Source organism: Kitasatospora sp. NE20-6 (assembly GCF_045862635.1).
Genome location: NZ_BPRL01000006.1, coordinates 115,344 through 311,122 on the forward strand (window position 1 = coordinate 115,344; position 195,779 = coordinate 311,122).

Here is a 195,779-nt window from a genome sequence, read left to right on the forward strand (position 1 = left end):
TTCCTGCTCGACGGCCGGCTGTTCCACCCCGGCGACGCGCTCACCCTGCCGCCGCACCCCGTCGAGACGCTGCTGCTGCCGATCGCGGGCCCCTGGTCCAAGGTGTCGGAGCTGATCGACTACGTCCGCGAGGCCGGCCCCGGCCGCGCGCTCGCCATCCACGAGGCCGTCCTGAGCGAGGCCGGGCAGGCGGTGCACGGCCGGCTCCTCGGCGAGGGCGGCCCCGGCACCGGCGCGCCCTTCACCCAGCTCGCCGCGGGCGGGCAGCTCGACCTCGGCTGACCCGGCCTCGGCTGACCCGACCTCGGCCGAGCGGCACCGCCGCCCGGGGCGGGGGGCCTCCGGGGCCTCCGTCCCGGGCGGTAGCCTGACCGCATGCTGAGGATCGGACTGACCGGCGGGATCGGCGCGGGCAAGAGCGAGGTGTCGCGGCAGCTCGCCGCGCTGGGAGCCGTGATCGTCGACTCCGACGTCATCGCACGCGAGGTCGTGGCCCCCGGCACCGACGGGCTCCGGGCCGTCGCCGCCGAGTTCGGCCCCGGGGTGCTGCAGGCCGACGGCTCGCTGGACCGCCCCGCCCTCGGCCGCCTGGTCTTCGCGGACGCCGGACGGCTCGCCGCCCTCAACGCGATCGTCCACCCGCTGGTGCGTGCCCGCTCCGCCGAGCTGGAGGCCGCGGCCGGACCGCAGGACGTCGTGGTGCACGACGTGCCGCTGCTCGCCGAGAACGGCCTCGGCCACCTCTACGAGCGGGTGATCGTCGTCGACGCCCCGGACGGCGTCCGGCTCGACCGCCTCGTCCGGCTGCGCGGCATGGCCGAGGAGGAGGCGCGGGCCCGGATGGCCGCGCAGGCCACCCGTGAGGCCCGGCTCGCCGTCGCCGACCTCGTCATCGACAACAGCGGCCCGCTCGACGGCCTCACCGACCGCGTCCACGCGGTCTGGGAGCAGCTGCAGGGCCTGCGGACCGGCTGAGCGCCGGCCCGCGGCCCCGCGCGCGGATCAGGCCTTGCGGCCGACGCCCGCCCAGATCGCCACCTCGGCGTCGGTCGGCTCCGGCGCCGTGTCCGGACGCCACTGCGGCGCCGTGACCAGGCCCGGCTCCAGCAGCTCCAGCCCGTCGAAGAAGCGCAGCACCTCCGCGTGGCTGCGCATGCTCAGCTGTGCGGTCGCGCTGCGGTAGATCGCCGGACCCTTGGCGGCCTGCGCCGCGGTCGAGTGGTCGGCGGTGGCGTGCGAGATCGCCAGGTGGCTGCCGGACGGCAGCGCGTCGACCAGGGTGCGCACGATGCCGTACGGGTCGTCCGCGTCGTCGACGAAGTGCAGCACCGCGAACAGCAGCAGCGCCACCGGCCGCCCCAGGTCGAGGAGTTCACGCACCTGCGGGTCGGCGAGGATCGCCTTCGGGTCGCGCAGGTCGGCCTGCGTCACCGTCACCGTGCCCTGGCCCGCGCCGGACAGCAGGGCCCGGCTGTGCACCAGCACGATCGGGTCGTTGTCCACGTACGCGACCCGGGCGTCGGGTGCCACCTGCTGGGCCGTCTCGTGGGTGTTGCCGGCCGTCGGGATGCCGGTGCCGATGTCGAGGAACTGCCGTGCGCCCTGTTCGGTCAGGTGCCGGACCGCCCGCTGCAGGAAGGCCCGGTTGGCCCGTGCGCTGATCCGCACCAGCGGGCTGATCTCGACGACCTGCTCGGCCGCGGCGCGGTCGGCCGGGAAGTTGTCCTTGCCGCCCAGGTAGTAGTCGTACATCCGGGCCGGGTGCGGGACCTCCGGGCGGAGGTCGACCGGCGTGTGCGGCTCGCCGTCACCCGACATCCACTCCAGCGATATCTCCTGATGGTCGGTCATGTCCGCACTCCCTGGGGCTGGTCGGGTCTCACCCCGGCAGCATAGACGGGCCGCGGGGCCCGCCCGCGGCGAAGGTCGGTACGTCCCGATCATGACGGTCCGTCCGCCGGCGCGCCGGCCGGTCCGTCCGCCGGGCCCTTCGTGAGCAGGTAGCGCGCGCCCGGGCCCGCCGCGGCGGCGCGGTCGCCCGCGTTGTAGAGCCCGCAGTGCGCCAGCGAGAGGCAGCCGCAGCCGATGCACCCGGCCAGTTTCTGCTTGAGCAGCTGGAGTTCGGTGATCTGCCGGTTGATCCTGTCCTGCCAGGTGGCGGCCACCGCGCCCCACTCGGCGGTGCTCGGGGCGCGGTCCTCGGGCAGTCGGCCCAGGGCGGTGCCCGCCTCCTCCAGGGACAGGCCGACACGCTGCGCGGCCCGGACGAAGGCGATGCGGCGCAGCGTCGTCCGGGCGTAGCGGCGCTGGTTGCCGGCGGTGCGCTCGGCGTGGATCAGGCCGAGGCGCTCGTAGTAGCGCAGCGCGGAGGCGGCCAGACCGCTGCGTGCGGCGAGCTGCCCGATGGTCAGCAGGTCGTGGCGGGTCGGTCCCATGGCGGCGACGATACCGGCCTGACCTGAAGCCGACTTCAGCATGCAGGCCTTCCCGGCACCTGGTGCCGGATCGCCGCCTTCCTGCGGTGACCCGGTGCACCGGGTGGGGGGCCTATCCGAGGCCGACGGCCTGCCGCAGCCAGTCGGTGAAGAGCACCGCGTCGACGTCGGCCGGGGTCCGGAGCTTGACGGAGGCCATCTCCCGGGCGTTCGCGGCCAGCCGCCCGGACGGGTCGGTGACGGCCTGGCCGCGCCACAGGCCGAAGGTCACGTACGTGTCGTACGCCTTGAGGTGGCAGACGGGGGAGACACCGGGCTTCGGGCCGAGGCTCCACACGGGGTGGCCGTGCCAGACCGCGCCCCTGCCGGGCAGCACGGCCTCGATGATCGGAAGCAGTGCGTCGGCGGTTCCGCGCCGGGCCTCCGGCAGGGAGGCGAGGTAGGCGTCGACGGTGGCGAAGGCGGGCATGACGGGTTCCTTCCGGGGGTGCGTACGGGCGGTGTGCGGCGGTGCGCGGTGGTGCAGGGCAGGCGGTGCGGGGCTGGTCAGGCGGTGCGGCGGTACAGGCCGCCGGCGGTCGCCGAGACCGCGGCCATCGCGGCGGTCACGCCCACCGCGAGCGTGAGCGAGCCCGCCCGGCAGCCGGCCATCGCCCAGGCGTTGCCGAGGACGATCGCCGCCGCGGCGGCCCGGGAGCCGAGGGCGGCGCGGCGGGCGCCCGCCCGGGCGTGGTGCCGGGCGAGGACGAGGCAGGCCGCCGCCAGCGCGGCGAACGCCACCGAGCCCGCCGCCATGTGCAGCGCGCCGTGCCACGAGATCGCGGCCGGCGGCCCGGCCGGGGTGCCGACGGGGAAGCCGTCCGCCGGGTCCATCCGGAAGAACGCGGCAGCCGCCGTGCCGAGGCCCGCCACCAGGACGAGCCGGGGCGCCCAGGTGCCGCCGGGGGTGCCGCGCAGCGCCCGGCGCAGTCCGGACGCGCCGACGGCGAGGAGGGCGCCGGTGAGCAGGAAGGAGGCGCCCTGGATCCAGCCGAGCGGCCCGGTGGCGAGGGCGCTGAGCGGGTGGCGGGTGGGGTCGAAGCCGCTCCGGGTCAGCACCTGGGCCAGTGACACGAGCGTCCACAGCGGGGTGGCGAGGGCGGCCGCCGCGAGCAGCGGGCGGGCCGGCGGGGCGGTGAGCACGGTGACGGTGGTGGTGGCGGTGGTGGTGGTCATCGGGGTTCCTCTCGTCGTGGCGGGCTTTCCACCCCTGCGTCGTCCGGCCGATGTGACAGGGAACGCCACCCGCCGAACGGTGGCGTTCCCTGTCACATGGCCTCGTTCGACGCCAGGGCAGAGACCCACCACGAACGGAGCGAGAACGATGCGATTCCTTCTGACGAGCATCAGCGAGGGCAAGGCCGACGAGGCGCTGTACGCGGAGATGGGCCGGTTCATCGAGGAGCTGACCGCCGCCGGGGTGCTGCTGGCCACGGGCGGCATGGAGGTGGAGGGCAGCCTGATCACGTCGAAGGGCGGCGAGATCACCGTCGTCGACGGGCCGTTCACCGAGGCCAGGGAGGTGGCCGGCGGCTTCGCCCTGATCGAGGTCCGCTCGCGGGAGGAGGCCCTGGAGCTCTCCCGCCGCTTCTTCCGGATCGTCGGCGACGCCGAGGGCCGGATGCAGCAGATCTTCGGCTGACGCCCCGGCCCGACCGGCCGCAGCACCGCCCCCGGCTTGCACGACGGCCGGGGGCGGTGCTGTGATCCTGCTGTGACGGCCCCGGACGCCCACCGCGCGATCGACGCGGTCTGGAAGCTCGAGTCCGCGCGGATCGTCGCCGGACTCACCAGGATGGTCCGCGACGTCGGCCTCGCCGAGGAGCTCGCCCAGGACGCCCTGGTGGCAGCCCTCGAACAGTGGCCCGAGCGCGGCGTCCCCGACAACCCCGGCGCCTGGCTGACGACCGCCGCCAGACGCCGCGCCGTCGACCACCTGCGGCGCACCGAGCGGCTGGGGCGCAAGCACGAGCAGATCGCGCACGCCCTGGAGCAGCAGGGCCCCGAAGGGGCGCCGGGCGGGGACGACGACGTCCTGCGGCTGATGTTCGTCTCCTGCCACCCGGTGCTGCCGGCCGAGCAGCGCGCGGCGCTCACCCTGCGGCTGCTCGGCGGACTCACCACCGAGGAGATCGCCCGGGCGTTCCTGCTGACCGTCCCGGCCGCGGCGCAGCGCATCGCCCGGGCCAAACGCACCCTCGCCGCGGCGGACGTCCCCTTCGACCTCCCCGCCGGGCCGGAGCTCGCCGCCCGGCTGGCCTCGGTGCTGGAGGTGATCTACCTGATCTTCAACGAGGGCTACGCGGCGACCTCCGGCGACGACCTGATGCGGCCCTCGCTCTGCCTGGAGGCCCTGCGGCTCGGCCGGGTGCTGGCCGAGCTGGCGCCGCAGCACGCCGAGGTGCACGGCCTGGCCGCCCTGATGGAGATCCAGGCCTCCCGCGCCGCCGCACGGACCGGCCCCGACGGCGAGCCGGTGCAGCTCCACGAGCAGAACCGCGGCCGCTGGGACCAGCTCCTCGTACGCCGCGGCTTCGCCGCGATGCTGCGCGCCAGGGAGGCGGGCGGCCCACCCGGCCCGTACGTCCTGCAGGCCGCGATCGCCGTCTGCCACGCGCAGGCCCGGACGGCCGGCGACACCGACTGGCAGCAGATCGCCGTGCTCTACGACGCCCTCGCCCGGCTCCTGCCGTCCCCCGTCGTGCAGCTCAACCGGGCGGTGGCCCTGGGCATGGCCCGTGGCCCGCAGGCCGGGCTCGACCTCGCCGACACGCTGACCGGCGACCCGGCGTTCCGCGACTACCACCCGCTCTCCGCGGTCCGCGGTGACCTCCTGGCCCGGCTGGGGCGGCACGACGAGGCCCGGACGGAGTTCGCCCGCGCCGCCGCCCTCACCCGCAACGCCCCCGAGCGGGCCTTCCTGCTCCGCCGCGCCGCCGCCCTGCCCGCCGGTCCGCCCGCCGGCACCACGCTGGGGGCGGCGGCCCGGGCCTTCCTGGCCCGCGACGACCTCGACCCGGCGACGCTCCGCTCCTACGGCCAGACGCTGCGCCGGCTCTGCCTCGACCTCGGTGCGGACACCCCGCTGGCCGCGGTCGGTGCCGACGCGGTCGCCCGGACGGCCGTCCTCGCGTGGGGCGGCACCGCGGCCCGGACCTGGAACCGCCACCGGGCGGCCGTCCGGTCGTTCGCCGCGTGGGCCGCGATCGCCGAGCCGTCCGCCGCCCACCCGTTCGCCGCCCACCCGTTCGCCGCCCACCCGTTCGCCGCCCACCCGTCCACCGCCGGCCTCGCCGCCGGGCTGGAGCGCCGTGCCGAGGACCGCACGCGCCGCCCGCCGGTCGCCGCCGCGCAGGTGCGGGCGCTGTGGGAGCTGCCCGGGACCGCCCTGCGCGAGCAGGCGCTGTGGCGGCTCCTGCACGAGTCGGGCGCCTCCGCCGCGCAGGCCCTCGCGCTGGACGTCGACGACCTCGCCCCGGACGCGTGCGGCACCCGGCTGCCCGGTGCGGACGGTGCGGACGGTGCCGTCCGGCTCACCTGGGGGCCCGCGGCGGCCGGGCTGCTGGCGCTGCTCGTCGCCGGCCGCACCCGCGGACCGGTGTTCCTGGCCGACCGCCGCCCCGCACCGGCCCGGCGGCCGGCGCCCGCAGACCTCTGCCCGGAGACGGGCCGCGGCCGGCTCTCCTACGAGCGCGCCGAGTACCTCTTCAAGCGGGCCACCCGGCCGCTCGACCCGGCGGGCGAGGGCTGGACCCTCCACCGGCTGAGCCGCTCCGGCCGCTGACGCCCCCACCGTCGGCGCCCCCACCGCCGACGCTCCACCGCCGCTGACGCCCCCTCACCGCAGGGGCCCGGCCCGGCCGGCGCCCGTGCGGTGCCGGTCGGCCGCCCGGCGCCTCTGGTACCTTCGCGGACGAAAGGGGCCCCGATGACCGCGCACCACCTCCACCCGCCGCTGGACGTCCGATGGATCCACGGCTCGCCGTCGGCGAAGCACAACACCGACCCGGACATCCAGGTGTTCGCCCACGACCCGCACACGGTGATCCTGCGGCAGAACAAGGCGGTCGACTACGAGGCGCCGTTCCTCTTCCTCCTCTTCGGCGAGGAGCGGGCCGTCCTGATCGACACCGGCGCGACCGCCCAGGCCGCGTACTTCCCGCTGCGCCGCACCGTCGACGGCCTCGTCGAGCAGTGGCTGGCCGCCCACCCGCGCGAGGACTACCGGCTGCTCGTCCTGCACTCGCACGGCCACGGCGACCACACCGCCGGCGACGCGCAGTTCGCCGACCGTCCCGGCACCGAGCTCGTGCCCGCGGGGGAGACGCTCGCGTGGTTCGGCTTCCGCGGGGAGGAGGCGCGCCCGCTCGACCTCGGCGGCCGCGTGCTGGAGTGCCTGGCCACGCCGGGCCACCACCCGGGCGCCGTCACGTACTTCGACCCGCGCACGGGCTTCCTGCTCACCGGCGACACCGTCTACCCGGGCCGCCTGTACGTCGACGACTGGGCGGCCTTCACCCGCACCGCGGAGCGTCTCGCGGCCTTCGCGGACACCCGCCCCGTCACCCACGTGCTGGGCTGCCACATCGAGATGACCGGCGAGCCGGGCGTCGACCACCCGGTGCGCACCACCTACCAGCCCGACGAGCCGCCGCTCGAACTCGCCGTCGCCGACCTGCACGACCTGGTGGCGGCCTGCCGCGAGATCGGCGACCGCCCCGGCCGGCACCCGTACCCGCGCTTCGTCGTCTGCAAGCCCGGCTGACGCCGCGCCCGCCGGCCCGCCCGTCACCGCCGCGGGCGCGCGCACGGGACGGATCCGCCTGCGCGCGCGCCCGCGGGCCATGGTGCTGTGCGTGGCCGGGTGCTTGAATGGAACGACACGTGGAACCCTCCGAATTGAGGTCGGAGGGTTCCACTGTCCCGGCCTACACGAACCGCGACACCAGGTCGGCCACGGTGACCAGGATGTCGATCGCGGTCAGCACGAGGCCGACCGTCAACCACCGGTGTTCCCGGCGGGCGTACGGGCTGCTCGACATCTCTCCTTCCTCCCTCCCGTGCCTGCCCGCGGACGACGCGGGCACCCGGTCCTTCCGGGCTGTCCCCAGACTGGCCGGGGGACGGTTCCCCGGCCAGCCGCTGCGGAGACTTCCTCGGGGAACGGACCGGGGAACGGACCGGGGAACGGACAGGGGAGCGGCCGGAGAGCCGGCGGGCCGTCAGGCCTCCGCCCCGTCCGTCGGGGAGGGGAGCCGCAGCCGGACGTCGGCCGGCTGCTCCGGGTTCTGCCAGACCGTCCAGTCGGAGCCCGCCGCGGCCCGGCGGAACAGGTCCGTCGTGGACACACCGGACAGCTTGTACGCCGGGGCCACGACCTTGACGCCCGCCACCACCTGCGCCAGCTTCAGCCCGTCCGGGCCCGCCGCGGCGGCCCGCACGACCGGGCTCCCGCCCACGGCGCCGAGGACCGCCCCCACCGCGCCGACCACGTCGTCGACGTCATGGCCCGTCACCTCCGCCAGCGACCGGCACAGGTCGGGGACGACCTGCGGGGGGAGGTGTCCCGCGGACGGCGTGACCGCCGCGACCTCCCCGTGCAGCTCGATGCGGTCGGGGTGCCGGAAGGTGAACCCCGCGCCGGACAGCGACCGCAGCACCTCCCGGGTCCGCACCCCGTAGTCCGCGGCCCGGTATCCGGCCGGGTCGCGGCGGAGCACGTTCTCCAGCTTGGCGATGTCCGCCGACGCGACCCCCTCGGCGCGCAGCACCCCGACGGCCTCCAGCACCCGGGTGCGCAGCCCGGCGAGGCCGAGCGGCAGGGCGATGACATGGTCGGCGCACCCGCGGAAGTCCGCCGGGCCCGCGGAGCAGACGATGAGCACCCGGCCGGTCCGGTGCAGCGGTTCGGCGAGCGGCAGGTGCGTCTCCTGCCCGGCGACGACCGCCACCGTCAGCAGGTCGGGCTGCCCCGCGAGGGCCTCGAACACCTCGGCGGCGAGCACCTGGCCCGCGGTGCCCGCCCCCGCCCGGGGGACGTGGCGCATCCGGAAGCCGTGCTCGCCGAAGTCCTCGGCGATGCTCCTGGCCTCCGGGTCCGAACAGTCGGCCAGGACGACGCGGTGCGCGACGCCACTCGCCATGCACATCTGCTCGGCGGCCAGCTGGAGCCGCTCCAGCAGGTCGGCGGCGTCACGGGTCCGCTGTTCGACGCCCACGAGGTGGTGCGCGTCGACGAACACTCCCAGGCTGAAGCGGGGCATCAGACGGTCTCCTCGACGGTACGGTCCGCCCGGTGGGCGGCGGGGATCGCGGGTGGCGGTGCCACGGTCATCCCGGCGACCAGGCGGTTGAGTTCGGTGCGCCCCAGGACGGGCGGCGCGGCGGTGAGGAGTTCCAGAAGGCGGTGCCCCCCGCGGGAGGCCTCGTGGCCGCGCAGGTCGGCGCGGCCGTCGTCGAGCTCCTCCCAGGCGGCCTCGTCGTCCCAGCGGTCCCCGTCCCATCCGTCGGCCTCCGCGGCCGGGTCGTCCCCGGGGCCGTCCGCGGCATGGAGCCCGGACAGCAGCGCGAGGAGGTCGGGCCCGCGGTCCTGCTCCTCGGGGCCGGTGAGGCGGGCGATCCGTGCCGCCGCCTCCAGCAGGATCGTGGGCTGCACGACGACCGGGTTGGGCCGGTCGGAGCGGATCTCGGCGATCCGCACCCCGTCGGTCGTGCCCGCGCAGGCGAGCACGATGTCCGCACGTCCGCGGGCCCGTTCGAGGTCGCCCACGCGGAACTCGTCGGTGTGCACGGCCATCCGGGCGGACAGCTCCGGCGTGAGCCGGCTGCGCAGCACGATCGTGCCGTCCTCGCCGTCCTCCACGTCCAGGCCGAACGAGGTCAGGATGCGCGTCGCCTGCCGCGGCGTGTGCTCGCCGTCGCGGCGCGACAGCTGGTCGAGCGCGTCCTCCAGGGTGTACCCGTCGGTGCCCGGCAGCAGCGACTGCCGCAGCTCGGGCGGCAGCCGCAGCCCGCGCCGCCGCCGCTGGTCGATCTTGTCCAGCTCCCCGCGGACCTGGGCCCGTTCGGCGTCGGTGAGCGCGAACTGCGCCAGCTCCCGGGCCAGGGCGCGGTCCCGTGGCGGCGTCGCGGGCCGGCGCATGTAGCGGTCGACCATCTCGGCGTGGCTGTCGAAGCGGTACTCCGGGTTCGCCCGCAGCAGCGGGATCAGGCCGACGATGCGCTCCCGGTGGGTCGCCCGCAGGAACAGCCGGGCCAGCGGCACCAGCACCGGCGGCACGCCGAACTCCACGCTCTCCGCCAGCGCCTCGAACCGCCGGAAGTCCGTCCCCTGCGGGCGGACCCCGGTGAGCTCGCGCACCGCGTCGAAGAGGTAGCTGGTGTTCCCGCCGAGCGAACGCACGTCGGCGGAGTGGATGTTGACGGTGCGCTCGCCCCGACGCGATTTGATCTTGAGGTTCTCCTGCACGGCCGTCTCGATCAGCGCCAGCGGGCAGCCCTCCTTCCAGAGCAGCAGCACGCAGGCGCGCAGCAGCGCGTTGATCTTCTCCGGCCCCGGGTCCGGCGCCGGGCCGTCCACGAGCTGCCGCAGCTCGTCGGCGACGGCCCCCCGGCCCAGCAGGTCGCGGTCCGGCAGGGCGTCGACGAAGTTCGCGCTGCGCAGCAGGCGGGCGTGCACGGCCCGGTCCCCGGGAGGAGCCGCGAACACGCGGGCGAGATCCATGGCGTTGTGCCGCTGCGCCTGCTCGGCCGGGTCGTCGTCGAGCTGCGGCACTATGGAGATCCAGTTCGTGGTCTCCCGGACGTGGCGCGACCGGGTGGCCAGCCAGAGCAGCGACAGGTCGCCGGCGCCCTCCGCGCCCGCCCGCATCAGCTGCTCCACGGTCGCCGAGTCCTCGAACGGCAGCCCGGACGCGGCGACCGCCCGGCCGAGGCCGGTGACCATGAGGTGCTCACCCCCCGCGCCCCCGTCCTCCGCACCCCCGCCCCCTGCGCCCCCGCCCTCCGGGCCCCCGCCGTCGTCGACCGCCGTGATGAGGTCGTAGCTCTCCAGCCGTCCGACGACGGCCGCGGGGTCGGGCGGCGGCACGTCGGTGACCGCGCCGAGCGAGGCGCCGTAGAAGGCCAGGGTCTGCTCCTGGAGTGCGCTGCGCCGCAGCGGCACGCCCTCGCGCACCGCCCAGTGCAGCAGCTGCGTGGAGAACCAGGTCTCGTCGACGCGGGAGGAGATCGCCGCGCCGGGGGAGGTGTAGCCGATGTAGTGCCGGAAGACGGCGTCCACGTCGATGAGGGCCCGCAGGGCGCGGTCGATGTCGGGCTCGCTGTCGACGGTGGGCGGTACGAGTTCCGCGAGGCCGACGAGCTCGGTCTCCTCGAACTCGACGCGGTGCTTCGTCGGCCGCTTCTCCGGCACCACCAGGTAGCCGTAGCCGCGGGGGCTCACCCCGATGCCGAGGCGGCCCGCCCGGCCGAGCCGCTGGGCCACCGTGTCGCGGTTGAGCACCTGGCTCTTGCCGTTGCCGGTCGGGGTGGTGACGGAGGCGACGACGACCGCGTCGGCGGGCAGGTTGATCCCGAGCTTGAGCGTGTCGGTGGCGAAGAGCAGCCGGATGACGCCGTCCCGGAAGGCGGTCTCCACCTCCACCCGCATGTCCTGCTCCAGCCGGGCGGAGTGGTAGCCGACGCCGGTGCGCAGGGACCGGGCCACGGAGTCGCGCAGCGCCTTGTGCGGGAAGCGCAGGAGCGTGCGGTTGCGCTGCTGCGCGGTCTCCTCGTCGAGGCTGCTGAAGCGGCCGAGGAAGGGGTTGGAGTCCGGGTCGACCTGGCGCATGCCGGGGTCGCGGTCCAGGAGGGTCTGGGCCATCCGGGTGAGCTTCTGCGCGTCCTCGCGCGAGCCGACGAAGCACAGCACGCTGTGCACGTCGCCGTTGTGGACGGCGGCGCTGCCCTTGAGGAGCGACACGGCCAGGGCGAGGGCGCGCCGGTAGGCGCCGACGGCCTGCAACTGGCGCTTGAGGTCCGGGTCGCGTTCCCACTGCCGCAGCAGCGTGCTGAGGTGCTGTTCCCGGCGGAGCTCCTGGAGTTCGGCGGTCCGGACCCGTGCCTGCTGCTCGTCGCAGACCGCGAGGTCGAGGGGCACGGGACGGCGGCTGCTGCTGATGACCGCGGACGGCTCGATCTGCAGCCACCGCCGGACGTCCTCGGCGGCCTGCTCGGTGAGGGTGGCGGACAGCCCGATCATCGGGATCTTGTACTGCGCGCGGATCGAGGTCATCAGCATCTCCAGCCGGGGCCCGCGCTGCGGGTCCGCCAGGTTCTGCAGCTCGTCGACGATCACGATGTCGCAGCCGTCGAGCGTCATCCCGCCGGCGAGCAGTCCCGCCAGTTTCTCGGGGATGATGACGGCGATGTCGAACTCCCGGCGGGCGATCGCCTCGTCGTTCTGGGCGTGGTCCCGCGAGCCCGGCAGGATGCGCCAGTCCCGGTACGGGGTGTCCTCCAGGAAGTCGCGCCATTCGGCGACGGCCTGGTTCACCAGGGCCTTGGTGGGCAGCAGCACGATCGCCCGGCCGTGTCGGCGCTGCGCCCGCGTGATGGCGTGGCAGACGGCGATCCGGCCGATCCGGCTCTTCCCGCTGGAGGTGGGGCCGAGCACCAGCATCGACTCGCCCTTGGCGATGCAGCCGCGCAGCCGGGGCAGGGCGGCGGCGAGCAGGTCGGTGTAGCCGTCCTCGTCGATGCCGAGGCTGTCGACCACCTCGGGCGGGTACTCCTGGCGCTTGCGCTTGAGCCCTTCGGCGTCGCGCCGGATGCGCCGGGCGATGGAGGTGGGGAGCAGCTGGTCGACGAGGTCGGCGTCCTCGGCGGCGCCGACCCGCAGGTACGGCCGCATGGCGTCGTCGAGCACCCGGGTCAGGGTCTGCAGCCCGCGGGCGCACGTCGGCGGGTAGTCGTCGGGCTTGGCGAGGCCGTGCCGCCAGAGGCGGTCGCGCATGGTGCGCTCGTACGACTTGGTGGTGATCTGGTTGCGGAAGAGCGAGGCCCACCGCCGTGCGGCCTTGGTGAACTGTCCGGGGCTCGCGAGGGCGCAGTTCCAGGCCTGGACGGCTTCGCGGGCCTGCTGGCTCTGCGGGGCGGGCAGGTCGGCGAACTCGGAGAGCAGGGCCTCCTCGTCCTCCGCCAGACGGCGCACCGCGGCCACGACCAGCTGGTGGAGCCTGCGCCCGGTGTCCTCCAGGGAGGCGGTGTGGAAGTGCATCGGGTCGGCGAGCTCCTGGTAGACGCGCAGGTGCGGGTCGCCGAGTTTCGGGAAGAGCGACTCCAGGCTGTCGTCGGTGTGCCGGAGGACGGTGTCCATGACCTCGGCGTAGCAGGACCACCGGCGGATCCACTCGGTGTCCCGCGGGAAGAGGGCCCGTGCGGTGCCCGACCTGCCGTCCCGGCCGAGCGGGATGTCGGCCCACTGCTCGTTCTCGTACCACTCCGTGCTCAAGGCTGCCCCCAGGTGTGCGGTTCCGGCCGGCCGGAAGTGCGCGGTCCCGACCGGTCCCGGCGCTTCTCCGTGCAGCAGGCTGCCGCGGGGAATCCTCCCCGGCCAGGTGCGGCACACACCGGCGCGGGGGAATCGGCCGGGGAGCACGACGGAGCACGACGGAGGGGCGGACCGGGCCGGGCGGGAACGCCGGCATGGGGGAAGGGTAGGCCGGTGGCGCCCGCCCGCGGGCGGAACGGGTCACCGTGCAACCCGTTCGTGACGGAACGTCAGATCGACTGCCGGCCGGGCGTGCTCACTCCACCCGCACGACCGCCGTGGACTCCGCCGCCAGGTGCAGCGCCCCGTCGGAGGCCGGCCAGGCGTCGCCGAACAGCGCGAGCGTCGCCGCGTACGGCCGGTCGAGCGGGACGCGCCGCGGGCCGTCCGTGCCCAGGTGCACGACGACCCGGTACGGGCCGCGGTGCACCACCAGCCACTGCTGCGCTGCGTCGTGCCCGACCCGGACGGCGCCGAGGTCGGGCCCGGTGAGCCCGGGGTGCTCCCGGCGCAGCCGGATCAGCCGCCGGTACCAGTCGAGGACGGCGGCGTGCGGCTCCCGGGTGCGCTCGGACCAGTCCAGCACCGAGGCCAGCACCGTGGCCCGCGCCTGCGGGTCCGGGACGTCGTCCGGCTGCCAGCCGTGCGCGCCGAACTCCCGGCGCCGGCCCTGCCGGACGGCCTCGGCGAGCGCCGGGTCCTGGTGGTCGGTGAAGTACTGCCAGGGCGTGCCCGCCGCCCACTCCTCGCCCATGAACAGCATCGGCGTGAACGGCGAGGTCAGCACGAGCGCCGCCCCCGCGGCCAGCCGCCCGGGGGAGAGCGACGCGGACAGCCGGTCGCCCCGCGCCCGGTTGCCGATCTGGTCGTGGGTCTGCGCGTAGCCGAGCAGCCGGTGGCCGTACGCCGGGGGGAACGGCCGCCCGTGCGCGCGCCCCCGGAACGACGACCGGCTGCCGTCGTGGAAGAAGCCCCGGGTCAGCGCCTTGGCGCAGGCCGCGTACGGGTCGGCGGCGAAGTCGGCGTAGTAGCCGCCGGACTCGCCGGTCAGCAGGGTGTGCAGCGCGTGGTGGAAGTCGTCGCTCCACTGCGCGGTCAGGCCGAGCCCGCCGGCCTGCACCGGGTTGGTGGTGCGCGGGTCGTTGAGGTCCGACTCGCCGATGAGGAACAGCGGGCGGCCGGTGGCCGCGGCCAGCTGCGCCACCTCGTCGGAGAGCTCCTCCAGGAAGTGCCGGGCCCGGTCGTCGGCCAGGGCGTGCACGGCGTCCAGGCGCAGCCCGTCGATCCGGTAGTCGCGCAGCCAGGCGAGCGCACTGCCGATCAGGTAGCGCCGCACCTCGTCGGAGCCGGGCGCGTCGAGGTTGACCGCGGCGCCCCACGGCGTGTGGTGCCGGTCGGTGAAGTACGGGCCGTACACCGGAAGGTAGTTGCCGGACGGCCCGAGGTGGTTGTGCACGACGTCCAGCACCACGCCCAGCCCCCGGCGGTGGGCCGCGTCGACGAACCGCTTCAGCCCGTCCGGGCCGCCGTACGGCTCGTGCACCGCCCACGGCGACACCCCGTCGTAGCCCCAGCCGTACCGGCCGGGGAACGGGCAGACCGGCATCAGCTCGACCAGGTCGACCCCGAGGTCGACGAGGTGGTCGAGGTGCTGCGCCGCGGCGTCGAACGTCCCCGCCGGGGTGAAGGTGCCCACGTGCAGCTCGTACAGCACGCTGCCGGGCAGGGCCCGGCCGTGCCACGGCGTGTCGGACCAGGCGAACGCCGCGTGGTCGACCGCGCGGCTGAGCCCGTCCGGTCCGTCCGGCTGCCGCGGGGAGCGCGGATCGGGCAGGGCCCGGCCGCCGTCCAGGCGGAAGCCGTAGTCGCCCGCCGGCGCGGCGCCGTGCCACCAGCCGTCCGTGCCGTCGCCCTCCCGCACCATCGGGTAGGACGTGCCGGCGACCTCCACCTCGACCAGGTCCGCGTCGGGCGCCCACACCCGGTACGTCGTCATCGGTCCTCCGTCAGCAGCGCCACCGGCAGCCGCTCCAGCAGCCACGACACGGGCAGCCGCCCGCCCTCGTAGTGGCGCTGCGTCAGCTCGTCCGTCCACCGGCCCTCCGGCAGTTCCAGCACCGTGTCCCCCCAGCCCCCGGCCCGCTGCAGACCGTACGGCAGCCGGGTCGCCACCGCCAGCACGCCCGGGCCGCGCCCGAACGCCAGCAGGTGCGCGGCGGCCGGCCCGTCCGCCGCCACCGGCCGGTAGGCGCCCAGCTCGCGCGTGCGGCGCAGGTGCAGGGCCGTCGTCGTCAGGTGCAGCTTCTCCCGGGCGAGGTCGCCGCCGCGCTCGGCGGGCGAGTCGGTCAGCCGCACCGCGAGGGCGCCCAGGTCGACCGGCGCCCGGTTGTCCGGGTCGACCAGCGTGTACAGCGGCTCCTCGCTGCCCTGGTAGAGGTCCGGCACGCCCGGCACCGTCAGGTGCAGCAGCGCCGCGGCGAGGCTGTTGCTGCGCGCGTACGGGGCGAGGAGCTGCCCGAACCCGGCGATCCGCGGACACAGCCCGGCGTTGCCGAACACCCCTCGGACGTACGCCGTCAGGGTCCGCTCGAACGCCTCGTCGGGCTGCGTCCACGAGGTGCGCACCTTCGCCTCGCGCACGGACTTCAGCACCACCTGCACGAGGCGTTCCTCGTCGATCGGCCAGGCGGCGACCATCGTCTCCCACAGCAGCCAGGCGGTGGCACGGTCCGGGCAGGGCCCGGCGGCGGTCGTCCAGGCCGCGCACTCCGCGGCCCACGCCTCCGGCAGCTCGGCGAGGACGGCCAGCCGGGCGCGGGCGTCGGCGCTGCGCTTGGTGTCGTGGGTGGAGAGCACGGTCATCCCGGCGGGCCAGTCGCGCTCCTGCGCGGCGCACCAGCGGTGGAACGCCGCCGGGCTCAGCCCCGGCCGGCCCGGGTCGCCGCCGACCTCGTTGAGACCCACCAGGGCGTTCCACCGGTAGAAGGCGGTGTCCTCGACGCCCTTCGCGGCGACCGCGGACGTGGTCTGGGCGAACCGCCGGCAGAACTCGTCCTTCTCGGTGCTGCGCCCGAGCCGGCCGAGCGCGAGGTCGCGCAGCAGCCGGTCCGCCCCGCGCGGGTCGGCCCCGGCGGGCCCGGCGAGGTGCTCGACCGCCTCCGGCGGGGGGTCCTCGCCGGGCACCACGTACGGCCGGTAGACGGGGTGGCCGGTGAGCAGGCCGCGGAGCGCGTCCCGCAGGTCGGGCAGCCGGTGGTCGGCGAGACCGGGCTCGGCGGCGCAGATCCGCCGGACGATCCGGAGCAGCCGGTCGACCTCGGCGGCGAGCTCGCCGTGCGGGCCGGTCAGCTCGGCGCGTCCGCGCAGCGCCGCCTCGGCGGCCGAGGTGCGGTCGGCGACGTCCCGCTGGTAGGAGGCGATCAGCCGCTCCGCACCGGCGTGGTCGGTGAGCACCCCGTCGATCCGGCGCAGCGCGTCGTAGCCGGTGGTGCCCGCGCACGGCCAGTCGGCGGGCAGCCGCTCGTCGCCGGTGAGGATCTTCTCGACGACGGTGTACGCGCCGCCGGTGGCGTCGGCGAGGTGCCGCAGGTAGCCGCGCGGGTCGGCGAGGCCGTCGGGGTGGTCGACGCGGAAGCCGTCCAGCACGCCCTCGCCGTGCAGGCGCAGCAGCACCGCGTGGGTGGCCCGGAAGACCTCGGGCACCTCGACCCGCACCGCGATCAGGTCGTTGATGGCGAAGAAGCGGCGGTAGTTCAGCTCGCTGCTGGCCAGCCGCCACCAGGCGAGGCGGTACCACTGGCGGTCGAGGAGGGCGGGCAGGGGGAGGTTCTCGGTGCCGGGCCGCAGCGGGAACGCGTGGTCGTGGTAGCGGAGCACGTCCTTGTCGACGGTCAGCTGGCCGAGGACGCTGCCGAGCCGGTCGCCGAGCAGCGGCAGGATCAGCCGGCCGCGGCCGGGTTCGCCGACCGGGCCGGGCTGCGCCGTCCAGTCGATGTCGAACCAGTCCGCGTACCGGGAGCCGGGGCCGTCCCGCAGGACGTGCCACAGCGGCTGGTTGAGCTGCTCGGGCACCGGCAGGGCCATGTGGTTGGGCACCACGTCGGCGATCAGGTGCAGCCCGTGCCGGTGCGCCTCGGCGGCCAGCGATCTGAGGGCGTCCTCCCCGCCGAGCTGCTCGCTGATGCGGCTGTGGTCGACCGTGTCGTAGCCGTGCGTGGAGCCGGGGGCGGCCTGCAGCAGCGGCGACAGGTGCACGTGCGAGACGCCGAGCGCGGCCAGGTAGGGCACCGCGCGCTCGGCGTCGTGCAGGGTGAAGCCCGGCTGGAGCTGGAGCCGGTAGCTGGCCGTCGGTGGGTGTGCGGCGGCGGAGGTCATGCGGTGATGCCTACCCGCGCCGGGGGCCGGCTATCGCCGGGGTGGCACGAATGGCCCACCGCGGCCCCTGCCGGGCCCCGGTCAGGCCGGCCGCTGCAGCACCATCAGCGACCGGTCCTCCAGCCAGAGGACGTCGCCGGCCTTGACCCGGGTGCCGGTGCCGCGGGCCGGCAGGACCGGCCGGCTGGTGTCGACGGCGACCTGCCAGGCGTCGCCGTGGTCGGCGGGCACGGTGAACTCCAGCGGCGCGGAGTGCGCGTTGAACATCAGGAGGAACGAGTCGTCGACGATCTTGCCGCCGCGCCGGTCCGGCTCGGAGATGGCGTGGCCGTTGAGGAAGACCGTGAGCGACTTCGCGTAGCTGGTCGACCAGTCCTGGCCGGTCATCTCCTCGCCGCCGGGGGTGAACCAGGCGATGTCCGTGAGGTCGTCGTGGGTGCCGGAGACCGGGCGGCCGTGGAAGAAGCGGCGGCGGCGGAAGACCGGGTGGTCGCGGCGGAGCCAGATCATGCCCTGGGTGAACTCCAGCAGCTGCGCGGCGTCGCCGCCGGAGGGCCACTCCACCCAGGTCAGCTCGTTGTCCTGGCAGTAGGCGTTGTTGTTGCCCTGCTGGGTGCGGCCGAACTCGTCGCCGTGCGCGAGCATCGGCACGCCCTGGGAGAGCATCAGGGTGGCGATGAAGTTGCGCTGCTGGCGGGCGCGCAGCTCCAGCACGCCGGCGTCGTCGGTGTCGCCCTCGGCGCCGCAGTTCCACGAGCGGTTGTGGGACTCGCCGTCGCGGTTCTGCTCGTGGTTGGCGGCGTTGTGCTTCTCGTTGTAGGAGACGAGGTCGCGCAGGGTGAAGCCGTCGTGGCAGGTGACGAAGTTGATGGACGCGATCGGGCGGCGGCCGTCGTCCTGGTAGAGGTCGGAGGAGCCGGTGAGGCGGGAGCCGAACTCGGCGAGCGTGGCGTTCTCGCCGCGCCACAGGTCGCGGACGGTGTCGCGGTACATGCCGTTCCACTCCGTCCACAGCGGCGGGAAGTTGCCGACCTGGTAGCCGCCCTCGCCGAGGTCCCAGGGCTCGGCGATCAGCTTGGCCTGGGAGACGACCGGGTCCTGCTGGACGAGGTCGAAGAACGACGACAGCCGGTCGACCTCGTGGAACTGCCGGGCGAGGGTGGCGGCGAGGTCGAAGCGGAAGCCGTCGACGTGCATCTCGGTGACCCAGTACCGCAGCGAGTCCATGATCATCTGCAGTACGTGCGGGCTGCGCATCAGCAGGCTGTTGCCCGTGCCGGTGGTGTCCTCGTAGAACCGGCGGTCCTTCGCCAGCCGGTAGTACGAGGCGTTGTCCAGGCCGCGGAACGACAGCGTCGGACCCAGGTGGTTGCCCTCGGCGGTGTGGTTGTAGACCACGTCGAGGATCACCTCGATGCCCGCCGCGTGCAGCGCCTTCACCATCGACTTGAACTCCTGCACCTGCTGCCCGCGGTCACCCGTCGAGGAGTAGGAGGAGTGCGGGGCGAAGTACCCGACGGTGTTGTAGCCCCAGTAGTTCGACAGCCCCAGGTCGCGCAGCCGGTGGTCGCGCACGAACTGGTGCACCGGCATCAGCTCGATCGCCGTGACGCCCAGCTTCGCCAGGTGCTCGATCAGCGCCGGGTGCGCCAGCGCCGCGTACGTGCCGCGGATCTCCTCCGGGATCTCCGGGTGCAGCCGGGTCAGGCCCTTCACGTGCGCCTCGTACAGCACCGTGCGGTGGTAGTCGGTGCGCGGCGGCCGGTCGGTGCCCCAGTCGAAGTACGGGTTGATCACCACCGAGTGCATGGTGTGCGGCGCCGAGTCCAGGTCGTTGCGCCGCTCCGGAGCGCCGAAGTGGTAGCCGTACACCGACTCGTCCCAGTCGATGTCGCCGCTCATCGCCTTCGCGTACGGGTCGAGCAGCAGCTTCGCACTGTTGTGCCGCTGGCCCAGACCCGGATTGTGCGGGCCGTGCACCCGGAAACCGTACCGTTGGCCGGGCTGCACGCCTGGCAGGTAGGCGTGCCGCACGAAGGCGTCCGTCTCGCGGAGCTCGATCGCCGTCTCGGAGCCGTCCTCGTCGAGCAGGCACAGCTCGATCCGGTCGGCACCCTCGGAGAACACCGCGAAGTTGGTGCCGGCCCCGTCGTACGTGGCGCCGAGCGGGTACGGCTGCCCTGGCCAGACCTGCATGAGACCTCAATTTCCTTGCTGCGTGGGGGAACTGGCGCTCCCTCGGATCTGCCCGGTGGGGTGCCGGGGCATGTGCGGACCGTCCGTACCGTGACGCACGGCACATGCGCATACTCCCCAACGCCCGGCCGCCGACCGAGCCCATTCACCCGTTGTTCGCCCGAACGGGTGTCCGTGGCGCGAAAACCCGGCGCTCGCCCGTGTCGCCTGCCACCCCCGGAACTGTTGTGCCGTCAACGGGCTGCGTCCCGCCGGGAGCGGGCAGTACCCTTGATCGTCCGGCGCCGCGCACCGCCGGTTCCATGCGGGCGCAGGCGCTGCCGGGACCGCCATGGCCGAGAACGTGTCAGTGGACGGACCGTCACGCAGCGTGACTGGCGGCCGAGAGGTGAGGTACTGCATGGGGTTCCCCGCGGACGGCCGGGGCGACAGCCTCGACGGGCCGGAGCCGGGCCCCGGCCGGAGCGAGGCCCAGACCGTCGTCATGCGCTCCGGCCACTCCGGCCGCACCGCCCCGCCCGGCCCCGACGGGCCCCCGCCCGCCTGGACCCCCGGCGAATGGGAGAACGCCTACCGCCGCGTCCGCCTCGCCGGGCGCGCCTACGTCTGGCTCAACCTCGTCGAACAGCGCCTGCGCGCCCTCGTCGACGAGGCGCTGCGCCCCGTCTACGCCCCCGCCCACGGCGAGGACTGGGTCACCGCCGCCGCCGGCCCCGCCGGCGAGGAGTGGGTGCTGCGCGCCGGCGCCGTCCGCGAGATCAGCCGCCGCAAGGGCTACCTCCTCGACCCCGTCGACGACGACCCCCTCGTCTTCCTCACCCTGCCGCAGCTGCGCGAGCTCATGGTGCAGCACTGGCCCTGCTTCGAGCCGTACGTGCTCGACCGCCGCGAGGTCGAGCTCGCCCTCGACGAGCTGGAGGTCGCCCGGCACGTCGTCTCCCGCAACCGCAGCCTCTCGCGCACCGTCCTCGACCAGACCGAGCGCGCCGCCGCCCGCCTGCTCAGCCTCCTCGACGGCGGCGGCGGAGGGGTGCCCGCGGACGTCGTCGAGGAACTCGTCGCCGGGCGCTACGCCGACGTCGTCGCCGTCCACGCCGACCGCGTCCGCCTCCAGCGCGAGCTGCCCGTCGAGGACCTCCTCGACGGCGCCCGCCGCCTCGACGCCCTCGGCATCGGCCTCGGCATGCTCTGCCAGAACTACACCGGCAAGCGCCTCGTCCGCCTCGCCACCGAAGGCTGCCGCGTCCGGCTGCTCTTCCTCAACCCCGCCAGCAGCGCCGTGCGCCGCCGCGAACGCGAACTCGGCATCGGCCGCGGCGAGCTGGCCCGCTCCATCGAGATGAACATCATGCACGTGCGGCGGGTGCGCGCCCGGCTCCGCGACCCCGGCGGCTTCGAGATCCGGGTCTTCGACGAGATGCCCCGCTTCACCGCCTACCTCGTCGAGGGTCCCCGGACGCCCGGCCAGACCGGCCGCCGGCGCGGCGGTGACGTCGGCGTGGTGCAGCCCTACCTGCGCCGCGCCCGCGGCATCGAATCGCCCGCCCTGGTGCTGCGCGGCGGCGCCGGCCAGGAGCCCGGCGGCACCGAGCCCGGCCTGCTGGAGGTCTACCGCGAGGAGTTCGAGGGCAGCTGGGCGGACTCCCGCGCGGTCTCCTGACCGGCAGGGCCAGTCGGCGCACCCGGCCTCACCCGTGCGGGAGACGCCCGACCGGCCGGACCTTCGGTCAAGTCTGCAGCAGAGAAGCGGAGTTCACGCCGGGACGGCTCGTACGGGCCGGGCCCGGGCGGTCGTCCGGCGACCGTCCGACCGGCACCGTTGGTGCGGATGCGCAGCATCCGGCGGCCCCGCGGCCGTACGGGCGCCGCGCCGCCGCCCGCCCCGCCGACACCCCGGGAGTCACCCGATGCCCAGCCAGCCCATAGCCACCGGCTCCTGCCCCTTCGCGCCCGCCCGGCCGGGCCGGCGCGGCGTCGTCAAGGCCGCGCTCGCCGCGGGCGCGGCCGGCACCGTCGTCCTCGCCGGCGGCCGGCCCGCGGCGGCGGCCCCCGCGGCGGCCCCCCGCCTGGTGCGCACCGCCGTCCCCTTCCTCGGCCCCCACCAGGCGGGCATCACCACCCCCGCCCAGGGCTTCGCGACCTTCCTCGCCTGCGACGTCCACTCCCGGGACCGCGCCGCCCTCGAACTCCTCCTGCGCACCCTCACCGACCGGATCCGCCTCCTCACCGCGGGCGGCCCCGCCCCGGACGGCGACAACGGCATGCTCGGGGCGGACCTCCCCGCCGACAACCTCACCGTCACCGTCGGCGTCGGCGCCTCGCTCTTCGACACCCGCTACGGCCTCGGCGCGGCCCGTCCCGCCCGGCTCACCGCGATGCCCGCCTTCCCCGACGACTCCCTGCGCGACGCCGAACTCCACGGCGACCTGTCGCTGCAGATCTGCGCCGACAGCCAGGACACCGTGCTGCACGCCCTGCGCGACCTCCTGCAGGCCTCCGACGGCGGGCTGCGCGCCCGCTGGCGGGTCGACGGCTTCCAGAACGCCGGCCGCCCGGACGGATCCCAGCGCAACCTGCAGGGCTTCAAGGACGGCATCGTCAACCCCGACCCCGGCTCGCAGCGCGAGATGGACGAGCTGGTCTGGGTCGCCGCCGCCGACGGCGAGCCCGCCTGGGCCGCCGGCGGCAGCTACCAGGTCATCCGGATCATCCGGATGCTCGTCGAGGCCTGGGACGGCGTACCCGTCGAGGTCCAGGAGCGGATGGTGGGCCGCCGCAAGGGCACCGGCGCACCCTTCGGCGGCAGCACCGAGGACGACCCGCCGCGCTACGCCGACGACCCGGACGGCGCCGTCACCCCGCTCGACGCCCACATCCGCCTCGCCAACCCGCGCACCGCCGCGGCGGCCGACTCCCGGATCTACCGCCGCGGCTTCAACTACGACCGCGGCACCGACGGCGCGGGCGGCCTCGACATGGGCCTCGCCTTCTGCTGCTACCAGCGCGACGTGCAGCGGCAGTTCGAGGCCGTGCAGCGCCGCCTCGCGGGCGAGCCGCTGGCCGCCTTCCTCGCGCCCGTCGGCGGCGGCTACTTCTTCGCCCTGCCGGGCGTCCGCACCACCGCCGACTGGCTGGGCAGCGGCATGTTCGCGAGCACCTGACCCCCGCTGCGAGGACGGCCCCGCCGGCGCCCCGCCCGGCGGGGCTGTCACACGTGCAGGCGATGATGGTCCCCGTCACGGCAGGACCGACGGAAGGACAGCCAGATGACGCGCAGGAGGGGCAAGCCGACCGCACCCGCCCGGAACCGCCGCACCGGACGGAGGGCGCCGCGATGAGCTGGCCCGGCGCCACCCTGCTGGCCTTCGACCTGGAGACCACCGGCACCGACATCGAGCACGACCGGATCGTCACCGCCGCCCTCGTCCGGCTGGAGGCCGACGGCACCCCCTCCGCCGAGCGCCACTGGCTCGTCGACCCGGGCATACCCATCCCGGCCGGGGCCAGTGCCATCCACGGCATCAGCACCGAGCAGGCCCGCAGCCGGGGCGTGCCCGCCGCCGGCGCCGTCGAGGAGATCACCCGGGCCATAGCGGACGCCCTGCGCTCCGGCATCCCGCTGGTCATCATGAACGCCCGCTACGACCTCTCGCTGCTCGACCGCGAATGCCGCCGGCACGGCGTCGCCCCGCTCACCTCGCGGCTCGGCGGCACCCCCGCCCCGGTCATCGACCCGCTCGTGCTCGACAAGCACGCCGACCGCTACCGCCGCGGCAAGCGCAACCTGCAGGCGCTCTGCGCGCACTACGGCGTCGTGCTCGACGCCGCCCACCAGGCGGGCGCCGACGCCGTCGCCGCCGCCGGGGTCGCCCGGCGCCTCGGCGAGGTGTTCCCCGCGGTCGGCGGCACCCCCCTCGCCGACCTGCACGCCCTGCAGGTGCGGGCCGCCGCCGAGCAGGCCGCGTCGTTCCAGCAGTACCTGCGCCGCACGTCCGACCCGCAGGCGTCGGTCGAGCCGGCCTGGCCGGTCGTGCCGTACGCGCCCGAGGCGGTCCCCGCCGCCGGCTGACGGGCGGTCACCGCCGCCGGTGCCCGCCGGTCAGCGGTCGCCGGCCGGTGCCCGCGGGTCAGTACCTGCCGGTCGGTGCCCGCGGGTCAGCACCTGTCGGTCAGTGCTCGGCGGGGAAGGCGAAGGTGTAGCCCTGGGCGGTGAGCCACGGCAGGAGCTCGCGCAGGGCGGCGACGGTCTGGCTGCGGTCGCCGCCGCCGTCGTGCAGGAGCACGACGCCGCCGGGCCGCAGGTGGTGCTCGACGCCGGCGACGATCGCGGGGGTGCCCGGCCGGGCCCAGTCCCGCGGGTCGACCGACCAGCCGAGGGAGGCCATGCCGTGGTCGGCGGCGATCTGCTCGTTCTCGGCGGTGAAGTCCCCGCCGGGTGCCCGGAACCACGCGACCCGGGTGCCGGGGCCGCCCGCGCGCACGATGGTGTCCTCGGCGTCGGCGATCTCGTGGACCTGGCGGTCGTGGGAGAGGGCGTGCAGCGGCTGCGGGTGGTCGACGGTGTGGTCGCACAGCCGGTGGCCCTCGGCGAGGATGCGGCGCACGGCGCCCGGGTCGCGGCGCACCTCGTCGCCGACCTGGCAGAACGTCGCGTGCGCGTGGTACTGCGCGAGCAGGTCGAGGATCGGACGGGTGGCCGGGCCGGGCCCGTCGTCGAAGGTGAGCGCGACGGTGCGGCCGCCGCCCGCGGTGGTGCGGATTATTTGGTTCTGCTTCGGCGGGGTGCTCGCGCCGGCGGTGGGCGTGGGGGTCGCGGTCGGGGTGGCGGCGGCCGTCGGGGCCGCGGACGCCGTGGCGGTGGCCGGCCGCGGGGCCGGGCCCCCGGACGGCGGGGCGGTGCGCGGGGAGGGGACGGCCGCCGACGGGCTCGCGGACGTGCCCGTCGCCGCGGTGCCCTCCCGCAGGGGCGCGGCGGCGGCCGTGGTGCGGGCGCCCTCCATGCTGGTGGTGGCGCGGTGCAGGTCCTCGGCGGAGCCGCAGCCCGCGATGACGGCGGGGGCGAGCAGCGCGGCGAGGCCGAGCCCGACGGTGCGGCGGGCTCGGGGGCTGGGTATCCGCATGGTGACGACTCCTGACGTCGTACCGGCCACCCCGGGTGGGGGCATGTGCCGGGGACGACGCCGCGCGGTGAGCCGCCGGTTCCGTCGCCTGCTTCTCCGGACGGACCCGGTCGTGCCGGGTCTCAGAACGGGTACCAGCGTACGGAGGTCTCGCCGCGGCGCAAGGAGTCGACCCTCCTGCCGAACTCGGCGGCCGCGGCCGGGTTGCCGGGCACCTGCTGGGCGACCCAGGCGGCGCTGGCGGTCTCCCGGGCGCCGCGCAGCACCGCGAAACCGTCCCACTCCCGGACGTCCCAGCCGTAGGCGTCGGTGAAGGCCGCGTACTCCTCCGCCGGTACGCCGTACCGGTCGTGGGCGAGCGCGAGGACGACGAGGTCGTGCTCGCGGAGGTCGTCGCCGACGTTCTCCAGGTCGAGCAGGACGGGGCCGTCCGGGCCGACGTGCACGTTGCGCGGGAGCGCGTCGCCGTGCACGACGCCGGGCGTGAGCCGGGGGGTGAGCGCGGCCGAGGCCGTGACGAAGCTCTCCCTGCGCGCGCGGAGGTACGCGGCGTCGGCGGGGTCGACGTGCCCGTCGGCGGCGGCCAGCCAGCGGTCGACCGGGGCGAGCAGGTCGCGGGGGCCGAGCGGGAGGCCGGTGCCGGGCAGCGCGTGCAGGGCGCGGAGCAGCGGTGCGAGGTCGGCGGGCCGGGCCTCGCGGACGGCCGGGGGCAGCCGGTGCCAGAAGGTGACGGGGTGCCCGTCGGCGGTCACGGCGGCGGGGGCGTACGGACGGACGACCGGGATGCCCAGGGCGTCGAGCCGGGTGGCGACGGCGAGTTCGTGCTCGGCGCGGGCCAGCAGGCCGGGGCCGCGGCCGATCTTGGCGACCACCGCCGGCGCGCCGAGGTCGAGGACGGCGTTCTCGCCGAGCGCGAGCAGGCGGGCGGCGTCGGGCGCGGGCAGTCCGGCGGTGCGGCAGGCGTCGGCCAGCAGGGTGCGGGCGCGGGCCTCGTCGAAGGCGGTCACAGGGGGCTCCTCGGTGCGCGTACCGCACCATCCTGGCGCACCGCGGCCGGGCCCCGCGTGCGGCGGGGCCCGGCGGTGGGTGCGGGGCGGGGGTGCGGGTGCGGGTCAGACCCGGGTGCGTCCGGCGGACGGCGCGTCCGGCAGGTGCAGTCCGGCGGGGGCCGGGGCGGCGGGCGTCACCGGCGGGAAGGACTCGCCGTGCGACAGGTCGGGCAGCCACCGCAGCCAGCGCGGCAGGTACCAGTTGCGCTCGCCGAGCAGGGTCATCACGGCGGGCAGCAGCACGGCGCGGATGACGGTGGCGTCGACGAGCACGGCCACCGCGAGGCCGACGCCCATCTGCTTCATCGACTGCATGGAGAGGGTGCCGAAGACCCCGAACACACCGACCATGATCACGGCGGCGCTGGTCACCACGCCGGCGGTGGAGCGGATGCCGTACGAGACGGCGGCACGGGTGCTCAGGCCGCGGTCGTGCGCCTCCTTGATCCGCGAGACCACGAACACGTGGTAGTCCATGCTCAGGCCGAAGAGGATCACGAAGAGGAACAGCGGCACCCACGACTCCACGGCGCCGACCCCGGCCGTGCCGACCAGCGAGGCACCCACGCCGTGCTGGAAGACCAGCGCGAGCACGCCGTACGCGGCGCCGACCGACAGCAGGTTGAGCACCACCGCGGTCACCGCGATGCCGAGCGAGCGGAACGAGCAGAGCATCAGCAGGAAGGCGAAGACCACGACGAAGCCGAAGACCGGGAGCATCGAGTCGGACATCTGCTCGTTGAAGTCGTGCGAGCCCGCGGTGCTGCCCGTGACCGGGGCCTCGGTGCCGGGCACTTTCAGCACGGTGGCCGGCACGACGTCGCCGCGCAGCGCGGCGAGCGCCTCGGTGCTGGCGGTGTCGTTGCCGCTGCCGGCGAGCGGGATGTCGATCAGGGCGACGTTCTGCTCCCGGTGCAGCGTCACCTGGACCGGACCGTGCATCCGGCCGGTGGCCAGGGCCCTGGTCTGCAGGTCGGCGATGGCCGCCCGCATCTCGGGGGAGTCGATCGCCCGGGCCTTGACCACGACGGTCGCGGGGGCGGGGCTGCCGGGGAAGGCCGCCTCGATCCGCTGGGAGGTGGCGACCAGGGCGTTGCCCTTCGGCAACTGCTGCTGGAAGGTCAGGTTGGCGGTGTGCATGGTCAGCAGCGGGGCCGCGAGGCCGAGCAGCAGGCCGCCGGCGAGGACGGTCGCGGCCAGCGGCCGGTTCAGCACCGGGGTGAGCAGGGCGTTCCAGAGCCGTCCGCCGTTGCCGGTGTCCGGGCGGCGCAGCCGGTGCAGCAGCGGCAGCCGGCCCTTGTCGACGCGGTCGCCGAGCATCGACAGCAGGGCGGGCAGCACGGTGAGCGAGCCGAGCACGGCGGTGACGACGACCAGGATGGTGGCGAAGGACATCGCCTGGAAGTCGGCGATGCCGGTGAGGAAGAGACCGGCCATGGCGACGACCACGGTGACGCCGGAGACGAGGACGGCCCGGCCCGAGGTGGCGGCGGCGATCTGCAGGGCGGTGGCGGCGTCGCGTCCGGCGGCCCGCTCCTCCCGCTCACGGCGCAGGTAGAAGAGGCAGTAGTCGACGCCGACGGCGAGGCCGACCAGCAGCATCACCGAGCTGGCGTCGTCGCTGGTGTGCAGCATGCCGCTGGTGAGGGCGACCAGGCCGCCCGCGGCGACGAACGCGGTGATGGCCAGCACCACCGGCAGGACGGCGGCGACGACCGCGCCGAACGCGATCAGCAGGATGCCGAGCGCCAGCGGGACGGCCGTCCACTCGGCACGCTTGAAGTCGTTCGCGAACTGGTCCTGGAACCACTTGCCGGAGCTGGCCTCGCCGAACTCCTCGACGGTCAGGTCGCGGTGCTGCGCCTGGACCTTCGCGACGGCGTCGAGCAGCACCGGGACCTTCTCCACCGCCTCCTCGCGCCCCCCGGCGCCCTTGACGGTGAACTGGACGAGCGCCGAGTGCCGGTCGGCGGAGAGCGCCTGCGTGTCGTACGGGCTGCGCACGTCGGCGGCGGCACCGGTGGCGGTGACGGCCGCGGCGGCCTCCTCGACGACGGCGCGGAACGCCGGGTCGTCGGCGGTCAGCGTGGCGCTCTGCACGAGCACGGTCTCCCCGGCGGGGGTCGTGATCCCGGCCTCGTCGAGGATCTTCGCGGCCCGGGTGACCTGGCCCGGCATCGCCTCGGCGTCGGTCACCTTGGTGCTGCCGTGCAGGCCGCCGAGGGCGGCGGCGAGGACGACGAAGAGCAGCCAGCCGAACACCGCCGTCTTGCGATGCCGGGCGCTCCACGCGCCCATGGCGGCGGCGAGTCCGAGTTTGGGTGTCACAGGTCCCCCTGGGAGAGCGGCGGTTCGGGCCCGCCGGGCCGGCAGTCCGGGCTCCCGGCTGCTGGTGAAAACCCTAGGAATCGGAGGGCCCGGGGGGGATCCGGCTGGCGGGTGAGTCGACCCTGGGTCTGTCCCGAGGCCGGAGGTGGGGTTTTCCCTACCGCGTCCCGGGGCCCGGGGCAGGGTTCCCGCCGCGGGGTTCCGAGGCCGTCTCAGGGGTCGGGTCCACCTTGAGGGGGAGGAGGATCCACCCGGAGCAGGAGGTGGGGGCCGCCCGGCATGGGTGAGGATGGACGGGGGCGGGCGGACGACACCCCCTAGGGGTGTCCCCGGTGACGGGGTGACCCGCCGGGCGCCGAGCAGTGTCGCGTAGGATGCCCACACTACTTACCTGCCGACCGGCTAGGGGATGATCCCCGGCCGGTCCTGCCGTTGCCCGGTCTCCGTCCCCCCGGGGCTGCGGTGAACCATGCCCAGGAGGCATCACGAGCATGTTCCACCGAATCGGACAATTCGTCGTCAGGCGGGCCTGGTGGGTGATCGGCGCCTGGCTGGTCGCCGCGGTCGCGATCATCGCCACCGCGCCGACGATCACCGCGCAGACCGACGAGGCTGCGTTCCTGCCCAAGCACTACGAGTCGATCCAGGCCTCGCAGCTCCAGGAGAAGGCGTTCCCGGCGAACTTCACGCCCGGCGCGATCGCCATGTTCGAGCGCACCGACGGCGGCGCGCTCGACGAGGCGGACAAGGCCACCGTCGGCAAGGTCGTGCAGGGCCTCGGCGCCAAGCACATCGAGTACGTCGAGACCGTCCTGCCGGTCGGCCCGCAGTCGTTCTCCAAGGACGGCAGGTACGGCCTGTCGATGATCGCCATCGACAAGACGGTCATGCAGAAGCCCGAGGCCGGCGACGCCGCCAAGGCCCTGCGCGAGGAGGGCGCCGCGCTCACCGCCGGCACCCCGGTCAAGATGCTCCTCGGCGGCCAGGCCGCGATGAACCTCGACCAGCAGGACTCCTCCAAGATCGCCGAGGCGCTGATCGGCTTCGGCACCGTGCTGATCATCCTGCTCACCCTGTGGCTGCTCTTCCGCAGCCCGATCATCGCGCTGCTGCCGATCCTGTCGATCTTCGTCTACTCGATGGTCGCCAACGGCCTCATCGCCGACGCCAGCAAGCTCTTCGGCCTCAAGGCCGACTCGTCGATGTCCGCGATCCTCATCGTCGTGCTCTTCGGCGTGGGCACCGACTACTTCCTCTTCCTCATGTTCCGCTACCGCGAGCGGCTGCGGGCCGGCGACGAGCGCAAGGACGCCGTCGTCAACGCCGTCGGCCGGGTCGGCGAGGCCATCGCCTCCGCCGCGGGCGCCGTCGTCGTCGCCTTCGCCGTGCTCGTGCTCTCCAGCCTCGGCATGTTCAAGGCGCTCGGCCCGGCCCTCGCCATCGCCGTCGCCGTCACCGCCCTCGCCTCCATCACCCTCGTGCCGGCCGTGCTGTCCGTGCTCCCCGAGCGGGTGCTGTTCCGCCGCGTCGTCGAGTGGCTCCGCTGGGACGGCCGCCACCTCAAGTGGCTCGCCGGCCGGTGCCGCAGCCCCCGCCCCGGCGGCGGCTTCCCCGCGCACTGGATGCAGGCCAAGAAGGGCACCCGCTTCGCGACCATGGGCGACGCCGTACGCCGCCGCCCCGCCGTCGCCGCGCTCGCCTCCGGCCTCGTCCTGCTCGTGCTGACCCTCGCCGCCTTCGGCTACAAGGGCACCTTCGACCTGGCCGGCAGCTCCATGCCGAAGACCAAGGAGTCGATGGTCGTCCAGGACACGCTGATGGGCGCGTTCTCGGCCGGCGCCGCCGACCCGAGCCACGTCTACCTGACGGCCACCAACGGCACCCCGCTCGACGCGGCGGCCCTCCCCGGCTACGGCGAGGCCCTCGGCAGGACCGCCGGCGTCGCCCAGGTGCAGCCCAAGCCCGCCCTCAGCAAGGACGGCCTCACCGCCGACTTCACCGTCATGCTGAAGGACGCACCGGCCACCAACGAGGCCATCGACACCGTCACCGCCCTGCGCACGGCGGCCCACGCCGCCGCCCCCGACGGCACCCGGGCGTACGTCGGCGGCATCACGTCCGTCTACAAGGACATCAACACCGCGATGGCCCACGACTACTCGCTGGTCTTCCCGGTCGCCGCGCTGCTGATCCTGATCATCCTGGCCCTCCAGCTGCGCAGCGTCGTCGCGCCCTGGTACCTGATGGCGTCCGTGGGCCTCGGCTTCGGCGCCACCCTCGGTGCCACCTCGCTGGTCTTCCAGAAGCTCGGCGGCGAGCCGGGCCTGATGTTCATGCTGCCGATCTTCATCTACCTCTTCGTGGTGGCCATCGGCACCGACTACAACATCCTGATGATCGCCCGCCTCCGTGAAGAGGTGAAGGAGGGCCGGACCCCGCGCGAGGCCGCCGGCGAGGCGATCAAGCACGCCGGTCCGACCGTCGCCTCGGCGGGCTTCATCCTCGCGGCGACCTTCGCCACGATGCTGCTGGCGGGCAACTCGCTCTTCAGCCAGATGGGCTTCTCCATCGCCTTCGGCATCACCGTCTCCGCGTTCGTGATGGCGCTCTTCTTCACCCCGGCGCTCACCGCGCTCCTGGGCCGCGCCGCCTGGTGGCCCGGCCACGGGGCCGACGCCGCCGGGCACGGCGACACCGGCGCCGCGCTGCAGCAGCAGCCGGAGCCGGCCGGCCGGATCTGACCCGGACGGCACCCCGCGGACGGGGCATGCGAACCAGCGTGCATGCCCCGTCCGTGCCCAGGTCAACCCCCGGTGTGACGAGGGAAACTCTCCCGATCATCACCGCACACCCCGTGCTACAGTCGGTGCAGTTGCAGTTTTGGTTCCCATGAACGTGTGTGTGCGCCTGCTGGTACCAACCAACAGGCGCATTTGTTTTATCCGGTGTTCTGTCTCCGGATGGGGATCGCGGCTACTCGGGGTCTGCGAGGTGCAGGCTCCTGGTTCCCCCAGGAAGAGGAGACGGTCATGGCTACCGGCACCGTGAAGTGGTTCAACAGCGAAAAGGGCTACGGCTTCATCGAGCAGGACGGCGGCGGCGCCGACGTCTTCGCCCACTACTCGAACATCAACGCCCAGGGCTTCCGTGAGCTCGTCGAGGGTCAGAAGGTCGAGTTCGACGTCACGCAGGGCCAGAAGGGCCCGCAGGCCGAGAACATTCGCCCCATCTGAGTCCGGCGCACAGCCGACTCACGTTGTGAAGCGAGGGTCCGCACCCCCAGGGTGCGGGCCCTCGCGCATTGCCGCCGAACGGCCGGGGCGGCCCCGCTTCCACTCCTGACGGCCGACCCACCAGGTCCGAGCGCACGGCACCACCGTGACCGCCGGCCGATCAGGACGGAGCACCATGACCGATCAAGCACGCCCGCAGCGCGGCACCTCCCGCCGCACCGGCGGCGCAGCCCGCCCCCAGCGCGCCGCGAGCACCCGCACGGCAGCCGCCGGCGACCGCCGCGCCCCCCGGACACCCCGGGCACCCCGCAGCACCGCCGCCCCCGCGACGCAGGAGTTCACCGTCGTCGAGGGCACCCCGGCCCGCCCGCCGGCGGCCACCTTCGCCGAGCTGGAGATGCCGAAGCCGCTCCTCGCCGCCCTCACCCGTGAAGGCGTCACCGAGCCCTTCCCGATCCAGTCCGCGACCCTGCCCGACGCCCTCGCCGGCCGCGACGTGCTCGGCCGCGGCCGCACCGGCTCCGGCAAGACCCTCGCCTTCGGCCTCGCGCTGCTCGCCCGCACCGCCGGCAAGCGCGCCGCCGCCCGCCACCCGCTGGCCCTCGTGCTGGTGCCCACCCGCGAACTCGCCCAGCAGGTCACCGAGGCCCTGTCGCCGTACGCGCAGGCCCTCCAGCTGCGCATCGCCACCGTCGTCGGCGGCATGCCCATCGGCCGGCAGGCCAACCTGGTCCGCCGCGGCACCGAGGTCCTCGTCGCCACCCCCGGCCGCCTCGACGACCTCATCAACCGCGGCGACGTCGACCTCTCCGACGTCACCGTCACGGTGCTCGACGAGGCCGACCAGATGGCCGACATGGGCTTCCTGCCGCAGGTCAGCAAGCTGCTGGAGCAGGTCGCCGAGGGCGGCCAGCGGATGCTCTTCTCCGCCACCCTCGACCGCAACATCGACCGCCTCGTCCGCCGCTTCCTGGACGACCCGGTCACCCACTCCGTGGACCCCTCGGCCGGCGCCGTCACCACCATGGACCACCACGTCCTCCAGCTCGACCCGGCCGACAAGGCGTCCGCCACCGCGCACATCGCCTCCCGCGAGGGCCGGGTGATCATGTTCGTGCACACCAAGCACGGCGCCGACCGCCTCGCCAAGCAGCTCCTCGCGACCGGCGTCCGCGCCGCCGCCCTGCACGGCGGCAAGTCGCAGCCCCAGCGCAACCGGGTGCTCGACCAGTTCCGCGACGGCCGCGTCACCGCGCTGATCGCCACCAACGTCGCCGCCCGCGGCATCCACATCGACGGCCTCGACCTCGTCGTCAACGTCGACCCGCCGATCGACCACAAGGACTACCTGCACCGCGGCGGCCGCACCGCCCGCGCGGGCGAGTCCGGCACCGTCGTCACCCTCGTCCTGCCCGAGCAGCGCCGCGACGTCAACAAGCTCATGGGCACCGCCGGCATCCGGCCCACCGTCACCAAGATCCGCCCCGACGACGCCGAGCTGCGCCGCATCACCGGTGCCCGCACCCCCAGCGGCGTGCCCGTCGCCCTCACCGTGCCCGAGGCCGCCGAACCGGCCGCCAAGGCCGAGGGCACCGGCGCGGCCGGCGGCCGGCGCCGCAGCCCCGGCAAGCGCTCCACGCTGCCCAAGGACGTCGACGCCAACGGCAACGCCCGCCAGGCCCGGCCCAAGCAGCGCATGGGTGCCGGCAGCGGCGCCGGGGCCGGCGCCGGTGCGAGCCGCACCGCGGCCGGCTTCATCGGCCGCTCCTCCGGCCGTGCCAAGCCCGGCAGCGGCTCCCGCAGCGGCGGCAACTACGGCACCGGGCGCCAGCGCCGCGCCACCGACTGACCCCGGCCGGGTACCCAGGCGCCAAACGCCAGGTACCAAGCGCCAGGTACCAGGCGTCAGGTGCCAGGCGTCAGGCCGTACCGGACCGCCCGGAGGGGCGCCGGACCCAGCTGGGTCCGGCGCCCCTCCGGCGTGAGCGGCCCCGCCTGCGGCACCGGCCCTGCCCCCGTCCTGCCCCGAGCATGAGCCGGTCGGCGTCCGGTCGGCGTGCCGTGTCGTGTCAGGCCGGTGCGCCGACGGGTGCCGGCACCGCGACGGCCTCGTCCGGCGCGGGGGTGCGGCGGCGGGCGGAGGCCAGGCCGATGGCGGTGAGGCCGAGGCCGGCCCAGAGGGCGAGGGTGAACAGCGGGCCGCCGGCCCCGGCGCCGCCGAAGTAGGAGACCGACCGCAGCAGGGCGCCCGCCGCGCCGGGCGGCAGCTGCTGGCCGAGGTCGCCGACCGGGGCGGGCAGCAGCTCCGGCGCGGAGGTGACCCCGGAGAAGGAGTTGCCCAGCAGCACCATGACCAGGGCGCCGACCCCGATGCCGGCGGTGCCGATCAGCGCGGCGGTGCCGGCGACACCGGCGCCGACCGCGAGGGTGGTGAGGGCGATCACCCCGGCCTCGGCCCACCACGAGCCGGTGAGCACGCCGAGCCAGCTGTGTGCGACGGCGGTGCCCACGAGTCCGGCGAGCACGGCCGAGCCGGCCAGGCCGGCCATGGCCCGGGCGCCGCGCAGCCGCAGCAGCGTGACGGTGGCGCCGGAGGCGACCCCGGCGATGACCAGCGGCAGCAGGCCCGCGCCGAACACGGCGCCGCGGGGGTCCGCGGCGGGCACCGGGACGACGTCGGTGACGTGGACGGCGGTGCCGTCGGGGCCCTCGGCGACGGCCGTGCGCAGCGTCTGCGCGACGGTCGGGCCGGCGGCGGAGGCCGTCAGCAGTTCGGGCCCGCCGGGGCCGGCGACGAGGGCGCCGTAGACGGTGCGGTCCTCGACGGCCTGCCGGGCGGCGGCGCCGTCCGGGTAGTGGTGGATCTCGAACGCGCCCGGGTGTGCGGCGAGTTGCTTCTCCATCGCGGAGACGGCGGCGGGTGCGCCGGCGACGCCGACCGGCAGGTTGCGCGGGGCGGTGCGGGCGGCGGGCCAGGCGAACGCCCAGAGGGCGAGCGCCACCAGGGCGGGGACGAGCACCCAGACGGCGAGGAGGCGGCGCCGGGTCGACAACCGACGGGTGCCGGTGCCGGTGCTGGTGTCGGCGGCCGGGGCAGCGGCGGCCGGGGCGGTGGTGGTGGTCGTGGTCCGGATGGTGGGGGCGTTGGTCATGGCTGCCCTCGATTCAAAGAGAAGGATCGTTCGTTTTACCGAGCTCCACTCTCCGCCCGGCGGGGTGGCTTGTCAAGAATGAACGTTCGTTTTAGGATTTCGACCATGGCCCGCGTATCCCAGGCACACCTCGACGCCCGCCGCCGTCAGATCCTCGACGGTGCGGCCCGCTGCTTCGCCCGCAACGGCTTCCACGCCACGTCCATGCAGGACCTGCTGCGCGAGTCCGGGCTGTCGGCCGGTGCGGTGTACCGCTACTTCGCGAGCAAGGACGAGATCGTCGCGGCCATCGCCGGGGAGTGCTTCCGCCAGGTCCGCGCCGCGTTCGCGGACGCCGCCAGGGCCGTGCCGCCGCCCACCCCCGACATCCTGCTCCCGCGGGTGCTGACCACCGTCTTCGAGCAGGCGTCGCCCGACGGCGACCGCCGGGCCTTCGCCCGCCTGATCATCCAGGTCTGGACGGAGACGCTGCGCAACGACGTGCTCGCGGCCGCGCTCCAGGAGGGCTACGCCGTGATGCGCGACATCTGGACCGACCTCGTCGAGGACTACCGGGCGGCCGGCCTGATGCCGCCCGACACGGACCCCGACGACGTCGCCCGCACCCTGATCGCCACCGCCCAGGGCTTCATCGCCCAGCAGGCGCTCTTCGGCGACGTCGACCCGGAGACCGTCCGGGCCGGCCTGCACGCCCTCACCCGCATGGGCCTCCGCCGGGAGGCCGCCCCGTGACCCCCGCCCACCCCCTCGACCGGCAGGAACGCAGCCTCGACGCCCTGCTCGCCGCGCTCGGCCTCACCTGCGCGCCGCCGGACGACGACCCCCGCGTCACCGCCCTCGCCGCCCGGCACCCGCACTACCCGCAGTACCACCGCGTCGGCCACAAGCGGCAGACGGTCTACCGGGCGCTCGTCGCCGACCGCGCGCTCACCCGCACCCACGAGCGCGAGGTCCTCGCCGCCCTCGTCCACGACGACGACCCCAGCTCCCCGCGCTGGCTCGCCGCCGCGCTCGTCACCGCCGTCGGCGCCCGCCGCCTGCAGGAGCACCTGCTCACCGTCCTCTCCACCGGCACCCCGTACGAACGCGCGTGCGCCGCCGGGGCCTGGCGCTGGGCGGACGCGGACCCCGCCGACCCGCGCTACCGGGCGGCGGTCGCCCGGGCGGACGGGTGACCGTCCGGACCCGCGGGGAGCGCGGGGGCGCGTGAACCGGACGCCCGCGCGTTCGATTGCGAGCCGGTCGTGCGAACACGTGTGCCGACGGGCATCCGCCGGCAACGGCCCGCGCCCGGACCGGCGTTCCCGATCGGCCCGGATCTGACGGACCCCCGGCGCAGGCCGTGACCACGCGGGTAGGGTGCGCGGTATGCGATGCGGAGTGTGCGGGTCGGACCGGCTCAGCCCGGTGGGGGAGTTGACGACGGAGGCGCTCGCGCCGAACTTCCTGCACTTCAAGTTTCCCCGGCCGAAGCTCTTCAGGGCGCGGCCCACGTTCGTCGCCCAGTTCGCCCGGGCCTGTCGCGACTGCGGCACGCTCTTCCCGTGCCTCGGCGACTACGAACGCAAGCTGCTCGACGACTCGGTGGACGGCCTGGCGTAGGCCCCGCCCGGTGCTCCAGCCGGATCGCTTCCTTCCCGCCGGCCAGCGGGCCGGGAATGGGGAGTGAAGTAGCGCCCGTGGAGGCCCCGGGGCCGAGCAGCGACGCCCTCCCGGAGGTCACCGAGGAGGCAGTCTTCAGGCCGGTGCGGGGCCCGGTGAGGCCGCGGACGGGACGGCGACGATCGCCTCGCTCTTGACGAGCCACGCGACGCCGAACGCGAACACCGCCACCGTCTCCCCGAGGTACGTCAGTGTCAGCGGGAAGTCCCAGGCGAAGTGCAGCACTTCGGCGACGGCGATCATCACGATGCAGCCGACGACCACCCACCCGCACACCAGGTAGACCGTGCCCCGGATCCGGGCCCCGGGCAGGCCCCGGCCGTCGCCGAACAGCCGGAGGCAGAAGAACGCGAGCACGCCGAACAGCCCTGCGGCGAAGCAGAGATGGAGGACGCCCATGGTCGTCTGGACGTGGCTGGGGTGCGGCACGACGGATGCCGGCGGCAGGGTGGGGAACAGCGCCGTCAGGACCGCGAACACCCCGGCCAGCGTGCTCAGCCGGTCCTCGCGCCGGTCGTGGCGGTAGCAGATCAGGAAGACGCCGATGGCGCACAGGCTGCCGACGAAGATGTTCCGCATGTGGGTGTAGTACGACGCGCTCATGGAGGCGAGCAGCACGAACCGCGCCGAGGTGAGGCTGTTCCCGACCAGGAGGACGATCGGCAGGAGGAAGCCGATGATGCCGATGCCGAAGCGGAGGCGCTGCACGGTCCGCGGGTCCTGGTCGCGGTGGTCCCGGTCGCGGTGGTCCCGGGCCTGCGGTTCCGGGAGCTGAGGGCCCGGGAGGTGGGAGTTCTGGAGCTGCGAGTTCTGGAGGTGCGGGTCGGTTCCGGAGTCACGGTGGGTCATGAGAGGTCCCCTCACTCACCCGAAATGATCGGTACCTCCCGATTTTCCCTGGGCCGCACACCCCGAAACCGCGTCACCTGCCCGTCCGTGCAGGCAGAACGTCCGTGCACGCCTATCGTCCGTGCACACCGATCGTCCGGGCCGCAGCGGAGGGCAGCCGTGGCGGGCGCAGCCGACCCGCGGGCGCCGGTCAGGCCGAGAGCGCCCGCCGGGCACCGGCCGACGACCGCGCCGCGTCGTACCGGTCCAGCAGCAGCACCGCCACCTCCTCGGCCGCGCCGATCACCTCGGCGAGCACGTGCGCGTCGCCCGCGGCAGCCGCGATCCGGTCGGGCAGCCGTCCGGGGGCCAGCAGGTAGGGCGCCACGGCGGTCCGTACGGCGCCCGCGGCCCGCAGCGCGGCGAGCGCCTCCGGCACCCGCGGCCCGTCCGCGGAGGCGTACGCGACCTCGACGGCGGCCCAGCCGCGGCTGCGCCGCCAGGCGGCGGCCAGTGCCCGGGTGGCGGCGTCGGCGGCGGGGTCGGAGGAGCCCGCGGCGGCCAGCACCACACCGGTGCGGGCGCGTTGGGCGGCGGTGCGCAGCGGGAGGCCGGCCTCGGCGAGGCGGCGGTCGAGGGCGTCCAGCAGCAGCGGGGACGGCCCGAGCACGTCGGCGAGGGGCAGGTCGGCGCCGGCCGTGCGCAGGGCGGCGGGGATGTCGGTCTTCGCGTGGAAGGCCCGGTTGAGCAGCAGCGGCACGGCGACGGCGTCGCCGAGCCGCCCGGCGACCTGCGCGATCCGCGGGGCGCAGTGGTCGAGGTAGGCGGTGGTGACGTCCAGGCCGGGCCGCAGCGCCCGGACCCGGTGGACGAGCGCGTCCACGGTGGCGGCGTGCCGCGGGTCCCGGCTGCCGTGGGCGACGAGCAGGAGGGCAGGACCGCCCGCCCCACCGGAGGTGGTGGGGGCGGGCGGCGTGCCGGTGCGCATGGCCGTCGTCCTCAGCGGGTGGTGACCAGCAGGCCGCGGTTGCGCAGCACGCGGCGCTCCAGCGGGGAGAACACGATCAGGTCGATCGCGACGCCGACGACGAGGATCAGGATGATGCCGAGCAGGACGCCGGACATGTCGGAGAACTCGCGCTGGTTCTCCAGGTACCGGCCGAGGCCGACGCCCAGGTCGGGGGAGGCGGCGATGAGTTCGGCGGCCATCAGGGAGCGCCAGGAGAACGCCCAGCCCTGCTTGAGGCCGGCGAGGTAGCCGGGCAGGGCGGCGGGCAGCAGCACGTGCCGGGCGCCGGCGAGGCCGGTCGCGCCGAGGGTGCGGCCGGCCCGCAGGTAGATCGGCGGCACCTGGTCGACGCCGGAGACCAGGCCGTTGGCGATGGACGGCACGGCGCCGAGCAGGATCACCGCGTACATCGCCGAGTTGTTGATGCCGAGCCAGATGACCGCGGCGGGCACCCAGGCGACCGAGGGCAGCGACTGCAGGCCGGCGAGGACCGGCCCGAGGGCGGCCCGCACCGGCCTGACCCGGGCGACCAGCAGGCCGATCGGGGTGCCGATGACGACCGCGGCGAGGAAGCCGGAGATGCCGCGCCACACGCTCGTCCAGATGATGGAGAAGAGCGTGCCGTCGAGCCAGAGGTCGTTGAGCGACTGCCAGACGTCGGACGGGCTGGGCAGCTTGTCCGGGGTGGTCAGCTCCAGGCTGAAGGCGAGCTGCCAGACGGCGAGGACGAGCAGGACCCCGAGGACGGGCGGCAGCACCTTCTGGCGCAGCACCTCCGTCACCGGGGTGCGCTGCACCTGGACGGCGTCGAGGGCGTCGAGGCCGGCCTCGACGCTCGCGGTGTCGTCGGCCCGGTCCTTGACCAGGGTGGGGGTGTCAGTGCTGGACATGGCGGCGGATCTCCCCACGCAGCTCTTCGGTGATCTCGACGGACAGGTCCGCGACGCCCGAGTCCTCGATGCGGCGCGGCTGGGGCAGGTCGATCCGCCACTCCTTGGCGACCCGGCCGGGGCGCGAGGAGAGCAGCACGACGCGCTGCGCGAGGCGGACGGCCTCGCGCACGTTGTGGGTGACGAACAGGACGGTGAGGTTGCGCTCGGCCCAGATCCGGGTGATCTCGCCGTGCAGGACGTCCCGGGTGATGGCGTCGAGCGCGGCGAACGGCTCGTCCATGAGCAGCACGTTGGCGCCCTGGGCGAGCGAGCGGGCCAGGGCGACGCGCTGCCGCATGCCGCCGGAGAGCTCGTGGACCCGCTTGCGGTAGGAGCCGCCGAGCCGGACGAGCTCCAGCAGCCGCTCGGCCTCGGGGCGGCGCTCCTCACGGGGCACCCCCGCGAGCTTGAGGGCGAGTTCGATGTTCTTGCCGGCGGTGAGCCACGGGAACAGCGCGTGGTCCTGGAACATGAGGGCGGGGCGTCCGCCCGCGACCTCGATGTCGCCCGCGGTGGGCCGGTCGAGGCCGGCGACCAGGTTGAGCAGGGTCGACTTGCCGCAGCCGGAGGCGCCGAGCAGGGTGACGAACTCCCCGGGGGCGACGTCCAGCGTGATGTCGTCCAGGACGTGGGTGGCGGCACCCGGACGGCCGAACGACTTGTGCACGTGCGAGAGACGGACGGCGGGGCGCTCGATGGCGTCCGCGATGGCGTTGGCGACGGGCTCCGTGGTGGTCAGTGCCGGGGTCATCCGGGGACCTCCTCCGTGAGTGGACGGGCTGGCGGCTGGTGGCTGTGGGCCGGGGTCCGGCCCCGCCCCGCCCGGTGACTGGGCATCGACTGGGCGGGGGCGGGGCGGACCGCGGGGCTATCGGGTGCGGGTCACTTGACGCCGAGTCCGGCGTCCGCCACGGCGGGCTTGCCCTGGGCCGCGAGCACCTTGTTGAGCAGGGTGAGGTCGTAGATGCCGGTGAGGGTCGGCTTCTTGAGGAGACCGGCGGTCACCGCGTGGTCGGCCTCGGCCTGCAGGGTGTTCGCCAGCGGGTCGTCGATGAACTCGATGTCCTGCCAGGCCGGGTCGAGGATCTTGGCGTCCAGCGCGTTGCCGGCCGCCTCCTTGATCGCGGCGTTGGCCGCCTCCTTGGCCTTCTCCGGGTTGGCCTTGATGAAGGCGTTGGTGTTCACCGAGCCGCGCAGCACGGCCTCCACCACGTCCGGGTGCTCCTTGAGGAACTTCTGCGAGACGATGATGTTGGTGATGACGAACTTGCCGTCGGGCCACACCTCCTTCTCGTTCAGCAGCACCTTGGCGCCGAGCGAGACCAGCTTGGAGGCGGTCGGCTCGGGCACCCACGCGCCGTCGATCGAGCCGGACTTGTACGCGTCCGGGGTCACCTTGTTGTCGGTGCGGACCACGCTGACATCGCCCGCGCCGGACGAGGCGTCGACCTTGTAGCCCTTGGTCGACAGGTAGTTGAGGAGCGCCACGTCCTGGGTGTTGCCGAGCTGCGGGGTGGCGATCTTCTTGCCCTTGAGGTCGTCCAGGGTCTTGATCTTGTCGGGGTTGACGACCAGCTTGACGCCGCCCGAGGCCGAACCGCCGACGATGCGGAGCGACTTGCCGTCCGACTTGGTGAAGCCGTTGATCGACGGGGAGGGGCCGATCCAGCCGATGTCGATGGAGCCGGCGTTCAGCGCCTCGATCTCGGCGGGCCCGGCGTTGAAGATCTGCGGCTTGATCGTGGTGGAGCCGAGCTCCTTCTGGATCAGGCCCTCCTTGAGGCCGACCAGCGCGGTGCCGTGCGTGAGGTTGGCGAAGTAGCCGATCTTCACGGTGTCCGCGGAGAGCTTGGTCGCACCGGAGGCCGAGGCGGCCGGGGCGGCGGAGGCCTTGTCGTCGCTCTTGTTCGCGCCGTAGCTGCAAGCCGACAGCAGGGTGGTGGCGGTGAGCGCGGCGACGGCCGCCACGGCGGACCGTCTGAAGCGACCGCTGCCGAAGCGGGCCGGGGTATGCGTGGAGGAGGTGCTGGGTGCCATGAGGAGTGTCCCGTTCATGGTGGGGCGCCTGCGCGGCGCCAAGGAGGCAGGATGGGTGCGGTGCTGACGGCATGTCACATGCCGGGCAAGCCGGGCGGTGTCCGCTGTGGGAGGAGACCGGCCCGGTGACAGGGGATCAGTGCCCCTGTCCGCCCCCACATCGGGTCAGTCCGCCCTGGCCGCTGCCGAGGACGCCGCTGCCGATGCGGCCGCCTTCCTTGTCCATGCCCGAGAACGCCTCGCTGGGCATCAGACCCAGTCCTCCTCGTCGCCCGAAGTGATGTCGTCCGTGGTGGTGCGTACGGTGTCGAACGCCTCGCCCGCCATGCCGGCGGTGAGGGTGGTGCCGTCGGCCGGGTCGACCAGCAGGAAGGAGCCCGTCCGGCGGTTGTCCGAGTAGCTGTCGAGCGCCAGCGGCTCCGCGGTGCGCAGCACCACGTGGCCGATGTCGTTGACCTCCAGGCCGTCGGCACCGGAACGCTGCTCCAGCGTGTCGATGTCGATGCGGTAGGAGATCTCCTTGACCAGCGCGCGCACGGTGCGGGTGGTGTGCTTGAGCAGCACCTTCGCCCCGGGGCGCAGGGCCCGCTCGCTGAGGTGGCAGACGGTGGCCTCGATGTCCTTGGTGGGCACCGGGGCGGGGTCGGCCGCGATCAGGTCGCCGCGCGAGACGTCGATGTCCTCGGCGAGGCGCACGGTCACCGACTGGGGGGCCCAGGCGATGTCCGTCTCCGTGCCGAGCACGTCGATCCCCGCGACGGTGGTGGTGCGGCCGGAGGGCAGCACCGTCACCGGGTCGCCGACGCGCAGCACGCCGGAGGCGAGCTGGCCCGCGTAGCCGCGGTAGTCGGGGTGTTCCTCGGTCTGCGGGCGGATGACGTACTGCACGGGGAAGCGGGCGGGCTCGCTGCTGGGGTCGCCGACGACCGAGACGGTCTCCAGGTGCTCCAGCAGCGTCGGGCCGCCGTACCAGTCCATGTGCGCGGACGGCTCGACCACGTTGTCGCCGGCCAGGGCCGAGATCGGCACCGCGACGACGTCCTTGACGCCCAGCGAGGCCGCGTACGCGGTGAACTCCTCGGCGATGGCGGCGAAGACGGGCTCCGCGTACTCCACCAGGTCCATCTTGTTGACCGCCAGCACCACGTGCGGCACGCGCAGCAGCGCGGCGACGGCGGCGTGCCGGCGGGTCTGCTCGACGACGCCGTTGCGGGCGTCGATGAGCACGACGGCGAGCTCGGCGGTCGACGCGCCGGTCACCATGTTCCGGGTGTACTGCACGTGGCCCGGGGTGTCGGCGAGGATGAACCGCCGCCGCGCGGTGGCGAAGTAGCGGTACGCGACGTCGATGGTGATGCCCTGCTCGCGCTCGGCCCGCAGGCCGTCGGTGAGCAGCGCGAGGTCGGGGGCCTCCTGGCCGCGGTTGCGGGAGGCGTGCTCGACGGCCTCCAGCTGGTCGCTCAGCACCGACTTGGAGTCGTGCAGCAGCCGGCCGACGAGGGTCGACTTGCCGTCGTCGACCGAGCCGGCGGTGGCGAACCGCAGCAGCGAGGTCGCGGCGATGGTCTCCGGAGTGGTGGTCATCTTAGAAGTACCCCTCGCGCTTGCGGTCTTCCATCGCGGCCTCGGACATCTTGTCGTCGGCACGGGTGGCGCCGCGCTCGGTGAGGCGGCTGGCGGCGATCTCGGCGATGACGTCGGCGATCGTGGCGGCGTCCGAGTCGACGGCGCCGGTGCACGACATGTCGCCGACGGTGCGGTAGCGGATCAGACGCTGCTCGACCGGCTCGGTGTCCTTGGGGCCGCCCCACTCGCCGGCGGTCAGCCACATGCCGTCGCGCTTGAACACGTCGCGGTGGTGGGCGTAGTAGATCTCGGGGAGCTCGATGCCCTCGCGCTCGATGTACTGCCAGACGTCCAGCTCGGTCCAGTTGGAGAGCGGGAAGACCCGGACGTGCTCGCCGACGGCGTGCCGGCCGTTGTAGAGCGACCACAGCTCGGGGCGCTGGCGGCGCGGATCCCACGCGCCGAACTCGTCGCGCAGGGAGAAGACGCGCTCCTTGGCGCGGGCCTTCTCCTCGTCGCGGCGGCCGCCGCCGAAGACGGCGTCGAACTTGTTGCCCTCGATCGCGTCGAGCAGCGGCACGGTCTGCAGCGGGTTGCGGGTGCCGTCCGGGCGCTCGCGCAGCCGGCCGTCGTCGATGAAGTCCTGCACGTGCGCGACGTGCAGCCGCAGGTTGTGCTCGGCCACGGTGCGGTCGCGGTACTCGATGACCTCGGGGAAGTTGTGCCCCGTGTCGACGTGCAGCAGCGAGAACGGCACCGCGGCCGGCCAGAAGGCCTTCAGCGCCAGGTGCAGCATGACGATGGAGTCCTTGCCGCCCGAGAAGAGGATCACCGGCCGCTCGAACTCGCCCGCCACCTCGCGGAAGATGTGCACCGACTCCGCCTCCAGGGCGTCGAGGTGCGACAGCGCGTACGGGTTCTCCTGGGTGTCCAGGAGGCTGTGCGTGGCGGTCGTCATGCCAGGCCCCTCTCGGTCAGGAAGGCGTGAAGTTCGGCGGCCGAGTCGGCCACCGCGCGGCCCTGGGTCTGCAGGCGCAGCTCCGGGCTCTCCGGTGCCTCGTACGGGTCGTCCACGCCGGTGAGTCCGGAGATCTCGCCGGCGGCCTGCTTGGCGTACAGCCCCTTGACGTCGCGCTCGGCGCAGAGCTCGACGGGGGTGGCGACGTGGATCTCCAGGAAGTCGGTGCCGAGCGCGGCGTGCCGCTCGCGGACGGCGGCGCGGGAGTCCGCATAGGGTGCGATCACCGGGGCGAGCACCTTCACGCCGTTCGCGGCGAGCTTCTCGGCGACGAAGCCGATCCGCGCCACGTTGGTGTGCCGGTCCTCCCTGGTGAAGCCGAGGCCCTTGGAGAGGAACTCCCGGATCTCGTCACCGTCCAGCACCTCCACCTTGTGGCCCTCGGCGCGCAGCCGCTCGGCCAGGGCGAAGGCCAGCGTGGTCTTGCCCGCGCTGGGCAGCCCGGTCAGCCACACGGTGGCGCCGCGCTCGCTGGGGTCGGCCGCGGTGGCCGCCGCGGCGTACCCGGCGGAGTCCCCGCGGCCCAGGGTGTCGGCTGTCGTCACGGTGGGTCTCCTGGAATCGTGTCGGACGGACGGATGGTCAGAGGTGGATGCCGCACTCGGTCTTGCCCGAGCCGGCCCAGCGGCCGGCCCGGCCCTCCTCGCCCTCGCCGGGCTTGGCGGTGCAGGAGAGCGGCGAGCAGCCGATGGAGGTGTAGCCCTCCCACAGCAGCGGGTTGAGCAGCACGCCGTTCGCCTGCACGTAGGCGTCGACGTCGTCCTGCGTCCAGCGGGCGATCGGGGCGAGCTTCACCTTGCGGCGCTTCGCGTCCCACGCCACCACCGGGGTGTTCGCGCGGGACGGCGACTCGTCGCGGCGCAGCCCGGTGGCCCAGGCGTCGTACGCGCCGAGGCCGCGGTTGAGCGGCTCGACCTTGCGCAGCGAGCAGCAGAGGTCCGGGTCGCGGTCGTGCAGGGCGGGACCGTACTCGGCGTCCTGCTCGGCGACGGTCTGCCGGGGCGTCAGCGTGATGACGTTGACCGGCATGACGGCCGCCACCGCGTCACGGGTGCCGATGGTCTCCGCGAAGTGGTAGCCGGTGTCGAGGAACACCACGTCGACGCCGGGGAAGACGCTGGAGGCGAGGTGGGCGACCACCGCGTCCTCCATGGAGGAGGTGACGCAGAACCGCTTGCCGAAGGTGTCGGCGGCCCAGCGCAGGATCTCCTGCGCCGGCGCGTCCTCCAGGTCGCGGGCGGCCGCGGTGGCGATCGCCTCGTAGTCAGTTGCCGTGCTCATGCGCGGCACCCCCGTTCTTCGTCGACAGCAGCCCCAGGAACTTCAGCTGGAAGGCCCGGCGGCACGCCGCGCATTCCCAGCATCCGTGCCCGGCCTCCGAGGGACGCAGGTCCTCGTCGCCGCAGTACGGGCAGAAGAACGGCGCCGCGCGCTCGCTCACGACAGCTGCTCCTCGCTGGCGCGGGCCGTCCACTGGGCGAACCGCTCGCCGTCCTTGCGGTCCTCCTGGTAGCGGGTCAGCACGCGCTCGACGTAGTCGGGCAGGCCGGCGCTGGTGACCTTCAGGCCGCGGACCTTGCGGCCGAAGCCGGCCTCCAGGCCGAGCGCACCGCCCAGGTGCACCTGGTAGCCCTCGACCTGCTCGCCGTTGTCGTCCGTGACCAGCTGGCCCTTGAGACCGATGTCCGCGACCTGGATGCGGGCGCAGGCGTTGGGGCAGCCGTTGATGTTGATGGTGAGCGGCTCGTCGAACTCCGGGAGGCGCTGCTCCAGCTCGTCGATCAGGCTGCGGCCGCGCTCCTTGGTCTCGACGATGGCGAGCTTGCAGTACTCGATGCCGGTGCAGGCCATCGTGCCGCGGCGGAAGGTCGACGGCTTGACCTGCAGGTCGAGCGCCTCCAGCCCGGCGACGAGCGACTCGACGCGGTCCTCCGCGACGTCCAGGATGATCATCTTCTGCTCGGCGGTGGTGCGCAGGCGGTCGGAGCCGTGCTCGGCGGCGAGGTCGGCGATCTGGCCGAGCAGCTTGCCGTGGACCCGGCCGACGCGCGGCGCGAAGCCGACGTAGAAGCGGCCGTCCTTCTGGCGGTGCACGCCGACGTGGTCGCGCCAGCGGGCGACCGGCTCGGCGGGGGCCGGGCCGTCGGTCAGCTTGGTCTTGAGGTACTCGTCCTCCAGCACCTGGCGGAACTTCTCCACGCCCCAGTCGGCGACCAGGAACTTCAACCGCGCGCGGTTGCGCAGGCGGCGGTAGCCGTAGTCGCGGAAGATGCCGATGACGCCGCCGTAGACGTCGGCGACCTGGTCCAGCGGAACCCAGGCGCCGAGGCGCACGCCGAGCTTCGGGTTGGTCGAGAGGCCGCCGCCGACCCAGAGGTCGAAGCCGGGGCCGTGCTCGGGGTGGACGACGCCGACGAACGAGATGTCGTTGATCTCGTGCGCCACGTCGAGCAGCGGCGAACCGGAGACCGCCGACTTGAACTTGCGCGGCAGGTTGGAGAACTCCGGGTTGCCGATGAAGCGGCGCTGGATCTCGTCGATGGCGGAGGTGCCGTCGATGATCTCGTCCTCGGCGACGCCGGCCACCGGGGAGCCGAGGATGACGCGCGGGGTGTCGCCGCAGGCCTCGGTGGTGGACAGGCCGACGGCCTCCAGCTTCTGCCAGATCGCGGGGACGTCCTCGATCCGGATCCAGTGGTACTGGACGTTCTGCCGGTCGGTCAGGTCGGCGGTGCCGCGGCCGTACAGCTCGGAGACCTCGGCGATGGCCTTCACCTGCGCCACGGTCAGGCGGCCGCCGTCGATGCGCACGCGGAGCATGAAGAACTCGGCGTCCAGCTCGTTGGGGTCGAGGATGGCGGTCTTGCCGCCGTCGATGCCCTCCTTGCGCTGGGTGTAGAGACCCCACCAGCGCATGCGGCCGCGGAGGTCGGCCGGGTCGATGGAGTCGAAGCCGCGGTGGGCGTAGATCGTCTCGATGCGTGTCCGCACGTTGAGACCGTCGTCGTCCTTCTTGAACTGCTCGTTCGCGTTCAGCGGCGTGAAGTGGCCCATGCCCCACTGGCCCTCACCGCGGTGGCGGGTCACCTTGCGGGCGGCGGCGGGCCGGCGCACGGGGGCGCCGGAGACCGTGGGCTCGACCGGTTCGGGGCTAGGGGCCATGGTGTCTCGTCCTTCTGGCAGCTGGCTCTGATGAGGGATGTCGGCAGTACCCGGGCACGGAACTGCTCCGGCCTGCGCTGGTGCTGCAGGCCTCACGGGGGCAGTGACCCTCGGCCGGAGGGCGCCCGCACATCCGCTTCGGCGGGGATGGCGAGGTGTGGCGCCGGTGCCGTGCCGGCGGCGGGTAGGGCTCAGTTCACCGGACAGATGGCGCTGGACACGCGGAGGAGATCGACGTGCAGTCGACCTACGAGGGTGGCTCCGGCGCTTGGCATGGCAAGAGATTCGCACGGCGAACGACCCTCGGTCCACTAACGTCCGCATTCTGGACGCGTATGTGTCGCATGGTGAGATAAGGACCGAATAGCCCGTCGTCACAGCGCTGCCGAGGGTACCGGACCACGCCCCTCCGGGCCTCCCGAAGCCCCTCCCGCACCCCCCGGAGGGCCCACCCCGCTCCTATCGCGCGCGCGTGCGCGGAGGAGGGGAGCGGGGGCCAGTACGGTAGGGGCGTGCAAGCAGCAGGCAGTACTCCGCGGGAGACCTCCGGCCCGGCCGCCGAACGCCCCTCGCGTCGCAGGGGCCGCCGCCGCCGTGCCCGCCGCGACGGATGGCGCCGAACCCTGTGGGCCCTGCTCAAGGACACCGCCAACACCTGTGTCGAGTACCGGGTGACCGGCCTCGCCGCCGAAGCGGCGTTCTTCACCCTGCTGTCCATCCCGCCGCTGCTGCTCTGCCTCGCCGGCACCCTCGGCTACCTCGACGACATCCTCGGCGCCGGCACCATCGACCGCCTCAAGAACGATGTCGTCTCGGCATCCGGGACGGTGCTCTCACCGGAGTCGGTCGAACAGATCGTCCAACCCCTGCTGACCAGCGTCTTCGACAGCGGCCGGCCCGACCTCATCTCCATCGGTTTCCTGCTGTCGCTGTGGTCCGGCTCCCGGGCGCTCTACATCTTCATCGACACCATCACCGTCATGTACGGCCTCGACGGCAAACGCGGCATCGTCAAGACCCGCCTCATGTCGCTCGGGCTCTACCTCGGCGCACTCCTCATCGGCTCCCTCGTGCTGCCGCTGCTCGTCGCCGGCCCCGGACTCGTCATCGGCGCCCTCCCGGACTCCGCCGGCCTCGTCAACGCCCTCTACTGGCCCGCCGCGATCCTGCTGCTGGTGATCTTCCTCACCACCCTCTACCACGTCGCCGTGCCCGCCAGCACACCGTGGCGCGAGGACATCCCCGGCGCACTCGTCGCCCTCCTCGTCCTCGTGGTCTGCAGCGTCCTCCTCCGCGTCTACCTCATCAGCTCCGTCGAGGGCCCCTCCGTGTACGGCTCCCTCGCCGCACCCGTCGCCGTGCTGCTCTGGATCTTCGTGGTCGCCCTCGCCGTGCTCATCGGCGCCGCCATGAACGCCGCCATCGACCGCCGCTGGCCCAGCGTCGAGACCGCCGACGCCCGCGCCGAGAACGAGCGCGCCAGCGAGGCCGCCGCCGCCACCGTCGTCCGCGAGGCCGCCGCCCGCCGCGCCGTCCAGCGCGCCCGCCTCGTCCGGGAACTCGGCCTCGCCGACGGCGCCGACGACGACGACACCGCCGACGACGAGGACCACGCCCCGTCCGAGTACCCCGAGCGCTGGGCCGACGTGCTGCCGCACGACAGCCTGCTGCGCCGCCTCACCGGGCGCAGGGGCCGCCGCCGCAACGCCCCGCCGCCGCCCGACACGGACCGCCCGCTCACCCCGCCGCGGCGCTCCCCGCACCACCACCCCCACCCGCCGCAGCAGCCCCTCCAGCCGCAGGCGCCGCTCTACCCGCCGCCGCCCCCGGCGCCCCCGGTGCCGCCGCTCCAGCCGCCGCGGACCCCCTGGGACAGCCGCTGACCGGCTGACCGCCCGGCGGGCCACTCGACGGTCGGCCCGGCGGCGGGCCCGGACCGCCCGGACCGACCCGGAGGCCGGTGCCGCGGGCTGCGGCAGGGGCCGGGAACGGGTGGTGCGCGGCGGGCCGGAGGGTCGCGCGGTGTGCGGGGGAGTTGTGGAGAGGATGCGTCCATCCGGGGGTGGTGGGCTTGCCGTGGCGGCGCCCGGGTACGCGCGGCGGCAGGATGCGGAGCCGTCCGGCCCCGTCCCACGACCTGAGGAGTGCGCGTGCCGCTGATCAACTACGCCGTGCTGGGTGAGCTCGTCGACGAGCTGGAGACGCTCGCCGCGCTGCCCGCACCGGACGCCGCCCAGGAGCGCCGCCGCGCGGACGCCGAGTACACGCTCTGCATCTGCACCGGGGTCCACGAGCCGCAGCCCGCCCTCGTCCGGGCGCGTGCGCTGCTCGCCGGACGGCAGCGGGAGGCCGTCGCCATGGCGGGGGCCGCGCCGGTGGCCGCCGCCTGAACCGGCCGCTTCCGGCCCTTCCCGGGCCCGCCCGGATCCGCCTCCCCGGGCGGTGAGTCCGCACCGCCCCCGCTCCGGCCCCCGCGCCCGTCCCGGCCTGACCCGGGACGCCGTGCGGTCGCCGCAGGGCCCCGCGGGGCCGCCACCCGGTCACGCTCCGGAGCCGAACACGGCGATTGATATGTGAGCGTGAACAATTACACTCCCCTCAAAGCTCGTGAGACAGTTGCACCGCGCAACTGGCTCGGCACCGAAGAGGGGGCTGCGAGTGGGAACTGAGACTGCCGGGATGGATCCCCGACAGCCTGTGATGGCCGATGTGGCGAAGCTCGCCGGAGTGTCCCACCAGACCGTGTCACGCGTCCTCAACGGCGCCCCGCACGTCCGGCCCGGCACGCGCGACAAGGTGCTGGCCGCCATCCGGGAACTGGACTACCGTCCCAACTCCGCCGCACGGGCGCTGGTCACGCGCCGCTCGCAGACCCTCGGCGTGGTGAGCTTCGCCTCCACGCTGTACGGCCCGGCCTCCATGCTGGACGGCCTCGAACAGGCGGCCCGCAGCGCGGGCTACTTCGTGAGCGTGGCGAGCCTGCGCTCGCTCGACACCCGCTCGGTGCAGGAGGCCGTCGACCGGCTGCGCGACCAGGGCGTGGAGGGTGTGGCGGTGATCGCCCCGCAGATCTCCGCGGTGGGCGCGGTCGCCCGGGTCTCCAGCTCCGTACCGGTCGTGGCGGTCGGCTCCGGCACCCGCTCACGGGTGCCGATGGTGGCCGTCGACAACCTCAGCGGCGCCGCCGCCGCCACCCGCCACCTCCTCGACCTCGGGCACACCACCGTGCACCACATCGCCGGCCCGGCGGGCTGGCTGGAGAGCCAGGACCGCCAGGACGGCTGGCGGCGCACCCTGGAGACCGCCGCCGCCCCGGTGCCGCAGGTCTACAGCGGCGACTGGAGCGCCCGCTCCGGCTACGAGGCGGGCCTGCGGATCGCCGCGGACCCGGAGGTCACCGCCGTCTTCTGCGCCAACGACCACATGGCCCTCGGGCTGTTGCGGGCGCTGTACGAGGCGGGGCGGCCGGTGCCGGGCGAGATCAGCGTGATCGGCTTCGACGACATCCCCGAGTCGGCGTACTTCACGCCGCCGCTGACCACCGTGCGGCAGGACTTCGGAGAACTCGGACGCCGGGCGCTGGAGTTGCTGGTGGAGGAACTGGTGGGGGTGGCGCACGTGCGCAGCCACGTGCTGGTCTCCCCGGAGATGGTGCTGCGGCGTTCCACCGGGCCTGCCCCGCGGGTGGACTGAGCCCGGACATCCGGCGGCTGCGCCTGCACCGCCCTGACCTGCCCCGATGGTCCCGACGAGGCCGTCCGCCGTTCCGGCGGGCGGCCTCGTCGTCGTGCCGTGGCGCGGACGGGGCCGCGGTCAAGATTGGGTAACGCCGCGCAGGGCTCTTGCCCCGGCCAATTGTGAGCGTTAACAATCTCCATCGAGCGAAACAGCTCGGCCACATCCCGTTCACCGGATGCGCGATCCCGCGCTCCGGCGGCGTGATCCCGCACCGCCTCGCCCCGGAACCTGCGTCATCCGGGAAATCAGACAAGTCGCTTCTGCAGCAAGCTCGTTCACCCGGCAAGCGCACCACGTGACCGCAGCGGGCGCGTGAGGCCCCGCACGGCACGGCCCGGTTCCACCTGCACGACCGGCCCCACCTGCAGCACCCCGCTCCACCTCCAGCACCCCGCCCCACCTGCAACACCCCACCCCGTCCCGGTTCCCCGGGCCGCCTTCTCCACCCCCGGCGGCGCCACCGCATCCCGCGGTCGCCCGCTGCCCCACCCGTCCTCCGGCCGTGCGCCGCGGCTGCCCCTCGGCGGCGCGGCCGGAGGCGCTCCATCGAGAGGAAGTCCCCCATGAACAAGAGAGTTGCCGCAGCCGTGGTTGCCGGCGCGATGATCGCCGCCCTGTCCGCCTGCTCCTCGGGTGCCGGTTCTTCCGGCGGCACGAGCTCCGACGGCAAGGGCTCCGACGGCAAGATCACCATGGGCTTCTCCCAGGTCGGTGCGGAGAGCGGTTGGCGTACGGCCAACACCAAGTCCGTCCAGGAGGCCGCCAAGAAGGCCGGCGTCACGCTGAAGTTCTCCGACGCGCAGCAGAAGCAGGAGAACCAGATCAAGGCGATCCGCTCGTTCATCCAGCAGAAGGTCGACGTGATCGCCTTCTCGCCGGTGGTCGAGTCGGGCTGGGACACCGTCCTGAAGGAGGCGAAGGCCGCGAAGATCCCGGTGATCCTCACCGACCGCGCGGTCGACTCCAAGGACGAGTCGCTCTACGTGACCTTCCTGGGCTCGGACTTCGTCGAGGAGGGCAAGAAGGCCGGCGACTGGCTGGTCAAGGACTACGCCGCCGCCACCGGCGAGGTCAACATCGTCCAGCTGGAGGGCACCACCGGCTCCGCCCCGGCCAACGACCGCAAGTCGGGCTTCGCGGACGCCATCAAGGGCGACCCGAAGTTCAAGGTCGTCGCCTCGCAGACCGGTGACTTCACCCGTGCCAAGGGCAAGGAGGTCATGCAGGCCTTCCTGAAGTCCCAGCCGAAGATCGACGTGCTCTACGCGCACAACGACGACATGGCGCTCGGTGCGATCCAGGCGATCGAGGAGGCCGGCAAGAAGCCCGGCAAGGACATCAAGATCGTCTCCGTGGACGGTGTCAAGGACGCCTTCACCGCGATGTCCCAGGGCAAGATCAACTTCGACGTCGAGTGCAACCCGCTCCTCGGCGACCAGCTGATGGAGCTCGCGAAGAAGGTCAAGGCCGGCGAGACCGTCGAGCGCCGCATCAAGACCGTCGAGGGCACCTTCACCCCGGAGCAGGCCACGGCGGCGCTGCCGACCCGCCAGTACTGATCCGGCCCGGAGGCAGGGGCCGCCCGCCCGTACCTGACCCGGGCGGGCGGCCCCGCACCCCCGACACCACGAGAGGAGGGCCGATGCCACAGCAACCGGTCCTGGAAGTGCACGGGATCCGCAAGGAGTTCCCGGGCGTGCTGGCGCTGGACGGGGTCGACTTCCGACTCTTCCCCGGCGAGGTGCACGCGCTGATGGGTGAGAACGGCGCCGGCAAGTCCACCCTGATCAAGGTCCTCACCGGCGTGTACCAGTCGGACGGCGGCCGCGTGCTGCTGGCCGGCAGCCCGGTCCGGATCTCCGGGCCCCTGCAGGCGCAGCAGGCGGGGATCTCCACGGTCTACCAGGAGGTCAACCTCTGCCCCAACCTGTCGGTGGCGGAGAACATCCTCATCGGCCGCGAACCGCGCCGCCGCGGCCTGATCCACTGGGCCGAACTCCGGCGCCGTGCGGCCGAGTCGGTGGCCGCACTCGACCTCGACATCGACGTCACGACGCCGCTGGCGAGCCACTCCATCGCGATCCAGCAGCTCGTCGCGATCGCCCGTGCGGTGGACGTGTCCGCCAAGGTGCTCATCCTGGACGAGCCGACCTCCAGCCTCGACCGTGACGAGGTTGCGCAACTCTTCGCCGTCATGCGGCGGTTGCGCGACCGCGGGGTGGCGATCCTCTTCGTCTCGCACTTCCTCGACCAGATCTACGAGATCTGCGACCGGATGACCATCCTGCGCAACGGCCGCCTCGAAGGCGAGTACCGCACGCAGGAGTTGAGCCAGATGCAGCTCGTCTCCCGGATGATCGGCTCCGAACTCGCCACGCTGGAGAACCTCTCCGACAGCGCCCGCAAGCAGCCTGCCGCGCTCAAGGGCGGCGCGCCGTTCCTGCGGGCCGACAAGCTGGCCCGCAGCGGCGCCGTCGAGCCCTACGACCTGACCATCAGGCCGGGTGAAGTCGTCGGTCTCGCAGGGCTGCTGGGATCCGGACGGACCGAGGCGGCCCGGCTGCTCTTCGGTGCCGACCAGGCGGACGGCGGCACCGTGCGCATCAACGGCGAGGAGACCGCGCTGCGCAGCCCGCGGGCTGCCATCGGCCACGGCATCGCCTTCTGTTCGGAGAACCGCAAGACCGAGGGCCTGGTCGGTGAGCTCACCGTCCGCGAGAACATCGTGCTCGCCCTGCAGGCCGCCCGCGGCTGGACGCGTCCGCTCACCCGCACCGCCCAGGACGAGCTCGCCATCCGCTGGATCCGCGCGCTGGACATCCGTCCGAACAACCCCGAGGCGCTGGTGCGCAACCTCTCCGGCGGCAACCAGCAGAAGGTGCTGCTGGCCCGCTGGCTGATCACCGACCCGAAGCTCCTCATCCTCGACGAGCCCACCCGCGGCATCGACATCGGTGCCAAGGCCGAGATCCAGAAGCTCGTCGCGAAGCTCTCGGGCGAGGGCATGGCCGTCCTCTTCATCTCCGCCGAGCTGGAGGAGGTGCTGCGGCTCAGCCACAAGGTCGGCATCCTGCGCGACCACCGCATGGTCGCCCAGCTCCACAACGACGGCGAGCTGACCCCGGAGCGCATCATGACGACGATCGCGAGCGGAGCCCAGCGATGACCAAGCACCGCCTCTTCTGGCCCGCGGCCGTACTCGCGGCCCTGCTGCTGGCCAACGTGGCCTTCACGCACGACTTCTTCGCGATCCGGATCAAGGACGGCCACCTCTACGGCAGCCTGATCGACATCCTGCACTTCGGCGCCCCGCTGATCCTCGTGGCGCTCGGCATGACCCTGGTGATCGCCACCGGCGGCATCGACCTCTCGGTGGGCTCCACCGTGGCCATCGCGGGCGCGCTGGCCTGCCTGCACATCAGCGAGGCCGCCGATCCGGCGAGCCTCGGCACGGTGCTCGGCGCGGTCGCGATCGCGCTGGCCGTGGCCCTGGTGCTGGGGCTGGCCAACGGCCTGCTGGTCTCCCGGGTGGGGGTGCAGCCGATCATCGCCACCCTGATCCTCATGGTGGCCGGCCGCGGCGTCGCCCAGCTGATCACCGACGGCCAGATCATCACGATCACCAGCGAGCCGTACAAGCTGATCGGCGGCGGCTACTGGCTGACCGCGCCGTTCTCCATCCTGCTGGCCGCGCTGATGGTGCTGCTGACGGCCCTGCTCACGCGGTCCACGGCGCTGGGCCTGCTGCTGGAGTCGGTCGGCGGCAACCCGGTGGCCAGCCGTCTGGTCGGGATCCGGGCGCAGCGGCTGATCGCCCTGGCGTACGTCTTCAGCGCGCTCTGCGCGGGCGTCGCCGGCCTGATGATCAGCTCCAACGTGTCGGCCGCGGACGGCAACAACGCCGGCCTGTGGATCGAGCTGGACGCCATCCTCGCGGTCGTCATCGGCGGCACCTCGCTCAACGGCGGCCGGTTCTCGCTCGGCGGCACCGTGCTGGGTGCGCTGGTCATCCAGACCCTGTCCACGACCATCTACACCATCGGCATCCCGCCGGAGACCACGCTGGTCTTCAAGGCGGTCGTGGTGATCACCGTCTGCCTGATCCAGTCGCCGCAGTTCCGCACGAAGCTGGCCCGGCGCCGCGGGGCGCACCACCGCAGCGCACCGGAGAAGCCGGCCGCCCCCGCAAACCTGGAGGTCGGCGCATGAACGCCACCGTCGCCACCAAGCTCCGCGAGCACATCCCGCTGGTGGTCACCGCCGTCCTGCTGGTCACGATGTTCAGTGCCGGGTCCGTGCAGTACGAGGGCTTCTTCTCCGGCCAGGTGCTGCTCAACCTGCTGATCGACAACGCCTTCCTGCTGGTCGTCGCGGTGGGCATGACCTTCGTGGTGCTGACCGGCGGCATCGACCTGTCGGTCGGTGCGGTGGTCGCCCTGTCCACGATGGTCTCGGCCTGGCTGGTCGAGCAGCACCACTGGCCGGCGCTGCTGGTGATCCCGCTGGTGCTGGCGATGGGCACCGGGGCGGGGTGGGTGATGGGCTGGGTGATCCACACCTTCGAGATCCAGCCGTTCATCGTGACCCTGGCGGGCATGTTCCTGGCCCGCGGTCTCTGCTACACGATCAGCGTCGAGTCGATCTCCATCACCGACGAGTCGTACACGGCGATGGCGCAGACGCGCATCCCGCTGCCGGGCGACATGTTCGTCTCGCCGAGCGTGGTGATCGCCGTCGTGGTGGTCGCGGCCGCCTTCGTGGTGCTGCACCACACGCGGCTGGGCCGCAACGTCTACGCGCTTGGCGGCAGCGAGCAGTCGGCGCTGCTGATGGGCCTGCCGGTGGCCCGCACCAAGATCACGGTGTACGCGGTGAGCGGCTTCTGCTCGGCGCTCGGCGGCGTGCTGCTCACCTTCTACATGCTCTCCGGCTACGGGCTGCACGCGGTGGGCCTGGAGCTCGACGCGATCGCCGCGGTGGTGATCGGCGGCACCCTGCTCACGGGCGGCTCGGGCTTCCTGCTCGGCACCGTGCTCGGCGTGCTGGTGCTCGGCCTGATCCAGACGATCATCAGCTTCCAGGGCACGCTCAGCTCCTGGTGGACCCGGATCGCGATCGGTGCGCTGCTCTTCGTCTTCATCGTGCTCCAGCGCCTGATCACCGTGCGCCGCAAGGCCTGACGGCTCCCATCCGCCCGCCCGGGGCGCCGACCTCGGGCGGGCACCCTTGACAGTCCAATTGTGAACGTTAACAATCGCAGCAGCCACGCCGCTCAGGTCACCACCCGGGCCGCCGCGACCACCCACTCCGCCGGCCGGGCGACCACCCCGCTTCGGTCCGCCCGGCCGGCGGCCACCGTTCCGCACCTCGTGAGGGTCGAGGCCGCGGAACTCAGGCCGGCCGCCGGCCCGCGACGAAGCGGACCAGCCGGCGGCCGGTACCAGAACTCCCCACCCCGTACGAAGGATGAGACAGTGACCGACACTCCCCCCGCCCCGGGCACGGAGACGTACGTCGTCGGCGTCGACTTCGGCACGCTCTCCGGCCGTGCCGTCGTCGTCCGCGTCAGCGACGGCGAGGAGATCGCCACCGCCGTCCACGAGTACCCGCACGCCGTCATCGAGGAGCAGCTGCCCGGCACCGGCCGCCTGCTGCCGCCGGACTGGGCGCTGCAGCACCCCGGGGACTGGCGCGACGTCCTGCGCACCGCCGTCCCCGCCGCGCTGGCCGCCTCCGGCGTCGACCCCGCCTCGGTGGTCGGCATCGCCACCGACTTCACCGCCTGCACCGTGCTGCCCGCCCTGGCCGACGGCACCCCGCTCTCCGAGACCCCCGAGTGGGCCGCACACCCGCACGCCTGGCCCAAGCTGTGGAAGCACCACGCCGCGCAGGGCCAGGCCGACCGCATCAACGCCCTCGCCCACGCCCGCGGAGAGAAGTGGATCCACCGCTACGGCGGCAAGATCTCCGCGGAGTGGCAGTACGCCAAGGCCCTCCAGGTGCTGGAGGAGGACCCGCAGGTGTACACGGCGTGCGAGCGCTGGATCGAGGCCGCCGACTGGATCGTCTGGCAGCTGACCGGCACCGAGACCCGCAACACCTGCACCGCCGGCTACAAGGGCATCCACCAGGACGGCCACTACCCGGGCGAGGACTACCTCGCCGCGCTGAACCCCGGCTTCGCGGACTTCGCCCGCACCCGCCTGGAACACCCGCTGCTGCCGCTCGGCGCCCGGGCCGGCTCCCTGACCGCCGAGGCCGCCGCCTGGACCGGCCTGCCCCAGGGCATCGCGGTCGCCGCCGGCAACGTCGACGCCCACGTCGCCGCCCCCGCCGCCCGCGCGGTCGAACCCGGCCAGCTCCTGGCCATCATGGGCACCTCCACCTGCCACGTCGTCAACGGCGCCACCCTCGCCGACGTCCCCGGCATCTGCGGCGTCGTCGACGGCGGCATCATCGCCGGCTCCTACGGCTACGAAGCCGGCCAGAGCGCGGTCGGCGACATCTTCGCCTGGTGGCTGCGCCAGGGCGTCCCCGCCCACTACCAGCTGGAGGCCGACACCACCGGCGAGGACCTCCACCAGCTCCTCACCCGCAAGGCGGCCTCCCAGCCCGTCGGCGGCCACGGCCTGATCGCCCTCGACTGGATGAACGGCAACCGCTCCACCCTGGTGGACCACCACCTGAGCGGCGTCATCATCGGCATCACCCTCACCACCCGCCCCGAAGAGATCTACCGCGCCCTCCTGGAAGCCACCGCCTACGGCACCCGCACCATCGTCGAAGCCTTCGAGGACGGCGGCGTCCCCGTCACCGAATTCGTCGTCACCGGCGGCCTCAAGAAGAACGCCCTCCTCATGCAGATCTACGCCGACGTGCTGCGCCGCCCGGTCTCCCTGGCGGTCTCCGAGCAGGGTCCGGCGCTGGGCTCCGCGATCCACGCGGCCGTCGCCGCCGGCGCCCACCCGGACGTGCGGGCGGCCTCCGCCGCGATGGGCCGCGTGCAGCGCCACGCCTACCTGCCCGACGAGGCCCGCGCGGACGCCTACGACGCGCTGTTCGCCGAGTACCGCCTCCTGCACGACCACTTCGGCACCGGCCCCGACAAGCAGCTGCACCGCCTGCGCGCCATCCGCAACACCGCCCTCACCGCAGACGCCACCCCGAACAGCGAGGTCTGACCCGTGATGACCACTGCGATCGACGCGCTCCGCCGACAGGTGAGCGACCTGCACCAGGAACTCGTCCGCTACAACCTGGTCGTGTGGACGGCCGGCAACGTCTCCGCCCGGGTGCCCGGCGAGGACCTCCTCGTCATCAAGCCCAGCGGCGTCTCCTACGACGAACTCAGCCCCGCCAACATGATCCTGTGCGACCTGGAGGGCAACGTCGTCGAGGGCGACCACAGCCCGTCCTCCGACACCGCCGCCCACGCCTACGTCTACCGGCACATGCCCGAGGTCGGCGGCGTGGTCCACACCCACTCCACCTACGCCAGCGCCTGGGCCGCCCGCGGCGAGCCGGTGCCCTGCGTGCTCACCGCGATGGCCGACGAGTTCGGCGCCGAGATCCCGATCGGCCCGTTCGCCCTCATCGGCGACGACTCCATCGGCCGCGGCATCGTCGACACCCTGACCGGACACCGCTCCCCGGCGGTGCTCATGAAGAGCCACGGCGTCTTCACCATCGGCAAGGACGCCAGGGCCGCCGTCAAGGCCGCCGTCATGTGCGAGGACGTCGCCCGCACCGTCCACATCTCCCGCCAGCTCGGCGAACCCCTGCCCATCGCCCAGGCCGACATCGACGCCCTGAACCACCGCTACCAGAACGTCTACGGCCAGCAGCCCGCGACCACGCCCGCACCCGCGACCACGCCCGCACCCGCGACCACGCCCGCACCCGCGACCACGCCCGCACCCGCGGCCCGGTGAAGGAGAACCACCCCATGAGCAACCCCACCGAGCGCGAGATCTGGTTCCTCACCGGCAGCCAGGGCCTCTACGGCGAGGACACCCTCCAGCAGGTCGCCGAACAGTCCCGGCAGGTCGCCGACACCATCGCCGCCACCGGCGAGGTGCCCGTGCGCATCGTCTGGAAGCCCGTCCTCACCGACGCCGGCGCCATCCGCCGCACCTGCCTGGAGGCCAACGCCGCCGACGACTGCATCGGCCTGATCGTCTGGATGCACACCTTCTCCCCGGCCAAGATGTGGATCGCCGGCCTCGACGCCCTGCGCAAGCCCCTGCTCCACCTCCACACCCAGGCCAACGCCCACCTGCCCTGGTCCACCATCGACATGGACTTCATGAACCTGAACCAGGCCGCCCACGGCGACCGCGAGTTCGGCTACATCCAGTCCCGCCTCGGCGTCGCCCGCAAGACCGTCGCCGGCCACGCCTCCGACCCCGCCGTCGCCCGCCGCATCGGCTCCTGGGCCCGCGCCGCGAGCGGCCGCGCCGAACTCGCCACCCTCAAGCTCGCCCGCTTCGGCGACAACATGCGCGACGTCGCCGTCACCGAGGGCGACAAGGTCGAGGCCCAGTACCGCCTCGGCGTCTCCGTCAACACCTACGGCGTCAACGACCTCGTCGCCGCCGTCGACGCGAGCACCGACGCCGACACCACCGAACTCGTCAAGGAGTACGAGGACACCTACCGCCTCGCCCCCGAGCTCCGCCACGGCGGCGAGCGCCACGACTCCCTGCGCTACGCCGCCCGCATCGAACTCGGCCTGCGCCACTTCCTCACCGAGGGCGGCTTCGGCGCCTTCACCACCAACTTCGAGGACCTCGGCGGCCTGCGCCAGCTCCCCGGCCTCGCCGTCCAGCGCCTCATGGCCGACGGCTACGGCTTCGGCGGCGAGGGCGACTGGAAGACCTCCGTCCTGCTGCGCACCCTCAAGACCGTCGCCCACGGCCTGCCCGGCGGCACCTCCTTCATGGAGGACTACACCTACCACCTGGAGCCCGGCCGGGAGCTGATCCTCGGCGCCCACATGCTGGAGGTCTGCCCCACCATCGCCTCCGCCACCCCCAGCTGCGAGATCCACCCGCTGGGCATCGGCGGCCGCGAGGACCCCGTCCGCCTCGTCTTCGACGCCGCGACCGGCCCCGCCGTCGTCGTCGGCATGGCCGACATGGGCGACCGGTTCCGCCTGGTCGCCAACGAGATCGACGTCGTCGAGCCGAACGAGCCCCTGCCCAACCTGCCCGTCGCCCGCGCCGTCTGGCAGCCCCGCCCCAACCTCCGCACCTCCACCGAGGCCTGGCTCACCGCCGGCGGCCCGCACCACACCGTGCTCTCCACCGCCATCGGCACCGAGGAGATCGACGACCTCGCCGAGATGCTCGCCGTCGAACTCGTCGTCATCGACGCCGACACCACCATGCGGCAGTTCACCCGCGAACTCCGCTGGAACCAGGCCTACCACCGCCTCGCCCAGGGCTTCTGACCCGTCCGGCACCCCGGGGGCGGCGCACACCCGCGCCGCCCCCCTTCCCCCGTCCCGGGAGATCCCATGGCCCACCCGGCCCCGACCGTCCGCCGGACCGACGCCGGCACCCTGCCCGACGGCCGCACCGTGGACCGCTGGACCCTCGAAGCACCCGGCGGCACCACCGCCGAACTCCTCGGCCTCGGCGCCCGCCTCCAGGCCCTCCGCACACCCGACCGGCACGGCCGGACCGCCGGCATCGTGCTCGCCTCCGACCGCATCCCCGACCTCCTCGGCGAGGCCGCCTACCTCGGCGCCACGGTCGGCCGCTACGGCAACCGCATCGCCCGCGGCGAACTCCCCCTCGACGGCGCCGTCCACCGGCTCGCGACCCAGCCCGCCGGCCACACCCTGCACGGCGGCCCGGACGGCTTCGCCACCCGCCTCTGGGACGCCGCCCCCGTGCACGAGGCCGGCCGCGCCGGCGTCCGCTTCCGGCTGCACAGCCCCGACGGCGACCAGGGATTCCCCGGCGCGCTCACCGCCCAGGTCACCTACCTCCTCGACACCGACGGCGCGCTGACCATCCACTACGCCGCCGTCACCGACGCCCCCACCGTCGTCAACCTCACCAACCACGCCTACTTCGACCTCGCCGGCGAGGGCGCGGGCGACCTCCCCGGCCACCGGCTCACCGTCGACGCCGACCACTACCTCCCGGTCGACGCCGGCCTCATCCCGCTCGGCCCGCCCGCACCCGTCGCCGGCACCCCCTTCGACCTCACCCGGCCCACCCCGCTCGCCGGACGGCTCGGCCTCGACCACCCCCAACTCGTCATCGCCGGAGGCGGGTTCGACCACAACTGGGTGCTGCGCCGGCCGGCCGGGAACGAGCCGCGCCGGGTGGCCGTCCTCAGCCACCCGGCCAGCGGCCGACGCCTGGAGGTGTTCACCACCGAACCCGGCCTCCAGGTCTACACCGGCAACCACTTCGACGGCACCCTGACCGGCCGCTCCGGCAGGCCGTACGGGCGGCACGCGGGCATCGCCCTGGAGACCCAGCACCACCCCGACGCGCCGCACCGGCCCGCCTACCCCTCCACCGTGCTGCGCCCGGGGGAGGAGTACGTGTCGACCACCGTCTACCGGTGTGCGGCCGATGCCGGCGAACCTCTTGACGACCCCATGTGTGAGCGTTAACAATTCGGCAGCGGCGCGGCCACAGGCCTGCCACGGCACCGGCGGAATCCACGGTCCCCGCTGTCCCCGCCGCCCCCGCTCCCTCCGCCGTCCCGCCCTGCTCGCACACCCGGGCACCGCGAACGCCGCCGCACGATGCAGCCCCGTACGACGCCACCCCCGCACCGCCACCCCCGCACCGCAGCCACCGCACCGCAGCCACCGCACCGACGCCGCCCCGCCGACAGCGGCCAGGCCGCCGGTGCCGCCGACCGCGACCCGGCCGACGGCACCGACGTACGCCCCCGCACCGACGCCGGCACCCTGCCAGCAGTGGCAGACCACCGCGAACCGACGGAGGACACCGCCATGACCACCCGCACCCGCCGCACGGCCGCGGCCCTCGCCGCGCTCTCCGCACTGCTGCTCGCCGTACCCCCCGCCCAGGCCGCCGTGCCCGCCTCCCCGGCCGCCACCTACACCAACACGATCGCCGAACAGCGCGCCGACGCCCAGATCTACAAGCACACCGACGGCTACTACTACTTCACCGCCACCGTGCCCGAGTACAACCGGCTCGTGCTGCGCCGCGCCACCACCATCCAGGGCCTGGCCACCGCCCCCGAGACGACCATCTGGACCCAGCACGCCACCGGCGCGATGGCCAACCACATCTGGGCCCCGGAGATCCACTTCATCGACGGCAAGTGGTACGTCTACTTCGCCGCCGGGTCCTCCACCGACCAGTGGCGGATCCGCAGTTACGTCCTGGAGGGCACCGGCGCCAACCCCCTCACCGCCGCCTGGACGGAGAAGGGCCAGATCGCCACCCCGACGGACAGCTTCACCCTCGACGCCACCACCTTCACCGTGGGCGGCGTCCGCTACCTCAGCTGGGCCCAGGCCGACCCGGCGATCGCCACCAACTCCAACGTCTACATCGCCAGGCTCACCAACCCGTGGACGATCACCGGCACCCCGGTGCGGCTCACCGTGCCCACCCTGAGCTGGGAGACGGTCGGCTACAAGGTGAACGAGGGCCCGGCCGTCATCCAGCACGGCGGCAAGGTGTTCCTCTCCTACTCCGCCTCCGCGACCGACTCCAACTACTGCCTGGGCCTGCTGAGCGCCTCCGCGACCGCGAACCTGCTCGACCCGGCGTCCTGGACGAAGAGCCAGAACCCGGTCTTCACCAGCAACGCCGCCACCGGCCAGTACGGGCCCGGGCACAACCAGTTCACGGTCTCCGAGGACGGGAAGAGCGACATCCTCGTCTACCACGACCGCTCCTACAAGGACATCACCGGCGACCCGCTGAACGACCCCAACCGCCGCACCCGGGTGCAGAAGCTGTACTGGAACGCCGACGGCACCCCGAACTTCGGCATCCCCGTCGCCGACGGCGTCACGCCCGTCCGGCTGTCCTCGTACAACTTCCCCGACCTCTACGTCCGGCACTTCGACTACCGGGCGAAGCTGGAGGGCAACGTCACCAACCTTGCCGACTCCCAGTTCCGCACCGTCACCGGCCTCTCCGGCACCGGCACCGTCTCCCTGGAGTCCGCGAACTTCCCCGGCCACTACCTCCGCACCCGCGCCAACGGCGAGGTCTGGGTCGACAGGAACGACGGCACCGCGGCCTTCCGCAGCAGCGCCAGCTACTACCAGCGCGCCGGCCTCGCCGACGCCGCCGGCGTCTCCTACGAGTCGTCCACCACCGCCGGCCAGTACGTCCGGCACTACAACTACCTGATGTACACGCAGACCGTGCCCACCACCCTCGACCGGGCCGACGCCACCTTCTACCGGCAGTGACCGGCAGGGCCGGCCCCGCAACCCCCGCCGGGGGCGCGGGCCGGCCCTCAGCCCGCCGGGGCGGGCCGGCGGGCCAGCCGGGCCCCGGCCAGCGCGGCCAGCACCGTCATGCAGCAGATGAAGACGAGGCCCGCCTCCTCCAGCCCGAGCGGCCCGGTCAGCACGCCCACCCCGATCACGGGGACCGAGATGCCCAGGTACGCCACCACGAACAGCGCCGACAGCGACGCCGCCCGCTCCTTCGCCGGAGCGGCCCCGGCGACCGCGCCGACCGCGCCGCGCAGCGACAGCCCCTGACCGGCCCCGCCGACCAGCGCGCTCAGCACCAGCAGCACCAGCACCTCGCGCAGCAGCGACCCGCCCAGCAGCACCAGCCCGACGACCAGCACGGCGCAGCCCACGGGCAGCGCCCGCCGCACGCCGAGCCGGCCCACCGCGAGCTGCCCCACCGTCGACGCCGCGAACGCCGAGAAGACGATCAGCCCGACCACCGCCCGGTCGTGCACGTCCAGGGTCTCCGACAGGAACGCCGGGGAGATCGACGTGAAGACCCCGAGCAGCGAGAAACCGGTGAACGCCGCGAGGGCGGCCGGCACGAAGACCGGCCGCACCTCGCGCGGCAGACCGGGCCGCTGCGGGCGGACGGCCCGCAGCGGACGCCGCGGCGCGACGGTCTCCGGCAGCCGCACCAGCACCGCCGCCGCGGCCGCGATCAGCACGAGGTGCACCACGAACGGCAGCACCAGCGGCTGCGGCGCGTACTCCGCCAGCACGCCCGACACCAGCGGGCCGAGTCCGAGGCCGCCCATGTTGGCGGCCGTCGCGGCGAACGCCGCCCGCGGCTCCCGGCCGGGCGGCGCCAGCTCCATCACGTACGCGGTGGCGGTGCCGGTGAACAGCCCCGCCGACAGGCCCGACAGCAGCCGTCCGAGGTAGAGCAGCGGCAGGCCGTCCTCCGCGAGGAAGCACACGGCGCTCAGCGCGGCCAGCCCGAGACCCGTCAGCAGGACCGGCCGCCGGCCCACCGTGTCGGAGGCGTTGCCCGCGAGCAGCAGCGCGCCGATCACGCCGAAGGCGTACACCGCGAAGACGACCGTGACGACCAGCTCGGAGAAGCCGAGCTCCTCCTGGTACAGCCCGTACAGCGGTGTCGGCAGGGTCGTGCCGGCCATGCAGACGGCGAAGGCGCCCGCCGCCCCCAGGTACGCGGTGGAGCGGTCCGGGCGGCGGACGTTCTGACGATCGGTCATCCGCCCACGCTACGTTCTCCCGCGCACTCCGGGGGCGAACGGCGTCAGAGCGCCTCGGGCCGCCACCACTGCGCGGGGTCGTCCCGGTCCTCCCACTGCCGCACCGAGCCGTCCGGCGCGGCCTCCATCACCCGGCCGCTCACGAACGCCACGACCGTGTACGTGCCCGGCGCCTCCACGTGCTGCTCGAACACCCACTCCTGGGCGCCGAAGGCGTTCGGCGCCCACTGCTGCAGCAGTACGCCGTCCTCCGTGCGGGCACCGGCGACGTCCAGGCGCTTGCCGCTCGCCGCGTTCTCCAGGTGGTACAGCCCGGCGCCCGCGTGCACCGCGGAGATCCGCCACACCTGTGCGTCCGCGCCGTCCGCGGCGGCGACGACGACCTTCGCACCGCTGCGGGTGCTGCCGCCCGGCACCTCCAGCAGCAGCCCGGTGGCGACGTTGCGCAGCCGGTAGCTCCCGTCCCGTACCTGCCCCGACCCGCCCATGCCGCCCGCCTCTCGTCCGGCCCGCCTCCGGGCCACCGCCACCGTACGCGGCGCCGCCGACAAGGACGCCGCCGCGCACGGCGGACCGGCCGGCCGCGGCCGGGTCAGGCCGGGTCAGGTCAGGCCGGGTCAGGTCAGGGTCCACTTCTGGTTGGCCTGCCCGTTGCAGCTCCACAGCCCGAGCGGGCTGCCGTTGGCGGTGGCGTTGCCGAGCGCGTCCAGGCACAGGCCGGACAGGTCGTTGGTGACCGTGCCGTCGGCGTGCACGGTCCACTTCTGGTTCGCCTGGCCGTTGCAGCCCCAGATCACCACCCGGGTGCCGTTCGCGGTGCCGTTCTCCCAGGCGTCGAGGCACTGGGTGCCGTAGACGGCGAGTTCGCCGCGGGCCGTCACCGTGAACGTCTGGTTCCGGCCGCCGGTGCAGTCCCACAGCGTGGCCTGCGTGCCCGGCACGATCGTCGCGTGCGGCAGGTCGGCGCAGCGTCCGGACCCGGTGCCGCGCAGCGCGGTGCCGTACGTGCCGGGCAGCGGCTGCACGGTGACGGCGTCGAGGTCCGGGGTCCAGGCGGCCGGGTTGGTGAAGGCCAGGGTGTTGCCGCCCTTGGCGAGGGAGAGCAGCACCGAGACGCTGCCGACCGTCGACCACGAGCCGGTGGGCGGGAACGACACCACCGTCGTGGCCTGCCCGTCGACCTGCAGCGTGGCGGTGCGGGCGGTGGCGTCGCCGTTGACGTAGGCGAGGGTGGCGAGGTGCACACCGGCCGCCGCGGCGGTGACGGACCGCAGGGCGAGGCTCGCGCCGTTGCCGACGTGACCGACCAGCGAGCCCCCGGAGCAGCCGGGGCAGGCGACGGCGGCGGCGCTGCCGGTGCGGGTGTTCCCGGCCGCCTCGGCCTCGTACGTGGTGGCGGCGGCCTCGGTGCCGGTGACGGTCAGCAGCACGGAGCCGCCGGCCGGGACGGTCGCGGTGTAGCCGGTGGCGTACGTGCCGCGGTCGGCGGCGGCCCACACGTCGCGGACGGCGGTGCCGGCGGCGGTCAGCCCGAGGTCGCTCCAGCGGGCGGTGACCGGGGCGGCGGCCGCGGTGCGGTTGAGCAGCAGCACCGCGCGGCGGCCGGTGCCGGTGAGCACCTTGCCGTAGACCTGGAGGCCGGCGGTGTCCTCGGCGGCCTTGACGCCCTGCAGGCCGCGGCGGTCCTGGTCGACGGCGACGAGCTCGGGGTTGGTGAGGGCGGCGCGGGTGGCGGCGCTCATGGTGCGCAGGTCGTTCCCGGCCAGCAGCGGGGCCCCGGCGATGGCCCACAGGCCGAGGTGGGTGCGGTTCCGGGCGTCGTCCAGGCCGGGCATGCCGACCATCAGCATGTCGGGGTCGTTGACGTAGCCGGTGTGCTGCGCCTCGGGGTGCAGGGCCTTGTCGAAGTTGGCGAGCATCGCGCCGGTGGTGGCCTGCTGGCCCCAGTAGATGACGTCGGTGCTGGTGCGCCACAGCGCGGCGGTGCCGGGCGCCCAGTTCCAGGGCTCGTCGACGCCCCACTCGCAGAGGGAGAGCGTCATGGGGCGGCCGGTGATGGCGGTGGCCTGGGCGACGGCGGTGCTGATCCTGCGGTAGGTGCTCTCGGGGTCGAGGCCCTCGGCCTGGCCGCCGCACCAGTCGACCTTGAGGTAGTCGAAGCCCCAGCGCTCGAACTGGAGGGCGTCCTGGAGTTCGTGGCCCTCCATGCCGGTGTGCGGGGCGGCGGGGGTCGTCGTCGGGTAGTAGTAGCCGCAGCCGTCCTTGCCCGCGTCGGTGTAGAGGCCGGCCTTGAGTCCCTTGCCGTGGATGTAGTCGGCGACGGCCTTCATGCCGCCGGGCCACTTGGCGGTGTCGACGGTCATGTCGCCGCCGGCGTCGCGGGTGCCGGGCCACCAGCCCTCGTCGATGTTGATGTGGTCGTAGCCGGCGGCGGGGAGCCCGGCGGCGACGAACGCGTCGACCTGGGCCCTGATCGTGGCGAAGTCGATGGAGCTGGCGAAGCTGTTCCAGCTGGCCCAGCCCATCGTCGGTGCGGGGACGGGGATCTGGTTGCCGGTGGCCGCCACGGGCCGTAACGCGGGGGTGGCGGGGTGGTGCCCGACGGCGGCGAGTCCGGCGGCGGCGGTGCAGAGCACCACGGCCTGGACGGCGGCGCGCGTGAGCCAGTGCCTCATGCGGGTCTCCGGGTGGGGGAGGAGGGGCCGGTGCGTCCGGTGGGACGTCCGGTGGAACGCGCTCGGCCCGGCACGGGGCCGGGCCGAGCAGGCCTCCGTGACGCGCGGGGCGCCCGGGAGGAGAGGGAGGGGCGAAGGTCAGGAGCCGACCTTGCGCTTGTTGTAGACGTCGAAGCCGACCGCGGCGAGCAGCACCAGGCCCTTGATGACCTGCTGGTAGTCGGTGCCGACGCCGACCAGCGACATGCCGTTGTTGAGCACGCCGAGCACCAGGCCGCCGATGATCGCGCCGAGCACGGTGCCGACGCCGCCGGAGGCCGAGGCGCCGCCGATGAACGCCGCGGCGATGGCCTCCAGCTCGAAGTTGATGCCGGCCTGCGGGGTGCCCGCGTTGAGACGGGCGGCGAAGACCAGGCCGGCGAGCGCGGCCAGCACGCCCATGTTGACGAAGGCGAGGAAGACGACGCGCTTGCTCTTCACACCGGAGAGCTTCGCGGCCGGCTCGTTGCCGCCGATCGCGTAGGTGTGCCGGCCGATGATCGAGTTGCGCATCAGGTAGCCGAAGCCGACGAGCAGCACGCCGAGGATCAGCAGCACGATCGGGGCGCCGTGGTAGCTGGCCAGCAGCAGGGTGAAGACGGCCACCGCCGCGGTGATCGCGGCGAGCTTGGCGAGGAAGAAGCCGACCGGCAGCAGATCCAGCCCGTACGAGGCGGCCTGGCGGCGGCCCCGGACCTCCTGCAGCACGGCCAGCGCGAGCACGCCGAGGCCGAGCAGCAGGGTGAGGTTGTGGTAGTTGGTGTGCGGGCCGACCTCGGGCAGGAAGCCGCTGGAGATCTTCTGGAAGCCCTTGGGGAACGGCGCGATCGACTGGCCCTGCAGCAGGATCTGGGTGCCGCCGCGGAAGAGCAGCATGCCGGCCAGGGTCACGATGAACGACGGGATGCCGATGTAGGCGATCCAGAAGCCCTGCCAGGCGCCGGCGACGGCGCCGATCAGCAGCGCGCAGACCAGGGCGACGGGCCACGGTATGTCGTGCTTGACCATCATCACGGCGGCCGCGGCCCCGACGAACGCGGCCAGCGAGCCGACCGACAGGTCGATGTGCCCGGCGATGATGACGATCATCATGCCGATCGCCAGGATGAGGATGTAGCCGTTCTGCTGGATCAGGTTGGTGATGTTGAGCGGCTTGAGCAGGGTGCCGTCCGTCCAGATCTGGAACAGCACGACGATCAGCGCGAGCGCGACGAGCATGCCGTACTGGCGGACGTTGCCGCGCAGGGCCTGCGCCAGCACGGCACCGGTGGACCGGCGCTCGTCGGGCGCCGCCGCGCCGGGCGACGACGTCTTCGGGGTGGTCTCGGTCTGGGCCATGCCTTACACCTGCTCGGGTCGGGATGCGGCGGTCTTTGCGTCTGCGGGCTGTGCGTCCGTGGGCTGTACGTCCGCGGGCTGTGCGTCCACGGGCCGGTCGGCCGCGTCCGCGTCTGCGGTCCGGTCGGCCGGGGCCGTGGTCCGGCCGGACGTGTCCGCGGTCCGGTCGGCTGCGCTCACGGTCATGAGGCGCATGAGGGATTCCTGGGTCGCGTCGGCGCGGGCCACCTCACCGGTGACGCGGCCCTCGGCCATCGTGTAGATGCGGTCGCACAGGCCCAGGAGTTCGGGGAGTTCGGAGGAGATGACCAGCACGGCCTTGCCCTGGTCGGCGAGGTCGGCGACGACCTGGTAGATCTCCGCCTTGGCGCCGATGTCGATGCCGCGGGTCGGCTCGTCGAGGATGAGCACCTCGGGACCGGCGAAGATCCACTTGCTGAGGACGACCTTCTGCTGGTTGCCGCCGCTGAGCTTGCCGGTCTCCGCGAACACCGAGGGGGCCTTGATGTTCATGGACTTCCGGTACGACTCGGCGACCTTCGTCTCCTCGTGCCGGTTGACCCAGCCGCGCCGGGCGACCTTGCCGAGCGCGCTCATCGAGATGTTCCGGCTGATGTCGTCGATCAGGTTGAGGCCGAGGTGCTTGCGGTCCTCGGTGACGTACGCGATGCCGTGGCCGATGGCCTCCGGCACGGTGCGGGTGCGGATCTCCTCGCCGTGCATCAGCACCCGGCCGCCGGTGTACCGGCCGTACGAGCGGCCGAAGACGCTCATCGCGAGCTCGGTGCGGCCGGCGCCCATCAGGCCGGCGACGCCGACGATCTCGCCGCGGCGGACGGTCAGCGAGGCGCCCTCGACGACGTTGCGCTGGTGGTCGAGCGGGTGCTGCACCGTCCAGTCCTCGACGGCGAAGGCGACCTCGCCGATCTCCGGGGTGCGCTCGGGGTAGCGGTGCTCCAGGTCGCGGCCGACCATGCCGCGGATGATGCGGTCCTCGGCGATGCCGTCGGCGCCGACGGGGATCGTCTCGATGGTGCGGCCGTCGCGCAGGATCGTGACGGAGTCGGCGACCCGGGCGATCTCGTTGAGCTTGTGGGAGATGATGATGCAGGAGATGCCCTGGGCCTTGAGCTCCAGCATGAGGTCGAGGAGCTTGCGGCTGTCCTCGTCGTTCAGCGCGGCGGTCGGCTCGTCCAGGATGAGGAGCTTGACCTCCTTGGCGAGGGCCTTGGCGATCTCGACCAGCTGCTGCTTGCCCACGCCGATGTCGGCGATCCGGGTGTGCGGGTTCTCGTGGAGCCCGACCCGCTTCAGCAGGGCGCGGGCGTGGGTGAGGGTCTTGTTCCAGCTGATGATGCCGCGGGAGGCGTGCTCGTTGCCGAGGAAGATGTTCTCGGCGATCGAGAGGTACGGCACCAGGGCGAGCTCCTGGTGGATGATCACGATGCCGCGCTGTTCGCTGGCCCGGATGTCCTTGAAGCGGCAGGGCTCGCCGTGGAAGAGGATCTCGCCCTCGTAGCTGCCGTGCGGGTAGACGCCGCTCAGCACCTTCATGAGGGTGGACTTGCCGGCGCCGTTCTCGCCGCAGATCGCGTGGATCTCCCCGGCGGCGACGCTGAGGTTGACATCCGAGAGCGCCTTGACGCCCGGGAAGGTCTTGGTGATCGAACGCATCTCGAGGACGGGTCCGGCCATGGTGGTGCATCCGTTCGACGGGGGCGGCGGGGCGGGGGCGGCTGGTGCCGGCCCCCGCCCCGCCGCCGGATCGGCGGCCCGGGGTGGACGGGCCCGGGGGCTCCGTGAGCTGGTGGGCGGGGTACTGGGCGCTCTCGACGAGGATCTTCGCGTAGGAGGACTTGTCGACGCTCACCGGCTGCAGCAGGTAGGCGGGGACGACCTTGGCGCCGTTGTCGTACTGGGTGGTGTCGTTGGTCTGCGGCGTGCCGCCGGTGAGCACCGCGTCGCCCATCTGCACGGCGATCTTGGCGAGCTCGCGGGTGTCCTTGTAGACGGTCTGGGTCTGCTCGCCCGCGATGATCGACTTCACCGAGGCCAGCTCGGCGTCCTGGCCGGTCACGATCGGCAGGGCCTTGCCCGCGCTGCCGTAGCCGACGCCCTTGAGCGAGGAGAGGATGCCGATCGAGATGCCGTCGTAGGGGGAGAGCACGGCGTCGACGTTGGCCGAGGTGTACGACTTGCTGAGCAGGTTGTCCATGCGCGACTGCGCGACGCCGCCGTCCCAGCGGAGCGTGGCGACCTGGTTGAAGGAGGTCTGGCCGCTCTGCACGACGAGCTTCTTGCTGTCGATGTAGGGCTTGAGCACGCTCATCGCGCCGTTGAAGAAGAACTGCGCGTTGTTGTCGTCCGGGGAGCCGGCGAACAGCTCGACGTTGAACGGGCCCTTGCCGTCCTTGAGGCCGAGCTTGTCGGCGATGTAGCCGCCCTGGAGCTCGCCGACCTTGAAGTTGTCGAAGGTGGCGTAGTAGTCGACGTTCTTGGTGCCGCGGATCAGCCGGTCGTAGGAGATCACCGGGATGTGGGCGTCGGCGGCCTTCTGCAGCACGTCGGTGAGCGACGAGCCGTCGATCGCGGCGACCACCAGGAGCTTCGCACCCTTGGTGATCATGTTCTCGATCTGCGACACCTGGTTCTCGACGACGTTGTCGCCGTACTGCAGGTCGGTCTTGTAGCCCTTGCCCTGGAACTCCTTGACCATGTTGTCGCCGTCGTTGATCCAGCGCTCGGACGACTTCGTCGGCATCGCGATGCCGACCAGGCCGCCCTTGGAGCCGTCCTTGGCGGCGTCGTCGCCGAGGCCGTTGGCGCTCTGGCCGCACGCGGCGAGTGAGAGCGTGAGGCCGGCCGCGGCCAGTGCCGTCGAGAGCTTCCGCACAGTTCCTCCAGTGGTGGTGCCGCAACCGGGCCCCGAGGGGTCGTAACCGGTGGAGCGGGTGGGGCAGGGGGGCCGGCCGACGGGGGTGGGTCGCCTTCTGGCCTGGCGTTACACGAGTGTTAACGCTCACAGAACAGGCGTCAAGGGGCCCCGGATCACCGTTGGGTCTCGCGGCGGCATAGATATGGAAGTCTCGCGCAGGTGGATTGACGGCAGGCTTGTTAACGTTAACAATCCAGGCGGGGGCACGCCCCGGGGCCGCACGCGCACCCCCTCCCGGGGGCAGCTCGGGACGGCCCGGACCCGGCGTGCCCGCCCACGGGAGCGCGCAGCCCTCGCCGGCACCGCGCAGCCCCGTGCGGGCCGGGCGCGGCGGGTGCCTGGTGGGCAGGCACCCGCCGCGCGCAGATGACGGCGCCGCCCCCGCTGCGAGGGCGGGGACGGCGCCGTTCCGGTGCGTGCGGCCCGTACGGGCCCGGGCTCAGCCCGTGAAGCCGGCCGTGATCGAGGTGAACTGCCACGCGCTCTGGCTGATGCCCGAGCAGTTCTCGGCGACCCCGCCGCCGGCGCACGGCCGGTCGCGGTTGACCGACCAGAACGCCAGCCGGGCGATGTGGTGGCTGTTCGACCAGTCGCGGATGCTCGTCCAGGTCGCCGGCGTGGTGGTCTCCTGCTGGTCGCTGAGACCGTTCATGCCCGAGATGCCGACGTGGGCGTAGGCGGTGGCGTCGTCCCAGCCGAAGACCGACTTCAGCTTGTCCTTGAGCCCGTTCGCGGCGTTCACGGTGCTGCCGTACATGTCGGCGCCGCCGCCGAAGTCGAACGGCATGATCGTGAAGACGTCGATGTCCGCGCCGAGCGCCTTCGACTGCTCGATCAGCCGGTTGCCGTAGTACGTCGGGCCGGTGGTCGAGGTGCCGAAGGTCAGGATCGTCCGCAGGCCGGGGTTGTTCTGCTTGACGATCTTCAGCGCGCCGAGGACGCGGTCCTGCACGACGGTGTTCTCGAACTCGTCGGTGTTCTCGATGTCGACGTCGATCGCCTTCAGCCCGTACGCGCTGATCACCTTCTGGTAGGCGCCGGCGAGCGCCTCGGCGGTGGCGCAGTTCGGGCCGAGCTTGTTGCCGCTCCAGCCGCCGATCGACGGGACGACGTCGCCGCCCGCGGCCCGGATCGCGTTGATCGTCGTCTGGTCGACGCCGCCGGTCAGCGCCCGCTGCCCGTCCCAGGCCGGGTTGCAGCCGCCCGAGGAGAGGATGAACGCCATGGTGAACCACTTGGTGCCGGTCGCGCTCATCACCGCGGTCGCGCTCGGCGGCTCGCCCCAGCCGAGGTAGAGGTAGGGTGCGGCCTGCTTGAAGCCGGTGCCGCCGCCGGTGCCCGCGCCGGTCGTGACGGACACCGCGGAGGAGGCCGCCGAGGCGTTGCCCGCGGCGTCCCGCGCCTTCACGGTGAAGGTGTAGGCGGTGCTCGCGGCGAGGCCGGTGACGGTCGCCGAGGTGCCCGTCGCGCTCGCCACCACGCTGCTGCCGCTGTAGACGTCGTAGCCGGTGACGCCGACGTTGTCGGTCGAGGCGTTCCACGACAGCGAGACCGAGGACGAGGTCTTGCCGGTCGAGGTCAGGCCGCCGGGGGCCGTGGGCGCCTGGGTGTCGCCGCCCCCGCCGCCGCCCGGGCCGTCCAGGGCGACGTCGTCGGCGTAGTAGGTGCCCTGCCCGTACCAGCCGTGCAGGAAGATCTGTGCGCTGGTCTGGCCCGCGCCGGTCGTGAAGGAGACGCTCAGCTGCGACCAGCCGCTCGCCGACGGGGTCCAGGTGGACGCGCCGCCCGTCACCCCGAGGTAGACGTACGCGCCCCGGACCCAGCCGGAGAGCGTGTAGGCGGTGTTGGGCTGCACCGCGACGGTCTGGGTGCACTGCGCGGTGTCGCTCGCGCTCGCCGCACCGGAGAGCGCCTTGGTGCCGCCGTGGACGGGGCTGGAGACCACCGAGCCCAGGCCGCCGGAGCACGACCAGCCGCTCGTCGAACCGGTCTCGAAGCCGGGGTTGGTCAGCAGGTTGGCCGCCTGGGCCGTGCCGGGCAGGGCGACGGCCCAGGCCGCTGCCAGGGCGACGGCGCCGAGCGCCGCCGTCAGGCGGTTGCGAGTACGCACAGGACCTCCGTGTGGGGGTGGGGGTACGGCCTGATGGGGGTGCGGACGGGAGACCGCGCAGGCCGCGTGCATCAGCAAGATGGACTAGACCAATAGGGGGTGTCAAGACCCCGTCAAAACCGTGCGTCTGCGGCGCAGTCGGCCCGGCCCGCGCAATCCGCAGGTCACCACGGTGTCGAACACGGCATCGACGCCCTGTCGCCGCCCGCTGCTCCGATCGGGTGGATCATGCGCCAGGCGCCCAACCTTCGGCCCCGACGCACCGAAAACCTAGATGTCAGGTTCCGCGCACCGCACGGCACCTGACAGACCATCCGTTCCTCGGTTCCAGGAGTGCCCATGATGTCCGTCCGTACCCCCCTCGCCCTCGTCGGCGCCGTCGCCGCCGTCCTCCTCGCCGCCGGCACCGCCGGTGCGAGCGCCGGGGCCGAGGGCGCCGCGGTCGGTTCGCCCGGCGTGCTGTCCGGCAACGTGATCCAGGTGCCGGTGCACATCCCCGTGAACGTCTGCGGCAACAGCATCGGCGTGGTCAGCATCCTCAACCCCGCCTTCGGCAACGCCTGCCTGAACGCGGGCTGACCGCCCCCCGAACCTGCCGGCCCCGGGACACCGCCGTCACACGCGCCCCGGGGCCGGCAGCACCACACCCGTGCACCCGCACCCGTGCACCGCGCGGAAACCACCCGTGCACCGCACCCCGCACACCCGCACCCGCGCACCGCGCGGAAAACCAGGTGCGCACGCCGGCCCGCCTCGGCTACGGTGGGCCGCGTTCGGGAGCCCGCACCGAGGGCGTCCCGCAGACATGCCGCGCGGCCGTGAAGGCCGGCGAGCCGGGAGGTGAGGACCGTGATGACTGTCGTTGCGATGGGCGCTGCCCGCGTCCGGAAGTCGTTCGTTCCCACTCCCGTGGCCACCGGCTGACACACACCGACCGACGCGCGCCGACACGGCGCCGTGCCGGGGGCCACCCTTCCCGAAGGGTCACCCCATCGTGAACCACACCTCCGCCGCCCACCCGCTCTCCGCCTACGGCTGGGACGAGGACCGGGCTGCCGAGTTCACCTACTTCGCCGAAGCAGGGCTCACCCCTGCCCGGATCTCCCGGGTCGACCGGGGCCGCTGCGACCTCCTCGTCGCCGACGAGGAGACCGGCGGGCTCCGCACCGTCCGGGCCGACACCCGGCCCGTCGGCGATCCCGACCCCGTCAAGTGCCCCTGCACCGGGGACTGGGCGGCCGTCGACCTCGCGGCGCAGCCCCTGCCCACCGTGACGGCCCTGCTGTCGCGGGGCACCGCCGTCGTCCGCAAGACCGCGGGCGGCCGGTCCGACGGCCAGGTGCTCGCCGCCAACGTCGACACCGTCATGATCGCCGTCTCGCTCGCCGCCGACCCCGACCTCGGCCGGATCGAACGCTTCCTCGCCCTCGCCTGGGAGAGCGGCGCCGAACCGCTGGTCGTCCTCACCAAGGGCGACCTCGTCGACGACGGCGACTTCATCCGCGCCGACGTCGAGAAGATCGCCCCCGGCGTGACCGTGCTCGTCGTCAGCGCCGAGACCGGCGAGGGCATCGACGTCCTGCGGGCCTGCCTGCACGGCGCCACCGCCCTCGTCGGCCAGTCCGGCGCCGGCAAGTCCACCCTCACCAACGCCCTCGCCGGACACCGCGCGATGGCTGTCCAGGAGACCCGCTCGGTCGACGAGAAGGGCCGCCACACCACCACCACCCGCGAGCTGATCCCGCTCCCGGACGGCGGCGTCGTCATCGACACCCCCGGTCTGCGCGAGGTCGGACTCTACGGCGGCGAGGGCGTCGACATGGCCTTCGCCGACATCGCCGCCCTCGCCGAGGCCTGCCGCTTCGACGACTGCAGCCACCGCTCCGAACCGGGCTGCGCCGTGGCCGCCGCCCTGGAGGACGGCACCCTGCCGCAGCGCCGGATGGAGAGCTACCTCAAGCTGCAGCGCGAGAACGACTGGATCGCCTCGCGCAGCGACGCCCGGGTGGCCGCCGAGCGGCTCAAGAAGTGGAAGACCATCACCAAGTCGATGCGCGGGGCGAACAATCCCACCCGCCACGACCCGGTCCGCCGCTGACCCAGCCGGTCGGCCCGCGCCCCCCGGCGCGGGCCGCCCCGGCCCCGGTGGGCCGCTCCGCACACACCCGTACGGCTGCGCAGGGAGCCCCCACGCCCCCCGCGCAGCCGTACGGTGTTCTCCGCGCACCGGCCGGAGCGGTCACCCGCCGGTGCGACGTGCCCCGCCGGAGCGGCGGCCCGGCCGGTGCGGTGACCCGGCCGCACGGCCGCCGACCGCACCGGCGGGTGTCAGTGCCCGGCCTCCTCCGGCAGGCGGCCGGTGCGCATCACCTCGGCGTACCAGCGGGCGCTGGACTTCGGGGTGCGCTTCTGCGTGTCGAGGTCCACCCGCACGATGCCGAAGCGCTTGCCGTAGCCGAACGCCCACTCGAAGTTGTCGAGCAGCGACCACACGAAGTAGCCGTTGACCGGCGTGCCGTCGGCGATCGCCCGCCGCACCGCGTCGAGGTGCCCGTGCAGGTAGGCGATCCGCTCCGGGTCGTGCACCTCGTCGTTCTCGTCGGGGTGGTCGTCGTACGCGGCGCCGTTCTCGGTGACCATCAGCGGGACGCCCGGCAGGTCGTCGCGCAGCCGGATCAGCAGCTCGTACAGGCCGTCGGCGTCGACCGGCCAGCCCATCGCCGTGCGGCCGCCCTCGGCGGGCAGGAAGCGCACGCCGCGGTCGGCGGGCCACGGGGAGATGTCCCCGGCGTGGCCGTCCTGCCGCACCGCCGGGTTGTCCGGGTCGTCGGCCGCCACGACCGTCGGCGTGTAGTAGTTGATGCCGAGCGCGTCGATCGGCCGGGAGATCTCCGCGAGGTCGCCGTCCTTCACGAACGACCAGTCGGTGACGTGGGCGGTGTCGGCGAGCACGTCCGCGGGGTAGCGGCCGTGGAAGACCGGGTCGAGGAAGATCCGGTTGGCGAGGCCGTCGATCCGCCGGGCCGCCTCCGCGTCCGCCGGGTCGTCGGTCAGCGTCCGGACGGCGGCCAGGTTGAGCGTGAGCGCCACCTGGGCGTCCGAGGGCAGCTCCGACCGCAGTGCCGCCGTGCCCAGCCCGTGGGCGAGCAGCAGGTGGTGGTGGGCCGTCAGGGCCTCGACCGGGCTGGTGCGGCCCGGCGCGTGGATGCCGTTGCCGTAGCCGAGGAAGGCGCTGCACCACGGCTCGTTCAGCGTCGTCCACCGGGAGACGCGGTCGCCGAGCCGGGCGGCGGCGACGGCCGCGTACTCGGCGAAGCGCTCCGCCGTCGCACGGTTCGTCCAGCCGCCCTCGTCCTCCAGCTGCTGCGGAAGGTCCCAGTGGTAGAGCGTCGCGACGGGGTCCACGCCGGCGGCGAGGAGCTCGTCGACGAGCCGGTCGTAGAAGTCGAGGCCGATCTCGTTGACGGGCCCGCGGCCGCCGGGGACGATCCGCGGCCAGGCGATCGAGAACCGGTACGCGCCGAGGCCCAGCGAGGCCATCAGGGCGACGTCCTCGCGGTAGCGGTGGTAGTGCTCCAGGGCGGTGTCGCCGGTGTCGCCGTTGTGGACCTTGCCGGGCATCCGGCTGAAGGTGTCCCAGATCGACGGGGTGCGGCCGCCTTCGGCGACGGCGCCCTCGATCTGGTAGGCGGCGGTGGCCGCGCCCCAGACGAAGTCGGCCGGGAAGGCGGCCGGGGAGCCGGCGAGGACGGGGGAGGGGAGGGCTTCGACGGACATGTCGCCTTCCGGAAGGGGTGGGTGGAGGTGGGCGGGTCAGCCCTTGACGGCGCCCTGCATGATGCCGCCGACGATCTGCCGGCCGAGCAGGCCGAACACCAGCAGCACGGGCAGCGTGCCGACGAGGGTGCCGGCCATGACGATCGACTGGTCGGGCACGTAGCCCTGGCCGAGCGACTTCAGGGCCACCTGCACGGTCGGGTTCTGCGAGCTCAGGGCGACGATCGGCCAGAAGAAGTCGTTCCACGTGGCCATGAAGGTCAGCATGCCGAGCACGGCCATGCCGGGCCGGGCCACCGGCAGCACGATCGACCAGAAGATCCGCAGTGCGGAGGCCCCGTCGACCCGGCCGGCCTCGATCAGCTCGTCCGGCAGCGCCTGGATGAGGAACTGCCGCATGAAGAACACGCCGAACGCCGACACCAGCGCGGGCAGGATCACCGCGGGCAGCTTGTTCTGCAGGTCCATCTTCACGATCACCATGAACAGCGGGATCACGCCCAGCTGCGGCGGGATCATCATCGTGCCGACGGTGACCGCCAGCAGCAGCCCGCGGCCGCGGAACCGCAGCTTGGCGAAGGCGAACCCGGCCAGCGTGGACGAGAGCACCACGCCCGCCGTCACGGCTGCCGACACGATCAGCGAGTTCCACAGGGCCGTGCCGATCGCGGCCTGCTGGAGCGCCTCGCCGATGTTGTGGAAGAGGTTCGGCCCCGGGGTGAGCGACGGAGTGGCCGCGCTCAGTTCGGAGTTGGTGCGGCTCGCCGCCACCAGCGTCCAGTAGAACGGGAAGACGAACAGCAGCGTCGCCACGCCCAGCACCGCGTACGCGACCGGGCCGCCCTGCAGCGGGGAGCGGTTGCGGAGCCTCGTGGCCATCGTCGTCGCCATGCCGATCACCGGTCCGTACGGTTGCGCCGGGCGGCGATCGCCGCGTTGATCAGGGCGAGTACCACGATCAGCAGGAACATCACCCACGCCACGGCCGCGGCGCGGCCCAGGTGGAAGAAGGTCCAGCCCTGCTCGTACATGTACAGCCCCAGGGTCTGGTACTGGTGCGAGATGCCGCCGCCCGCGTTGCCCTCGTACAGCAGCGGCTCGCCGAAGAGCTGGGTGGCGCCGATCGTGGACACCACCACGGTGAAGACGATCGTCGGCCGCAGCCCGGGGATCGTCACGTGCCGGAACTGCTGCCAGCGCGACGCGCCGTCCATCGCCGCCGACTCGTACAGCTCGCCGGGGATGGCCTGCATGCCGGCCAGGTAGATCAGCGCGTTGTAGCCCGTCCAGCGCCAGGTCACGACCGCCGAGACGCCGAACTGCGAGGCCCAGGTGTCGGCCTGCCAGTCGACCGGGTTCAGCCCCACCGAGGTGAGCGCCCAGTTGATCAGGCCGTAGTCGCGCCCGAAGAGCTGCGCGAACACCAGCGTGGCCGCGGCCACCGAGGTCGCGTACGGCATCAGCATCGCGACCCGGAAGAACGTGCGGCCGCGCAGCTTGTAGTTCAGCAGGTGCGCCAGGCCCAGCGCCATCAGCAGCTGCGGCACGGTCGACAGCACGCCGATGGTGAAGGTGTTGCGCAGCGCGTTCCAGAAGAACGGGTCCTCGAAGAGCCGGGTGTAGTTCTGCAGACCCAGCCAGTCCATCCGGTCCGAGGTCTGCAGCTCCACGCGGTGCAGCGACACGTAGGCCGTGTACAGCAGCGGGAACAGCCCGAAGGCGGCGAACAGGGCGAAGAACGGGGCGACGAAGCCGTACGGGGCGAGGAGCCCGCCGAGCCGCGGCCGGGCCTTCGCCGGGGCGGCGGCCGGCAGGCGCGCGGAGGAGGAGATGGCCATGGAGATGGTCCTTCGACGGGGCCCCCGGCCCGGACGGGCCGGGGGCCGGGGGGGACGTCAGCTGCCGTTGGCCTTCTTGACGTTGTCCAGGGCGTGCTGCCAGGCGGTGGCCGGCGCGGTGTTCGTGCGCTCCACCTCGCCCAGCGCGTCACTGAAGGCCTTGGTCACCACGCCGTCGTCGGTGCCCAGCACCTGCGCCGGCATCGCCGCCGCGGACTCCGCGAAGATCTGGCCGATCGGCGCGTTGTTGAAGTACGGGTCGGTGACCGTCTTGATCTCGGCCTGCGCGCCGGTGCTGGAGGGGAACGAGCCCTGCTTGGTGAAGAGCTTCACCTGCTGCTCCTTGGCGTTCAGCCACTTGATCAGCTCGGCGGCCTCCTTCGGGTGCTTGGCCGTCTTCGGGATCGTCAGGTAGGAGCCGCCCCAGTTGCCGGTCTTGCCCGGGCCGGAGGCGATGTCCCACTTGCCGGCGAACGCGTCGCCCGCCTGGCCCTTGATGTAGCCGATCATCCAGGCCGGGCAGCTGAGCGTGGCGAACTTGCCCGTCGAGAAGGCCTTGTTCCACTCCGGGGTCCACTGCGGAAGCTTCGCGGAGAGCCCGTCGGCGACGAGCTTCGTGGCGTCCGCCCAGGCGGTCTTCACGGCCGGGCTGCTCTCGTGCACGGCCTTGCCGGACTCGTCGGTGAACCGGACCTTCTGCTGGCCGACCTCGGCGGTGAACATGCCCGCCGCGCTGTCCGTCCACGCGTTGCCCGCCTGGGCCTTGGCGGCGTACTGCTTGCCGAGGTCGAGGTAGCCCTGCCAGGTCGACCACTTCGCGGCGAGCTCGGTGCGGTCGGTCGGCAGGCCGGCGGCCTTGAACAGGTCGGTGCGGTAGCAGATCGCCTCGGGGCCGATGTCGGTGCCCGCGCCGAGCACCTTGCCGTCGGCGGTCTTGATCGCGGCGCCCTTCCACGGCACCAGCTCGTCGTTGACGCCGCCGAGGCCGAGGGTGGTGAGGTCGGTGAACTTGTCGGCCTGCTTCTGCACGACGCTCGCCACCCGGCCGACCTCCAGGCCCTGGATGTCGGCGAGACCGCCGCCGCCCGCCAGCTTGGTCTGCAGGGCCTGCCAGTACTGGGACTCGTCCTGGGTGTCCGACTGCTTGATCGTGATGTTCGGGTGGGTCTTGCTGTACTCGTCGTACAGGCCGGTCTCCTTGAACCCGAAGGTGCCGAAGAGGTCGATCGTCAGAGTGACCTTGCCGTCGGCGGCGTCCTTCGAGGCGGTGCCGCCGGAGCCGCAGGCGGTGAGCAGCAGGGCCGCTGCGAGGGCGGCGGTGCCGAGGGCGGCCGGGCGTCGGGCTCTGAACGGGCGCATGGGTGTCTCCTGACCGGACGGGAATGGCGTGGGTGGGTGGTGCGGCCTGCGACGGTGCATGGTGCGGTCCTGCCATCTGAGAGCGCTCTTGAGAGCGCTCTCAGTGCTGAAAGGAGCGTGCCGGTGTGTCCACGACCACGTCAAGGGGTCGAAACCTGACCGTAATCTGCGGCGGCCGATCGGTGGCTCTCTCTGCGGGGAAGGTCCGGAGATTCTGTTCAGGTCGTTGACACTCCGTCGGGAGCGGCCCTAGCGTCCAATTTCTGAGAGCGCTTTCAACCCTCATGGTCCGCCGCGCCTCGCACCCTCGCCGCTCCCTGTCGTCGCACTCCCACCCCCACCCGAGGGAACCGATGAAGCCCAGACTCCTCCGCGGCCCTGCCGCAGCCGTCACCGCGCTCGCCGTGGCGGCGGCCGCCGCCCTGACCGCCACGGTCACCGTCGGCACCGCGGCCGCCGCGACCGTGCCCGTCGGCCTCGGCGGCTACAGCGACAGCCGCCCCGCCGGCACCGTCGGCCCCACCAACTCCGACGGCGCACCCGTCACCCCCAAGGTGACCGCCAGGATGGCCGGGAAGGCCGCGCCCACCAACGACTGGTGGTCCTCGCTGATCTACCAGCGCTACGCGGGCAACCCGTACTCCGAGAACCTGTACGCCCACCCGTTCACCTTCAAGGCGGGCCCGTCCGGCCTCGACGTCGGCTACCCGACGAGCCCCACCGTCACCTCCGACGGCCGGCAGTACGACTACACCCACACCCGGGACCTCACCCTCGGCGTCGCCGGCCTCAACTCCCCGGACACCAAGGTCGACGGCTGGTCCGACTGGACGGTCACCCCCTACTGGGCCGACAGCTCCCGCACCTTCAGCGCCACCATCGGCCACGGCCTCCCGTACGTCTACGCGCACGCCACCGGCGGCGCCGCCCAGGTCACCACCGCCGGCACCCCGACCGTCTTCTCCGACCAGGGCAACGTGCTCGGCATCACCGTCGGCGGCCACCACTACGGCCTCTTCGCCCCCACCGGCACCGACTGGACGGTCAGCGGCACCACCCTCACCGCGGCCCTCGGCGCGAAGGACTACTACTCCGTCGCCCTGCTGCCCTCGCCCGCCGACCTCGCCCAGTACCGCACCTACGCGTACAGCTTCGTCACCGACACCAAGGTCTCCTGGAGCTACCAGGAGGCCGCCGGCACCCTGTCGACCACGTACACCGCCACCACCAGCCCGCAGGAAGGCACCCAGACGGGCACCCTGCTGGCCCTCTACCGCCACCAGTGGCAGGCCACCGCGGACCCGCTCACCGCCCTCACCTACACCTCCCCGCGCGGCGAGATGAAGGTCCGCCAGGGCACCGGGTTCACCACCACGCAGACCGTCGCCGGCGTGCTGCCCTCACTGCCCGACGTCGGCTCCTACGACCGCACCGCCCTCGGCAACCTCGTGCGCGCCGAGGCCAACGCCACCGACCCCTGGCAGGGCGCCTCCGACACGTACTGGACCGGCAAGGCCCTCGGCCGGCTCGCCCAGCTCGTGCCCGTCGCCGACCAGCTGGGCGACACCGCCACCCGCGACAAGCTGCTCGGCCTCATCAAGGGCAAGCTGCAGACCTGGTTCGCCGGCACCGGCTCCACCGTCTTCGCGTACGACTCCGTGTGGAAGACCCTGATCGGCTACCCCGCCTCGTACGGCACCGACGCCGAGCTCAACGACCACCACTTCCACTACGGCTACTACATCCAGGCCGCCGCCACCGTGGCCCGCTACGACGCCGCCTGGGCCGCCGACTCCGCCTGGGGCGGCATGGTCAAGCTGCTCGCCAAGGACGGCGCCAACGCCGACCGCACCGACAGCCGCTTCCCGGTGCTGCGCAACTTCGACCCGTACGCCGGCCACGGCTGGGCCTCCGGCCACGCCGGCTTCGCCGCGGGCAACAACCAGGAGTCCTCCTCCGAGGGCCTCAACTTCAGCTCCGGCCTCATCCTCTACGGCGCCGCCACCGGCGACACCGTGCTGCGCGACCTCGGCATCTACCTCTACACCACCGAGGCCAACGCGGTGCAGCAGTACTGGTTCGACGCCGACCACGCCGTCTTCCCCGCCTCCTTCGGACACTCCACCGTCGGCATGGTCTGGGGCAGCGGCGCCGCCTACTCCACCTGGTGGACGGCCGCGCCCGGAATGATCCACGGCATCAACTTCCTTCCCGTCAACGGTGGTTCGCTCTACCTCGGCCGCCGCCAGGACGACCTGCGGGCCAACCTCGCCGAGCTCAGGGCCGGCAACGGCGGCGCCTTCACCGACTGGCGCGACATCCTCTGGGAGACCGAGGCGCTCTACGACCCGGCCGCGGCCAAGGCCGACTGGGACGCCGGGAACGCCGGCTACACCCCGGAGGAGGGCGAGTCGAAGGCCCACACCTACCACTGGATCTACGACCTCGCGACCCTCGGCACCCTCGTGCCGACGACCACCGCCGACACCCCGACCGCGGCCGTCTTCACCAACGGCGGCACCCGCACCCACGTGGCGCACAACTACACCACCGCCGCCCGCACCGTGCACTTCTCGGACGGCTACACCCTGACCGTGCCCGCCCGCTCCACCGCGAGCGAGCGCGGCACCCGCCAGGACGGCGGCACCGGCGGCACCAACCCGTCGCCGACGCCGTCCCCCTCGCCCACCGGGTCCACGTCGCCCTCGCCGACGCCGTCCCCGTCGCCCACCACCAGCACCCCGACGACCACCGGCAACACCCTCTACCTGCAGTCCGGCGGCGCCCTCGCCACCGCGTACGGCACCGCCGCCGCGACCGACACGCTGCCCTCCGCGGGCGGCACCAACCACGACGGCACGCCGTACCAGGCCAAGACGTACGAGATCCGCAACCTCACCGGCACCCTCCGGGCGGGCGGCACCACCGCGTTCGACCTCTACGTCGACGCGGGCGCCGCGGTCGGCCTCGGCCAGCAGGCCCGGGTCTCCTACGACCTGACCGGCGACGGCACCTTCGACCGCGTCGAGACCTACCGGTACTTCGCCACCGACCCGGTCGCCGGCTGGGAGCGCTACGCCGGCTCCACCGGTGTCCTGAACTCGGCCACCGGCACGCTCGGCAACCTCAGGGGCGGCACCGTCCGCATCGAGGTCTGGTCCGCCATCGGCAACGCCTCCGCCCAGCTGCGGGTCGGTGCCACCCAGGCCCAGGGCAGTGCCTCGGTGCTGCGCATCCCGTTCGACTGATCTTCCCAGGCGTGGGGAGGGGGCCGGCCGTCACGGCGGGCCGGCCCGCCCGACCCGTTCCACCACCCGGGAACGCCGCCGCCCCAGCGGGGTGGTGTCGTCCACGGTGAAATCCGGGTCGCCCAGCTCCTCGCGCACCTCCGCGCCGTGCCAGAAGCGCTCGTGCCCGGCCCGCCAGGCGGCCACCGTCCCGTACCCCTCGCCCTCGTCGCGGGCGTGGGCGAGGTCGACCCCGCCGAGCGGCACGAGCCGCACCTCCGTCAGCTCGATCACCGCCACCACCCGGCCGTCCGAGTCGACCACCGCCTCCCGCCGCCCGACCGGCGGCACCTCCTCGCCGAGCAGGGCGTACCCGGCCACCAGCCCCGTGGTGCTGGTCTTCGAACCGTCCAGGACCGCGCCGACCAGCTGGTCGCGCAGCGGCCCGGGGAAGGCGAACTCGGCTCTCGGCAGGTGGTCGTACGCGGCGTCGTCCATCCGGCCGACCTAGCCGCAGGATCCGCGGCGGGCGCACGGCGGGCGTACGGCAGCGGAATCCGGCGCCGGGCCCGGGCCGGTTTCCGGTCCGGCCCGGGCCTGCTTCCGGTCAGGCCGAGCCGCGGACCACCAGGCGGGTCGGGGTGATGACGGAGGTCGGGCCGGGCCGGACCGGCGCCTCGGTGCTGCCGGAGAGCCGGCGCAGCAGGAGACGGGCCATCAGGCGCCCCATCTCCTCGATGTCCTGCCGGACGGTGGTGAGCGGTGGCTCCGTCCACGCGGCGATCTGTTCGACGTCGTCGAAGCCGACCACGGCGACGTCCTCGGGCACCCGGCGGCCGGCGTCGCGGAGCACCCGGAGGGCGCCCGAGGCCATGGCGTCGGAGGCGGCGAAGACGGCGTCCAGGTCGGGCCTGCGGGCGAGGAGTTCGGCCATCGCCCGGCCTCCGCCGTCGGCGGTGAAGTCGCCCTCGGCGATCAGGTCGGCGTCGCCGTCGGGCAGCAGGTCGCGGTAGCCGTCCAGCCGGTCGAGCGACGAGGTCTGGTCGAGCGGGCCGGTGACGGTGGCGATCCGGGTGCGGCCGATCGACCGGAGGTGCTGGACGGCCAGCCGGGCCCCGCCGCGGTTGTCGCTGTCGACGTAGACGAGGTCGCGGTCGGTCTCGGCGCCCGGCCAGCCGGGGCGTCCGCCTATCACGAACGGCAGGCCGACCCGGCGGGCCATCCCCGGCAGCGGGTCGCTGTGGTGCAGCGAGAAGAGCAGGGCGCCGTCGACGTGCCCGCCGGCGAGGTAGCTGCCGACCCGCTCGTAGTCGGCCTGGTCCTCGATGAGCAGGAGCACCATCTGGTTGTCCGCCGAGGACAGCTCGCGGCTGATGCCGCGCAGGTGCTGGGCGAAGAACGGGTCGGAGAACAGCCTGCTCTCCGGTTCGGCGACGACCACGGCGACCGCCCGGTTGCGCCGGGTGACCAGGGTGCGGGCGGCGAGGTTCGGCACGTAGCCGAGCTCCTCGACGGCCCGCTCCACCTTCTCGCGCAGCGAGGCCCGGACGCCGGCGCCGCCGTTCACCACGCGTGACGCCGTGGCGCGGGAGACCCCGGCCAGCTCGGCGACCGACTCCAGGGTGGGTCTGGGCGGGTTGCCGCCGGACTCGGCACGGGCCGTGGCTCCGGGCGACGTCTCGGCCGCGGGGGCTGCGGCGGAGGACGCGGCGCCGGTGGACTGGTGCTGCGACACCTGGGCTCCTCTCGCGGAACTGTTCGTCTCAGAGCCTAACGGGTGCGGGAGGCGGATGAGAGCGCTCCCAGAAGGCCGGGTGCCCGGAAGGAGCGTTCCGTGCACCCGGACGGCCGCCCCCTGCCGGGAGCACCCCGGCGGGCACGCCGCACGGTACCGGCGTACCCGCTCCGGCCGTCCACGGCAATGTCCGAATCCCGCCAGTCGGGCCGGTGGTGATGGCGCACACTGGAGGACGTGATCGACGACGAGACCAGATACCGGGCGGTGGACAGCCGCGACGCCCGCTTCGACGGGGTGTTCTTCACAGCGGTCCGAACCACCGGCATCTACTGCCGGCCCAGCTGTCCCGCGGTGACCCCGAAGCAGTCCAACTGCACCTTCTACCCGAGCGCCGCCGCCGCACAGGGCGCAGGCTACCGCGCCTGCCGCCGCTGCCGCCCCGACTCCGTACCCGGCTCGCCCGAATGGAACCACCGCGCCGACGTCGTCGGCCGCGCCGTACGCCTCATCGGCGACGGCGTCGTCGACCGCGAGGGCGTCGCCGGCCTCGCCGACCGCCTCGGCTACAGCGCCCGCCAGCTCCAGCGCCAGCTCACCGCCGAACTCGGCGCCGGTCCGCTCGCCCTGGCCCGCGCCCAGCGCGCCCAGACCGCCCGGCTGCTGCTCCAGACCACCCCCCTGCCCGTCACCGAGATCGCCTTCGCGGCCGGTTTCGCCTCCGTCCGGCAGTTCAACGACACCGTCCGCGAGGTGTACGACCGCACCCCCAGCGGGCTGCGCGCCGAGGGCGCCCCCGGCCGCAGGACGGCCGTCCCGCCCGCCACCCCCGGCACGATCGCCCTGCGGCTCGCCTACCGCGGCGCCCTCGACAGCGCGCACCTGCTGGACTTCCTCGCGCTGCGCGCCGTGCCCGGCGTCGAGGAGGTCGTGCCCGGCGACCGTCCCGGGGTCCGCACCTACCGCCGCACCCTCGCGCTGCCGTACGGCCACGCCGTCGCCGAGATCGACGGCCTGGCCACCGCGGACGCCCCCACCCGCGGCTGGCTCGACTGCCGCCTCGCCCTCACCGACCTGCGCGACCTCACCACCGCCGTCCACCGGCTCCGCGCCCTGCTCGACCTCGACGCCGACCCCGACGCCGTCGACGAGCAGCTCGGCCGCGACGGCGCCCTCGGCCCCGCCGTCCTCGCCCGCCCCGGGGTCCGCTCACCCGGCCACGTCGACCCGCACGAACTCGCCGTACGCGCCGTCCTCGGCCAGCAGATCACCGTCGCCGCCGCCCGCACCCTGGCCGGCCGCCTCGCCGAACGCTACGGCGCCGCCCTCCCCGCGCCCGGCGGCGGCCTCCACCTGCTCTTCCCCACCCCCGCGGCGCTCGCCGAGGCGGAGGACGGCGACCTCGCCATGCCGGACGCCCGCCGCCGGGCCCTGCGCGGCCTCTGCGCCGTCCTCGCCGACGGCACGCTCCGGCTCGACCCGGGCGCCGACCGCGAGCAGGCCGCCGCCGACCTGCTCGCCCTGCCCGGCATCGGACCCTGGACGGTCGGCTACCTCCGCATGCGGGCCCTGGCCGACCCGGACGTCTTCCTGCCCGGCGACGCCGGGGTCCGCCACGGCCTCCAACGGCTCGGCCGGCCCGGCGACCCCGCCTCGGCCGACACGGCGGCCCGCGCCTGGGCGCCCTGGCGCTCGTACGCGGTGCACCGGCTCTGGCTCGCCGCGGCCCTGCCCGCCGGGCCGCCCGTGGTGCCGCCAGCGGTGCCGCCAGCGGTGTTGTCCGTGGCATCGTCCGCGGTCGACGGCGGGCCCGGACCCGCGGCCCGGACCGCCGCCGCCCGCACCCGCGCGACGCGCAGGAACTCTCCGGAGGCGACGGTATGACCACGGTGTTCACCACCATGCCCAGCCCGCTCGGGCAGCTCCTGATCACCGGAGAGGCGGACGGCCCCGGCCCGGCCGCGCTGACGGCCGTCACCGCACCCGGCCAGCGCGGAGCCCCCGCGGCCCCCACCGCCGACTGGATCCCCGACCCGGAGGCGCTGGCGCCGGCCGTGGCGCAGCTCACCGCCTACTTCACCGGCGACCTCACGGAGTTCGACCTGCCGCTCGCCCCGGTCGGCAGCGACTTCCGCCAGAAGGTGTGGGCCGCGCTCGACGACATCCCCTACGGCAGCACCGTCACCTATGGCGGGCTCGCCGACGCCGCCGGCCTGCCGCCCTCCGCGGTCCGCGCCGTCGGAGGAGCGGTCGGCGCCAACCCGCTCCTCGTGATCAGGCCCTGCCACCGGGTGATCGGCGCGAGCGGGGCACTCACCGGCTTCGCGGCCGGCGTGGAGCGCAAGCGGTGGCTGCTGGACCTGGAGCAGGGCGCCACGCTCTTCTGACGGCAGCGGAGACCGGGACGCGGGTGGGGACACGGGCCGGGGGCCAGGGACACGGGCCGAGGGGGACACGGGCTGGGCGGCCGGTCGGCGCCAGGGGGGGCGGGAGTCAGACCGGCGGGCGGCCGTCCGGGGTGTCGCCCGCCAGCGCCCGGGCCAGGTGCTCCAGCCCGGGCAGCGCACCCATGACGGCGTCGCGGTCGGCGATCGTCAGGCTCTCCAGCGCGTCGGCCAGCCGCCGCTCGTGGGCCCGGCGCCAGTCGAGGAGCTGCCGCTTGCCGGCCGGTGTCAGGGCGATCCGAGCCGTACGACGGTCACCCGGGTCGGCCTGGCGGTCGACGAAACCGGCCTCCAGCAGCTTGCCGACCAGCCCGCTGACGGTGTTCGGGGCCAGCCGCTGGCGCGCCGCCAGCTCACCGACCCGCATGGGGGCCACGGCGAGCGTCTGCAGCAGTTCGACCTGCGCCATCGGCAGCGACTCCCAGGGGTAGTCGGTGCGGATGCTGCTCCGCAGGGCCCGGCGCAGCCTGGTGATCACGTCGGTGAGCAGCTGCGCCCGCTCGATGGCCAGGCCCTCCTCGATCGCGGAGAACCCGGACACGGACGACGGCAGGGGCGGTGTGCGCGGCACGGACGGTGCGGACGGCGCGGGGTGGTACGGCTCCGACATGGCGGACAGCGTATCGGCTCCCACCTGGACGTCCGCCGGCCTGTGGATCTCCGCCGGATCCGCCCGGCGGAGGACGCCCCGACGGGTGTCGGCGGGAGCGGTCGTCCGCGTCGAGGCGCGGGGTTCGGTGGCGGAGCAGTTCGTGTCGGCCGCCGAGGCAGGCGGCTCCTCCGCCGACGTGCACGGCTCGGTGGGCGAGCTGTTCGCCTCGGCAGTGGGGTGTTTCGGCGGCCGGTCGTCTCGGTAGCGGGTCGTCTCGTGCGAGGACAGGGTCTGTCACCGAACATATCGGTGACAGAGCTACCATCCTCTCATGCCGCCGCCGTCGCATCCGCCCGTCCCGCGCCAACCCGGCCCGCACCGCCGTACCCATCTGCTCGACGGTGTGCTGCTGGCGGCGGAGCGCCCCCGGCCCCGTTGCATCGCGACCTGGCGGCACGCCCACTGGCTCACGGTCGCCACCGTCTGCCTCGGCGCCTTCCTCGGACAGCTCACCGCGAGCATCACCGTGCTCGTCTTCCCCGCGCTGCAGGACGGCTTCCACGCCGGGTTCGCCGCCGTGGAATGGGTCGCGCTCGCGTACCTGCTGGTCCTCGTCGCGCTGCTGGCGCCGGTCGGGCGGCTGTCCGACTCCGTCGGACGCAAGACCGTGTACCTGGGCGGCTTCGCCGTGTTCGGGCTCGCCTCGCTCGGCGCGGGCTTCGCCACCGGCCTCTGGGTGCTGGTGGCCTGCCGGGCGGTCCAGGCGGTGGGCGGCGCGATGATGCAGGCCAACAGCGTCGCCCTGGTCGCCAGAGGAGTCCCGGCGACGGCCATGCGCGCGGCGCTCGGCGTCCAGGCGGCCGCGCAGGCCCTCGGACTGGCCCTCGGCCCGACCGTCGGCGGGCTTCTGGTCGCCCGGGCGTCCTGGCGGTGGGCGTTCTGGGTCAACGTCCCGATCGCCGTCGTCGGCCTGGCGGCCGGCCTGCTGCTCCTGCCCCGCAGCCACCCGGACGCCGCCCGGAGCGGCCGCGCCCGCCCACGGACCCCCGAGCCCCTGCCCGTACCCGAGCCCCCACCCGTACCCGACCCCCCGCGGACCCTCGGCCCCCCGTGCACCCCCGGGCCGCCGCTGCCCGCCCCCGGGCTCCGGGTGCGGCCTGCGCCCCGGGCGGCGCCGGGGGAGTCCCGTTTCGACCTCGCGGGCCTGGTGCTGCTGGCCGGGGCCTCCTCCGCGCTGCTCCTCGCGCTCTCCACGGCCTCCGGTCTGCCGCTGCCGGGATGGGCGGTCGTGGCGCTGCTCGCCGTCTCGGCGGTGCTGTGCCTGGCGCTGGTACGGCAGGAGCAGCGGGCCGACCGTCCGGTCGTCCCACCCGGTCTGGTCAACACGCCGCACATCCGGGCGGGCCTGCTGGTGGCCCTGGCCGGTTATCTCCTGCTCTTCTGCCCGCTGGTGCTGGGCCCCGTCATGCTGGCCGCGGCCGGTGTGCCGGCGGCGACGGCGGGCCTGGTGATCACCGCGCTCCCGGCGGCGTTCGCGGTTGCCGCGACGCTGGGCGGCGCGCTGCTGCCCCGGGGGTGGCCGGACGGGCGGCGCGGGCGCGTCGGTGCGCTCGTCGCCGCCGCGGGCCTGTCCGGGCTGGCAGTGCTGCCGGTGTCGGCGGTGCTGTCGCCGGTGCCGCTGGCCGTGGCGGGCTTCGGGCTGGGGCTGCTGCTGCCGGCCAACAACGCGGTGGTGATGAGGGCCGTTCCGGCGGAGAGCGCGGCGGTGGCGGGCGGCATGGTCAACATGGTGCGCAGTCTCGGCACGGCGCTGGGTACGGCCCTTCCGGTGCTCGGCGTGCACGTGGCCGGGGCGGGCGCCGGCGGGCGGGCGGTCCTGCTGCTGCTCACCGGCGTGGCCGTGGCGGCGGTGCGGCTCTGTGCCGTCCCGGGCCGCGGTTGAGGCCGTGCCCCGGGGCGGCCGGAAAGGCCGGAGGGCGGTCCGGACCCGTGGGTCCTGACCGCCCTCCGCCCGCGGGTGTCTCAGCTCTTCGGTGCGGCGCCGCGCTTCGCCAGCATCGAGGTCATCAGGTCGATCTCCGACTGCTGCCCGTTGACCATGCTCAGGGCGAGCCGCTTCTCGACGTCGTTCCTGGCCACGTCCACGTAGCCCTGGGCCATCGCCAGCCCGCCCTTGTGGTGCTCGATCATGAGCTGCAGGTACAGCACCTCGGCCTGGGTGCCGCTGAGCTTGCGCAGCTCGGCGAGGTCGGTGTTGGTGGCCATGCCGGGCATCAGCGAGCCGTCGTGGGCGGTGTACGTGTGGCCCATCCACGCCATGGGGGCCGTGGGGGTGCTCTGGGTGAGGCCCCACTGGTCGAGCCAGCCCATCATCATGCCGCGCTGGTTCGCCTGGGTGTTGATGATGTCGAAGGCGAGGTTGCGCACGTCGGCGGCCTGGGTGCGGTCGCGGACGATGAACGACATGTCGATGGCCTGCTGGTGGTGGGTGGCCATGTCGCGGGCGAAGCCCGCCTCGGGCGAGTCCGTCGACGGCGTGGCGGAGGTGGACGAGCCACTGGCCGAGGTGCCGCTCGCGACGAGCGCGGGCACGCCGAGGCAGAGCGCCACCACGGCCGCGAGCGCCGCGGGCCACCAGAGCATGCGCCGCGACCGCCGGCCCGGGCCGCCGGACTCCTCGTCCGGGCGGCCGGTCACGGCGTCGTCGGTGCTGCCCGTCACATCGCACCCGTGCTGCAGGACGCGCCCGGTTCCTGGGTCTGCGGGCCCTGCACGTACTTGGTGAAGAACTTCTCGACCCGCGGGTCGCTGGCGCTGTCCACGGTCAGCTGGGTGCCCCAGGCGGTGAGCGTGATGGTGCCCTTCTCGTCCGGGTAGGGGCTCATGAGGGTGTAGGTCGTGGCCTTCACCTTGGCCGACAGGGTCTTGATGTCCTCCGCGGACGCCTTGGCGTTGTAGGTGACCCAGACGGCGCCGTGCTCCAGCGAGTGCACGGCGTTGCCGTTCTCGACGGGCTTGTCGTAGACGGTGCCCATGCAGTCGAGCCAGACCGGGTTGTGGTCGCCGCCGACCGGCGGGGTCTGCGGGTAGTCGACCTTGGTCTCGACGTGGTTGCGCGAGAGGTTGTCGAAGGTCTGCACGCCGTCGATGGGGGCCGCGGCGGCCTTGGCCTTGGCGTCGCGGTCGTGCTTGGCGTCCAGGGCTATCCAGGTGCCGGCGCCGATCATGCCGGCGACCAGCGCGCCCGCGACGCTGAAAGCGACGATCTTGTTGCGGCGGTCACGGCGCTGCTCGGCCGCCCGGAGTTCGGCGATCCGGGCCTTGCGGTCGGACTGCCGGTCGGCCTGGCTCGGCCGGCTGCCGGGGTTGCCGGAGGTCTGCTTGGACTGCTTCGAGGCGGAACCCATGTGATGTCCTTGTCCCCGCGGTGCCTTTCGGGCACGGCGGTGGGGCGAGAGATGGTGGGGGCGGCGGAGCCGCGGGCACGACCGGAGGCGCGGACCTGGTGCGGTCCGGCCCGGGCATGTCCGGCGGTGGGTTCCGCTCAGGACCTGTGGACCTGCAGGACGTGGAGGTCGGGTGCGGGGCCGGACGCGTCCGGCGTGTCGACCGGCGGCGCGGGCGGCAGCGCCCGCACCGTCACGAGCTGCGGGAGGGTGACGGCCACCGGCTGCGGCGGCGCGTTCGGCAGCTGCGCCTGCGGGCCGTTGAACGGGTGGCTGCTGCAGCCCTTCCCGGGGAGCGGGTGCCCGTCGTCGGCGGCGCACCAGACGGGCGGCTCACCGCTCCCGTGCACCCACGACCCGTCCGCGTGCCCGGTGACGGGGGCCGTGGCGGCATCCGTCGCGTGCGGGCCGGCGGTGGTGACCGGAGCGGCGTGCCGGGTGGGCAGGCCCACGGCCTTCGCGGCGCCCGCGCAGGGCAGCACCGCCAGCAGACCGGCGACCAGCAGCGCCCACAGCAGCACCACCGGGCGGCTGCCCGTGCGGACGGGCCGCCCCGGCTCGCCGGTGGCGGATGCTGACACGCTCATGCGCACATATTAATCAGCCGAAGGAGTGAAATGGTCCCCCTGATGGTCCTCCGATCCAGGGCCGGACGGCCTTCCGGCGCTCCGGCCCCGTCCGCCCGGCGGGCCCGCGCACCCCGTCCGGCCCGGCCCGGCGGCGCTCTCCCGTCCGGTGCACCGGCCTGAACGCCCGGTGGCCTGAACACACCGCCTCGCGCCGTGCGCCCCGCCCGGCGGGTGCCCGGTGTCGCCGAATGCCGGACACCGTCGTTCTCCTTGGGGAGAATGACCGTCGAGTCCGGCACATCGGTCCGCTCGGCAGACGGCAGATACGGCACGAGGAGCCGCCACGTGAGCAACCAGGACGTACCGCCGCACCATCGGCCGGAGGACGGCTGGTGGCACTCCGTCTACGCCGGGCCCGCCGGAACCCTCCCGGACGCCCCCGGCCCCGCGGGCGGGGAGGGCAGCGTCGACGAGTGGTTCGACACCGCAGCCGGACTGATCTCCCACCCGCGCGCCGCGGACCCTCCGCCCGCACCGGACACCCCCGCGGGCCGGCCCGCCGAGGGCCCGCCGGAGCGGACGCCGCAGCGGACGCCGCAGGAGGACGTGGAGCCGGCGCCCGCCGCGACGGCGCCCGGACCGGCCAGCGTGGACGACTGGTTCGACACCGCCGCGGGCGTCATCGCCCCCCGCACCGCTACCGTGCCCGCGCCCCCGGCACCGCCCCGGCCGCCCGCCGCGCCCTGGCCGCCCGTCGTACCCCCACCCGCGCCCGCATCCGGTTCCGGCGCCGGTTCGGTGGACGCTCCCGAGCCGCCGACCCTCGTGCTCCGTACGCTCGGCGCGCCCCACCCGGCCACCGGGGCCGAGGCCGTACCGGAGCCGCAGCCGGAGCCGGAACCCACGCTGAAGCTGCGCACGCTCACCCCGCAGACCCGGGCCACGGCACCCGACACCGCTCCTCCGCCCGCTCCCGCCCCGGAGCAGGTACCCATGCCGGCACCGACACCGGCACCGGCACCGGCCGTGGTGCTGAGCAAGCCCGAACCCGCGGCCCCGCCCCAGGCGCCCCCGGCCCCCGACCCGACCCCCGCTCCCGTCAGCGCCCCGGTTGTCCCGCCCGTACCCGCCTCGCCGTTCGGCCGGCCGCGTCCGGCCACCCGTCGGGGGCCGCTGGAGCCGCCCGTGCCGCACGTGGGCGAGCGGCCGCCGACGTACGGGCCGGAGCCGACCACGGTGCCCGCCGCGGAGCCGGACGACCTGGGCGCCGTCGCGTCGGACACCGTGCTGGACGGCGCGCAGTACGGGGCGGCGATACTGCGGGCGGCGTCCGTCCGGGGTGATTCGGCGCGTTTCCGGGGCGAGCCGCGCCGGGACGCCCTGCTGGTGACCCGGTTCGGCGAGGGCGAGGAGGGACTGCTGCTCGCGGTGGTCGCCTCGCCGGCGCGCGGCGGGGACGCGGTCGAGGGCGCCGCCGCGGCGGCGCACGCGGCCCGCATGCTGGCGGCGACGATCGGCCGCAACCGTGTCGAACTGACCGCCGACCTCCGCGCCGGGGCCCGCGACCGGCTGCGCTACGGCCTGCAGCGGCTGACCGCGGGTGCGGCGGCGCCGCTGCGCCCGCAGGCGGCGGCCACGGCCGAGGGGGAGTCCGGGATGCTGCACTGCCTGCTGGTGTCGCTGGACCCGGGGGCGAGCCACCGGGCGGCGTTCGGCACCGGTCCCGGCGGCCTGTACCTGCTGCGGTCCGGCCACTGGATCGACGCGTACGCGGCGCGTCTGCTGCACCAGCCGGACGGTGAGCCGCAGCCGGAGGCGGCGTCGCCGGTGGCGGCCCCGAAGCCGTTCCGCTTCCGGCTGGTCCCCGCGACGCAGGGCGACATCCTGCTGCTCTGCACGCCCGGCCTGGCGGGTCCTATCGCGGACGAGCCGGCCGTGGCGCGGTTCCTGTCCGGTCACTGGGCACACCCGCACCCGCCGGGCACGGTGGACTTCCTGCGGCAGGTCCAGGTGCGGGCCAAGGGCTACGCCGACGACCGCACGGCCGCCGCCCTCTGGACGGAGTGACCGCAGGACACAGCGGGTGCCGGACGGAGCGACTGCCGGACGCGTGACCGCAGGACGCAGCCGGTGCCGGACGGTGTGACCGCGCCGGCCCCGGCCCGGCGGCCCGCGGCGGGTCAGCCGAGCAGTGCCGCCGCGGCGGAGGCGACCTGTGCCGCGGCGTCGGTCCGGTCGGCGCCGGGCAGGCCGATCGCCAGCGGCACGGCGAAGCCGTCCAGCAGCGCGCGGATCTGCCGGGCCCGGTCGGCCACGGCCGCCGGGCCGTCCCCCGCCGCGGCGGGCACCCGGAACACGCCCGAGGCGGCGCCCTCCTCGATGAGGGCGACGAGGTCGGCCTGCCAGGGCGTCTCGATCTCCAGCTGGCCCTTGCGGATCTCGGCACTGGCCGGTGAACGCCCCCACACCTCCACCCACAGGATCCAGCGCGGGTCGCCGGGGCCTTCGGGGAGGTAGAGCTCCGCGTACGCGGCGAGCCGCTGCCGCACGGTGAGGTCCGTGCGGGCGAGGGCCGCGCGGCGGCGTTCGCCGAGCTGCTCCTCGCTCCAGCGGAGCGTCTCCAGCAGCAGCTGGTCCTTGCTGCCGAAGTAGTAGAGGAGGTGGCCGGCGCTCATCCGGAGTTCGCGGCCGAGGCCGGCCATGGTGAGCTTGTCGAGGCCGTGTTCGGCGATCGCCGCCCGGGCGGTCGCGAAGACCTCCTCGCGGGGCCGTGCGGCCCGCCGCGCCCGTGGCTCCGCCATCAGTCCGACCTCCTGGACGCGTCCGGCCCCGGGCGGTCCGGCTCGACGTCCTCACGATACGGGGCCGCCCGCCCGGCCCCCGGTGCGGGAGGCGTCACCCGGAGGCCGCGGGTGCCGTCCCGGCGGCGGTGACGTCTGTGCCCCCGCCGTCCCGAGGGGGCCTGATCCGTGCGATCAGCCGCTCCGCGACCAGCAGGTTGACCAGCCACGACGTCCACGCCCCGCTGCCGTAGACCTGGTCGAAGGGCAGCCCGGCTCCGGACAGCACCGACAGCCACAGCCGGAAGGTGACCCCGGTGAAGATCAGCGCGTACGACCGGATCATCCAGATCCGGTGGCGCACCACCGCGCCCCGGCGGATGGTCACGAACCCTGCCGTGGTCGCGGCCAGCAGCAGGACGGCGAGCGCGGCGAAGCCGAGCGGGCCGACCGGCCCGGCCAGGCCGGTCGGCACGAGCAGCAGACCGCCCACCCCCGTCGCGAGCGCGCCGAGCACGTACACCCGGCCGACGAAGCGGTGCACGGCCGGGTGGCGGATCCGCAGCCGTGGCACGAACTGCCACGGGCCGAGGACCAGCGCGACCACGCCACCGCCGACGTGCAGCGTCAGAGGGGCGAGGTGGGCCAGGTACGTCGCCCGCTGCTCCGGCAGGAACGTCTCCGGGTCGAGCGTCAGGTACCGCGCGGAGAGCAGCGCGATCAGGGTGGCGAGCAGGGTGATCGTCACCCAGCCGGTGCGGCGGAGGAAGGAGGTCGAGGTGGGCATGGTCCGGACGCTACGGAGCGGGCCGCCCCGGCGGCGTCCCCCCGTCGGAGGCACCCGGCCCACCCCGCGGGGAGGACGCCGGGCGGGGCGTACCCCCACGGGGGTACGCGCCCTACGCCCGCGGGGCGATGTGCGGTGCCGCCGGGCACCGGTAGCCTCCGGGAACGTCACCGCTCGGCGGTGCGCGATCCCGCCGGACACGACCCCACCGGAGCAGTGATGACCCGCGCCACCCGGACACCGGCCGGCGCCCCCGCTGCCCTCGGTACGCCGTCCGGCCCGTCCGGAGCTCCCGGCACCGCCCAGGGCCTCCGCGTGACCGGCACCGCACGGGCCGCCGTGGCTGCCAGGGCGGCGGTCGCCGCGGGAGCCGTCCGGGCCGTCGCGCTGCGGGCCGCCACCGGGCCGCGCTCCGCGACCGCCGACGCCGTGCTCGCCGCCGCCTTCCTGGCGGCGATGCTCGTCGAACGCGTCGGTGCCGCACCACGGATCGGCGGTGCCATGCCTGCCGCGGTCCTGCTCAGCGCGGTGGCGGCCGGTTCGCTGGCCGTCCGCCGCCGGGCACCGCTGGCGGCGTACCTGGCCGGGTCCGCGGCGCTGTCCGCGGAGGCGCTGTTCGTCCTCGCCAGCCCGGTCACCCCCTACGCCAACCTGGTCGGGCTCTACTCGCTGGGGCTGTACGCCACGCGCCACCGGGCCAGGTGCGGCCCGGTGATCGTGCTGCTCGGCATGGCCGCGTACTTCGCCGGCGCCTCCGGCGCGTACGCGGGGATCCCCGCCGGATCCCTCTTCCTCTGGCTGCTGGCCTGGGCGCTCGGCTACGCGACGGCCCGCCGGCAGGAGGAGCGCGACACCGCCCGGCTGCTGATCCGCCGACGGGTCGCCGCGGAGGAGCGCACCCGCATCGCCCGGGAGCTGCACGACCTCGTCGGCCACACCCTCAACGTGATGGTCGTGCAGGCCGGTGCGGCCCGGCTGGTCCTCGCGCGTGACCCGGAGGAGACCCGTGCGCTGCTCGCGGGCCTGGAGGAGACCGGCCGCGACGCCCTCGACGAACTCGACCGGGTGCTCGGCCTGTTGCGCCGCACCGGGCCGCCGCCGGACGGGACGGGCCTGCAGCCCGGCCTGGCGGACCTGCCCAGGCTCGCCGCGCGGACGGGCCGGGCCGGTGTCGCGGTCGACCTGGCCGTCGACGCCGCCGCGGGTGACCTGCCGCGCACCCTGGACGTGTCCGCCTACCGGATCGTCCAGGAGGCGCTCACCAACACCGTCAAGCACGCCCGGGCCGGCAGCGCCGCCGTCGCCCTCCGCCGCACGGCCGGCACCCTCGACATCGTCGTCCGCGACGACGGCCGGGGTGCCGCGCCGGGATACACCCCCGGCCGGGGACTGCTGGGCATCGCCGAACGGGTCGCCGTGTTCGGCGGCACCCTGGAGCACGGGGGCGGTGAAGGGGGCGGTTTCCTGCTGCACGTCGTCCTCCCGGTGCCGTGACCGTCCGGGTGGTGCTCGCCGACGACGACGCGCTGCTGCGCGCGGGCGTGGCGCTCGTGCTCGGCACCGTCGAGGGCATCGAGGTGGTCGGGGAGGCCGGCGACGGCCTCCGGGCGGTCGAACTCTGCCGCACGCTCCTGCCGGACGTCGTGCTGATGGACGTCCGCATGCCCGGCGTCGACGGTGTGGAGGCGACCCGGCGGATCGTCACGGCCGGGCTCGCCACCCGGGTGCTCGTCCTGACGACCTTCCACCACGACGACCACGTGTGGGGCGCGCTGCGGGCGGGCGCCGCCGGCTTCCTGCTGAAGCGGGCCTCGCCCGAGCGGCTCGTCGACGCGGTGCGGGCGCTCGCCGCCGGGCAGTCCGTCCTCGACCCCGCCGTCACCGGCGACGTGCTCGGCCGCCTGGTCGGCGCGGCGGGGATCCCGGGGGCGGCCCCGGGACCGGCCGTTCCCGGGCCCGCCGCCGTGGACGGCGGCGAGGCCGAGCGCCGGCTGGCCCGGCTCACCGGACGCGAGCGCGAGGTGCTGCGGGCCGTGGCGGAGGGCCGGTCCAACGCCGAGATCGCCGAGCAGTTCGTGCTCGCCGAGTCGACCGTCAAGACGCACGTCAAGCGGATCCTCGCCAAGACCGGCTCCCGGGACCGGGCGCAGGCGGTCGTCCTCGCCTACCGCAGCACCCTGATGGCGGCTCCGGAAGGCTTCTGAACGCCCGTCGGGCGACCGGGAACCGGCGACCGGAGACCGGCGGCCGGAGACCGGCGACCGGGGCCGGTGACGGCGCCGGCCCCCGGCCGCCGCACGCCCCGGGGTCAGAACGCGGTGTCGTACGTGTAGTGCGCCGTGTGGTCGAGCATGTCGGCCGGCGTCGTGTCGTCCCACGGCTTCATGGTGGTGTGCAGGGAGACGATGTCGGGGGTCGGCGCGGTCGGCAGGTAGCCCTGCCCGGGGTGGCGGCGCTGCCACTCGGCCCACAGCTTGTCGATGAAGCAGTGGTGCAGCCAGAACACCGGGTCGTTGGGCGACATGCCGGTGCCCATGAGGCCGCCCACCCAGACGTGCACCCGGTTGTGCAGGTTGACGCCGCGCCAGCCCTCCAGCTGGTTGCGGAAGCCGGCGGAGGTGCTGTTCCACGGTGCGGCGTCGTACGTCGGCACCGCGAGGACCGACTCGACCTCGGCCCGGGCGGGGAGCTGGGCGACGGCGGTGCCGAGCGAGCGGCGGAGGTAGTCGCGGCTGTCGGGCCGTACGGTGATGCTCCACCGGCCGCCGGAGGCGGCGAACGGGCCGGTGGTGACCCGGTTGTCGCCGGGCCGGCCGTTGCCGCCGAGCAGGTCGTCCGCCCAGGGGCCGCCGGTGGTGGTGCGGTCCGCCGTCCAGTCCCAGTAGGGCAGGGTGACCTGCGGGTCGACGGACTGCAGGTCGCGTTCGAACGCGAGCAGGAACCTGCGGTGCCAGGGCAGGAAGGACGGCGAACGGTGGCCGGTGCGCGGGCCGTTGTCGGTGTCGCCGACGATGAACCGGTTGTGGGTGCTGACGTAGGCGTCGTAGCGCCCCGAGCGCTTGAGTTCGAGGACGGCGTCGGTGAAGGCGCGCTTCTCCGGGGCCGTGAGGGCCGCCTGGTTCCTGCGGACCGCCATGGGTGTCTCCTGGTGCTGTCGGGTGCTTTCGGGTGCTGTTGGTGCGGGGGAGTGGCGGTCGGTCAGGCGAGCGGGACGAGTGCGGCACCGTGCAGTTCGACGGCGGCGGCCCGGGCGAGGTCCCGTGGGGTGCGGTGCGGCTGGTAGTGGTTGACGACGCTGATCCAGGTGCCGTCCGCGTTGCGCATGACGTGGAGTTCCGCGCCGTCGACGAGCACGCGGTAGGCGGGGCCGTCGTGGTGGTGGTGCCCTGCGCCGGTGGCGGGACGGCCCTGGAGCCGGCGGCCGAGGTACGTCTCGTCGAAGGACCCGGGTGTGCGGGGCGCGGCGGGTGCGGCGGTCCCCGCGGCGACGGCGGGTGTGCCGCCGGGGCCGGCGGCCCCGAGGACGCCGGCGCCGACGGCGGCGGTGAGGGCGATGCCGGAGCCCTGGAGCATCCGGCGGCGGGTCAGCTCGGTCCGGTGACCGGTTCGGGACATGGGTGGTTCCCCCCTGGTGGAGCTGATCTGACGGTCGATCGGCCCTGGCATGCGCTTGTGGCATATGCAGGGGCCGTGCCGTCATGCTCGCAACGCCCGTGCGGGCGGGGGAACCCTCCATCAGCGGGGGCCGGTCGGCGGGCCGGAATCCGGACACCGGCCGGTACCCGACCGCGGTCAGCCGCGGCGGCGCGGGGAGACGGGCCGGGCGGCGGGTGCGCGACCGGCCGGTGAGGTGTCAGGCGGTCGGCGGCCGGGTGCCGTACTCGGCGGCCCAGCGGCTGCCGAGCAGCACGACGTCCGCGGTCTCCACGGCCCGGCCGGTGGCCTGGTCGTAGTAGGTGCGCTCGATCGCGAGCACCGGCGCGGCCGGGGTGGCGCCGAGCAGGGCGGCCTCCGCGCGGGCGGCGCCGCGGGCCGTCACCCGCTCGACGGGGATGCCGACCTCGATGCCGATGTGCCGCATGCGGTCGGCGACGCCGATGCCCGCGTACGGGCCGGCCTCCGGCAGCACGATCAGGGTGCCGCCGGTGACGGCCATCGGCTCCCACGAGTCGGCGAGCTGCACGGGCTCGCCGTCGGCGCGGTAGACGTACGAGGTGTGCATGACCGGGTCGCCGGCGGTGATACCGAGGCGGTCGGCGATCCGCCGGTCGGCGCGGGCGGTGGTGGACTCGCTGTCCCACCGGGCGTGGATGCCCTGCGCGGCGAGCACGGCCTCGGTCGGCGAGCCGCCGCCGGGTGCGACCCGAGGACGGCGTACGAGGAGGGGCCGCTCCTCCTGCGAGCGGACGTAGTGGCCGCGGCCGGGACGGGCCACGACCAGGCCCTCGTCGACGAGCACGGCGTACGCGCGCTGCCCGACCGTGCCGGAGTACCCGGTCTCCTCGCGGATCTCGGCGAGGGAGGGCAGGAGGGCGCCGGGTGCGAGTTCGCCGGACTGGATGCGCTGGCGGAGCTGCTCGGCCACCCGGAGGTACGGGGGCGGCGCACTGTCCTGACTCATCCCGGTCCTCTCACTGTGTGACGGCGAGGTGACAGAGTATCCGTCTGGCCCTAGTCTATTAGTACAGTGCCAGTCTGTTATTAGGGAAGTGGCGGTGCAGGTCAGCGTGCGTGCGAACGCCCTACGCGAAGCGCTCGAACGAGCCACCGGCGAGGTCTCCACCGCCACTGCGACCTCCCGCGGCACTGTCCGCATCACCGTTCCCATCCCGGAGCGGTGCACCGACGAGCAGTGGGCCGCGGTGCTGCGCGCCCTCATGTCCGTGCCGCGCTGGGGCGCGACGGACGGCTCCGGCCGCACCGAGGTCTGGGCCGAGATCAAGGAGGACCCGTGCTGACGCCCGCACCCGCACCCGTACCCGCCGCCCCCGTACCTGCCCCTGAGCCCGGCCACCCGCCCGGCGACCCGGCCGAGCCTCCCGCCCGGCCGGTTCCGGTCCCCGGTCCGGACCTCGTGCCGCCCTACCGCAGGTGCGGCCGCTGCAACCGCTGCCACGGCGGTGCCGGCACCCGTCCGGAGCCCGGCGACTGCTGGGCCGACTACCTCGACGCCGTCGCGGCGGCCCTCGTCCGTACGCGCCGGGGGAGCCGGTGACCGACGGTGCGGGCCGGCCCCGCTACGAGCCGTACGCGCTGCCGCTGGGCGACGGGCACGGCGTCTGGGACCACCTGCTCGGCAAGCGGGTCGAGCAGCCCGGCCTGGTGCACTCGCACTGGTTCCCGCGCCCCTCGCTCGCCCGCGCCTGGGCCGACCGCGAGAACGCCGCGTACGAGGCCCGCGTCCGCGCGCAGGCCCGGCTCCGGGGCGGTGCCGGGCAGTGCGGCCCGGCACCACGGCGCGGCTCCGGGGCGACCGGGCGAGCGGGGTGACCGGGGCGTCGTGACGACCGGCGGCCGGACGCGGGGCGGTGCGGAGCACGAACGGGCGGGCGCACGGGCGGGCGCACGGGAAGGCGGGCGAGGCCGCCCGGCCCCGCCCGTCTGCCCGCCCGTGCTCCGGCGTCAGCCCTTCGGCTGCTGCTGCGTGATGCAGTGGACGCCGCCCCCGTTGGCGAAGATGCCCCGGGCGTCGACGAGTTCGACCGTGCGGTCGGGGTAGGCCTTGCCGAGGATCGCGGCGGCCTCGGCGTCGCGCGGGTCGTCGAAGGCGCAGAGGATCACCGCGCCGTTGGCGACGTAGTGGTTGATGTACGAGTAGTCGACGGGCTCGCCGTCCTCGTCCACCAGGACGGTGGGGGCGGGGAGTTCGACGACCTCCAGCTGCCGCCCGCGGGCGTCGGTGGAGGCGCGCAGGATCGCCACGAGTTCCTCGCACACCGCGTGGTCGGGGTGCGAGGGGTCGGGCTGGACGTGTGCCACGACGACGCCGGGGCGCACGAAGGAGGCGACGATGTCGATGTGCCCGCGGGTGCCGAACTCGTCGTAGTCGCGGGTGAGTCCGCGGGGCAGCCAGATCGCCCTGGTGGTGCCGAGGTGGGCGTGCAGCTCGGCCTCGACCTCCTCGCGCGTCCAGTCGGCGTTGCGGCCCTCGCCGAGCTGCACGGTGTCGGTGACGAGCACGGTGCCCTCGCCGTCGACGTGGATGCCGCCGCCCTCGTTGATCAGGCGGGAGGCGAACCGCTGCACGCCGGTGAGTCCGGTGATGTGCTCGGCGATGTGCTGGTCGTCGTCCCAGCGGGCCCAGGACTGCGCGCCCCAGCCGTTGAAGATCCAGTCGGTGGCGGCGACGCCGCCCTCGTCGTCGATCAGGAAGCTCGGGCCGATGTCGCGCATCCAGGCGTCGTCCAGCGGCCGTTCGACGATCTCGACGTCGGCGGAGACGTACCCGCGGGCGTCCGCCGTCTCGCCGGTGTTGACGACGAGGGTCACCGGCTCGTACCGGACGACGGTGTTCGCGACCCGGGCCCACGCCTCGCGGGCGGCGTGCAGCTGATCGGCGCCGTCGAAGGTCGGGTTGGCGGTCGGGAAGGCCATCCAGGTGCGCTCGTGGGGGTGCCACTCGGCGGGCATCCGGAAGCCGGCGGCGGCGGGCGTGGTGCTGGTCATCTGCGTGAAGTCCTAAACGGTCAGAGGAAGTAGAGGCGGCTCAGGGAGACGCTGTCGGCGGGTTCGGAGCGCAGCGGTGCGCCGTCCAGCGAGACCAGGCCGGTGTCGGCTTCGACCTGCACGTGCCCGGTGCGGGCGTTGCGCACCATGTCGCGCGGGCCGATGCCGCGGGTGTTGCGGACGCCGACCCGCCGCCGGCGGGTGGGCATCCGGTCGCCCGCGACGTCGAGGTAGGAGGTCTCGGCGGCGGCCTGCGAGACGAAGGCCACGGACAGGTCGGCGGCGGTCGCGCCGTGCGCGCCGAACTGCGGTCCGAGGACGAGGGGTTCGCAGCGGTCGGTGGAGGCGTTGGGGTCGCCGGTGACGCCGTACGCGGGGAAGCCGGCCTTGAGGACGAGCTGCGGCTTGGCACCGAAGTGGTCGGGGCGCCAGAGCACGATGTCGGCGAGCTTGCCGGGCTCGATCGAGCCGACCTCGTGCGAGAGACCGTGGGCGATGGCGGGGTTGACGGTGAGTTTGGCGATGTAGCGCAGGACGCGCTCGTTGTCGTCGCCGCTCTCGGTGGTGCCGTATCCGCCGTCGAGCGGGCCGAGTTCGGTCTTCATCTTGCCGGCGAGGGCGAAGGTGCGGCGGACGGTCTCGCCGGCCCGGCCCATGCCCTGGGCGTCGGAGGAGGTGATGCCGATGACGCCGAGGTCGTGCAGGACGTCCTCGGCGCCCATGGTGCCGGCGCGGATGCGGTCGCGGGCCATGGCGGCGTCGCCGGGCAGGTCGACCTTGAGGTCGTGGGCGGAGACGATCATGCCGAAGTGCTCGCCGAGGGCGTCGCGCCCGAAGGGCAGGGTGGGGTTGGTGGAGGAGCCGATGACGTTCTCCACGCCCGCCATCTTGAGCACGTTGGGCACGTGTCCGCCGCCGCAGCCCTCGATGTGGAAGGCGTGGATGGTGCGGCCCTCCAGCACCCGCAGGGTGTCCTCGACGGAGAGGCACTCGTTGAGGCCGTCGGTGTGCAGGGCGACCTGCACGTCGTACTCCTCGGCGACGCGCAGGGCGGTGTCGAGGGCGCGGGTGTGGGCGCCCATGTCCTCGTGGACCTTGAACCCGGAGGCGCCGCCCTCGGCGAGCGCCTCGATCAGCGGGGCCGGTTCGGAGGAGGAACCCCGGCCGAGGAAGCCGATGTTGACCGGCCAGGCGTCGAAGGCGTTGAAGGCGTGCCGCAGCGCCCAGGGGGAGTTCACGCCGACGCCCCAGACCGGGCCGAACTCCTGGCCGATGATCGTGGTGACGCCGGAGGCGAGCGAGGCCTCCATGATCCGCGGCGAGAGCAGGTGGACGTGGGTGTCGATGGCGCCGGCGGTGGCGATCATGCCTTCGCCGGAGACGATCGTGGTGCCGGTGGAGACGACGACGTCGACGCCGTCCATGGTGTCGGGGTTGCCGGCGCGGCCGACCGAGACGATCCGGCCCTCGCGGATGCCGATCGAGGTCTTGCGGATGCCGAGCACGGCGTCGATCACGACGACGTTGCTGATCACGACGTCGCAGGTGTCGCGGACGGCGACGGCCTGCAGGTGCAGGCCGTCGCGGGCGGTCTTGCCGAAGCCGGCGAGGAACTCGTTGCCGGGCTCCTGCGCGTCGGACTCCACGCGGATGATCAGGCCGCTGTCGCCGAGCCGGATGCGGTCGCCCGCGCGGGCGCCGTGCACGGAGATGTAGTCGTGCGGGGTGATGGCGCTCACGAGTCGACCTCCGAGTCGTCGAAGCCGGTCAGGTAGCCGGTGGCGCGGGCCTTCTCCAGTGCGGCCTCCTTGGCGCCGGGGGCGTCCAGCGGACCGTCGACCAGGCCGGCGAAGCCGATCGCGACCCGGGCGCCGCCGATCGGCACCAGGCCGACCTCGACGGTCGCCCCGGGGTCGAACCGCACCGAGGAGCCGGCGGGCACGGCCAGGTGGGTGCCGTAGGCGGCGGCCCGGTCGAAGGCGAGCCGCGGGTTGGCCTCGAAGAAGTGGAAGTGCGAGGTGACGGAGATGGGTACGGCGGCGGTGTTGTGCACGGGCAGCACGACGGTCTCCTCGACGGGGTCGTAGCCCTCGCCCGGCCCGGCGAGCGCGGCGCCGGGGGCGTCCTCGCCGAGTGAGCCGGTGCCGCGGAACGGGTCGTCGACCACGGCGAGCCGGGTGCCGTCGTCGAAGACGGCCTCGACCTGCACGACGGTGACGACGTCCGGCACGCCGGGCAGCACGTCGTCGGCGGTGAGGACGCTTCGTCCGGCCTCGACGGCCTCGGCGAGGCGGCGGCCGTCGCGGGCGGCCTCGCAGACGGCGTCGGCGATGAGCGCGGTGGCCTCGGGCACGTTGAGCTTCACGCCGCGGGCGCGGCGGGCGCGGGCCAGCTCGGCCGCCGTGAAGATCAGCAGCCTGTCCCGCTCGGTGGGCGTCAGTCGCACGGTTCCTCGCTCGGCCGGTCGTGGTTAGAACGTCGTTCAAACATCCTCGGCCATTGAACCCGGCCGGGGCCTGCGTGTCCAGCGTTGCTCGCCCGGGCGCGCGCTGCCCGTCGGGCGGGGCGGGATGCGGGTGGCGCCGTGTGTCAGGGGCCTGATATATCTATGTCAGGGCCCTGATATGCATCAGTGTCCATACATGAAGCGCCCACCCGTAGAGGCGTCCGTGCATGAAGCGCCCGTCCGTGAGGCACCCGTGCACGGGCACGGCCGTCCGTGCGGCGGCCGTCCGGGCCGTCCCGAGGAGCACCCCCATGCGCGCAGTCCGCTACACCCGCACCGGCGGGCCCGAGGTCCTCGAACTCGCCGACCTTCCCGCCCCGGCCCCCGGCCCCGGCGAGATCACCGTCGACGTCACCCACGCCGGCATCCACTTCGCCGACGTGATGTTCCGCCGCGGGCAGTTCCCGGTCACCCTGCCTGCCGTGCCCGGCCTGGAGGTCGCGGGCACCGTCGCCGCCCTCGGCGCGGGCGTCCACGGCCTGCGCGTCGGCCAGCCCGTCGCCGCCGTCCCCACCGGCTTCGGCGGCAACGCCGAACGGGTCGCCACCCCGGCCGCCACCGCCGTCGCCCTGGACGGCCCGCTCGCCGGGCTCGACCCGCTGCACGCCGCCGCCACCGCCTGCAACGCCACCACCGCCGTCGGCACCCTGCGCGGCGCGGCCCGCACCGGCCCCGGCGACCGGGTGCTCGTGCTCGGCGCCGCCGGCGGCCTCGGCGCGCTCCTCGGCCGTCTCGCCACCGCCCACGGCGCCGCCCTCACCGTCGGCGCCGCAGGCACCCCCGAACGCGCCGCCGCGGCCGCCGCCCACGGCTACCACCACACCCTCACCTACGCCGAACTCGCCGACCGCACCGCCGAACTGACCGGCGGACAGGGCTTCGACGCCGTCATCGACACCGTCGGCGGCGAACTGCGCGGGGCCGTCCGCCCGCTGCTCGCCGTGTTCGGCCGGCACGTCGTCATCGGCAACGCCGCCGACCGCGACACCACCCTCGCGGCGAACGAGGTCTGGTACGACAGCTTCACCCTCGCCGGCTACAACATGGGCGGCGTCCTCTCCCGCCGCCCCGACCTCTTCCGCGCCCACCTCGCCGAGGGCCTGCGTCTGGTCGCCGACGGCACCCTGCGCCCGCACGTCGAGGAGATCGGCTGGGACGGCGTCGCCACCGCCCACGCCCGCCTGGAGGGGCGCACCGCCACCGCCAAGTACGTGCTCCGCACCGGCTGACCGGGCACCGCCCGCCCCGCGACGGCAGCGGTCCGCACCCGGCGCGTACGGGCGGGCGCGTACGGGCGGGCGACCGGCCCCGGCCATACTGGTCGGGACCGCGCCGCCAGCCGAGGAGTGTCATGACCGCCGACCCCGCCGAGCTGCTGGCCGGCCCCGCGGGGGCCCGGCTGCGCCTGGGCCTGGAGCTCAAACACGCGGAACAGGCCATGATGGCGGCCAAGGCCGAGGCCCTGCGCGGCCTGGGCCTCACCGTGCCGCAGTACGCGGTGCTGCTCCAGCTCGCCGAGCGGCCCGACGGCATGTCCGGCGCCCAGCTGGCACGCGGCGCCGCCGTCACGCCCCAGACCATGGCCGGTGTGCTGGCCGTCCTGGAGGGCAAGGCCCTGATCGGTCGGAGCCCCTCGGACCTGCACGCCAAGGTGCTCGTCACCCGCCTCACCGAGGCGGGCCGCACCCTCCTCGCGGAGGCGGACGTGCGCGCGGTGGGCGTCGAGGCCGCCCTGTGGGACGCCTTCGACGGGCCGGAGCGGGAGCTGTTCCGGGCCTTCCTCCGCCGCGCCACCGGGGCCCTGCAGCAGGACTGACCCGGGCCGCCCACGGCGCCCGCGGGGCGCGGGCGGTTCGCCGCCAAACCTCCTCGCGTACGCCGGACGGATCACGGCGCCGCCCCGAGCCCCGCTTCACGCCGGGTGGCCGGGGATGCACTGTTGGGGACGTTCCGGAACGGGCATGAGGATGTTCGACGACTGGACGCCGTCCGGAGGGGGACCGGATGGGCGTTCCCGAGCAGGGCGGGGGCGTTTTGATGGATGGTCAGGCACGTTTTCCGCGCCAGCGGTCGGCCGCGAACGGCCCGCGGCGCGGGGCGCACGGCGGCGGCACCGGCGCCGCACGCCGGTCCGATCCGGAGGATTCGGCAGGTTCGGCGGGTCCGGCCGGGCCGGCGGCCGCCGAGGCGGGGGAGCGGGCCCGGGAGGCGCCCGCGGCCGGACGGCTCCCCGCGCACGAACCGGGCTGTGCGCTGCATCACAGGCTGCACGCCGCGGTCGACCCGGCCGACCTGGTCGCCGTCGGCGCGATCCGGCGGCGGCTGCGCGCCGCCCTCGACCGCTGGGGGGTGCCGGAGCTCGCGGACACGGCCGAGCTGCTCGCCTCCGAGCTGGTCACCAACGCGCTCGTCCACACCGGGCACGGCGCGGTCTTCGACGCCGTCCTCACCCCCGACCAGCGGCTGCGCATCGAGGTCAGGGATGCCGCGGCCCGGGTGCCCGGCCGCCGCACCCCCGGCGAATACGCGACCTCCGGGCGCGGACTCCTCCTGGTCGAGGCCCTGGCGGACGACTGGGGAGTACAGCTGCGGGGGGACGGCAAGGTCACCTGGTTCGAGCTCGGACCGTCGTGAAACGTGTGCGAACCATGACGTGTTCTTCACCTCGTTGACACTCGGACGGCCCTTCGGCATTGCCGCCTTGCCGAACATACGAGAGGCTAGTGAGAATGTGTGCGCAGGCGCCGGCGGGCAGATCCGATTCCCGACCGGCCGCCACCCCCCTGCACACCGATCCCGATCACGACACGGCTATCGCAGTCCGCCCGGACCGCATGGCATGGCAGCGGCAGGAGAAACATGGCGACAGAGCCCGAGCCGCAGGGGCCCGCGCGCCGCATTCCACCGGCCCAGACGACCCGGAGCGCTGCCGGACACGCGCTGCGCACCGCGACCGCCGGCCTGTCGGCGCCCGCCACCGGACACGGCATGACCGGCAGGGCCGGCGACTCCACCCCGGACTGGCTCGAACCCGCGATGGCCGCCAACGGCATCGGCTCGTTCGACTGGGACATCCGCCGCGACATCCTGGAGGGCGACCACCGGGCCTGCGCCATCCTCGGCCTCGACCGCGACCGCTTCGACCGCAGCTCCGGCTCGTTCCTCGCCCTGCTGCACCCCGAGGACGCCCCGGTGGTGCGCCGCCGCGTCGAACGGGCCGTCGCCGAGCTCGGCCAGTGCGGCGCCTACTACCGCACGGTCTTCCCGGGCGGGCAGATGCACGCCGTGCGCTTCCGCGGCCGCGTCCTCGCGGACGCCTTCGGCCGTGCCTCCCGCATGGTCGGCTTCGTCTGGGACGCCACCGTCGAGCTGCACAAGCGCGAGAAGGCCGGCGAACTCGCCGCGCTGCGCGAGGAGCGCTCGCGGTTCATCAAGGAGGCCGCCCGGGCGCTCTCCGAAGCCGTGACCGTCCGTGACGTCGCCCGGGTCTTCACCGAGCTGCCGCTGCCCGGCCTCCCGCCGGACGGCCTGGTGCTCGCCTCCCTGGAGGCCGGACGCCTGGCGATCCTCGGCGCCAGCGGGTACCGCCGCGAGCAGATCGCCCAGTTCGACCGCTCGCCGCTCTCCGCGGACCACCCGATGTCGCACGCCGTGCGCACCCGCACCGCCGTCTTCATCGCCGACCAGCAGGAGTACCGCGACCGGTACCCGGAGGCGTGGGCCGGCATCGGCGCCGAGACCGGACGCAGCGCCTGGGCGTTCCTGCCGCTGGTCGTCAGCGGCCGGGCGATCGGCGTGTGCGCGGTCAGCTTCGACGACGACCGCGAGCTCGACACCGACGACCGCACCCTGCTCTCCACCCTCGGCGGCCTGGTCGCGCAGTCACTGGCCCGCGCCCAGCTGCACGACGCCGAGCACGAGCTCGCCGCGGGCCTGCAGCGCGTCATGCTGCCCCGCGCGGTGCCCTCGGTGCCGGGCGTCACCACCGCCGTCCGCTACCTCGCGGCCGGCTCCGGCCTGCAGATCGGCGGCGACTGGTACGACGTCGTGCCGCTGCCCGGCGGCCACGTCGGCCTGGTCATCGGCGACGTGCAGGGCCACGACGTGCACGCGGCCGGCATCATGGGCCAGCTGCGGATCGCGCTGCGCGCCTACGCGGCCGAGGGCCACCCGCCCGCCGCCGTGATGGCCCGGGCCTCCCGCTTCCTCGCCGACCTCGACACCGACCACTTCGCGACCTGCACCTACGCGGAGGTCAACGTCGACTACGGCGTGGTCTACGCCGTCCGCGCAGGCCACCTCGACCCGGTGGTGCGCCGCGGCGACGGCTCCGCGTCCATCCTGCCGGTCGCCGGCGGGCTGCCGCTCGGCGTCGCGCCCGACGAGGAGTACCGCGTCACCCGCTTCAGCCTCGACCCGGGCGAGACCGTGGTGCTCTGCACCGACGGTCTCGTGGAGGCCCGCGACATGGACCTCGACACCGGCTTCGCCCGGCTGTGCGAGGCCGTCGCCGGGCCGCTCGCCGCACGCGACGAGTCCGCCCGTGAACCGCTGGAGGAACTGGCCGACCGGATCGCGGCGGGCGCCGCCGACTCCAGCGAGCGCGAGGACGACATAGCGCTGCTCCTGCTGCGCTGGGACGGCCCCTCGGGCGGCCGCGCCGCCCAGCAGCTGCGCCGCCGGATCGGCCAGGCCGACCTGGCGCGGATCGCGGAGCTGCGCGGCGAACTGCGCGACGCGCTGCGCCGCTGGGGCGTGCCGGAGCTGATCGACACCGCCGAGCTGCTCTCCTCCGAACTCGTCACCAACGCCATCCGGCACACCGACCGGGACGCGATGTTCACCGCGCGGCTCTACCACCTGCCGAGCACCGGCGGCCGGGCCCGGCTGCGGGTCGAGGTCGAGGACGAGTCGGACCTGTGGCCGACCCGGCGCACCCCCGGCGAGCAGGCCTCGTCGGGCCGCGGGCTGATGCTGGTCGAGGCGCTGGCGGACGGCTGGGGGGTGGAGCCGCGCGGCTCCGGCAAGCGGATGTGGTTCGAACTCTCCGTGGACACGGACGGACCCGCCCACAGCTGACCGGGCCCGCACCTGGCCGGGCCCGCAGCCGACCGGGCCGCACCTGGCCGGGCCCACGGGTCGGCCGGCCCGTGGGCCCGCGGTCCGGCCGCAGGCCCACGGAGGATCAGCCGAACTGCTGCTCCAGGTCCTTGAGCTTCTGCTCCAGGGAGTCCAGCCGCGGCAGGGTGATGGTGTCGTCGTCGGGCGTGAGGTCGACGGTGCGCGGGGCCGGGCGCACCGGCAGCCCCAGTGCGGCGGGCGGGCCCTCGACGGGCGGGCCGTCCGCGGGCGGGCCCTCGGCGGGTCCGCCGGCTATGACGGGCTCCGTGCCGCTCCCGGCCTCCAGCTGGCGGGCGGCCGTGCGGTGGCGCCAGCCGCCCCCCTGATGGCGGTTGATGGCGCGGATCTCCGCGCGCTCGCGGCGGTTGGCGAGCCGGCGCCGTTCCCGGTCGGCGGTCGCGGTCCGCTTGTCGTCCCGGACCTCCTCCACCGCCTCGTCGAGCGTGCGCACGCCCTCCAGGAGCATCAGCGACCAGGCGGCGTACGTCTCCAGCGGGGCGCGCAGCCAGCGGACGATCCGGATCTGCGGCAGCGGCCTGGGCACCAGGCCCTGTTCGCGGAGCGCGGCCCGGCGGGTCTGCTTGAGCGCGCGGTCGAAGAGCACCGCGGCCGAGAGGGACATCCCCGCGAAGAACTGCGGCGCCCCGGCGTGGCCGAGCCCGCGCGGTGCGTGCACCCAGTTGAACCACGCGGAGGCGCCGGCGAACAGCCAGACCAGCAGGCGCGACCCGAGCGCGGCGTCGCCGTGGCTGGCCTCGCGCACCGCCAGCACCGAGCAGAACATCGCTGCGCCGTCGAGCCCGAACGGCACCAGGTACTCCCAGCCCCCGGAGAGGTTGAGGTTCTGGACGCCGAACCCGACCAGCCCGTGGAAGGAGAGGGCCGCCGCGACGGCGGCGCAGCAGAAGAGCAGGGTGTACGAGGCGCCCGCGTACAGGGATTCCTTGCGCCGGCGGCGTTCCTCCGAGCGTTCCCAGGAATCCGATCCGTTCGCCGAGGCCGTGGCCCGGCTCCGGGCGAACGCCACCAGCACCGCGAGGACGACCAGGACGGCCACGCCCGTCATGGCCCAGCCCAGCGGTATGTCGGACAGTCTCATGACCTGAACCAGCCTCGCTTTCCTGCGTAGGTAAGGCTGGACCATCATGGCGGAGAATTCGGGGGGTGATGACCGGATTCCGGTCAATGCACCGGAGAGGGGGAATTATCCGCCGGGAATCAAATGCCCATCACATTTACTGCTTCCGCGGACAGGTGAAACACATCTCGTCCGGGCGAACCGTGTAGAACAGGCAGCAGGTCACCCGAGTGCGTGTACGCATCTCCTCGGTGCGCCGGAAACCGGCCCCGCCGACGAACGGCGCCGGCCCGTCGCCCGGCAGCAGCTCCGCCAGCTCGGCGACGGCCCGGTCCTCCTCGCCGAGCAGGCTGCCGAGGAACCAGAGGCCCTCGACCACGTCGTCGGTCGCCATCCCCCAGAGGGTGCGGGGCCCGCGCTGCACCGCCGGGCGGAACGCCGTGACGACCGGCGTCAGGTGCTCCGTCAGGGCGTCCAGCAGGGTGCGGCGCAGCGCCGCCTCGTCCGGGACCACGCGCAGCAGCCCGGTGCCGGCGAGCGGGTCGTCCGGGAGGCCGGTGAGCTCCACGGGCTGCACCCGCAGCTCGCCGCTCGCGCGGCGGATCGCGACCGCGTCCGCGGGGAGCCGGGGCACCCGGCGCTCCAGGAACCAGGGCAGCGTGAACGCCAGGGCCACCGGCCACAGGTAGCGGTGCAGGCTGAAGCCCGCCGCGACGTCCGGGCGCAGCGGGGTGCCGTAGTCGCGCTCACCGGCCCGGGCGTCGAAGTCGATCATCTCGCGCAGGGCCGCCGGGTCGGCCGCGAGGGCGGCGCCGGTCGTCCAGCCGTCGCCGGTGCGGGGCGGCGCGCAGCGGATGCGCAGGGCGGGGTGGGCGGCGGCCAGGCGTTCGTAGCTCGCCGCGGGCGGCGGCCCGGCGGGCGACGCGACGGGGGAGGCCCCGGTGGTGGTCGTCACGGTCATGGCGGACCCCGGCAGGCGGTACGGGGCTCGGCGGAGCCCGGGCGGCGTTGGCTGGCCTGTCCGGGGCGCTGCTCTCCCCGGACAGGTTAGCCTTACCTTATCCCACTCGGCCGTGTACGGTCCGCCCGGAGGGGGCGGAAAAGCGGCGGGCTCAGCCGGCCCCCTCACCGGCGAGGCGCGCGCCGTCCGGTGCCGGCCCCTGCGGGGGCACCTGCAGACGGGCCGTCAGCCAGACCGGCACCCCGCCGAGCGCCTGCACCAGCCGGGCCGCCTCGGCCCGCAGCCGCGACGCCTCCGCCGGGCCGCTCACCTCCGCCAGGGAGGCCAGCGCGGGCGCCACGCCCACCGTGAAGCCCAGCTCCTCGCGCAGCCGCAGCGACGTCCGGAAGCCCTCGCGGGCCCGCTCCCGGTCGCCCGAGGCGAGCGCCAGCCCGGCCAGGTGCCGCCAGGTGTACGAGCAGAGCAGCCCGTCGCCGCGCTCCAGCGCGGCCGCGTGCGCCCGCCGGTAGGCGGCCCGGGCCGCCACCGGGTCGTGCAGCAGGTTCTCGGCGACCAGCCCGCGCCGGAAGTCGAGCAGCGGCCGGCCCGGCGCGTCCGGCGGCAGCAGCGCCGAGGTGCGGCCGAGCGCGGCCTGCGCCTCGTCCAGCCGGTCGCGACGGCCCAGCACGCTGGCCACGTACGCGAGGAACCCGCGCGCGCACGCCGCGGCCGCGCGCTGCTCCGGGCCGACCACCCCGGCCTCGGCGAGGCGCAGCGCGGCCTCCGCCTCGGCCCAGTGCGCGGCGGTGAACATGCACTGCTCGATGAGGAGCTCGGCTCTCTCCAGGGCCGCGGTGGGGTCGCGCGCGGCGCTCGGCCGCAGCAGTTCGGCGGCCTCCTGCCAGCAGCCGCGCGACCGCAGTCGCCAAACGGCATCCGCCGTGCCCCCCGGGGCCGTTCCGCGTTCCGACAACGCCACCTCCTTGTGTGCGCCATCCGGCAACACCTGCCCTCCCCGTGGGCGTGCGCCGTGGCGGCAATTCAACACGGGGGCGAGCTTGTGCACCAGATCACGAGCGTCACGGAAATCCGGAGGGAGGCGCTCCGCCTGCGGTCCGGGTCAGGAGGTCCAGCCGGTCTCCATCAGCGCCTCGGCCGCGCCGTTCGCGGGCTGCGGGATGCCCGCGGCGTCCAGCGCGAACAGCGCCACCAGCAACTGCTCGCCGCGCACCACCGCCTGGTGCGAGTACCCGGCCGTCGTGAACAGCGCCGCGGCCATCTCCTCGCTGTGCAGGGTCTGCATCCACAGGCACTCGACCGTCTTGACGTCCGCCGGCTCCGTGAACGAGTCCACCTGGGCCACCATCCGCGCCCCGAGCAGCGTCACCGCCTCCCGGTCCTGACCGCCGGTCAGCTCCAGGTCGTCGAAGCCCAGCCACTGCAGGTAGCGCGCCGCGGCCACCACCGCGTCCTGCGGGGAGTGCACCGGCTGCGGACGGAACGGCGGCCGCAGCAGCCGGTGCCAGCCCTGCTGCGGCACCGACTCCGGCGGCACCGCCGTCGTGTACGGCCGCGCACCGCCCGTCGGGTGGCCGATCGGCCCGGAGGCCGGGAGCCGCGGGGCCTTGTCCACCGGCAGCCGCACCGTCGCCCCGCAGTTGCACGTGAACTCCGGCTGCGGCCACTGGTCGTTGCGGCCGCAGTGCGGACACCGCATGCTCAGCCAGGAGTCCTCCCACGACCTGAACCGCACCTGCACCGGCACGCCGCCGCGCAGCAGCGGCACCCGCAGCTGCGCCCCGCACGGGCACGGCAGGCTCGGCGCCTCGTACAGGTGCTCCCGGCGGCAGGCCGGGCACCGGATGGCACTCGCGCCCGCCGGGGGCACCGGACCGGGCGCCTGGTCGCTGAAGTCGTCGGGCAGCGGCACTGCGGTCATGGCTGGCACCGTCCGTTCGGTGTCGGCTGGGCGGGTACGTGTCCAATCCTCCCTGATCCGGGCACCAGGTGGAACGGGTTACGGCAAACCTCGGGGTCGAATGGGGGGCGTACGACCTGACGGCCGGGCCGTGCGGGCCGCCGACGGGCGCGCCGGAGCCGACCGGACCTGACGATCCGTCACCCGTGTTCTCCCGCGGGAGGGTTAGGGGCGCCGCCGGGGACACCCTGCGGTCCGCCGGCCGCCCAGCGGGCCAGATCGGCCGGTGTGTCCAGGTCGTCCGCGACGGCCACGTCGCCGCACTCGACGAGGAGCACCTCGGGGGCGTGCGCCGCGAGCAGTGCGCGCGCCCCCGCATCCCCCTCGGCGCCGGCCGCCGCCTCGGCGAGGTGCCGCGCGCCGATCAGCACCGGATGCCCCCGCCGGCCGCCGTACGCGGCCGCCACCAGCTCCCCGCCCGCCCGGTGCGCCGCCACCAGCCGCGCCACCGCCTCCGCCGTCACCCCCGGCGTGTCGACCAGCATCACCAGCACCCCCGACACGTCCGCGGGCACCGCCGCCAGCCCGGCCCGCAGCGAGGAGCCCATGCCGCTCTCCCACGCCGGGTTCTCCACCAGCACGCAGTCTCCGGCCTCCGCCCCGGCCCGCACCCGCCCGGCCTCCGCGCCCAGCACCGCCACCACCGGTGCGCAGCCGCCCGCCCGGACGGCCGCCAGCGCCCCCTCCAGGAGGGGCCGGCCCCGCAGCCGTACGAGGGCCTTCGGGCGCCCGCCCAGCCGCCTGCCGCCGCCCGCCGCCAGCACCAGCGCCGCCACCCGCAGATCCGTCATGCCCCCAGTCTTCCGACCCCCGCGCGGGAGCGACAGCTGTGCGATCGCACAACGCGGCGCCGCGGGCCGCGGGCGCGCACCGGCGCTTCCGCCGCTGGCCGGACGGGGTGCGCGCCCCCTCTACTGGGCGCATGGCTACTGGGCGCATGGCACGGAGGACAGAGCGGCACGGGACACCGCACCACGGGACGCCGCAGCGCGACGCGGCGCCGCACCGCGGCGGCCCGGCCCGGCCCGGCGGCCCCGAGCCGCTGACCGACCGGTTCGGCCGGATCCACACCGACCTGAGGGTCTCCCTCACCGACCGCTGCAACCTGCGCTGCACCTACTGCATGCCCGCCGAGGGCCTCGACTGGCTGCCCCGCGCCGAGGTGCTCACCGACGCGGAACTCGTCCGGCTCGTGCGGATCGCCGTGCACCGCCTCGGCATCCGCACCGTCCGCCTCACCGGCGGCGAACCCCTGCTCCGCCGCGGACTGCCCGGCCTCACCGCCGCCCTCGCCGCCGTGGGCCCCGAACTCTCCCTCACCACCAACGGCATCGGCCTCGCCCGCACCGCCGCCGCCCTCGGGGCCGCCGGCCTGCACCGCGTCAACGTCAGCCTCGACACCCTCCGGGCCGACCGCTACGCCGCCCTCACCCGCCGCGACCGGCTGGCCGACGTGCTCGACGGCCTCGCCGCCGCCCGCGCGGCCGGCCTCACTCCGGTGAAGGTCAACGCCGTGCCCGTGCGCGGGGTCAACGACGACGAACTCTGCGACCTCGTCGCGTTCGCCGCCGAGCACGGCTACCGGATGCGGTTCATCGAGTCGATGCCGCTCGACGCCCAGGGCGCCTGGGAGCGCGACCGCATGATCACCGCGGCCGAGATCCTCGACACCCTCGGCCGGCGCTGGGACCTGGTGCCCGCCGGCCGGGAGGGCAACGCCCCCGCCGAGGACTGGTGCATCGCCGGGACCGACACCGTCGTCGGCGTCATCGCCTCCGTCACCCGGCCGTTCTGCGGCGGCTGCGACCGGGTCCGGCTCACCGCCGACGGCCAGCTCCGCACCTGCCTGTTCGCCACCGAGGAGTCCGACCTGCGGGCCCTGCTGCGCACCGGCGCCGACGACGACCGGATCGAGGCCGCCTGGCGCACCGCTCTCGCCGGGAAGGGCCCCGGGCACGCCATCGGCTCCGCGGAGTTCGTCCGGCCCGACCGGCCGATGTCCGCGATCGGCGGCTGACCCGGAGCCGCACAGTCCGACATGTGGTGTATGTCTGCTACGTCCGTTCCGCGGTGTCCGCGGGCACTTGACCTGCGGTGAGCCGCCCTGCTCTGCTGGTGCGCCGTCACCAGCCACCGTCGGGGGAGAACCCGTGCGCGCCCGCCGTACCGCCGTCCTGCCTGCCCTCCTCCTGCCGCTGCTGCTCACCGCCTGCACCTCCGGCCCGGCGGGCCCGGGCTCCTCCGGCTCCGGCTCCGGCGCCGCGGCCTCCGGCACCAGCCCGCTGCAGAACCCGGACGGCACCAGGCCGGGCCTCGGTGCGCTCACCTCCGCCGCCGACCGCAAGGCCGGGCGCGACGTCGTGGGCAGGGTCCGGACCGCCGAGGCCGGCAGCAGGTCCGGCTACGACCGCGACCAGTTCGGCCCCGCGTGGACGGACAACGTCGACGGCACCCCGCTCGGCCACAACGACTGCGACACCCGCAACGACCTCCTCGCCCGCGACGGCCGCGCGGTGCAGCGCAAGGCGGGGTCCGCCTGCACGGTCACCGCGATGACGATCTTCGACCCCTACACCGGTCGCACCGTGCAGTGGACGAAGACCCAGGCGTCGAAGATCCAGATAGACCACGTCATGCCGCTCTCCTACGACTGGCAGCAGGGCGCGTCCCGCTGGGACAAGGCCAAGCGCGTCCGCATCGCCAACGACCCGCTCAACCTCGTCCCCGCCGACGGCTCGCAGAACGCCTCCAAGGGAGACTCCGGTCCCGCCGCCTGGCTCCCCGCCGACCCGCGGATACGCTGCGCCTACGTCGTGCGCTTCGCCCAGGTCTCCCTCAAGTACGACCTGCCGGTGACCCCTGCCGACAAGAAGGCCATGCTGCAGCAGTGCGCCTGACGGCCCGTCCGGACCGGTGTCGGCGGCCGCCGGTACGGTGCCGGGCATGGGTGTCTACCTGTACGGCCTCGACGCGGCGGACTGGTCCTCGGCGGACGAGGGGGGATGGCGGGCCGTCGCGTCCGGGGTGAACGGCGCCCTGGCCCGGGCCGGCCTGCCGCCCTACGAGCCGGGCGACGGCCCGGGCTGGGCCTTCGAGGAGAAGCTCGGCCGGCCCATGGACAGCTTCACGGAGCTCTGCGGGGCGCACCTCCCGGCGGGGGAGCGGGCGGCGCTGGGCGGGTGGACGGTCATGGTGCCCGTGCCGCCGGCCGGGGAGGTCCGGCTGCCCTTCGCGACGGCGTACGACGACGTGGCGGAGGTCGTCGCCGCGGCCCGGGTGCTGGCCGCGGCGGAGCGGCTGGCCGCGGTGCTCGGACTCCCGGCCGAGCTCCCGGACCCGCACGGGCCGCTCGTGCTGACCGGCTGGTTCCTGGACGGCCGGGCACAGCGCCTGGCCGCCCTGAGCACCGCACCGTGGAGCACCGACCTCGACGCCGCCTTCCACGTCGCGCTGTACCTGCGGGCCGCGCAGTACGCCCTGCGGCACGGCCGCCCGGTGGCGTACTGCTGAGCCGCCCACCAGGGGCCGTGCAGTGCCGTGCGGTGCCGGCGGCCGGAGCCGGTCCTGCGGGCGGAGTCAGCCCTGCGGGTGGAGCAGCGCCCCGGCGATCTCCCGGACGCGCTCCATGGTGATGCCGTTGCGCTGCTCGACGGCCAGCGGGTGGTCGGTGGGCTCGATCTCGACGACCGGGCGCTCACCGACCGGGCGGGTGTGGACCATGGTCCGGAGGTTCACCGTCGAGGGCGTGTAGACGGGCAGTTCGGTCGACAGCCAGCCGAAGACCGGCGGCTCGGACTCGCGGCCGGCCGTCTCCCACAGCTCGCCCGCCCGGGCGTAGTTCTGTGCGCTCAGCGAGACCCAGACGCCCCAGGTGAAGACGGTGTCCCGGCCGACGACCGGGATCTCCACGCGAGCGCGGACGAAGAACGAATCGCCCTTGATCACGCACTGGTCGTCGGTCAGCAGGCTGTCCGGGTCGTGCTCGTCGCCGGGCAGCCAGTAGGCCGGGGCGGGGCTGGCGAAGTCCATCGGGGTCTCGGGGTGGTACTCACCGCAGCAGGTGCAGGTGAAACCCGTTTCGGTCGGCATGGGGGAGGACCCTAGCCGCCGCCCGTCCGCCCGCACGGACCACCCCCCCCGGAACGTCCGGGCGGGCCCCGGGACGCCGTGCGCCCGGCCCGCCGAGGAGGAGACTCGGCGGGCCGGGCGGGACGGCACCGGGACGGTCAGCTGCTGGTGCCGCTGCCGGTGGTGCCGGTGGTGCCGGTGGTCGGGGCCGTGAGGTCGTAGACCGTGGCGCTGCCGACCGTCTTCGCGGTGAAGTTGGCCGCCACCCAGGTGGCGATCTGCGAGGACTCCGACGCGGTGCCGCCGGTGCCGCCACCGCCGCCGAAGCCGCCGCCGCCGATGAAGTAGTGCACCTTGCCGTCCTGCACGTACTGCTGGAAGGCGGCCAGGGTGAGGGAGGGGTCGGTGCCGTTGAAGCCGCCGAGCGCCATCACCGGCTCGCCGGTGGCGAGCTGGTAGCTGGCCTGGTTCTGCGAGCCGACCGCGGCCGCGACCCAGGTGTAGCGGTCGGCGTCCTGGCTGAGCATCGCGGAGAGCTCGCTGCTGACCTGGGCGCCGTTGAGGAGGCCGCCCATGCCGCCGGCACCCATGCCGCCCCGGCCGCCGTCACCGGCCGTACCGGTGCCGCCGGCCTGGCCGTTCTGGCCCGGCATCCCGGGGAAGCCCTGGCCGCCGGTACCGGTACCGGTACCGGTGCCGGTGCCGGTGCCGCCGCCCGGCGCACCGTTCTGCCCGTTGGCGGTCCCGCCGTTCGCCCCGGGGAAGCCCTGACCGTTGGCCCCGGGGAAGCCGCCCCGGCCGCCGCCCGGCATCCCCATGCCGCCGCGGCCGCCACCGGGCCCGCCGCCGAAGCCGCCGGCGCTCTGGACCTGCGGACCGGCGGTGACGATCGAGCCGCTGTGGCCGGTGGAGACGGTGTCCAGGGCGTATGCGGTCGGGCCGCCGAGGGCCGCGGCCAGCGCGACGAGCCCGGTGACGCCGACGAGCCGGCCGCCGTTGCGGCCGCCGAGCCGTCCGGCGGCGGGCAGGGCCGCGGCCGAGACGATCCCGCCGATCAGGACCGCCCAGCGCAGCCACGGCACGAAGTCGGCGCTGCGGCCGAGCAGCACGTACGACCAGACCGCGGTGACGGCGACGACGCCGCCGAGCAGCGCCGCGTACGGCAGCCGGTGCCGGGCCCGCCAGAGGCCGTCCGCACCCATGCCGACGAGGGCGGCCACGGCCGGCACCAGGGCCACCGTGTAGTACTGGTGGAAGATGCCGGACATGAAGCTGAAGGTGAGCCCGGTGCAGAGCAGCCAGCCGCCCCAGACCAGGAACGCGGTGCGGGCGCTGTCGGTGCGCGGACGGCGGCGGGTCGCCCAGAGGCCGACGACCAGCAGGATCAGCGCGGCCGGCATCAGCCAGGAGATCTGGCCGCCGATGTCGCCGTCGAAGAGCCGGGTGATGCCGGTGGTGCCCCAGTTGCCGCCGCCTCCGCCGCCGCCCCCGCCGACGCTGCCGGTCTCGTCGCCGGTGAGCCGGCCGAATCCGTTGTAGCCGAAGGTGACGGAGAGGAAGTCGTTGTCCTGCGAGCCGCCGATGTAGGGGCGCGCCGAGGCCGGGACGAGCTCGACGACGGCGACCCACCAGCCGCCGGCCGCCACCATGGCGAGGCCCGCCCACAGGAGCTGCCGCACCCGGCGGCCGAGGCCTGCGGGGGCGACGACCAGGTAGACCAGGGCGAACGCGGGCAGCACCAGGAAGGCCTGCAGGGTCTTGGTGAGGAAGCCGAAGCCGAACATCACGCCGGTGAAGAGCAGCCAGCGGGTGCTCGCCGTCTCCGTGGCCCGCACGACCCCGTACGCGGCGAGGGTGAGCAGCAGGACGAGCAGCGCGTCGGGGTTGTTGAAGCGGAACATCAGCGCGGCGACCGGCGTCAGGGCGAGGGCCGCACCCGCGACCAGCCCGCCGACCGGCGAGAAGCGGCGGCGCACGGTCGCGTACACGGTGGCGACGGTGCCGACGGCCATCAGCACCTGCGGCGCGAGGATGCTCGCCGTGCTCAGGCCGAAGAGCCGCACGGAGAGGGCCATCGGCCACAGGGACATCGGGGGCTTGTCGACGGTGATGAAGTTCGCGGCGTCGGACGAGCCGTAGAAGAAGGCCTTCCAGCTCTCGGAGCCGGCCTGGACGGCGGCCGAGTAGAAGGCGTTCGCCCAGCCGGAGGCCGAGAGGTTCCAGAAGTAGAGGACGGCGGTGGCCGCCAGGAGGGCGAGGAAGGACGGGCGCACCCAGGCCGCGTCGTCGGGGCGGCCGCGCCAGGTGCGGGCCGGCAGGGTGCGCAGGCGGCCGGACCAGGAGGACAGCCCCTTCGGGCCGCGCTCGGGAAGGGCGGCCGGGGGGAAGAGCGGGTCGACCGCGGCCCGCTCGGCAGGGGGTGCCGGAGGCGGGTAGTCCGCAGCCTCGGGCCACGGATCGCTGGTCGGAGGGACGGAACTGGTCGTGGTCATGCGCCTACGTTCCCGAGGGACGCTGAGAGCTTCATGAGAGGCGGGTGTGAGGCCAATGTGATCTCCGCGGCAGCCGGGTGACGGCTGCGGGGACAGCTGCGGGGACGGCCGCCGGAGACCCGTGCGGCGGTCGGCGGCAGGCCCGTACGACGGTCGTCCGCGGTCGTCGGCCGACCACGCGCGGCAGTGCCTGACGAACATGTTCGTGAAAAACTTGTTCGCCACGAACATGTTCGTTACTGTGGAGGCATGAGCAATCCCCCCGCCGCCCCCCGCAGCCGGCGCGAACGCCCCGCCAAGCCCGCCCTGACGCGCGACGGCATCGTCGCCGCCGCCGTCCGGGTGATGCAGACGGAGGGCCTGCAGAAGGTCACCATGCGCCGCCTCGCGCAGGAGCTCGACACCGGTCCGGCCTCCCTCTACGTCTACGTCCGCAACACCGACGAACTGCACGCGGCCGTGCTCGACCACCTCCTCGGCGAGATCGACCTCGGCCCCGCCCGGGCGGAGGGCGACTGGCGCGAGCGCCTGGAACGGATCCTGACCGCCTGCATGGACCTGCTCTTCGCCCACCCGGGCCTCGCCCAGTCCGCCCTGCTGGCCCGGCCCAGCGGCCGGCACTACCTCGACCTCGTCGACGCCCTCCTCGGCCTCCTCGCCGAAGGCGGCGCCCCGGACGCCCAGGCCGCCTGGGGCGTCGACCTGCTGCTCCAGTTCGCCACCGCCACCGCCGCCGAACACTCCGGCCGCGACCTCGCCCCCGAGAGCCGGGACGAGTGGGCGGACCTCACCCGCGCCGTGCAGGACGCCGACCCCGCGACCCACCCGCGCATCGCCGCCGTCGGTGGCCTGCTGCTCGGCGGCGAACCGCGGGCACGCGTCACCTGGGGCCTGCGGATGCTGGTCAACGGCATCCTCCACACCCCCGTGCCCGGCCCGGCCGGCCCCGGCACGGACCGCCCCACCCCCTGAAACCGCACCCGAAGGAGCCACCCATGACCACCACCGCCACCCACCACCCCGTCGCGATCGTCGGCGCGGGCCTCAGCGGCCTCGTCCTGGCCCGCGTGCTGCACGTCCACGGCATCCCGGCCACCGTCCTCGACCTCGACGCCGGCCCCGACGCCCGCCGCCAGGGCGGCATGCTCGACATCCACGCCGACTCCGGCCAGGCCGCGCTGCACGCCGCGGGGCTGTACGAGGACTTCCTCGCCCTCGTCCACCCCGGCGGCCAGGCGATGCGCATCCTCGACCGGCACGCCGCCGTCCACGTCGACGAGGCCGACGACGGCGACGGCGACCGCCCCGAGGTCGAGCGCGGCCAGCTGCGCGACCTCCTGCTGAGCTCCCTCCCGGAGGGCACCGTCCGCTGGGGCTCCAGGGTTGTCGCGGCCCGCCCGCTCGGCGGCGGCCGCCACGAGGTCGAACTCGCCGACGGCACCGTGCTCACCACCGACCTGCTGGTCGGCGCCGACGGCGCCTGGTCGCGGATCCGGCCGCTCGTCTCCGACGCCGTGCCCGCCTACTCCGGCCTGTCGTTCGTCGAGATCGACCTCCTCGACGCCGACGCCCGCCACCCGGAGAGCGCCGCCGTCGTCGGCGGCGGCATGCTCTTCGCCCTCGGCGCGGGCCAGGGCCTGCTCGCCCACCGCGAGGCCGACGGCAGCCTCCACGTCTACGCCGCACTCCGCACCCCCGAGGACCGGGCCGGCACCGTCGACCCGGCCGACCCGGACACCACCAGGGCCCGCCTCCTGGAGCGCTTCGCCGACTGGCACCCGAGCCTGCGGGCGCTGATCGCCGACGCCGACGGCGCCCTCGTGCCCCGGCCGATCCACGCGCTGCCGGTCGGGCACCGCTGGGACCGCGTCCCCGGGGTCACCCTGCTCGGCGACGCCGCCCACCTGATGTCGCCGTTCGCCGGCGAGGGCGCCAACCTCGCCATGCTCGACGGCGCCGAACTGGGCGCCGCCCTCGCCGCCCACCCGGGCGACACCGAGGCGGCCCTCGCCCACTACGAGAAGGCGCTCTTCCCGCGCAGCGAGGCCTCCGCCGCCGAGTCCGCCGAGAACCTCGACCTGATCTTCGGCCCCGCCGCCCCGCAGGAGCTGATCGACCGGATGGCGTCCTACGGCCCGCCGGCCGGCTGAGGCACCGCGGCGCCCAGGGCCGGGGCCGGGCGGGATCCGCACTCCGGCCGCCTCCGGGCGCCTCGGGGCGCCCGCCCGCGGGCACGGCCGCAGGCCCGGGCCGCCGCCCGACGGGTGGGATGCGCGTCCGTGGCGGTGTGTCGGCCGCGCCACGGACCCCGGTCTGCCTACGCTCTGACCACCCGTCAACCGGTCGTTGACGGGTCGTCGACCGGAAGGCGCCACCGCCGCGGCCGCCCTGACGCATCCCCCGGAGGGCTGTCATGCCGTCACCGATCCCGCCGCAGAGGCCGTCCGCCTCCGCCGCCCGCCCCGGCCTGCTGCGCCGCACCGGCGAGTGGTGCGCCCGCCACGGCGTGCTCGTCCTGATCGCCTGGCTGGTCGCCGTCGCCGGTGTCCAGATCATCGACCGGGCCGTCGGCGGCGAGTTCTCGGACGACTTCAACATCTCCAGCAGCCAGGCCCAGAAGGGCCTCGACGTGCTGCAGGCGCACGACCCCGCCGCGGGCGGCGTCGGCTCGCAGATCGTGCTGCACGACTCCCAGCAGCTCACCGGCTTCGCCACCCAGGTCGGCCAGGCCGTCGGCAACCTCCAGAAGCTGCCGCACGTGCTCTCCGTGCAGAACCCGCTCCCGCAGCAGGGCGGCCCGCCCACCCAGGGGCCGAACGGGCCGCTCTCCACCGAGGGCACCACCGCCTTCATCAGCGTCAAGTTCGACGCCAACCCCAGCACCTTCGGCGACGACTACCTCCCCCTGGTCGACACCGCCGTCGCCCCGCTGCGCCAGGCCGGCGTCCAGGTCGAGTACGGCGGCCCGCTCGGCGAGGCGGCCCGGCCGAAGGCCGACGACCGGAGCAGCGAGGCGATCGGCTTCGCCGTCGCGATCGTCGTGCTGCTGATCGGCTTCGGCAGCGTCATCGCCGCCGGACTGCCGCTGGTGACCGCGCTGGTCGCGGTGGTCGTCGGTCTCGGCCTCCTCGGGCTGCTGGCGGCGGCCTTCACCTTCGCCACCGTCTCGCCGACCCTGGCCACCATGATCGGCATCGGCGTCGGCATCGACTACGCGCTGTTCCTGCTCACCCGCCACCGGCAGGGGCTGATGGACGGCGCCGACCCGGTCGCCTCCGCCGGGCACGCGGTCGCCACCAGCGGGCGGGCGGTGCTGGTCTCCGGCTGCACGGTCATCATCGCCCTGGCCGGCCTGTCGGTCTCCGGCGTCAGCTTCATCTCCAAACTCGGTGTGGCCGCCGGCGTCACCGTGGTCACCGCCGTGGCGGGCGCGCTGACCCTGCTGCCCGCGCTGCTCGGCATCATCGGCCGGGCCGTCGACCGCTTCCACGTGCGCAAGCTCGTCGCCGAGACCGGCAGCGCCCCCGGCGAGGAGGTCACCGGCACCTGGCACCGGTACGCGCTGCGCGTCGAGCGCCGCCCGTGGCACTTCCTGGTCGCGGGCGTCGTGGCGGTGGGCGTCCTGGCGATCCCGGTGTTCTCCATCCAGCTCGGACACATCGACGACGGCGCCGACCCGACGAGCTTCACCGACCGGCGCGCCTTCGACCTGATGACGGACGCCTTCGGCCCCGGCTCCAACGGCCCGCTGACGGTCGTCGTCGACCAGACGCAGGTGGCGTCCGCCGACCGCCAGGCCCTGGCCACCCAGGCGCAGCAGGCCCTCACCGGCCTGCCCGACACGGCGAGCGTCGGCCCGCTGCAGCCCTCCTCCGACGGCGACCTGCTGATCTCCACCGTCATCCCCGCCCAGGTGCCGCAGGACGAGAAGACCACCCGACTGGTCAACCACCTCCAGCGCGACGTCATGCCGCAGGCGGTGTCCGGCACCGCCGCCGCGGGCTACGTCACCGGCACCACGGCGGCGCAGGTCGACTTCCTCGACATCGTCTCCAGCCGCCTCCCGGCGATCATCGCGGTGGTGGTGGGCCTGGCCTTCCTGATCATCCTCATCGTCTTCCGCGGGCTGCTCGTCGCGGTGAAGGCCGCCGTGCTCAACCTGCTGTCGATCGCCGCCTCGTACGGTGTCGTGGTCGCGGTCTTCCAGTGGGGCTGGGGCGGTCCGGCGCTCGGCGTGGGGGGCACCGTGCCGATCGAGAGCTACGTGCCGATGATGATGTTCGCCATCGTCTTCGGGCTGAGCATGGACTACGAGGTGTTCCTGCTCTCCCGGGTGCACGAGATGTGGCTGCGCACCGGCGACGCCAAGGGCAGCGTGGCGCACGCCCTGGAGATCACCGCCCGGGTGATCACCTGCGCGGCCCTGATCATGGTCAGCGTGTTCGCCGCGTTCATCCTCAGCGACAACATCGTCGTCAAGATGCTCGGCCTCGGCCTCGCGGTGAGCGTGCTGATCGACGCCACCATCGTCCGGCTGCTGCTGGTGCCCGCCGTCATGACCCTGCTCGGCCCGCACGCCTGGTGGATGCCCCACTGGCTGGACCGCATCCTGCCGCACATCGACACCGAGGGCGAGGCCGAGACCGCGGCCTGACGGTCCCGCCGTCCCGGCCGCCGTCACGGCCGGTGTCCGCGGGGCCTGCAGCTCCGGGCGGCCCCCGGCGGCCCGTCCGGGCCGGTCAGCCGCCCGGGTGGGCCATGGCGTCGATGGCGACGGCGGCGGCGAGGACGGTCGCCGGGTCGGCGCCCGGGCCGATGTCGATGCCGTAGGTGTCGCGGATGCGGAACCAGCGCTTGGAGACTTCGGCGATCTTGTAGCCGTCGCGTTCGACGGTGTACTCGTGGTCGAGGACGTTGCCCTGCGCGGTGAGGTCGCCGCCCTCGGCCTGCTCGATCCGCCAGCGGTCACGGGCCGGACCGACGACGGCCTTCTTGACGAGGGCGAGCCGGTGGCCCTCGGCGTCCTCGACCTCCATCGAGTCCTTGATCCGCAGCGGCCGGCTCTGCACGGTGGCGACGTGCCGGCCCGCGGTGTCCTCGATGCGGTACGTCCGGCGGGCGCGCAGCACCTTGGCGTCGACCTTGTAGAGGTGCTCCCCGGCGTCGTCGTCGATCCAGTAGTCGTCGCCGACGGAGACCGCCTTCTGCCGCATCCGGTAGCGGGTGACGCCCTCGCCGTCGTCGAAGGCCCGGTTGGCGGCCTTGCGGGCGCGTCGTTCCTCGAACACCGCCCTCACCGCCGGGCGCGGCGCCGGGCGACGAAGAACCCGATCACCATGCCGACGAGCAGGGTCACCGTGAGGACGAGCCAGAGCGGCAGGGTGACGGTGGGAATCCAGAGCCTGACCTCGACCGAGCCGGTGTTCGCGGCGATGAACCAGACGGCCAGGACGGCGAGGACGCCCACCCCGATCGTCCGGATCCGCACGTTCTTGCCCTTCACCGTGACGGACGGCGGGGGGTGCGGTTTCGACGTGTTCTGTGCCATGTGTCCAGTATGGGACGGTACGGCCGTTCGGGCGGTTCGAGTGGTTCCGGCCCGGTGGCCGGAACGCGTGCGGGCGCCGCCCGCCGGCCCGGCGTCCCGCCTCCGGCCCGGCCGGGGGACGGCGGGTCGGGTGCGGGGGCCGGGGCCGGAGGACGGCGCCGTGGTCACACGGTGTGCAGGTCCTCACCCGGGGGTGAGGGGAGTCGTCACGGGAAGGAGACGACGTTCGACGGGACGGTGCCGGTGCCCGAGGTCGGGGCGCCGGTGTCGTTCACCACGTGGGCGAACTGGCCGTTGCCACCGAGGGAGTTGACCAGGATGTCGTGGAGCTTGACGCCCGAGGTGACCGGGACCTCGAAGCCGTGGTCCATGATGATCGTCGGGTCGACGTTGAAGTAGCAGTAGCTGCCCAGGCCCCAGCCCTCGTGCGTGGTGACCGAGTTCTCGACCTTGTAGGCGGCGTAGCCGCGGACGTTGCCGTTCTGGATGGCCGCCTGGTTGGGGGCGTCGTACGCCTTCTCGTTCTGGAAGAAGATCGTCTTGCCGCCGTTGCCCTTCCACCACACGTCGTACTTGTTGAAGTGCTCGACGAAGAGGCCGGTGGCGAGGACGTCGTTGCCGCCGACGACGAAGCCGTAGTCGGAGCGGTTGCTCTCCCAGCCGACACCCGCGCCGTGGTCGGCGCGCCAGATCCAGGTGTGGTCGACGATGGTGTTGTTGCTGTTGATCACCATGCCGTTGGTGGCCTTGCCGGCGGTCACGCCGCCGACGCGGACGAAGACGTCCTGGATGACGATCGGGTCGGCCGCGTGGCCGGCGCCCGGGCCGGCGTTGCCGACCTGGAGCAGGGCCTGGGAGTTGACGGTGCCGGCGTCCAGCAGGAGGCCGGAGACCTTGACGCCGTCGACGTCGGCGACCTTGATCGCGGTCACGCCGTTGTCCGGGATGACGGTGGCGAGGCCGAGGCCGAGCACCACGGTGTCCGGGCGGGTGATGTTGATCGTCTGGTCGACGTGGTAGACGCCCGGGGTGAAGAGCAGGTTGAGGCCCTGCGCGAGCGCCTGGTTGATGTTGGCGGCGGTGGAGCCGGCCTTCACCACGTAGAACTGGTTGAGCGAGAGCGAGCTGCCCTGCGGGGTGCCGTTGCCCCACGAGACGCCGCGGGCGTTGGTGCGCTTGGCCGGCACGAACACCTTGTAGTCGTTGCCGTCCAGGTACAGGAACGGCTTCTCCTGCGAGGTGGGCGTGGTGTCGAGCGTGGTGTACGGCGGGTCCGGGAAGCCCTGCGCCGGGGCGCCCTGGACACCGGAGAACGTCTGGTTCCAGACGCCGTTGGAGAAGCCGCCGATGGAGCTGTCACGGGTGTACCACTGCTGCTGCGAGTAGTTGCCCACCTGGCCGTCGATCTTCGAGTCGGCGATGTAGCCGCCCGAGGCCCAGCCGTAGCTCGCCGGGGCGAGGTTGAGGCCGCCCTCGACGTGCATCCGGCGGAACGGCGCGGCCTGCGAGACGGCCCAGCGGTCGGTGCCGCTGACCGGCTTGAGGTGCAGGTTCTCCGCCGAGCGCCAGAAGTTCTGGGTCGCGTTGCCGTTGAACCAGCCCGCGTCGACGGTGACGTCGCCGTTGAAGGTGGTGTCGTCCGGGTTGAGGCCCAGGCCCGCGATCGAGGTGTAGAAGCCGATCTGGGCGTTGATGTTGTTGTACGTGCCCGGCTTGAACATCAGCGCGTAGCGCTCGGTGCCGAACTGGTTCGACTCCTGCTTGGCGAAGACCTCGTCGACCTTGGCCTGGATGTTCGGCGTGGAGGGGTCGAAGACCAGGACGTTCGGGCCGAGGTCGCCACCGGGCGTGACCGGCGGGCCGGTCGGCGGGTCGGTGGGCGGGTTGGTGGTGCCGCTGCCGGTACGGACGGCGAACTCCCAGAGGGAATAGCCGTATCCGGTGCCGCGCTGGGTGCCGTAGACCCGGACGTAGCGGCCGGAGCCGGACACGTTCAGGGTCTCGTTGCCGCCGGCGCCGGTGGTGGTGGAGTACAGGGTGTTCCAGGTGGTGCCGTTGTCGGACGCCTGGATCTGGTAGGCCTTGCCGTATGCGGCCTCCCAGTTGAGGACGACCTGGCACAGCTGCTGGGAGGAGCCGAGGTCGACCTGCAGCCACTGCGGGTCGGCGGCGGCGGAGGCCCAGCGGGTGCCGGTGTTGCCGTCGACCGCGGCCGAGGCCGGGGTGCCGCCGTTCTCCGTGCTGGAGGAGGTCGCGGGCTTGCCCTGGGCGGCGTTGGCGGTGCCGCAGGTCGGGGTGGGAGTGGTCCCGAAGGAGCCGAAGACCTGGAACTCCCACAGCGAGTAGCCGTAGCCGGTGGCCCGGGTGATGCCGTTCATCCGGACGTAGCGGCCGGTGCCCGAGACGGTGAGGTTCTCGGTGCCGCCGGCGCTCGTCGTGGTGGAGTAAATCGTGGTCCAGGTCGCGCCGTCGGCGGAGGTCTGGATCTGGTACGCCTTGCCGTAGGCGGCCTCCCACTGGAGGACGACCTTGCTGATGGTGGCGCTCTGGCCCAGGTCGACCTGGATCCACTGCTGGTCGCTCGCGGCCGAGGACCAGCGGGTGCCGGTGTTGCCGTCGACCGCGAGGGCGGCGGACGTGCCGCCGTTCTCGACGGAGGACGAGGTGACCGTCTTGCCCTGGGAGATCAGGGTGTCGGCGGCGTGGGCGGCGGTGCCGGGGAGCGCCAGAACGGCGCCCGAGAGCAGGGCCATGCCGACCAGGGCGGCGGATCCGCGGCGAGCGGTTCCGGAGCCGGGGCGTGCTGAAGTGAGCCTCACGGGCTTCTCCTGCGGGGTGGGTGGGGGTGGGTGTGGGGGCGCGGACGGTCGAGACGTCAGCGGGGGGACCGGCCCTCGACTCCGGGCCGGCGCGGCACAGGGGCGCCGAGGAAAAAAAGTGCGGCTGTCGAGCGTCGCCGGTCGTTCGGCCGAGCTCGGGAGAGCGCTCCCCGGAGGGAGTCTGTGGGGCTCCGATCTCGGGTGTCAAGTCCTTCGCAGGGAGTTCCGGTACGGATCAACCAGCCCCCGGCAGAAGCCGGTTGACCCCGGATGTGCGGCGTTCTCGCAGGTCGAGCGGGTGGTGTCGGCTCAGGCCCGCGCGGCTGCGGCCGTGGTCAGGCGCTGCGGAAGATCACCGCCGGACTCCAGGAAGTGCCAGAGCGGCAGCGTGGCCGCGCCGACCGTGACGGCGTCCGGACCGAGCCGGCCCAGCTCGATCGAGGTCTGCGCCCGGGGGAAGCGCAGCGCGTACGCGGTGGCCGCCTCGCGGATCGCGGGCAGCAGCCGCGGCCCGACCATCAGCCCCGCCCAGCCGCCGATGACGATCCGCTCGGGGTTGAACAGGTTGATCAGGTCGGCGATGGCCGAGCCGAAGTACTCGGCGGCCTCGGTGAGCAGCGCGACGGCGTCCTCCTCGCCGGCCTCGAAGGCGGTCAGCAGGGCCGCCAGGCCCGCCTTCTCGCTGGAGCCCGCCGGGGCCCGGCCCCAGCGCTCCACCAGGGCCTCCGCGCCGACGTACGCCTCCAGGCAGCCGCGTGAGCCGCAGCGGCAGAGCCGCCCGCCCACGTGCACCTTGGTGTGGCCCCACTCGCCCGCGCTGCTGGTGGCGCCCCGGAAGCGGGCGCCGTCGGCGATCACGCAGGCGCCGACGCCGGAGCCGAAGAGGGCGACCACGGCGTGCCGGGCGCCCTGCCCGGCGCCGAACCACATCTCGGCCTGGCCGAGGGTCTTGGCGCCGTTGTCGACGTAGAGCGGCAGGTCGGTGCCGGCCCGCAGCAGGCGGCCGAGCGGCACGGCGTCCCAGTCGACGGTCTGGCTGTGCACGACGATGCCCAGGCCGTCGGCGCCCGGGTCGCCCTGCTCGACGATGCCGGGCACGCCGACACCCACGCCGAGCACGGTCGCCGGGTCGGTGCCGGTGGCGGCGAGCACCTCGGTGATGCCGGTGAGGATCAGCTCCACGACGTGGTCGACGTCGTGGCCGCAGTCCGACAGCGGCTGGTCGCTGGCGGCGATCTCGGTCAGGCCGAGGTCGAAGAGCGCCACCCTGACCTGGGTCTCCCCGACGTCCACGCCGACCAGGTGGGCCCGGCCGGGCGGCACCTGGAGCAGGATGCGCGGGCGGCCGCCGTCCGACTCGACCGAGCCGCACTCCTCGACGAGCCCGTCGGTGAGCAGTTCACCGATGACGTTGCTGACCGAGCCGGCGCTCAGTCCGCTGATCCGACCCAACTCCTGTCTGCTCAGTGGACCTTCGAAATACAACCGTTGCAAAAGTGTCGATCGGCTGCCGCGTCGCAGGTCGCGGACCGTCTGCTTGCTTCGTTCTGCCATGGTTTCTCCCTCCGTCGGGGAATCTATCGCCGCTCATCCTCTTGACGCCAGCTTTTCTCACACGTTAAATCACGCCCTGAAGTAAGCCGCTGATGCGGCCCTTCCACCCCCACCCCACGCCACCACCCGCCCGAGAGGGGCATGGTCATGCGTATCAACCGTCTGGCTGCTGCGACCGCCGTCGTCGCGACTCTTGCACTCACCGCCACCGCCTGCGGAGGAAGCTCCGGCAGCGGCTCGGGATCCGGCGACAACAGCAGCCCCAAGACGCTGACCTACTGGGCGTCGAACCAGGGTGCCAGTGTCGAGGTCGACAAGCAGGTCCTGGAGCCCGAGCTCAGAAAGTTCGAGGAGCAGACCGGCATCAAGGTCAAGCTCGAGGTCGTTCCGTGGTCCGACCTGCTCAACCGCATCCTCGCCGCCGCCACGTCCGGCCAGGGCCCCGACGTCCTGAACATCGGCAACACCTGGTCCGCCTCGCTGCAGGCCACCGGTGCGCTGCTGCCCTTCGACGCCGACGCCTTCGGCAAGATCGGCGGCAAGGACCGCTTCCTGCCCGCCACCATCGCGTCCGCCGGCGCCGAGGGCAAGGACCCGGCCGCCGTCCCGCTGTACTCCATGACCTACGGCCTCTACTACAACAAGAAGCTCTTCCAGGCCGCCGGCATCGAGCGCCCCCCGGCCACCTGGGACGAGCTGGTTGCGGACGGCAAGAAGCTCACCTCGGGCGGCAAGTACGGCATCGCCGTCGAGGGCGGCAACGGCTCCGAGAACGTCCACCACGCCTTCACCTTCGCCAAGCAGCACGGCGCCGACTTCTTCGACGCCTCCGGCAAGCCCACCTTCGACGGTCCCGACCAGGTCGCCGCGATCAAGCAGTACGTCGACATGATCGCCAAGGACAAGATCGCGGCCGCCGGCAACGCCGAGTACGCCAACAACCAGTCGGTCACCGACTTCGCCACCGGCAAGGCCGCCATGCTCATGTGGCAGTCCGCGGGTGCCAACCTCAAGTCGCACGGCATGAACCCGGAGGACTACGGCGTCGCCCCGATCCCGGTGCCCGCCGGCGCCTCCGGCGACAAGCTCACCACCTCCATGGTGGCCGGTATCAACCTCGCCGTGTTCAAGAACACCAAGAACACCACCGGTGCCCTGGACTTCGTGAAGTTCATGACCAGCAAGGACGAGCAGATCGCCCTCAACAAGGCGTACGGCTCCATCCCGCCGGTCACCGAGGCGCAGTCCGACGCCGCGTTCGCCACCCCGGAGCTCCAGGCCCTCGCCAAGGTCCTCGGCACCAGCGCCCAGCCGCTCCCGCAGGTCGCCAACGAGAGCCAGTTCGAGACCCTGGTCGGCACCGCCGTGAAGAACCTCTTCGCCGCGGCCGCCGCCGGCAAGCCGATCACCGACGAGTCCGTGAAGGCTGAGCTGACCAAGGCCCAGCAGCAGATGCCGGCCAGCTGACGTGCGACAGCGACTGCGCCGAATCGGCCTGCCCTACCTGCTCCTGCTCCCGGCGCTCGCCCTGGAGCTGCTGATCCACCTCGTTCCCATGGTGGTCGGCATCGTGATGAGCTTCAAACAGCTCACCCAGTTCTACATCCGGGACTGGTCGTCCGCACCGTGGACTGGCCTCGGGAACTACCGCATGGCGGTGGACTTCAGTGCCCCCGTCGGCCAGTCGCTGCTCAACTCGTTCTGGGTGACCTGTCTCTTCACCTTCTTCGCCGTGGGCCTCTCCTGGCTGGTGGGCACCACGGCGTCGATCCTCATGCAGGACACCTTCCGCGGCAGGGGGCTGCTCCGTGCGGCCTTCCTGCTCCCCTACGCCCTCCCGGTGTACGCAGCCGTGATCACCTGGTCGTTCATGTTCCAGCGGGACACCGGTCTGATCAACCACGTACTCCACGACCAGCTCCACCTCGTCTCCGAGAAGCCGTTCTGGCTGATCGGTGACAACAGCTTCGTCGCGCTCGTCGTCGTCTCGGTCTGGAAGACCTGGCCGTTCGCCTTCCTGACCCTGACGGCCGGCCTGCAGAACATCCCCAAGGAGCTGTACGAGGCCGCCGCGATGGACGGCGCGGGCGTGTGGCAGCAGATCCGCAAGATCACGCTGCCCTCGCTCCGCCCGGTCAACCTCGTGCTGGTCCTCGTCCTCTTCCTCTGGACGTTCAACGACTTCAACACGCCGTACATCCTGTTCGGCAAGTCGGCGCCCGAGGCGGCGGACCTGATCTCCATCCACATCTACCAGTCGTCGTTCGTCACCTGGAACTTCGGCACCGGCTCGGCGATGTCCGTCCTGCTGCTGCTCTTCCTGCTCGCCGTGACGGCGATCTACCTCTTCATCACCTCGCGTCGGAGGGGCGCCGATGATTAACCCGCCCGCGTCCTTCCTCTGGTTCCGCCGGATCGTCCTCTTCCTGCTCGCCTCCTTCGTGCTGGTCCCGGTCGGCGTGATGGTCAGCTCCTCGCTGAAGCCCCTGCAGGACGTGCAGGGACCGTTCCGCTGGATCCCGAGCACGATCACCTTCCGTCCGTACGTGGACATCTGGAAGACCATCCCGCTCGGCCGCTACTTCATGAACTCGATCATCGTCGCCGGCGGTGCCACCGTCTGCTCCGTGCTGATCGCGATCGTGGCGGCGTACGCCGTCAGCCGGTACCGCTTCAAGGGCCGCAAGCTCTTCACGGTCACCGTGCTGTCGACGCAGATGTTCCCCGGCATCCTGTTCCTGCTGCCGCTGTTCCTCATCTTCGTCAACATCGGCAACGCGACGGGCATCCCGCTCTTCGGCAGCCGCGGCGGCCTGATCCTCACCTACCTGACGTTCTCGCTGCCGTTCTCGATCTGGATGCTGGTCGGCTACTTCGACTCCATCCCGCGGGACCTCGACGAGGCCGCCCTCGTCGACGGCTGCGGACCGATCCGGGCGCTGGTGCAGATCATCATCCCGGCCGCCGTTCCCGGCATCGTCGCCGTCGCGGTGTACGCCTTCATGACCGCCTGGGGCGAGGTGCTCTTCGCCTCGGTCATGACCAACGACGAGACCAAGACCCTCGCCGTCGGCCTCCAGGGCTACGCCACGCTCAACGACGTGTACTGGAACCAGGTCATGGCCGCCTCCCTCGTGGTGAGCGTGCCCGTGGTCGCCGGCTTCCTCCTCCTGCAGCGCTACCTTGTCGCCGGTCTGACCGCCGGTGCTGTCAAGTGACCCTGATTGAAAGGCCAGTTGTGAACGACCTCAGCTCCCTCCCGGACGACTTCGTCTGGGGCGCGGCGACCTCCGCGTACCAGATCGAAGGTGCCGTGGACGAGGACGGCCGCGCGCCCTCCATCTGGGACACCTTCTCCCACACCCCCGGGAAGATCGACAACGACGACCACGGCGACCGCGCCTGCGAGCACTACCACCGCTACTCCGAGGACATCGACCTCATGAAGCGGCTGAAGCTCGACGCGTACCGCTTCTCCGTCGCCTGGCCGCGGGTCGTCCCGCAGGCCGACGGCCGGGTCAACGCCGAGGGCCTCGCCTTCTACGACCGCCTGGTCGACGGCCTCCTGGAGGCCGGCGTCACCCCGCACGGCACCCTGTACCACTGGGACCTCCCGCAGGCCCAGCAGGACCGCGGCGGCTGGCCCGTCCGCGAGACCGCCGAGCGCTTCGGCGAGTTCGTCGAGGTCGTCGCCGACCGCCTCGGCGACCGGGTGAAGCACTGGGCGACCCTCAACGAGCCGCTCTGCTCCTCCTGGATCGGCCACCTCGAAGGCCGGATGGCGCCGGGCTGGACGGACCTCACCGCCGCCGTCCGCACCTCCTACCACCTGCACCTCGGCCACGGCCTCGCCGTCAAGGCGCTGCGCGAGCGCATCCCGGACGCGCAGATCGGCATCGTCAACAACCTCAGCCCGATCATCCCGGCGAGCGACAGCGAGGCCGACCGCCTCGCCGCCGTCCGCGCCGACGGCCACATCAACCGCTGGTGGCTCGACCCGATCGTGGGCCGTGGCTACCCGGAGGACATGGTCAAGCTCTACGGGGTGGAACTGCCGGTCCAGGACGGCGACATGGAGCTGATCTCCGCGCCGCTCGACTGGATGGGACTCAACTACTACTTCCGCCAGTTCGTCGCGGACGACCCGACCGGTGCGGTGCCGTCCTTCCGCCAGACCCCGGGCCCCAACGCGGAGCACACCGTGATGGACTGGGAGGTCGACGCCGACGGCATCTACCAGCTGCTGAAGCGCCTGACCGACGAGTACGGCGTGCAGAAGATCTTCATCACGGAGAACGGCTCCGCCTACTACGACACCGTCACCGCGGACGGCCGCGTCGACGACCCGGAGCGCACCGCCTACCTGGAGGGCCACCTGGCCGCCTGCGCCCGCGCGGTCGCCGAAGGCGCCCCGCTCGCCGGCTACTTCGCGTGGTCGCTGCTCGACAACTTCGAGTGGGCGTACGGCTACGACAAGCGGTTCGGCCTGGTGCACGTGGACTACGACACCCAGGTCCGCACGATCAAGAGCAGTGGTCACCGCTACGCAGAGATGATCACCGCGCACCGCGCGCGCTGATCCACAGGACGAGGGGCCCGGCGGCGGCGGCCGCCGGGCCCCTCTCCGCGTTCTCACCCCCGGGGCAGCCGCCGCCGCCAGTCCCGTTCGAAGACCACCGCGCCGCCCTCCAGCGCCCGGACGTGCTCGTGCACCGTGAGGTGCCGCTCGTCGCCGGAGGTCTCGGCCCGGACCTGCACGGTGACGTCCCAGCCGATCTCGGTGCGCTCCAGCCGCAGCGTCCGGTCGGTGCGGGCGCGTGCCGACAGCGGGTCGTCCGCGCGGATCCGGTACGCCTCCAGCACGCTCTCCTCCTCCGCGAGCCCGTCCGGGTGGACCACCGCGCCCGCCGGACGGGCCAGCTGCACCCGCCACTCGCCCGCCGCGACGTCGTGCACCACCTGCCGCTCCGGGCGGGCGGTGAGCGGATCCGGCCGCACCGCCGCGGGCGGCTCGGCGTGCTCCGGCGGGTCGAACGCCACCGGGCCGCTGCCCGCGTCCGCCGCCAGGTGCCGCACCGGCAGGGTCAGCACCGAGCCGCCCGGGTCGAGCTCGAACCCGCCCGCCCCGGCGGCCGGCCACAGCCACGGCCAGTACGCGGAGGACAGGGCCAGCCGGATCCGGTGCCCCGCCGGGAACGCGTGCGCGACCGGCGCCAGCCCGATCTCCACCTCCACCGGCCCGCCCCGGCCCGGCGCCGCGGCCGCACCCCGCGCCACCAGCGTCGACGAGCCGTCCGGTGCCACGTCGCACAGCCGCGCGGCGATCCGCCCCTGCGGCGCGTCGCAGCGCACCCGCAGCCGGACCCCGGCCGCGCCCAGCAGCTCCTCGGGCTCCGGCAGCGGCGCGGAGTCGAAGCAGACCGACCGGCCGTCCTCGGCCCGCTGGTCGGGCGGCAGGTCGGCGGGCCCGCCGAGCGGGCGCACCGCCCCGCAGTCGATCCCGGTGTGCTGCGGCGACCGCACGGGCACGAAACGCTCGCCGGCCTGCGTACCGGCGGTGCGCAGCGCGCCGTCGAGCCCGTAGCGCACCTCGCGGACGTCGGGGGAGGGCCAGGCGTCGTCGCCGACCCAGCGCCCGGGGCGGTTGGCGTACGCGGTGGCGGGCGGCACGGACTCGTTCATCCAGCTCCGCAGCGCGGGCTCCTCCAGCACGCCGGTGTCGGCACCCCGCAGCCAGTGGTCCCACCAGCGCAGGGTCTCCTGCAGGAAGCCGACCGCGGGCCCGGGCGGCAGGCCCTCGTCGGGGTACTGGTGCGGCCAGGGGCCGATGATCCCGCGGACGGGTGCGCGGAGCCGTTCCAGCAGCCGCAGCACGGTGCCGGCCTGCGGGTCTGCCCAGCCGCCGACGGCCAGGACGGCGGCGCGGACCGCCTCGTACCGCAGCGGGTCGGGCTCCTCGTCGTCGGCGGCCGGGTCGAGGGCGGCCAGCCGGTCGAGCCACAGGCGCCGCCAGTCGTCGCCGGCGTACCGCGGGTCGGGCGGGCGGCAGGCGGCGGCGAGCCGGTCGGCGGCCTCGGCGTGCGGGGCCGCGGCCAGCGGGGCCCCGCCGAGGCGGCGGGCGGGCACGGAACGGTCGTCGGCGCAGACCGTGACGACCGCGGCCAGCGACTCCGGGCCGAGGGCGGCGAGGGCGAGGGCGGCGGTGCCGCCGCGGTCGATGCCGAAGGCACCGGCGCGGCCGCTCGACCAGGGGCGGTCGGCGAGCCAGTCGAGCAGCGCGAGGCCGTCGGCGACGCCCGCCGCGGACGCCGGGTCGGTGGGCGCGCCCTCGGAGCTGCCGTGGCCGCGGGCGTCGACGCGCAGGGAGGCGTAGCCGTGCCCGGCGTACCAGGGGTGGCGCTGGGCGTCGCGGGTGGCGGTGGTGTCGCCGAGGCCGCCGGGCCGGTACTCCAGGAGGGCGGGCACGGGGTGGTCGGTCACGGGCAGCCAGAGCCGGGCGGCGAGTCGGGTGCCGTCCGGCATCGGGATGCGCACGTCCTTGCGGGTCGTCCGGTACGGGTACGGGGCGGGCGGCTGCATGGGCGCTCCGTGGGGTCGTGCGGCGGCCCGGTGGCCGGGCCCGGCCTCCTCAGGATGGGCGCGGCCCGGCGCCATTTCCACCGGGCGCCGTTTCCGCGGGGCACGGGTCCGCCGGGGCGCGGTCGGCGGTTCGGGTGCGCCCCGGTGCGGTGCGGTGCGCGGCGTGATGCGCCCGGTGCGGTGCGGTGCGGTGCGGTGCGCTGCGCTGCGGTGCGGGGTGGGGTGGGGTGGGCCGTGCCCGGCCCGGAACGCGCCCCGGGTGCATCCTCCCAGGTCGATGCGCCCCCGGGGTGCAGTTGCACATGACTTGCAATTAGATCCGTCGGGCGACAGGATGGGCCGGCTCATCAGTCCGCTGCCGGGAGGACCCCATGTCATCGCCAAGCCGCCTCCGTGACCGGCTCACCCGGGAGGAGTGGATACGCCTCGCCGGGATGGGCGGCTTCGTGCTCGCGCTGCACGTCGTCGGCTGGCTCACGCTGCTCGCGGTGATCGCCCCCCGCCACTACGACGTCGGCGGCCAGGTGTTCGGCGCGGGCATGGGCCTCACCGCCTACACGCTCGGCATGCGGCACGCCTTCGACGCCGACCACATCGCGGCCATCGACAACACCACCCGCAAGCTCATGGGCCAGGGCAAGCGGCCGCTGTCGGTGGGCTTCTGGTTCTCCCTCGGCCACTCCTCCATCGTCTTCGGCCTCTGCGCCCTGCTCGCCTTCGGCATCCGCTCGCTGGCCGGCCAGGTCGAGTCCGACGAGTCCTCCCTCCACACCGCGACCGGCCTGATCGGCGTCTCGGTCTCCGGCACCTTCCTCGTGCTGATCGGCCTGATCAACCTCGGCGCCTTCAACGGCATCCTCAAGGTCTTCCGCGCCATGAAGCGCGGCGAGTTCGACGAGGCCGAGCTGGAGCGCCAGCTCGACAGGCGCGGCTTCCTCAACCGGATCCTCGGCCGCGTCACCCGGGCCGTCACCAAGCCCTGGCACATGTACCCCGTGGGCCTGCTCTTCGGTCTCGGCTTCGACACCGCCACCGAGGTCTCGCTGCTCGTGCTCGCCGGCGGCGCCGCCGCGTTCTCGCTGCCCTGGTACGCGCTGCTGGTGCTGCCGATCCTCTTCGCGGCCGGCATGAGCCTGCTCGACACCATCGACGGCTCGTTCATGAACTTCGCCTACGAGTGGGCGTTCTCCAAGCCGATCCGCAAGGTCTACTACAACCTCACCGTCACCGGCCTCTCCGTGCTGGTCGCCCTGGTGATCGGCGTCGTCGAGCTCGTCGGCCTGCTCGCCGAGAAGCTCGACATCACCGCGGGCCCGGTCGGCTGGATCGCCGAGCTCGACCTCAACCTGGTCGGCTACGCCATCGTGGGCCTCTTCGTGCTCACCTGGGCCGGCGCCCTCGCCTTCTGGAAGTTCGGCAAGGTCGAGCAGAAGTGGTCGGCGGGCATGCGCGAGCCCGCCCCCGCCGAGGCCGACTGACGCTCCGCAGGTACGCGTGAGGCCCGCACCGGGGAGGTCCCGGGGCGGGCCTCCGCGGGTGTCGCCGACCGCACACCCCGGCGGCGACTGCCGACGGTCCCGGCGGGGAATCACTCCGGACATGACGAGGGGTAAGCACCGCGCCGCCGACCGTCCGGACGGGGAACTTCCGGCCGCGGAGCACCCGGTGGGGGAGCACCCGACGGCGGCCGTCTCCGGGAGCGGCTCCGCATCTGCGACCGGCGGTGCCCGCGCGGTGAGCGGCCACCACGGCCCGGCCCCCTCCCGGGGCCGGGCGGTCGCAGCTCCGGGCGGCACCGTGACGAATGCGAGCGGGGACGTGAGCGCGCACAACGGCGCCGTCGCCAACTCCGGCACCATGACCTTCGTCACCCAGGGCGCCGGGCCGAGGGTGGTCCTGGCCGCGACCCTGGCGGTCACCGCTGCCGCGTGCGCGGTCCTGTACGCGGCCGTGGCCGGGCGCACCCCGCCCGACCAGGCCGCACGGACCCCCGCCGGAGCGGTCTCCGCCCCTCCGTCGCCCGGCGCGCCTGCGCCCGCGTCCGCCGCGCCGTCGGCCACGGGCTCCCCGGCCACCGCGCCGCCGGTGCGGTCGCCCGGCCCCACGGCCGGTCCGTCGGGCGTTCCGGCCGTCACGGCCTCCGGTGCGCGCTGGCCCTTCGTCGTGCGGCGGGACATCGTCGTCGGCCCCGTGGCGGTGGGCCTCGACTTCGACGACCCGCCCGGGCTGGGCGACCAGGGCCACCGGGAGGCCTATGACCTCGTCCTCCAGCAACTCGACGACGGCACCTACTTCGGCATGTACGACTACCGGAACCGGGCCGGAGTGCTGAAGCTGGAGGTGGCGTTCGACAAGGCCGCCCGGCAGGACTGCGAGAGCCTCGGCTACGGCGCGTCGGCTCCTCCGCTCGCACGGGCCGACGTCGGCCAGGTCACCACCTGGTGCATCAGGACGGGCGGGCAACGGCTCGGCAAGGTGAGGCTGACCCAGACCGGGGATCGTGCCTTCACCATGGAGGCAACGGTCTGGGAGGCCCCGTACACCGGGTAGCCCCCTCCGCACGGGAGGGGGCCGGGGGTCAGCGGTAGTAGTGGACGCCGGTCTCGGCCCGGCTCCCGGGTCCGTCGGAGTCCGCGGCCCCGGTGTTGCGGACCGTGGCCGAACCGCCACCGCGGTCCGCGGGGCCCGTCACCCCGCTCGACGCCCTGCCGCCGCCGGTGGCCACGGCGGGGCCCGTGTGCTCGGCGGAGTCGTGCACGGCGGGTGTCGGCCGGCCCTGGAGGACAGCCCACACCAGGGCGGCGACGCCGGTGGCGGCCTGCACGGTGGCGCCGACGAACTGGCCGGGCCCGGGGCCGTCCAGCAGCCAGACGGCGGGGGTCGAGAGGACGGCTGCCGCGGCCAGCGCGGCGACGACGGTCTTGAGTGCTCGGGACACGCCCGCTCCTTCGCTCGTGCCCCGGGCCTGACGGTCCGTCGGATCGCCCTCCCGGGGCCGGTGTTCGCCGCCCCGGGCGCCGCTGCGCGGGGCCGGGCCGTGCTCGGGATGTCTGCCCGGCCGGCGCGGGAAATCCACCAGGAGGCCGTCACTTGCGGGGTTCCCCCGGTCACGTGCGCGTTCGCCCGTGGCGGGCCCGGCGGGCCGTCGATCGCGTCCGGACGGCTCCAAGAGTTAACGCGCGATGTCTTGTCGCGTCATCTTCTACGCGCGTATCTTCATTCCGTATCTACGCGAGTAGTCGCACCCTTTGACACACCCTCAGCACCCGGCGCGGACCCCACGTCCGCCCGGGTGACCGTGCTGCCCCGGCGCCGCTCCACCGCGACGGCGCGGGCAGATTAAGGAGCCTCTCCCGGTGACCGAACCCACCGCCCGCAACCCCCGTTCCCGTCGGCGGACGCTGCTGCGCGCCACCGTGCTGCCCGCGACCGTGGCGGCCTCGCTGGTCCTCGTCCCGCTGCCCGGCGCGATGGCCGCGCCCTCGGCCGACGCCGTGATCGCCGAGGTCTACGGCGGCGGAGGCAACTCCGGTGCGACGCTGAAGAACGACTTCATCGAGCTCGCCAACAAGGGCGGCGCCGCGTTCGGCCTCGACGGCTTCAGCGTGCAGTACATCTCCGCGAACCCCGGCGCGACCTCCACCTGGGGCGTCACCGTGCTGAGCGGCTCCGTCGCGCCCGGCGGCCGCTTCCTGATCGCCGAGGCCGCCGGCACCGGCGGCACCGTCGCCCTGCCGACGCCGGACGCCACCGGCACCCTCGCGCTCTCCGCGACCGCCGGCACCGTCGCGCTCGTCCAGGGCACCGCCCCGCTGACGTGCAAGACCGCCGCCGACTGCGCCGCCGACACCCGCATCCGCGACCTGGTCGGCTTCGGCACCGCCGTCGTCCACGAGGGCGGCGCGTCCGTCCCCGGCACCAGCAACACCACCTCCGTCGCCCGCGCCGCCGGCCTCGCCGACACCGACGACAACGCCGCCGACCTGGTGGCCGGCACGCCCAGCCCGGTCAACAGCAAGGGCGAGGCCGCCGAGGGCGACACCGGCACCACCGGCCCGACCGAGCCGGGCACCGTCCGCATCCACGACGTCCAGGGCGGCACCCGCACCTCGCCGAAGTCCGGCAGCACCATCGCCGGCATCCCCGGCATCGTCACCGGCGTGCGCACCACCGGCTCCAAGGGCTTCTGGATCCAGGACGCCACCCCCGACGCCGACCCCGCCACCAGCGAGGCCGTCTTCGTCTACACCGGCAGCGCCGCACCCACCGTGCAGGTCGGCGACTCGGTGCTCGTCACCGCCAAGGTCACCGAGTACTACCCGTCGTTCACCGGCGGCAGCCAGTCCGTCACCGAGCTCAGCGCCCCGAAGACCACCGTGGTGTCCTCCGGCAACCCGCTGCCCGCCGCCGTGCTCCTCGACAGCGGCAGCATCCCGGCCGCGTACGCGCCGGACGCGGCCGGTGCCACGATCGAGGGCCTCGCCCTCCAGCCCTCCGCCTACGCGCTCGACCTCTACGAGTCGCTGGAGGGCATGCGGGTCGAGATCGCCGACGCCCGCGTCGTGCAGGCCACCGACCAGTACAACGAGCTGTGGGTCGACGTCGACTGCCAGGACCCGGACACCCGCCGCGGCGGCGTCGTCTACCTCGGCTACGACAAGCCCAACGCGGGCCGCCTGATGGTGCAGTCGCTGATCCCCGCCGCCGAGCAGGCCTTCCCGGTCGCGAACGTCGGCGACAGGCTGAAGGGCACCACCGCGGGTCCGCTCGACTACAACCAGTTCGGCGGATACACCATCGCCGCGAACACCGTCGGCACCCTCAAGGACAACGGGCTGAAGCGCGAGGTCACCGACCGCGCGCAGCCGAGCGAGGCGACCATCGCCACGTACAACGTGGAGAACCTCGACCCGTCCGACCCCGACGAGAAGTTCGCCCAGCTCGCGCAGGGCATCGTCACCAACCTCCGCTCGCCCGACGTCGTCGCCCTGGAGGAGATCCAGGACGACAACGGCGCCGTCAGCGACGGCACGGTCGGCGCCTCCGCGACCGTCGCCAAGTTCGTCGCCGCCATCAAGGCCGCGGGCGGCCCCGCGTACGACTGGCGCTCCATCGACCCGGTCGACGGCAAGGACGGCGGCGAGCCCGGCGGCAACATCCGCCAGGTCTTCCTCTTCAACCCCGACCGGATCTCCTTCACCGACATCGCGGGCGGCGACGCCACCACCGCCGTCGGCGTGACCGGCACCGGCAAGCACACCGCGCTGACCGCCTCCCCGGGCCGCATCGCGCCCGCCGACGAGGCGTGGACGAGCAGCCGCAAGCCGCTGGTCGGGCAGTTCTCCTTCAAGGGCAAGCCGATCTTCGTCATCGCCAACCACTTCAACAGCAAGGGCGGCGACCAGGGCATCGACAGCCGCTTCCAGGCCCCGACCCGCAGCTCCGAGGTGCAGCGCACCAAGCAGGCCGTCCTGGAGCAGGCGTTCGTGGCCGAGCTCCTCGCCGCCGACCCGAACGCCCGGGTGGTCTCCCTCGGCGACTTCAACGACTACCAGTTCTCCCCGGCGCTGACCGCGCTCACCCAGGACGGCGTGCTGCGCGACCTGGTGAACGAACTCCCCGCCAAGGAGCGGTACTCGTACGTCTACCAGGGCAACTCCCAGGTGCTGGACCACATCCTGGTCAGCCCCGGCCTGAAGCGCCAGCACGTCGAGTACGACGTCGTGCACATCAACGCCGAGTTCGCCGCCCAGGCGAGCGACCACGACCCGCAGATCGTCCGCATCAAGCCCTGACGGCGGCGGTGGTCCGACACACCGGACCCTGACGCGGCACCAGGCGGCGGGGCGCACCCGGGAGACCCCCGGGCGCGCCCCGCCGTGCTGCGCCCGGCCGCCGGGCGGTGCCCCGCCGTTGCCGGGGCCGGCGGTCTCACCGCCGCCGGGCGGCCTGCGGGACGGTCGGGAGCGGCCCCGGGCCCTTGATGTTCCGCATGATCGGCGCGCTCTCCATCCGGCCGATGCCGGGCAGTGCGGCGATCCGCTCGGTGAGGTAGGTGTACAGCGCCCGGACGTCCGTGGTCAGCACCACCGCGTGCAGGTTGGTCGGCCCGGTCGTGGCGCAGGCGTACGCCACCTCGTGGTGCTCGGCGAGTGCCGCGCCCGTCGCGGCGAGCCGGGCGGGGTCGACGGAGAACCAGAGCATCGTGCAGGTGCGGATGCCGAACATCCGCCAGTCCGAGTCGAGGTCGAAGTAGAGCACCCCCCGGTCCGTCAGCTCGTCCATCCGGCGGCGCACCGTGCTCTGCGACCAGCCGGTGGCGGCGGCGAGTTCGGCGAGTCCGGCCCGGCCGTCCGCCGCCAGCACGTCGAGCAGCCGCCGGTCGGCGTCGTCGAGCGCCGGTGCGGGCCCGGACGGCCGGGCGGGACGCGGCAGTCGCAGCGCCGCGATCTGCCCGGCGTCGAGCGCGCCGTACTTCGTGACCATGCTCAGCTCGCCGCCGAAGAAGGTGTGGATCACGCAGTGCGCGGTCACCCCGACCACGCTCGGGGTGCGGGGCAGCCGTTGCAGCAGCAGGCTGTGCTCGTCCTCCTCGGGGTGCGAGCGGGTCATGCAGCTGATCTCGGTGCCGCCGGAGGTCAGGCTGACCCAGGTGGTGTCCTCCCGGCGGGTCAGGGCCTCGGCGACCGCGGCGGAGGCGTCCGGCGTGCAGCGCACGCGCACCAGCCACCGGGTCTCGCCGAGGGCCTCGGGGTCGGTCAGCCCGAGCACCCGGAGGCGCCGCTCGCCGCGGAGCCGGGTGAAGCGGCGGGCCACCGTCTGGTCGGAGACGCCCAGCACCTCCGCGATCCGGCTGAACGGCGCCCGGGCGTTCAGCTGCAGCGCGTGCACCAGCTGCTGGTCGAGGAGGTCGAGAGTGTCGGATTCCATCGTTCCACGGTAACCGATGTCGGATTACGCCGGGAACGCCGTACTGGCTGGGACATCGGGCCGCGCGCGGCCAGAGTACGGGAGTTCCTTCACCTCCTCCGACCGGAGCCTCACCGTGCGCAAATGGATCCCCCTGGCGGCCGTCTGCCTGGGCGCGTTCATGCTGCTGGTCGACGTCAGCATCGTGAACGTCGCGCTGCCGCCGATGTCCGCCGACCTCCACTCCTCCTTCACCGCCCTGCAGTGGGTGGTCGACGTCTACGCCCTCGTGCTCGCCGCCCTGCTCATGGCGTTCGGCTCGCTCGGCGACCGGCTCGGCCACCGGCGGCTCTACCTCGCCGGTCTCGTGGTGTTCGCGGTGGCCTCGCTGGCCTGCGGCCTCGCCCCGAACGCCGGCACCCTGATCGCCGCCCGCGCCGTCCAGGGCATCGGCGGCGCCGCGATGATGACCTCCACCACCGCGCTGATCGCCGGCGCCTACCAGGGGCGCGACCGCGGTACGGCCTTCGGCGTCTGGGGCGCCGTCAACGGGGCGGCGGCCGCGGTCGGTCCGGTGCTCGGCGGCCTGCTCACCGACTGGCTCGGCTGGCGCTCCATCTTCGTGGTCAACGTGCCGGTGGCCGCCGTGGCCGTCGCGCTCACCCTGGGCCGCCTGCACGCCGCCCCGCAGCAGGCCCGGGGCCGCCTCGACCTGCCGGGCGCGGCGAGCTTCACCGTGTTTGCCGCCGCCCTCACCTACGGGCTCATCGAGAGCGGCGAGCACGGCTGGGGCAGCGCCCGGGTGCTCGGCCCGGTCGGCCTCGCCGTGGTGGCGCTGGCCGTCTTCGCCGCCGTCGAACTCCGCACCGCCCGGCCGCTGCTGGACCTCTCGCTGCTGCGCAACCGCACCTTCCTCGGGCTCACCCTCGGCGGTCTGCTGATGACCGCCGGGGCGTTCGCCCAGCTCACCTACACCTCCATCTGGCTGCAGCAGGTCGTCGGGCTCGGCCCGCTCCAGGCCGGTCTGGCGGTCTGCCCGCTGGCGATCGCCGCGTTCGTCGTCGCGCCGGTCAGCGGCAAGGTCTTCGACCGGGCCGCCCCGCAACTGCCCATCGGAGTGGGCCTGCTGCTCATCGGCACGGGCACCCTGCTGCTGCGGCTGGTGTCCGCGGGATCGTCCTGGACGGCCCTGCTGCCCGGCATGCTGGTGGTGGGCGTGGGGGTGGGCCTGTCGACGCCCACGCTGATCTCCACCGCCCTCGCCGCCGTTCCGCGGGAGCGCGCGGGCATGGCGAGCGGCGCCGTCAGCACCGGCCGCCAGCTGGGGTACGCGCTGGGCATCGCCGTGCTCGGCTCGGTCTTCCAGGCGGGCCTGCGGCACGCGGGCGCCGGCCCCGACCGGCACGCGGCCTTCGCGGACGCCCTCGACCGGGTCTACCTGGCCGCCGGGCTCACCGGCCTCGCGGCCGGACTGCTCGTGCTCGCCCTGGTCCGCCGCGCCCCGGCCCCGGCGGACGTCCACCCGGCCGAGCCGCAGGCCGCCCGCCCGCAGCCGGTGGCAGCCCCGGAGTGAGACCCCGGCGCCCACCGTGCGGCGCCCGACGCCCCGTCACCGCTCGGCGGTGACGGGGCGTCGGGCGTCCGGGGTCAGCCCAGGTCCGCGAGGAAGGCGAGCAGGGCGGCGTTGACCTCGGCGGGCTTCTCCTGCTGGGTCCAGTGGCCGCAGCCGGGCAGCCAGACCGGGTCGCGCAGCTGCGGCACGTACGAGGTGAGGCCGGCGACGGCCTGGCGGGTGGCGGGGTTGGCGACGACCAGGTCGCGTTCGCCCGCGATGTAGAGGGCGGGCGGTCGGATGACGGCGGTCTGCCAGGGTGAGCCGAGCTCCCAGTTGCGGTCGAGGTTGCGGTACCAGTGCAGCGGCCGGTGGAACCCGTGGTCGGCGAACTCGGCGGTGAAGATGGCGAGGTCGTCCTCGGTGAGCCAGCCGGGCAGGTCGGCCGGGGCCTCGAAGAGGTCGAGGAAGCCGCCGCCCTCGGGCACCATCGGCAGGCCGCCGGGGGCGAGTGCGGGCCGGCCCGTGAGGAGCTTGCGGAAGGTGGTGCCGGGGTCGCGGGCGAGTTCGGCCTCGGGCGGCCCGACCTGCTGGAACCAGAGCATGTAGTGGGTGCCGCCGGGGAGCCGGCGGAAGACCTCGGTGGCGGGTGCGGCGCCGCGCGGGAAGGGCGGCACGGAGAGCCCGGCGACCGCGCGGACGGCGTCCGGGCGGACGAGGGCCGTGTGCCAGGCGACGGGTGCGCCCCAGTCGTGGCCGACGACCACGGCCTGCCGGTGCCCCAGGGCGGGGATCAGGCCCAGCGCGTCCCCGGCGAGGTGGTGGAGGGTGTACTGCTCGACGGCGTCGGGGCCGCCGGTGCGGCCGTACCCGCGCTGGTCGGGGGCGACGGCGTGGTAGCCGGCCTCGGCGAGCGCGGTCAGCTGGTGCCGCCAGGAGTACCAGCCCTCGGGGAAGCCGTGCAGGAGCAGGACGAGCGGGCCCTCGCCCGCTTCGGCGACGTGCATCCGCAGGCCGCTCGCGGAGTCGACGGAGCGGTGGTGGACGGTGGTCACAGCGGTGCTCCCGGGAGGGTGGGCGGAGGCGGCCGTACGGGGAACTCCCGGTCCCCGGCGGGGGTTCCCCGGACGGCCGGGCGGATCAGCGGCGGACGGCCGCCAGCACGGCGTCGGCCATGACGCGTTCGCCCGTGGCGTTGGGGTGGAACGGGACGGCGGGGGAGCCCGGCAGGGCGCCCTCGATCCAGCGGTCGCCGGAGCAGACGTCGTGGCCGCGGGTGGGGGTGAGGGTGTCGACGTAGGTGGCGTGGTGGGCGGCGGCGGTGGCGGCGAGCATGCCGTTCAGCCGGTCGAGGACGCCGCGGAGGTAGTCGACGTCGCCGGTGGTGATGGGCTGGCGGCCGATGCAGGCGCGGCCGTTGTCGGGCAGGACGGACGGGTAGCCGACGAGGAGGACCGTCGCGCCCGGGGCCTTGGCGTGGATCTTCTCCAGGGCGGCGGCGATCCGGGGCGCGGCGGCGTCGACGCGCGTGCGGAGGGTGTCCTCGCCGTACTTCCAGGACCAGCTGGAGAAGTCCCAGTGCCCGTGGGCGTACACGTCCTTGCACGGGGTGCCGAAGGGATTGACGACCGCTCCGGCGATGCAGGTGGCGATGACGTCGCCGATGCCGAGGTCGGAGGTGCCGAGTTCGTTTCCGCCGATGCCGAGGGTGACGAGGTCGGTGCCGGCGGAGACGGAGTCGAGCTGGGGGTCGTTGACGCGGAGGAAGGCGTCGTACTGCGCCTCGGTGAGGTCGGAGGTCTTCGCGGCGGCGCAGGTGGCGTCGCGGTAGCTGCTGCTGCCGAGGGCGGTGGCGACGAGGTGGCCGTAGTTGCGCTGCGAGCGCAGGCAGAGTCCGGCGTACTGGGCGGGGACGCCGGCGCCGGAGGCGTAGGAGTCGCCGAGCGCGACGTAGTCGCCGGCGGTGGGGGAGGCGGAGGCCGCGGGGGCGCCGAGGAGGCCCGCGAGGACGGCGGTGAGGGCGGCGGCTGCCAGGACGGACGAACGCTTCAGGGCATGGCTGAACACGGTTCCTCCTGGGGGGAGAGAAACAGGGTGGGGGTGGGCCGAATATCTACCCGTCGGTAAGTTACTGGCAGGTTAACAGGACTGTCCAGATATCCGGCACCGCCGATTCGCGTCGGACATTCCGTCAGACTCCCCGGGAATTACGCTCCATGGTGAAGCGCAAGGTATTTCCACTACCCGGTGGAGCGGAATTCCCGGCCGGGCAAGTTACCGGCCGGTTGACCGGCGCGCCGCCAGGGCGCACCATTCAGATCACCCGCTCGCACCCCGCACCGCCCGTACCCGCCTGGAGGACCGCCCGGATGGCACTCGACGCCGACGTGATCGTGATCGGAGCCGGGCTCGCGGGCCTGGTCGCCACCGCCGAACTGGCCGAGGCCGGACGCCGCGTGATCCTCCTCGACCAGGAACCCGCGGCCTCGCTCGGCGGCCAGGCGCACTGGTCCTTCGGCGGCCTCTTCCTGATCGACTCGCCCGAGCAGCGCCGGATGCGCATCCGCGACTCCCGCGACCTCGCCTGGCAGGACTGGCTCGGCACCGCCGGGTTCGACCGCCCCGAGGACGCCTGGCCGCGCCGCTGGGCGGAGGCGTACGTCGACTTCGCGGCCGGCGAGAAGCGCGCCTGGCTGCACGAGCGCGGCGTGCGCTTCTTCCCCGTCGTCGGCTGGGCCGAGCGCGGCGGGCTCACCGCCACCGGCCCCGGCAACTCGGTGCCGCGCTTCCACATCACCTGGGGCACCGGCCCGGGCCTGGTCGAGCCGTTCGCCCGCCGGGTGAAGGCCGCGGCGGGCAAGGGGCTCGTCGACTTCCGCTTCCGGCACCGCGTCACCGCCCTCTCCTCCACCGGCGGCACCCTCGACACCGTCGGCGGCGAGATCCTGGCGCCCAGCACGGTGCGGCGCGGCGAGTCCAGCTCCCGCGAGGTGGCCGGCACCTTCGAGCTCCGCGCCCAGGCCGTGATCGTCGCCTCCGGCGGCATCGGCGGCAACCACGACCTCGTCCGCAAGGCCTGGCCCGCCCGTCTGGGCACCCCGCCCGAGCGCATGCTCTCGGGCGTGCCCGCACACGTCGACGGCCTGATGCTCGGCATCGCGGGCGACGCCGGCGGCCACCTCATCAACGGCGACCGGATGTGGCACTACACCGAGGGCATCGAGAACTGGGATCCGATCTGGCCGATGCACGGCATCCGGATCCTGCCCGGCCCGTCCTCGCTCTGGCTGGACGCCCGCGGCCACCGCCTGCCCGTGCCGCTGTTCCCCGGCTTCGACACCCTCGGCACCCTCGAACACATCATGACCACCGGCTACGACCACACCTGGTTCGTGCTCACCCAGAAGATCATCGAGAAGGAGTTCGCCCTCTCCGGCTCCGAGCAGAACCCCGACCTCACCGGAAAGTCCGTCAGGGGCGTGCTCGGCCGGGCCCTGCCCGGCGCCACCGGCCCGGTCGAGGCGTTCAAGAAGCACGGCGCCGACTTCGTGGTCGCCGACAGCCTCGACGAACTCGTCCGCGGCATGAACGCCAAGACCCCCGAGGCCCTCGTCGACGTCGCCGAACTGCGCCGCGAGATCGAGGCCCGCGACCGCGAGATGGCCAACCCGTTCTCCAAGGACCTGCAGGTCACCGCCGTGCACGGGGCCCGCCGCTACCTCGGCGACAAGCTGATCCGCACGGCCTCCCCGCACCGCCTGCTCGACCCCAAGGCCGGCCCGCTCATCGCCGTCCGCCTCAACATCCTCACCCGCAAGTCGCTCGGCGGCCTGGAGACCGACCTCGCCTCCCGCGTGCTGCGCCCCGACGGCTCGGTGCTCGACGGGCTGTACGCGGCGGGCGAGGCCGCGGGCTTCGGCGGCGGCGGCGTGCACGGCTACCGCGCCCTGGAGGGGACGTTCCTCGGCGGCTGCCTCTTCTCCGGCCGCGCCGCCGGCCGGGCCGCCGCGGAGGCCACCGCCTGACCCGGCCGGGCCGCCGCGGAGGCCACCGCCCGGACGCCCGGGGGCACTCCGCCACGGGCCGTTCCGCGGCGGCCTTATGATCGCCCGTCATGGACGAAAACCTGCCCCTGGTCACCCCGCGGACCACGGCCACCGGCACCACGCTGTACGAGGGCGTCACGTACGCCTACCGTCAGGGTCACCGCCCGCTCCTGCTCGACCTGCACGTGCCGGCGGCCGCGGGCCCGGTGCCGGTCGTGGTGTGGATGCACGGCGGGGCGTTCTGGTCCGGCGACCGGCGCTACCTGCCCGACACGGTGGCGCCCGGTGCGGTGTTCGACGCCCTCACCGCGGCCGGCCTCGCCGTGGCGACGATCGACTACCGGCTCTCCGGCGAGGCGCAGTTCCCCGCCCAGCTCGACGACGTACGGGAGGCGCTCGCCCACCTGCGCGCGCACGGCGCGGCCCTGGGCCTGGACACCGGGCGGCTCGGGCTCTGGGGGGAGTCGGCGGGCGGCACCCTGGCGGCGCTCGCCGCGCTCACCGGCGGGGGCGTCCCGGACGGGGGCGTCTCGGCCGTCGTGCTGTGGTACACGCCGACCGACCTGTCCGTGATGCACCCCGACAACCCCGACGGGCCGGAGGGCCGCCTGATCGGCGGGGCGCCCGCGCTCCTGCCGGAGGCCGCCGCGCAGGCGAGTCCCGTCACGCACGTGTCGCCGGGCGCGCCGCCGTTCCTGCTGCTCCACGGCGCCGACGACGACCAGGTGCCGACCCTGCACAGCGCGCGCCTGCACGCCCTGCTGGCGGAGGCGGGCGTGCCCTCGACGTACCTGCCGGTCGACGGCGCCGGGCACTGCTTCGCCGGGTACCCGGACGTGCCGGGCCTGATCGACGCTTCGGTGGCCTTCCTGGCGGGGCAGCTGGCAGCGGGCGCCTGACCGGCCCCGCGCGGCCCGGCTCCCGGGGTCCGTGCGCACGGACGGCGCCGACCCCGCAGGGGGCCGGCGCCGTCCGCCGCGGCGTCAGCGGCTCACGTAGATGCTGTCCATGAACTCGATGATCTGCCGGTCCGTCAGGCGCTGGCCGTCGCGGTGGCCGCTGGCCAGGTCGGCCTCGCTGATCATGCCGACGAGCTTGCCGTCCTGGATGACCGGCATCCGGCGGATCTGGTGCTGCTCCATCTTCTTCAGCACCGTCTCCATGTCGTCCTCGGCCTTGACGCAGTGCAGGTGGCCGGCGAGGTCCATGGCCTTCATGGTGGCCGGGTCCATGCCGACCGCCAGACACTTCAGCACGATGTCGCGGTCGGTGATGATGCCCTTGAGCTGCTTGTCGGGGCCGCAGATGGGCAGCGCGCCGACGTCGAGGTCGCGCATCATCTTCGCGGCGGCCATCAGGCTCTGGTCGGCGTCGATGCACTGGGCGCCGGCGTGCATGATGTCACGGGCTGTGGTCACGGGTGGGTCCTCTCGGTGATCCGCCGCCCCCGCCTGCCCGGCCGGGCCGGGTGCGGGCGCGGAGGGTGATCGTGACCTCACCATAAGCACGCCCGCCCGGGGCCGCGCGCGGAGCGGGGGGCGGCCTGCGGCAGAATCTGCCGGGGTGCCGGCCGCACGGGCGGCGCCGTCCGTACGGCCCGGCCGCGCGCGCACCGGCACCGCCGGGCGGGTCGCGCGACCGCGGCCACCAGGGAGGGAACCCGATGGCCCGACGTCCCCGCAACCCGGCGCCCGCCGCCCCCGCGCCGGTCACCGTCACCGTCTGCCGGGGCTGCTGCTGCGGCACGTCGGCCAAGCATCCGGGTGTCGACCACGGGGGCCAGCTGGCGCGGCTGCGCGAGGGCGTCGGGGAGGCGGGCACGGTGCGGGCCGTCGACTGCCTGGACGCCTGCGGCCACTCCAACGTCGTCGTGGTCAGCCCGTCGGCGGAGGGCCGCCGGGCGGGCGGGCGCCCCGTCTGGCTCGGCTGGGTGCTGGCCGACGACATGATCGACGACGTGGTCGGCTGGGTGAAGGCCGGCGGGCCGGGTGTGGTGCCCGCGCCGGGCGTGCTCGACCTGCAGGAGTTCACGGTCTCCCGCCGCGTCCGCGACGGTCTGCCGGGCTGATCCCGCGGCGGGCCTCCCGGCCGCCCGGCCCGCCCGCGGCGGACGGCCCGGGCGGTCAGACCGGGGCCGTCGCGCGGGCGGCGCCGTCCGGCCACACCACCTCGACCGGCACGCCGGCCTGCCGGGCGACGGCGACCATGTCGGCGGTGCCGCCGGGGCCGCGGCCCTCGCAGCCGTCCCAGACGGCGACCAGCAGGTCGGCGCGGCGCAGGAGTTCGGCGTTGGCCGCCCGGTACGCGACCGGGCCCGGCTCCGCGTACGGGAGGGTGACCGTCTCGCCGGCCGCCGCGGCCAGCCGTTCGAAGTCGGCGCGCTGCGGTTCCGTCAGCCGCCACGGGTACCGGGCGCTGGGCAGCACGGCGACGAGCCGGCCGCCCGCGGCGAGCACCGCCTCGGCGAAGAGCGTGTCGGCGCCGGGTGCGAGACAGGACAGGCCGGTGAGGCCGTCGCCGCCGTGCGGGGCGAGCAGCGCCCGGAGGGCGGCGCGGACGAGGGGCAGGGTCTCCCCGGTGAGGTCCAGGTGGCCGGTCACCGCGATCGCCGTCATGTGCTCCCCCGCTGTTCGTGGCCCCGCGCGGCCGAGCGGATGCTATCGCGGCGGTCTGCGATGCTGGGCGCCATGGCGGAACTCGACGGACAGCCGGTCACCGTGGCGGAACTTCAGACGCTGGCGCTGACCAACTACGGCCATTTCACGACCGTGCGCGTCGAGGACGGCCGTGTCAGGGGCCTGAACCTGCACCTCGCCCGGCTGGCCCGCGACTGCCGCGCACTGTTCGGCACCGGCCTCGACGTGGAGCGGGTCCGCGGGTACGCGCGCCGGGCCGTGCCCGCCGGGGGTGCCGTCGTGGTGCGGGTGACGGTCTACGACCCGGCGCTCGACGTCGGACGGATCGGCGCGGAGGCGCACCCGCGCGTGCTGGTGACGACGCGTCCGGCGGGGCCGGTCGACCTGCCGCCGCTGCGGGTGCGCACCGCGCGGTACGAGCGGGACGCGCCGCAGGTGAAGGGGGTCGGGCTGTTCGGGGCGCTGCGCGAGCGGCGGGCCGCGCAGGCGGCGGGCTTCGACGACGTGCTGTTCACCGACGGCACGGGGGCGGTCTCCGAGGGCGGCACGTGGAACATCGGCTTCGTCCGCGGCGGTGAGGTGGTGTGGCCGGCGGCGGAGCAGCTGCGCGGCACCACGATGGAGCTGCTGCAGGGCCTGCACCCGTGGCGGTCGGAGGTGGTGCGGGGCGCGGCCGGCTTCGAGGCGGCGTTCGCGACGAACGCGGCGGTCGGGGTGCGGGCGGTGGCGGCGGTCGACGCCGTCGGGCTGCCGGCGGTGCACCCGGTGGTGGCGGCGCTGCGGGCGGCGTACGCGGCGCTGCCCGGCGAAGAGCTGTAGGACGAGGAGTCGCAGGGCCGCCGCCGTCCCGGCCGGGTGCGGCGGCGGCCCCCGGGGGCGTGTCAGCCGCTGTGCTCGGCCTGGGCCATCCACGCGTACTTCTCCAGGTCGGCGGTGAGGCCGATCAGGATGTCCTGGCTGACCGGGTCGGGGCCGCCCGTGGCCTCGATCCGGGAACGCATCCGGGTGACGGTGGAGCCGAGGGCCTCGACCAGGGCGGCGACGGTGTCGGTGTCGGCGATCGGGCCCCCCTCGGGCGGCCGGATGCCGCTGCTCCCCGCCACGGTGCCGGCCCGGCCGTCGGGGGAGACGCCGATGGCGGCGGCCCGTTCGGCGACGGTGTCGGCGTGCAGGCGGGCCAGTGCGACGATCTCGTCCAGCTGCAGGTGGATGGAGCGGAAGCGCGGGCCGACCACGTTCCAGTGCAGCTGCTTGGCGACGAGCGAGAGGTCGACGAGGTCGACCAGGGCACCCTGCAGGGCCTCGCCGACGACGGTGCGGTCGGCATCGGGCAGCGGGCTCTTGATTGCGTACATCGGGGCTGCTCCTCGGGCTCGGATCTGCCCGTCAGCCTCTCACAGGTAATCGGGCGAATCGGGCATGTCTCACATGTCGCCGAGTGCATGCCGGACGCCGCCCAGCAGGTGACGGCGGAACGCCGCGTCCTCGTACGCCTCCGGGGCATGGCCCAGCGAGGTGTAGAAGGTGGGCGCGCCGTCGTGCTCGCCCGCCCACGCGAGCGGGTGGTCCCCGCCCATCGTGCCGCCCTCGTACCCGGCCTCGTCGACGGTGAGCAGCACCCGCGCGCCCCGGTCGCGCGGGTCGGCGCGGAAGTTGTACCACTCGTCCGTCCAGGTCCACGCGGGCGGCAGGTGCCCGGTGGCGGGGTGGTCGGGGTCGGCGGTGGTGACGGTGGCGGTCTGGATCGGCGGGTGGCTGTCGAAGCGGGCGCCGACCAGGCCCTCGTACCAGGGCCAGTCGAGTTCGGTGCCGGCCGCGCAGTGCACGCCCATCCAGCCGTGGCCGGCGGTGAGATGGGCCTGCAGCGCGTCGCGGCCCGCCTCGTCGAGCACCTCGCCGCCGGTGGAGAGGAACACCACGGCCGCGTACCGGCGCAGCGAGCCCGGGCGGAACTCGCCGGGCTCGTCGGTGGTGTCGACGGCGAAGCCGTGGTCCGCGCCGAGTTCCTGCAGGGCGCGGACCCCGTCGGTGACGGAGGCGTGCGGGAAGACGAGGTTGCGGGTGTGGATCAGAATCCTGGTGGTCATGAGGACCGATCCTGCCGCCCGCGGCGGCCGGCCGTGGTGTCCTTGCACGAACCGTGCGCGTTCCGGCAACGGGCCGTGCGCGGCCGCCGACACCGGCCGCCGCCGGGCCCGTCCGCCGCGGGGGCGAACGGGCCCGGCGCGGCGTCAGCCGGTGAAGGTGATCCCGTCGAGGCGGACCGCCCCGCGCAGCACCACGTGCACGTCGTGGACGCCCTTGACCGGGGCGGCGAGCTCCGCGCCGGCGGTCGTCCACGCGTAGCGGCCGCCGGTCGACGGCACCTCGACCCGGGTGACCGCGCCGCCCAGGTGCAGTTCCACCACGGCCGGGCCCGGGGCGGTCCGGGAGACGCCGAGCACGGCCGCGGTGGCGCCGCCGCCGAGGTCGACGCCGTGGAAGGCGAGCCGGCCCGGGCCGTCGGCGCCCGCCTCGACGGCCTCGCCGCTCTCCCGGGTGCGGTCGACGATGCGCACCCCGGTGGCCTCGTCGAAGTCGCGGGCCGCGAGCGGGGTGCCGAGGCCCGGCCGGGGCTGCGGTGCGGGCCCGTCGAGGGTGAGCTCCGCGGTGCTGCGCAGGTCGGCGCTGGAGGCGCCGGCGGCCAGCGTGCACCGGCCCGGGTCGACCGTCCAGCGGCCGTGCGCGGCGTCGTACCGGCCGAGGGCGGCCAGCGGTACGCGGAAGGAGACCTCCCGCTCCTCCCCGGCGGCGAGCTCGATCCGCTCGAAGCCCTGGAGGCGGCGCAGCGGTGTGGCGACGGGGGCGTCCGGGGTGTGCGTGTAGAGCTGCACGACCTCGGCGCCCGCGCGGGTGCCGGTGTTGGCGACCGTCAGCGAGGCGGTGGCGTGCTCGCCGTCGATCCGGGCGCTCAGCGGGCCGTAGCGGAACTCCGTGTAGGAGAGGCCGTGGCCGAAGGGGTAGAGCGGCTCGTCGTCGAGGTAGAGGTAGGTGGTGCGGGCGGTGATGATGTCGTAGTCGAGCAGGCCGGGCAGACGCTGTCCGGCGCGGTACCACGTCTGCGGCAGGCGCCCGGCGGGGGAGTGGTCGCCGAGCAGCACGTCGGCGAGGGCGCGGCCGCCCTCCTGGCCGCCGTGCGCCGTCCACAGCACGGCGGGCACCTCGGCGTCCGCCCAGTCGACGGCGTACGGGTAGCTGCTGACCACGGCGAGCACGGTGCGCGGGTTGGCGGCGCGGGCGGCGCGCAGGATCTCCTCCTGCTGCGGCGGCAGGTGCAGGTCGATGCGGTCCTCGGTCTCGCGGCCGTTGATGTGCGGGTCGTTGCCGACGACGACGACCACCGCGTCGGCCCCGGCGGCGAGCCGGGCGGCCTGTTCGGCGCCGGCCGAGACGGTGCGGACGGCGAACGGCTCCGCCTGCGCGCGGGCGGACGCGTACGTGGTGAGCGCGCCGCTGCCGGCCGCGACGGCGACCCAGTGGCCGGTGCCGAGGTGCTGGATGCGCACCCGGCCGTCCTCGCCGCGCTCCAGCCGGAACGTCTCCTGCACGACCCACTCGTCGGGGTGCTCGGCGGTGGCGGCGAGCACGCCGTAGCCGTCCTTGGTGAGGTAGCGGCCGTCGTGCGCCTGCAGGGTGCTGACGCCGTGGCCCCAGTCCTGCACGGCGAAGCTCTCGGCGGGGCCCACCTGGTGGCCGGTCGCGGCGAGCGAGCCGTCCGGGCCGGCGGTGAGGTAGCCGCCGGTCGAGGTGGAGCGCAGGGCGATCCGGTCGAGGCCGTCGGCGTAGGTGACGTGGTCGGCGCCGAGCCGCTCGCGCAGCGCGTCCAGCAGGGTGGTGCGGTGGAGCAGCGAGCCGCTGTACCAGTCGCGCAGCACGTCGTCGCCGAGCGGGCCGAGTACCGCGACGGTGCCCGCGGCGGGCAGCGGCAGCAGCCCGCCGGCGTTGCGGAGCAGCACGACGGCCTGCCGGGCGGCCTGCCGGGCGAGGTCGCGGTGGGCTTCGCAGCCGACGACGTCCTGGCCGGTTCCGGCGTACGGGTCGAGCTCCGGGTCGAGTTCGCCGGTGTTGATGCGCATCAGCAGCTGGCGCAGCACGGCGGCGTCGATCTCCGCCTCGGTGACGAGGCCGCGCTCCAGGGCGTCGGTGAGCCGGGCGACGGTGACGGGGGAGTCGGTGCCGTGGTCGGTGAAGCTGTCGACGCCGGCCCGCAGGGCGGCGCCGTGGCCCTCGGCGTGGTCGTCGAAGTACCGCTGGGCGGCGACGAGGTTGGACGGCGCCTCGGCGTCGCTGCAGACCACCAGGTCGGCGCCGTGCTTCCACCGCCGCAGCTCGTCCTTGATGTACGGCGAGACGTGCGCGGGCCGCCCGTTGACGACGTTGTACGAGGGCATGACGGCCGCCACCGCGCCGGCCTCGACCGGGCCGCGGTAGCAGGGCAGCTCGTACTCGTGCAGGACGCGGGGGCGCAGGTCGCTGGAGGTGGAGGTGCGGTCGTCCTCGTTGTTGTAGCCGAGGAAGTGCTTGAGGGTGGGGGCGGTGCGCCAGTAGACGGGGTGGTCGCCGCGCAGGCCGTGGGTGTAGGCGGTGGCGAGTTCGGCGGTCAGCAGCGGGTCCTCGGCGTAGCCCTCCTCGTTGCGGCCCCACAGCGGGTGGCGCAGCGGGTTGACCACGGGGGCCCACACGTTGAGGCCGATCGGGGCGCGGCCGGGGGCGGCGGGGCGCTCGTGGAACGCGCGGACCTCGGTGGAGACGGCCTCGCCGACCCGGCGCACCAGCGCGCGGTCCCAGGTGGCGCCGAGGCCGACGGCCTGCGGGTACGAGGTGGCCGGACCCAGCCAGGAGACGCCGTGCAGGGCCTCGGTGCCGGTGGTGTGGGCGGCCAGGCCGAGCCGGGGGAGGGCGGGCGCGTGCTGGTGCAGCAGGGCGATCTTCTCGTCGGTGCCGAGGCGCGACAGGAGGTCCTCGGCCCGCCGGCGGGCGGGCAGCCGGGCGTCGCGGTAAGGGGCGTCGGGCATGGATGGTCCTCCGGTGCGGCACGGGGGCGGAGCTGACGCTTCGGGAGTCGTCGATCGAAGCGCTTCGAAGTTCGCAGTGATACCGCAGGCTGTCAAGCGTGCCCGGGGTGGCCCCCGGGCCGCCCCGGCGGGTGTTCCCGCTGGTCCAGACCCATCTCGCGGTGTCGCAGGTCGCTGTCCCGAAGCGGTCGCGCGCCGTGTGTCGCCGTCAAGTACCGAACTGTGAAGCTCGTGCAAACCCTTGTGCGACGGCCTCGGCTGGCCTAGCCTCGGCGCCACGTTGAAGCGCTTCGACAGTGTGGCCGGGAGGACCGGCCCCGCGGCCGGGGCGCCGACCCCCGCGCACCACCCGCACCGTCGTCCCCAACCCACCCCCCCCGGCCGACGGGCGGGCGCGGCCGTGCCCGGCCCGCCCGCCTCCCTTGCCGTACGACGAAGGGCTCCACCCACCATGACCAGCGCTGACAGAGCCGGCTCCGCCCTCCACGCCTCCCGCCGCCGCTTCCTCGGCACCGCCGTCGCCGCGGCTGCCGCGGTCACCGGCGGAAGCCTGCTGACGGCCTGCTCCTCCGGCACCGGCCGCTCCAGCAGCAAGGGCGGTGTCGCCACCGGCAGTGCCCTGCAGAACGCCCTCCCCGCGTTCGCCGCCTCCTCCCTGGTCACCCCGGACATCCCGGGCTCCAACGGCTCCACCCCGGCGTTCCTGAAGTTCCCCGCCGAGCTGAAGGCCTCCGTCGACGGCACCCCCGGCAAGGGCGGCTCGTACACCTTCTTCACCCCGCTCTGGGGCGCCGCACCGGAGAAGGACAGCAAGTACTTCGCCGCGATGGACACGGCGATAGGCGTCAAGATCAACTGGCAGCTGCAGGACGGCGTCACCTACCAGGACAAGCTCGGTGCCGTCCTCGCGGGCGACGCCATCCCCGACCTCTTCTGCGTGCCCGGCTGGAACATCACCGGCCAGATCCCCAACGCCATCAACGCCAAGGCGGCCGACCTCGGTCCGTACCTCTCCGGCGACAAGGTGAAGAAGTACCCGAACCTCGCCGCGATCCCCACCGACGCCTGGCAGATGTGCATGTTCGGCGGCAAGCTCCGCGGCCTGCCGATGCCCAACCGCCCGCTCGGCGGCGTGGTCCCCTACTACCGGGCCGACATCTTCGCGGAGAAGGGCTACACCCTCCCGAAGACCGCCGACGAGTTCCTCGCGCTCGCCAAGGAGATCACCGACCCGGCCGCCAAGGTCTGGGCCTGCGAGGACATGTGGTGGACCGCGCAGGTGCTCTTCAACTGCGTGCCCGGCACCATGCCCGGCTACTGGAAGCAGGTCGACGGCAAGCTCGTCCACCTCATCGAGACCGACGAGTACATCGAGGCGCTCTCCTGGACGCAGAAGCTCTACGCGCAGGGCAGCGTCCACCCCGACTCCGTCGCCGGCAAGGCCAACGACGCCAAGACCCGCTTCACCTCCGGCCAGTCGCTCATCATGAACGACGGCGACGTCATGCGCGGCATGATGAACGAGCAGGCCAAGGCCAACCCGAAGTTCTCCATCAAGCCGATGGACTTCTTCGCCCACGACGGCGGCAAGCTGGAGCTCTACATCGGCGCCCCCGCCGGCATCTTCAGCTTCCTCTCCGCCAAGCTGCCCGCCGAGAAGATCGAGGAGATCCTCGCCGTCGCGGACTACGCCGCCGCGCCGTTCGGCAGCAAGGAGTTCCTCCTGGAGAAGTTCGGCGTCGAGGGCGTCCACTACACCAAGGACGCCGCCGGCACGCCCGTCCAGACCGCGCTCGGCACCAAGGAGGTCATCTCCTCCTACGAGTTCGTCGCCTCCCCGGCGCCCACCATCGCCTGGCCCGACCAGCCGCAGGCCGCCACGGACTTCGCCAACTGGATGGGCCGCATGATGGCCTTCGCCAAGAAGCCGCTCTTCCACGCCATGCAGATCCAGGAGCCGACCAAGTACGCGTCGCTCTACACCCCCTTCGACGACCTGCAGAAGGACGTCGTGCGCAACCGCAAGAAGATCTCCGACGTCAAGGACGCGGTCGCCAACTGGAAGAGCAACGGCGGCGACGAGCTCCGCGCCTTCTACCAGGACATCCTCGACAAGTCCGGCAACTGACACCGCACTCGACCACATGCACTACGGCCGCCCGGTGGCGCATCGCACCGGCGGCCAGGGCGGAGCACCCATCATGACCAGCAGGGCCCCAGCCGCCGCCGGACACCCGGAGGCCGCGCCGACCGCACCGCCGGCCGCCCCGCCGCCGGCCGCCCCCGCACCGCCGCTGCGCGGCATCACCCGCCTGCAGCGGCTGCGCCGCGACCGCACCCTGCTGCTGATGACACTGCCCGCCGTCGGCCTGCTGCTCGTCTTCAACTACATCCCGCTGATCGGCAACGTCGTCGCGTTCCAGGACTACGACGTGTACGGCGGCGGCATCACCGGCAGCGCCTTCGTCGGCTTCGAGAACTTCGCCGCCGTCTTCTCCGACGCCCGGTTCTGGGAGGTGGTCGTCAACACCCTCTCCATCACCGCCGTCCAGCTGCTGCTGTTCTTCCCCGTGCCGATCGCCCTCGCCCTGCTCCTCAACAGCGTGATGAGCGGCCGCCTGCGCACCCTCGTGCAGAGCATCCTCTACCTGCCGCACTTCTTCTCCTGGGTGCTCGTCATCACCGTCTTCCAGCAGATGCTCGGCGGGGCCGGCCTGATCGCCCAACTCCTGCGCAGCCACGGCATCGAGGGCTTCGACCTGATGACCGACCCGGGGCTGTTCAAGTACCTCCTGACCGCCCAGTCCGTCTGGAAGGACGCCGGCTGGGGCGTCATCGTCTTCCTCGCCGCCCTCAGCTCCGTCTCCGAGGAGCTGTACGAGGCCGCCGCCGTCGACGGTGCCGGCCGCTGGCGGCGCATGTGGCACGTCACGCTGCCCGCGCTGCGCCCGGTGATCGCCCTGCTGCTGGTGCTGCGGGTCGGCGACTCGCTCTCCGTCGGCTTCGAGCAGATCCTGCTCCAGCGCGACGCCGTCGGCGTCGGCGTCTCCGAAGTCCTCGACACGTACGTCTGGTTCCGCGGCATCCGCAGCGGCGACTTCTCCTACGCGGCGGCGGCCGGCCTGGTCAAGGGCCTGTTCAGCCTCGCGATGGTGCTGCTGGCCAACAAGGCCGCGCACAAGCTCGGCGAACAGGGGGTGTACTCCAAGTGAGCACCGCGACCACCGGCACCACCGGCACCACCACCGTCGTCCGCCCGTCCAGGCCCGGCGCCCGGCCGGTCTGGGAGGAGGAGCCCACCGCCCTCGGCCACGGCGTCAAGGGCATCACCCTCACCGGCGTCTGCCTGCTGATCCTCGGCCCGCTCTGGGTCGTCGTCGTCACCAGCCTCTCCGACGCCGCCGCCATCACCGACGCCGGCGGCCTCGTCGTCGTGCCCCAGGGCCTCACCTTCCAGGCGTACGCCGAGGTGCTCTCCGGCGGCGCCGTCACCAAGGCCGTCCTGATCAGCATCTGCCTGACGCTCGTCGGCACGCTCATCTCCATGGTGGTGTCCGTCCTCGCCGCGTACGGACTCTCCCGGCCCGGCAGCTTCGGCCACCGGCCGCTGCTCCTCATCATGATGGTCACGATGTTCTTCGGCGCCGGCCTCATCCCGACCTACCTGCTCGTGCAGAACATCGGCCTGATGGACAGCTACTGGTCGCTGATCCTGCCCAGCGCCGTGTCCGTGTTCAACCTCCTCGTGCTGCGGTCGTTCTTCATGAGCACCGCGCCCGACCTCATCGACGCGGCCCGCATCGACGGCGCCGGCGAGTGGCGCATCCTGTGGCAGATCGTGCTGCCGCTCTCCCGCGCGGTCGTCGCCGTCATCTCGCTCTTCTACGCGGTCGGCTACTGGAGTTCGTGGTTCGCCGCCTCGCTCTACCTCAACGACCAGAACCGCTACCCGCTGCAGAACATCCTCAACTCCTTCGTGCTGCGCCACCAGGCTCCCACCGGCATGTCGCAGGCGATCAACACCGGTGCGGTGCCCGGCCTGTCGGTGCAGATGGCGGTCATGGTCATCGCCCTGGTGCCCGTGGTCTGCGTCTACCCGTTCGTCCAGAAGCACTTCCAGAAGGGCATGCTGATCGGCGCCGTCAAGGGCTGAGCAGCGTGCGAGAGGACACCCCGATGCCATCCCTTGCCGACGCGACCCGCGGCCGCCTCCTCTTCGGCGGCGACTACAACCCCGAGCAGTGGCCCGAGGACGTCTGGCCCGAAGACGTCCGGCTGATGCGCGAGGCGGGCGTCACCACCGTCACCGTCGGGGTGTTCTCCTGGGCGAAACTCGAACCGGCCCCCGGAGTGCACGACTTCGGCTGGCTCCGACGCGTGCTCGACCTGCTCCACGGCGGCGGCATCGAGGTGTGCCTGGCCACCCCGACCGCCTCCCCGCCGCCCTGGCTCGGCGAGCTACACCCCGGCACCCTGCCGGTCACCCCCGACGGCACCACCCTCTCCTGGGGCTCGCGCAACCAGTGGTGCCCGTCCTCCGCCGACTACCGGCGCCACGCCCTCGCCCTGACCGGGGCACTCGCCGCCGAGTTCGGCACCCACCCGGCCGTCCGGATGTGGCACGTCAACAACGAGTACGGGCCGGTCTGCCACTGCGACGAGACCGCCGACCGGTTCCGCGCCTGGCTGCAGAAGCGCTACGGCGGCCTCGACGCCGTCAACGCGGCCTGGGGCACCGCCTTCTGGAGCCAGCAGCACGCCACCTGGTCGACCGTCACCCCGCCGCGCGCCGCGCCGTACCTGCCCAACCCGGCGCAGCAGCTGGACTTCCGCCGGTTCAGCTCCGACGTCCTGCTGGAGTGCTTCACCGCCGAACGCGACGTGCTGCGCCGCCACACCCCGCACCTGCCGGTCACCACCAACTTCATGACCCTCCACCCGCACCTCGACTGCTGGGCGTTCGCCGCCGAGGAGGACGTCGTCTCCCTCGACAGCTACCCCGACCCGGCCGACCCGCGGGCGATGGTGTGGGCCTCCCTCGGCCAGGACATGACCCGCGGCCAGGCCCGCGGCCCCTGGCTGCAGATGGAGATGGCCGCGTCCGCCGTCAACTGGCGCGGCGTGAACCGCGCCAAGCCCGTCGACCGGCTCCGCCTGGAGGCCCTCCAGGCGGTCGCCCGCGGCGCCGACGGCCTCTGCTTCTTCCAGTGGCGGGCCTCCCGCTCCGGTGCGGAGAAGTTCCACTCCGCGCTGCTGCCGCACGCCGGCGCCGACACCCCCCAGCACCGCGCCGTCCGCACCCTCGGACGCGAACTCCCGCTGATCGCCGAGGTGGTGGGCACCGACGTCGAGGCGGACGTCGCCGTGGTGCTCGACTGGGAGAGCTGGTGGGCGCTGGAGCAGCGCGGCCGCCCGTCCGACCGGGTCGACCTCGGCCCCCTCGTGCTCGCCTGGCACAGCGCCCTGTGGGACGCCCACCTCACCGCCGACTACGTGCACCCCGAGGCCGACCTGACCCGCTACCGCATGGTCGCCGTGCCCAACCTCTACCTCGCCACGGACGCCGCGATCGACAACCTCACCGCGTACGCGGCCGGCGGCGGCACCCTCGTCAGCGGCTTCTTCACCGGCGTCGCGGACGGCACCGACACCATCCGCCCCGGCGGCATGGACGAGCGGCTGCGTGACCTCCTCGGCGTGCAGCCGCTGGAGTGGCGCCCCCTGACCGGCCCCGCCCCGCTCGACGGCGGAGGCACCGCCGACCTGTGGAGCGAGGACCTGCGCCTGGCGGACGGCACCGAGGTGCTCGCCGCGTTCGCCGACGGCACCCCCGCCGCCACCTGCCGTGGCCGCGCCCGCTACCTCGCCACCCTGCCCGAACCCGCCCTGCTGCAGCGGCTCCTGGCGGACGCCGCCGAGGCCGCCGGCGCCCGGCCCGCGCTCGCCGGGCTGCCCGCGGGCGTGGAGGCGGTGCGGCGCGGCGGCCTGCTCTTCGTGCTCAACCACACGGCGGACCCCGTCCGCATCGCCCTGCTGGGCCCGCACCGCGACCTGCTCACCGTCACCGATCCCGCCGGCACCCTGCTCGCCGTCACCGATCCCGAAGCCGCTGTCCCCGGAGCGGCTGCCCCCGGAGCCCCCGCTCCCGACTCCGCCGACCCCTGCACCGCCGCGCTGCACCTCGCCCCGTACGGCGCCGCGGTCCTCCGCCCGCTGTAATCCACAGGACGGTCCCCCCATGCCCGAGGCACTCACGCACGGCATCCACGACACCGCGCCCGCCGCCCGCTGGGAGGACGCCTACCTCGGCGGCAACGGCCGGCACGGCGTGCTGGCGCACGGCCGCACGGACGACGAGTCGCTGGTGATCACCCACCACGACCTCGTCCGGCCGGACCAGGCGAGCGGGGTCGAACCGCCCCTGCTGGCACCGCGCCTGGCCGCCGTCCAGGACGCCCTGCTCGACGGGCGGCAGCAGGACGCCGTCGACGCGTTCGGCGGCGACTGGGAGCCGCGCCACGTGCAGCCGTTCCACCCGGCGTTCGCCGTGCACGTCCGGCGCCCCGCCGCCGCGGCCGACGCCGGCGGCTACCGGCGCAGCCTGGACTTCCGTACCGGCGTCGCCGCCGCCGAGTGGCGCGAGGCGGACGGCTGGTGGCGTTCGGAGACGTTCGTCTCGCGGGCCGACGACGTCGTCGTGCACCTGCTGACCGCTCCGGCGGGCGGCGCGGTCGACGCCGAGGTGTACCTCGAAACCCGGCTGCCCGGCGCGCCCGACGACCTGCGTGCCGCCGTCCGCTCGGTCTACCGCCCCGCGGAGATCACCGCGGCCGCCCCGCGGCCCGCCGCGGCCGAGGCCCCCGGCCGGGACTCCGCGCTGCTGCGGCTGCGCGTCCGCTACCCCGACAGCGAGTTCGGCTACCGGGGTGCCACCCGCATCCTCGCCCCGGGCGGCAGCGTGCGCTGCGACGGCCCCCGCGTGCACGTCACCGGCGCCCGGCAGCTGCTGCTGCTCACCCGGGCCGCCCGCGGCCCGGTCGCCGACCCGGCGGGCCGCCTCGGCCGCCTGGACACCGGCATGTACGCGCTGTCCGGAGACCACGAGACCCTGCTGCAGCGCCACCTCGACCTGCACACCGAGGCCTACGACCGGGTGTCGCTCGACCTCGGTGCGCAGGCCGCCGACCGCGACCGGCCGGTCGCCGAACTGCTGGAGCGCCAGGAGAGCGACCCGTCCACCCTGCAGCTCGCCCTGCTCGAATCGCTGTTCGCCGCCGGGCGGTACCACCTGCTGGCCTCCTCCGGGCACCGGCCGCCCCGGCTGTGCGGCCTGTGGACGGGCGACTGGCGGACGGCCTGGGGCGGCGCGTTCACCCTGAACGCCAACCTCAACCTCCAGCTCGCGGGCGCCGCCGCGACCGGCCTGCCCGAGGCCTCGCTCGCGCTCGCCGCGCTCGTCCGCGACCAGCTGCCCGACTGGCGCACCAACGCGCGCCGCCTGTACGGCACCCGCGGCGCCGTCGCCCCCGCGCACAGCGACGGCACCAACGGCCTGCAGTACCACTTCAACCACAGCTGGGCGCACCACCTCTGGACGGCCGGTGCCGACTGGCTGCTGCACCCGCTGCTGGAGCACGCCGAGACCACCGGCGACACCGCCTTCCTCACCGGCGAACTGCTGCCCGCCCTGCTGGAGACCGCCGCGTTCTACGAGGACTTCCTCAGCCGCACCGGCCCCGACGGACGCCTCGTCGTCGTGCCCTCGTACTCCCCGGAGAACCACCCCGTCGACCCGGCCACCGGCGAGGCCGCCCCCGCCGCGGCGTCCGTCAACGCCACCATGGACATCGCCGCCGCCCGGCACGCCCTCACCACCGCCGCCGACCTCGCCGACGCGCACGGCGCGGCGCCCGCCGACCGCACCGCCGGCTGGCGGGCGCTCGCCGCCCGGCTGCCCGACTACCGGGTCAACGAGGACGGCGCACTCGCCGAGTGGGCCTGGCCCGGCCACCGGGACGGCTACGACCACCGGCACGTCAGCCACCTCTACCCGGTCTGGCCGCTCGACGAGATCACCCCGGAGCGGGAGCCCGCGCTCGCCGCGGCGGCCCGCACCGCCCTGCTGCTGCGCGGCGACGAGAACCACTCCGGCCACGGCCACCTGCACCGGGCGCTCGCCGCCGCCCGCCTCGACGACGCCGGGCTGCTCACCCGCCAGCTCTCCCAGCTGCTCGTCCGCGGCTTCTTCTTCCGCTCCCTGATGAGCAGCCACTACCCGGCGCGGGACGTCTTCAACGCGGACGTCGCGCACGCGCTGCCCGGCGTCCTGACCGAGATGCTGGTGCGCTCCCGGCCGGCCCGCGGGGACCGCCCGGCCGGGCTCACCGTGCTGCCCGCGCTGCCCGCGTGCCTGCCGCACGGCCGGCTCACCGGGGTGCGCACCCGCTTCGGCGCGGTGGTCGAGGAGCTCCGCTGGTCGCCGGAACAGGTGACGGTCGCCGTGCGGGCCGCGGCGGACAGCACCGTCGAACTGCGGATCGCCCCGCTGCACAAGGACGGCACCGAGGTGCTCGAACTGACGGCGGGCCGGCTCTGCACGTACACCGTGGAGCTGTGAGCCGCCGGCTTTTGCGAAAGCATGACGCAGTCTTGCAGGGTGCCTGACCTGCAGGACGGTGCACGTTCACCGTGCGTCCGTCCGTAGGCCGACCGTCCCTGCGAGCCTCCCGGCATGGATATCCCGAACATGGGCGTGCCCGCGGGCCTCGCCGACCGCCTCACCATGGCCGAGCAGCACGAGTACCTGCGCGGCCGCCTCTCCCGCCGCCGCCTGCTGCGCTCCGGCGCCGCCACCGCGACCCTGGTGGCCGTGGGCGGCGCGCTGGGCACGGGCAGCGCGTCCGCCGCACCGGTGCCCGGCCGCACCGCCACCGACGGCGTCGACGGGTCGGCGGTCGCCCCGATCGGCCGCCACCTCGCCTTCGGTGCCGAGCCGGACACCCGCTTCCGGGTGTCCTGGCAGGTGCCGGCGCCGGTGAGGAAGCCGTTCCTGCGGTTCGGCCGGCACCCGTGGGAGCTGAGCCACCGGATCGAGGCGGAGGTCCGCGCGCTGCACACCCCGGCGCTCACCGCCGCGGGCGCGCCCGTCGACCAGTACTACCTGCACGTCGAGCTCGACCACCTGCTGCCCGACACCACGTACTACTACGGCGTGGGCCACCAGGGCTTCGACCCGGCCTCGCAGCAGGCGATCTCCACCCTGTCGACGTTCCGCACCGCACCGTCGCGCCGCGGGCGGGGCGGGCGGCCGTACGAGCCGTTCACCTTCACGGCCTTCGGCGACCAGGGCGTGTCCGCGCACGCGGCCGGCAACGACCACGTGATCCTCGCGCAGAACCCGCGCTTCCACCTGCACGCCGGCGACATCTGCTACGCCGACCCGGCGGGTTCGGGCCGGAGCAGCGACAGCTCCGTCTACTCGGCGGCCACCTGGGACGCCTTCCTCGCGCAGACCGAGACCGTCGCCTCGAAGGTCCCGTGGATGGTCGCGTACGGCAACCACGACATGGAGGCGTGGTACTCGCCGAACGGCTACGGCGGCGAGGACGCCCGCTGGTTCCTGCCCGGCAACGGCCCCGACCCGCGCCACGCGCCGGGCGTGTACTCCTTCACCTACGGCAACGTCGGCGTGATCTCGCTGGACGCCAACGACGTGTCGTACGAGATCCCGGCCAACCTCGGCATCACCGCGGGCCGGCAGACCGCCTGGCTGGACCGGAAGCTGCGCGAGCTGCGGCACGACGAGGGCATCGACTTCGTCGTGGTGTTCTTCCACCACTGCGCCTTCTCCACCACGCACCAGCACGCCTCCGAGGGCGGCGTGCGGGAGGCGTGGGTGCCGCTCTTCGAGAAGTACCGGGTCGACCTGGTCGTCAACGGCCACAACCACGTGTACGAGCGCACCGACGCGATCCTCGGCAACAAGGTCTCCAGGGCGGTGCCGAGCGGCGGCACCGTCGAGCCCGAGCGGGACGGCGTCGTGTACGTGACGGCGGGCGCGGCCGGCCGCAGCCTGTACGGCTTCGACGCGCCCGACACGTACGAGGGCCACGAGAACCACCAGGACACCGTCGCCACCTACCACTTCGCGCAGGGCGGGGTGAAGGTGCCGGAGACGGTCGGGTGGTCGCGGGTGCGCTACACCGGCTACTCGTTCATCCGGGTGGACGTCGCCCCGGCGCACGCCGGCCGTACCGCCACCATGAAGGTCACCGCGCTGGCCGAGGACGGCACGCAGGTCGACCACTACACGATCGCCCGCCGCGCGGGCGGCCGCGGGGACCGCTGACGCACCGGGCCCGTCCCCGCCGGCCGACGGGTTCGTCGCTCCGGGGGACGGGCCCGTGCGGTGGTCAGGCCAGGGCCGCCAGGGCGTCGGCGAGTTCGTCGCTGTGGCGGAAGGTCAGGCCGGCCAGGGCGACGTGCTTCCAGCGCACCGTCAGGTCGGCGTCGAGGATGAACACCGAGCGGCGCAGGCCGAGGCCGGGCACCGCGATGCCGTACGCCTTCGCGACCTCCCGGTCGGGGTCGGCGAGCAGCGGGAACGCGATGCGGTGGCGGCGGGCGAAGCGCTCGTGGCTGTCGAGGTCCTGCGGGCTGATGCCCCACACGGTGGCGCCGAGGCCGGTGAAGCGCTCCAGGTCGGAGGTGTACTCGCAGAGCTGCTTGGTGCAGACCGGGGTGTCGTCGCCGGGGTAGAAGACGAGCACCAGCGGGCCGCCCTTGGCGTCGGCGAGGCGGTACTCCCGGCGTTCGGCGGTGTCCCCGGCGAGGTGGAGACCGGGGAGGGCGAAGCCGGGGGCCTGGGTTCCGGCCGCGGGCGGCTTGGGCATGGTGGTCCCTTCCGGGGCATCGGGGAGACAGACCTGTCTGTCCGGTGCGTCCGATGCTAGCCCCACGGCGGGATCCGGTGCGGCCCGCCCCACCACCCGGGCCGGGTGCCGTCCTGCCGTCCGGGCCGGGTGCCGCGCTGCCGGGCGGGCTTGGCCCTGTCCTGCCGGGCGGGCCGCCCGCCCGCTCACTGCCGGTACGTGGTGAGGAACCGGCCGATCCGGTTGATCGCCGTCTCCAGGTCGTCCGCCCGGGGCAGGGTGACGAAGCGGAAGTGGTCGGGCCGCGGCCAGTTGAAACCGGTGCCCTGCACCACGTGGATCTTCTCGCGGAGCAGGAGGTCCAGCACGAACCGCTCGTCGTCGACGATCCGGTGCACCTCCGGGTCGAGCCGGGCGAAGGCGTAGAGCGCGCCCTTGGGCTTGACGCAGCTGACGCCGGGGATCTCGTTCAGGGCCCGGAAGGCGACGTCGCGCTGCTCGGTGAGCCGGCCCGTCGGCAGCGTCAGGTCGTTGATCGACTGGTGGCCGCCGAGCGCCGCCTGCACCGCGTACTGCGCGGGCACGTTGGGGCACAGCCGCATGCCCGCGAGCATGGTGAGGCCCTCCAGGTAGTCGCGGGCGTGCTGCTTCGGGCCGGAGGCGGCCAGCCAGCCGCTGCGGAAGCCCGCCACCCGGTACGCCTTGGAGAGGCCGTTGAAGGTGAGCGTGAAGACGTCGTCGGCGAGGGCCGCCAGGCAGTGGTGCTCGGTGTCGTCGTAGAGGATCTTGTCGTAGATCTCGTCGGCCAGCACCATCAGGCCGTGCCGCCGGGCGAGGTCGAGGATGCCCTCCAGCAGCTCCTTCGAATAGACGGCGCCGGTGGGGTTGTTGGGGTTGATGACGACGATCGCGCGGGTGCGGTCGGTGATCTTCGCGGCGATGTCGTCGAGGTCGGGGTACCAGTCGGCCTGCTCGTCGCAGAGGTAGTGCACGGCCTTGCCGCCGGCGAACCGCACCACCGCCGTCCACAGCGGGTAGTCCGGCATCGGCACGAGCACCTCGTCGCCGTTGTCGACGAGCGCCTGCACCGACATCTGGATCAGCTCGGAGACACCGTTGCCGAGGTAGACGTCGTCGACCGTCATGCCGTCGACCCCGCGCTGCTGGTAGTACTGCACCACCGCGCGGCGGGCCGGCAGGATCCCGCGGGAGTCGCTGTAGCCGTGGGCGTTCGGCAGGTTGCGGATGATGTCCTGCAGGATCTCCGGCGGCGCCTCGAAGCCGAACGGCGCCGGGTTGCCGGTGTTCAGCCGCAGCACGCTGTGCCCGGCCTCCTCCAGCGCGTTGGCCTGGTCGACCACCGGGCCACGGATCTCGTAGCAGACGTCCTTGAGCTTGCTGGACTGCCGAAACTCCACTGCGGCCTCCTGACCTCACCACTGATTACTTTGTTCTACCAAGTAGCCACTTGGAAAGTCCAACCTTTTGGCTATGCTGATCCCCATGCCACGCCGAAGCTACGACCAGTACTGCGCCGTCGCCCGCGCCCTGGACGCGGTGGGGGAGCGCTGGAGCCTCCTGATCGTCCGTGAACTCCTCGGCGGGCCGCGCCGCTACACCGACCTGCACGCCGACCTGCCCGGCGTCTCCACCGACATCCTCGCCGCCCGCCTCAAGCAGCTGGAGGGCGAAGGACTCGTCGAGCGCCGCCGCCTCGAACGCCCGGCCAACGCCGTCGTCTACGGCCTCACCGACCGCGGCCACGCCCTGCGCACCGTCCTCGGCTCGCTCGCCGCCTGGGGCCTCGCGGACCTCGGCGACCCCCGCCCCACCGACGCCGTCCGCGAGCACTGGTACACCGGGGCCGTCTGACCGCCCGGGCCGGGCGCCCGGTGGCCCGTCCGGCCCCGTCACCCGTCCGGCCGTCGAACCGCTGTGGGCCGGCGACCACGGGACGCGTCCCAGCCGCTGGGCACCCGTCCGGCTCCGGGGCGGCCGCGCCGGGGCGTCAGTAGCCGGCCGTGCCGTCGGTGTGCTCGCGCAGCAGGTCGGCGTGGCCGTTGTGGCGGGCGTACTCGGAGATCATGTGGAACAGCACCATCCGCACCGAGTACTCGTCGCCGTCATGGGTGAACGTGTCGTCGAGGGAGGCCTTCTCCAGCGCCTCTTCGGCGAGGCGGCGCTCCTCCAGCAGGCGGGCGTGGTCCTCCGCCGCGCGGGACGCGTCCAGCTCGTCGAAGTCGGCGTCCTTCGCGCCGCTCTCCGCGTACAGCCGCGGCACCGGCTCGGCCCCGATCCGCTCGCGGAACCAGATCCGCTCGACCTTCGCCATGTGGCGGATCAGGCCGAGCAGCGAGAGGTTCGACTGCGGCAGCGGACGCAGGGCGAGCTGTTCGCCCGTCAGCCCGGCGCACTTGACGAGCAGCGTGTCGCGCTGCCAGGCGAGGAACCCCTCCAGCATGTCGCGTTCGCCGGCCACCAGCGAGCCGCCGGTCCGGGTGATGTCAGGTGCGGTCCAGGTCATGCCGTGATCATGCCGCGCGGCCGTACCGCCGCGCCAGCCCCTTGCCGCCCGTCAGTCGGTGCACGATCGCATAGCCGAGCAGCGCCGCCCCGGCCCCGGCCAGCGAGCCGAACGCGACGGTGGGGATCAGCTCGTACGGCGACGCGCCGGCCCGCAGCCCGGACCACCGGTCGATCCGCAGCGCCGTCCCGGCGGCGGCGGCCGCCGCGACCGCACCGAGCGCGGCGGTCCTCGCCCGCCGGCCGAGCGGCTGCACCGGCCCCGGTCCCGTCCGCGGCCCCGTCCCGGGCCCGGGATGCGCCGCGCGCCGCCGCAACTCCCGCACCAGCCAACGGGCGAGGAAGCAGAGCGCCACCGCGGACGAGCCGTACTGCAGCACGGTGTACAGCGGCTGGCCGGCGATCACCGTGCGGTCCAGCACCGGCAGCAGCCGCACCCCGGCCCGGTCGTGGTGGGTGAAGGCGTCCCAGCCGACGTGCGTCGCGGCACCCAGGGCGGCCGAGACCGCGAAGGCGCCCGCGGTCCCTGCGGAACGGGCCGGTGCCGGGGCGTCCGGGGCCCCGGCCCACCGCGCCGGCAGCAGCGCCAGCAGCGGCACGCGCAGCAGCCCGTGCCACAGCCCGGCGAGCACGGCGGCGATCAGCACGTCGACGGTGGGCACGCCCCACCAGGCGTGCGTCACCGCGCCGAAGCCGAACACCCCGGGCACCGCGGAGTCGGCGAAGTACGGCATGTCCGGTGCGACCGACCCGGCGACCAGGGCGGATGCGACGAGGGGCCCGCGCCCGCGTCCCCGGACGATCAGCGGCAGGACGGCGGCGGGGTGACTGAGGGTGAACGGCACCGGGTCAACCTACCGGCCGCCACCCTGGCGCGACCGCGCAGCGGGCCCGCCCGGAAAACGGTTGACCGGCCGTCAGCCGCACCCTATTCTCGACCACCGGCGCACCGAGCGCCCCGCCCGCCGCGAGCGGAGAAGGGAGGCACCGCGATGTACCCCACCCACACACCGGCGCTTCCCCATGCGAACACCCGCTAGGCCGTAGAGCCCGGGGAGCGCCTGCCGACCTGCTTCGGAGGCAGCGTGCGCATCCGTCCCACCGTCGAGTCCGATCTCGACCGTGTCCTCTCCTGCACCGTCACGGCCCCGGTCAGCTGGGCCGACCCCGACCGCTACCGCCGCTTCCTCGCGGACGGCAGCTACCGACCCGCCCACACCTGGATCGCCGAGGACGCCGACGGCCGGCTCCTGGCCCGCGCCGTCTGGTGGACCTTCCCCGACGGTGACCGTCCGCTCGCGCTGGACTGCGTCTGGGTCGACGACGGCGTCGCCGACCCGACGGCCCTCGCCGCCGAACTGCTCACCGCCGCCCACGCGGCTTTCCCCGGGGGCGGGTTGCCCGAGTTCCACATCTTCCTGCCGCCCGCCTGGCGCGAGGACGCGGCCGTCCGCGCGGCCGTCGGGTGGCGGCGCGAGGTCGCCGCCCGTGCAGGCCTGACCGGCGAGCTGGAGCGGCTGCGCTACGAGTGGACGCCCGGCGGTCCGGTGCCGGAGCCCACCGGGCGCCTGGTGTTCACGGAGGCCGGTGACGAGGAGTTCACCGAGGTCTTCCGGCGGGTCGCCGTCGACAGCCTGGACGACGACACCCGGCGCGGCCTGCTCCGGCTCGACGCGCAGGCCCAGGCCGAGGAGACCCTCGCCGACTACCTGCGGATGCCCGGCGACCGGGCCTGGTGGCGGCTGGCCCGCACACCCGGCGGTGAACTGGCCGGATTCGCCATCCCGTCGGCCAACAACGGCGGCCCGGTGGTGGGTTATCTCGGGGTGCTGCCCGAGCTGCGCGGCCGCGGTCTGGTCGACGACCTGCTCGGCGAGATCACCCGCAGCCACGCGGCCCGCGGCGCCGTCCGGATCGGGGCCGACACCGATGCCGGCAACGGGCCGATGGCGGCGGCGTTCGAGCGGGCGGGCTACCGCACCTTCGGTGTCCGGCTGGTCCTCTCGGGCCCGGCCGGGGCTTCCTGACGTCACCGGTGCGGCCGGGGCCCGGGGCCCCGGCCGCACCGGTCAGCCGACCGCGTCCGCGGGTACGGCCGCCGCGGGCCGTTCGCGGACCACCGGCGAGAACCGCACCGGCAGGTTCACCAGGGCCCGGTGGAAGGGCCCCGGACGCCAGATCAACTGCTCTTTCGGCAGGGCGAGTTCGAGATCGCTCAGGCGGCTGGTGAGCTGTTCGACGGCGGTGATCGCGATCAGCATCGCGGGGTCGCGGGCCGGGCAGGAGTGCGGCCCGGCCCCCCAGGAGAGGTGGGCGCTCTCGCCGCTGCGCAGCTGCCCGTCGTCCGCGGCCGGCGCGGTGCCGGCGTTCGCCGCGGCGTACGAGACGAGGACGAGCTGCCCGGTGTGGAGCCGGCGCCCGTGGAACTCGATGTCGTAGCGCGGGTAGTGGGCGGAGAGGATGCCCAGCGGCGGGTCGTGCCAGAGCACTTCGTCGATGGCCTGGTGGGCGGTCATCGCGCCGCCGAAGAGCGAGCCGGCGTACCGGCCGTCGGTGAGCACGCGGAGCAGGGCGTTGCCGATGAGGTTGGTGGTCGGCTCGTGCCCGGCGCTCATGACGAGGGTGATCTGCCGTACGACCTCGTCGTTGTCGAGGTCGGCGGGGTGGGTCAGCAGCCACGAGGTGAGGTCGTTGCGCGGGCGTTCGCGCCGTTCGGCGACCATCGCGGTGACCACCGCGACGAGGTCGGCGTACGCGGCCTGGGCCCGGGCGGCCGACTCCATCATGCCGGCCATGCCGGCGACCAGCCGGTCGCTGTGCTCCGCGGGCACGCCGAACCACGTGTTGAAGACGAAGAGCGGCAGCCGGCGGGCGTACTGGGCGATGAGGTCGGCGGTGCCGGTGCCGTCGAAGCGGGAGATCAGGTCGCCGGCGACCGTGGTGACGGCGGCCTGCAGGGTGTGCGGCTCGATCAGGGCGAGACCGTCGGTGATGACCTGCCGGTAGCGGCGGTGCTCGTCGCCGTCGCTGAAGAGCGCGGTGGGCCGGTAGCCGAGGATCGGGAGCACGGGCGAGTCGAGGGGCAGCGGCGGCTGCCGGTTGCGGGGGTCCTTGGAGAAGGTGTCGGTGTCGCGGAGCACGTCGAGCGCGGCCTGGTAGTCGGTGACGAGCAGGGCCTCGACGCCGGGCGCGATCATGACGGGCGCGGACGCGCCGTGCCGGCGCAGCCGGGCGTAGACGCCGTGCGGGTCGGCGGCGAAGTCCGGGCCGTACAGCGGCTCGGGCTCGGGCGCGGCCTCGGGCACGGGCTCCGCCGCGGACCGCGGTACGGCCTCCGGCGCGGGCGGGCCGGGCGGTGGGCCGGGCGGTGGGCCGGGCCGGTGGTGGTCGGGCTGCGGGTCGGTGGGGGTCACCGGGGCTCCTGGGGCAGGTTGCGCAGGACGTGTTCGGCCAGGGCGATGAGCGCGTCGATGCTGCCGGCGCGTTCGCGGGCGTCGCACACCACCAGCGGGGTGTCGGGGTGCAGGTCGAGGTGGGCGCGCAGCACCTCGGGGGAGTGGTCGGGCGCGTCGGGGAAGCGGTTGACCGCGACCGCGTACGGCAGGCCCTGCTCCTCGATCAGGTCCATGATCTCGAAGGACTCGGCGAGGCGCCGGGTGTCCATGAGGACGAGCGCGCCGAGGGCGCCGCGGGCGATGTCGTGCCACAGCGGGAAGAACCGCCGCTGCCCGGGCGTGCCGAAGAGGTAGAGCACGAGGTCGTCGGGCACGGTGAGGCGTCCGAAGTCGACGGCGACCGTGGTGGTGGTCTTGTCGGGCAGCCCGGCGATGTCGTCGACGGGTGCTCCGGCCTCGGTCATCACCTCCTCGGTGTGCAGGGTGGGGATCTCGGACAGTGTCCGGATCAGGGTGGTCTTGCCGACCCCGAAGGGACCGGCGACCAGCACCTTCATCAGGGTCTGCTGCTGGTCGGGCAGGTAGCCGACCCGGCTAGCGGAGGGTGCGGAGTCCAACGAGGAGCCTCTCCACGAGGGCGTGGTCGATCTGCTGGGCACGGGGGATCGGGGTGCGGGCCTGGAGCTTTCCGGCGTCGACCAGGTCGGCGGCGAGGAAGCCGGTGGCGCTCACCGGGAGCCGCAGGTGCGCGGCGGCCTCCACGAGGGTGAGCGCCCCGGCCCGTAACAGCTCGTGCAGCGACCGGTGTTCGGGGCCGAGGTCGTCGGCCGGGCTCGGGTCGACCGCGGTGAGCACGGTGAGCCGGTCGAGCGACGCGTGGCCGGGCCGGGCCCGGCCGCCCGTCGCCAGGTAGGCGGGCACCATCCGCCGCGGGGGGAGGCCGGTCATGTCCGGCCGGTGGCGTCCGGCTGCCGTGCCGGGCTCGCCAGGGCCCGGGCCAGGGCGGCCACCTGCACCTGCATCTGGTAGGCGATGTTGCCGAGCTGGGCGTCCGGGGCCGCGAAGACCGCGAGCGAGGTGTTCTGCCCGGCGGGCACGACGATCGCGAAGCCGAGGTCGGACTCGACGACGGTCTGCGCGAGCTTCGGCTTCTCCTCGTCGGTGAACGCGGTGGTGAACGCGCGGCTCGCGGCGTGCAGGGTCGCGGTCATCGCGGCGACCCGTTCGGCCGACGCCCGGCTCAGATCGGGGGAGGCGCCCTCGACCAGGCCGTCACCGGTCGCGATCAGCGCGTGCTGCACCCCGGGCAGCTCCAGGAGGGGGGTCAGCACCCACGAGATCTCGTCGGAGACGGGGCGGCGGGTCGTGCTCACTGGTCTGCTCCTTCATTCGGTACGGGGGTGGGCGCGGTACCCGCGACGGCTGCCCGTCCCGAGCCCGTGCCCTGCTGCAGCGCGTGCCAGCGCGCGGCGGCCTCTTCGGGGGTCCGCCCTGCGGGCGGTTCCGGCACGTCGTCGGTGACCGGCTGCTGGTGCTGCGGCCGCCGGCGCCGCCGGCTGGGCAGCCCGTCGGTGTCCGGCCCCGGCACGGCGGCCAGGACGGGGGCACCCGGCACGGCGCCCGGCACGGTGGCCGGCCCGGCCGCGGTGCCGGCCCGCACGGGCTGCGGCGCCAGGATCGACAGCGTCTGCTCGGAGTCGACGACGGTCACCAGGGCGGCCGGGATGCGGATGATCGTCCGCATGCCGCCGTACGGGGACGGCTCGATGTGGCAGGTGAAGCCGTACTGCCGGGCGAGGCCGCCGGCCACGGCGAAGCCCGCCTTCGGGGGGTTGCCCAGCTCGGTCAGCAGCACCTTCGGCGGGCCGGCGAGGAGGCGGCGGGCCCGGCGCAGCTGGTCCTCGTCCATGCCGATGCCGCTGTCGTCGATGACGACGAGCGCGCCGCGGCCGCCCTGCTGCAGCGTGACGGGCACCTCGGTGTCGGGGTGCGAGTAGGCGGTGGCGTTGGCGAGGAGCTCGGCGACGGCGACGGCGAGCGGCTCGGCGGCCCGGGCGACGACGGCGAGGCGCGGCTCGCGCAGGTGGTTGGCGACCTTGATCCGGGGATAGCCGGGCACCCGGGAGAGGGCGCCGGCGACGACCTCGGCGAGCGGCGAGTCGGTCCGGGCGAGGCCCGGCCACGCCTCGCAGAGCACGGCGACGGTCTGGATCCGCCGCAGGGCGACCTCGTTGCGGAAGTCGACCTCCAGCAGGCGCGGGTCGTCGTTCTCGTGCTGCAGCTGCTGCACGAGGCTCTGCACCTGGTAGAGCAGCGTCTGGATCTTGGAGGTGGCGCCGCGCATGGTGGCGCGGGCGGCGGCGTCGACCCGGTCGCGTTCGCCGAGCACGGCGGCGGCGGAGGCGTCGAGCACGGCCTTGAGGGCGAGTTCGGCGTCCTCGCCGACGCGTCCGGGCTCCAGCAGGGCGGGCACCGGGGCGGTGGGGTGGGTCAGGGCCATGGCGGCCGCGGGCAGCCGGTGCTCCGCGAGGTGGCCGATCTCCGCCAGCAGGGCCCGGATCCGGTCCCGGGCGTCCTGGGCGTCGGCCTCGCTGCGGGCGAGCCGGGCGCCGACGGCGCGGCCGTGCTCCTCGCTGAGGTGGAGGCTGTGGGCGAGCCCGGCCTCGGTGGTGCGGGCGTGCTCCTCGCAGCGGGCGAGCCGTTCCTCGGCGGCGGCGGCCCGGCGGGTGGCGCGTTGCCGGGCGCGGGCCATGACACCCGCTCCGGCCAGGGCGGCGGCGCTGACGGCCGCCGGTGCGAGCAGGGCGATCTGGGTCATTCGGTGTCCTCCGTCGGACGGGGACGTGCCTCCGGTGCGGGCCGTACGGGCACGGCCGGAGGTCGGTCGGGGGGAGGGGAGGTGCGTCGGGTGGTGCCACCGGCGGGCCCGTCGTGCGGGTCCGCCGGTACGGGCGGTGGGGCCGGTCCGCGCCGGGGTCGGGCGCGGTGCGGGCCGTACGGGTGCGCGGCGGGTGCCCGCGCGGCCGGGCCGGGGTGCGGGCCGGGGGTGGTGCGCGGTGGGTGCTCGCGCGGTCGGCCCGTGGTGCGGGCCGGGGGTGGTGCGGAGGTGCCGGAGCCGTGGGGGTTCCGGTGCGGCCTCCGGCGGTTCGGGTCGGGGCCGGGCGGGGTCAGACGGTCAGCCGGTCGGGGCCGGCCTCCCGGTTCCGCTGGACGGGGAACCGTGCCGCCTCCAGCTCGGCCGCCACGGTGGCGACCTGGGACATGACGTCGATGATGCCCGGCTGCTCCGAGCCGTCCAGGTGCCGGTACTCGGCGGCGATGGTCACCACCAGGCGCTCGGGCAGGCCGAGTTCGGGGTGCCGCTGCTCGGCGATCACGGTGCGGGCGGCGTCGAGGGCGGGTACCCCGGCCGCGTGCAGGGCGTGCGCCCGTTCCTGGACGTGGGCGAGGTGGGCGATGTGCTCCTGCACGCCGGCCCGGTCGAGGACGGGTCCGTGGCCGGGCACGACGATCTCGGCGCCGGTGGCGAGCACCTGCCCGCAGGCGTCGATGACGTTCTGCAGGGGCCCGGCCCAGTGCACGGGGTGGTCGCCGGGGAAGTCGGCGGTCGAGCCGAAGATCACGTCACCGGCGAACACCGCGTTCTGGCGCGGCAGGTGGACGATCAGGTCGCCCTCGGTGTGGGCCGGCGGCAGGCCGATGACGTGCACCGGGTGGTCGCCGACCTTCAGTTCCAGTTCGCCGCGGAACATCAGCGTCGGGTGCACCGGGCCGGTCTCCGACCAGTCGAACCCGCCGAAGTGCCGTGCGAGGTACCAGCCGAGCGGTGACGCCGGGTCGCCGCCGGCGATCAGCGCGTGCTGCTGCTGCGGGGTCGGTTCGTAGTGGATGTGCTCCATCGCCTCGCGGGTGGCTATCACCTCGGCGTCCGGCAGCACGACGGCCCCCCACAGGTGGTCGCCGTTGGCGTGGGTGGCGATCACCCGGTCGATGCCCACGCCGGGAGCCAGCCGGGCGCGGCTCTCGGTGAGGAACTCGCCTGCCAGCGAAGGGTCGTAGGGGGCGTCGATCCAGGCGGCGGTGGTCGACGACGTGAGCAGGCCGCAGTTGGCGAGACCCCAGCCCCGCTTCGGCGGAAGCCATACGTACAGGTCTTCGGCAATAGCGCGTATGTTCGCCCGGCTCGTCGTCATGGCGGAGATTATGCCGATGTCCTGTCACGGAGGGGCCCGAACCCCCGAGATCGGCGAAGGTCCGCCGCAGGCCGGGGCCGTGGAGGGCAGGCCGCCGCGCGCTCCGCACCCGCCCCGCGCACCCCGCGCACCCCGCGCGGACGGGGCACCGCACCGGCCCGCGGCCGCGGTGCTGCCCCGTGCTCCGGCGGCCCGCCCCGTCACGGTCGCGCGGCCCGGCCCGGCGCCCGATCCTGGGAGCACAGGCATGCGGCCGCCCACCGGGCGCGGCCGCCGGAACGGGTCCGCCCAGGGAGACCATCGATGACCATCGCCGGAGACTGGTACAACGAGTTCGGCTCGCACATGCACCTCACCGCTGACCCGTCCGGCGGCCTCACCGGCACGTACGAGTCGGGCGCCGGCCATGTCGCCGGCCCGTACGAGCTCACCGGGCGCCACGACGGTCCGGCCGCGCCGGGCAAGGGCACGGCGGTCGGCTGGACGGTCGCCTGGCGCAACCGCGGGGGCGACGCCGGGTCCGTCACCAGCTGGAGCGGCCAGCACCTGGAGGAGGACGGCACGATCCTCGCCACCTGGCTGCTCACCCGGTCGGCCGCCGCCGACGACATCTGGGAGTCGACGGTGGTCGGCCAGGACGTCTTCACCCGGTACGCCCCCGGCCCCGAGGACGTCGAGCGCCAGCTGCGCGGCCGCCGCCCGTCCTCCCACCCCGCCTCGCCCTGACCTCCGCCCTGACCTTCGGCCGCCGCCCCGGACCGCCCGCCCCGGACCGCCCGCCCCGGACCGCCCGTCCGGCCGTCGGGCCGGCCCGGGGCGGCGGCCGAGCCCCGCGTACCGGCCGGTAGCCGGTCCGCGTACGATCGTCGGGCCATGGAGAACACAGCCACCGCCACCGCCACCATCACCAGCTACGTCGCCGTCGGGGACTCCTTCACCGAGGGCATGTGCGACGACCTGCTCCCCGGCGGCCGCTACCGCGGCTGGGCCGACCGTGTCGCCGCCGCCCTGGCCGCCGAGCGCGCGGGCGAGGGCCTGCGGTACGCCAACCTCGCCGTCCGCGGCAAGCTGATCGGCCAGATCTGCGACGAGCAGGTCGGCCCGGCCGCGGCGGTCGGCGCCGACCTGGTCACCCTCGCCGGCGGCCTGAACGACGCGCTGCGCCCCGGCTGCGACATCGCCCACGTGCGGGAACGCCTCGGGGCCGCCGCCACCGCCCTGCTCGACGGCGGTGCGACCGTGGTGCTGTTCACCAGCACCGACCCCAGCCGCCGGATGCCCGGCAGCGCCCGGCTGCTGCCCGCGATCCTCGACCTCAAGGCCTTCGTGCAGGACCTCGCCCGCGACTCGGGCGGCCGCGCGGTCGTCGTCGACCTCTTCAGCGCGCCCTGCTTCGACGACCCCCGGCTCTGGGCCGACGACCGCCTGCACCTCTCGCCCGAGGGGCACCGGCGGGTCGCCGTGGCCGTGCTGGAGGCCCTGGGCCGGCCCGCCGCGGAGGACTGGCGGGTGCCGCTGCCACCCGCAGCCCCGCCCGGCCGCCTCGCCCGGATCCGCGCCGACCTCCGCTGGTTCGGCGGCCACGTCGGTCCGTGGATCGGACGCCGCCTCAGGGGCCGCTCGTCCGGCGACGGCATGACCGGCGCCCACTTCGACGCCGCGCGCGACGCCGCCGTCCCGACGGTGATCACCTGGCTGGGCCTGCCGGCGGCGGGCGAGCGCCCCTGGACGGACGACCTGCCGGGCACCGGCCGGATCTGCACCGCAGGCTGACGCCCGACAGCGGCAGCGGCAGCGGCATCGGCGTCGGCGCGGCGGGCACCTCCACGGCCTGCGCCCGGTCTGCGCCCGGTCTGCGTCCGGCGTACGTGCGGGTACGTGCGGCGTACCTGCCGCGTGCGTCCGGCGTTGGGCCCGCGGAAGGAGGGGCAGAATGGACTCAGCAAGCCCGACGGAGTCCGGAGCGATCCCATGTCCCGACCTCGCACGATTCCGGAGCCCTGTCCGGCTCCGCTGAACGGCGCCCTCGCAGCCGTGATCGACGCGAGCGGCGACGTCGTCGTGTGGACCGGCGGCGCGGCCGCCCTGCTGGGCCGCCCGGCGTCCGAGGTGACCGGCCGGCCCGCCCGCGCCCTGCTCGGCCGCCGCCGGTACCCGCGTACGGGTGAACCGCTCGGCGGCGCCGCAGGCGGCCGGGTGCTCGCGCTCCGTCACCACGACGGCCACGACGTCGACGTCTGGGTGCGGCTGCTCCCGCTCAGCGGCTCCGACGGCGTGCTCGCCCTCGGCCTGGGGATGGACACCCTGGAGGAGTGGCGCGACGCCGTCGCCCCCGCCCGCACCCTCTTCGCCCAGGACGCCTGGCAGGTCGCCGTGCACGACCCGGACCTGCGGGTGCGGCGCGCGAGTCCCGCCCTGACGTGGACCGATCCGCAGCCGGGCGCCGACCCCGACCCCATGCGCGCCATGACCTGGCCCGAAGGCGCCGGTACCGCGGCCGACCTCCTCCGGGAGGTCGTCGAGACCGGCCGCGTGGTGGTCGGCGCGTCCGGGGTGCTCCACAACCGCCGTCCCGGAAGCCCCGACCAGGTCTTCTCGATGACGGCCCTGCCCCTGCACGACCTCGCCGGGCGCATCGACGGCGTGCTGTCGTCGCTGGTCGACGTCACCGACCGCTACCAGTCGATCCGCCGGCTCGACCTGCTCTACCGCGCGTCCGGCAGCATCAACGACAGCCTGGACGTCCGCCGCACCGCGCAGCACCTGGTGGACATCCTCGTCCCCGCGCTCGGCGACCTCGCGGCGGTCGAGATCGCCGAGTCCGCCCTGCACGGCGGCGAGCCGTCCCGCCGGGTCGAAGGCCTCCAGGGCGACTTCCGCCGGATCGCGACGAAGCACGAGCACGGCCCCTGGCCCGCCGGCCAGATCCGGGCGGGCGAACTGCTGCCCCCCATCCCCGACCAGCCCGGCTTCCGGCACCTCGAACGCGGAGAGGTGCTGATCTCCGACGACCGCCGCCAGTACATGGCCTTCCTCGGTGACGCCCCCGAGGCCGGCCGGATGGTGCCCGACGACCTGCGCGCCTCCATCGGCGCCGCCCTCGTCGCCCGCGGCCTGGTGCTGGGGTACGTGCAGGTCTACCGCACCCGGCGGCAGCACTCCTTCGACGGCCAGGACGCCAAGCTCCTCAAGGAGATCGCGGCCCGCGCGGCGCTCGGCATCGACAACGCCCGCCGCTACACGCGCGAGCACCGCACCGCCGTCATGCTGCAGAACAGCCTGTTGCCGCCGGCCTCCGCCAGCACCGCCGCCACCGAGACGGCGGGGGTCTACCTGCCGGCCCAGGGCGACGCGAGCGTCGGCGGCGACTGGTTCGACGTGATCCCGCTGTCCTCGCTGCGCACCGCGCTCGTGGTGGGCGACGTCATCGGGCACGGCCTCCGGGCCAGCGCCACCATGGCCCGGCTGCGCACCGCCGTGCAGACCCTCGCCGACCTCGACCTGGGCCCCGACGAGGTGCTGGCCCGCCTCGACGACCTCGTCCAGCGGATGGCCGGGGAGGCCGAGAACCCGGACACCGTGGGCGCGTCCTGCCTGTACGCGGTCTACGACCCGGTGAGCCGCCGCTGCCTGGTCGCGAGCGCGGGCCACCCCGCGCCGGTCGTCGTCGGCCCGGACGGCACCACCACCCTCGTCCGGCTCGTGCCGGGCCCGACCCTCGGGGTCGGCGGGATGCCGTTCGAGGTGACGGAGATCGAGCTGCAGCCCGGCAGCGTGCTGGCCCTGCACAGCGACAGCCTCGTCGAGCTGGCCCGCGGCGGCTCCGGCGGCTCCGGTGCTCCGGGTGCGTCGCAGGCGGAGGCGCCGGCCCCCGGGGGCGACGGCTCCGACGCCGACGGGGCCAACGACGGCGACGGGGCCCACGGCGCCGGGGCGGCCGAGTACGCGCTCGCCGCGCGTCTCGGCGCGGCCTGCCTGCCGGGCCGGCCGCTGGAGGAGGCCGGCCGCGACGTCATCGAGGCCGTCCGGTCGGCCCGTCACCGCGTCGACGACGACATCACCCTCCTGCTCGCCCGGACCCGGGCCGTGCCGGCCGAGTCCATCGCGACCTGGGAGTTCCCGCCGAACCCGGCGGCCGTCTCGGGCGCCCGCGAGGCCGTCCGCGCCCAGCTGGAGGCATGGGGGCTGGAGTTCCAGGCGTTCAGCACCGAGCTGGTGGTCAGCGAGCTGGTCACCAACGCGATCCGCTACGCCGACGGGCCGGTCGGCCTGCGGCTGGTCCGCGACCGCGTCCTGGTCTGCGAGGTGACCGACTCCAGCAACAGCCAGCCCCGGCTCCGGCACGCGCGGACCACGGACGAGGGCGGTCGCGGGCTGTTCCTCGTCGCCCAGGTCACCAGCCGGTGGGGCAGCCGGTACGGCGCGTCCGGCAAGACGATCTGGACCGAGCAGGCCCTCGACCCCGAGCAGGCCCTCGACCCCGAGTAGGACCGGGCCCCGCGGGCGGCTGCGCACCGGGTGTGCAGCCGCCCGGCGTGCCGAAACGCCGGTCAGGACGCAAGCTGGTGATCACCCCATCGGACGTCTGTGTCCACGGCCCCACCCGGTTGTCGGGGGGTGGGCGGGGCGGAGCGGAGGAAGCGTGTTCCAGCTGCTGTGGATCCTGTTGATCGGTTTCGTGCTCGGCGTGATCGCCAAGCTCATCCTGCGTGGGCCGCAGTCCATCCCCTGGTGGCTGACGATGCTGCTCGGCGCCTTGGGCGCCCTGCTGGGGAACGCCGTCGCCGGGTGGCTCGGCGTCGCCCACACCGGCGGCGTGGACTGGACCCGCCATCTGTTGCAGATCGGCTTCGCGGTCGCCCTGGTCGCGGTCGCCGCCCCGATGTGGACGCAGCGGAAGGGGCGCTGACCGTCCGCGCACCCGCCCGCCCCGCCACGGGGTCCGGCCGGCCCGTCCGTGGTGGACGGGCCGGCCGGGGTGTTCCGGGGCAGGGGCGGGGGCGGGTCTCAGGCGCCGGTGGTGACCGTGACGGTGGTGAAGCCGAGGGAGCGCAGCAGTCCCTGCAGCATCGCCGTGGTGTTGGTCTCGGCGGTGGTCGTCAGGGCGGTGTCCTTCGCGGCGGCCTGGATCTTCTCGGTGGCGAGGATCTCCAGCTTCTGCTGGTCGCCGGGGTTGCCGGAGAAGAAGTCGCCGATGCGGTCGAAGAAGCCGCGCTGCTGCGAGAAGACGTACGACTTGCGGACGTCGAGCGCCGTGTCGGCGAGCTGGGCGTGCGGCAGCACGATGCTCGCGGTGCGGCGGTCCTCGGAGACGGTCACGGCGCCCTGCTGGAGCGCGCCGAGGTCGACGTACGCGCCGACGGTGCCGGCGGCGACGTAGAGCGTGCGCTTGCCGAGCACCTGGGACGGGAGGAACTTCGCGTCCTGGTCGAGGTCGACGATGACCTGGAAGTTGCCGGTGGCCGCGGTGTAGCGGCTCATGTTCTGGATGGACTTGAGGAGTGCGGGCTGGCTGCGGTCGATCTCCTGCCGGGCGAAGGGGTCGGGCAGGCCGGGTATCAGGTCGAGTCTGGCCGCGGCGAACAGCACCGCCAGCACGGCGGCGAGGGCGATGGGCAGGCCGAAGTACCAGGGCAGCCGCCGCCCGGGGGAGCGGTCCCGTCCGGCGGGGCGGCGGTCACCGGGACCGTCCGACCCGGCCCTGTCGCCCGACACGTCGGGGTCGTCGTGGGAGTCGGACCTGTGGTCGTGTGCGGACGGGCGGGCCATCGCGGGGCCTCTCTGACGTCGGTGTGAGCACGGTGATCCGGCCCGGCCCCATTCTCCCCCCGAACTCCTCGTGCATCCCTCTCCGTTGACGTCCTGGTACCTGCTCGGTGACCTTCCGGGTCACTGCGCCCAGGGCGGGCCGACGACCGTGCCGTCGGGGAGCGTGGCGCGGAGGCCCGCGGTGGTGGTCGCCCAGGCGGCGGCGGTGTCCGGCCCCGGGTTGTCGATCTTCAGGGTGGTCCCGGCCGGGGCGACCACGGTGTCGCCTGCTTCCAGGGCGGTGGTGTCGCCGTCCAGGGTGACGACGGGGGTGCCGGTCAGGACGTGGAGGACCTCCTCCTGGTCGATGGTGTGCTCGACACCGGTGACGCCGGCCGGGATCTCGACCCGCCAGCACCGCAGCCGGTCGGCGCCGGTGGCGGCGGAGGCGTACGAGACGAAGCTTGCCCCGTGCAGGGTGTGGACGGTGGCGCGGTCGGTGGGGACGACGGGCATGGCGGGCCTCGGTCTTCCGTGAGGAGGTGGTGAGCGGTGGGCTCCCCCATATCGTCAAGCTTCTTGACGATATGGTCAAGCAGATTGACTACTTTCGGGGTCCGGATCCGCAGGAGGGGGCATGGCTAGACTTCCCGGCATGGATCCGACCGTCGCCCGCACCCTTCCGCCGCTGATCCTGGGCCTGGCCGCCGACCTGGTCGGCGCGATCGACCAGGGGGTGCGAGACCGCGGCTTCGGCGACGTCAGGCCCGCGCACGGCTTCGCCTTCGTCCGCCTGGCGCCGACCGGGGCGACCGTCGGCGAACTCGCCGAGCACCTCGGCGTGACCAAGCAGGCCGCCAGCCAGATGGTCGAGGAACTCGTCCGCAAGGGGTACGTGGAGCGCAGGCCGCACCCCGGGGACGCGCGGGCGCGGCTGGTCGTCCTCACCGAGCGCGGCTGGTCCTGCACCCGCGCCGCCGACGCGGCCGCCGCCGACGCGATGGGGGCGTGGGAGGCCGTGCTCGGCGGGCAGCGCCTCCGGCAGCTCACCGCCGACCTGGCCGGCCTCGCCCCGAGCGGGCGTCTGCGGCCCGCCTGGTGACGGCCGGTCCGGTGACGGCCCGCCTGGTGGTGGCCGGTCCGGTGACGGCCGGTCGAACCTCCGCCCGGGGCGTCCTCAGGCGACCCGGATCGGCCCCCGCCGGGTGGCCGGTGCCTCCTGGATCGCCGGCACCGGCGAGACCGAGGCCCGCCACAGCCGCGCGGCGGACCAGAGGGAGGCGCTCAGCAGCAGCCCGTTGCGCGCGACGATCACCAGCGCCGGCTGCCAGCCGCCCTTGATCATCGCGTCGAAGAAGAGCGGGTAGTCGATGGTGGTGACGCCGACCGTCAGCAGGATCAGCACGGCCACCGGCCGCTGCGAGGAGCCGCGCACGGTCAGGCAGACCGAGGCCAGGCCGATCAGCCAGATGAGGTACTGGGGACTGATCACCCGGCTCGTCACGGTGAACAGCAGCACCGCCGTCAGCGCCGCGTCGTACGGCAGCGCGGCGCTCCAGCGCCGGGCCCGGAAGCGCCACAGCAGCAGCCAGCCGAAGGCCAGCGCGGTCAGCACCAGGGAGACCCTGGCGATGAGGTCGACGTGCGGCCCCAGGAACTCCAGCGAGCCGTAGTGCATCTCGACCTCGCCCGGCCAGCCCAGCTCGCGGGCCACCTGCAGCGCGCTGCCGCCCAGCGACTCGATCTCCACGCCGCGGCCGCGCTGGGCCGTGAGGAAGTCGAACGCGCCGTCGAACATCGTGGCCAGGACGAGCAGCAGCGCCAGCGCGGAGGCGCACATCGCCGCCCACGCCTGCCGGGTGCCGCGCCCGCGCGGCGCACCGAGGACGACCAGGGCGGGCCACACCTTCACCATCGCGCCGATCCCGGCGAGCGCCCCGCCCGCCCGCGGCCGGCTCGGCATGAGCAGCAGGGCCGCCATCGCGAGCGCCGTCACCGGCAGGTCGTACCGGCCGTACGGCAGGCCCAGCATGAGGGGCAGCGAGAGCGCCCACATCCACGCGCCCGCCGTGGAGCGCCCCCGGTGCACGCCGCCGCTGCGCCGCAGCGAGACCCTGACCAGGGCCGCCTGGGTGACGGCGTCGGTGACGAGCATCAGCACCACGAACGCCTGCAGGTAGGTCAGGAACGGCAGCAGGTCCGGGCCGAGCATGGCCAGCGCCGCGCCCGGCGGGTACTGCCAGGTCACGTCGCCGACCGGGAAGTGGCCCTCGCGCAGCACCTCGTACCAGCCGAAGTAGGTGCGGTGCACCTCGATGGCCTGCTCCGCCTTGCCGGAGCGGAGCATGCCGATCATGACCAGCCGGGAGGCGGCCCAGTACCCGGCGAGCGCGAGCGCCTCCCGCGGCCAGGTGGCGGGCCGCGTCCAGCGGAACGGTCCGGCCAGGGGGACGCCCCACTGGGTGACCGGTGTCGGGGCCTGAGCCACCATCGCCTCCACGAGAACGTGCGCATGCTGGGATCTATCTCATATCAGACAAATCCGGCCTCGTGATCACGGTGCAACCGTGTGTCACCGGCCGTCAGCACAACGCGCCACCACGCCCGCGGGACACGGCCGGGCCCGTTCCGTCCGTCGCACCTGCCAGAATGCAGGGCGTACCAGGAGGAACCCCGGGAGAAGGTGGCAGGCTCCGTGACCATGCCGGTCGAACGCACAATCGCCGAAGAGCTGGGCGTCCGCGAGGGGCAGGTGAAGGCGGCCGTCGACCTGCTCGACGGCGGCTCGACCGTGCCCTTCATCGCCCGCTACCGCAAGGAGGCCACCGGCGCGCTCGACGACGCCCAGCTGCGCACCCTGGAGGAGCGGCTGCGCTACCTCCGCGAGCTGGAGGAGCGCCGCACCGCCGTCCTGGAGTCCGTCGAGGCGCAGGGCAAGCTGGACGACGCGCTGCGCGCGCGGATCCTCGCCGCCGACTCCAAGGCCCGGCTGGAGGACATCTACCTCCCGTACAAGCCCAAGCGGCGCACCAAGGCGCAGATCGCCCGCGAGAACGGCCTGGAGCCGCTCGCCGACACCCTGCTCGCCGACCCCTCGCACGACCCGGCGACGCTCGCCGGCGGCTACCTGAACGAGGCCGTCGCCGACACCGCCGCCGCGCTGGAGGGCGCCCGCGCCATCCTCGTCGAGCGCTTCGGCGAGGACGCCGACCTCGTCGGCTCGCTCCGCGAGCGGATGTGGACCCGCGGGCGCATCGTCGCCACCGTCCGGGAGGGCAAGGAGCAGGACGGCGCGAAGTTCGCCGACTACTTCGCCTTCGCCGAGCCCTTCACCAGGCTCCCCTCGCACCGCATCCTCGCCCTGCTGCGCGGCGAGAAGGAGGAGGTGCTGAGCCTCGACCTCTCCCCGTACGACGGCGAGGACGGCGACCTGCCCGGCGAGAACGACTACGAGCAGCGGATCGCCGCGCGCTTCGCCGTCGCCGACCGCGGCCGCCCCGGCGACCGGTGGCTCACCGACACCGTCCGCTGGGCCTGGCGCACCCGCATCCTCGTCCGCCTCGGCATCGACCTGCGCACCCGGCTGCGGCAGGAGGCCGAGGACGAGGCCGTGCGCGTCTTCGCCGCCAACCTCCGCGACCTCCTGCTGGCGGCCCCCGCGGGCACCCGCGCCACCATGGGCCTCGACCCGGGCTTCCGCACCGGCGTGAAGGTCGCGGTCGTCGACGCCACCGGCAAGGTCGTCGCCCACGACACGATCTACCCGCACCAGCCCGCCAACAAGTGGGACGCGGCCCTTGCCGGCCTCGCGGTTCTTGCGAAGAAGCACGCCGTCGACCTCGTCGCCATCGGCAACGGCACCGCCTCCCGCGAGACCGACAAGCTCGCCGAGGACCTGATCAAGCGCCACCCCGAACTCTCGCTCACCAAGGTGATGGTCTCCGAGGCCGGCGCGTCGGTGTACTCGGCCTCCGCGTTCGCCTCGCAGGAACTGCCCGGCCTGGACGTCTCCATCCGCGGCGCGGTCTCCATCGCCCGCCGGCTCCAGGACCCGCTCGCCGAACTCGTCAAGATCGACCCCAGGTCGATCGGCGTCGGCCAGTACCAGCACGACCTCAGCGAGCTGAAGCTCTCCCGCTCGCTCGACGCCGTCGTCGAGGACTGCGTCAACGCCGTCGGCGTCGACGTCAACACCGCGTCCGCGCCGCTGCTCACCCGCGTCTCCGGCGTCACCGGCACCCTCGCCGACAACATCGTCGCCCACCGCGACGCCAACGGTCCCTTCCGCACCCGCAAGGCGCTCAAGGACGTCGCCCGGCTCGGCCCCAAGGCGTTCGAACAGTGCGCCGGCTTCCTCCGCATCCCCGGCGGCGACGACCCGCTCGACGCCTCCGCCGTGCACCCCGAGGCGTACCCGGTCGTGCGGCGCATCCTCACCGCCACCGGCGGCGACCTGCCGGCGCTGATCGGCAACAGCGGCGCACTGCGCGCACTGCGCCCGGCCGACTTCGCCGACGACACCTTCGGCGTGCCGACCGTCACCGACATCCTCGGCGAGCTCGACAAGCCCGGCCGCGACCCGCGCCCGGCCTTCAAGACCGCCACCTTCAAGGAGGGCGTCGACAAGATCGGCGACCTGGAGGTCGGCATGGTGCTGGAGGGCGTCGTCACCAACGTGGCCGCGTTCGGCGCCTTCGTCGACGTCGGCGTCCACCAGGACGGCCTGGTGCACGTCTCCGCCCTGTCGAAGACGTTCGTCAAGGACCCCCGCGACGTCGTCAAGCCCGGCGACATCGTCCGGGTCAGGGTCACCACCGTCGACGTCCCCCGCAAGCGCATCGGCCTGACGCTCCGTCTCGACGACGACACCACGCCCCGCGGCGGCGGCGGCGGCGAGCGCGGCGAGCGGACGGAGCGGGGCGACCGCGGCGGCGACCGCAGGGACCGGGGCTCCCGCCCGCCGCGGCAGGACCGCCGTGGCGGCGCCGACCGCGGTGCCGACCGCGGCGCGGCCCAGCCGGCCGCCAACTCGGCCATGGCGGACGCCCTCCGCCGCGCCGGCCTGACCCGCTGACCCGACGGCCCGGCGGGGGAAGGGGCGCCTGCCGCCCTCCCCGTCGGGCCACGGCAGCGCCGTCGTGCGGTCCGCGGTCACCCCGCGGCCCGGTCACCCCACGGCCAGGTCACCCCGCGGCCCGGTCGCCCTCCGGGACCGCCCGGGGACGTTCAGTGCCCGTGCGCGTGGGACTCCACGGCCAGCGCCACCAGCTCGCCCCACCACGGCTCGCGGCCGCGCACGAGCAGGTGCTGCGCCTCCGCCGGGGCCATGGCCCGCACCTCGACGACCTGTTCGCCGTCGTCGGGGTTGGTCGGTGCGGAGTCCACCACGACGTCGGCCCAGCCCCACAGCCACGCCTTCTCCGGGTGCGGCTGCCACGGGCGGTACGGCTCCGGGTGGTCGGTGACCGCCCGGTGGGCGCCGATCCAGACCGGCGGCCCGGTCAGCCGGGCCCCGGCCTCCTCCCGCAACTCCCTGGCCAGACACGACTCCACCGACTCCGACGCCTCGCGGGTGCCACCCGGGAGGAACCAGTGCCCGCGGGTGTCGCGGCAGAGGACGACCCCGCCGTCGGTGAAGCCCACCACATGGATGTTGGTGATCAGCCCGTCCGGCGGGAGCTCGGTCGAGAACTGTGCGTCGATGCCGCCCCACGCCCAGCGCTGCGGGGCGTGCAGGTGCGGGAACCGGGCCGCCAGGGCCGCGAGTTCCCCTGCTCTGTCCGTGGTGTCCGTCATTGATCGATCCTAGTCGTCCGGCACCCCGACCGGCGTGTGTTCACGTCACGCGTCGGGCCCGGGGAGGACCAGTTCGTGCCCGGTGGTGGCATCCACGTGCCCCGGGACGTCCTCGTGCCGGTCGCCGACCGACAGCGTGCCCGAAGGCTCGAACATCAGAATGGCCGTGGGGCGCGGCGCGAACGGCCTGTGCTCGACGCCGCGCGGCACGGTGAACACCGACCCCGCGGGCAGGGTCACCGTGCGCTCGCCCTCCGGCTCGCGCAGCCCGATGCGGAGCTCGCCGTCGAGCACGAGGAAGAACTCGTCGGTGGACTCGTGGACGTGCCAGACGTGTTCGCCCTCGACCTTGGCGATGCGCGCCTCGTAGTCGTTGACGCGGGTGACGACGCGCGGGCTCCACCGGGCGTCGAAGGTGGCCAGGGCCTCGGACAGGGCGATCGGTTCGCTGCTCATCCCCCCATCCTGGCCGTGCACGCCCGGCCCGGTGAGTGCTAGACATCGCACATGGCGCAAGAATCCTCGCAACCCCGCCACCACCCGCCGGCCCGGACGGGCCTGCACCGGGTCGTCGTCCTCGTCGACGAGAACTCCAACCCCTTCGAACTCGGCTGCGCGACCGAGGTCTTCGGCCTGCACCGGCCCGAGCTCGGCCGCGACCTCTACGACTTCACCCTCTGCTCCGCCCACCCCCGCACGGCCATGCGGGACGGCTTCTTCACACTCACCGGGGTGGCCGGGCTCGACGCCGCCGACACCGCCGACACCCTGATCGTGCCGAACCGCCCCGACACCGACGTGCCGCGCCGCCCGGCCGTGCTGGACGCCGTCCGCCGGGCCCACGCCCGCGGGGCCCGGCTGGTCGGCTTCTGCAGCGGCGCGTTCACCCTCGCCGAGGCCGGCGTGCTCGACGGACGCCGCGCCACCGCCCACTGGCAGTGGGCCGACTCCTTCCGCGAGCGGTTCCCCGCCGTCCGCCTCGAACCGGACGTGCTCTTCGTCGACGACGGCGACATCCTCACCGCCGCCGGCAGCGCCGCCGCCCTCGACCTCGGCCTGCACATCGTGCGCCGCGACCACGGCGCCGAGACCGCCAACGCGGTGAGCCGCCGCCTGGTCTTCGCCGCCCACCGCGACGGCGGGCAACGGCAGTTCGTCGAACGCCCGGTGCCCCGCATCCCCGACGACTCGCTCGCCCCCGTCCTCGCCTGGGCCCAGGCGCGCCTCGACGCACCCCTCACCGTCGCCGACCTCGCCGCCCGGGCCGCCGTCAGCCCCGCCACCCTGCACCGCCGCTTCCGCGCCGAACTCGGCACCACCCCGCTCGCCTGGCTCACCGGCGAACGCATCACCCTCGCCCGCCGGCTCATCGAACGCGGTGAGGACCGCCTCGACGTCGTCGCCCGCAGCAGCGGCCTCGGCACCGCCGCCAACCTGCGGGCCCGGCTGCGCCGCGAGACCGGACTCAGCCCGACCGACTACCGCAAGCGCTTCGGGCGCGGCTGACACCGCACCCGGCGGCCGGAGCCGCCGGTGTCACCAGGCGGCTTCGCGGTAGTCCTTGAGGAAGACGCCGGAGACCGGTGCGCCGGCCTCGCCGCGGACGATCGGGTCGTAGATCCGTGCGGCGCCGTCGACGACGTCGAGCGGCGTCCGGAATCCGGCGGCGGCCTTGCGGGCCTTCACCGGTGCCGGACTCTCGTCGGTGATCCACCCGGTGTCGACCGCGCACATGTGGACACCCTGCCGGGCGAGGCCGACGGCGCTGGTGCGGGTGAGCATGTTGAGGGCGGCCTTCGCCATGTTGGTGTGCGGGTGGTCCTGCGTCTTGTTGCGGACGGCGAAGCGGCCCTCCACGGCCGTGACGTTGACGATGTACCGGCGGGGGTACGGGGAGGCCAGCAGCAGGGGCAGCAGGCGGTCGCAGAGCAGCGCCGGCGCCAGCGCGTTGACCAGCTGCACCTCCAGCACCTCTGCCGGGTCGAGCGAACCGAGCTGCGCGGACCACGAGTTGTCGGGTGCGGTGTCGGGCAGCAGCCCGGCCTCGTCGGCGTCCGCCGGGAGGACCTGCCGGGGAAGGGCGACGGGCGGCGGTGCGGCCTGCGGCAGTTCGGCCCCGGGGGGTGCGGTCCGGCGGGGTCCGGGGATCCGGGAGGCGGTCTCCAGGCCGGCGGTCGGCCAGGCCGGGGCGAGCGCGGGCATCGGACGGAACCCCGGGGCGTGCAGCACCCGCGCCCCCTCCGGGAGGCCGTCCTCCTCGCCCGCGGCGAGCAGGGCGTACGCCTCCGGCAGCCGGCGGACGGTCTGGGCGGCGTTGTTGACCAGGATGTCGAACGGCTGCCCCTCCGCGTGGAGCTGCTCGCAGAGGCCGAGCACCTGGCGCGGATCCCGGAGGTCGATGCCGACCACGCGTAGCCGGTCCCACCAGGCGTCGCTGCCGGGGACGGCGCGGAAGCGGCGCAGGGTGTCGGCGGGGAACCGGCTGGTGACGGTGAGGTCGGCGCCGTCCCGGAGCATCATCAGCGCCAGCTGGAAACCGATCTTGACCCGGCCGCCGGTGAGCAGCGCGCGGCGGCCGCGCAGGTCCGTGCCGAGGGTGCGGCGTGCGGTGTTCTCGGCCGCGCAGGACGGGCAGAGCCGGTGGTAGAAGGCATCGACCTGACGGTATGTCGACTTGCAGACGTAGCAGTGGTGGGCCCGTATCAGCGTGCCGGCCGGGCCGGGGCCTGCGGTCCCGGGGAGGGGCGCGTCCTCGCGCCGGTCGGTGGCGCCGGTGGCGGTGCCGGCGATGACCGCGGCGTCGGACACCCGGGCCCGGTCGTGCGCGGCCTGGCGCCGACGGCGCCGGCCCTCGCGCAGGAAGATGTCTGCGAGCTTCTCCGCGCGGACCCGCGCCGGGTCGTCGGCGGACAGGAGGCGGAGCCGGGCCACCAGGCTCTCGAACCCGGCCAGGTCGTCCTCGGACAAGGTGTTCTGCGGTGACACTGGCCCTCCGTTCCCGGCGTCGGCGGCGGCCCCGGCCGGTGGCGCGGGGGCGCTGGACACACCCGGGACGACCGCGTGGGAACCCGGCCGCCCGGGCGGTGTCCCGGAGCCTAGCGACCGCGCGGACCCGGCCGGAATCGATTTTGGCCCGGTGCGGCTATCCGACCGGCGCTCCGCCGACCGGCGCGGACGGCGCGGACGGTGGGGACGGCGCGGGGACGGTCATGATGCCGAGGGTGCCGCCGGGCGGGAACAGGCCCGCCCGGACCACGGTCAGGAAGAGCGGCCCGAGCAGGTCGAGCAGCCGGCCGGTGCGCTCGGCGCCGAGGGCGTCCCACGGGCCGGAGGCGAGGCGGTCGGTGAGGAACTCGACGTCGTTGCGTCCGGCCCGGCCCCGCTCGGTGGCGCGGCCCTCGGCGTCGACCCAGCCGCGTACCGCGAGCCGTTCGGTGGCGGCGGCCCACTCCTCGTCCGTCCAGCCGCGGCCGGCGAAGTCGGCGACCGCGACCGCGCCGGTCGCCGCGAGCGAGACCAGCGACTCGCACGGGTCGAGCCCGGCCGCGAGCAGGGCCGCCAGGTGCCCGTCGCCGCGGTGCTCGCGCAGCACGGTGGCGGCCTGCCAGAGCACCAGATGGGGTTCGTCGGGCCAGGGCAGTGCGGCGTTGGCGGCCGCCAGCGGCCGTCCGGCGCACGACGCGGCCTCGGCGGCGGCACGTGCGAGGACGGCCGCCTCGGCCAGGCCGGGGCTGTCGGTGACACCGCCCGGCAGGTTGCGGTAGAAGGCGTCCACGGCCCGCAGCCGGGCTGCGAGGACGGCTTCCGGGGTGGCCGTCGACCAGGCCGCCGGGACGTGCCGGGACACCGTCGCGGGGCTGAATCCGTAGCAGACCGCGGTGGTCAGTGCAGCACTCGCCGCCCCCAGCGGAGCGGTGCGCCAGGCGAAGTACGACGGCCAGCGGGTGTCGGTGGCGAAGCCGAGCGCCGCGGCCTCGGCGTACATCTCCGGGGCGTAGTAGAGGACGGCGTGCAGCGGTTCGAGGTGGTGCCAGGCGCGGCGCGGCAGCGCCCGTTCGGTCGTCATCGGTGGCACTCCCGCAACTCGGTTGGGCCAGAGGGTAGTACCGGAGGCGCCGCCGATCCAGTGGGCCGACACGGCGTCGGATGCGTCACCGGTCCGTGCTGCCGGCCTGCGCGGTGTCGAGGCGTGCCCGCTGCTCCGGGGTGAGCACCAGCTCCCAGGCGTCCAGCGACTCGTCGAGCTGGGCGGGCGAGGTGGCCCCGACCACGGGCAGCACCGGCAGGTCGCCGCCGAGCAGCCAGGCGAGGACGACCTGCCCGGCGGTGGCGCCGGTCTCCGCGGCGATCTCCCGCAGGGCGGCCAGCCGGGCGGTGGAGTCGGGGTGGTCGAACGCCGCGGGCACCGGCTTGGCCGGGTTCGTGTAGGCACCGGTGAGCAGAGGGGTGTAGGCGAGCAGGGTGAGGCCGGGGTGGGTGCGGGCGTAGTCGAGGAGTTCGGCGGAGGCGTGCAGCCCGGTGCCGAAGGTCGCGCCCGGCCGCGGCCGGAGGTAGGTGTACTGCTGCTGCACGCAGCTGTACCCGGCGAGGCCGGACCGTTCCGCCAGCGTGCGGGCGCGTTCGATGCGCCAGGTGGTCTGGTTGCTGACGCCGAGGACGTCGACGGAGCCCTCCGCGACGAGACCGCCGAACGCGCCGACGGTCTCCTCCAGCGGCACCGCGCGGTCCTCGATGTGCCCGTACAGCAGGTCGATCCGGTCGGTCCCGAGCCTGCGGAGGCTGCCCTCGACCGCCCGGCGGACGGCCCGCTCGGACAGTCCCTCCGCGGTGGCGGGCCACGTGCCGGGGCCGTCCGGCCGGGCGCCGACCTTGGTGGCGAGCACGATCGCGTCCCGGAGGCCCCGGTCGGCGAGCCAGCGGCCGATCACCCGCTCGCTCTCGCCGCCGTCGGCGCCGTCCTCCCAGAAGGCGTAGCAGTTGGCGGTGTCGACGAACGTGCCGCCGCGCTCCACGAAGCGGTCGAGGATCGCGAACGCGCGGTCCTCGGGCACCCGGGTGCCGAACGGCATCGTGCCGAGACAGAGGGTGCTCACGAGGGGGCCGGGGGTGCCGTCGGCGCGGCGGCCGAGGGTGCGGGTGGGGGTGCGGGTGCTGACGGGCACGACTGCTCCAGGGCGGGAGGGCGGGAGGGCGGGAGGGCGGGAGGCCGGGAGGCCGGGAAGGGGCTCCGGGGACGGGCTCCGGGAAGGGGCTCCGGGGACGGGCAGAACCCTTCCAGCTGGACCGCACTCCAGGTCAAGACCGTTCGGGCGGTGGCATGATCGGCGTCATGACCACCACCGACCGCCTGACGCCGGCGGAGGCCGTCCGGCAGTCCGGCTTCAGCCTCGACACCCTGCGCTACTACGAACGGATCGGCCTGCTCGGCACGTTGGAGCGCTCGCCCGGCGGCCGGCGCCGGTTCACCCCCGACGACCTGGAGTGGCTCGGCGTCCTGCGCTGCCTGCGGGACACCGGCATGCCGATCGCCGAGATGCTGCGCTACGCCGGGCTCGTCCGGGCGGGGGAGTCCACCCTCGCCGAGCGGGTGGAGCTCCTGGAGGCCCACGACGTCCGGGTGGAACGGCAGATCGCCGGTCTGCGGGCGCAGCAGGGCCGGATCCGGGCAAAGATCGGCTACTACCGGACGCCGAAGGACGGCCCGCCGCCCGCGCCTTGACTTCGAGCGCACTCCAACCGGCAGGGTGGGTGCACGACGGCACCACGTGATCCCGAAGGAGTTCCACGCATGCGTACCACCACGCTCGGCAGCGGCGGCCCCCAGGTCGGAGTGATCGGCCTAGTACTGCAACCGCATCTGGGCGTGACTGTGGGTGTGGACGCTCGTTGGTCTGACTGTGTGCCTATGGGGTGACGGTTGAGCAGGTCGAGTCGTGGTCCGAGGGGATAGCCGGGTTCCATGCCCGGTTC

The 195,779-nt window shown here is 74.2% G+C and carries 164 protein-coding genes and 2 pseudogenes (1 of these 166 only partly in view); 77 read left to right on the forward strand and 89 right to left on the reverse strand.

From position 1 onward, the window contains the following. A protein-coding gene (locus SNE206_RS07510; RefSeq protein WP_407912576.1) for an MBL fold metallo-hydrolase crosses the window boundary here: on the forward strand, positions 1-282 show its final stretch. Its footprint begins 360 nt before the window's first position; 282 of the gene's 642 nt are visible here — the last part of the coding sequence; the start codon falls outside the window, past its left edge; its stop codon occupies positions 280-282. 93 nt (positions 283-375) lie between these two features. Beyond that, on the forward strand, positions 376-975 hold the full coding sequence (gene coaE / locus SNE206_RS07515; protein WP_407912577.1) for a dephospho-CoA kinase: 600 nt from the start codon (positions 376-378) through the stop codon (positions 973-975). Positions 976-1,002: 27 nt separating this feature from the next. Here the strand turns inward: coaE and SNE206_RS07520 are convergent, their stop codons facing one another. The 4 genes from SNE206_RS07520 to SNE206_RS07535 form a co-directional block, all read right to left on the reverse strand. Next, the gene (locus SNE206_RS07520) at positions 1,003-1,851 is read right to left on the reverse strand and encodes an SAM-dependent methyltransferase (RefSeq protein ID WP_407912578.1); all 849 of its coding nucleotides are present in this window, start codon (positions 1,849-1,851) and stop codon (positions 1,003-1,005) included. Positions 1,852-1,940: 89 nt separating this feature from the next. Beyond that, entirely contained in the window at positions 1,941-2,435 is a 495-nt protein-coding gene (soxR, locus tag SNE206_RS07525) for a redox-sensitive transcriptional activator SoxR (RefSeq protein WP_407912579.1), read from the reverse strand. 112 nt (positions 2,436-2,547) lie between these two features. Next, positions 2,548-2,904 carry a DUF1801 domain-containing protein gene (locus SNE206_RS07530; RefSeq protein WP_407912580.1) on the reverse strand — a complete coding sequence of 119 codons (357 nt, stop codon included), beginning with the start codon at positions 2,902-2,904 and terminating at the stop codon, positions 2,548-2,550. A 77-nt stretch (positions 2,905-2,981) separates the two neighbouring features. Next, on the reverse strand, positions 2,982-3,650 hold the full coding sequence (locus SNE206_RS07535; RefSeq protein WP_407912581.1) for a DUF998 domain-containing protein: 669 nt from the start codon (positions 3,648-3,650) through the stop codon (positions 2,982-2,984). Positions 3,651-3,798: 148 nt separating this feature from the next. Between SNE206_RS07535 and SNE206_RS07540 the strand changes: the two genes are divergently transcribed. The 3 genes from SNE206_RS07540 to SNE206_RS07550 all read left to right on the forward strand — a co-directional run bounded on the left by SNE206_RS07540 (position 3,799) and on the right by SNE206_RS07550 (position 7,239). After that, positions 3,799-4,116, forward strand: coding sequence for a YciI family protein (locus tag SNE206_RS07540; protein ID WP_407912582.1), 318 nt, complete (start codon positions 3,799-3,801; stop codon positions 4,114-4,116). Positions 4,117-4,188: 72 nt separating this feature from the next. Continuing rightward, on the forward strand, positions 4,189-6,258 hold the full coding sequence (locus SNE206_RS07545) for a DUF6596 domain-containing protein (protein ID WP_407912583.1): 2,070 nt from the start codon (positions 4,189-4,191) through the stop codon (positions 6,256-6,258). A gap of 144 nt (positions 6,259-6,402) precedes the next feature. Continuing rightward, positions 6,403-7,239 carry an MBL fold metallo-hydrolase gene (locus tag SNE206_RS07550; protein ID WP_407912584.1) on the forward strand — a complete coding sequence of 279 codons (837 nt, stop codon included), beginning with the start codon at positions 6,403-6,405 and terminating at the stop codon, positions 7,237-7,239. A 457-nt stretch (positions 7,240-7,696) separates the two neighbouring features. Here the strand turns inward: SNE206_RS07550 and SNE206_RS07555 are convergent, their stop codons facing one another. The 5 genes from SNE206_RS07555 to glgX form a co-directional block, all read right to left on the reverse strand. Next, a complete protein-coding gene (locus tag SNE206_RS07555; protein ID WP_407912585.1) occupies positions 7,697-8,737 on the reverse strand; it encodes a hypothetical protein in 1,041 nt (346 codons plus the stop codon). Next, a complete protein-coding gene (locus SNE206_RS07560) occupies positions 8,737-12,966 on the reverse strand; it encodes a DEAD/DEAH box helicase (RefSeq protein ID WP_407912586.1) in 4,230 nt (1,409 codons plus the stop codon). The genes SNE206_RS07555 and SNE206_RS07560 overlap by 1 nt, the downstream gene beginning before the upstream one ends. A 295-nt stretch (positions 12,967-13,261) precedes the next feature. Continuing rightward, complete coding sequence (gene treZ, locus SNE206_RS07565) at positions 13,262-15,001, reverse strand: malto-oligosyltrehalose trehalohydrolase (RefSeq protein WP_407912587.1); 1,740 nt, start codon at positions 14,999-15,001, stop codon at positions 13,262-13,264. After that, positions 14,998-17,379, reverse strand: coding sequence for a malto-oligosyltrehalose synthase (treY, locus tag SNE206_RS07570; RefSeq protein ID WP_407912588.1), 2,382 nt, complete (start codon positions 17,377-17,379; stop codon positions 14,998-15,000). Before treY ends, treZ begins: the two co-directional genes overlap by 4 nt. An 81-nt stretch (positions 17,380-17,460) precedes the next feature. Next, a complete protein-coding gene (gene glgX / locus SNE206_RS07575) occupies positions 17,461-19,575 on the reverse strand; it encodes a glycogen debranching protein GlgX (protein WP_407912589.1) in 2,115 nt (704 codons plus the stop codon). Positions 19,576-20,059: 484 nt separating this feature from the next. On the opposite strand from glgX, the gene SNE206_RS07580 reads away from it, so the two are divergent. The 3 genes from SNE206_RS07580 to SNE206_RS07590 all read left to right on the forward strand — a co-directional run bounded on the left by SNE206_RS07580 (position 20,060) and on the right by SNE206_RS07590 (position 23,644). Then, positions 20,060-21,235, forward strand: coding sequence for an SAV2148 family HEPN domain-containing protein (locus SNE206_RS07580; protein ID WP_407912724.1), 1,176 nt, complete (start codon positions 20,060-20,062; stop codon positions 21,233-21,235). A 247-nt stretch (positions 21,236-21,482) separates the two neighbouring features. Then, complete coding sequence (locus SNE206_RS07585; protein WP_407912590.1) at positions 21,483-22,736, forward strand: Dyp-type peroxidase; 1,254 nt, start codon at positions 21,483-21,485, stop codon at positions 22,734-22,736. Positions 22,737-22,909: 173 nt separating this feature from the next. Then, positions 22,910-23,644: a 3'-5' exonuclease gene (locus tag SNE206_RS07590; protein ID WP_407912591.1), complete on the forward strand. Its 735-nt coding sequence runs from the start codon at positions 22,910-22,912 to the stop codon at positions 23,642-23,644. 100 nt (positions 23,645-23,744) lie between these two features. Here SNE206_RS07590 and SNE206_RS07595 read toward each other — a convergent pair whose 3' ends face one another. The 3 genes from SNE206_RS07595 to SNE206_RS07605 all read right to left on the reverse strand — a co-directional run bounded on the left by SNE206_RS07595 (position 23,745) and on the right by SNE206_RS07605 (position 28,042). Continuing rightward, on the reverse strand, positions 23,745-24,695 hold the full coding sequence (locus SNE206_RS07595) for a polysaccharide deacetylase family protein (RefSeq protein ID WP_407912592.1): 951 nt from the start codon (positions 24,693-24,695) through the stop codon (positions 23,745-23,747). A 122-nt stretch (positions 24,696-24,817) separates the two neighbouring features. Then, positions 24,818-25,702: a phosphotransferase enzyme family protein gene (locus tag SNE206_RS07600; protein ID WP_407912593.1), complete on the reverse strand. Its 885-nt coding sequence runs from the start codon at positions 25,700-25,702 to the stop codon at positions 24,818-24,820. Between the two features lie 105 nt (positions 25,703-25,807). Further along, positions 25,808-28,042, reverse strand: a complete 2,235-nt coding sequence (locus SNE206_RS07605; RefSeq protein ID WP_407912725.1) for an MMPL family transporter — start codon at positions 28,040-28,042, stop codon at positions 25,808-25,810. Between the two features lie 521 nt (positions 28,043-28,563). On the opposite strand from SNE206_RS07605, the gene SNE206_RS07610 reads away from it, so the two are divergent. The 3 genes from SNE206_RS07610 (at position 28,564) to SNE206_RS07620 (ending at position 33,154) form a co-directional block, all read left to right on the forward strand. Continuing rightward, the gene (locus tag SNE206_RS07610; RefSeq protein ID WP_407912594.1) at positions 28,564-30,813 is read left to right on the forward strand and encodes an MMPL family transporter; all 2,250 of its coding nucleotides are present in this window, start codon (positions 28,564-28,566) and stop codon (positions 30,811-30,813) included. A 288-nt stretch (positions 30,814-31,101) separates the two neighbouring features. Next, the gene (locus tag SNE206_RS07615; protein WP_030262380.1) at positions 31,102-31,305 is read left to right on the forward strand and encodes a cold-shock protein; all 204 of its coding nucleotides are present in this window, start codon (positions 31,102-31,104) and stop codon (positions 31,303-31,305) included. 175 nt (positions 31,306-31,480) lie between these two features. Further along, a complete protein-coding gene (locus tag SNE206_RS07620) occupies positions 31,481-33,154 on the forward strand; it encodes a DEAD/DEAH box helicase (protein ID WP_407912595.1) in 1,674 nt (557 codons plus the stop codon). A gap of 220 nt (positions 33,155-33,374) precedes the next feature. Here SNE206_RS07620 and SNE206_RS07625 read toward each other — a convergent pair whose 3' ends face one another. Further along, positions 33,375-34,457, reverse strand: a complete 1,083-nt coding sequence (locus SNE206_RS07625) for an ABC transporter permease (protein ID WP_407912596.1) — start codon at positions 34,455-34,457, stop codon at positions 33,375-33,377. A gap of 105 nt (positions 34,458-34,562) precedes the next feature. Here SNE206_RS07625 and SNE206_RS07630 point away from each other — a divergent pair, with 105 nt between their 5' ends. From SNE206_RS07630 to SNE206_RS07640, 3 genes are all read left to right on the forward strand, one after another. After that, positions 34,563-35,189, forward strand: coding sequence for a TetR/AcrR family transcriptional regulator (locus SNE206_RS07630; RefSeq protein ID WP_407912597.1), 627 nt, complete (start codon positions 34,563-34,565; stop codon positions 35,187-35,189). Beyond that, positions 35,186-35,632: a hypothetical protein gene (locus SNE206_RS07635; protein ID WP_407912598.1), complete on the forward strand. Its 447-nt coding sequence runs from the start codon at positions 35,186-35,188 to the stop codon at positions 35,630-35,632. The genes SNE206_RS07630 and SNE206_RS07635 overlap by 4 nt, the downstream gene beginning before the upstream one ends. Before the next feature lie 193 nt (positions 35,633-35,825). Beyond that, entirely contained in the window at positions 35,826-36,059 is a 234-nt protein-coding gene (locus SNE206_RS07640) for a hypothetical protein (protein WP_407912599.1), read from the forward strand. A gap of 135 nt (positions 36,060-36,194) precedes the next feature. Here the strand turns inward: SNE206_RS07640 and SNE206_RS07645 are convergent, their stop codons facing one another. From SNE206_RS07645 to SNE206_RS07700, 12 genes are all read right to left on the reverse strand, one after another. Beyond that, positions 36,195-36,968: a DUF998 domain-containing protein gene (locus SNE206_RS07645; protein ID WP_407912600.1), complete on the reverse strand. Its 774-nt coding sequence runs from the start codon at positions 36,966-36,968 to the stop codon at positions 36,195-36,197. Positions 36,969-37,158: 190 nt separating this feature from the next. Beyond that, entirely contained in the window at positions 37,159-37,935 is a 777-nt protein-coding gene (locus SNE206_RS07650) for a sirohydrochlorin chelatase (protein ID WP_407912601.1), read from the reverse strand. 11 nt (positions 37,936-37,946) lie between these two features. Beyond that, entirely contained in the window at positions 37,947-38,846 is a 900-nt protein-coding gene (locus SNE206_RS07655; RefSeq protein ID WP_407912602.1) for an ABC transporter permease, read from the reverse strand. Then, complete coding sequence (locus tag SNE206_RS07660) at positions 38,833-39,639, reverse strand: ABC transporter ATP-binding protein (protein WP_407912603.1); 807 nt, start codon at positions 39,637-39,639, stop codon at positions 38,833-38,835. The genes SNE206_RS07655 and SNE206_RS07660 overlap by 14 nt, the downstream gene beginning before the upstream one ends. 131 nt (positions 39,640-39,770) lie before the next feature. Beyond that, a complete protein-coding gene (locus tag SNE206_RS07665; protein WP_407912726.1) occupies positions 39,771-40,925 on the reverse strand; it encodes an aliphatic sulfonate ABC transporter substrate-binding protein in 1,155 nt (384 codons plus the stop codon). A gap of 249 nt (positions 40,926-41,174) precedes the next feature. Further along, entirely contained in the window at positions 41,175-42,509 is a 1,335-nt protein-coding gene (locus SNE206_RS07670) for a sulfate adenylyltransferase subunit 1 (protein ID WP_407912604.1), read from the reverse strand. A 1-nt stretch (position 42,510) separates the two neighbouring features. Beyond that, the gene (gene cysD / locus SNE206_RS07675; protein WP_407912605.1) at positions 42,511-43,449 is read right to left on the reverse strand and encodes a sulfate adenylyltransferase subunit CysD; all 939 of its coding nucleotides are present in this window, start codon (positions 43,447-43,449) and stop codon (positions 42,511-42,513) included. Continuing rightward, the gene (gene cysC / locus SNE206_RS07680) at positions 43,446-44,036 is read right to left on the reverse strand and encodes an adenylyl-sulfate kinase (protein WP_407912727.1); all 591 of its coding nucleotides are present in this window, start codon (positions 44,034-44,036) and stop codon (positions 43,446-43,448) included. Before cysC ends, cysD begins: the two co-directional genes overlap by 4 nt. A gap of 55 nt (positions 44,037-44,091) precedes the next feature. Further along, positions 44,092-44,790, reverse strand: a complete 699-nt coding sequence (locus SNE206_RS07685) for a phosphoadenylyl-sulfate reductase (protein WP_407912606.1) — start codon at positions 44,788-44,790, stop codon at positions 44,092-44,094. Continuing rightward, positions 44,774-44,950, reverse strand: a complete 177-nt coding sequence (locus tag SNE206_RS07690; protein WP_405013890.1) for a hypothetical protein — start codon at positions 44,948-44,950, stop codon at positions 44,774-44,776. Before SNE206_RS07690 ends, SNE206_RS07685 begins: the two co-directional genes overlap by 17 nt. Next, a complete protein-coding gene (locus tag SNE206_RS07695; protein ID WP_407912607.1) occupies positions 44,947-46,671 on the reverse strand; it encodes a nitrite/sulfite reductase in 1,725 nt (574 codons plus the stop codon). Before SNE206_RS07695 ends, SNE206_RS07690 begins: the two co-directional genes overlap by 4 nt. Positions 46,672-46,862: 191 nt before the next feature. Further along, positions 46,863-46,946 (reverse strand): putative leader peptide, encoded by an 84-nt coding sequence (locus SNE206_RS07700; RefSeq protein WP_407912728.1) that lies wholly within the window; start codon positions 46,944-46,946, stop codon positions 46,863-46,865. A gap of 237 nt (positions 46,947-47,183) precedes the next feature. Here SNE206_RS07700 and SNE206_RS07705 point away from each other — a divergent pair, with 237 nt between their 5' ends. The 12 genes from SNE206_RS07705 (at position 47,184) to SNE206_RS07760 (ending at position 62,836) form a co-directional block, all read left to right on the forward strand. Next, positions 47,184-48,554 (forward strand): YihY/virulence factor BrkB family protein, encoded by a 1,371-nt coding sequence (locus SNE206_RS07705; RefSeq protein ID WP_407912608.1) that lies wholly within the window; start codon positions 47,184-47,186, stop codon positions 48,552-48,554. Positions 48,555-48,821: 267 nt separating this feature from the next. Further along, positions 48,822-49,061, forward strand: coding sequence for a DUF5133 domain-containing protein (locus SNE206_RS07710; protein WP_407912609.1), 240 nt, complete (start codon positions 48,822-48,824; stop codon positions 49,059-49,061). Positions 49,062-49,350: 289 nt separating this feature from the next. Further along, a complete protein-coding gene (locus SNE206_RS07715) occupies positions 49,351-50,364 on the forward strand; it encodes a LacI family DNA-binding transcriptional regulator (RefSeq protein ID WP_407912610.1) in 1,014 nt (337 codons plus the stop codon). 608 nt (positions 50,365-50,972) lie between these two features. Next, on the forward strand, positions 50,973-51,968 hold the full coding sequence (locus SNE206_RS07720; RefSeq protein ID WP_407912611.1) for an ABC transporter substrate-binding protein: 996 nt from the start codon (positions 50,973-50,975) through the stop codon (positions 51,966-51,968). Between the two features lie 83 nt (positions 51,969-52,051). Next, a complete protein-coding gene (locus tag SNE206_RS07725; protein ID WP_407912612.1) occupies positions 52,052-53,575 on the forward strand; it encodes a sugar ABC transporter ATP-binding protein in 1,524 nt (507 codons plus the stop codon). Further along, positions 53,572-54,618: an ABC transporter permease gene (locus tag SNE206_RS07730; RefSeq protein WP_407912613.1), complete on the forward strand. Its 1,047-nt coding sequence runs from the start codon at positions 53,572-53,574 to the stop codon at positions 54,616-54,618. The genes SNE206_RS07725 and SNE206_RS07730 overlap by 4 nt, the downstream gene beginning before the upstream one ends. After that, complete coding sequence (gene yjfF, locus SNE206_RS07735) at positions 54,615-55,589, forward strand: galactofuranose ABC transporter, permease protein YjfF (protein WP_407912614.1); 975 nt, start codon at positions 54,615-54,617, stop codon at positions 55,587-55,589. Before SNE206_RS07730 ends, yjfF begins: the two co-directional genes overlap by 4 nt. Before the next feature lie 294 nt (positions 55,590-55,883). Next, positions 55,884-57,590 carry a ribulokinase gene (locus tag SNE206_RS07740; RefSeq protein ID WP_407912615.1) on the forward strand — a complete coding sequence of 569 codons (1,707 nt, stop codon included), beginning with the start codon at positions 55,884-55,886 and terminating at the stop codon, positions 57,588-57,590. Between the two features lie 6 nt (positions 57,591-57,596). Next, on the forward strand, positions 57,597-58,340 hold the full coding sequence (locus tag SNE206_RS07745) for an L-ribulose-5-phosphate 4-epimerase (protein ID WP_407912616.1): 744 nt from the start codon (positions 57,597-57,599) through the stop codon (positions 58,338-58,340). A gap of 14 nt (positions 58,341-58,354) precedes the next feature. After that, positions 58,355-59,860: an L-arabinose isomerase gene (gene araA, locus SNE206_RS07750; RefSeq protein ID WP_407912617.1), complete on the forward strand. Its 1,506-nt coding sequence runs from the start codon at positions 58,355-58,357 to the stop codon at positions 59,858-59,860. A 66-nt stretch (positions 59,861-59,926) separates the two neighbouring features. After that, positions 59,927-61,042, forward strand: a complete 1,116-nt coding sequence (locus SNE206_RS07755; RefSeq protein ID WP_407912618.1) for an aldose epimerase family protein — start codon at positions 59,927-59,929, stop codon at positions 61,040-61,042. A gap of 348 nt (positions 61,043-61,390) precedes the next feature. Further along, the gene (locus SNE206_RS07760; RefSeq protein ID WP_407912729.1) at positions 61,391-62,836 is read left to right on the forward strand and encodes a family 43 glycosylhydrolase; all 1,446 of its coding nucleotides are present in this window, start codon (positions 61,391-61,393) and stop codon (positions 62,834-62,836) included. A gap of 47 nt (positions 62,837-62,883) precedes the next feature. Here the strand turns inward: SNE206_RS07760 and SNE206_RS07765 are convergent, their stop codons facing one another. The 7 genes and pseudogenes from SNE206_RS07765 to SNE206_RS07795 form a co-directional block, all read right to left on the reverse strand. Next, positions 62,884-64,086: an MFS transporter gene (locus SNE206_RS07765; RefSeq protein WP_407912619.1), complete on the reverse strand. Its 1,203-nt coding sequence runs from the start codon at positions 64,084-64,086 to the stop codon at positions 62,884-62,886. 44 nt (positions 64,087-64,130) lie between these two features. Beyond that, complete coding sequence (locus tag SNE206_RS07770; RefSeq protein ID WP_407912620.1) at positions 64,131-64,574, reverse strand: RICIN domain-containing protein; 444 nt, start codon at positions 64,572-64,574, stop codon at positions 64,131-64,133. A gap of 129 nt (positions 64,575-64,703) precedes the next feature. After that, on the reverse strand, positions 64,704-66,761 hold the full coding sequence (locus SNE206_RS07775) for a ricin-type beta-trefoil lectin domain protein (RefSeq protein ID WP_407912621.1): 2,058 nt from the start codon (positions 66,759-66,761) through the stop codon (positions 64,704-64,706). Positions 66,762-66,899: 138 nt separating this feature from the next. Continuing rightward, positions 66,900-68,138, reverse strand: a complete 1,239-nt coding sequence (gene mmsB, locus SNE206_RS07780; RefSeq protein WP_407912622.1) for a multiple monosaccharide ABC transporter permease — start codon at positions 68,136-68,138, stop codon at positions 66,900-66,902. A gap of 3 nt (positions 68,139-68,141) precedes the next feature. Next, complete coding sequence (gene mmsA, locus SNE206_RS07785; RefSeq protein ID WP_407912623.1) at positions 68,142-69,833, reverse strand: multiple monosaccharide ABC transporter ATP-binding protein; 1,692 nt, start codon at positions 69,831-69,833, stop codon at positions 68,142-68,144. Between the two features lie 103 nt (positions 69,834-69,936). Beyond that, positions 69,937-71,031, reverse strand: a pseudogene (gene chvE, locus SNE206_RS07790) (multiple monosaccharide ABC transporter substrate-binding protein); the annotation flags it as partial. Between the two features lie 481 nt (positions 71,032-71,512). Beyond that, positions 71,513-73,255, reverse strand: coding sequence for a carbohydrate binding domain-containing protein (locus SNE206_RS07795; RefSeq protein WP_407912624.1), 1,743 nt, complete (start codon positions 73,253-73,255; stop codon positions 71,513-71,515). Between the two features lie 270 nt (positions 73,256-73,525). Here SNE206_RS07795 and SNE206_RS07800 point away from each other — a divergent pair, with 270 nt between their 5' ends. Then, the gene (locus SNE206_RS07800) at positions 73,526-73,762 is read left to right on the forward strand and encodes a chaplin (RefSeq protein WP_407912730.1); all 237 of its coding nucleotides are present in this window, start codon (positions 73,526-73,528) and stop codon (positions 73,760-73,762) included. A 412-nt stretch (positions 73,763-74,174) separates the two neighbouring features. Then, on the forward strand, positions 74,175-75,281 hold the full coding sequence (gene rsgA / locus SNE206_RS07805) for a ribosome small subunit-dependent GTPase A (protein WP_407912731.1): 1,107 nt from the start codon (positions 74,175-74,177) through the stop codon (positions 75,279-75,281). Positions 75,282-75,511: 230 nt separating this feature from the next. On the opposite strand, the gene SNE206_RS07810 is transcribed toward rsgA, so the two are convergent. The 4 genes from SNE206_RS07810 to SNE206_RS07825 are packed head-to-tail and all read right to left on the reverse strand — an operon-like array spanning position 75,512 to position 80,157. Beyond that, positions 75,512-76,960, reverse strand: coding sequence for a GH1 family beta-glucosidase (locus SNE206_RS07810; RefSeq protein WP_407912625.1), 1,449 nt, complete (start codon positions 76,958-76,960; stop codon positions 75,512-75,514). A gap of 36 nt (positions 76,961-76,996) precedes the next feature. Then, complete coding sequence (locus SNE206_RS07815) at positions 76,997-77,839, reverse strand: carbohydrate ABC transporter permease (RefSeq protein WP_407912626.1); 843 nt, start codon at positions 77,837-77,839, stop codon at positions 76,997-76,999. A 17-nt stretch (positions 77,840-77,856) separates the two neighbouring features. Further along, a complete protein-coding gene (locus SNE206_RS07820) occupies positions 77,857-78,798 on the reverse strand; it encodes a carbohydrate ABC transporter permease (protein WP_407912627.1) in 942 nt (313 codons plus the stop codon). Between the two features lie 57 nt (positions 78,799-78,855). Then, positions 78,856-80,157, reverse strand: coding sequence for an extracellular solute-binding protein (locus SNE206_RS07825; protein ID WP_407912628.1), 1,302 nt, complete (start codon positions 80,155-80,157; stop codon positions 78,856-78,858). A gap of 353 nt (positions 80,158-80,510) precedes the next feature. On the opposite strand from SNE206_RS07825, the gene SNE206_RS07830 reads away from it, so the two are divergent. Further along, on the forward strand, positions 80,511-83,405 hold the full coding sequence (locus SNE206_RS07830; protein ID WP_407912629.1) for a glycosyl hydrolase: 2,895 nt from the start codon (positions 80,511-80,513) through the stop codon (positions 83,403-83,405). 30 nt (positions 83,406-83,435) lie between these two features. Here SNE206_RS07830 and SNE206_RS07835 read toward each other — a convergent pair whose 3' ends face one another. Then, complete coding sequence (locus tag SNE206_RS07835; protein ID WP_407912630.1) at positions 83,436-83,882, reverse strand: ASCH domain-containing protein; 447 nt, start codon at positions 83,880-83,882, stop codon at positions 83,436-83,438. A gap of 109 nt (positions 83,883-83,991) precedes the next feature. Further along, the gene (locus SNE206_RS07840; RefSeq protein WP_407912732.1) at positions 83,992-85,005 is read right to left on the reverse strand and encodes a LacI family DNA-binding transcriptional regulator; all 1,014 of its coding nucleotides are present in this window, start codon (positions 85,003-85,005) and stop codon (positions 83,992-83,994) included. Between the two features lie 351 nt (positions 85,006-85,356). Here SNE206_RS07840 and SNE206_RS07845 point away from each other — a divergent pair, with 351 nt between their 5' ends. Together SNE206_RS07845 and SNE206_RS07850 are read left to right on the forward strand one after the other, a co-directional pair. Continuing rightward, positions 85,357-87,003, forward strand: a complete 1,647-nt coding sequence (locus tag SNE206_RS07845) for a DNA-3-methyladenine glycosylase 2 family protein (RefSeq protein ID WP_407912631.1) — start codon at positions 85,357-85,359, stop codon at positions 87,001-87,003. Beyond that, positions 87,000-87,506, forward strand: a complete 507-nt coding sequence (locus SNE206_RS07850) for a methylated-DNA--[protein]-cysteine S-methyltransferase (RefSeq protein ID WP_407912632.1) — start codon at positions 87,000-87,002, stop codon at positions 87,504-87,506. The genes SNE206_RS07845 and SNE206_RS07850 overlap by 4 nt, the downstream gene beginning before the upstream one ends. Positions 87,507-87,612: 106 nt before the next feature. Here the strand turns inward: SNE206_RS07850 and SNE206_RS07855 are convergent, their stop codons facing one another. After that, positions 87,613-88,173 (reverse strand): MarR family winged helix-turn-helix transcriptional regulator, encoded by a 561-nt coding sequence (locus SNE206_RS07855; protein WP_407912633.1) that lies wholly within the window; start codon positions 88,171-88,173, stop codon positions 87,613-87,615. Between SNE206_RS07855 and SNE206_RS07860 the strand changes: the two genes are divergently transcribed. Together SNE206_RS07860 and SNE206_RS07865 are read left to right on the forward strand one after the other, a co-directional pair. After that, positions 88,172-88,420, forward strand: a complete 249-nt coding sequence (locus SNE206_RS07860) for a hypothetical protein (protein WP_407912634.1) — start codon at positions 88,172-88,174, stop codon at positions 88,418-88,420. The two genes, SNE206_RS07855 and SNE206_RS07860, sit on opposite strands and share 2 nt — an antisense overlap. A gap of 66 nt (positions 88,421-88,486) precedes the next feature. Then, positions 88,487-90,097: an MFS transporter gene (locus tag SNE206_RS07865; RefSeq protein WP_407912635.1), complete on the forward strand. Its 1,611-nt coding sequence runs from the start codon at positions 88,487-88,489 to the stop codon at positions 90,095-90,097. Between the two features lie 80 nt (positions 90,098-90,177). Here SNE206_RS07865 and SNE206_RS07870 read toward each other — a convergent pair whose 3' ends face one another. The 3 genes from SNE206_RS07870 to SNE206_RS07880 form a co-directional block, all read right to left on the reverse strand. Then, entirely contained in the window at positions 90,178-90,798 is a 621-nt protein-coding gene (locus SNE206_RS07870) for a DUF305 domain-containing protein (protein ID WP_407912733.1), read from the reverse strand. A 74-nt stretch (positions 90,799-90,872) separates the two neighbouring features. Beyond that, positions 90,873-91,562 carry a DUF3105 domain-containing protein gene (locus tag SNE206_RS07875; RefSeq protein ID WP_407912636.1) on the reverse strand — a complete coding sequence of 230 codons (690 nt, stop codon included), beginning with the start codon at positions 91,560-91,562 and terminating at the stop codon, positions 90,873-90,875. A 137-nt stretch (positions 91,563-91,699) separates the two neighbouring features. Beyond that, entirely contained in the window at positions 91,700-92,188 is a 489-nt protein-coding gene (locus SNE206_RS07880) for a hypothetical protein (protein WP_407912637.1), read from the reverse strand. Positions 92,189-92,515: 327 nt separating this feature from the next. Between SNE206_RS07880 and SNE206_RS07885 the strand changes: the two genes are divergently transcribed. Then, a complete protein-coding gene (locus tag SNE206_RS07885) occupies positions 92,516-94,237 on the forward strand; it encodes a hypothetical protein (RefSeq protein ID WP_407912638.1) in 1,722 nt (573 codons plus the stop codon). Between the two features lie 113 nt (positions 94,238-94,350). Here SNE206_RS07885 and SNE206_RS07890 read toward each other — a convergent pair whose 3' ends face one another. Together SNE206_RS07890 and SNE206_RS07895 are read right to left on the reverse strand one after the other, a co-directional pair. Continuing rightward, complete coding sequence (locus SNE206_RS07890) at positions 94,351-94,971, reverse strand: TetR family transcriptional regulator C-terminal domain-containing protein (protein WP_407912639.1); 621 nt, start codon at positions 94,969-94,971, stop codon at positions 94,351-94,353. Between the two features lie 94 nt (positions 94,972-95,065). Next, positions 95,066-95,737, reverse strand: a complete 672-nt coding sequence (locus tag SNE206_RS07895) for a DUF2306 domain-containing protein (RefSeq protein ID WP_407912640.1) — start codon at positions 95,735-95,737, stop codon at positions 95,066-95,068. A gap of 219 nt (positions 95,738-95,956) precedes the next feature. Here SNE206_RS07895 and SNE206_RS07900 point away from each other — a divergent pair, with 219 nt between their 5' ends. Both SNE206_RS07900 and SNE206_RS07905 read left to right on the forward strand, forming a co-directional pair. Continuing rightward, a complete protein-coding gene (locus SNE206_RS07900) occupies positions 95,957-97,231 on the forward strand; it encodes a sensor histidine kinase (protein WP_407912641.1) in 1,275 nt (424 codons plus the stop codon). Continuing rightward, a complete protein-coding gene (locus tag SNE206_RS07905; RefSeq protein WP_407912642.1) occupies positions 97,228-97,941 on the forward strand; it encodes a response regulator in 714 nt (237 codons plus the stop codon). The genes SNE206_RS07900 and SNE206_RS07905 overlap by 4 nt, the downstream gene beginning before the upstream one ends. Before the next feature lie 104 nt (positions 97,942-98,045). Here the strand turns inward: SNE206_RS07905 and melC2 are convergent, their stop codons facing one another. The 3 genes from melC2 to SNE206_RS07920 all read right to left on the reverse strand — a co-directional run bounded on the left by melC2 (position 98,046) and on the right by SNE206_RS07920 (position 100,358). Next, positions 98,046-98,873, reverse strand: coding sequence for a tyrosinase MelC2 (gene melC2 / locus SNE206_RS07910; protein WP_407912643.1), 828 nt, complete (start codon positions 98,871-98,873; stop codon positions 98,046-98,048). A 62-nt stretch (positions 98,874-98,935) separates the two neighbouring features. Beyond that, positions 98,936-99,352 (reverse strand): apotyrosinase chaperone MelC1, encoded by a 417-nt coding sequence (gene melC1 / locus SNE206_RS07915; RefSeq protein ID WP_407912644.1) that lies wholly within the window; start codon positions 99,350-99,352, stop codon positions 98,936-98,938. 238 nt (positions 99,353-99,590) lie between these two features. Beyond that, positions 99,591-100,358 (reverse strand): GntR family transcriptional regulator, encoded by a 768-nt coding sequence (locus tag SNE206_RS07920; protein WP_407912645.1) that lies wholly within the window; start codon positions 100,356-100,358, stop codon positions 99,591-99,593. A gap of 94 nt (positions 100,359-100,452) precedes the next feature. Between SNE206_RS07920 and SNE206_RS07925 the strand changes: the two genes are divergently transcribed. The 3 genes from SNE206_RS07925 to SNE206_RS07935 are packed head-to-tail and all read left to right on the forward strand — an operon-like array spanning position 100,453 to position 101,227. Continuing rightward, positions 100,453-100,695: a hypothetical protein gene (locus SNE206_RS07925; RefSeq protein ID WP_407912646.1), complete on the forward strand. Its 243-nt coding sequence runs from the start codon at positions 100,453-100,455 to the stop codon at positions 100,693-100,695. Beyond that, entirely contained in the window at positions 100,689-100,952 is a 264-nt protein-coding gene (locus SNE206_RS07930) for a hypothetical protein (RefSeq protein ID WP_407912647.1), read from the forward strand. The genes SNE206_RS07925 and SNE206_RS07930 overlap by 7 nt, the downstream gene beginning before the upstream one ends. After that, positions 100,949-101,227 (forward strand): hypothetical protein, encoded by a 279-nt coding sequence (locus tag SNE206_RS07935; RefSeq protein ID WP_407912648.1) that lies wholly within the window; start codon positions 100,949-100,951, stop codon positions 101,225-101,227. Before SNE206_RS07930 ends, SNE206_RS07935 begins: the two co-directional genes overlap by 4 nt. Positions 101,228-101,359: 132 nt before the next feature. Here SNE206_RS07935 and SNE206_RS07940 read toward each other — a convergent pair whose 3' ends face one another. From SNE206_RS07940 to SNE206_RS07950, 3 genes are read right to left on the reverse strand one after another with little or no spacing between them, the layout of a single operon-like run. Continuing rightward, the gene (locus tag SNE206_RS07940) at positions 101,360-102,403 is read right to left on the reverse strand and encodes an agmatine/peptidylarginine deiminase (RefSeq protein WP_407912649.1); all 1,044 of its coding nucleotides are present in this window, start codon (positions 102,401-102,403) and stop codon (positions 101,360-101,362) included. 20 nt (positions 102,404-102,423) lie between these two features. Beyond that, complete coding sequence (locus tag SNE206_RS07945) at positions 102,424-104,142, reverse strand: urease subunit alpha (RefSeq protein ID WP_407912650.1); 1,719 nt, start codon at positions 104,140-104,142, stop codon at positions 102,424-102,426. Beyond that, positions 104,139-104,849, reverse strand: a complete 711-nt coding sequence (locus SNE206_RS07950; RefSeq protein WP_407912651.1) for an urease subunit gamma — start codon at positions 104,847-104,849, stop codon at positions 104,139-104,141. Before SNE206_RS07950 ends, SNE206_RS07945 begins: the two co-directional genes overlap by 4 nt. A gap of 311 nt (positions 104,850-105,160) precedes the next feature. Between SNE206_RS07950 and SNE206_RS07955 the strand changes: the two genes are divergently transcribed. The 4 genes from SNE206_RS07955 to SNE206_RS07970 all read left to right on the forward strand — a co-directional run bounded on the left by SNE206_RS07955 (position 105,161) and on the right by SNE206_RS07970 (position 109,988). Continuing rightward, a complete protein-coding gene (locus SNE206_RS07955; RefSeq protein WP_407912652.1) occupies positions 105,161-106,138 on the forward strand; it encodes a zinc-binding alcohol dehydrogenase family protein in 978 nt (325 codons plus the stop codon). A gap of 122 nt (positions 106,139-106,260) precedes the next feature. Next, positions 106,261-106,725 (forward strand): MarR family winged helix-turn-helix transcriptional regulator, encoded by a 465-nt coding sequence (locus SNE206_RS07960; protein WP_407912653.1) that lies wholly within the window; start codon positions 106,261-106,263, stop codon positions 106,723-106,725. A gap of 221 nt (positions 106,726-106,946) precedes the next feature. Then, complete coding sequence (locus SNE206_RS07965) at positions 106,947-107,543, forward strand: ATP-binding protein (protein ID WP_407912654.1); 597 nt, start codon at positions 106,947-106,949, stop codon at positions 107,541-107,543. 225 nt (positions 107,544-107,768) lie between these two features. Continuing rightward, the gene (locus SNE206_RS07970; protein ID WP_407912655.1) at positions 107,769-109,988 is read left to right on the forward strand and encodes a SpoIIE family protein phosphatase; all 2,220 of its coding nucleotides are present in this window, start codon (positions 107,769-107,771) and stop codon (positions 109,986-109,988) included. A gap of 106 nt (positions 109,989-110,094) precedes the next feature. Here SNE206_RS07970 and SNE206_RS07975 read toward each other — a convergent pair whose 3' ends face one another. From SNE206_RS07975 to SNE206_RS07995, 5 genes are all read right to left on the reverse strand, one after another. Continuing rightward, complete coding sequence (locus SNE206_RS07975) at positions 110,095-111,129, reverse strand: DUF2637 domain-containing protein (RefSeq protein WP_407912656.1); 1,035 nt, start codon at positions 111,127-111,129, stop codon at positions 110,095-110,097. 136 nt (positions 111,130-111,265) lie between these two features. Continuing rightward, entirely contained in the window at positions 111,266-112,069 is an 804-nt protein-coding gene (locus tag SNE206_RS07980) for a (2Fe-2S)-binding protein (RefSeq protein WP_407912657.1), read from the reverse strand. A gap of 151 nt (positions 112,070-112,220) precedes the next feature. Beyond that, positions 112,221-113,021 (reverse strand): hypothetical protein, encoded by an 801-nt coding sequence (locus SNE206_RS07985; protein WP_407912658.1) that lies wholly within the window; start codon positions 113,019-113,021, stop codon positions 112,221-112,223. A gap of 147 nt (positions 113,022-113,168) precedes the next feature. Further along, positions 113,169-113,987: a hypothetical protein gene (locus tag SNE206_RS07990; RefSeq protein ID WP_407912659.1), complete on the reverse strand. Its 819-nt coding sequence runs from the start codon at positions 113,985-113,987 to the stop codon at positions 113,169-113,171. A 179-nt stretch (positions 113,988-114,166) separates the two neighbouring features. Beyond that, on the reverse strand, positions 114,167-114,817 hold the full coding sequence (locus tag SNE206_RS07995) for an NTP transferase domain-containing protein (protein ID WP_407912660.1): 651 nt from the start codon (positions 114,815-114,817) through the stop codon (positions 114,167-114,169). A gap of 146 nt (positions 114,818-114,963) precedes the next feature. Here SNE206_RS07995 and moaA point away from each other — a divergent pair, with 146 nt between their 5' ends. From moaA to SNE206_RS08010, 3 genes are all read left to right on the forward strand, one after another. Further along, entirely contained in the window at positions 114,964-116,043 is a 1,080-nt protein-coding gene (gene moaA / locus SNE206_RS08000; protein ID WP_407912661.1) for a GTP 3',8-cyclase MoaA, read from the forward strand. Positions 116,044-116,176: 133 nt separating this feature from the next. Beyond that, complete coding sequence (locus SNE206_RS08005) at positions 116,177-116,923, forward strand: HNH endonuclease family protein (protein ID WP_407912662.1); 747 nt, start codon at positions 116,177-116,179, stop codon at positions 116,921-116,923. 46 nt (positions 116,924-116,969) lie between these two features. Beyond that, complete coding sequence (locus SNE206_RS08010) at positions 116,970-117,536, forward strand: hypothetical protein (RefSeq protein WP_407912663.1); 567 nt, start codon at positions 116,970-116,972, stop codon at positions 117,534-117,536. Positions 117,537-117,602: 66 nt separating this feature from the next. Here SNE206_RS08010 and SNE206_RS08015 read toward each other — a convergent pair whose 3' ends face one another. Continuing rightward, positions 117,603-118,115 carry a DUF2199 domain-containing protein gene (locus tag SNE206_RS08015; RefSeq protein WP_407912664.1) on the reverse strand — a complete coding sequence of 171 codons (513 nt, stop codon included), beginning with the start codon at positions 118,113-118,115 and terminating at the stop codon, positions 117,603-117,605. A gap of 137 nt (positions 118,116-118,252) precedes the next feature. After that, on the reverse strand, positions 118,253-120,586 hold the full coding sequence (locus SNE206_RS08020) for an ArnT family glycosyltransferase (protein WP_407912665.1): 2,334 nt from the start codon (positions 120,584-120,586) through the stop codon (positions 118,253-118,255). 249 nt (positions 120,587-120,835) lie between these two features. On the opposite strand from SNE206_RS08020, the gene SNE206_RS08025 reads away from it, so the two are divergent. The 3 genes from SNE206_RS08025 (at position 120,836) to SNE206_RS08035 (ending at position 125,240) form a co-directional block, all read left to right on the forward strand. Beyond that, on the forward strand, positions 120,836-121,558 hold the full coding sequence (locus SNE206_RS08025) for a TetR/AcrR family transcriptional regulator (protein WP_407912666.1): 723 nt from the start codon (positions 120,836-120,838) through the stop codon (positions 121,556-121,558). 23 nt (positions 121,559-121,581) lie between these two features. Then, positions 121,582-122,736: an FAD-dependent oxidoreductase gene (locus SNE206_RS08030; RefSeq protein WP_407912667.1), complete on the forward strand. Its 1,155-nt coding sequence runs from the start codon at positions 121,582-121,584 to the stop codon at positions 122,734-122,736. A gap of 263 nt (positions 122,737-122,999) precedes the next feature. Further along, a complete protein-coding gene (locus SNE206_RS08035) occupies positions 123,000-125,240 on the forward strand; it encodes an MMPL family transporter (RefSeq protein WP_407912668.1) in 2,241 nt (746 codons plus the stop codon). Between the two features lie 85 nt (positions 125,241-125,325). On the opposite strand, the gene SNE206_RS08040 is transcribed toward SNE206_RS08035, so the two are convergent. The 4 genes from SNE206_RS08040 to SNE206_RS08055 form a co-directional block, all read right to left on the reverse strand. Beyond that, on the reverse strand, positions 125,326-125,874 hold the full coding sequence (locus SNE206_RS08040; protein WP_407912669.1) for an LURP-one-related/scramblase family protein: 549 nt from the start codon (positions 125,872-125,874) through the stop codon (positions 125,326-125,328). A 5-nt stretch (positions 125,875-125,879) separates the two neighbouring features. Beyond that, entirely contained in the window at positions 125,880-126,134 is a 255-nt protein-coding gene (locus SNE206_RS08045) for a lipopolysaccharide assembly protein LapA domain-containing protein (protein ID WP_407912670.1), read from the reverse strand. Between the two features lie 206 nt (positions 126,135-126,340). Beyond that, positions 126,341-128,887, reverse strand: a complete 2,547-nt coding sequence (locus SNE206_RS08050; protein ID WP_407912734.1) for a discoidin domain-containing protein — start codon at positions 128,885-128,887, stop codon at positions 126,341-126,343. 375 nt (positions 128,888-129,262) lie between these two features. Next, on the reverse strand, positions 129,263-130,507 hold the full coding sequence (locus SNE206_RS08055) for an ROK family protein (RefSeq protein ID WP_407912671.1): 1,245 nt from the start codon (positions 130,505-130,507) through the stop codon (positions 129,263-129,265). 147 nt (positions 130,508-130,654) lie between these two features. Between SNE206_RS08055 and SNE206_RS08060 the strand changes: the two genes are divergently transcribed. The 4 genes from SNE206_RS08060 to SNE206_RS08075 are packed head-to-tail and all read left to right on the forward strand — an operon-like array spanning position 130,655 to position 135,086. Further along, entirely contained in the window at positions 130,655-131,974 is a 1,320-nt protein-coding gene (locus SNE206_RS08060) for an ABC transporter substrate-binding protein (RefSeq protein WP_407912672.1), read from the forward strand. Between the two features lies 1 nt (position 131,975). Then, the gene (locus SNE206_RS08065) at positions 131,976-132,890 is read left to right on the forward strand and encodes a carbohydrate ABC transporter permease (RefSeq protein WP_405013956.1); all 915 of its coding nucleotides are present in this window, start codon (positions 131,976-131,978) and stop codon (positions 132,888-132,890) included. Beyond that, positions 132,883-133,725 carry a carbohydrate ABC transporter permease gene (locus SNE206_RS08070; protein WP_405013957.1) on the forward strand — a complete coding sequence of 281 codons (843 nt, stop codon included), beginning with the start codon at positions 132,883-132,885 and terminating at the stop codon, positions 133,723-133,725. Before SNE206_RS08065 ends, SNE206_RS08070 begins: the two co-directional genes overlap by 8 nt. A 20-nt stretch (positions 133,726-133,745) precedes the next feature. Next, complete coding sequence (locus tag SNE206_RS08075) at positions 133,746-135,086, forward strand: GH1 family beta-glucosidase (protein ID WP_407912673.1); 1,341 nt, start codon at positions 133,746-133,748, stop codon at positions 135,084-135,086. 53 nt (positions 135,087-135,139) lie between these two features. Here the strand turns inward: SNE206_RS08075 and SNE206_RS08080 are convergent, their stop codons facing one another. Continuing rightward, complete coding sequence (locus tag SNE206_RS08080) at positions 135,140-137,086, reverse strand: CocE/NonD family hydrolase (RefSeq protein WP_407912674.1); 1,947 nt, start codon at positions 137,084-137,086, stop codon at positions 135,140-135,142. 371 nt (positions 137,087-137,457) lie between these two features. Here SNE206_RS08080 and SNE206_RS08085 point away from each other — a divergent pair, with 371 nt between their 5' ends. After that, positions 137,458-138,564: a HoxN/HupN/NixA family nickel/cobalt transporter gene (locus SNE206_RS08085; protein ID WP_407912675.1), complete on the forward strand. Its 1,107-nt coding sequence runs from the start codon at positions 137,458-137,460 to the stop codon at positions 138,562-138,564. Between the two features lie 121 nt (positions 138,565-138,685). Further along, a complete protein-coding gene (locus tag SNE206_RS08090) occupies positions 138,686-139,636 on the forward strand; it encodes a hypothetical protein (RefSeq protein WP_407912676.1) in 951 nt (316 codons plus the stop codon). Between the two features lie 28 nt (positions 139,637-139,664). Here the strand turns inward: SNE206_RS08090 and SNE206_RS08095 are convergent, their stop codons facing one another. Continuing rightward, positions 139,665-140,024, reverse strand: coding sequence for a hypothetical protein (locus SNE206_RS08095; RefSeq protein WP_407912677.1), 360 nt, complete (start codon positions 140,022-140,024; stop codon positions 139,665-139,667). Positions 140,025-140,442: 418 nt separating this feature from the next. Between SNE206_RS08095 and SNE206_RS08100 the strand changes: the two genes are divergently transcribed. After that, positions 140,443-142,881, forward strand: coding sequence for an endonuclease/exonuclease/phosphatase family protein (locus SNE206_RS08100; protein WP_407912678.1), 2,439 nt, complete (start codon positions 140,443-140,445; stop codon positions 142,879-142,881). Positions 142,882-143,017: 136 nt separating this feature from the next. Here SNE206_RS08100 and SNE206_RS08105 read toward each other — a convergent pair whose 3' ends face one another. After that, entirely contained in the window at positions 143,018-144,016 is a 999-nt protein-coding gene (locus tag SNE206_RS08105; protein ID WP_407912679.1) for an Lrp/AsnC family transcriptional regulator, read from the reverse strand. A gap of 115 nt (positions 144,017-144,131) precedes the next feature. Here SNE206_RS08105 and SNE206_RS08110 point away from each other — a divergent pair, with 115 nt between their 5' ends. Then, entirely contained in the window at positions 144,132-145,568 is a 1,437-nt protein-coding gene (locus SNE206_RS08110; RefSeq protein ID WP_407912680.1) for an MFS transporter, read from the forward strand. 74 nt (positions 145,569-145,642) lie between these two features. Here the strand turns inward: SNE206_RS08110 and SNE206_RS08115 are convergent, their stop codons facing one another. Then, complete coding sequence (locus SNE206_RS08115) at positions 145,643-146,554, reverse strand: alpha/beta fold hydrolase (RefSeq protein WP_407912735.1); 912 nt, start codon at positions 146,552-146,554, stop codon at positions 145,643-145,645. 133 nt (positions 146,555-146,687) lie between these two features. After that, positions 146,688-147,614: an SGNH/GDSL hydrolase family protein gene (locus SNE206_RS08120; RefSeq protein ID WP_407912681.1), complete on the reverse strand. Its 927-nt coding sequence runs from the start codon at positions 147,612-147,614 to the stop codon at positions 146,688-146,690. Positions 147,615-147,916: 302 nt separating this feature from the next. On the opposite strand from SNE206_RS08120, the gene SNE206_RS08125 reads away from it, so the two are divergent. Continuing rightward, positions 147,917-149,572, forward strand: coding sequence for an FAD-binding dehydrogenase (locus SNE206_RS08125; RefSeq protein ID WP_407912682.1), 1,656 nt, complete (start codon positions 147,917-147,919; stop codon positions 149,570-149,572). Between the two features lie 89 nt (positions 149,573-149,661). Continuing rightward, positions 149,662-150,492, forward strand: coding sequence for an alpha/beta hydrolase fold domain-containing protein (locus SNE206_RS08130; protein ID WP_407912683.1), 831 nt, complete (start codon positions 149,662-149,664; stop codon positions 150,490-150,492). Positions 150,493-150,576: 84 nt separating this feature from the next. On the opposite strand, the gene SNE206_RS08135 is transcribed toward SNE206_RS08130, so the two are convergent. Continuing rightward, on the reverse strand, positions 150,577-151,011 hold the full coding sequence (locus SNE206_RS08135; RefSeq protein WP_405013971.1) for a CBS domain-containing protein: 435 nt from the start codon (positions 151,009-151,011) through the stop codon (positions 150,577-150,579). 245 nt (positions 151,012-151,256) lie between these two features. Between SNE206_RS08135 and SNE206_RS08140 the strand changes: the two genes are divergently transcribed. After that, positions 151,257-151,661 carry a (2Fe-2S) ferredoxin domain-containing protein gene (locus SNE206_RS08140; protein WP_407912684.1) on the forward strand — a complete coding sequence of 135 codons (405 nt, stop codon included), beginning with the start codon at positions 151,257-151,259 and terminating at the stop codon, positions 151,659-151,661. Between the two features lie 55 nt (positions 151,662-151,716). Here the strand turns inward: SNE206_RS08140 and SNE206_RS08145 are convergent, their stop codons facing one another. Beyond that, positions 151,717-152,208, reverse strand: coding sequence for a hypothetical protein (locus tag SNE206_RS08145; protein WP_407912685.1), 492 nt, complete (start codon positions 152,206-152,208; stop codon positions 151,717-151,719). A gap of 72 nt (positions 152,209-152,280) precedes the next feature. Between SNE206_RS08145 and SNE206_RS08150 the strand changes: the two genes are divergently transcribed. Beyond that, entirely contained in the window at positions 152,281-153,048 is a 768-nt protein-coding gene (locus SNE206_RS08150; RefSeq protein WP_407912686.1) for an aminotransferase class IV, read from the forward strand. Positions 153,049-153,110: 62 nt separating this feature from the next. Here the strand turns inward: SNE206_RS08150 and SNE206_RS08155 are convergent, their stop codons facing one another. The 3 genes from SNE206_RS08155 to SNE206_RS08165 all read right to left on the reverse strand — a co-directional run bounded on the left by SNE206_RS08155 (position 153,111) and on the right by SNE206_RS08165 (position 157,283). Next, positions 153,111-153,584, reverse strand: a complete 474-nt coding sequence (locus SNE206_RS08155; protein WP_407912687.1) for a Dps family protein — start codon at positions 153,582-153,584, stop codon at positions 153,111-153,113. A gap of 69 nt (positions 153,585-153,653) precedes the next feature. Further along, entirely contained in the window at positions 153,654-154,316 is a 663-nt protein-coding gene (locus SNE206_RS08160; RefSeq protein WP_407912688.1) for a ThuA domain-containing protein, read from the reverse strand. 144 nt (positions 154,317-154,460) lie between these two features. Continuing rightward, positions 154,461-157,283, reverse strand: coding sequence for a glycoside hydrolase family 3 C-terminal domain-containing protein (locus SNE206_RS08165; RefSeq protein WP_407912689.1), 2,823 nt, complete (start codon positions 157,281-157,283; stop codon positions 154,461-154,463). Between the two features lie 451 nt (positions 157,284-157,734). On the opposite strand from SNE206_RS08165, the gene SNE206_RS08170 reads away from it, so the two are divergent. From SNE206_RS08170 to SNE206_RS08195, 6 genes are all read left to right on the forward strand, one after another. Next, positions 157,735-159,411 carry a Tat pathway signal sequence domain protein gene (locus SNE206_RS08170; RefSeq protein ID WP_407912690.1) on the forward strand — a complete coding sequence of 559 codons (1,677 nt, stop codon included), beginning with the start codon at positions 157,735-157,737 and terminating at the stop codon, positions 159,409-159,411. A gap of 73 nt (positions 159,412-159,484) precedes the next feature. Beyond that, positions 159,485-160,495: an ABC transporter permease gene (locus SNE206_RS08175; RefSeq protein WP_407912691.1), complete on the forward strand. Its 1,011-nt coding sequence runs from the start codon at positions 159,485-159,487 to the stop codon at positions 160,493-160,495. Then, on the forward strand, positions 160,492-161,436 hold the full coding sequence (locus SNE206_RS08180; RefSeq protein ID WP_407912692.1) for a carbohydrate ABC transporter permease: 945 nt from the start codon (positions 160,492-160,494) through the stop codon (positions 161,434-161,436). The genes SNE206_RS08175 and SNE206_RS08180 overlap by 4 nt, the downstream gene beginning before the upstream one ends. 23 nt (positions 161,437-161,459) lie before the next feature. After that, positions 161,460-163,502 carry a beta-galactosidase gene (locus SNE206_RS08185; RefSeq protein ID WP_407912693.1) on the forward strand — a complete coding sequence of 681 codons (2,043 nt, stop codon included), beginning with the start codon at positions 161,460-161,462 and terminating at the stop codon, positions 163,500-163,502. A 19-nt stretch (positions 163,503-163,521) separates the two neighbouring features. Continuing rightward, positions 163,522-165,900 (forward strand): glycosyl hydrolase family 95 catalytic domain-containing protein, encoded by a 2,379-nt coding sequence (locus SNE206_RS08190; protein ID WP_407912694.1) that lies wholly within the window; start codon positions 163,522-163,524, stop codon positions 165,898-165,900. 114 nt (positions 165,901-166,014) lie between these two features. Next, positions 166,015-167,631, forward strand: a complete 1,617-nt coding sequence (locus tag SNE206_RS08195) for a purple acid phosphatase family protein (protein WP_407912695.1) — start codon at positions 166,015-166,017, stop codon at positions 167,629-167,631. Positions 167,632-167,695: 64 nt separating this feature from the next. Here the strand turns inward: SNE206_RS08195 and SNE206_RS08200 are convergent, their stop codons facing one another. Together SNE206_RS08200 and SNE206_RS08205 are read right to left on the reverse strand one after the other, a co-directional pair. Continuing rightward, on the reverse strand, positions 167,696-168,175 hold the full coding sequence (locus SNE206_RS08200) for a peroxiredoxin (RefSeq protein ID WP_407912696.1): 480 nt from the start codon (positions 168,173-168,175) through the stop codon (positions 167,696-167,698). Positions 168,176-168,360: 185 nt separating this feature from the next. Then, positions 168,361-169,572, reverse strand: a complete 1,212-nt coding sequence (locus SNE206_RS08205) for a pyridoxal phosphate-dependent aminotransferase (protein WP_407912697.1) — start codon at positions 169,570-169,572, stop codon at positions 168,361-168,363. 85 nt (positions 169,573-169,657) lie between these two features. On the opposite strand from SNE206_RS08205, the pseudogene SNE206_RS08210 reads away from it, so the two are divergent. Next, positions 169,658-170,011, forward strand: a pseudogene (locus tag SNE206_RS08210) (winged helix-turn-helix transcriptional regulator); the annotation flags it as partial. Between the two features lie 151 nt (positions 170,012-170,162). On the opposite strand, the gene SNE206_RS08215 reads toward SNE206_RS08210, so the two are convergent. Then, complete coding sequence (locus SNE206_RS08215) at positions 170,163-170,678, reverse strand: DinB family protein (RefSeq protein WP_407912698.1); 516 nt, start codon at positions 170,676-170,678, stop codon at positions 170,163-170,165. Between the two features lie 7 nt (positions 170,679-170,685). After that, positions 170,686-171,522, reverse strand: a complete 837-nt coding sequence (locus SNE206_RS08220) for a DUF4184 family protein (RefSeq protein WP_407912699.1) — start codon at positions 171,520-171,522, stop codon at positions 170,686-170,688. Between the two features lie 240 nt (positions 171,523-171,762). Between SNE206_RS08220 and SNE206_RS08225 the strand changes: the two genes are divergently transcribed. Continuing rightward, positions 171,763-172,704, forward strand: coding sequence for a GNAT family N-acetyltransferase (locus SNE206_RS08225; RefSeq protein ID WP_407912700.1), 942 nt, complete (start codon positions 171,763-171,765; stop codon positions 172,702-172,704). Between the two features lie 42 nt (positions 172,705-172,746). Here the strand turns inward: SNE206_RS08225 and SNE206_RS08230 are convergent, their stop codons facing one another. The 6 genes from SNE206_RS08230 to SNE206_RS08255 all read right to left on the reverse strand — a co-directional run bounded on the left by SNE206_RS08230 (position 172,747) and on the right by SNE206_RS08255 (position 178,265). Continuing rightward, a complete protein-coding gene (locus tag SNE206_RS08230; protein ID WP_407912736.1) occupies positions 172,747-173,982 on the reverse strand; it encodes a cytochrome P450 in 1,236 nt (411 codons plus the stop codon). Positions 173,983-174,086: 104 nt separating this feature from the next. Further along, positions 174,087-174,689, reverse strand: coding sequence for a GTP-binding protein (locus SNE206_RS08235; protein ID WP_407912701.1), 603 nt, complete (start codon positions 174,687-174,689; stop codon positions 174,087-174,089). Further along, complete coding sequence (locus tag SNE206_RS08240) at positions 174,667-175,020, reverse strand: DUF742 domain-containing protein (RefSeq protein WP_407912702.1); 354 nt, start codon at positions 175,018-175,020, stop codon at positions 174,667-174,669. Before SNE206_RS08240 ends, SNE206_RS08235 begins: the two co-directional genes overlap by 23 nt. Then, positions 175,017-175,445: a roadblock/LC7 domain-containing protein gene (locus tag SNE206_RS08245; protein WP_407912703.1), complete on the reverse strand. Its 429-nt coding sequence runs from the start codon at positions 175,443-175,445 to the stop codon at positions 175,017-175,019. The genes SNE206_RS08240 and SNE206_RS08245 overlap by 4 nt, the downstream gene beginning before the upstream one ends. Continuing rightward, on the reverse strand, positions 175,442-176,890 hold the full coding sequence (locus tag SNE206_RS08250) for an ATP-binding protein (protein ID WP_407912704.1): 1,449 nt from the start codon (positions 176,888-176,890) through the stop codon (positions 175,442-175,444). The genes SNE206_RS08245 and SNE206_RS08250 overlap by 4 nt, the downstream gene beginning before the upstream one ends. Before the next feature lie 349 nt (positions 176,891-177,239). Next, the gene (locus SNE206_RS08255) at positions 177,240-178,265 is read right to left on the reverse strand and encodes an MBL fold metallo-hydrolase (protein WP_407912705.1); all 1,026 of its coding nucleotides are present in this window, start codon (positions 178,263-178,265) and stop codon (positions 177,240-177,242) included. Between the two features lie 303 nt (positions 178,266-178,568). On the opposite strand from SNE206_RS08255, the gene SNE206_RS08260 reads away from it, so the two are divergent. The 4 genes from SNE206_RS08260 (at position 178,569) to SNE206_RS08275 (ending at position 183,174) form a co-directional block, all read left to right on the forward strand. Further along, a complete protein-coding gene (locus tag SNE206_RS08260) occupies positions 178,569-178,991 on the forward strand; it encodes an avidin/streptavidin family protein (protein ID WP_407912706.1) in 423 nt (140 codons plus the stop codon). A 147-nt stretch (positions 178,992-179,138) separates the two neighbouring features. Then, positions 179,139-180,038: an SGNH/GDSL hydrolase family protein gene (locus SNE206_RS08265; protein WP_407912707.1), complete on the forward strand. Its 900-nt coding sequence runs from the start codon at positions 179,139-179,141 to the stop codon at positions 180,036-180,038. Between the two features lie 198 nt (positions 180,039-180,236). Next, positions 180,237-182,753, forward strand: a complete 2,517-nt coding sequence (locus tag SNE206_RS08270) for a SpoIIE family protein phosphatase (protein WP_407912708.1) — start codon at positions 180,237-180,239, stop codon at positions 182,751-182,753. 154 nt (positions 182,754-182,907) lie between these two features. Then, on the forward strand, positions 182,908-183,174 hold the full coding sequence (locus SNE206_RS08275) for a GlsB/YeaQ/YmgE family stress response membrane protein (protein ID WP_407912709.1): 267 nt from the start codon (positions 182,908-182,910) through the stop codon (positions 183,172-183,174). Between the two features lie 98 nt (positions 183,175-183,272). Here the strand turns inward: SNE206_RS08275 and SNE206_RS08280 are convergent, their stop codons facing one another. Both SNE206_RS08280 and SNE206_RS08285 read right to left on the reverse strand, forming a co-directional pair. Continuing rightward, a complete protein-coding gene (locus tag SNE206_RS08280; RefSeq protein ID WP_407912710.1) occupies positions 183,273-184,034 on the reverse strand; it encodes a DUF4230 domain-containing protein in 762 nt (253 codons plus the stop codon). Positions 184,035-184,154: 120 nt separating this feature from the next. Beyond that, positions 184,155-184,529 carry a cupin domain-containing protein gene (locus tag SNE206_RS08285; protein ID WP_407912711.1) on the reverse strand — a complete coding sequence of 125 codons (375 nt, stop codon included), beginning with the start codon at positions 184,527-184,529 and terminating at the stop codon, positions 184,155-184,157. A gap of 139 nt (positions 184,530-184,668) precedes the next feature. Between SNE206_RS08285 and SNE206_RS08290 the strand changes: the two genes are divergently transcribed. After that, entirely contained in the window at positions 184,669-185,115 is a 447-nt protein-coding gene (locus tag SNE206_RS08290; RefSeq protein ID WP_407912737.1) for a MarR family winged helix-turn-helix transcriptional regulator, read from the forward strand. Positions 185,116-185,190: 75 nt separating this feature from the next. On the opposite strand, the gene SNE206_RS08295 is transcribed toward SNE206_RS08290, so the two are convergent. Then, positions 185,191-186,504 (reverse strand): glycosyltransferase 87 family protein, encoded by a 1,314-nt coding sequence (locus SNE206_RS08295; RefSeq protein ID WP_407912712.1) that lies wholly within the window; start codon positions 186,502-186,504, stop codon positions 185,191-185,193. Positions 186,505-186,714: 210 nt separating this feature from the next. Between SNE206_RS08295 and SNE206_RS08300 the strand changes: the two genes are divergently transcribed. Beyond that, on the forward strand, positions 186,715-189,087 hold the full coding sequence (locus tag SNE206_RS08300; protein WP_407912738.1) for a Tex family protein: 2,373 nt from the start codon (positions 186,715-186,717) through the stop codon (positions 189,085-189,087). A gap of 152 nt (positions 189,088-189,239) precedes the next feature. Here SNE206_RS08300 and SNE206_RS08305 read toward each other — a convergent pair whose 3' ends face one another. Together SNE206_RS08305 and SNE206_RS08310 are read right to left on the reverse strand one after the other, a co-directional pair. Next, positions 189,240-189,809, reverse strand: coding sequence for an NUDIX domain-containing protein (locus SNE206_RS08305; protein ID WP_407912713.1), 570 nt, complete (start codon positions 189,807-189,809; stop codon positions 189,240-189,242). Positions 189,810-189,854: 45 nt separating this feature from the next. Then, positions 189,855-190,265: a cupin domain-containing protein gene (locus SNE206_RS08310; RefSeq protein ID WP_407912714.1), complete on the reverse strand. Its 411-nt coding sequence runs from the start codon at positions 190,263-190,265 to the stop codon at positions 189,855-189,857. A 51-nt stretch (positions 190,266-190,316) separates the two neighbouring features. On the opposite strand from SNE206_RS08310, the gene SNE206_RS08315 reads away from it, so the two are divergent. Next, complete coding sequence (locus SNE206_RS08315) at positions 190,317-191,315, forward strand: GlxA family transcriptional regulator (protein ID WP_407912715.1); 999 nt, start codon at positions 190,317-190,319, stop codon at positions 191,313-191,315. 30 nt (positions 191,316-191,345) lie between these two features. On the opposite strand, the gene SNE206_RS08320 is transcribed toward SNE206_RS08315, so the two are convergent. The 3 genes from SNE206_RS08320 to SNE206_RS08330 form a co-directional block, all read right to left on the reverse strand. After that, positions 191,346-192,794, reverse strand: a complete 1,449-nt coding sequence (locus SNE206_RS08320) for an SDR family oxidoreductase (RefSeq protein WP_407912716.1) — start codon at positions 192,792-192,794, stop codon at positions 191,346-191,348. A gap of 157 nt (positions 192,795-192,951) precedes the next feature. Beyond that, positions 192,952-193,875 (reverse strand): SCO6745 family protein, encoded by a 924-nt coding sequence (locus SNE206_RS08325; protein WP_407912717.1) that lies wholly within the window; start codon positions 193,873-193,875, stop codon positions 192,952-192,954. A gap of 85 nt (positions 193,876-193,960) precedes the next feature. After that, the gene (locus SNE206_RS08330; protein ID WP_407912718.1) at positions 193,961-194,971 is read right to left on the reverse strand and encodes an aldo/keto reductase; all 1,011 of its coding nucleotides are present in this window, start codon (positions 194,969-194,971) and stop codon (positions 193,961-193,963) included. A gap of 167 nt (positions 194,972-195,138) precedes the next feature. On the opposite strand from SNE206_RS08330, the gene SNE206_RS08335 reads away from it, so the two are divergent. Next, positions 195,139-195,528, forward strand: coding sequence for a MerR family transcriptional regulator (locus tag SNE206_RS08335; RefSeq protein WP_407912719.1), 390 nt, complete (start codon positions 195,139-195,141; stop codon positions 195,526-195,528). Positions 195,529-195,779: the final 251 nt, after the last annotated feature.

Coding starts and splice junctions, on each gene's coding strand:
- coaE (WP_407912577.1), top strand. CDS start 376: ATGCTGAGGATCGGACTGACCGGCGGGATCGGCGCGGGCAAGAGCGAG.
- SNE206_RS07520 (WP_407912578.1), bottom strand. CDS start 1,851: ATGACCGACCATCAGGAGATATCGCTGGAGTGGATGTCGGGTGACGGC.
- soxR (WP_407912579.1), bottom strand. CDS start 2,435: ATGGGACCGACCCGCCACGACCTGCTGACCATCGGGCAGCTCGCCGCA.
- SNE206_RS07530 (WP_407912580.1), bottom strand. CDS start 2,904: ATGCCCGCCTTCGCCACCGTCGACGCCTACCTCGCCTCCCTGCCGGAG.
- SNE206_RS07535 (WP_407912581.1), bottom strand. CDS start 3,650: ATGACCACCACCACCGCCACCACCACCGTCACCGTGCTCACCGCCCCG.
- SNE206_RS07540 (WP_407912582.1), top strand. CDS start 3,799: ATGCGATTCCTTCTGACGAGCATCAGCGAGGGCAAGGCCGACGAGGCG.
- SNE206_RS07550 (WP_407912584.1), top strand. CDS start 6,403: ATGACCGCGCACCACCTCCACCCGCCGCTGGACGTCCGATGGATCCAC.
- SNE206_RS07555 (WP_407912585.1), bottom strand. CDS start 8,737: ATGCCCCGCTTCAGCCTGGGAGTGTTCGTCGACGCGCACCACCTCGTG.
- treZ (WP_407912587.1), bottom strand. CDS start 15,001: ATGACGACGTACCGGGTGTGGGCGCCCGACGCGGACCTGGTCGAGGTG.
- treY (WP_407912588.1), bottom strand. CDS start 17,379: ATGACCTCCGCCGCCGCACACCCACCGACGGCCAGCTACCGGCTCCAG.
- glgX (WP_407912589.1), bottom strand. CDS start 19,575: ATGCAGGTCTGGCCAGGGCAGCCGTACCCGCTCGGCGCCACGTACGAC.
- SNE206_RS07580 (WP_407912724.1), top strand. CDS start 20,060: ATGCGCTCCGGCCACTCCGGCCGCACCGCCCCGCCCGGCCCCGACGGG.
- SNE206_RS07585 (WP_407912590.1), top strand. CDS start 21,483: ATGCCCAGCCAGCCCATAGCCACCGGCTCCTGCCCCTTCGCGCCCGCC.
- SNE206_RS07590 (WP_407912591.1), top strand. CDS start 22,910: ATGAGCTGGCCCGGCGCCACCCTGCTGGCCTTCGACCTGGAGACCACC.
- SNE206_RS07595 (WP_407912592.1), bottom strand. CDS start 24,695: ATGCGGATACCCAGCCCCCGAGCCCGCCGCACCGTCGGGCTCGGCCTC.
- SNE206_RS07605 (WP_407912725.1), bottom strand. CDS start 28,042: ATGGGCGCGTGGAGCGCCCGGCATCGCAAGACGGCGGTGTTCGGCTGG.
- SNE206_RS07610 (WP_407912594.1), top strand. CDS start 28,564: ATGTTCCACCGAATCGGACAATTCGTCGTCAGGCGGGCCTGGTGGGTG.
- SNE206_RS07615 (WP_030262380.1), top strand. CDS start 31,102: ATGGCTACCGGCACCGTGAAGTGGTTCAACAGCGAAAAGGGCTACGGC.
- SNE206_RS07620 (WP_407912595.1), top strand. CDS start 31,481: ATGACCGATCAAGCACGCCCGCAGCGCGGCACCTCCCGCCGCACCGGC.
- SNE206_RS07625 (WP_407912596.1), bottom strand. CDS start 34,457: ATGACCAACGCCCCCACCATCCGGACCACGACCACCACCACCGCCCCG.
- SNE206_RS07630 (WP_407912597.1), top strand. CDS start 34,563: ATGGCCCGCGTATCCCAGGCACACCTCGACGCCCGCCGCCGTCAGATC.
- SNE206_RS07640 (WP_407912599.1), top strand. CDS start 35,826: ATGCGATGCGGAGTGTGCGGGTCGGACCGGCTCAGCCCGGTGGGGGAG.
- SNE206_RS07645 (WP_407912600.1), bottom strand. CDS start 36,968: ATGACCCACCGTGACTCCGGAACCGACCCGCACCTCCAGAACTCGCAG.
- SNE206_RS07650 (WP_407912601.1), bottom strand. CDS start 37,935: ATGCGCACCGGCACGCCGCCCGCCCCCACCACCTCCGGTGGGGCGGGC.
- SNE206_RS07655 (WP_407912602.1), bottom strand. CDS start 38,846: ATGTCCAGCACTGACACCCCCACCCTGGTCAAGGACCGGGCCGACGAC.
- SNE206_RS07660 (WP_407912603.1), bottom strand. CDS start 39,639: ATGACCCCGGCACTGACCACCACGGAGCCCGTCGCCAACGCCATCGCG.
- SNE206_RS07665 (WP_407912726.1), bottom strand. CDS start 40,925: ATGGCACCCAGCACCTCCTCCACGCATACCCCGGCCCGCTTCGGCAGC.
- SNE206_RS07670 (WP_407912604.1), bottom strand. CDS start 42,509: ATGACCACCACTCCGGAGACCATCGCCGCGACCTCGCTGCTGCGGTTC.
- cysD (WP_407912605.1), bottom strand. CDS start 43,449: ATGACGACCGCCACGCACAGCCTCCTGGACACCCAGGAGAACCCGTAC.
- SNE206_RS07685 (WP_407912606.1), bottom strand. CDS start 44,790: ATGAGCACGGCAACTGACTACGAGGCGATCGCCACCGCGGCCGCCCGC.
- SNE206_RS07695 (WP_407912607.1), bottom strand. CDS start 46,671: ATGGCCCCTAGCCCCGAACCGGTCGAGCCCACGGTCTCCGGCGCCCCC.
- SNE206_RS07700 (WP_407912728.1), bottom strand. CDS start 46,946: ATGCCAAGCGCCGGAGCCACCCTCGTAGGTCGACTGCACGTCGATCTC.
- SNE206_RS07715 (WP_407912610.1), top strand. CDS start 49,351: ATGGATCCCCGACAGCCTGTGATGGCCGATGTGGCGAAGCTCGCCGGA.
- SNE206_RS07720 (WP_407912611.1), top strand. CDS start 50,973: ATGAACAAGAGAGTTGCCGCAGCCGTGGTTGCCGGCGCGATGATCGCC.
- SNE206_RS07725 (WP_407912612.1), top strand. CDS start 52,052: ATGCCACAGCAACCGGTCCTGGAAGTGCACGGGATCCGCAAGGAGTTC.
- SNE206_RS07730 (WP_407912613.1), top strand. CDS start 53,572: ATGACCAAGCACCGCCTCTTCTGGCCCGCGGCCGTACTCGCGGCCCTG.
- yjfF (WP_407912614.1), top strand. CDS start 54,615: ATGAACGCCACCGTCGCCACCAAGCTCCGCGAGCACATCCCGCTGGTG.
- SNE206_RS07745 (WP_407912616.1), top strand. CDS start 57,597: ATGACCACTGCGATCGACGCGCTCCGCCGACAGGTGAGCGACCTGCAC.
- araA (WP_407912617.1), top strand. CDS start 58,355: ATGAGCAACCCCACCGAGCGCGAGATCTGGTTCCTCACCGGCAGCCAG.
- SNE206_RS07755 (WP_407912618.1), top strand. CDS start 59,927: ATGGCCCACCCGGCCCCGACCGTCCGCCGGACCGACGCCGGCACCCTG.
- SNE206_RS07760 (WP_407912729.1), top strand. CDS start 61,391: ATGACCACCCGCACCCGCCGCACGGCCGCGGCCCTCGCCGCGCTCTCC.
- SNE206_RS07765 (WP_407912619.1), bottom strand. CDS start 64,086: ATGACCGATCGTCAGAACGTCCGCCGCCCGGACCGCTCCACCGCGTAC.
- SNE206_RS07770 (WP_407912620.1), bottom strand. CDS start 64,574: ATGGGCGGGTCGGGGCAGGTACGGGACGGGAGCTACCGGCTGCGCAAC.
- SNE206_RS07775 (WP_407912621.1), bottom strand. CDS start 66,761: ATGAGGCACTGGCTCACGCGCGCCGCCGTCCAGGCCGTGGTGCTCTGC.
- mmsB (WP_407912622.1), bottom strand. CDS start 68,138: ATGGCCCAGACCGAGACCACCCCGAAGACGTCGTCGCCCGGCGCGGCG.
- mmsA (WP_407912623.1), bottom strand. CDS start 69,833: ATGGCCGGACCCGTCCTCGAGATGCGTTCGATCACCAAGACCTTCCCG.
- SNE206_RS07795 (WP_407912624.1), bottom strand. CDS start 73,255: ATGCACGCGGCCTGCGCGGTCTCCCGTCCGCACCCCCATCAGGCCGTA.
- SNE206_RS07800 (WP_407912730.1), top strand. CDS start 73,526: ATGTCCGTCCGTACCCCCCTCGCCCTCGTCGGCGCCGTCGCCGCCGTC.
- SNE206_RS07810 (WP_407912625.1), bottom strand. CDS start 76,960: ATGTCCGTCGAAGCCCTCCCCTCCCCCGTCCTCGCCGGCTCCCCGGCC.
- SNE206_RS07815 (WP_407912626.1), bottom strand. CDS start 77,839: ATGGCCACGAGGCTCCGCAACCGCTCCCCGCTGCAGGGCGGCCCGGTC.
- SNE206_RS07820 (WP_407912627.1), bottom strand. CDS start 78,798: ATGGCCATCTCCTCCTCCGCGCGCCTGCCGGCCGCCGCCCCGGCGAAG.
- SNE206_RS07825 (WP_407912628.1), bottom strand. CDS start 80,157: ATGCGCCCGTTCAGAGCCCGACGCCCGGCCGCCCTCGGCACCGCCGCC.
- SNE206_RS07830 (WP_407912629.1), top strand. CDS start 80,511: ATGAAGCCCAGACTCCTCCGCGGCCCTGCCGCAGCCGTCACCGCGCTC.
- SNE206_RS07835 (WP_407912630.1), bottom strand. CDS start 83,882: ATGGACGACGCCGCGTACGACCACCTGCCGAGAGCCGAGTTCGCCTTC.
- SNE206_RS07850 (WP_407912632.1), top strand. CDS start 87,000: ATGACCACGGTGTTCACCACCATGCCCAGCCCGCTCGGGCAGCTCCTG.
- SNE206_RS07860 (WP_407912634.1), top strand. CDS start 88,172: ATGGCGGACAGCGTATCGGCTCCCACCTGGACGTCCGCCGGCCTGTGG.
- SNE206_RS07855 (WP_407912633.1), bottom strand. CDS start 88,173: ATGTCGGAGCCGTACCACCCCGCGCCGTCCGCACCGTCCGTGCCGCGC.
- SNE206_RS07865 (WP_407912635.1), top strand. CDS start 88,487: ATGCCGCCGCCGTCGCATCCGCCCGTCCCGCGCCAACCCGGCCCGCAC.
- SNE206_RS07870 (WP_407912733.1), bottom strand. CDS start 90,798: ATGCTCTGGTGGCCCGCGGCGCTCGCGGCCGTGGTGGCGCTCTGCCTC.
- SNE206_RS07875 (WP_407912636.1), bottom strand. CDS start 91,562: ATGGGTTCCGCCTCGAAGCAGTCCAAGCAGACCTCCGGCAACCCCGGC.
- SNE206_RS07880 (WP_407912637.1), bottom strand. CDS start 92,188: ATGAGCGTGTCAGCATCCGCCACCGGCGAGCCGGGGCGGCCCGTCCGC.
- SNE206_RS07890 (WP_407912639.1), bottom strand. CDS start 94,971: ATGGCGGAGCCACGGGCGCGGCGGGCCGCACGGCCCCGCGAGGAGGTC.
- SNE206_RS07895 (WP_407912640.1), bottom strand. CDS start 95,737: ATGCCCACCTCGACCTCCTTCCTCCGCCGCACCGGCTGGGTGACGATC.
- SNE206_RS07900 (WP_407912641.1), top strand. CDS start 95,957: ATGACCCGCGCCACCCGGACACCGGCCGGCGCCCCCGCTGCCCTCGGT.
- melC2 (WP_407912643.1), bottom strand. CDS start 98,873: ATGGCGGTCCGCAGGAACCAGGCGGCCCTCACGGCCCCGGAGAAGCGC.
- melC1 (WP_407912644.1), bottom strand. CDS start 99,352: ATGTCCCGAACCGGTCACCGGACCGAGCTGACCCGCCGCCGGATGCTC.
- SNE206_RS07920 (WP_407912645.1), bottom strand. CDS start 100,358: ATGAGTCAGGACAGTGCGCCGCCCCCGTACCTCCGGGTGGCCGAGCAG.
- SNE206_RS07940 (WP_407912649.1), bottom strand. CDS start 102,403: ATGACCAGCACCACGCCCGCCGCCGCCGGCTTCCGGATGCCCGCCGAG.
- SNE206_RS07955 (WP_407912652.1), top strand. CDS start 105,161: ATGCGCGCAGTCCGCTACACCCGCACCGGCGGGCCCGAGGTCCTCGAA.
- SNE206_RS07960 (WP_407912653.1), top strand. CDS start 106,261: ATGACCGCCGACCCCGCCGAGCTGCTGGCCGGCCCCGCGGGGGCCCGG.
- SNE206_RS07965 (WP_407912654.1), top strand. CDS start 106,947: ATGGATGGTCAGGCACGTTTTCCGCGCCAGCGGTCGGCCGCGAACGGC.
- SNE206_RS07970 (WP_407912655.1), top strand. CDS start 107,769: ATGGCGACAGAGCCCGAGCCGCAGGGGCCCGCGCGCCGCATTCCACCG.
- SNE206_RS07975 (WP_407912656.1), bottom strand. CDS start 111,129: ATGAGACTGTCCGACATACCGCTGGGCTGGGCCATGACGGGCGTGGCC.
- SNE206_RS07980 (WP_407912657.1), bottom strand. CDS start 112,069: ATGACCGTGACGACCACCACCGGGGCCTCCCCCGTCGCGTCGCCCGCC.
- SNE206_RS07990 (WP_407912659.1), bottom strand. CDS start 113,987: ATGACCGCAGTGCCGCTGCCCGACGACTTCAGCGACCAGGCGCCCGGT.
- SNE206_RS07995 (WP_407912660.1), bottom strand. CDS start 114,817: ATGACGGATCTGCGGGTGGCGGCGCTGGTGCTGGCGGCGGGCGGCGGC.
- moaA (WP_407912661.1), top strand. CDS start 114,964: ATGGCACGGAGGACAGAGCGGCACGGGACACCGCACCACGGGACGCCG.
- SNE206_RS08010 (WP_407912663.1), top strand. CDS start 116,970: ATGGGTGTCTACCTGTACGGCCTCGACGCGGCGGACTGGTCCTCGGCG.
- SNE206_RS08015 (WP_407912664.1), bottom strand. CDS start 118,115: ATGCCGACCGAAACGGGTTTCACCTGCACCTGCTGCGGTGAGTACCAC.
- SNE206_RS08020 (WP_407912665.1), bottom strand. CDS start 120,586: ATGACCACGACCAGTTCCGTCCCTCCGACCAGCGATCCGTGGCCCGAG.
- SNE206_RS08025 (WP_407912666.1), top strand. CDS start 120,836: ATGAGCAATCCCCCCGCCGCCCCCCGCAGCCGGCGCGAACGCCCCGCC.
- SNE206_RS08030 (WP_407912667.1), top strand. CDS start 121,582: ATGACCACCACCGCCACCCACCACCCCGTCGCGATCGTCGGCGCGGGC.
- SNE206_RS08035 (WP_407912668.1), top strand. CDS start 123,000: ATGCCGTCACCGATCCCGCCGCAGAGGCCGTCCGCCTCCGCCGCCCGC.
- SNE206_RS08045 (WP_407912670.1), bottom strand. CDS start 126,134: ATGGCACAGAACACGTCGAAACCGCACCCCCCGCCGTCCGTCACGGTG.
- SNE206_RS08050 (WP_407912734.1), bottom strand. CDS start 128,887: ATGGCCCTGCTCTCGGGCGCCGTTCTGGCGCTCCCCGGCACCGCCGCC.
- SNE206_RS08055 (WP_407912671.1), bottom strand. CDS start 130,507: ATGGCAGAACGAAGCAAGCAGACGGTCCGCGACCTGCGACGCGGCAGC.
- SNE206_RS08060 (WP_407912672.1), top strand. CDS start 130,655: ATGCGTATCAACCGTCTGGCTGCTGCGACCGCCGTCGTCGCGACTCTT.
- SNE206_RS08070 (WP_405013957.1), top strand. CDS start 132,883: ATGATTAACCCGCCCGCGTCCTTCCTCTGGTTCCGCCGGATCGTCCTC.
- SNE206_RS08080 (WP_407912674.1), bottom strand. CDS start 137,086: ATGCAGCCGCCCGCCCCGTACCCGTACCGGACGACCCGCAAGGACGTG.
- SNE206_RS08085 (WP_407912675.1), top strand. CDS start 137,458: ATGTCATCGCCAAGCCGCCTCCGTGACCGGCTCACCCGGGAGGAGTGG.
- SNE206_RS08090 (WP_407912676.1), top strand. CDS start 138,686: ATGACGAGGGGTAAGCACCGCGCCGCCGACCGTCCGGACGGGGAACTT.
- SNE206_RS08105 (WP_407912679.1), bottom strand. CDS start 144,016: ATGGAATCCGACACTCTCGACCTCCTCGACCAGCAGCTGGTGCACGCG.
- SNE206_RS08115 (WP_407912735.1), bottom strand. CDS start 146,554: ATGCACGTCGCCGAAGCGGGCGAGGGCCCGCTCGTCCTGCTCCTGCAC.
- SNE206_RS08125 (WP_407912682.1), top strand. CDS start 147,917: ATGGCACTCGACGCCGACGTGATCGTGATCGGAGCCGGGCTCGCGGGC.
- SNE206_RS08130 (WP_407912683.1), top strand. CDS start 149,662: ATGGACGAAAACCTGCCCCTGGTCACCCCGCGGACCACGGCCACCGGC.
- SNE206_RS08140 (WP_407912684.1), top strand. CDS start 151,257: ATGGCCCGACGTCCCCGCAACCCGGCGCCCGCCGCCCCCGCGCCGGTC.
- SNE206_RS08145 (WP_407912685.1), bottom strand. CDS start 152,208: ATGACGGCGATCGCGGTGACCGGCCACCTGGACCTCACCGGGGAGACC.
- SNE206_RS08150 (WP_407912686.1), top strand. CDS start 152,281: ATGGCGGAACTCGACGGACAGCCGGTCACCGTGGCGGAACTTCAGACG.
- SNE206_RS08155 (WP_407912687.1), bottom strand. CDS start 153,584: ATGTACGCAATCAAGAGCCCGCTGCCCGATGCCGACCGCACCGTCGTC.
- SNE206_RS08160 (WP_407912688.1), bottom strand. CDS start 154,316: ATGACCACCAGGATTCTGATCCACACCCGCAACCTCGTCTTCCCGCAC.
- SNE206_RS08165 (WP_407912689.1), bottom strand. CDS start 157,283: ATGCCCGACGCCCCTTACCGCGACGCCCGGCTGCCCGCCCGCCGGCGG.
- SNE206_RS08170 (WP_407912690.1), top strand. CDS start 157,735: ATGACCAGCGCTGACAGAGCCGGCTCCGCCCTCCACGCCTCCCGCCGC.
- SNE206_RS08175 (WP_407912691.1), top strand. CDS start 159,485: ATGACCAGCAGGGCCCCAGCCGCCGCCGGACACCCGGAGGCCGCGCCG.
- SNE206_RS08185 (WP_407912693.1), top strand. CDS start 161,460: ATGCCATCCCTTGCCGACGCGACCCGCGGCCGCCTCCTCTTCGGCGGC.
- SNE206_RS08190 (WP_407912694.1), top strand. CDS start 163,522: ATGCCCGAGGCACTCACGCACGGCATCCACGACACCGCGCCCGCCGCC.
- SNE206_RS08195 (WP_407912695.1), top strand. CDS start 166,015: ATGGATATCCCGAACATGGGCGTGCCCGCGGGCCTCGCCGACCGCCTC.
- SNE206_RS08200 (WP_407912696.1), bottom strand. CDS start 168,175: ATGCCCAAGCCGCCCGCGGCCGGAACCCAGGCCCCCGGCTTCGCCCTC.
- SNE206_RS08215 (WP_407912698.1), bottom strand. CDS start 170,678: ATGACCTGGACCGCACCTGACATCACCCGGACCGGCGGCTCGCTGGTG.
- SNE206_RS08240 (WP_407912702.1), bottom strand. CDS start 175,020: ATGACCGGCCTCCCCCCGCGGCGGATGGTGCCCGCCTACCTGGCGACG.
- SNE206_RS08250 (WP_407912704.1), bottom strand. CDS start 176,890: ATGACCCAGATCGCCCTGCTCGCACCGGCGGCCGTCAGCGCCGCCGCC.
- SNE206_RS08255 (WP_407912705.1), bottom strand. CDS start 178,265: ATGACGACGAGCCGGGCGAACATACGCGCTATTGCCGAAGACCTGTAC.
- SNE206_RS08260 (WP_407912706.1), top strand. CDS start 178,569: ATGACCATCGCCGGAGACTGGTACAACGAGTTCGGCTCGCACATGCAC.
- SNE206_RS08265 (WP_407912707.1), top strand. CDS start 179,139: ATGGAGAACACAGCCACCGCCACCGCCACCATCACCAGCTACGTCGCC.
- SNE206_RS08270 (WP_407912708.1), top strand. CDS start 180,237: ATGTCCCGACCTCGCACGATTCCGGAGCCCTGTCCGGCTCCGCTGAAC.
- SNE206_RS08280 (WP_407912710.1), bottom strand. CDS start 184,034: ATGGCCCGCCCGTCCGCACACGACCACAGGTCCGACTCCCACGACGAC.
- SNE206_RS08285 (WP_407912711.1), bottom strand. CDS start 184,529: ATGCCCGTCGTCCCCACCGACCGCGCCACCGTCCACACCCTGCACGGG.
- SNE206_RS08290 (WP_407912737.1), top strand. CDS start 184,669: ATGGATCCGACCGTCGCCCGCACCCTTCCGCCGCTGATCCTGGGCCTG.
- SNE206_RS08295 (WP_407912712.1), bottom strand. CDS start 186,504: ATGGTGGCTCAGGCCCCGACACCGGTCACCCAGTGGGGCGTCCCCCTG.
- SNE206_RS08300 (WP_407912738.1), top strand. CDS start 186,715: ATGCCGGTCGAACGCACAATCGCCGAAGAGCTGGGCGTCCGCGAGGGG.
- SNE206_RS08305 (WP_407912713.1), bottom strand. CDS start 189,809: ATGACGGACACCACGGACAGAGCAGGGGAACTCGCGGCCCTGGCGGCC.
- SNE206_RS08310 (WP_407912714.1), bottom strand. CDS start 190,265: ATGAGCAGCGAACCGATCGCCCTGTCCGAGGCCCTGGCCACCTTCGAC.
- SNE206_RS08315 (WP_407912715.1), top strand. CDS start 190,317: ATGGCGCAAGAATCCTCGCAACCCCGCCACCACCCGCCGGCCCGGACG.
- SNE206_RS08325 (WP_407912717.1), bottom strand. CDS start 193,875: ATGACGACCGAACGGGCGCTGCCGCGCCGCGCCTGGCACCACCTCGAA.
- SNE206_RS08335 (WP_407912719.1), top strand. CDS start 195,139: ATGACCACCACCGACCGCCTGACGCCGGCGGAGGCCGTCCGGCAGTCC.